The sequence below is a fragment of the Peribacillus sp. FSL R5-0717 genome (assembly GCF_038002945.1).
Taxonomy (GTDB): Bacteria; Bacillota; Bacilli; order Bacillales; family DSM-1321; genus Peribacillus; species Peribacillus frigoritolerans.
In genome coordinates this window covers 980,416-1,211,101 of sequence record NZ_JBBOOF010000001.1, presented here as the reverse complement: position 1 = coordinate 1,211,101, position 230,686 = coordinate 980,416, and the positions used below count along the sequence as shown (strand labels likewise).

The 230,686-nt window shown below is 42.8% G+C and carries 221 protein-coding genes, 3 pseudogenes, 5 riboswitches and 3 other annotated features (2 of these 232 running past the window's edge); of the genes and pseudogenes, 167 read left to right on the top strand and 57 right to left on the bottom strand.

From position 1 onward, the window contains the following. The 4 genes and pseudogenes from NYE65_RS05885 to NYE65_RS05870 all read left to right on the top strand — a co-directional run. A pseudogene (locus NYE65_RS05885) lies at positions 1-1,016 on the top strand (MFS transporter) (it extends 233 nt beyond the left edge of the window). Between the two features lie 99 nt (positions 1,017-1,115). Then, the gene (locus NYE65_RS05880; protein ID WP_340860022.1) at positions 1,116-1,313 is read left to right on the top strand and encodes a hypothetical protein; all 198 of its coding nucleotides are present in this window, start codon (positions 1,116-1,118) and stop codon (positions 1,311-1,313) included. Between the two features lie 1,348 nt (positions 1,314-2,661). Further along, the gene (locus NYE65_RS05875) at positions 2,662-3,168 is read left to right on the top strand and encodes a methyl-accepting chemotaxis protein (RefSeq protein WP_445670398.1); all 507 of its coding nucleotides are present in this window, start codon (positions 2,662-2,664) and stop codon (positions 3,166-3,168) included. Positions 3,169-3,987: 819 nt separating this feature from the next. Continuing rightward, positions 3,988-5,190, top strand: coding sequence for a C40 family peptidase (locus tag NYE65_RS05870; protein ID WP_336058583.1), 1,203 nt, complete (start codon positions 3,988-3,990; stop codon positions 5,188-5,190). Between the two features lie 5 nt (positions 5,191-5,195). On the opposite strand, the gene NYE65_RS05865 is transcribed toward NYE65_RS05870, so the two are convergent. The 6 genes from NYE65_RS05865 to pgsB form a co-directional block, all read right to left on the bottom strand. After that, positions 5,196-5,825 (bottom strand): poly-gamma-glutamate hydrolase family protein, encoded by a 630-nt coding sequence (locus NYE65_RS05865; protein WP_340860021.1) that lies wholly within the window; start codon positions 5,823-5,825, stop codon positions 5,196-5,198. A gap of 84 nt (positions 5,826-5,909) precedes the next feature. Further along, positions 5,910-6,059 carry a CapE family protein gene (locus tag NYE65_RS05860; RefSeq protein ID WP_156319646.1) on the bottom strand — a complete coding sequence of 50 codons (150 nt, stop codon included), beginning with the start codon at positions 6,057-6,059 and terminating at the stop codon, positions 5,910-5,912. A 69-nt stretch (positions 6,060-6,128) separates the two neighbouring features. Beyond that, a complete protein-coding gene (locus NYE65_RS05855) occupies positions 6,129-7,712 on the bottom strand; it encodes a gamma-glutamyltransferase family protein (protein WP_328176373.1) in 1,584 nt (527 codons plus the stop codon). Positions 7,713-7,786: 74 nt separating this feature from the next. After that, positions 7,787-9,070, bottom strand: coding sequence for a CapA family protein (locus NYE65_RS05850; RefSeq protein ID WP_340860020.1), 1,284 nt, complete (start codon positions 9,068-9,070; stop codon positions 7,787-7,789). Positions 9,071-9,080: 10 nt separating this feature from the next. Beyond that, positions 9,081-9,530: a poly-gamma-glutamate biosynthesis protein PgsC gene (pgsC, locus tag NYE65_RS05845; RefSeq protein WP_034309410.1), complete on the bottom strand. Its 450-nt coding sequence runs from the start codon at positions 9,528-9,530 to the stop codon at positions 9,081-9,083. A gap of 15 nt (positions 9,531-9,545) precedes the next feature. Further along, positions 9,546-10,727 carry a poly-gamma-glutamate synthase PgsB gene (gene pgsB, locus NYE65_RS05840; protein ID WP_034309408.1) on the bottom strand — a complete coding sequence of 394 codons (1,182 nt, stop codon included), beginning with the start codon at positions 10,725-10,727 and terminating at the stop codon, positions 9,546-9,548. Between the two features lie 169 nt (positions 10,728-10,896). On the opposite strand from pgsB, the gene NYE65_RS05835 reads away from it, so the two are divergent. Continuing rightward, positions 10,897-11,040 carry a hypothetical protein gene (locus NYE65_RS05835; protein ID WP_156500258.1) on the top strand — a complete coding sequence of 48 codons (144 nt, stop codon included), beginning with the start codon at positions 10,897-10,899 and terminating at the stop codon, positions 11,038-11,040. 471 nt (positions 11,041-11,511) lie between these two features. Here NYE65_RS05835 and NYE65_RS05830 read toward each other — a convergent pair whose 3' ends face one another. Next, positions 11,512-11,727 carry a hypothetical protein gene (locus NYE65_RS05830; protein ID WP_053536010.1) on the bottom strand — a complete coding sequence of 72 codons (216 nt, stop codon included), beginning with the start codon at positions 11,725-11,727 and terminating at the stop codon, positions 11,512-11,514. A 628-nt stretch (positions 11,728-12,355) separates the two neighbouring features. Beyond that, positions 12,356-12,398: riboswitch (PreQ1 riboswitch) on the top strand. A 55-nt stretch (positions 12,399-12,453) separates the two neighbouring features. Here NYE65_RS05830 and queC point away from each other — a divergent pair. From queC to queE, 3 genes are read left to right on the top strand one after another with little or no spacing between them, the layout of a single operon-like run. Beyond that, positions 12,454-13,119 carry a 7-cyano-7-deazaguanine synthase QueC gene (gene queC / locus NYE65_RS05825; protein WP_239858648.1) on the top strand — a complete coding sequence of 222 codons (666 nt, stop codon included), beginning with the start codon at positions 12,454-12,456 and terminating at the stop codon, positions 13,117-13,119. Continuing rightward, entirely contained in the window at positions 13,119-13,589 is a 471-nt protein-coding gene (gene queD, locus NYE65_RS05820) for a 6-carboxytetrahydropterin synthase QueD (RefSeq protein WP_034309398.1), read from the top strand. The genes queC and queD overlap by 1 nt, the downstream gene beginning before the upstream one ends. After that, positions 13,582-14,310: a 7-carboxy-7-deazaguanine synthase QueE gene (gene queE, locus NYE65_RS05815; RefSeq protein ID WP_340860019.1), complete on the top strand. Its 729-nt coding sequence runs from the start codon at positions 13,582-13,584 to the stop codon at positions 14,308-14,310. The genes queD and queE overlap by 8 nt, the downstream gene beginning before the upstream one ends. Before the next feature lie 44 nt (positions 14,311-14,354). On the opposite strand, the gene NYE65_RS05810 is transcribed toward queE, so the two are convergent. The 4 genes from NYE65_RS05810 to NYE65_RS05795 form a co-directional block, all read right to left on the bottom strand. Next, positions 14,355-14,702, bottom strand: coding sequence for a DUF4260 domain-containing protein (locus NYE65_RS05810; RefSeq protein ID WP_340860018.1), 348 nt, complete (start codon positions 14,700-14,702; stop codon positions 14,355-14,357). 51 nt (positions 14,703-14,753) lie between these two features. Further along, the gene (locus NYE65_RS05805; RefSeq protein WP_340860017.1) at positions 14,754-15,323 is read right to left on the bottom strand and encodes a TetR/AcrR family transcriptional regulator; all 570 of its coding nucleotides are present in this window, start codon (positions 15,321-15,323) and stop codon (positions 14,754-14,756) included. 174 nt (positions 15,324-15,497) lie between these two features. Beyond that, the gene (locus tag NYE65_RS05800; RefSeq protein ID WP_340860016.1) at positions 15,498-15,938 is read right to left on the bottom strand and encodes an SRPBCC family protein; all 441 of its coding nucleotides are present in this window, start codon (positions 15,936-15,938) and stop codon (positions 15,498-15,500) included. A 42-nt stretch (positions 15,939-15,980) separates the two neighbouring features. Continuing rightward, positions 15,981-16,421: an SRPBCC domain-containing protein gene (locus NYE65_RS05795; RefSeq protein WP_340862091.1), complete on the bottom strand. Its 441-nt coding sequence runs from the start codon at positions 16,419-16,421 to the stop codon at positions 15,981-15,983. Positions 16,422-16,697: 276 nt separating this feature from the next. Next, positions 16,698-16,740: riboswitch (PreQ1 riboswitch) on the top strand. A gap of 50 nt (positions 16,741-16,790) precedes the next feature. Here NYE65_RS05795 and NYE65_RS05790 point away from each other — a divergent pair. Both NYE65_RS05790 and NYE65_RS05785 read left to right on the top strand, forming a co-directional pair. Next, on the top strand, positions 16,791-17,333 hold the full coding sequence (locus NYE65_RS05790) for a VUT family protein (RefSeq protein WP_054399952.1): 543 nt from the start codon (positions 16,791-16,793) through the stop codon (positions 17,331-17,333). Between the two features lie 18 nt (positions 17,334-17,351). After that, positions 17,352-17,501: a hypothetical protein gene (locus NYE65_RS05785; protein ID WP_230136613.1), complete on the top strand. Its 150-nt coding sequence runs from the start codon at positions 17,352-17,354 to the stop codon at positions 17,499-17,501. 285 nt (positions 17,502-17,786) lie between these two features. Here NYE65_RS05785 and NYE65_RS05780 read toward each other — a convergent pair whose 3' ends face one another. Next, positions 17,787-18,107: a PadR family transcriptional regulator gene (locus NYE65_RS05780; RefSeq protein WP_034309385.1), complete on the bottom strand. Its 321-nt coding sequence runs from the start codon at positions 18,105-18,107 to the stop codon at positions 17,787-17,789. A 310-nt stretch (positions 18,108-18,417) separates the two neighbouring features. On the opposite strand from NYE65_RS05780, the gene NYE65_RS05775 reads away from it, so the two are divergent. Beyond that, complete coding sequence (locus tag NYE65_RS05775) at positions 18,418-19,164, top strand: alpha/beta hydrolase (RefSeq protein WP_034309382.1); 747 nt, start codon at positions 18,418-18,420, stop codon at positions 19,162-19,164. A 101-nt stretch (positions 19,165-19,265) separates the two neighbouring features. Here the strand turns inward: NYE65_RS05775 and NYE65_RS05770 are convergent, their stop codons facing one another. Further along, the gene (locus NYE65_RS05770; RefSeq protein WP_340860015.1) at positions 19,266-19,970 is read right to left on the bottom strand and encodes a DUF421 domain-containing protein; all 705 of its coding nucleotides are present in this window, start codon (positions 19,968-19,970) and stop codon (positions 19,266-19,268) included. Positions 19,971-20,183: 213 nt separating this feature from the next. Beyond that, positions 20,184-20,284: riboswitch (purine riboswitch) on the top strand. Between the two features lie 174 nt (positions 20,285-20,458). On the opposite strand from NYE65_RS05770, the gene NYE65_RS05765 reads away from it, so the two are divergent. Next, positions 20,459-21,652: a nucleoside transporter C-terminal domain-containing protein gene (locus NYE65_RS05765; RefSeq protein ID WP_096337980.1), complete on the top strand. Its 1,194-nt coding sequence runs from the start codon at positions 20,459-20,461 to the stop codon at positions 21,650-21,652. A 56-nt stretch (positions 21,653-21,708) separates the two neighbouring features. On the opposite strand, the gene NYE65_RS05760 is transcribed toward NYE65_RS05765, so the two are convergent. The 3 genes from NYE65_RS05760 to NYE65_RS05750 form a co-directional block, all read right to left on the bottom strand. Next, the gene (locus tag NYE65_RS05760) at positions 21,709-22,860 is read right to left on the bottom strand and encodes a CAP domain-containing protein (protein ID WP_340860014.1); all 1,152 of its coding nucleotides are present in this window, start codon (positions 22,858-22,860) and stop codon (positions 21,709-21,711) included. A gap of 30 nt (positions 22,861-22,890) precedes the next feature. Next, complete coding sequence (locus NYE65_RS05755; protein WP_239858626.1) at positions 22,891-23,196, bottom strand: hypothetical protein; 306 nt, start codon at positions 23,194-23,196, stop codon at positions 22,891-22,893. Between the two features lie 424 nt (positions 23,197-23,620). Further along, positions 23,621-23,992, bottom strand: a complete 372-nt coding sequence (locus tag NYE65_RS05750) for a winged helix-turn-helix transcriptional regulator (RefSeq protein WP_268592729.1) — start codon at positions 23,990-23,992, stop codon at positions 23,621-23,623. 188 nt (positions 23,993-24,180) lie between these two features. On the opposite strand from NYE65_RS05750, the gene NYE65_RS05745 reads away from it, so the two are divergent. The 6 genes from NYE65_RS05745 to NYE65_RS05720 all read left to right on the top strand — a co-directional run bounded on the left by NYE65_RS05745 (position 24,181) and on the right by NYE65_RS05720 (position 29,917). Beyond that, the gene (locus NYE65_RS05745) at positions 24,181-25,386 is read left to right on the top strand and encodes an MFS transporter (protein WP_096337977.1); all 1,206 of its coding nucleotides are present in this window, start codon (positions 24,181-24,183) and stop codon (positions 25,384-25,386) included. 173 nt (positions 25,387-25,559) lie between these two features. After that, positions 25,560-26,402, top strand: a complete 843-nt coding sequence (locus tag NYE65_RS05740) for an aldo/keto reductase (protein ID WP_340860013.1) — start codon at positions 25,560-25,562, stop codon at positions 26,400-26,402. A gap of 416 nt (positions 26,403-26,818) precedes the next feature. After that, complete coding sequence (locus NYE65_RS05735) at positions 26,819-27,847, top strand: NADH:flavin oxidoreductase/NADH oxidase (protein ID WP_340862090.1); 1,029 nt, start codon at positions 26,819-26,821, stop codon at positions 27,845-27,847. Positions 27,848-28,003: 156 nt separating this feature from the next. After that, positions 28,004-28,315, top strand: a complete 312-nt coding sequence (locus NYE65_RS05730) for a rhodanese-like domain-containing protein (protein WP_034309364.1) — start codon at positions 28,004-28,006, stop codon at positions 28,313-28,315. A gap of 269 nt (positions 28,316-28,584) precedes the next feature. Next, positions 28,585-29,667 (top strand): tartrate dehydrogenase, encoded by a 1,083-nt coding sequence (locus tag NYE65_RS05725; protein ID WP_328110236.1) that lies wholly within the window; start codon positions 28,585-28,587, stop codon positions 29,665-29,667. A gap of 64 nt (positions 29,668-29,731) precedes the next feature. Then, on the top strand, positions 29,732-29,917 hold the full coding sequence (locus tag NYE65_RS05720) for a sporulation protein Cse60 (RefSeq protein WP_048682016.1): 186 nt from the start codon (positions 29,732-29,734) through the stop codon (positions 29,915-29,917). Positions 29,918-30,032: 115 nt separating this feature from the next. Here NYE65_RS05720 and NYE65_RS05715 read toward each other — a convergent pair whose 3' ends face one another. Then, a complete protein-coding gene (locus NYE65_RS05715; RefSeq protein ID WP_328176364.1) occupies positions 30,033-30,962 on the bottom strand; it encodes an SDR family oxidoreductase in 930 nt (309 codons plus the stop codon). Between the two features lie 147 nt (positions 30,963-31,109). Between NYE65_RS05715 and NYE65_RS05710 the strand changes: the two genes are divergently transcribed. The 3 genes from NYE65_RS05710 (at position 31,110) to NYE65_RS05700 (ending at position 32,403) form a co-directional block, all read left to right on the top strand. After that, entirely contained in the window at positions 31,110-31,280 is a 171-nt protein-coding gene (locus NYE65_RS05710; RefSeq protein ID WP_164855101.1) for a hypothetical protein, read from the top strand. Positions 31,281-31,509: 229 nt separating this feature from the next. Further along, positions 31,510-32,070 (top strand): MEDS domain-containing protein, encoded by a 561-nt coding sequence (locus NYE65_RS05705; protein WP_340860012.1) that lies wholly within the window; start codon positions 31,510-31,512, stop codon positions 32,068-32,070. 78 nt (positions 32,071-32,148) lie between these two features. Beyond that, on the top strand, positions 32,149-32,403 hold the full coding sequence (locus tag NYE65_RS05700) for an MGMT family protein (protein WP_053537337.1): 255 nt from the start codon (positions 32,149-32,151) through the stop codon (positions 32,401-32,403). A 167-nt stretch (positions 32,404-32,570) separates the two neighbouring features. Here the strand turns inward: NYE65_RS05700 and NYE65_RS05695 are convergent, their stop codons facing one another. Further along, complete coding sequence (locus NYE65_RS05695; RefSeq protein WP_034309353.1) at positions 32,571-33,836, bottom strand: BaiN/RdsA family NAD(P)/FAD-dependent oxidoreductase; 1,266 nt, start codon at positions 33,834-33,836, stop codon at positions 32,571-32,573. Positions 33,837-34,041: 205 nt separating this feature from the next. On the opposite strand from NYE65_RS05695, the gene NYE65_RS05690 reads away from it, so the two are divergent. Both NYE65_RS05690 and NYE65_RS05685 read left to right on the top strand, forming a co-directional pair. Further along, entirely contained in the window at positions 34,042-35,643 is a 1,602-nt protein-coding gene (locus NYE65_RS05690; protein WP_098186010.1) for a putative polysaccharide biosynthesis protein, read from the top strand. A gap of 124 nt (positions 35,644-35,767) precedes the next feature. Continuing rightward, on the top strand, positions 35,768-36,490 hold the full coding sequence (locus NYE65_RS05685) for a pseudouridine synthase (protein ID WP_034309348.1): 723 nt from the start codon (positions 35,768-35,770) through the stop codon (positions 36,488-36,490). 84 nt (positions 36,491-36,574) lie between these two features. Here the strand turns inward: NYE65_RS05685 and NYE65_RS05680 are convergent, their stop codons facing one another. Further along, entirely contained in the window at positions 36,575-36,796 is a 222-nt protein-coding gene (locus NYE65_RS05680; protein ID WP_034309346.1) for a DeoR family transcriptional regulator, read from the bottom strand. A gap of 524 nt (positions 36,797-37,320) precedes the next feature. Between NYE65_RS05680 and NYE65_RS05675 the strand changes: the two genes are divergently transcribed. The 4 genes and pseudogenes from NYE65_RS05675 (at position 37,321) to NYE65_RS05660 (ending at position 39,954) form a co-directional block, all read left to right on the top strand. Next, positions 37,321-37,671 (top strand): hypothetical protein, encoded by a 351-nt coding sequence (locus NYE65_RS05675; RefSeq protein ID WP_034309343.1) that lies wholly within the window; start codon positions 37,321-37,323, stop codon positions 37,669-37,671. A gap of 413 nt (positions 37,672-38,084) precedes the next feature. Further along, a pseudogene (locus NYE65_RS05670) lies at positions 38,085-38,854 on the top strand (isocitrate lyase/PEP mutase family protein). 23 nt (positions 38,855-38,877) lie between these two features. Continuing rightward, the gene (locus tag NYE65_RS05665) at positions 38,878-39,450 is read left to right on the top strand and encodes a bifunctional transcriptional activator/DNA repair enzyme AdaA (protein WP_340860011.1); all 573 of its coding nucleotides are present in this window, start codon (positions 38,878-38,880) and stop codon (positions 39,448-39,450) included. 27 nt (positions 39,451-39,477) lie between these two features. Beyond that, positions 39,478-39,954 carry a methylated-DNA--[protein]-cysteine S-methyltransferase gene (locus NYE65_RS05660; protein ID WP_340860010.1) on the top strand — a complete coding sequence of 159 codons (477 nt, stop codon included), beginning with the start codon at positions 39,478-39,480 and terminating at the stop codon, positions 39,952-39,954. 407 nt (positions 39,955-40,361) lie between these two features. Here the strand turns inward: NYE65_RS05660 and NYE65_RS05655 are convergent, their stop codons facing one another. Beyond that, positions 40,362-41,120, bottom strand: a complete 759-nt coding sequence (locus NYE65_RS05655; protein WP_053535985.1) for a DeoR/GlpR family DNA-binding transcription regulator — start codon at positions 41,118-41,120, stop codon at positions 40,362-40,364. A gap of 226 nt (positions 41,121-41,346) precedes the next feature. Between NYE65_RS05655 and NYE65_RS05650 the strand changes: the two genes are divergently transcribed. The 6 genes from NYE65_RS05650 to NYE65_RS05625 all read left to right on the top strand — a co-directional run bounded on the left by NYE65_RS05650 (position 41,347) and on the right by NYE65_RS05625 (position 47,921). After that, positions 41,347-42,099, top strand: a complete 753-nt coding sequence (locus NYE65_RS05650; protein ID WP_340860009.1) for an ABC transporter ATP-binding protein — start codon at positions 41,347-41,349, stop codon at positions 42,097-42,099. Beyond that, complete coding sequence (locus NYE65_RS05645) at positions 42,092-43,708, top strand: ABC transporter permease subunit (protein WP_340860008.1); 1,617 nt, start codon at positions 42,092-42,094, stop codon at positions 43,706-43,708. The genes NYE65_RS05650 and NYE65_RS05645 overlap by 8 nt, the downstream gene beginning before the upstream one ends. A 13-nt stretch (positions 43,709-43,721) precedes the next feature. Continuing rightward, on the top strand, positions 43,722-44,714 hold the full coding sequence (locus NYE65_RS05640; protein WP_340860007.1) for an extracellular solute-binding protein: 993 nt from the start codon (positions 43,722-43,724) through the stop codon (positions 44,712-44,714). Between the two features lie 25 nt (positions 44,715-44,739). Next, a complete protein-coding gene (gene phnW, locus NYE65_RS05635) occupies positions 44,740-45,834 on the top strand; it encodes a 2-aminoethylphosphonate--pyruvate transaminase (protein WP_340860006.1) in 1,095 nt (364 codons plus the stop codon). Then, entirely contained in the window at positions 45,831-46,646 is an 816-nt protein-coding gene (gene phnX / locus NYE65_RS05630; protein WP_340860005.1) for a phosphonoacetaldehyde hydrolase, read from the top strand. The genes phnW and phnX overlap by 4 nt, the downstream gene beginning before the upstream one ends. A gap of 210 nt (positions 46,647-46,856) precedes the next feature. Continuing rightward, positions 46,857-47,921: an NAD(P)/FAD-dependent oxidoreductase gene (locus tag NYE65_RS05625; RefSeq protein ID WP_340860004.1), complete on the top strand. Its 1,065-nt coding sequence runs from the start codon at positions 46,857-46,859 to the stop codon at positions 47,919-47,921. 286 nt (positions 47,922-48,207) lie between these two features. Here NYE65_RS05625 and NYE65_RS05620 read toward each other — a convergent pair whose 3' ends face one another. From NYE65_RS05620 to NYE65_RS05605, 4 genes are all read right to left on the bottom strand, one after another. Further along, on the bottom strand, positions 48,208-50,154 hold the full coding sequence (locus NYE65_RS05620; RefSeq protein ID WP_340860003.1) for an ABC transporter permease: 1,947 nt from the start codon (positions 50,152-50,154) through the stop codon (positions 48,208-48,210). Beyond that, the gene (locus tag NYE65_RS05615; RefSeq protein ID WP_057277077.1) at positions 50,144-50,905 is read right to left on the bottom strand and encodes an ABC transporter ATP-binding protein; all 762 of its coding nucleotides are present in this window, start codon (positions 50,903-50,905) and stop codon (positions 50,144-50,146) included. Before NYE65_RS05615 ends, NYE65_RS05620 begins: the two co-directional genes overlap by 11 nt. A 100-nt stretch (positions 50,906-51,005) precedes the next feature. Then, positions 51,006-52,010: a sensor histidine kinase gene (locus tag NYE65_RS05610; RefSeq protein WP_268592748.1), complete on the bottom strand. Its 1,005-nt coding sequence runs from the start codon at positions 52,008-52,010 to the stop codon at positions 51,006-51,008. Next, positions 52,007-52,696, bottom strand: a complete 690-nt coding sequence (locus tag NYE65_RS05605; protein WP_057276763.1) for a response regulator transcription factor — start codon at positions 52,694-52,696, stop codon at positions 52,007-52,009. The genes NYE65_RS05610 and NYE65_RS05605 overlap by 4 nt, the downstream gene beginning before the upstream one ends. A gap of 156 nt (positions 52,697-52,852) precedes the next feature. Between NYE65_RS05605 and NYE65_RS05600 the strand changes: the two genes are divergently transcribed. After that, entirely contained in the window at positions 52,853-53,194 is a 342-nt protein-coding gene (locus NYE65_RS05600) for a zinc ribbon domain-containing protein YjdM (RefSeq protein ID WP_057276762.1), read from the top strand. Between the two features lie 52 nt (positions 53,195-53,246). Here NYE65_RS05600 and guaC read toward each other — a convergent pair whose 3' ends face one another. Further along, the gene (gene guaC, locus NYE65_RS05595) at positions 53,247-54,230 is read right to left on the bottom strand and encodes a GMP reductase (RefSeq protein ID WP_095679189.1); all 984 of its coding nucleotides are present in this window, start codon (positions 54,228-54,230) and stop codon (positions 53,247-53,249) included. 1,181 nt (positions 54,231-55,411) lie between these two features. Between guaC and NYE65_RS05590 the strand changes: the two genes are divergently transcribed. Next, a complete protein-coding gene (locus NYE65_RS05590) occupies positions 55,412-56,296 on the top strand; it encodes a PHP domain-containing protein (RefSeq protein WP_340860002.1) in 885 nt (294 codons plus the stop codon). 220 nt (positions 56,297-56,516) lie between these two features. Further along, positions 56,517-56,870, top strand: coding sequence for a UTRA domain-containing protein (locus NYE65_RS05585; RefSeq protein ID WP_340860001.1), 354 nt, complete (start codon positions 56,517-56,519; stop codon positions 56,868-56,870). Positions 56,871-57,383: 513 nt separating this feature from the next. On the opposite strand, the gene NYE65_RS05580 is transcribed toward NYE65_RS05585, so the two are convergent. After that, positions 57,384-57,887 carry a DinB family protein gene (locus NYE65_RS05580; RefSeq protein ID WP_057276759.1) on the bottom strand — a complete coding sequence of 168 codons (504 nt, stop codon included), beginning with the start codon at positions 57,885-57,887 and terminating at the stop codon, positions 57,384-57,386. A gap of 635 nt (positions 57,888-58,522) precedes the next feature. Here NYE65_RS05580 and NYE65_RS05575 point away from each other — a divergent pair. The 14 genes from NYE65_RS05575 (at position 58,523) to NYE65_RS05510 (ending at position 70,756) form a co-directional block, all read left to right on the top strand. Continuing rightward, positions 58,523-59,191, top strand: a complete 669-nt coding sequence (locus tag NYE65_RS05575; RefSeq protein WP_340860000.1) for a YdeI/OmpD-associated family protein — start codon at positions 58,523-58,525, stop codon at positions 59,189-59,191. 115 nt (positions 59,192-59,306) lie between these two features. After that, entirely contained in the window at positions 59,307-60,317 is a 1,011-nt protein-coding gene (locus NYE65_RS05570) for a permease (RefSeq protein WP_328176346.1), read from the top strand. Beyond that, the gene (locus tag NYE65_RS05565; protein ID WP_328176345.1) at positions 60,317-61,069 is read left to right on the top strand and encodes a TIGR03943 family putative permease subunit; all 753 of its coding nucleotides are present in this window, start codon (positions 60,317-60,319) and stop codon (positions 61,067-61,069) included. Before NYE65_RS05570 ends, NYE65_RS05565 begins: the two co-directional genes overlap by 1 nt. A gap of 192 nt (positions 61,070-61,261) precedes the next feature. Beyond that, positions 61,262-61,717 carry an RrF2 family transcriptional regulator gene (locus NYE65_RS05560; RefSeq protein ID WP_340859999.1) on the top strand — a complete coding sequence of 152 codons (456 nt, stop codon included), beginning with the start codon at positions 61,262-61,264 and terminating at the stop codon, positions 61,715-61,717. 74 nt (positions 61,718-61,791) lie between these two features. Then, positions 61,792-62,502 (top strand): DsbA family oxidoreductase, encoded by a 711-nt coding sequence (locus tag NYE65_RS05555; RefSeq protein WP_340859998.1) that lies wholly within the window; start codon positions 61,792-61,794, stop codon positions 62,500-62,502. A gap of 133 nt (positions 62,503-62,635) precedes the next feature. After that, entirely contained in the window at positions 62,636-62,917 is a 282-nt protein-coding gene (locus tag NYE65_RS05550; protein WP_328176343.1) for a hypothetical protein, read from the top strand. Positions 62,918-63,316: 399 nt separating this feature from the next. After that, a complete protein-coding gene (locus NYE65_RS05545; RefSeq protein ID WP_095393511.1) occupies positions 63,317-64,132 on the top strand; it encodes a uroporphyrinogen-III synthase in 816 nt (271 codons plus the stop codon). A gap of 13 nt (positions 64,133-64,145) precedes the next feature. Then, positions 64,146-65,591: a uroporphyrinogen-III C-methyltransferase gene (gene cobA / locus NYE65_RS05540; protein ID WP_340859997.1), complete on the top strand. Its 1,446-nt coding sequence runs from the start codon at positions 64,146-64,148 to the stop codon at positions 65,589-65,591. Positions 65,592-65,776: 185 nt separating this feature from the next. Continuing rightward, entirely contained in the window at positions 65,777-65,950 is a 174-nt protein-coding gene (locus tag NYE65_RS05535; protein ID WP_328176340.1) for a hypothetical protein, read from the top strand. Between the two features lie 141 nt (positions 65,951-66,091). Further along, positions 66,092-66,502 carry a DUF4064 domain-containing protein gene (locus tag NYE65_RS05530; protein ID WP_328176339.1) on the top strand — a complete coding sequence of 137 codons (411 nt, stop codon included), beginning with the start codon at positions 66,092-66,094 and terminating at the stop codon, positions 66,500-66,502. A gap of 178 nt (positions 66,503-66,680) precedes the next feature. Beyond that, entirely contained in the window at positions 66,681-68,561 is a 1,881-nt protein-coding gene (locus tag NYE65_RS05525; RefSeq protein WP_340859996.1) for an immunoglobulin-like domain-containing protein, read from the top strand. Between the two features lie 433 nt (positions 68,562-68,994). Beyond that, positions 68,995-69,243, top strand: a complete 249-nt coding sequence (locus tag NYE65_RS05520; RefSeq protein ID WP_340859995.1) for a hypothetical protein — start codon at positions 68,995-68,997, stop codon at positions 69,241-69,243. A gap of 227 nt (positions 69,244-69,470) precedes the next feature. Next, the gene (lepB, locus tag NYE65_RS05515) at positions 69,471-70,022 is read left to right on the top strand and encodes a signal peptidase I (RefSeq protein WP_340859994.1); all 552 of its coding nucleotides are present in this window, start codon (positions 69,471-69,473) and stop codon (positions 70,020-70,022) included. Between the two features lie 248 nt (positions 70,023-70,270). After that, positions 70,271-70,756, top strand: a complete 486-nt coding sequence (locus NYE65_RS05510; RefSeq protein WP_034309313.1) for a DedA family protein — start codon at positions 70,271-70,273, stop codon at positions 70,754-70,756. An 86-nt stretch (positions 70,757-70,842) separates the two neighbouring features. Here NYE65_RS05510 and NYE65_RS05505 read toward each other — a convergent pair whose 3' ends face one another. Then, positions 70,843-71,577, bottom strand: a complete 735-nt coding sequence (locus tag NYE65_RS05505) for an SDR family NAD(P)-dependent oxidoreductase (protein WP_057276749.1) — start codon at positions 71,575-71,577, stop codon at positions 70,843-70,845. Between the two features lie 444 nt (positions 71,578-72,021). Between NYE65_RS05505 and NYE65_RS05500 the strand changes: the two genes are divergently transcribed. The 8 genes from NYE65_RS05500 to NYE65_RS05465 all read left to right on the top strand — a co-directional run bounded on the left by NYE65_RS05500 (position 72,022) and on the right by NYE65_RS05465 (position 81,324). Then, on the top strand, positions 72,022-73,359 hold the full coding sequence (locus NYE65_RS05500; RefSeq protein WP_328131437.1) for an MATE family efflux transporter: 1,338 nt from the start codon (positions 72,022-72,024) through the stop codon (positions 73,357-73,359). A gap of 155 nt (positions 73,360-73,514) precedes the next feature. Beyond that, on the top strand, positions 73,515-74,927 hold the full coding sequence (gene pepV / locus NYE65_RS05495; RefSeq protein WP_328110259.1) for a dipeptidase PepV: 1,413 nt from the start codon (positions 73,515-73,517) through the stop codon (positions 74,925-74,927). Between the two features lie 21 nt (positions 74,928-74,948). Then, positions 74,949-75,803, top strand: a complete 855-nt coding sequence (gene dat, locus NYE65_RS05490; RefSeq protein ID WP_340859993.1) for a D-amino-acid transaminase — start codon at positions 74,949-74,951, stop codon at positions 75,801-75,803. A gap of 214 nt (positions 75,804-76,017) precedes the next feature. Next, positions 76,018-77,256, top strand: a complete 1,239-nt coding sequence (locus NYE65_RS05485; protein WP_057276745.1) for an Nramp family divalent metal transporter — start codon at positions 76,018-76,020, stop codon at positions 77,254-77,256. 459 nt (positions 77,257-77,715) lie between these two features. Beyond that, complete coding sequence (gene thpR / locus NYE65_RS05480; protein WP_340859992.1) at positions 77,716-78,279, top strand: RNA 2',3'-cyclic phosphodiesterase; 564 nt, start codon at positions 77,716-77,718, stop codon at positions 78,277-78,279. A 19-nt stretch (positions 78,280-78,298) separates the two neighbouring features. Further along, positions 78,299-79,306 carry an NERD domain-containing protein gene (locus tag NYE65_RS05475; RefSeq protein ID WP_340859991.1) on the top strand — a complete coding sequence of 336 codons (1,008 nt, stop codon included), beginning with the start codon at positions 78,299-78,301 and terminating at the stop codon, positions 79,304-79,306. Next, on the top strand, positions 79,218-80,249 hold the full coding sequence (locus tag NYE65_RS05470; RefSeq protein ID WP_340859990.1) for a diacylglycerol/lipid kinase family protein: 1,032 nt from the start codon (positions 79,218-79,220) through the stop codon (positions 80,247-80,249). Before NYE65_RS05475 ends, NYE65_RS05470 begins: the two co-directional genes overlap by 89 nt. A 292-nt stretch (positions 80,250-80,541) precedes the next feature. Further along, positions 80,542-81,324, top strand: coding sequence for a phosphotransferase family protein (locus tag NYE65_RS05465; protein ID WP_034311469.1), 783 nt, complete (start codon positions 80,542-80,544; stop codon positions 81,322-81,324). Here NYE65_RS05465 and NYE65_RS05460 read toward each other — a convergent pair whose 3' ends face one another. After that, entirely contained in the window at positions 81,325-81,600 is a 276-nt protein-coding gene (locus tag NYE65_RS05460) for a YtzH-like family protein (protein ID WP_034309293.1), read from the bottom strand. 242 nt (positions 81,601-81,842) lie between these two features. On the opposite strand from NYE65_RS05460, the gene trmB reads away from it, so the two are divergent. Both trmB and NYE65_RS05450 read left to right on the top strand, forming a co-directional pair. After that, a complete protein-coding gene (gene trmB / locus NYE65_RS05455; RefSeq protein WP_034309290.1) occupies positions 81,843-82,481 on the top strand; it encodes a tRNA (guanosine(46)-N7)-methyltransferase TrmB in 639 nt (212 codons plus the stop codon). Between the two features lie 129 nt (positions 82,482-82,610). After that, positions 82,611-83,456: a YtnP family quorum-quenching lactonase gene (locus tag NYE65_RS05450; RefSeq protein ID WP_340859989.1), complete on the top strand. Its 846-nt coding sequence runs from the start codon at positions 82,611-82,613 to the stop codon at positions 83,454-83,456. A gap of 48 nt (positions 83,457-83,504) precedes the next feature. On the opposite strand, the gene NYE65_RS05445 is transcribed toward NYE65_RS05450, so the two are convergent. Beyond that, complete coding sequence (locus NYE65_RS05445) at positions 83,505-83,822, bottom strand: PepSY domain-containing protein (protein ID WP_034309283.1); 318 nt, start codon at positions 83,820-83,822, stop codon at positions 83,505-83,507. Positions 83,823-83,997: 175 nt separating this feature from the next. Between NYE65_RS05445 and NYE65_RS05440 the strand changes: the two genes are divergently transcribed. From NYE65_RS05440 to NYE65_RS05430, 3 genes are all read left to right on the top strand, one after another. Continuing rightward, the gene (locus NYE65_RS05440; RefSeq protein WP_328110265.1) at positions 83,998-85,071 is read left to right on the top strand and encodes a M42 family metallopeptidase; all 1,074 of its coding nucleotides are present in this window, start codon (positions 83,998-84,000) and stop codon (positions 85,069-85,071) included. A gap of 81 nt (positions 85,072-85,152) precedes the next feature. Continuing rightward, positions 85,153-85,674 carry a DUF84 family protein gene (locus NYE65_RS05435; RefSeq protein WP_340859988.1) on the top strand — a complete coding sequence of 174 codons (522 nt, stop codon included), beginning with the start codon at positions 85,153-85,155 and terminating at the stop codon, positions 85,672-85,674. A 115-nt stretch (positions 85,675-85,789) separates the two neighbouring features. Beyond that, positions 85,790-86,659 (top strand): AraC family transcriptional regulator, encoded by an 870-nt coding sequence (locus NYE65_RS05430; RefSeq protein ID WP_340859987.1) that lies wholly within the window; start codon positions 85,790-85,792, stop codon positions 86,657-86,659. Positions 86,660-86,791: 132 nt separating this feature from the next. Here the strand turns inward: NYE65_RS05430 and NYE65_RS05425 are convergent, their stop codons facing one another. Continuing rightward, the gene (locus NYE65_RS05425; RefSeq protein ID WP_340859986.1) at positions 86,792-87,241 is read right to left on the bottom strand and encodes a YtoQ family protein; all 450 of its coding nucleotides are present in this window, start codon (positions 87,239-87,241) and stop codon (positions 86,792-86,794) included. Positions 87,242-87,363: 122 nt separating this feature from the next. On the opposite strand from NYE65_RS05425, the gene NYE65_RS05420 reads away from it, so the two are divergent. The 5 genes from NYE65_RS05420 to murC all read left to right on the top strand — a co-directional run bounded on the left by NYE65_RS05420 (position 87,364) and on the right by murC (position 94,457). After that, complete coding sequence (locus NYE65_RS05420; protein ID WP_057276738.1) at positions 87,364-87,870, top strand: hypothetical protein; 507 nt, start codon at positions 87,364-87,366, stop codon at positions 87,868-87,870. A gap of 110 nt (positions 87,871-87,980) precedes the next feature. Further along, positions 87,981-88,292, top strand: coding sequence for a thioredoxin family protein (locus tag NYE65_RS05415; RefSeq protein WP_134783638.1), 312 nt, complete (start codon positions 87,981-87,983; stop codon positions 88,290-88,292). 50 nt (positions 88,293-88,342) lie between these two features. Then, positions 88,343-89,149, top strand: a complete 807-nt coding sequence (locus tag NYE65_RS05410; protein WP_057276737.1) for a DUF1444 domain-containing protein — start codon at positions 88,343-88,345, stop codon at positions 89,147-89,149. Positions 89,150-90,042: 893 nt separating this feature from the next. Continuing rightward, entirely contained in the window at positions 90,043-92,868 is a 2,826-nt protein-coding gene (locus NYE65_RS05405) for a DNA translocase FtsK (protein WP_445670396.1), read from the top strand. Between the two features lie 284 nt (positions 92,869-93,152). Continuing rightward, a complete protein-coding gene (murC, locus tag NYE65_RS05400; protein ID WP_034309255.1) occupies positions 93,153-94,457 on the top strand; it encodes a UDP-N-acetylmuramate--L-alanine ligase in 1,305 nt (434 codons plus the stop codon). A 47-nt stretch (positions 94,458-94,504) separates the two neighbouring features. On the opposite strand, the gene NYE65_RS05395 is transcribed toward murC, so the two are convergent. Beyond that, positions 94,505-95,617: an aminopeptidase gene (locus NYE65_RS05395; RefSeq protein WP_057276734.1), complete on the bottom strand. Its 1,113-nt coding sequence runs from the start codon at positions 95,615-95,617 to the stop codon at positions 94,505-94,507. Positions 95,618-95,846: 229 nt separating this feature from the next. On the opposite strand from NYE65_RS05395, the gene NYE65_RS05390 reads away from it, so the two are divergent. The 5 genes from NYE65_RS05390 to ccpA all read left to right on the top strand — a co-directional run bounded on the left by NYE65_RS05390 (position 95,847) and on the right by ccpA (position 100,411). Continuing rightward, positions 95,847-96,356 carry a DUF948 domain-containing protein gene (locus tag NYE65_RS05390; RefSeq protein WP_034309251.1) on the top strand — a complete coding sequence of 170 codons (510 nt, stop codon included), beginning with the start codon at positions 95,847-95,849 and terminating at the stop codon, positions 96,354-96,356. A 47-nt stretch (positions 96,357-96,403) separates the two neighbouring features. After that, complete coding sequence (locus NYE65_RS05385; protein WP_034309249.1) at positions 96,404-96,976, top strand: YtxH domain-containing protein; 573 nt, start codon at positions 96,404-96,406, stop codon at positions 96,974-96,976. Positions 96,977-97,104: 128 nt separating this feature from the next. Further along, on the top strand, positions 97,105-97,431 hold the full coding sequence (ytxJ, locus tag NYE65_RS05380; protein ID WP_057276733.1) for a bacillithiol system redox-active protein YtxJ: 327 nt from the start codon (positions 97,105-97,107) through the stop codon (positions 97,429-97,431). Between the two features lie 518 nt (positions 97,432-97,949). After that, entirely contained in the window at positions 97,950-99,026 is a 1,077-nt protein-coding gene (locus NYE65_RS05375; RefSeq protein ID WP_034309244.1) for a bifunctional 3-deoxy-7-phosphoheptulonate synthase/chorismate mutase, read from the top strand. Positions 99,027-99,406: 380 nt separating this feature from the next. Continuing rightward, the gene (gene ccpA / locus NYE65_RS05370) at positions 99,407-100,411 is read left to right on the top strand and encodes a catabolite control protein A (RefSeq protein ID WP_048682265.1); all 1,005 of its coding nucleotides are present in this window, start codon (positions 99,407-99,409) and stop codon (positions 100,409-100,411) included. Positions 100,412-100,500: 89 nt separating this feature from the next. Here ccpA and NYE65_RS05365 read toward each other — a convergent pair whose 3' ends face one another. Genes NYE65_RS05365 through NYE65_RS05355 form a run of 3 tightly spaced genes read right to left on the bottom strand, consistent with a single transcriptional unit; the run spans position 100,501 to position 102,984 of the window. After that, positions 100,501-101,682, bottom strand: coding sequence for an acetoin utilization protein AcuC (locus NYE65_RS05365; protein WP_340859985.1), 1,182 nt, complete (start codon positions 101,680-101,682; stop codon positions 100,501-100,503). Then, on the bottom strand, positions 101,675-102,325 hold the full coding sequence (locus NYE65_RS05360; RefSeq protein ID WP_340859984.1) for an acetoin utilization AcuB family protein: 651 nt from the start codon (positions 102,323-102,325) through the stop codon (positions 101,675-101,677). The genes NYE65_RS05365 and NYE65_RS05360 overlap by 8 nt, the downstream gene beginning before the upstream one ends. Before the next feature lie 26 nt (positions 102,326-102,351). Further along, complete coding sequence (locus tag NYE65_RS05355; protein ID WP_034309235.1) at positions 102,352-102,984, bottom strand: GNAT family N-acetyltransferase; 633 nt, start codon at positions 102,982-102,984, stop codon at positions 102,352-102,354. 323 nt (positions 102,985-103,307) lie between these two features. Here NYE65_RS05355 and acsA point away from each other — a divergent pair, with 323 nt between their 5' ends. Further along, entirely contained in the window at positions 103,308-105,026 is a 1,719-nt protein-coding gene (gene acsA / locus NYE65_RS05350; protein ID WP_340859983.1) for an acetate--CoA ligase, read from the top strand. Positions 105,027-105,155: 129 nt separating this feature from the next. Here the strand turns inward: acsA and NYE65_RS05345 are convergent, their stop codons facing one another. Further along, positions 105,156-108,200 (bottom strand): transglycosylase domain-containing protein, encoded by a 3,045-nt coding sequence (locus NYE65_RS05345; RefSeq protein WP_328176326.1) that lies wholly within the window; start codon positions 108,198-108,200, stop codon positions 105,156-105,158. 148 nt (positions 108,201-108,348) lie between these two features. Further along, positions 108,349-108,565: a binding site (T-box leader), on the top strand. A 66-nt stretch (positions 108,566-108,631) separates the two neighbouring features. On the opposite strand from NYE65_RS05345, the gene tyrS reads away from it, so the two are divergent. Further along, positions 108,632-109,888, top strand: coding sequence for a tyrosine--tRNA ligase (gene tyrS, locus NYE65_RS05340; RefSeq protein WP_034309231.1), 1,257 nt, complete (start codon positions 108,632-108,634; stop codon positions 109,886-109,888). Positions 109,889-109,984: 96 nt separating this feature from the next. On the opposite strand, the gene rpsD is transcribed toward tyrS, so the two are convergent. Together rpsD and NYE65_RS05330 are read right to left on the bottom strand one after the other, a co-directional pair. Continuing rightward, the gene (rpsD, locus tag NYE65_RS05335) at positions 109,985-110,587 is read right to left on the bottom strand and encodes a 30S ribosomal protein S4 (protein ID WP_034309220.1); all 603 of its coding nucleotides are present in this window, start codon (positions 110,585-110,587) and stop codon (positions 109,985-109,987) included. 441 nt (positions 110,588-111,028) lie between these two features. Further along, the gene (locus NYE65_RS05330; protein WP_034309218.1) at positions 111,029-111,508 is read right to left on the bottom strand and encodes a GAF domain-containing protein; all 480 of its coding nucleotides are present in this window, start codon (positions 111,506-111,508) and stop codon (positions 111,029-111,031) included. 154 nt (positions 111,509-111,662) lie between these two features. Between NYE65_RS05330 and refZ the strand changes: the two genes are divergently transcribed. Then, positions 111,663-112,307 carry a forespore capture DNA-binding protein RefZ gene (gene refZ, locus NYE65_RS05325; RefSeq protein ID WP_034309217.1) on the top strand — a complete coding sequence of 215 codons (645 nt, stop codon included), beginning with the start codon at positions 111,663-111,665 and terminating at the stop codon, positions 112,305-112,307. A 14-nt stretch (positions 112,308-112,321) separates the two neighbouring features. Here the strand turns inward: refZ and hisJ are convergent, their stop codons facing one another. Next, entirely contained in the window at positions 112,322-113,125 is an 804-nt protein-coding gene (gene hisJ / locus NYE65_RS05320) for a histidinol-phosphatase HisJ (RefSeq protein ID WP_328176324.1), read from the bottom strand. Positions 113,126-113,292: 167 nt separating this feature from the next. Here hisJ and ezrA point away from each other — a divergent pair, with 167 nt between their 5' ends. The 7 genes from ezrA to rarD all read left to right on the top strand — a co-directional run bounded on the left by ezrA (position 113,293) and on the right by rarD (position 123,590). Further along, positions 113,293-114,987: a septation ring formation regulator EzrA gene (gene ezrA, locus NYE65_RS05315; RefSeq protein ID WP_328176323.1), complete on the top strand. Its 1,695-nt coding sequence runs from the start codon at positions 113,293-113,295 to the stop codon at positions 114,985-114,987. A 218-nt stretch (positions 114,988-115,205) separates the two neighbouring features. Then, entirely contained in the window at positions 115,206-116,354 is a 1,149-nt protein-coding gene (locus tag NYE65_RS05310; protein ID WP_328176322.1) for a cysteine desulfurase family protein, read from the top strand. After that, the gene (gene thiI, locus NYE65_RS05305; RefSeq protein ID WP_034309205.1) at positions 116,351-117,562 is read left to right on the top strand and encodes a tRNA uracil 4-sulfurtransferase ThiI; all 1,212 of its coding nucleotides are present in this window, start codon (positions 116,351-116,353) and stop codon (positions 117,560-117,562) included. Before NYE65_RS05310 ends, thiI begins: the two co-directional genes overlap by 4 nt. An 82-nt stretch (positions 117,563-117,644) precedes the next feature. After that, on the top strand, positions 117,645-117,851 hold the full coding sequence (locus NYE65_RS05300) for an alpha/beta-type small acid-soluble spore protein (RefSeq protein WP_034309203.1): 207 nt from the start codon (positions 117,645-117,647) through the stop codon (positions 117,849-117,851). 1,390 nt (positions 117,852-119,241) lie between these two features. Continuing rightward, positions 119,242-120,825 carry an acyl-CoA synthetase MbcS gene (mbcS, locus tag NYE65_RS05295; protein WP_048677943.1) on the top strand — a complete coding sequence of 528 codons (1,584 nt, stop codon included), beginning with the start codon at positions 119,242-119,244 and terminating at the stop codon, positions 120,823-120,825. 153 nt (positions 120,826-120,978) lie between these two features. Further along, positions 120,979-122,580: an amidohydrolase gene (locus tag NYE65_RS05290; protein ID WP_340859982.1), complete on the top strand. Its 1,602-nt coding sequence runs from the start codon at positions 120,979-120,981 to the stop codon at positions 122,578-122,580. Between the two features lie 80 nt (positions 122,581-122,660). Next, the gene (gene rarD / locus NYE65_RS05285) at positions 122,661-123,590 is read left to right on the top strand and encodes an EamA family transporter RarD (RefSeq protein WP_048677941.1); all 930 of its coding nucleotides are present in this window, start codon (positions 122,661-122,663) and stop codon (positions 123,588-123,590) included. A 94-nt stretch (positions 123,591-123,684) separates the two neighbouring features. On the opposite strand, the gene NYE65_RS05280 is transcribed toward rarD, so the two are convergent. Continuing rightward, the gene (locus NYE65_RS05280; RefSeq protein ID WP_340859981.1) at positions 123,685-124,512 is read right to left on the bottom strand and encodes a protein-glutamine gamma-glutamyltransferase; all 828 of its coding nucleotides are present in this window, start codon (positions 124,510-124,512) and stop codon (positions 123,685-123,687) included. 312 nt (positions 124,513-124,824) lie between these two features. Next, positions 124,825-124,934: riboswitch (TPP riboswitch) on the top strand. A gap of 133 nt (positions 124,935-125,067) precedes the next feature. On the opposite strand from NYE65_RS05280, the gene NYE65_RS05275 reads away from it, so the two are divergent. From NYE65_RS05275 to NYE65_RS05255, 5 genes are read left to right on the top strand one after another with little or no spacing between them, the layout of a single operon-like run. Continuing rightward, a complete protein-coding gene (locus NYE65_RS05275; RefSeq protein WP_340859980.1) occupies positions 125,068-126,063 on the top strand; it encodes an ABC transporter substrate-binding protein in 996 nt (331 codons plus the stop codon). A gap of 11 nt (positions 126,064-126,074) precedes the next feature. After that, positions 126,075-126,359, top strand: a complete 285-nt coding sequence (locus NYE65_RS05270; RefSeq protein ID WP_034309193.1) for a thiamine-binding protein — start codon at positions 126,075-126,077, stop codon at positions 126,357-126,359. Next, positions 126,356-127,138, top strand: a complete 783-nt coding sequence (locus NYE65_RS05265) for an ABC transporter permease (protein ID WP_340859979.1) — start codon at positions 126,356-126,358, stop codon at positions 127,136-127,138. Before NYE65_RS05270 ends, NYE65_RS05265 begins: the two co-directional genes overlap by 4 nt. Continuing rightward, positions 127,128-127,865 (top strand): ABC transporter ATP-binding protein, encoded by a 738-nt coding sequence (locus tag NYE65_RS05260; RefSeq protein ID WP_054400648.1) that lies wholly within the window; start codon positions 127,128-127,130, stop codon positions 127,863-127,865. Before NYE65_RS05265 ends, NYE65_RS05260 begins: the two co-directional genes overlap by 11 nt. Positions 127,866-127,883: 18 nt before the next feature. Next, positions 127,884-128,654 carry a TatD family hydrolase gene (locus tag NYE65_RS05255; protein ID WP_340859978.1) on the top strand — a complete coding sequence of 257 codons (771 nt, stop codon included), beginning with the start codon at positions 127,884-127,886 and terminating at the stop codon, positions 128,652-128,654. 35 nt (positions 128,655-128,689) lie between these two features. Here the strand turns inward: NYE65_RS05255 and NYE65_RS05250 are convergent, their stop codons facing one another. Beyond that, a complete protein-coding gene (locus NYE65_RS05250) occupies positions 128,690-129,490 on the bottom strand; it encodes an NAD kinase (protein ID WP_034309184.1) in 801 nt (266 codons plus the stop codon). Positions 129,491-129,695: 205 nt separating this feature from the next. On the opposite strand from NYE65_RS05250, the gene sppA reads away from it, so the two are divergent. The 5 genes from sppA to tpx all read left to right on the top strand — a co-directional run bounded on the left by sppA (position 129,696) and on the right by tpx (position 133,237). Beyond that, positions 129,696-130,697 (top strand): signal peptide peptidase SppA, encoded by a 1,002-nt coding sequence (gene sppA, locus NYE65_RS05245; RefSeq protein ID WP_063575484.1) that lies wholly within the window; start codon positions 129,696-129,698, stop codon positions 130,695-130,697. 12 nt (positions 130,698-130,709) lie between these two features. Next, a complete protein-coding gene (locus NYE65_RS05240) occupies positions 130,710-131,249 on the top strand; it encodes an RDD family protein (RefSeq protein ID WP_340859977.1) in 540 nt (179 codons plus the stop codon). A gap of 99 nt (positions 131,250-131,348) precedes the next feature. Continuing rightward, positions 131,349-132,041, top strand: a complete 693-nt coding sequence (locus NYE65_RS05235; RefSeq protein ID WP_328176314.1) for a DUF2953 domain-containing protein — start codon at positions 131,349-131,351, stop codon at positions 132,039-132,041. Positions 132,042-132,057: 16 nt separating this feature from the next. Further along, the gene (ytfJ, locus tag NYE65_RS05230; protein WP_057276717.1) at positions 132,058-132,558 is read left to right on the top strand and encodes a GerW family sporulation protein; all 501 of its coding nucleotides are present in this window, start codon (positions 132,058-132,060) and stop codon (positions 132,556-132,558) included. Positions 132,559-132,736: 178 nt separating this feature from the next. Continuing rightward, the gene (gene tpx, locus NYE65_RS05225; protein WP_034309176.1) at positions 132,737-133,237 is read left to right on the top strand and encodes a thiol peroxidase; all 501 of its coding nucleotides are present in this window, start codon (positions 132,737-132,739) and stop codon (positions 133,235-133,237) included. Between the two features lie 187 nt (positions 133,238-133,424). On the opposite strand, the gene NYE65_RS05220 is transcribed toward tpx, so the two are convergent. Then, positions 133,425-133,748, bottom strand: coding sequence for a hypothetical protein (locus tag NYE65_RS05220; RefSeq protein ID WP_328176312.1), 324 nt, complete (start codon positions 133,746-133,748; stop codon positions 133,425-133,427). Positions 133,749-134,202: 454 nt separating this feature from the next. Here NYE65_RS05220 and NYE65_RS05215 point away from each other — a divergent pair, with 454 nt between their 5' ends. The 4 genes from NYE65_RS05215 to NYE65_RS05200 all read left to right on the top strand — a co-directional run bounded on the left by NYE65_RS05215 (position 134,203) and on the right by NYE65_RS05200 (position 138,142). Continuing rightward, on the top strand, positions 134,203-135,189 hold the full coding sequence (locus tag NYE65_RS05215) for a class I SAM-dependent methyltransferase (protein WP_034309170.1): 987 nt from the start codon (positions 134,203-134,205) through the stop codon (positions 135,187-135,189). 169 nt (positions 135,190-135,358) lie between these two features. After that, complete coding sequence (locus NYE65_RS05210) at positions 135,359-136,564, top strand: acetate kinase (protein ID WP_328176311.1); 1,206 nt, start codon at positions 135,359-135,361, stop codon at positions 136,562-136,564. Positions 136,565-136,790: 226 nt separating this feature from the next. Then, positions 136,791-137,633 (top strand): EcsC family protein, encoded by an 843-nt coding sequence (locus NYE65_RS05205; protein ID WP_048681081.1) that lies wholly within the window; start codon positions 136,791-136,793, stop codon positions 137,631-137,633. Beyond that, positions 137,630-138,142 (top strand): MogA/MoaB family molybdenum cofactor biosynthesis protein, encoded by a 513-nt coding sequence (locus NYE65_RS05200; protein WP_340859976.1) that lies wholly within the window; start codon positions 137,630-137,632, stop codon positions 138,140-138,142. The genes NYE65_RS05205 and NYE65_RS05200 overlap by 4 nt, the downstream gene beginning before the upstream one ends. Before the next feature lie 58 nt (positions 138,143-138,200). On the opposite strand, the gene NYE65_RS05195 is transcribed toward NYE65_RS05200, so the two are convergent. Then, positions 138,201-138,515 (bottom strand): hypothetical protein, encoded by a 315-nt coding sequence (locus NYE65_RS05195; RefSeq protein WP_034309161.1) that lies wholly within the window; start codon positions 138,513-138,515, stop codon positions 138,201-138,203. A 213-nt stretch (positions 138,516-138,728) separates the two neighbouring features. Here NYE65_RS05195 and NYE65_RS05190 point away from each other — a divergent pair, with 213 nt between their 5' ends. Together NYE65_RS05190 and argH are read left to right on the top strand one after the other, a co-directional pair. Further along, positions 138,729-139,934 (top strand): argininosuccinate synthase, encoded by a 1,206-nt coding sequence (locus NYE65_RS05190; protein ID WP_034309158.1) that lies wholly within the window; start codon positions 138,729-138,731, stop codon positions 139,932-139,934. Further along, complete coding sequence (argH, locus tag NYE65_RS05185) at positions 139,931-141,310, top strand: argininosuccinate lyase (protein WP_034309155.1); 1,380 nt, start codon at positions 139,931-139,933, stop codon at positions 141,308-141,310. Before NYE65_RS05190 ends, argH begins: the two co-directional genes overlap by 4 nt. A 52-nt stretch (positions 141,311-141,362) precedes the next feature. Here the strand turns inward: argH and NYE65_RS05180 are convergent, their stop codons facing one another. Beyond that, positions 141,363-141,800 carry a universal stress protein gene (locus NYE65_RS05180; RefSeq protein ID WP_340862088.1) on the bottom strand — a complete coding sequence of 146 codons (438 nt, stop codon included), beginning with the start codon at positions 141,798-141,800 and terminating at the stop codon, positions 141,363-141,365. Positions 141,801-142,030: 230 nt separating this feature from the next. Between NYE65_RS05180 and NYE65_RS05175 the strand changes: the two genes are divergently transcribed. Beyond that, on the top strand, positions 142,031-142,600 hold the full coding sequence (locus NYE65_RS05175) for an outer membrane protein assembly factor BamE (protein ID WP_340859975.1): 570 nt from the start codon (positions 142,031-142,033) through the stop codon (positions 142,598-142,600). Between the two features lie 81 nt (positions 142,601-142,681). Here NYE65_RS05175 and NYE65_RS05170 read toward each other — a convergent pair whose 3' ends face one another. Next, complete coding sequence (locus NYE65_RS05170) at positions 142,682-143,779, bottom strand: M24 family metallopeptidase (protein WP_264639175.1); 1,098 nt, start codon at positions 143,777-143,779, stop codon at positions 142,682-142,684. A 118-nt stretch (positions 143,780-143,897) separates the two neighbouring features. On the opposite strand from NYE65_RS05170, the gene NYE65_RS05165 reads away from it, so the two are divergent. The 3 genes from NYE65_RS05165 (at position 143,898) to NYE65_RS05155 (ending at position 147,073) form a co-directional block, all read left to right on the top strand. Further along, a complete protein-coding gene (locus tag NYE65_RS05165; RefSeq protein WP_048681095.1) occupies positions 143,898-144,578 on the top strand; it encodes a metal-dependent hydrolase in 681 nt (226 codons plus the stop codon). A gap of 879 nt (positions 144,579-145,457) precedes the next feature. Then, entirely contained in the window at positions 145,458-145,682 is a 225-nt protein-coding gene (locus NYE65_RS05160; protein ID WP_034309145.1) for a hypothetical protein, read from the top strand. Between the two features lie 71 nt (positions 145,683-145,753). Beyond that, complete coding sequence (locus NYE65_RS05155) at positions 145,754-147,073, top strand: DRTGG domain-containing protein (protein WP_268591612.1); 1,320 nt, start codon at positions 145,754-145,756, stop codon at positions 147,071-147,073. 27 nt (positions 147,074-147,100) lie between these two features. On the opposite strand, the gene NYE65_RS05150 is transcribed toward NYE65_RS05155, so the two are convergent. Further along, positions 147,101-147,403, bottom strand: coding sequence for a YtpI family protein (locus NYE65_RS05150; protein ID WP_268591613.1), 303 nt, complete (start codon positions 147,401-147,403; stop codon positions 147,101-147,103). A gap of 168 nt (positions 147,404-147,571) precedes the next feature. Between NYE65_RS05150 and NYE65_RS05145 the strand changes: the two genes are divergently transcribed. Further along, positions 147,572-148,510, top strand: a complete 939-nt coding sequence (locus NYE65_RS05145) for a DHH family phosphoesterase (protein ID WP_268591614.1) — start codon at positions 147,572-147,574, stop codon at positions 148,508-148,510. Positions 148,511-148,574: 64 nt separating this feature from the next. Here the strand turns inward: NYE65_RS05145 and ytrI are convergent, their stop codons facing one another. Further along, entirely contained in the window at positions 148,575-149,078 is a 504-nt protein-coding gene (gene ytrI / locus NYE65_RS05140; protein WP_098863985.1) for a sporulation membrane protein YtrI, read from the bottom strand. Further along, on the bottom strand, positions 149,075-149,410 hold the full coding sequence (locus NYE65_RS05135) for a YtrH family sporulation protein (protein WP_034309135.1): 336 nt from the start codon (positions 149,408-149,410) through the stop codon (positions 149,075-149,077). The genes ytrI and NYE65_RS05135 overlap by 4 nt, the downstream gene beginning before the upstream one ends. 183 nt (positions 149,411-149,593) lie before the next feature. Here NYE65_RS05135 and dnaE point away from each other — a divergent pair, with 183 nt between their 5' ends. From dnaE to aceA, 10 genes are all read left to right on the top strand, one after another. Further along, positions 149,594-152,953 (top strand): DNA polymerase III subunit alpha, encoded by a 3,360-nt coding sequence (gene dnaE, locus NYE65_RS05130; RefSeq protein ID WP_340859974.1) that lies wholly within the window; start codon positions 149,594-149,596, stop codon positions 152,951-152,953. 124 nt (positions 152,954-153,077) lie between these two features. Continuing rightward, complete coding sequence (locus NYE65_RS05125; protein WP_057276709.1) at positions 153,078-154,319, top strand: NAD(P)-dependent malic enzyme; 1,242 nt, start codon at positions 153,078-153,080, stop codon at positions 154,317-154,319. 5 nt (positions 154,320-154,324) lie between these two features. Continuing rightward, the gene (locus tag NYE65_RS05120) at positions 154,325-154,954 is read left to right on the top strand and encodes a FadR/GntR family transcriptional regulator (RefSeq protein ID WP_096337904.1); all 630 of its coding nucleotides are present in this window, start codon (positions 154,325-154,327) and stop codon (positions 154,952-154,954) included. 90 nt (positions 154,955-155,044) lie between these two features. Further along, positions 155,045-155,908, top strand: coding sequence for an acetyl-CoA carboxylase, carboxyltransferase subunit beta (accD, locus tag NYE65_RS05115; RefSeq protein WP_034309130.1), 864 nt, complete (start codon positions 155,045-155,047; stop codon positions 155,906-155,908). Beyond that, positions 155,905-156,906, top strand: coding sequence for an acetyl-CoA carboxylase carboxyl transferase subunit alpha (gene accA, locus NYE65_RS05110; RefSeq protein ID WP_328176304.1), 1,002 nt, complete (start codon positions 155,905-155,907; stop codon positions 156,904-156,906). Before accD ends, accA begins: the two co-directional genes overlap by 4 nt. Positions 156,907-157,184: 278 nt before the next feature. Continuing rightward, the gene (gene pfkA, locus NYE65_RS05105) at positions 157,185-158,144 is read left to right on the top strand and encodes a 6-phosphofructokinase (RefSeq protein ID WP_252296238.1); all 960 of its coding nucleotides are present in this window, start codon (positions 157,185-157,187) and stop codon (positions 158,142-158,144) included. Between the two features lie 129 nt (positions 158,145-158,273). Continuing rightward, positions 158,274-160,034 carry a pyruvate kinase gene (pyk, locus tag NYE65_RS05100; protein ID WP_328176303.1) on the top strand — a complete coding sequence of 587 codons (1,761 nt, stop codon included), beginning with the start codon at positions 158,274-158,276 and terminating at the stop codon, positions 160,032-160,034. Positions 160,035-160,115: 81 nt separating this feature from the next. After that, a complete protein-coding gene (locus tag NYE65_RS05095) occupies positions 160,116-160,508 on the top strand; it encodes an FxsA family protein (RefSeq protein WP_034309123.1) in 393 nt (130 codons plus the stop codon). A 352-nt stretch (positions 160,509-160,860) separates the two neighbouring features. After that, the gene (gene aceB / locus NYE65_RS05090) at positions 160,861-162,453 is read left to right on the top strand and encodes a malate synthase A (RefSeq protein ID WP_340859973.1); all 1,593 of its coding nucleotides are present in this window, start codon (positions 160,861-160,863) and stop codon (positions 162,451-162,453) included. Between the two features lie 40 nt (positions 162,454-162,493). Continuing rightward, positions 162,494-163,777 carry an isocitrate lyase gene (aceA, locus tag NYE65_RS05085; RefSeq protein ID WP_034309118.1) on the top strand — a complete coding sequence of 428 codons (1,284 nt, stop codon included), beginning with the start codon at positions 162,494-162,496 and terminating at the stop codon, positions 163,775-163,777. 87 nt (positions 163,778-163,864) lie between these two features. On the opposite strand, the gene ytvI is transcribed toward aceA, so the two are convergent. After that, positions 163,865-164,989, bottom strand: a complete 1,125-nt coding sequence (ytvI, locus tag NYE65_RS05080; protein WP_063575499.1) for a sporulation integral membrane protein YtvI — start codon at positions 164,987-164,989, stop codon at positions 163,865-163,867. Positions 164,990-165,183: 194 nt separating this feature from the next. On the opposite strand from ytvI, the gene NYE65_RS05075 reads away from it, so the two are divergent. The 26 genes from NYE65_RS05075 (at position 165,184) to NYE65_RS04950 (ending at position 191,460) form a co-directional block, all read left to right on the top strand. Continuing rightward, positions 165,184-165,645, top strand: coding sequence for a DUF441 domain-containing protein (locus NYE65_RS05075; protein WP_034309113.1), 462 nt, complete (start codon positions 165,184-165,186; stop codon positions 165,643-165,645). 539 nt (positions 165,646-166,184) lie between these two features. Continuing rightward, positions 166,185-167,300, top strand: coding sequence for a citrate synthase (citZ, locus tag NYE65_RS05070; RefSeq protein WP_264639168.1), 1,116 nt, complete (start codon positions 166,185-166,187; stop codon positions 167,298-167,300). 94 nt (positions 167,301-167,394) lie between these two features. Continuing rightward, positions 167,395-168,711 (top strand): NADP-dependent isocitrate dehydrogenase, encoded by a 1,317-nt coding sequence (gene icd, locus NYE65_RS05065; RefSeq protein WP_340859972.1) that lies wholly within the window; start codon positions 167,395-167,397, stop codon positions 168,709-168,711. A gap of 121 nt (positions 168,712-168,832) precedes the next feature. Continuing rightward, a complete protein-coding gene (mdh, locus tag NYE65_RS05060) occupies positions 168,833-169,768 on the top strand; it encodes a malate dehydrogenase (protein ID WP_340859971.1) in 936 nt (311 codons plus the stop codon). Positions 169,769-170,010: 242 nt separating this feature from the next. Beyond that, on the top strand, positions 170,011-170,730 hold the full coding sequence (locus NYE65_RS05055; protein ID WP_057276702.1) for a response regulator transcription factor: 720 nt from the start codon (positions 170,011-170,013) through the stop codon (positions 170,728-170,730). Further along, positions 170,727-172,505 (top strand): two-component system histidine kinase PnpS, encoded by a 1,779-nt coding sequence (gene pnpS / locus NYE65_RS05050; RefSeq protein WP_278089545.1) that lies wholly within the window; start codon positions 170,727-170,729, stop codon positions 172,503-172,505. Before NYE65_RS05055 ends, pnpS begins: the two co-directional genes overlap by 4 nt. A gap of 395 nt (positions 172,506-172,900) precedes the next feature. Beyond that, the gene (gene hflK, locus NYE65_RS05045) at positions 172,901-173,935 is read left to right on the top strand and encodes an FtsH protease activity modulator HflK (protein WP_340862087.1); all 1,035 of its coding nucleotides are present in this window, start codon (positions 172,901-172,903) and stop codon (positions 173,933-173,935) included. Continuing rightward, on the top strand, positions 173,932-174,864 hold the full coding sequence (gene hflC, locus NYE65_RS05040; RefSeq protein ID WP_034309097.1) for a protease modulator HflC: 933 nt from the start codon (positions 173,932-173,934) through the stop codon (positions 174,862-174,864). Before hflK ends, hflC begins: the two co-directional genes overlap by 4 nt. 127 nt (positions 174,865-174,991) lie before the next feature. Continuing rightward, positions 174,992-177,616 carry a DNA polymerase I gene (gene polA, locus NYE65_RS05035; RefSeq protein WP_063575504.1) on the top strand — a complete coding sequence of 875 codons (2,625 nt, stop codon included), beginning with the start codon at positions 174,992-174,994 and terminating at the stop codon, positions 177,614-177,616. A 19-nt stretch (positions 177,617-177,635) separates the two neighbouring features. Next, the gene (gene mutM, locus NYE65_RS05030; RefSeq protein WP_309077119.1) at positions 177,636-178,466 is read left to right on the top strand and encodes a DNA-formamidopyrimidine glycosylase; all 831 of its coding nucleotides are present in this window, start codon (positions 177,636-177,638) and stop codon (positions 178,464-178,466) included. A gap of 79 nt (positions 178,467-178,545) precedes the next feature. Further along, positions 178,546-179,178 (top strand): sporulation membrane protein YtaF, encoded by a 633-nt coding sequence (gene ytaF / locus NYE65_RS05025; protein ID WP_328176299.1) that lies wholly within the window; start codon positions 178,546-178,548, stop codon positions 179,176-179,178. Positions 179,179-179,200: 22 nt separating this feature from the next. Further along, complete coding sequence (gene coaE, locus NYE65_RS05020) at positions 179,201-179,800, top strand: dephospho-CoA kinase (RefSeq protein ID WP_096337889.1); 600 nt, start codon at positions 179,201-179,203, stop codon at positions 179,798-179,800. A gap of 158 nt (positions 179,801-179,958) precedes the next feature. Beyond that, on the top strand, positions 179,959-180,996 hold the full coding sequence (locus NYE65_RS05015) for a glyceraldehyde-3-phosphate dehydrogenase (protein ID WP_057276696.1): 1,038 nt from the start codon (positions 179,959-179,961) through the stop codon (positions 180,994-180,996). A gap of 355 nt (positions 180,997-181,351) precedes the next feature. Then, positions 181,352-181,732, top strand: coding sequence for an adenosylmethionine decarboxylase (gene speD / locus NYE65_RS05010; protein ID WP_034311443.1), 381 nt, complete (start codon positions 181,352-181,354; stop codon positions 181,730-181,732). 269 nt (positions 181,733-182,001) lie between these two features. Continuing rightward, positions 182,002-182,463: a transcriptional regulator NrdR gene (nrdR, locus tag NYE65_RS05005; RefSeq protein WP_034309080.1), complete on the top strand. Its 462-nt coding sequence runs from the start codon at positions 182,002-182,004 to the stop codon at positions 182,461-182,463. 64 nt (positions 182,464-182,527) lie between these two features. Then, positions 182,528-183,940, top strand: a complete 1,413-nt coding sequence (locus NYE65_RS05000) for a replication initiation and membrane attachment family protein (RefSeq protein WP_328176297.1) — start codon at positions 182,528-182,530, stop codon at positions 183,938-183,940. Further along, positions 183,927-184,865 carry a primosomal protein DnaI gene (gene dnaI, locus NYE65_RS04995; protein ID WP_048681168.1) on the top strand — a complete coding sequence of 313 codons (939 nt, stop codon included), beginning with the start codon at positions 183,927-183,929 and terminating at the stop codon, positions 184,863-184,865. The genes NYE65_RS05000 and dnaI overlap by 14 nt, the downstream gene beginning before the upstream one ends. Positions 184,866-184,986: 121 nt before the next feature. Further along, positions 184,987-185,847 carry a sporulation protein YtxC gene (gene ytxC, locus NYE65_RS04990; protein ID WP_230136773.1) on the top strand — a complete coding sequence of 287 codons (861 nt, stop codon included), beginning with the start codon at positions 184,987-184,989 and terminating at the stop codon, positions 185,845-185,847. A 390-nt stretch (positions 185,848-186,237) separates the two neighbouring features. Further along, entirely contained in the window at positions 186,238-188,169 is a 1,932-nt protein-coding gene (gene thrS / locus NYE65_RS04985; RefSeq protein WP_048681177.1) for a threonine--tRNA ligase, read from the top strand. A 106-nt stretch (positions 188,170-188,275) separates the two neighbouring features. Beyond that, the gene (locus NYE65_RS04980; RefSeq protein ID WP_328176295.1) at positions 188,276-188,446 is read left to right on the top strand and encodes a hypothetical protein; all 171 of its coding nucleotides are present in this window, start codon (positions 188,276-188,278) and stop codon (positions 188,444-188,446) included. A gap of 53 nt (positions 188,447-188,499) precedes the next feature. Continuing rightward, positions 188,500-188,994 carry a GNAT family N-acetyltransferase gene (locus tag NYE65_RS04975; RefSeq protein ID WP_340859970.1) on the top strand — a complete coding sequence of 165 codons (495 nt, stop codon included), beginning with the start codon at positions 188,500-188,502 and terminating at the stop codon, positions 188,992-188,994. A gap of 125 nt (positions 188,995-189,119) precedes the next feature. Further along, positions 189,120-189,257, top strand: a sequence feature (ribosomal protein L20 leader region). A 98-nt stretch (positions 189,258-189,355) separates the two neighbouring features. Continuing rightward, positions 189,356-189,856 carry a translation initiation factor IF-3 gene (infC, locus tag NYE65_RS04970; protein ID WP_034309072.1) on the top strand — a complete coding sequence of 167 codons (501 nt, stop codon included), beginning with the start codon at positions 189,356-189,358 and terminating at the stop codon, positions 189,854-189,856. A gap of 34 nt (positions 189,857-189,890) precedes the next feature. Next, positions 189,891-190,091 (top strand): 50S ribosomal protein L35, encoded by a 201-nt coding sequence (gene rpmI, locus NYE65_RS04965; protein ID WP_034309070.1) that lies wholly within the window; start codon positions 189,891-189,893, stop codon positions 190,089-190,091. A 35-nt stretch (positions 190,092-190,126) separates the two neighbouring features. Next, positions 190,127-190,486, top strand: a complete 360-nt coding sequence (gene rplT / locus NYE65_RS04960) for a 50S ribosomal protein L20 (RefSeq protein WP_034309067.1) — start codon at positions 190,127-190,129, stop codon at positions 190,484-190,486. A 68-nt stretch (positions 190,487-190,554) separates the two neighbouring features. Next, entirely contained in the window at positions 190,555-190,830 is a 276-nt protein-coding gene (locus tag NYE65_RS04955; RefSeq protein WP_057276692.1) for a DUF1294 domain-containing protein, read from the top strand. Between the two features lie 60 nt (positions 190,831-190,890). Then, the gene (locus NYE65_RS04950) at positions 190,891-191,460 is read left to right on the top strand and encodes a TVP38/TMEM64 family protein (RefSeq protein ID WP_328176293.1); all 570 of its coding nucleotides are present in this window, start codon (positions 190,891-190,893) and stop codon (positions 191,458-191,460) included. A 52-nt stretch (positions 191,461-191,512) separates the two neighbouring features. On the opposite strand, the gene NYE65_RS04945 is transcribed toward NYE65_RS04950, so the two are convergent. After that, on the bottom strand, positions 191,513-191,893 hold the full coding sequence (locus NYE65_RS04945; protein WP_340859969.1) for a sigma-w pathway protein ysdB: 381 nt from the start codon (positions 191,891-191,893) through the stop codon (positions 191,513-191,515). Between the two features lie 110 nt (positions 191,894-192,003). Between NYE65_RS04945 and NYE65_RS04940 the strand changes: the two genes are divergently transcribed. Then, entirely contained in the window at positions 192,004-192,492 is a 489-nt protein-coding gene (locus NYE65_RS04940) for a dUTP diphosphatase (RefSeq protein WP_340859968.1), read from the top strand. Positions 192,493-192,556: 64 nt separating this feature from the next. Further along, positions 192,557-193,642: a M42 family metallopeptidase gene (locus NYE65_RS04935; protein WP_057276690.1), complete on the top strand. Its 1,086-nt coding sequence runs from the start codon at positions 192,557-192,559 to the stop codon at positions 193,640-193,642. 61 nt (positions 193,643-193,703) lie between these two features. Here the strand turns inward: NYE65_RS04935 and NYE65_RS04930 are convergent, their stop codons facing one another. The 4 genes from NYE65_RS04930 to NYE65_RS04915 all read right to left on the bottom strand — a co-directional run bounded on the left by NYE65_RS04930 (position 193,704) and on the right by NYE65_RS04915 (position 197,485). Next, positions 193,704-194,408: a LutC/YkgG family protein gene (locus NYE65_RS04930; protein ID WP_340862086.1), complete on the bottom strand. Its 705-nt coding sequence runs from the start codon at positions 194,406-194,408 to the stop codon at positions 193,704-193,706. Further along, positions 194,402-195,832, bottom strand: a complete 1,431-nt coding sequence (locus NYE65_RS04925) for a LutB/LldF family L-lactate oxidation iron-sulfur protein (RefSeq protein WP_340859967.1) — start codon at positions 195,830-195,832, stop codon at positions 194,402-194,404. The genes NYE65_RS04930 and NYE65_RS04925 overlap by 7 nt, the downstream gene beginning before the upstream one ends. A 23-nt stretch (positions 195,833-195,855) precedes the next feature. After that, the gene (locus NYE65_RS04920) at positions 195,856-196,572 is read right to left on the bottom strand and encodes a (Fe-S)-binding protein (protein WP_057276687.1); all 717 of its coding nucleotides are present in this window, start codon (positions 196,570-196,572) and stop codon (positions 195,856-195,858) included. A gap of 181 nt (positions 196,573-196,753) precedes the next feature. Continuing rightward, positions 196,754-197,485 carry a FadR/GntR family transcriptional regulator gene (locus NYE65_RS04915; protein ID WP_340859966.1) on the bottom strand — a complete coding sequence of 244 codons (732 nt, stop codon included), beginning with the start codon at positions 197,483-197,485 and terminating at the stop codon, positions 196,754-196,756. A gap of 255 nt (positions 197,486-197,740) precedes the next feature. Here NYE65_RS04915 and NYE65_RS04910 point away from each other — a divergent pair, with 255 nt between their 5' ends. The 7 genes and pseudogenes from NYE65_RS04910 (at position 197,741) to NYE65_RS04880 (ending at position 206,562) form a co-directional block, all read left to right on the top strand. Next, positions 197,741-199,429 (top strand): L-lactate permease, encoded by a 1,689-nt coding sequence (locus NYE65_RS04910; protein WP_340859965.1) that lies wholly within the window; start codon positions 197,741-197,743, stop codon positions 199,427-199,429. Positions 199,430-199,502: 73 nt separating this feature from the next. Next, positions 199,503-200,615 carry a PucR family transcriptional regulator gene (locus NYE65_RS04905; protein WP_340859964.1) on the top strand — a complete coding sequence of 371 codons (1,113 nt, stop codon included), beginning with the start codon at positions 199,503-199,505 and terminating at the stop codon, positions 200,613-200,615. A gap of 118 nt (positions 200,616-200,733) precedes the next feature. Next, positions 200,734-202,145, top strand: a pseudogene (glcD, locus tag NYE65_RS04900) (glycolate oxidase subunit GlcD). Next, entirely contained in the window at positions 202,142-203,467 is a 1,326-nt protein-coding gene (locus NYE65_RS04895) for a (Fe-S)-binding protein (protein WP_340859963.1), read from the top strand. The pseudogene glcD and the gene NYE65_RS04895 overlap by 4 nt, the downstream one beginning before the upstream one ends. A gap of 253 nt (positions 203,468-203,720) precedes the next feature. Continuing rightward, the gene (locus tag NYE65_RS04890; RefSeq protein WP_340859962.1) at positions 203,721-204,650 is read left to right on the top strand and encodes a YsnF/AvaK domain-containing protein; all 930 of its coding nucleotides are present in this window, start codon (positions 203,721-203,723) and stop codon (positions 204,648-204,650) included. Positions 204,651-204,815: 165 nt separating this feature from the next. Next, positions 204,816-205,616, top strand: a complete 801-nt coding sequence (locus tag NYE65_RS04885) for a general stress protein (RefSeq protein ID WP_328176285.1) — start codon at positions 204,816-204,818, stop codon at positions 205,614-205,616. Between the two features lie 562 nt (positions 205,617-206,178). Beyond that, positions 206,179-206,562 carry a general stress protein gene (locus tag NYE65_RS04880; RefSeq protein WP_214771106.1) on the top strand — a complete coding sequence of 128 codons (384 nt, stop codon included), beginning with the start codon at positions 206,179-206,181 and terminating at the stop codon, positions 206,560-206,562. 16 nt (positions 206,563-206,578) lie between these two features. Here NYE65_RS04880 and sspI read toward each other — a convergent pair whose 3' ends face one another. Next, on the bottom strand, positions 206,579-206,788 hold the full coding sequence (sspI, locus tag NYE65_RS04875; RefSeq protein ID WP_034309032.1) for a small acid-soluble spore protein SspI: 210 nt from the start codon (positions 206,786-206,788) through the stop codon (positions 206,579-206,581). Positions 206,789-206,910: 122 nt separating this feature from the next. Here sspI and NYE65_RS04870 point away from each other — a divergent pair, with 122 nt between their 5' ends. The 3 genes from NYE65_RS04870 to pheT all read left to right on the top strand — a co-directional run bounded on the left by NYE65_RS04870 (position 206,911) and on the right by pheT (position 211,498). Next, on the top strand, positions 206,911-207,669 hold the full coding sequence (locus NYE65_RS04870; protein WP_328176284.1) for a TrmH family RNA methyltransferase: 759 nt from the start codon (positions 206,911-206,913) through the stop codon (positions 207,667-207,669). 44 nt (positions 207,670-207,713) lie between these two features. Beyond that, positions 207,714-207,956, top strand: a binding site (T-box leader). Between the two features lie 58 nt (positions 207,957-208,014). Further along, positions 208,015-209,055, top strand: a complete 1,041-nt coding sequence (gene pheS, locus NYE65_RS04865) for a phenylalanine--tRNA ligase subunit alpha (RefSeq protein WP_340859961.1) — start codon at positions 208,015-208,017, stop codon at positions 209,053-209,055. Positions 209,056-209,083: 28 nt separating this feature from the next. Beyond that, the gene (gene pheT / locus NYE65_RS04860; RefSeq protein WP_096337872.1) at positions 209,084-211,498 is read left to right on the top strand and encodes a phenylalanine--tRNA ligase subunit beta; all 2,415 of its coding nucleotides are present in this window, start codon (positions 209,084-209,086) and stop codon (positions 211,496-211,498) included. A gap of 339 nt (positions 211,499-211,837) precedes the next feature. On the opposite strand, the gene rnhC is transcribed toward pheT, so the two are convergent. After that, positions 211,838-212,797 carry a ribonuclease HIII gene (rnhC, locus tag NYE65_RS04855; RefSeq protein ID WP_063575527.1) on the bottom strand — a complete coding sequence of 320 codons (960 nt, stop codon included), beginning with the start codon at positions 212,795-212,797 and terminating at the stop codon, positions 211,838-211,840. A gap of 172 nt (positions 212,798-212,969) precedes the next feature. Between rnhC and zapA the strand changes: the two genes are divergently transcribed. The 6 genes from zapA to NYE65_RS04825 all read left to right on the top strand — a co-directional run bounded on the left by zapA (position 212,970) and on the right by NYE65_RS04825 (position 219,543). Continuing rightward, positions 212,970-213,230 carry a cell division protein ZapA gene (zapA, locus tag NYE65_RS04850; protein WP_034309021.1) on the top strand — a complete coding sequence of 87 codons (261 nt, stop codon included), beginning with the start codon at positions 212,970-212,972 and terminating at the stop codon, positions 213,228-213,230. 4 nt (positions 213,231-213,234) lie between these two features. Further along, positions 213,235-213,780 carry a CvpA family protein gene (locus tag NYE65_RS04845; RefSeq protein WP_034309018.1) on the top strand — a complete coding sequence of 182 codons (546 nt, stop codon included), beginning with the start codon at positions 213,235-213,237 and terminating at the stop codon, positions 213,778-213,780. 212 nt (positions 213,781-213,992) lie between these two features. After that, positions 213,993-215,711, top strand: coding sequence for a DNA polymerase/3'-5' exonuclease PolX (polX, locus tag NYE65_RS04840; protein ID WP_340859960.1), 1,719 nt, complete (start codon positions 213,993-213,995; stop codon positions 215,709-215,711). Between the two features lie 35 nt (positions 215,712-215,746). Then, the gene (locus NYE65_RS04835) at positions 215,747-218,101 is read left to right on the top strand and encodes an endonuclease MutS2 (protein ID WP_340859959.1); all 2,355 of its coding nucleotides are present in this window, start codon (positions 215,747-215,749) and stop codon (positions 218,099-218,101) included. A 65-nt stretch (positions 218,102-218,166) separates the two neighbouring features. Beyond that, positions 218,167-218,574 carry a DUF350 domain-containing protein gene (locus tag NYE65_RS04830; protein WP_328176280.1) on the top strand — a complete coding sequence of 136 codons (408 nt, stop codon included), beginning with the start codon at positions 218,167-218,169 and terminating at the stop codon, positions 218,572-218,574. 210 nt (positions 218,575-218,784) lie between these two features. Further along, on the top strand, positions 218,785-219,543 hold the full coding sequence (locus NYE65_RS04825) for a GNAT family N-acetyltransferase (protein ID WP_340859958.1): 759 nt from the start codon (positions 218,785-218,787) through the stop codon (positions 219,541-219,543). 582 nt (positions 219,544-220,125) lie between these two features. Here the strand turns inward: NYE65_RS04825 and NYE65_RS04820 are convergent. Further along, positions 220,126-220,317, bottom strand: a complete 192-nt coding sequence (locus tag NYE65_RS04820; RefSeq protein ID WP_340859957.1) for a hypothetical protein — start codon at positions 220,315-220,317, stop codon at positions 220,126-220,128. A gap of 849 nt (positions 220,318-221,166) precedes the next feature. On the opposite strand from NYE65_RS04820, the gene NYE65_RS04815 reads away from it, so the two are divergent. From NYE65_RS04815 to NYE65_RS04775, 9 genes are all read left to right on the top strand, one after another. Further along, positions 221,167-222,867: a long-chain-fatty-acid--CoA ligase gene (locus tag NYE65_RS04815; protein ID WP_057276672.1), complete on the top strand. Its 1,701-nt coding sequence runs from the start codon at positions 221,167-221,169 to the stop codon at positions 222,865-222,867. An 83-nt stretch (positions 222,868-222,950) separates the two neighbouring features. After that, the gene (locus NYE65_RS04810; RefSeq protein WP_340859956.1) at positions 222,951-223,073 is read left to right on the top strand and encodes a hypothetical protein; all 123 of its coding nucleotides are present in this window, start codon (positions 222,951-222,953) and stop codon (positions 223,071-223,073) included. Then, positions 223,070-223,657 (top strand): TetR/AcrR family transcriptional regulator, encoded by a 588-nt coding sequence (locus NYE65_RS04805; RefSeq protein WP_053535880.1) that lies wholly within the window; start codon positions 223,070-223,072, stop codon positions 223,655-223,657. The genes NYE65_RS04810 and NYE65_RS04805 overlap by 4 nt, the downstream gene beginning before the upstream one ends. Before the next feature lie 125 nt (positions 223,658-223,782). After that, positions 223,783-224,556 (top strand): enoyl-CoA hydratase, encoded by a 774-nt coding sequence (locus NYE65_RS04800; RefSeq protein ID WP_057276671.1) that lies wholly within the window; start codon positions 223,783-223,785, stop codon positions 224,554-224,556. Positions 224,557-224,678: 122 nt separating this feature from the next. Further along, complete coding sequence (locus NYE65_RS04795) at positions 224,679-225,452, top strand: electron transfer flavoprotein subunit beta/FixA family protein (RefSeq protein WP_057276670.1); 774 nt, start codon at positions 224,679-224,681, stop codon at positions 225,450-225,452. 69 nt (positions 225,453-225,521) lie between these two features. After that, positions 225,522-226,499: an electron transfer flavoprotein subunit alpha/FixB family protein gene (locus NYE65_RS04790; protein WP_268590975.1), complete on the top strand. Its 978-nt coding sequence runs from the start codon at positions 225,522-225,524 to the stop codon at positions 226,497-226,499. Between the two features lie 207 nt (positions 226,500-226,706). Beyond that, a complete protein-coding gene (gene trxA / locus NYE65_RS04785) occupies positions 226,707-227,021 on the top strand; it encodes a thioredoxin (protein ID WP_034308995.1) in 315 nt (104 codons plus the stop codon). 103 nt (positions 227,022-227,124) lie between these two features. Further along, positions 227,125-228,897, top strand: coding sequence for an excinuclease ABC subunit UvrC (uvrC, locus tag NYE65_RS04780; protein WP_053535876.1), 1,773 nt, complete (start codon positions 227,125-227,127; stop codon positions 228,895-228,897). A 61-nt stretch (positions 228,898-228,958) separates the two neighbouring features. Then, a riboswitch (Lysine riboswitch) is annotated at positions 228,959-229,135 on the top strand. An 89-nt stretch (positions 229,136-229,224) separates the two neighbouring features. Continuing rightward, a complete protein-coding gene (locus NYE65_RS04775) occupies positions 229,225-230,457 on the top strand; it encodes an aspartate kinase (protein ID WP_098186884.1) in 1,233 nt (410 codons plus the stop codon). A gap of 63 nt (positions 230,458-230,520) precedes the next feature. Here the strand turns inward: NYE65_RS04775 and NYE65_RS04770 are convergent, their stop codons facing one another. Further along, positions 230,521-230,686 carry the 3' end of a YslB family protein gene (locus NYE65_RS04770; protein ID WP_340859955.1) on the bottom strand. Its footprint extends 305 nt past the window's final position, so the window shows 166 of its 471 coding nt (coding positions 306-471); its start codon lies off the right edge, out of view — the gene reads right to left on this strand; it ends in the stop codon at positions 230,521-230,523.

Here is a 230,686-nt window from a genome sequence, read left to right as displayed (position 1 = left end):
GAATATACTGATCATTCTTTCGGATTCTTTGATTGCCATTTCGACGCTCGTATTGGCCATCTTGTTTTTAATCGGCTACGATGAGCTTTGGCTGCTTTTCGTCATGTCCGCTGTCCGCGCGATTGGAACAGGAATCCAGACTCCGGCAGTAGGGGCCATTCTCCCGCAACTTGTTCCAGAGGATACTTACGAAGGTGAACGGGACAAATGGAAGCATTCAAGCGCTAGTGATGCTCATTTCCCCCATGGTGAGCGGCGCTCTGCTTACGATGGCTTCAATCGAAACCATTTACTTCATTGATGTGATTACAGCTGCAATTGCCATCTTCACATTGCTGGCCTTTTTGAAAATTCCAGCACATGCGAAGGCATTACAAAAGCAAACAACCAGTTATTTCACCGATTTGCAAGAAGGCTTCAGTTATATCAGGAATCACGACTTTCTTAAGAAGTTCTTTATGTTTTTCGCATTTTTCTTCGTGCTTGCCGCACCAGTTGCATTCCTAACACCGCTTCAGGTCACACGCTCTTTCGGGAATGATGTATGGCGGTTGACTGCGATAGAAATCACCTTTGCCATCGGTATGATGCTAGGCGGTATTTTCATGGCTTCCTGGGGAGGCTTTAAAAACAAGATCCATACGATGACACTTGCAAGCCTTATAATTGGTGCCTGTACTTTCGCTCTTGGAATCATCCCCGTTTTTTGGATTTACTTGATCATCATGGGGGTAGTGGGATTGGCGATGCCCATTTTTAATACGCCGTCCATGGTCTTGTTACAGGAGAAGATCGAGGGTGATCTTCTTGGGAGGGTATTTGGTGTTTTAGGAATGATCTCGACTTCCATGATGCCCCTGGGAATGCTTGTATTCGGACCGATATCCGACCTCATTAAAATTGAATGGCTCCTTATAGGAACGGGTATATTGCTGTTCATTCAAGGTTTTTTCCTGCTGGGCAGCAAAGTGTTGATTGAAGCCGGTAAACCTATACCAAAAGATGCCTCCGAGTAATGGGGCAAGGAACGACATGTCAGGCTGAAGGGTTTTTCCGCATGCCGGATATTTATTCTTGTAGAAAGACGATACATGAAAGTCATAAAGGAGGAAAAGATGGTTTTTTTTGGGAATTTATTTAATTGGATGGTAGTTATCGGGATGATTCTGCTTATAGGACGATTGATTACGATGGCGTTCTTATTTCTGGAAATTCCATTTACGACCTTTTTTAAGGACTACAGTCTCATTTCGATCATCATTTTAATAATAGGTGCAATTGGTCAGCAATTCACCAAGACGGGTAGAAAGTAAAATGAGTTATCACCTTTCCTTCATGAAAAGAATCAGCTTCGAATTCACTAGACCGAGATATTCTAATGTCGGTCTAGTTTTTTATTTAAAAAATGTTCCAGTTGATTTCAGAAATCCGCTCCCTTTCCGCCGACTGCCTGCCAAGCCTCCTCGACGCAAGCGTCTGCGGTGTCTCGTCTAGCCAGTTATTCGGCAGGAGTGTCGCAGATTTCTTCAATCATTAAGGATATAGGTAAAAAAACATGAAGAATAATCTAGTTTTAAGAATATTGGGGATGAGACTAGCCTACAGTTTTTTCTTAATAAAAGTTCCAGTTGATATCAGAAATCCGCTCCCTTTCCGCCGACTGCCTGCCAAGCCTCCTCGACGCAAGCGTCTGCGGTGTCTCGTCTAGCCAGTTATTCGGCAGGAGTGTCGCAGATTTCTTCAATCATTAAGGATATAGGTAAAAAAACATGAAGAATAATCTAGTTTTAAGAATATTGGGGATGAGACTAGCCTACAGTTTTTTCTTAATAAATGTTCCAGTTGATATCAGAAATCCGCTCCCTTTCCGCCGACTGCCTGCCAAGCCTCCTCGACGCAAGCGTCTGCGGTGTCTCGTCTAGCCAGTTATTCGGCAGGAGTGTCGCAAATTTCTTCAATCGATTAAGGATATAGGAAAAAAACATAAAGGATAAACTAATTTAAAGAATATTGGGGATGAGACTAGCCTACAGTTCTTAAAAAATGTTTCAGTTGATATCAGAAATCCGCTCCCTTTCCGCCGACAGTCTGACAAGCCTCCTCGACGCAAGCGTCTGCGGTGTCTCGTCTAGCAAGTTATTCGGCAGGAGTGTCGCAAATTTCTTCAATCGATTAAGGATATAGGAAAAAAACATGAAGAATAAACTAGTTTACTTTTAAAATCTTGATTCGGGCGAGAGCAATTCGAAACTTCCTTTTGCCGAAAAATTGATGGAACCGCCGGACTGTAGACGAATTGGAGAAGAAGAGCCAGTTTCCCTACAATGTTTCTTAAAAAAGAAGTTCCAGTTGATTGGAAAGTAAGGTACGAGACTCCTGCGGGAAAAGCGTGGCCAAGGGAGACCCCGCAGGCGAGCGCCAAGGAGGCTCCCGGACCGCCCGCGGAAAGCGAGTGCCTGGAGTGGAAATCATTACACATACCCCTTTTCGGAAATCGCTCCCTTACCGCCGACTGCCTGCCAAGCCTTGACAGCATGCACTAGTGGGGTCACGGCCCTTGGAAGCGAGTGTCTGGAGGCAACGTTTCACATTTTACAATGGGCATTGTTTTTCGGGTCACGAATGCCATATCGAAAATAGGAACAAACCAATTTATTATCTTTGAATGCATCTTTAGAAGCTGCAAGGGCAGGTGAGTCCGGCAAAGGTTTTGCTGTCGTGACGAATGAAGTAAGGAGCTTGGCTGATGATTCAAAAGAAGCTACAAAAAACATTCAAGCAATCATCCAAAGCATTCTGTCAGATACAGAGGAATCGCTGAAAACGACCAATGAAACGAACCAAATCAGCAAGGATCAGAAAATTGCCGTGAACACGGTAAGTGAAGCCATGAAAGAGCTGGAAGATTCCGTAGGGAAAATATCCAATTCGATTCAGGAAGAAACACGATCCATTGAAAGCATCAATCAACAAAAAGAAACGGTTATTAAAGTGATAGAAGAAATCACCGCCGTATTACAGCAAACGACAGCTTCATCGGAAGAAATTGCATCATCGATGGAGGAACAAGCTGCTTCTTCCAATGAACTTGCTCAATATACACAGCAGCTTACACAGTTAATAAATGATTTGGAGCTGACGTTAGAGGAATTCCAGATAGAGAAGTAGGGAATAACAAGTGTTGCAAAAAGGGAGGCCATTACAGTGGTTTCCTTTTTTGTTAGATTGCCATTACATCATTCTAAAGAGGTGAATCGCTGGGACATCTCTTTATGGTGGACATATTCAATGGAAGTACAAAAGTACAATTTAGAGGATCGGGTCAAGTATCCATGCTTTTTTTACAAAGGGGAATAATATATAGGAATCGGACAAGTCGGCACGGATATTAAAAGCTTGCACAAATTTATATGCGATAGATTCATAGTAAAGAGAGGGAAATGCCATTTAGCTTTCCCTTGATTTACTTCTGTTAGATGATGGGTGATACCAATGGATTTTGGGTTCCTGATCAAAAACCCGTCGCCTTCGTTATCAATTTCCGTTTGTTATCATGCAAAACCTCAAATACGTTTCCCCTCCAAAACTATATCTTCCATTTTTATCAAAGTGTTCACTCCTATATCGTCATCCTCATCATAAATAGGGCAAGCCGTATATAAACGACTTTATCATGACCGGGATTTCTCTAATCTACCTTTATCCATACTGCCAAGATAAACAAAATCCTTTAGGAATTCTTCGATTTCCAACTTTTATCGATGAGGTATAGGAATAAAGGTTTGCTTTTGTGGTGTTTAATTGAATCTGACTGTTTGTTTTTAGGGAAAGTAGACTGAAAGTTTCATTTATTTTACCGATAATATAATTGCCGTAGACATTAAGGTTCATCTGATTAAGTGGATGATAGGATAGAAGGTTCATATGATGGTATTTACTTGAACATTATAAATATAAAAATATTTCAGCGTATAAAGGAAGGTTAAAATGTTTAATGGAAAAATAAGCTGTATGATACTGACATTGGTATTCATGGTCAGTTTCATTTTCTTACCTGGTTTAAAGGCCGAGGCTGCAGATCCTGTGCATACTGTAAGCTCTGGAGAAACGGTGGAATCGATTGCCAAGACATATGATATATCGGCAGAGCAATTGATGAAGACGAATGGTTTACCGGATGATAAGTTATTTGCGGGCCAAAAGTTGACGATCATTCAAACGGCGTATACCCCTTCTATCTATCAATGGTCGGAGAGAGGGAAAAAAATTGCGAAATATGCGAGATCTTTCATAGGGTTTAAAAAGACAGCTGGAGAGGAGACGCCTGAAAAAGGGTTCGATTCGAGCGGATTGATCCATTGGGTGCTGTCCCGGCAAAATGTGCCGGTCGACCGTTTGACAGTAGATGGTTTTTATAAGCAAGGGATGGATACAGTCACTCCGAAAACTGGGGATATAATATTCTTTCTGGAAAAAGACAGCTTAAAAGTCGTGACTGCGGGTATTTATGTCGGCGAAAACCAATTTGTCAATTCTGGATATGGTGCAGAAACGGTTCAGGTGAGATCCACCACAGAAGATTACTTTGCAAAATACCAAGTGGCGTACAAAACATACACGCCTAAAGGAGAGCATATCGTCCAAATGGGAGAAACGCTTAATAGTATATCGGAGCATTACAGCATTTCCATGAGTGCAATCAAAAGCCGCAACGCTTTAAATACCGATGAGTTGATGCAGGGGCAGTACCTTCAACTATACAGCAACCCGCTATTTCCGTTTTATGTAAACCAGGAGGCTGCATATGATAAAGCATATGATGTCATCAAGTATGCATACACTTTACGCGGATTCACCTATGTTTTCGGGGGAGAAGATCCAATGACCGGAATGGATTGCAGCGGCTTCATTTATTGGGTCATGAAGGAGCAGGGCCTTTCTGTAAAACGAGATTCCGCAGAGGATTACTTCTCATTGGTGCCCAAAATCGATAATCCGAAGGCCGGGGATTTAGTATTTTTTAGGGACACGGGAACAAGGGTGGGTGTGACCCATGTAGGAATTTATCTGGGTGATGGCCGTTTTCTCAATTCAACGGAAAACACCGGCGTTCATATCTCCAACCTTTCGTCAGGTTATTTTGCCGAGAAATTCGAAAGCTTCGGTCAAGCCGAAAGCCTCATCGACTAAGAAGGTCATTCAACCTGTTTATATTCAAGAGTGGCTTTTTCAATGCCAGTAACGAACCGTTTAAGAAGATTACAGTGATTGACCCTGTTCTTACTGGTAAAGTCATCACCTTTGAAAAAGCTTTTTCTGAGCTTTGTGGAAAGTTCCAATTGTACGCCTGCGCCCGTTTTGGATGTGTTGGTGATGTTGTTTCCATTCATGCCTGAAAGGTGCTGCGGTGCATGATCAGTTTGAAATCCAGCTTTGTTGAGGCATTGCTGAATAAGGTTCTTATATGGTTCGTTCCTTCCGCCAATGTAAACCAGCCCATTATGTACGTCGTAGTGGCCATGGATCGAAAGGGTGGTCTGAGCGTTCGCTGCCATTGAAACGCCGCTCGGTTCATTGAATAAGTGGGATGGTATATGGAGGACCTGGTTGCCCCTTGGCTTTAGGCCTTCAAATAGGTAGGTGCTTGCACAAAGTCTCTCTCCAAGTGCGGCTGCAACTTCACTTGTACCTGGTTCGATATTCCCGCCATGGATGGCTAGAACTGCAATATCAGGATTCCTGTGATGAACGATGATGCGGTAATCAAGGTATTCTTGTTCATTTTCCTGCAATTCAAAAAAATCGGTATAGCTATTTTCAATCATGGTAATCCTCCGTATCTGTAGTGTATCTAATCTTCCATACCCCTTGACTGCAAAAATAAAAAAAGCGGGGATGCCCCAGCTTTTTCATTTTTCGACTGTCGTATATAGTTCTATTTTCTTTTGCTCGTCGGGTGTTAACGTTTCTGTCCGTTTAAACGTATTCATTGTCACAAGCAGGGCTGCTACAAGAAGGACAGGTATTACCCAGCTTGTTATTTTTTTTACGATATTCATATTCAAAATCCCCTTATACAACGCTAAAATTTATATGATATTTAGAAAAGGAGGGGCTGGATTGCCTGTTTATTGCTGAGCTTTCCAGCTTCCGTTTCTTCTTTTATCTCCAGCTCCGGATATTTGTCCATTTTTCTCGTTTTTAACGAGTCCTTGAACCCCGCCATAATACATGGGGGAAATCTTCTGAATGACTTCGTATCCGGAATCTTCCAGGTCGGATACAGTTTCATCCGAAAGCCTGGATTCTGTATAAATCTTCTTTCCATCAAAGACGAACCGATTACGATCGACGATATCCTGCAATGAGCCTTCATTTTCTGTATAAGAATAAAGAACCTGCATCAATACTTGCGGAATCCTATCACCGCCTGGTGAGCCGATCCCGATCGATTCCCGCCCAGGTTTCTTGAGAATGGTCGGAGCGGTGAAAGTTCTTGACCGTTTATATGCCTTTTGTGAGTTCAAGCCGGACCTGAAATTTTTCAGTTGATCGTTAAGGAAAAATCCATTTGTATAATCCCCAGATCCGAAAAAGTTACTGAGCGTATTCGTTGTGGAAACGACAGTGCCGTTTTTGTCCATTACCACAAAGTGTGTCGTACTTTCATGTTCTTCGGAACCATTCGATTCTTTATCTTCCCATTTTTCACTTTTGATCTTATTTTTAAGACTATCCAAGTGAATGGGGGAGAGCAATTTTTCCGCTTTGGAGTGACTTATTCCATCTCCAACATTGACGGTCCGATCTTGATAAGCAGTATCCGTAATGCCCGCCAAGACTTTCATATAAGCTGATTTGCTTGAAGAATCACCTAGGTTCATTTCCTCGGCTAGCTTTAACATTTCAAGAACGGTAATTCCTGAAAAGGGCGGAGGTGCGGTAAAAACATCATAACCGGCAAATGTTCCTTGGACCGGTTTCCGTTCTTTCACCTCATAGCGCTTTAAATCCATCAAGTCGATATCTGATTCCCTTTTAATATCCCGCGCAATTTCGCCTTTATAAAAACCATCAGGACCTTTGTGCTGGATCTCCTTCAGTGTTTCAGCAAGTCTTTCCTGGACGAGGGTTTTGCCTGGTTCAATGGCTTCACCATCAGGATAAAAAAGTGAAGTCGCATCGGAAGATATCCTTGGCTGAGCCGCTTCTAAGCGTGATGATAACGATTCGTTGACTTCAAATCCTTCTTCAGCCAAATCTATAGCCGGCTGAAGAAGGTCTGCCATTGGTACGCTCCCATACTTATCACTGATGACCTGCATGCCGGCCACTAAGCCAGGAATCCCTGTATCGTGTCTTGAACTTGGGTCTTCTGGAGAGGATTCACGATAATCGATAAATTCGGGTTCGCCGGATTCCGGGGCAATCAGCATACCGCCGCCGCCGCCCACGCCAGATCCATAAGGTTCGACTACACCTAATACATACGATACCGCAATGGCGGCATCAGCCGCCGTTCCGCCGTTTTCCAATATATCCATTCCGACATCTATTGCGATTGGATTTGAAGAACTGACCCCATATGATTGTTCCGTTTTACTCTTTATCGGATCATTCGTGTCAGAAATAGGGGGTGTCTTCGAACATCCAGCAATATATATGAGCAAGCTTAGGGATATGAGCACTTTTCCCGTCATACGGTTAATCATTGGTTGTTCCCCCTTTTCGTTGAGATTCTAAGTTGTGTGTCTTCATTCTTCAAATAGTCGTGATAAAGCGTTCCTTACTGAATGGGTTGTATTCCCGGTTGTTTAGCTTGTACGGCCTTTTTCTCTTGTGCTGCTTTTTTCTCCAGTGCAGCTTTCTTTTCCATTGCTGCCTTTTCCTCTTGTTCACGCTGTGCCTTATGATCGATTACCTTCTTGTGATCCAAGGTAATCTCGATGCGATCCTCTTTTTTAGACCACTGGACTTTTTCACTCGTTTCCTTCGTCAACTGTCGGTAAACACGTGATTTGTCAATGGAAGAGGTAGCTGGCCTTGGTGTTGCTTCTTCAATTTGCAGCGGTACCACATCGATTGTAGCTTTTCCGTCATTCGCTAAATGGTATTGAACCATGGCTGAATCCTTTGTGCGTGTCCAGCCTTGATCGAATATGAAATTTCCTAGACTATAGAAAATGATTCCATCTTTATAAACATCGAACGATTGAAGCACGTGGGGGTGATGGCCGATGATGATGTCAGCGCCCGCATCGATGATAGCTTTAGCCAAGTCTTTTTGTCGATCGGTTGTTGATGTTGAATACTCTTGTCCCCAGTGCATATTCACCACAACCAAGTCTGCGTTGCCTTGCTTGGCATCACTTGCTTTGCCGATCATTTCAAATAATAAATCAGGATTTGAGTTCAATAGTCCGGCTTTATCACTTTTTGATACGGCATCCTTACCGTAAACATCTGTGAAGCCAAGTGTTGCGACACGAACGCCATTAACATCCGCATAGTCGATGCTGTTTTTTGCTTCCGCAGTGTTCGATCCAACACCGACATAGTGCATATCCGCACTTTTGAATTCATCAATCGTGTCAAGGAGTCCTTGTTCTTCATAGTCCATCATATGGTTATTTGCCAATGACACCACAGAGAAGCCAGCATCTTTAACGGCTTCCACACCGCTAGTATTGGAGTTTAACCGGATGGGCGTATCGGCTCCCTTGTAGTTAGATACTTCTTCTTTTAAAGCGGTATGTTCATAATTCCCACTGACATAATCCGAATTGGAAAAATAGGGTTTCATATACCGGAAGAGGTATTCATACCCGTGCTTTTCCGTCACTTCTTCAACATAACGTCCCATCATCACATCACCGACCATTGTCATCGTCAATGGTTGATCGGATTTTGTTGCGACTGTTTTCACTTCCTCAGCCCGTCCCATCCAAGTGGTAATGACTAAAGCGATTAGTAATATAGGTAGTATGATTCCAGTGTATTTAAGATTCTTTTTCTTCGTGCGTTTAATAAAGATAAGTGTTTTTTCTTTTGCATTTAAAGTCCGTTTCATTTTTTGCACCTCAGAATAGGTAGTACACGTTCATTAAACCGAATGTTATGCCGGATAATAAAAGCGTGCTGCCAAGTGTCAATGGCATTCCTTGTCTTTGTATGGTATTCGCTATCAATCCAGGTACGATTATACCGATTCCCCGAAACTCGAATATTTCAAAGGGCATGACGGGGTAGACTAAGTCCAATAGGAGTTTCAAGCAAATCCCGGTCACCATCATGGCGGCGAATTTTCTTCTTCCATATAAAATCACCCATCTTGAAAGGCCGTGGGTAACGATTAAATAAGTTACGACACTAATGATCAAAATGGTCAGCATGATTTCCCATTGATCAAATACTAATGCCAAATAACCTGGCACGATAAGTCCCGCGGGTACGACACCCGTCTTTTCTGAAAATATAAGGCTAAGCGTTACTCCCAGTACTAGGGCTACATATAAATCCGATCCAAACATTAAGGTTCCTCCTACTTAACTTGCTTTTTGCTTTGTTTTAGATTTCATGAATGCTTCAATTAATGGTTCCGCTGCACCGTGAATATTCCCGACACCGTAGACGATGCGATTTTTCATCAATGGGCGGAGACGGGCCACGATTTCTTCAGTTGACCAGTTTTCTAAATCCCAATATTCTTTAGTATCCAATTTACCTTGCTCGAATACCTTCGTGATTGGTGATGTAGTTTCTCCAATGGCAATGACGATTTCGGATTTTATGTACGGCAATACATCTCTAGCAAACTGCTCGGTACGGTCCACACGGTCTGCACGGCAGTTCATGATGACGATAGGAGGTTCTGTGCTGTATCCGAACGTATTGACGCGTTCCCATATATTCAGCGTCGATGCCGCGTCGTTTGCAGCAAAGCCATTGACAAAGAAAGTTGGCTGGATGCGATCTCCGAATTTGGTGATCCGCATGGCCCCTGGATCTGGATGTGCATTCAGCATGCCGCGGAAAGCCGTTTTTTCATCAATTCCCAAAGCTTCCGCAACGGCCAAGGCCAGTGATGCGTTATCCGGAAATACCATATAGTCGAATTCGCGTAAGAAATCCTCGGAAATTCTTGAATTATCTGCAACGATCACTTTTGTGTTGCGTTCTTTGGCGATTTGTTTGAAAAAGTCCAAATATTCACTTTCAATGGTTATTAAGTGACCATTATGGGGAATGGTAGCAGTGAAGGCTTCAGCAACCTCATCCATAGTCGGTCCCATGACATCCATATGGTCTTCCAATACATTCACGATGACCCCGATGTTTGCCTGGATCATTTTGTTTTGGAAGATTAGTTGATAGTCAGGCTGTACGGCCATGCACTCACAAACTAGTGCCTCCGTGCCTAAGTCGGCAACTTCTTTAACTACACGCCGTTGTTCTCCTATGTTGGGTCCTTCCGGGCGGCGTACAATCGGTTTTTCCTTGTCGGTAAACCAATAGATCATTCTTGCTGATGTTCCGGTTGTTTTACCTACTGTTTTGTATTTTGCTTCCTGGATCACACCTGTAATTAGACGCGTTACAGTCGATTTCCCTCGAATCCCATTCACATTCACACGTACCGGGATGGAGTCGAGACGCTTCTGATGGCGTTTTTGTTCAAAAATGCCATAGCCAAGCAAAAAGATCGCACAAATAAATATTGGTGCCATTTTTTTTTAACCTCTCTTTTTTTCAATTATTTGAATTACTGAATACACACTACATGATTTTAAACTTAATAGGCAAGAGCCAATTATTCTATCGTAATATAGTTATCAACAGCTTTTTCAAATATATGTATATTAGTGTGTAATAGTATCTAATGGGATGAATTATTTTATGAGTACAAAGATATGGCTGGAAATCGAGGGAATCGAGGTTTCATTTACACTAAATTATGGAAAGTTTAATAAAGCCCCATTTCAGTCAGAATCAAAATGGTTTTATGAGCATTTGAACCTAATTCATAATGGCTATATTTGAATAATATTTTTTTTAAAAAGTGAGGTTTATTACAGTTTGTTAATTGTATATACCCATTGTTTGACATAAAGGTTACAATTTTTATGGATTTTTCATTCAATGTGAAATATTGCATCTAACGACTCAATTAGTTGAACTCTTTTGAATATGGACAAAGATGAGTAAAAGAACACATCTCTTTTTTTTAGTATTTTCCTCGGGAATACCCATAGGTCTATAATTGACCTTTTACCTAAAAAATGAAATGAACTAGAGTTAGCCCATTTCTTTTAAAAAATACCTAGTTTCTTCTATAGATAAAGTGTTTATATAAGAATGAAAAATAAAAAAAGCCCAGAAGCATATCTGGGCTTTCGGCTTATATATTGTAAATGAATGGAATGGTCACGGATCTCCGTTAAACATGGATAGATTTACCTTTTGTGGGTCTTGAATTACAGCATGGGTAGCTGATAATGGAAGGAATCCAGGTTAACTTGATTTCTTTCTCTCAGAAATCTCAAGGGTGGAGTCCTTTTTACCGCCATCAATCACATAAAATCTAGGAGCTAATCTCCTTTTTTTACGTTGATTGTCAGGATTCATCTTCATATAATTTTCGTATTCTTTGCGAAAGAATTCTTTGGTTTCCCGTTGCAATGCTTTTCTTTCGTTAAAATCTGCGATGAATTTGAAAAAACGTTTCATATGAATTCCTCCTTATGGGGTTAAAAGGTCTTAGTTTAATAGTAACATATCGTTGGTGAAGTTTAACCTTTTTTTGCAATTTTGGAGTGGAAATTATGTTTTTGTGTGAATAAAGTTGTGAATGGTTTGATTCGAGAAAAAGCATGTAATGGATCCTTGCTGAGTAAGTGACCGTGCATGGTATTGAAAGGGAATGTCGGGATTGCAGAAAGCGGGTATTGGAAGCAATGATTATTTGAGTTAAAATATTCCTTATATTCATTATACACTAAATATTCTGAAAACAAAGGAAAATATTCACTTCCAGCCGCTTTTGATAGATTTGCTTTTTAATGGTTCATTATTGTGTATAGTTATATATTCCCCGAATTTATGAAAATGAAACTTCCCTTATGTGGGAGGGAAAAAAGCAATTTCCCGCATACGGGCTTTAACGCTTTTCAAATTATTGGACCCCTTATCGATATTTTATTCACTTTTTTTTATCGGATTTTTAATGTAATTTTTAAGTAATGAAAAGTTAACCAAATTTGCCATCAGGTCTAATGTTCACTTTATATAAACATCTTGATTTCTTATCATTTTCAAGTTACTATTGACTTGGAAAAATATAATATTCCGCGTTAAGGCGGAAGAGGTTCTAGCTACCCTCTCAAAAAAACTAAGGAGAAACAGTGCTCTATTCTTAGGGTGCTGTTTTTTTCCGTAAAAAGGAGTTTTATAGAAATGAAGAAGAAAGAAAAGGCAGTGGTTGTGTTTAGCGGAGGACAGGACAGTACGACGTGCCTGTTTTGGGCATTGGAGAGATTTGAGGAAGTGGAAGCGGTGACGTTCGATTATAATCAGCGGCATAGCTTGGAAATCGAATGCGCTCAAAACATTGCCAAGGAATTGGGTGTGAACCATCATATCCTTGACATGTCGCTGCTGAACCAACTGGCACCGAATGCATTGACGAGAAGTGATATCGCAGTGGCGGACGGAGAAGAAGGGGAGCTGCCGTCGACGTTCGTGCCAGGGAGGAATTTGCTGTTCCTTTCGTTTGCCGGAGTGCTGGCGAGTCAGATTGGCGCTAAACATATTGTCACAGGAGTCTGTGAAACGGATTTCAGCGGATATCCTGACTGCCGCGATGTATTCATTAAATCGTTGAATGTGACCTTGAACTTATCGATGGACCAGTCATTCGTGATTGATACGCCGCTAATGTGGCTTAATAAAGAGGAAACATGGGAGCTTGCTGACCAGCTTGGCGCGTTCGACTTTGTCCGCGAAAAGACCCTGACTTGCTATAACGGAATCATCTCCAATGGCTGTGGAGATTGTCCGGCATGCAATCTGCGGAAAAAAGGGCTGGATGACTATGTAAGCAGACGGAAGGTGCTTTCATGATGTACGGTTTTAAGATAGTGGATAAACTCCAAAAAATAGATGAAGATATTCAGCGCAGCCAATTGAAGTATACAAACAAGAGGGTTCTCGTGAGTAAGGAATTCACCTTTGACGCGGCGCACCACCTGCATGACTATGAAGGGAAATGCAAGAACCTGCATGGCCACACGTATAAAGTCATTTTCGGATTGAGCGGGTATACGGATTCACGCGGGTTGATGATAGATTTTGGGGACATCAAGGATATCTGGAAAAATGAAATCGAAATCCACCTGGATCATCGTTATTTGAATGAAACCCTGCCGCTCATGAATACAACAGCTGAAAATATGGTAGTCTGGATTTATGAAAAAATGGCCGAAGCCCTTTCATTAAAAGAATATGAGGGTGCAAGAGTCGAATTTGTTCGACTGTACGAAACGCCGACAAGCTATGCCGAAGCCAGACGGGAGTGGATGGAAAGTGAGTAAACTTCCGGTAATGGAAATCTTCGGGCCGACCATCCAAGGAGAGGGAATGGTCATTGGTCAAAAAACCATGTTCGTTCGGACGGCTGGCTGCGATTATTCATGTTCCTGGTGTGATTCCGCTTTTACTTGGGATGGCACAGGGAAGGAAGAGACCGTTCAGATGACTGCCGATGAAATATGGGATGAGCTGAAGCGAATTGGGGGTTCCGGTTTTTCCTTCGTGACGATATCTGGGGGGAACCCGGCCCTGCTGAAAAACCTAAACGGCTTGATAGCGATCTTACATGAAAATAAAATGAAAATAGGGGTCGAAACACAAGGGAGCCGCTGGCAGGATTGGTTTCTCGATATTGATGAACTGACTATCTCACCTAAGCCGCCGAGCTCTGGAATGGACACGGACTTTACCGTACTTGACCAAATCATCTCGAATCTTGCCAATCGAAATCCAGAAAACCATGTTTCATTGAAGATCGTCGTCTTTAACGAGGAAGATTATCAATATGCCAAACATGTACATGGGCGTTACCCGGATATTCCTTTTTATCTGCAGGTCGGCAATGACGACAGCAGGACGGCGGATGATCGTCAATTGATCAGCCGCCTATTGAAGAAGTACGAAGAGTTAATTGATAAAGTGATAGCGGATGATCAATTGAATGATGTGAAAGTCCTGCCCCAGCTGCATACCTATATATGGGGTAACAAGCGGGGTGTGTAAAGTAAAGGCAGTGTGATGTTTAATCACACTGCCTTTTAAGCTTATTACAACCTTTGCATGTGTGTAGCTTTGAAGGATGATGTGTATTTAAGGCCATATCCGAATAAGCGATCCATTCCAATATGTGCGGTCCAAATTAAACCAATCATCACCCATGCATCCGACTTTAGGAATATGGCTAACAAAATCATGAGGATGGACACGATATAAGTATGGAATGTGTTATAAACCTTTGCTCCAATCCGGTCATTGATCAGATAGGCCAGCATGGAAACATCAGGGGACAAAATCAACAAAAGGAAAATCCACCAGCTGAATTCATATAACGAATAGATGTAAATCACTGCTAAAAGGACCATAAGTCCTTCAATATGAAGGAATTTCTTCACCATTTCATAACCTCCAAAGTTTAATTGACCATTGGTCAATAATTTCCGAAAAAATTATATGATGTTCTTGGTGATATTTTTTACATGAAAATAGGCTAAACCTTTTACATCTTGATAAGATAGTTCAGAATTAATGTAAAAAGTTATGAATCCGTGAAGAGAAAGAAAAATCGACCAAATGGATGCAGGATTCAGTTTGTTGTCCGTTAGAACCGTCAAGGACTGGATTAGCTTTTCGTATGTTTTATTAGAATCGAATTGGAGTAACTGCTGAATTTCTTTTTCCTTCGATAAAAACATGATGGAATAATGATTCTGTTGGGTTAAACCGAACTCCAAGAAGCACAATAAAATCTTTTCCATTTTTACGGAAGGGTCATTTTCCGACAGAATGATATCATCGATTGAAGAATTTAAAACGGAAAAATCCGTTTTCACCAAACTATAAAATATTTCCGCCTTGTTTTTAAAATGATAATAAATGGCTCCATGGCTGCAATCCAATGATTTAGCCAATTGCCTCATCGAGACATTCGAATACCCTAACGCTGCAAAAAGGTTTCTAGCTTCATTCAACACCATGTCCCTGGATAATTCTTGACCTGCCGATTTCCTTGGCGACATCTTATCACCTCCTTATTAATTGACCACTGGTTAATTAGGATGATAGCTCACGGATTTTTAAATGTCAATTATTGGGTTGAACTATAAAGTACTGTTTTTAAGTGGGATTATGCCATTTGTTTCACCAGTGTTGCAAAGGATAAACCCCAGTTTATTGAGGGTTTATGCAATTTATTAAAAAACTAATGATGCTCTCAAAGTAGTGACGCCATTTTCTAAATAACCCTTTAAACAGGTTAATGTATATACCCAACCTTCTTTTTGTCCGATCATTTTGTTTATTATGTCAGGATCGTCCTCACTCAATCCTGATTCGTTCACTTCAATGATCGTACTCGTTTTATCCAACTTTTTTAGTGTAATGGCAACAATCGTTTCTTGATCATTTCCGCCCCATGCAAACACGATTTTCCTATTTTCCTCTATTTCCAATACATGAATGACCACTTCAGCATCGTATTCGTTGTATCTCAATGTAGGCGTCCGGCCTTTTTCCCATCTTTCCGAACTCGATGAGAACCAGAAATTCCCGATTTTTTCAGGATTCACTATGGCTTCAAACACTTCATTCGTTGGCTTGACGATCTTGAATTTCGTGATTATTTGAGTATCCATAACTAACTCAACTCTCTTTCGATTTGTTTTTATAGTTTCCGTTTAATTATCCCAGTCTACTGATATGGGCGGCAGGGTCCGTCCAGTTTCAAGCAAGCTCTTCAGGTTACTTAAAAGGGCTGGCCATCCATTATTCAAGCCTTCAAAGGTATTGTCATCATAGACGAAATCTGTCTCCAATAGCTCCTCATGCCTAAGAGTTAACTTCACAGTCGAATCGTCCATTTTCAGTAATTCAAAAGTGACCCGTGTAGGCTGCTCGCGAGGTGTTTCGTCTCCTGCCATGATCCATGTAAACGAGAGCAGGTGCAACGGCTCGCATTTAAGTACATGCCCATGATCGGTAATCCGCCCATCATCCAGCAAATATTTAACGGCCGACCCTTCTTGCCAGTCAGACAGTACTTGTAATCCGAAGTGGTATTTCTCCGTGACTTCACCACTCGTCAAGGCTTCCCAAAGCTTCTCTGGTGTGGTTGCGATATAAATAGGATAGACAAAACGTAGTTTTTTTCATCATTCTTTTTTCTCCTCGCCAAATAAGGTACAGAACTCTATCTTTGATTTTCGGCTTTTATATACAGCCGGTCAAGCAGTTTTAAGCGACAGAAATCGGCAAAGGGGGAAACAGGGCCATTGAAGTAAATGGCTAAATCAATCGGTATCCGCGAAAACATACTAAAATCGACGGTATGGAAACTTCTTGATTTCCAACCGCTTTCAAGCTACGATGAATAAGGAAAATGATAATCCGCCTGGGCGGAAGAGGTTCTAGCTACCCTCTCAAAAAAACTAAGGAGAACAGGGCTCTTTCTTAGGGTGCTGTTTTTTCTGTATAAGGAGAATTAAGAAATGTTAAGAATTTTATTGTATTTAGTATCCATCATCACGGCGAATGTGGTTACAGCAGCTTTTGCGCCATTACATTTTGGCATGTTCATCATCCCGATGGGGACATTGCTCATCGGGGGAACCTTCATCTTCCGAGATCTGGTCCAGAATAAATTCGGCCGCGCAAAGACCTATATATGCATCGTCACTGCACTTATTTTATCTGCATGTGTATCATTTTTATTAGGAGATACGTTACTGATTGTGTTTGCTTCCGCATTATCCTTCGTGGTCGCAGAAACAGCGGATACGGAGATTTATACCCGTTTAAAGCTCCCGATGAGTTGGAGGGTGTTTTACAGCGGAATCGTTGGAGGATTTTTCGATTCGGTGATATTTGTCGTGATTGGCCTAAGTCCTCTGGGTGCCAATATATTGCCATGGGAAGCGGTACCCGCTGCGGTCATCGGCCAAATCATCGTTAAAACGATCATTCAGTCCATTGGTGCCATATTGTTGGGGCGAATCAACGTAGAACTGGAGAAACGTGTAGTCTCCAGTTAAATGCTAGGAGGGATGCACTTGATGGATGGAACCAAAAAAGAAGAAGAAAAATGCTATTGCCTCGAGGCCTTTCGTGAAAAATATGGCCCGCATGTACAAGGGGAATGCATGAAGCTCTCCTGCGCCAATTATCGCAAGCATAAAGGAATAGACAAAAAAAGGACCTGATTAGGTCCTTTTTTGCGTGATTGAAGTGACTCACGAGTAAACAGTGCGAATTCACGAGTAAAAGTACGAAACTCACGAGTAAACAGTCCGAAATCACGAGTAAAAGTGCGAAACTCACGAGTAAACAGCGAATTCACGAGTAATAGAGCAAAACTCACGAGTAAAAGTGCGAAACTCATGAGTAAACAGCGCGAATTCACGAGTAAAAGTACGAAACTCACGAGTAAAACAGCAAAAAAAGCTTCCTGGGCCGTTCCATTAAGTGCAGGAAGCTTTTTATTTGGTTTAGAATTGCTCTGAGCTTTTTCGAACTAATTTTTCCAGGAAGAAAAAGCATTCGCGTTTCCGCTCAAGTTCGGTTTGCCCATTTTCGGTGACATGATAATATTTCCTGCGGCCTGATTCGGACTCTTTCCAATGTCCTTTTATGAATTCTTTTTTTTCTAATCGTTTAAGGGCAGGGTAGAGGGTGCCTTCACTTATTTCATAGTTGCCCTTGCTCATTTGCTTCAGGATTTTCGTTATTTCATAGCCGTAAAGCTTTTTTTGCGATAGAAGTGAAAGCAAAAGGAGGTCAATGCTTCCCTTCATTAATTCTTTATCCATATAAAATCTCCTCCTTTTCATTTTTAAAGTGTAATACGTTGTACATCGTATCACAAGGTGCATTTTACTTTTCTTAAAAAAAATGGTTAAATGACGATTGCTAAATAAATTTAATCATAGTAAAATGTGCTTCGGAACGGATGAGTTGTGAAGAGTGTGGTAAGGATACTATATATATGATTTAATTGTTTTAATGAAAATACGGAATAGGATAGAAGAATCACTACTCAAGGGGTATTAATTGATTTTTTTTCGAAAATCATTTAGATTCTATTTATCAACAAGAGCAAAGAAAGAAGGTCCTAGATAGATGAAAGTGAAAGCACCTGAGTCATTCACATATATAGGTGGAAAGAGAGCAGTTCTTCTGCTTCACGGGTTTACCGGAAGTACAGGAGATATGAAGAAATTAGGGAAGTACTTAAATGATCTCGACTATACTTGCCACGGACCTCTTTATAGTGGGCACGGAGTATCAGCCGAGGAACTTGCTAAAACTGGTCCAAAGGAATGGTGGGGAGATGTAGTTAATGGCTATAATTTCCTAAAAGAAGAAGGCTATGAGGAAATTGCAGTTGTAGGAATTTCTTTAGGGGGAGTGTTCTCATTAAAAGTGGGAATTGAATTGCCTGTAAAAGGGGTAGTTTCAATGTGCGCTCCGACGCAAGGAAAAAGTATCGATCGACAAAAGAACCGCTTGCTCAATTATGCACAGGCGTATAAGAAGTTTGAGGGCAAAGATGCAGACCAAATTGCTGCAGAAGTGAAGTTGCTTGAAGAAGAGCCAATGCCTCAACTAAAAGATGTGTTGAACATTATAAATGAGACAGGTGAAAATTTAGATTTAATCACATCTCCAACTCTTGTTCTGCAAGGGCGTTTGGATGATCCCGACTATACGGAGAGTGCTACAGCGATTTTCAATGAAGTCGATACACAGCATAAACACTTGATTTGGTATGAAAAGTCTGGCCATATTATCACATTGGGCAAGGAACGTGAACAGGTGTATGAAGATGTGTATAAGTTCTTGAATACACTGAATTGGTCGGAGTAATAAGCGATATATTTGATCCCCTTTTGTTGAACGTGTAAAAAGCTTACAGTCGTAAGTAGGCTTTACACTATACTTGAGGGGATTTTATTTTGGCTGCAAATCTATTTGTAGAAAAAGACCTTTAAGGTATCGTTATTATCAAGAGTTGCCAATAAAATATCGTTCACGTCGGCATTATATGTTATTTTGATTCTGTTTTTCAGCCATGCTTCTTCTTTACCGCCCCGGTTCAATTCTTTAGAATCAATCTTTCCCTCTTTAATAATCGTTTTAGGAAAAGTGAAGGCATTTGTTTCCAGGTGCATATCTGCTGGGGTTACTGCTTCATATTGGGGATCTAAAAACAATGAAATGGTACCGTCCGGTTCCCATAGCGCGAGGGATACTTTTTGAATATCTTCGACTTTTTCCTTTCTTAATTCCGATAATAAAACATCGATGGAGATTCTGGCCCTTGCTAAGCTTTTGTAAATGATTTGTCCATTTTCGATAAGCGGAAAGGGGTCTGAGTCAAAAAAACTTCGGAGTTTTCCCCACTTAAGGCCTGCAAACACACTAATTATATATAAAATGACCAATACACTGGTTGTTATCATGGAGCCCTTCAAACCTAACCGTTCATCAGATAAAGGGTGGGCAAGAATGTTTCCAAGAATTAAAGCCATTATGAAATCAAGTAATCTTAACTGCGAAATGGACCGTTGCCCCATCAATTTAACCGAAAGAAGCAAGAAGAAGAAGGAAATAATGGCTCTTAAAATCCACTGGATTGCAGTAAGAGTTTCCTGGCTACTAAAAAAATCCACAAAAATTCACGTCCTTATTTCCAATAAAGGAGAAGTAATGGGCCTCTTTAGAGTGGGCCGTTTATAGTTTTAGTCGGCTCCTTCATAAGTATTACCCAAATTGGCCCTTCGGAGACTTTATAGACTGTTTTCAAAAAATTTATATTAATATAACAACTTTAAAACGTATTGTAATTAAAAATAAACTGATTTAAAATGATATCTTTCCTGAGAAATTTATTTAAAAAATATCCTTGTATAATATCAGTGACAATGGTCTGATAGTTTCTACCTGGCAGCCGTAATGCCGGACTACAAGGAAGTATGAAAATAGAAGAGATGAACAGGTTAATGTTGGTTCGCTTGAAAAAAGCTTGATCCTAAAAAACATGCTTCGATGAAAGCTCTTGCTTTTTCACACTTTCTTGCTGGCTGAAGGTGTAAAAAGGTGAGGGCTTTTTATATAAAAAAAACGAATGGGAAATGATATAGCTAAAGGGGATGAAAGCATGTATTTCTTATTGAATATACTAGGTGTTTTAGTTGTAATGGGCATCGTTTACCTTTGTTCACCTAATAAAAGGAACGTTAAGTGGAAAGCCATTCTTACCTTGCTGGTTCTTGAATTGCTTATCACTTGGTTCATGTTATCGACAAAAATAGGGGCGTGGGTCATCAATCTGATCGCTTCATTCTTCACCTGGTTGATTGAATGTGCGAATGAAGGGATTTCTTTTGTCTTTCCTTCGCTTATGGCAAATGAACAAGTGGATTTCTTTTTCAGCGCATTGATGCCGATTATCTTCATTATCACGTTTTTTGATGTTTTATCGTATTTCGGTATACTTACGTGGATCATTGATAAAGTGGGATGGCTCATTTCAAAAGTATCCGGTTTGCCGAAACTTGAAAGTTTCTTTTCGATTCAAATGATGTTCCTCGGAAATACCGAGGCACTTGCCGTACTCCGCCTTCAACTTAGTGCGATTAAGGATCAGCGTCTTTTGACATTTGGAATCATGAGCATGAGCAGCATCAGCGGTTCAATCATTGGAGCCTACCTGTCCATGGTACCGGCAACCTATGTTTTTGTAGCGATACCTTTGAACTGCTTAAATGCCTTGCTGATAGCTAATATGCTGAATCCCGTCGATGTCAGTAAAGAAGAAGACGTCGTTTATGTACCTCCTAAAGAGGAACGTAAAGATTTCTTTTCCACCATTTCCAACAGTATGTTGGTTGGGGCCAAAATGGTCTTCGTCATCATGGCAATGGTTATCGGCTATGTGGCGTTGACGGCTAGCGTAAACGGCATTTTCGGCTTCTTCGTGGATGGATTGACCATTCAAAAGATTTTCTCTGTCATTTTTAGTCCATTTGCATTCCTGCTAGGATTAACTGGACATGATGCCATGTATGTCGCTCAATTGATGGGAATCAAGCTTGCCACGAATGAGTTCGTTGCCTTGCTCGATTTAAAGGATAAAGTCAGTACACTGCCTCCGCATACAGTAGCCGTGGCTGTCACTTATTTGACGTCATTTGCCAACTTCAGTACAGTGGGCATGATCTACGGAACATTCAATTCCATCCTCAATGATGAGAAATCGAACATTATCGGAAGGAATGTTTGGAAGCTGTTGGTTAGCGGGATGGCTGTTTCCCTGTTAAGTGCCATGGTTGTTGGATTATTCGTTTGGTGATTTAAAACAGGCATCTGAAAAAAAGCTGTGCAGGATTTTCCATGCACAGCTTTTTCTTATTTCGTCAAATAGTTCTCTGTATAATATGGTTTATTTTCCTCATCGAAGGCAACTCCGACACCGAGGGATTCAAAATCTTTCTGTAATTTGTTTTCCCTGTGTCCAATGGAATTCATTAGGCCTTCATGGGCAAAGATACTGCTATTCTGACCGGCAGCCAGGTTTTCCCCCGCCATTCGGAATTTGATTTTGTCATCTTCCATCCGGTCAAAAGGGGATTCCCCATCAAGGTTTGTATGGTTGAAGTATTGATTCACGGCCATATCTGCACTATGATCCTGGGCGGTGACCTTCACTCGTTTATCCCATGTTAGTACGGAGAGATCATGATTGACCCGTGATGCATTGGTCAAATCGAATAATTGATATTCAAAGCCCTTCTTTAATTCGGGGCCGGCTTCTGCAAAATAGCCGCTCTTTTGCTTTTCGAGTTTTGCGTCGATGATTTGGATTGCCGTGACTGTATTTTTCTCATGTTTGTCATAAAAAATGGTCACATAGCTATTATCCATTTCGAACATATCGTATTCGCCGCCGTCACTTCGAATCTGGTAATAGACGTTTCCTTTAAGCAGTTTTGTTACTGGCTCCGCCATTTTCCCCGTCACGGTTTCTTTGGGTGTACCGCGTTTAATGCCTTCCTTTGAGGAAATCAAATCTTGGTTCGTATATAAACCAACAACTTTATTGTTGTTATCGTAGGCAACCATGAAGAAGTTTTGATAATTTTCGTGATAGGCAAACCAGTCCACGCCATATTCATTCCGCGTATTCCGCTTAGCTTTACCGGCCATTTTTTCTACATCATCCTTCGTGTCGCCAATTTCGATATTACGGACTGAAAAGGATGCATCAGCAGGTGCTTCCAGTGCCGGTTTTTTCACTTTTTCCGTTTCCTGAGATTCTTTTTCAGAAGCGGTATCCAATGTTTCCGTCAGCGAGCCAATCAGGCTGCTGACTCCAGTACTCAGTTTTTCCAAGGCTGTCGTAACCTGGGGCCCGTTTATAAATGAACGAACATCTGATGCAAAGGCACTAACCCCCGCTTTGAATCCAGATTCCTGAATATCTTTACCATATCCATACCATAATCCAGAGAGTAGGAGTATGAGGACCACAATATTAAACAATTTACGCAAATCGTTCACTCCTGCTCTATCCAGGATATAGAATCCCGATTAATGAAAGACCGTCTGCAGCATACTTAAAACAGGTGGGACACCTAACAAAAATAGTGAACACATAATGAGTGTTTGCGAGACCATTTTTGGAAGCTTTTCCTTCCCTTTTCCCGAATACCAGCCACTGAACTGAAGTTTATTTCTATACCAGACGAATAATAAAAGCAGTATCGCAATCGAGCCTAGCCAGCCATACTGAGTCACTCCCAAGTTTATATATATGCCGTTTACAATGGCCGAAATGATTGTTCCGGCTATCCCGAATATTAATATGATGCGTAACAATTCTAATAAGACTTTCATATGTCACTCCTTGGTTTCCCTATTATACTTCGTCGATTACAAAATAAAAAATTTAAATGTTTACCTTTACATATTATACCAAAAATAAAGAGGGGAATAAAACAGGTAGCTCTTTCGAAGGAGAAGTTTTCATTATTCGTTAGGCTGTTTTCACATACTTTGTTTGCTATTTACCAGGTAGTGAGTTGTTGTTGATTTCCCCTCCAGATGCTCGCTTTCCTTGGTGCGGGCGGTGAGCCTCCTCGGCGTAAACGCCTGTGGGGTCTCACCTGTCCCGCTGCTCCCGCAGGAGTCTCGCACATCCGCTCCAATCAACCTTAAATAGTTTCGTTTTAAAAACAACAATCTTTACGAAAAGAGCCATTAGTTAAGTCTTTATAAACAAAAAAAGATTAGCCATTGCGCTAATCTTTTTCATTTGGGATTACTTTAATTGATCATTCAAGACACTTTCCTCGAGAACGGAAAACTTATCACCATACACCCTTGTTATGTGGTGTTCCCCCCATGTACATAGTGCGGATAGGATACTTTCCAGGCTTTTTCCATACTCACTAAGTTCATATTCCACTTTTGGAGGGACTTGGTTGTAAACGATCCGGTTGATGACTTCGTCCTTTTCCAACTCCCTTAACTGTTGGGTCAACATTTTTTGGGTGATGTTCGGCATAAGGCGCTTCAATTCACTAGTCCGCTTTTTCCCGTGGGTCAGATGGCAGAGGATCACGCATTTCCATTTTCCGCCCATTACTTCAAGTGTCGCTTCAACGGATATATTGTATTTCTTTTTTTGCATGATTTGCATACTCTCCTTACATTATAGGTACTAAAAAGTGCCTATATCACTTTAAAGTACGTACTGTTTTTTATTTGTATTATATCTCATAATAACATTTGCACACCGAATTCCACTGTACCATTTATAAAAAAAGTTGCTCAGGCAATTTCAATGATAGTACAAAACGACAAGAAGGAGAAGAGGATATGATTTCAAATAAAAATAGAAGTACATGGGCATTGCTGGCTTTGGCGATCAGTGCCTTTGCGATTGGAACAACTGAGTTCATCAGCGTGGGATTATTACCACTCATTTCTAAGGATTTACACATTACAGTGACGACGGCGGGACTGACGGTGTCCTTATACGCTTTGGGGGTCATGTTCGGGGCACCTATCCTGACATCACTGACATCGAATATGTCGCGTAAGACTTTATTGCTTTGGATAATGGTCGTGTTCATTATCGGAAATGCATTAGCGGCTTCTGCGACCACGGTCGGTGTATTATTGATCGCGCGTGTCATTTCAGCGCTTGCACATGGTATCTTCATGTCAATCGGCGCTACGATTGCCGCTGATTTGGTCCCTGAAAACCGCAGGGCGAGTGCCATCGCCATCATGTTTACAGGTCTGACGGTGGCAACGGTGACCGGAGTTCCTTTTGGAACCTTCATCGGTCAGCAATTCGGCTGGAGATTCGCTTTCATCATCATTGTGGCAATCGGCTTGATCGCTTTCATCGGAAACGGCATCCTAGTCCCATCAGATTTAAGAAAAGCGGCACGGACCACTTTCCGTGACCAAATCAAATTGGTGACGAATGGGCGTTTGCTGCTAGTATTTATCATTACAGCGTTAGGGTATGGCGGTACATTCGTTGTCTTCACGTACCTGTCGCCATTACTTCAGGAAGTGACAGGGTTTAAAGAAGGAACTGTGGCCTTGATTTTGTTAATATATGGAGTAGCCATAGCGATAGGAAATACCCTTGGCGGGAAATTCGCCAATCGCAATCCTATTAATGCCCTATTCTATATGTTTCTTATTCAGGCCATTGTACTTGTGGTGTTTACTTTCACGGCACCGTTCAAGGTAGCTGGTTTAATTACGATCATTTTAATGGGATTGTTTGCATTCATGAATGTTCCTGGGCTTCAAGTGTATGTCGTCATGTTAGCGGAGCGTTTCGTGCCAAGTGCAGTGGACGTGGCGTCAGCCATCAATATTGCCGCCTTCAATGCGGGTATCGCCATTGGTGCCTACTTAGGAGGGGTGATAACGGATTCGATCGGATTGATCCATACAGCGTGGATAGGTGGAGTCATGGTGTTTGCAGCAGTGATTTTAACAGGATGGAGCCGGGCCCTGGAAAGTAAAGACCGTACCAAGGGAACGGACAAAATAGCATAGGGTTAAAAAAGTGATGCATTTTAGAAAAAGTATGCTATGCGTATAGGGTATCAATGAAAAGAATCATTGCATCCCTTCAGCGAATGATGGAAGGTTCCCTGAAGGGATGTAATGATACTGATACTTAAAGCGCATTACAATCTATAAAAACAATCATTTGGAGGTAGAGTATTATGGTGAAAAACTTACAAGATACAACTACATTGCATAACGGCGTCAAAATGCCTTGGTTCGGATTGGGCGTATTTAAGGTGGAAGAAGGACCGGAGCTGGTAAATGCAGTTAAAGTGGCCATTAAACATGGTTATCGCAGCATCGATACGGCTGCCATTTATGAAAATGAAGATGGGGTCGGACAAGGGATTCGTGAGGGCTTAAAAGAAGCTGGAATCTCAAGGGAAGACTTATTCGTAACATCCAAAGTCTGGAATGCCGATTTAGGCTATGAATCGACAATTGCAGCTTACGAAAAAAGCTTACAGAAACTTGGCTTGGAGTACCTGGATTTATATCTTATCCATTGGCCAGTGGAAGGGAAATATAAAGAAGCTTGGAGAGCGTTGGAAACTCTATATAAAGAAGGAAAAGTGAAAGCGATCGGTGTGAGCAATTTCCAGATTCACCACCTAAAAGATTTGATGGAAGATGCAGAAGTGAAGCCGATGGTCAATCAAGTGGAATGCCATCCGCGTTTAACTCAAAAAGAAGTTCAGGCATTCTGTAAGGAACAAGGAATACAACTTGAAGCATGGTCTCCTTTGATGCAAGGTGAACTTCTTGATAATGAGGTTTTACAAGCTATTGCAACCAAGCATGGCAAATCTGTTGCACAAGTCATTTTACGCTGGGATTTACAAAATGGGATTGTAACAATTCCGAAATCAACTAAAGAACATCGTATTGTCGAAAACTCAACTGTATTCGATTTCGAATTGACCGAAGAGGAAATGAACCAAATTGATGGATTGAATCAGAATCACCGTGTTGGTCCAGATCCTGATAATTTCGACTTTTAATTAGTAGGAAGGAGAGGGACGGGATATCCGTCTCAGAATGTAGACAAACTCTATGTAATCGAGTTTGTCTACATTTTTTTGCTTGTACAAATTTGGACGTTGATTGGAACGTAGGGCACTCGCTTTCCGCGGGCGGTCCGGGAGCCTCCTCGGCGCACTTGCGCCTGTGGGGTCTCCCTTGGACTCGCTATTCCCGCAGGAGTCTCACACACCCGCTCCAATCAACTATGTTTTGAAATTTTAGGTAAAACCCCTTTTGTCTACAAACTCGGACGGGATATCCGTCTTTCTCTTTTTTTATGAATTTCGCATCGGAATTTACACTGACAGCTTCGGAAATCCGATTAGTTGACACAGTATTACTGGGATGATATAAATGCATGTGCATACATTATATAAAAAGGAGATGAAGAATGATGAATGATTTATTTTCACCTTATCGCATAAAAGAACTTGAACTTAAAAATAGGATCGTCATGCCGCCGATGTGCCAATACTCCGTCGAAGCGGAAGATGGTATACCAACGAACTGGCACCAGCAACATTATGTAAGCAGGGCAGTTGGCGGCACGGGGTTAATTATAGTGGAAATGACCGATGTGGAGCCTGATGGGCGCATTTCGAATCGCGATCTTGGATTGTGGTCCGACGATCAAATTGGGGCTTTCTCCAACATCGTTAAGGAAGTTCATCAATACGGTGCAAAAATCGGGATACAAATTGCCCATGCAGGCCGTAAAGCGGAGGATGCGGAACCGCCGGTGGCACCTTCAGCCATTGCGTTTGATGAAACGTATAAAACACCAAGGGCTTTAGAAACGGAAGAAGTGAAGGAAATGGTCGATAAATTCCGGGCATCGGCCAGAAGGGCAGTTCAAGCAGGGTTTGACGTAATCGAATTACATGGTGCACACGGGTATTTAATCCACCAATTCACATCACCGCTTACGAATAAACGTGATGACGAATATGGAAGGGACCTGACTAAATTCGGAGTGGAAGTCATTAAAGCAGTGAAAAGCGAAATGCCTGCCGACATGCCTTTAATCATGCGCATTTCTGCAAAAGAATACGTTGAAGGCGGATATGGTATTGAGGAAAGCATTGCATTTTCACAAGTCTTTAAAGAAGCAGGCGTCGATATGTTCCATGTAAGCTCTGGAGGAGAAGGCCCGATTGGAGCAGACGGAAGTCCTGGTACCCATGCCAGCTATCAAACTCCGTTGGCCAGGGAAATCAAAAAAGCTTTGGATATTCCGGTGATTGCTGTAGGTCGTTTAGATGATCCGATTCTAGCAAATTCAATCATTGGCAATGAAGAAGCAGATTTGGTCGCCATCGGCAGAGGAATGCTGCGAAACCCTTATTGGGCACTTGAAGCATCTAAAGCTTTGAATATAAAAACGGAGATCCCTAAACAATATCAACTGGGATTCAAGCATTGATACGGATTTTTAAAACGCCGGCGAATATTATTTTCGCTGGCGTTTTTCCATTCAGTGCATGAGGAATTTGCATATGCGAATCCATTACGTGATGTTTAACTGGAAATTTTGCTATAATGAAAAAGATAAATCAAACGATAATTCGAGGTGCTAATTATGGAAGAAATCAAAATCATTACAACGGAAGAAGTGGAAGCTAAGCTTGAGGCAGGAGAAGCGATGGAACTTGTCGATGTTCGTGAAGACGAAGAAGTGCAAGAGGGAATGATCGAAGGCGCGAAACATATTCGCATGAATGATATCCCGGCGAACCTTGACTATTTTGATAAAGAAAAAGAATATATCTTTATCTGCCGTTCAGGACGCCGCAGTGAAAATGTATGCCATTATCTTCAGGAACAAGGATATAAAGTGGCAAACATGGTTGGCGGAATGCTTGAATGGGACGGCGAAGTCATCGTTAAGTGAAGTTCTTCAAAAAGGCCTGTTACTTTTGTAAGCGTAAATCCAGGAATGTGACGGCTTATTTGAATGAAGAAAGAAAAAAGATCATGGTTTGTTCACAATGCCGTGAATATGCGGAAAGACGTGCATATTTGAAGTCGTGAAAAAAAAGAGTCCTTTCATCATGAAAGGACTCTTTTTTCTATATGAACCTCACTTACGGGGATGCAAACGTTTTATGTTAAAATTAGGGTGCTGAAGTCAGAAAATATAGAAAAAAGGAGAGTTGGAGAATGAATGTTCATAAAATTGCGGTCATTGCGGGTGACGGGATTGGCCCTGAGGTGATTAATGAGGGTGTAAAGGTCCTTAAAGAAGTGGCGGCCAATGCTGGTGATTTTTCTTTCCAGTTCACCTATTTTCCATGGGGCTGTGAATATTACCTTGAGCACGGCAAAATGCTGCCTGACGACGGACTGGAACAACTGATGAAGTTTGACGCCGTGTATCTGGGGGCTGTCGGTTATCCTGGTGTCCCGGACCATATTTCCTTACGTGAACTTCTGCTGAAGATCAGAAAGGGATTTGACCAATATGTGAATGTTCGACCCGTTAAATTGCTTCAAGGTGCACCCTGTCCATTAAAAGACGTGACTCGTGACCAAATCGATATGGTTGTCATCCGTGAAAACAGTGAAGGGGAATATTCCGGTGCTGGTGATTGGCTTTTTAAAGGCAAGCCGGAAGAAGTCGTCCTGCAGACGGGGGTCTTTTCACGAAAGGGAACCGAGAGGATCATCCGTTATGCTTATGAACTTGCGCGCAAGACGGGAAGGACGCTAACGAGTATAAGCAAGGCGAACGCATTGAATTATTCAATGGTTTTTTGGGATCAGGTTTTTGAAGAAATTGGACAGGAGTATCCGGAAGTAGAAACGAATTCCTATCTGGTCGATGCGGCAAGCATGTATTTTGTCAAACAGCCTGAACGGTTCCAAATCGTTGTCACCTCCAATTTGTTCGGTGACATCATAACGGATTTAGGTGCTGCCATTGCAGGCGGGATGGGACTGGCGGCCGGTGCCAATTTAAACCCGGAACGGATTTATCCTTCGATGTTCGAACCGATTCATGGTTCAGCCCCGGATATAGCACATCAAGGCATCGCCAATCCACTTGCGGCCATATGGTCTGCCAGTCAGATTCTCGATTTCTTTGGACATGAGGTTTGGGGTGCGAAAGTGTTGGACGTGATTGAACAGGCGATGGTCGATAAAAAGGTGCTGACTCCTGATATGGGCGGGGCAGCTTCTACAGAGGAAGTCGGGGATGAAGTGGTTAAAATATTATCCGCTTCACTAAAAAATCAAGTATAAAAATCAAGTGAAAAGGGCATCCTGCACAATAACTATCATTATAGTAAAAGGGCGGGGAGAGCCGATGATACAAGTGAAATTATTTGATTATGAGCATGAAAAGGACCTAGAGGATGAAATGAACTTTTTCCTGGAAGACATTCGTGATAATCAAATCGTCGATATCAAATACAATGTCGCCACTACAGGTGAAGAGGAAGAGGAACAGATCTACTGTTTCAGTGCGATGATCATCTATAAAAAAAAATAAAGGCCGGGCTGGCCCTATAATCAATAATGGACTACCTATTGCTTGCTGACGGGCAATCAAAGGTAGTCTTTTTCCGTCTGGACTTCCTCGGAAGGGGGCATGTTCGTTGTGGAAATTAGGACGATGTCGCTTCCCCGCCATTGACATGAAGTGTTTGTCCTGTCACAAAACGGGAATCATCAGAGGCGAGATAGACAAAGGTGGGAGCCAGTTCAAATGGCTGGCCTTGACGCTCCATCGGATTATCTACTTGTGTCACTTCGTCTGCCGAGAAACTTGCCGGGATGAGGGGTGTCCAAAACCTTCCGGGCGCAATGGCGTTCACCCGGATGCCTTGATCGACAAGACTGTTTGCCAAGGCACGGGTAAAACCAATGTTGGCCCCTTTAGTCGCCGTATAATCTATTAATTGCTTATTCCCATTAAACGTCACGACAGAAGATGTATTAATGATGGAGGACCCAGCTTTTAAATGGGGAAGGGCAGCACGCGTCGTGTAGAAGTGGGAATAGATATTCACTTTAAAGGTATCATCGAATTGCTCATCCGTAATATCAAGCAAGCTTAATTGCTGAAATTGAATGCCCACGTGGTTACAAAGAATATCGAGCTTTCCAAATGTTTCGATGGTGTCTTCCACGATATCGATGCATTGCTGCTTATCCCTTAAGTCCCCAGGCAGCAGTAAGCAACGTTGCCCAAGCTCTTCAATTCTCGTTTTAGTCCGATTGGCATCCTCATGTTCATCCAAATAAGCGATGGAAACATCTGCCCCTTCTTTAGCAAAAGCGATGGCAGCCGCAGCGCCAATCCCACTGTCTCCGCCAGTTATCAATACGACTTTACCTGTTAATTTCCCGCTGCCCCTATAATTGGGATTTTCGATGATGGGTCTAGGCACCATTAATTTTTCTACACCAGGTTGGCGAAATTGGCGTTGCTCCGGAACCGTGATGGGTACGTCTTGATAACGGGTGATCTTCCCATAATTCGGATGCATGGGATAGCTTTTACCGGATGATTTCTTTTTATTATCTTCTGCCATGAGGGGTCCTCCTAATAAAGAATTTAGTCGGATTACTTTATGATGATCAGGCATATGCCGTGCATGAAGAACATGTATCGGGACGGGCTCGTTGCCGTGCGGCTCGAATATGCTGAAGGGGAGAAAAAAGTTTTTGGAGGCCTCTATATGCCATATTATTATAGCGAAGAAGTGAAGTGGTTATTGGTCGAACAATCGGATGAAAAGGTGGAGTTGTTATATGACTCCAACCCAAATACCTTTGAATTGCCGCTTATTGGACCAAGACCGCCATATTATTATAACCCGCGCTATGTGCCGTATTATCCCGTGATTTAAGAGTAATGGGAAAATGCATGAAGTACGGAGTCTGCCGGATTGGGCTGCCTAGGTCTTTTTAAGAGTGGACTGAAAGCAGCCATAATTCGACTCAACTAAATACCAGATCTTAACATGACATTAGGAAAAACTGATTATATTCTTCCATGAATTTTACAAACACGGAGATAATGGGTAAAGTTATACATAATACATAGTACGGACTGGTGTATTAAAGGAGAGATTCATTTTGGATAATAAAATGAAACAATTAATAGAAAATATACAGCAGTCGGATGGTGGCCATATTTTATACTGTTTTAATGAATTGGAGTCATACATTGAGAATGAGGCAGCTTTCATCATTACCGGTGTTCAACAGGGAGACCATATCCTGGTCGTCGAAAACGACCGCATCTTTCCTTTCGTGTACAAGAAATTGCAGCTTCATTTAAATGAGGAGCAATTGGAGCAAGTGCATCTTATGAATAATTTTGATTTTTATTGTTTTCATGGAGACTTCCATCCTTCGACGATGGTTGATTATTTCTTGGAAAATATCGATGCATACACTAAACGCAATCAGCACGTCCGCACTTGGGGCCATGTTGAATGGGGCCATGACGATCAAGTCAGCTTTGCGATAGGCAAATATGAAAATGGGATCGACAAATTGATCAAGGAAAGAGGATTGATTTCTGTATGTGCATACGATGACTGCAGAGTGCCTGCCGAGCTTAAAACAAACTTGATCAAACATCATGGAATCCTGATTACCGATGAAAAAATCACGATTTTAGCAAACGGATAGAATAAAGGGGCGAGGTATTTGGAAAGTTTTACTGAACGGGTCATTCATATCATACAACGAATCCCCTCCGGTAAAGTGATGACATATGGTCAAATAGGACAGCTCGCCGGAAGTCCGCGCGGTGCAAGGCAGGTCGTAAGAATCCTTCATTCTAGCAGTAAAAAACATGACCTTCCATGGCACCGTGTGATCAATGCCAAAGGTGAAATCGGCATAAAAGCGGAGGGCGCTGCAGAACACCAGAAGGCGATGCTCGAGAGTGAAGGCATCACATTCACGGGCCGGAATACCATTGACCTCGAAGCATATCGCTATCATCCAGAAATATTTTAAACGCATAGCCTGACTAGCAGTGGCGGGCGCGGGTTCGGTCGAAAAAGTACAGTGAAGGCCAAAACAAGAGCACCTACACCAGAATCAAAGCCTAACGAACACGATGTATAGGCTTGCGAAATCGCAGTAAAAGAGGCTGATCCAAGCGGATCAGCCTCTTTTACGGATTATGAACGGGCAGACATGGCAGCATTCATGCCGGCGAGCCTGCCGGTTACTAATGCCGATGTGATATTGTAACCGCCTGTGTATCCGTGTATATCCAGAATTTCACCGCAGAAATACAGTCCGTCCATTAGTTTGGATGCCATTTCTTTTGGATGTATTTCTTTGACGGATACGCCGCCGCCCGTTACGAAGGCTTTTTCTAGCGGCTGGGTGCCGTGCACCCCGAATTGGAAGTCCTTGCATAACTCTGCAAAGCGGCGGATTTTTTCATTTGATATCGTCGCCCCTTGCTCTTGAAGGTCGATGCCGCTTCGCTCAAGCAGGAAGTGAAGGTATCGTTCAGGAACTAAACCTTTTAAGGTGTTTTTAATGGCTTTTTTCGGTTCGGCTTTTATTTCCTTCATGATGTCTTGAAAAACCTCTTCCTTGTTTCGGTCCGGCAGGGCATCGAGTTTCATGGTCACTTCCGACAGGTTCCATTTCTTCATCGCTTTCACGACGAATTGGCTGCATCTTAGAACAGCTGGACCGGAGACGCCAAAATGGGTGAAGAGCATATCCATTCTATGTGTAATCAGAGCCTTGCCCTTTGGGTTAAGGACACTCAATGAAACATCGCGAAGTGCGAGCCCTTGAAGTGTTCGATCTTTAATGAATGTTTCATGGCTAAGAACGGGAACTTCAGTCGGGAACAATTCGGTAATCGTATGCCCTGCCTTTTTAGCCCATGCGTAGCCGTCTCCGGTTGAACCGGTGTGGGGAACTGATTTCCCGCCGACTGCAATCACGACTGCATCCGTGTCAATGGTCTGGCCATCTTTTAACCGGACACCGCTGGTTTTTCCATGTTCATAGAGGACTTCCGCAACTGGAGAGTTCTTGTAGATCGTTACTTTTAAATTCGACAGGCGCGTCAGAAGGGCATCCACGACGCTTTGCGCTTTATCATTGACAGGAAACATCCGGCCATGGTCCTCTTCTTTTAGAGCGACGCCCAATTTTTCAAAGAATTGAATAATGTCCTCATTATTGAACTCTGAGAAAGCACTGTATAGAAATCGCCCGTTTCCAGGGATATGCTGAATGATTTCATCGATTGAGAGCCTGTTCGTCACGTTGCAGCGTCCCCCGCCCGAGATTGCAAGTTTCCTTCCAAGCTTCTCGCCTTTATCCACTAACAATACATGGGCACCTTTTTCCCCGGCTGCTATTGCTGCCATCAATCCGGAAGGACCGCCGCCAATTACCACTACATCATATTTCAAATTGATCACCACTTTATCATTTTCAGTCCCTTCATTATATAGCAAGAGCCCGTCAGATTGCGAATGTAGAAAAAAAGGAATTATTTGTTTGTGTATTATCTTCGAAAACGATAAACTTGAATGTAGTTTTCTATAGAAAAAATCCTTTAATATGATAAGATAAAGAGCGTGTGAAACGTAACTGACAGAGGCAGGAAGGGATTAGATGTCATCTAAGTTTTTAAAAGGGGCTTTTATATTAACGCTGGGAGCGATCATTTCCAAGATTCTTGGTTTATTTTATGTCATCCCATTTGAACATATGGTTGGGAATAAAGGGGCTACCCTCTATCAATATGGGTACGTTCCATATACCATTTTCATTAGCTTTGCAACGGCAGGCATGCCGCTTGCAGTATCTAAATTCATCTCGAAGTATAATGCGCTCGAGGAATACGCAGTCGGTGAGAAGTTATTTAAATCGAGCCTGAAATTAATGGTAATCACCGGTTTTCTCGCTTTTTTGATTCTCTATACGATGGCCCCGCTGTTTACTGGAGTCTTTGGGGTCAAGCCGGAAGATGCTGCGGATGTCACGGAGATCATTAGGGCAGTCAGCTTCGCCTTGATTTTTGTACCGTTCATGAGCATCATCCGCGGCTTCTTTCAAGGGCATGAAGCGATGGAACCAACGGCCATTTCCCAGGTTGTCGAACAAATTGTCCGCATCGTGTTCCTTCTGGCCGGTGTGTATGTTGTTTTGAATGTCCTTGACGGAGAGTTAGTGAGAGCCATCCAAATAGCTACCTTCGCGGCGACGGTCGGGGCTGTCGGCGGTTTAGTGGTGTTATTTTGGTATTGGAAAAAACAAAAACCATATTTGGACAGCTTGATGAAGAAAGACAGGGGAACGATGGAAATTTCCCTGAAGGAGATTTATAAAGAAATATTCCTTTCGTCGATTCCTTTCATATTCGTCGGAATCGCGATGCCAATGTTTCAGTTGGCTGACTTATTGTCTTTCAATAAGGCGATGTCGTCGATCGGGCTGCAGCATGTTGCTGAGGATGCACTAGGGGTGTTGAATGTGTATGCCCAGAAGCTTGTCTTGATTCCGATGACGCTTGCAACCGGGTTTTCGATGGCGCTTCTTCCTTCGGTGACGAAGGCATATGTAAGCGAGGATTCAAACGAGTTCAACCGCCAGCTGAACCAAGCCTTTCAAATTTTGTTGTTCATTACGATTCCAGCAGTCGTTGGCATGTCTGTGCTGGCCGATCCAATCTATAGTGCCTTTTACAGCCATGATCCACTTGGAATCAGTGTCCTGAAGGCATATGCGCCCGTTTCCATCTTGTTTGCACTTTTTTCCGTTTCGGCAGCTGTATTACAAGGGATCAATCAGCAAAAATATACAGTGCTCAGCCTGCTTGTGGGCTTTTTAATCAAATTGAGCTTGAATATCCCATTGATCAAGTTGTTTGAAACGGAAGGATCCGTTTACGCTACGGCATTCGGCTACTTGGCTGCCGTGCTGCTGAATTTGTATGTCATTACCTACTTTACTGGATATCGTTACAGCCTTACCATCAGGAGATCTGTTTTAATATCAGTTTTTTCAATAATAATGGGACTGGCTGCCTGGGGCATGAACAGTTTACTATCGCTATGGCTTACAACGGAAGGGCGCTTCCAGGCGATTTTGATCGTGGCCGTTTGTGCAATTTTTGGAGCGCTCGTTTATGCGGCTCTTTCCTTGAAAAGCAAACTTGCCCATCGTTTGTTCGGTGCCCGGATCGATCGGTTAAAAGCTAAATTAGGATTGTAAGCTGGAAGTTTGATGTGTAAAAAAAAAGGGTATTGAATGGTGAATCCCCGATTAAAATATATTGGCCTTGCCTGTCATTAAAGTGGGCAAGGCTTTTTACTGAAAAAGGCTTTAGGAGGAAACGATGAGAATAGATAAGATTTTATCCAATATTGGTTATGGCAGCAGGAAAGAAGTGAAAAAGCTCCTGAAATCCGGCGCCGTCAAGGTTAATGAAAGGCTGATTAAGGATCCGAAGGAACAAGTGGACCCTGATACGGAAAACGTGACGGTTCATGGTGAACGGGTTGAATACAGGGAATTCATTTATTTAATGATGAATAAACCGCCGGGCGTATTGTCGGCAACGGAAGATAACTACCAAGAAACGGTCATCGACATCTTGGAGCCGGAAGATTCGGTATTCGAGCCATTTCCTGTAGGCCGTCTTGATAAGGACACAGAAGGTTTATTACTGATCACGAATGACGGAAAACTTGCCCACCAACTGCTTTCCCCAAAGAAACATGTCCCTAAAACATATTTTGCGGTCATTGATGGCGAAGTAACGGAACGGGATATCGAGGCATTCCGCAACGGAGTGACCTTGGATGATGGATACGAAACAAAACCAGGAGAATTGAACATTTTAAAATCAGGCCTGACATCGGATATCGAGCTAACGATCATGGAAGGGAAGTTTCATCAGGTGAAGCGGATGTTTGAGGCCGTTGGCAAACGTGTCGTCTACCTAAAGCGTCTTTCCATGGGGAGTTTACAGCTTGATGAGGAACTCGAGCTTGGTGAATACCGTGAGTTGACGGCGGAGGAGCTTGAACAGTTAAAGGCGGGCCAACCGGCTGAATGATAGCTGGACACAAAAAATGAGGCGGACAATATTGTCCGCCTCAAAGTATTTTACATATCGATCTTGTTCGGGTGGTCGTTCTTTTTACGATGACATCTTCACCTTTTTACTTGTTGTCGTCCAAAGGCCTCGGCTTGGGCTTTGAACAAGGTCATTGTATGCTAAGACATTTAAATCGCGCTGCACAGTTCGAGGAGTGATGCCAAATTCTTCTACAAGCTCTTGAGTAGAAACCGTACCGTTATTGCTAATGAACATATAAACGGATTTAATACGGGTTAACATGCGATTTGTTGAAGGTTTCAAAAAATCACTCCTTATTCTTTTCATTGTTATTTTGAACAAATGAAAACAACCGATATGTCGGACAGCATTCCAGCTGTCACTATGTACTTGCTATACCCACCCTATAACTCCTCGGAAACATTAGAAAAAATAAGATGTCATTAGCTTCATTCTACCCCTTTGCAAAAGCAAATTCTAGGAAAAGATACTAATTGACTAAATATTACATTTATTATATCAAATTTTAACAAAATTATTCTCATTGCCTATACAAAATTAATAAAGAGCTGTTCCATTTGTTCATGCTCATATTTTGCCAATAAAGAATGCTTACTATGCACACAATACAAACGTTGACTTTTAAAGCATATGCATGTTATTTTACTTAAAACGGTCCTTAAATCGTAATTATTACGCTTTATGTATTGATGGAGGAATTGCTTGATGGCTTGCCGTTACGATGTCATAATGAGGTATCGGGCAGTATAGAATTTTCATACATATCCAAGAGGATTTAAATATAAACCAAACCGAGGTAGAGCCATATGAACGATAGATTAATGGAGTTTTTATTGCGCGACGAAGTAACCAGACTTTCTGGCGTCAAAAAACAAGTGTATGAATTCATCGTGAACGAAGAAGATTATCTTGCATCGAAGGCGGACACGGTCGATCAATTCATGAGATTGCTGGTAAAGCATTCCCCGCCCAGGCTTGCAGCCCGTCATTTCAATATGCCCTATGGGGAAATCATCCGTTTCATGAATGAAATAGAAGATGAACTGAATGAGAGATTAGAGGAAAGATGCAAGAAAGTGAAGTGGATGGACTACACGGAAAAGGACCAGCAGGCATTTGAGGAATATCATAGGAAGTTATATCTTTTCGTAAATTAATCAATTGGATCATGAAAATGCCCCGGAATGAAAGGGCAGTTCAGACTGTAGACAAACTCGAAGAAAATCGAATTTGTCTACAGTTTTTTTTTGCTTGTACAAATTTAGACGTTGATTGGAACGTAGGGCACTCGCTTTCCGCGGGCGGTCCGCCCTCGGCGCACTTGCGCCTGTGGGATCTCCCTTGGACTCGCTATTCCCGCAGGAGTCTCGCACACCCGCTCCAAACAACTGTAATAACTTTAGATAGAACCCTTTTGTATACAAACTGAAATGCCCTGGTATGAAAGGGCATTTTTTTATTTGTCACGGGAATCCAGGACTTGAAATGGACCATAAGAGCAAGAATGAGGACGATTTGGAGCTGGGGTGATTGTTAGAATAGGGACAAATGAATTTTAGGAGCATCTATAATGACTAATATTAAGGAATTCAATGAATTACACTTTTCGAAGGACCTGTTGATATTGGGGAATGTCTGGTATCTATTATCGGCCTTGATTCTCGAGAAATCAGGATTCAAGGCGATTGGAGCGACAAGCTGTGGAATTGCCAACTCCCTGGGGTATTCTGATGGCGAATTGATTGATTTTGAAAGACATTTAGGTATCATTAAACTAATTGCGGATAATGTGAAAATTCCCGTCACCTCGGACATTGAAGCAGGCTATGGTGAAACCGCAGACAAGATTGTCGATAATGTGTTAAGGACGGCAAACGCCGGTGTAGCCGGGATCAATATTGAGGATTCACTAAAAAAACAAAAAGGTCTTAGAGATATATATCAACACTGCAGCCTGCTATTAAAAATAAGGGAAGCGGTGGATTATAATGGGTATGAAGGTTTTTACATCAATGCCAGAACAGATACTTATTTTCAAAAAGAAAATCCTTTCCCGGAAACGGCAGAGCGGGCAAAGGCGTATGTGGAAAGTGGTGCCAGCGGAATATTCATCCCTGGATTAACGAACCATGATGAAATAAAAGAAATCACTTTGAATATAGGTGCTCCCTTAATGTATTATCTTTGCCTGGATTGACGAATGGTAAGGAGCTTGAAGAATTAGGCGTAAAACGCCTCAGTTTCGGGAATGCCCTGTTCGATAAAGCCATTGAATTGTTAGAACGAGATACAGCACGAATAGTAGAGCTAAGTGACACCTCACATTTATATGGGAAGTAAAACCTGAAAGGATGCGGAGCATAATGGCTGTTGCTATAAATCTTTCTTTTGAAGAAATGTGGGAGAAAATCATTGCTTGCGACCCTAAATACGACGGATTATTCTTTACCGCAGTAAAGACAACTAAAATATACTGCCGCCCTTCATGCAGGTCAAGGAAGCCGAAAAAAATAAATGTGAAATTCTATCATGACATCGATGAAGTCGAAAAGGCCGGTTTCCGTGCTTGCAAAAGATGCCAACCGGAAGTTGATGATTCCCCGAAGATGGGACTTGTAAGAGATATCATCGCTTTCTTGGTCAATCAGTATAATCAAAAAGTGGAATTAAAGGATATTGCCAATCATGTCGGTGTAAGTTCCTATTATCTGGAGCGGCTATTCAAAAAGGAAACATTAGAAACACCCCGTTCCTATTTGGAAAAAATCAGAGTGGATAAAGCTTCATACCTTCTAACAAGCACAAGTCGAACAAATCTTGAGATTTGCCTTGAAGTCGGTTTCCAAAGCCCTTCAAACTTTTATAAAGTATTTCGCCGTTTGAAAAATTGTACTCCAAGTGAATATCGCAACATGAATCTTAAGAATCGAATGTAAGCCACATACAGAAATGGAGGTCCTTATATGAGTGAATTATATAAACTAGATTATGAATCACCGATTGGAGTTATCGAGATATCAGGAACGAATGATGCCATCAGTTCCATAATGTTCGATGAAAGGGATATAAAGATAAATATTATGCAAGAGCACACGCCTCAGGTTTTGGCGGAGTGCTTTAGTCAGCTTGATGAGTATTTCAAAGGTGAACGCAGGGAATTTACATTTCCTTATACACTTGAAGGGACCATCTTCCAAAAAAACGTGTGGAACGCATTAACGGGAATCCTGTACGCTAACACGGGTTCCTATAAAGACATCGCCGTTTCAATCGGTAATGAAAAAGCCATTAGGGCAGTAGGGAGCGCTAACGGCAGAAATAAGTTAAGCATCGTGATTCCATGTCATCGAATAATAGGTTCAAATGGGAAATTAACTGGTTATGCTGGTGGCTTGTGGAGAAAGGAATGGCTCCTTCAGCATGAAAGGAATTTTAATTGAGGTACTAGGCTCAACTTTATGGGAATCGCCCGGGCCCGGTCAGAGTCAAAACCAGAAATTAGCCTGAGTTTCACTCTCCATTGATGGAGGACACAGTTTTTTATTTAGGAATGGTCTCATCCCGATCCCTCTCATGATTTAGTGAGGGTTTTTTTTACCACATTTTTCAAACGAAACTTGGTTATCTTTCACGTATTTTTACTGTTTTATAGGATGAAAACTCTCTGGATTGAAGAAATTTGCGACACTCCTGCCGAAAAACTGGCTAGCCGAGACCCCACAGACGCTTGCGTCGAGGAGGCTTGGCAGACAGTCGGCGGAAAGGGAGCGGATTTCTGAAATCAGCTGCAACTTGAACAAAAAAACGGGAACTATACTACAGTATAGTTCCCGTTTTTTTCTTTCTTTTAAGAAAGAATCAAATGTGTGCCGGTCTCTTTAAACGAAGAGATGAAATCTTTAGGCAGATGATCGTCAGTAATGATGTAATCGATTTTATCCAGTGACGATATCCCGATGGTCACGTCTTTCCCGAACTTGGAGCTGTCAGCGGCAACATAGACTTCTTGGGATAGATCTATGATTTTTTTTCGTGTGTTCGCTTCTTCTAAATTATAGTCGGATATGCCTTTTTCAACGGTTATGCCGCTCGCACAAATGAATGCTTTTGAAATATTCAATTCACTGAAGTTGAATAAATAATCAAATGCAACGATGGATTGTTCATTTCTCCTGACTTTCCCGCCTATGATCAATATCTCGATATCGCTATGAATGAGCTCATTTACAACAGGGATCGAACTGGTTATTACGGTCAGTTTCTTTTTCTGTTTTATATATTTAGCGATTTGATAGGTTGTCGAACCACTATCGATATAAATGCAATCCCCATCGTCGATATACTCACTGCATTTTTGGGCGATGGATTCTTTTTCTTCTAATTGACTGAACATCCGTTCATCTATCGTCGATTCTCCAAACTTCGATTGAACCAGCTTAACGCCGCCATAGATCTTTTCAATTTTTCCTTGCCTTGTAAGAAGGTTTATATCCCTTCTGATGGTTTCAATGGAAACTTGCATTTCTTCAGTAAGTTCGGCAATCTTCATCACTTTCCTAATCGTTAATAACTCGATGATCTTCTTTTGCCTTTCAAGAGGAAGCATAAGTTACACCCGCCTATTCTTCATATCTATCTTCCTGATATTCAGTTTAAGTGTACTGTTTACTACGAACATATTCAACATGGATGATAAAAATATCATTAGTTGGTCAAAAGTTAGTATCAATTTAGTAAAAATATGTTCAATGTTTACAGAGTATTTACAAAAATCCCAACTTCGGTTTACAAAGGGCTTTTATACTAAGGGTGTATTAAAGGAGGTGAACGGTTTGCTAAAACTACAAAATATTAGCAAGCAATTCGATGGAAAATCAGTTTTGGATCATATGAATCTTGAAATTAAAACGGGGGAGATCGTTTCACTATTAGGACCAAGTGGAAGCGGCAAAACTACTTTATTACATATAATTTTGGGCTTGACGGGTATCAATCATGGAAAAATCATTTTCAATGATACCGATTTGAGTAACGTGCCCATGAAAGACCGGGGATTTAATATCGTTTTCCAGGATTACGCTCTTTTCCCGCATTTGAATGCCTATGAAAATATCGTTTATGGATTGAGGAACAGGAAGGGATCCGTTTCCAAGGAAGAGCTTCAGGAATACATCGATTTCCTGGAATTAACGCCGCATTTGAAAAAAAGGATCAGCGAATTATCAGGGGGTCAGAAACAAAGGGTTTCAATCGCAAGGACTCTTGTAATGAAGCCGAAAATCCTATTGCTTGATGAGCCGCTGAGTGCTTTGGATGGTGTGATCAAGGAATCGATAAAGGAACGCATCAAATCCATTGCCCGCGAATTTAAGCTGACGACCATCATAGTGACACATGACCCGGAAGAGGCTTTGACGATGTCGGATAAGATTTTGATCATTAATCAAGGGAATATTTCTCAATTTGGATCGCCGCAAGAAATCATCAATCAGCCAGCCAATGATTTTGTTAAGGAATTCATTCTTAAACAGCTGGAGATCAAGAGAGAAAATATTTATAACTTATTCGGTGAAAAGCATGCCTGATGTAAAACCGGCAATGAGAGTCATTTATATACCTATCTTACTGCTATTTGCCGCTTTTCTTTTCTTGCCGCTTGGCATGTTGTTCGTCCGTTCTTTTGAAACGGCAGATGGAATCAATCTCTCGAATTATCTAACAGTCCTTTCCAATGCAGAGCTGATGAAGTCATTTGGAAACAGCGTGAAAATCTCGGGACTCACAGCCGTCATTACAACCGTTTTAGCCTTTTTCCTGGCCTATTCCATCCATTGCACCCGATTATATAGGCCATTAAAAAGTGTAATTAAAACCGGGATCCTCATTCCGATGCTGCTTCCAACAATCACATTCGGGTTTGCGATCATCTACTCTTTCGGCAATCAAGGAATCATAACGAAGATTTTTGGAAGGAATCTCTTCGATATATATGGATTTAATGGATTATTGATAGGTTATGTAATCTATACATTGCCATCAGCTTTTCTTCTCATTAATAATTCCTTCAAGTACATGGATAAAAAGTTCATCATCGTCTCGAAATTAATGGGTGACGGAACGATAAGAAGTTTCATGAATACGATCATACGGCCATTGTCAGGAACTTTAGGTGGAGCTTTTGTACTTTCCTTCATCTTGAGCTTCACCGACTTTGGGATACCGGCTTCGGTCGGCGGGACCTACTCCGTCGTTGCGACGCAACTGTATCAAGTCATGCTGGGTTCAATCCCTGATTTCAATAATGGCGCAGTGATTGCCATTCTCATGCTCATTCCGATAGTGTTCAGTGTTTTCCTATTAAACTATCTGGAAAAACTTAATTTTCATTATGATAAGTTCAGCGATATTGAATTGACGCAGCACAAAGGGAGGGATATCTGTTTTGGAGGTATTTCGCTGCTGGTCTTAATAGGAATGTTTTCTGTATTTGCAGTCATGTTCATTGCACCATTTTTAACTAGTTTCCCTTACGATATCTCGTTCACCTTAAAGCATTTTATCGACACATTCCAATCGGGCGATTTAACGGCCGTTTATAAAAACTCCTTATTCGTTGCCTTGATGACGGCCGTACTGGGAACGTTCGTCGCCTTTAGCTCGGCGGTCTTGAATGTCAGGACGCCCCTTAAAGGGAAATCATCAATGGATGTCATTTCGATGTTGACGAATACAGTACCGGGAATGGTGTTGGGCTTATCGTATTTGCTGCTGTTCAACGGCAGCAGCTGGAAGGGGACCTTTGCCATCATCATTCTATGTAACATGGTCCACTTCTTTACGACACCCTATTTAATGGCGAAGAACTCTTTATCCAAAATGAACCCTGGTTGGGAAACCACCGGGAATTTATTGGGGGATAGCTGGATCAGGACAATCTATCGTGTCATCTTGCCTAACTCGGCATCTACGGTGATCGAGATGTTCAGCTACTATTTCATCAATAGTATGGTGACGATCAGCGGAATCATCTTTTTGGTCACGGCCCAGACCACATTAGTGGCCAGCAAAATTAAAGAGCTTCAGCATTTTGCCAAATTCAATGAAATATTCATCCTGTCTTTACTTATCTTTTTTACAAACCTAATCGTGAAGCTGCTTTGTGATCATTATCAAAAAAGACAATTCAAACATTAATGAGGGGGATATTATGTCTAAAACGTTGAAGATAGCCTTACTTTCTTTAGTTGCTTTAAGTTTGGTATTTGTATTGGTGGGCCGTAACAGCGGCAAAGCGGATGAGGAAAAGGTGGTCATTTATACGAATGGCGATGAAGAAGCCACTGCAGCAATGGAGACTTCCCTGAAAGATGGCGGATACGAAGGGAAATATGTCCTTCAATCATTAGGCACTTCTGAATTAGGCGGGAAACTGCTGGCAGAAGGAGATGAAATCGAGGCTGATGTCGTGACGATGAGTTCCTATTTCATCGAGAGCGCACAGGATCAGCACTCCATGTTCAAGGACCTGTCATTCAGTACAAAAGCCTTGGAAAAAAAACCAGCCTATTATACACCGATTTTGGCAAATACCGGTTCCATTTTTGTGAATACGGAAGTGCTTAAACAAAAAGGCCTGCCGATGCCTACCTCGATTAAGGATTTAACTAATCCGGAATATAAAGGGTTCGTTTCAATTCCTAATATCCTGGACTCTTCAACAGGGTGGCTGTTAGTTCAAGCAATAATCAGTCAATACGGTGACGCAGAGGGCAAAAAGGTTCTCCATGATTTAATAGCAAATAGCGGTCCGCATCTTGAGAGCTCAGGTTCAGGCCCGATCAATAAAGTGCAAGCAGGGGAAGTGGCTGCCGGTTTTGGTTTACGCTATCAAGCCGTGATGGCTAAAGAGTCGGGTTTACCGATCGAATTCGTCGATCCGGCTGAGGGGAATTTCTCCTATACGGAATCCGTGGCTGTCGTGAATAAAGATAATGAAGCTAAAACAAATTTAGCGATGAAAATAGCAGAAACGATCAGTAAAGATGCTAGAGAAGAACTGTTGAAACATTACCCGGTCGCACTTTATGAAGGTGAAAAGGTAACGGAAAAGAATAAACCGGCCCACCCTATGAAATTTAAGCAGCCCCTAACGGTCGAATTATTGAAACAGCATCAAGAGTTCTTTAAATCAGCACAATGATAAATACAGTGAGGAGTGAAGGAAAATGAATACCTATAAACTATTGACGCCTGGACCGCTGACCACTACAAGTACGGTGAAACAGGAAATGCTTGTTGATCGCTGCACGTGGGAAAATGATTATAAAGAAATCACACAAAAAATCAGATCCCAGCTTCTTGAACTGGCATATGCTGCAAACGGAGAATATACGTCTGTACTTATGCAGGGAAGCGGCTCGTTTGTTGTAGAATCTGTGCTGACGACTGCACTTTCAAAATCCGATAAAGTGCTGATCATTACGAATGGCGCATATGGAAAACGGATTGTGAAAATGGCGGAGTGCATCGGTCTGAATCATGTTGAATATGGCGTTGAGTACAATGAATATCCAAAGGAAGCTGAAATCCGGAACATTTTACTGGCTGATCGTGACATCACACATATAGCGATGGTTCATTGTGAAACGACGACGGGGATTTTAAATCCGATAGAGATGGTTTCGAAGATATCAAACGAACTAGGGAAATCCTTGATCATTGATGCGATGAGCAGCTTTGGCGGAGTGGAGATGAATGTGCCTGAACTCGGAATTGATTATTTGATCAGCAGTGCGAATAAATGCATTCAAGGAATCCCCGGTTTTGGTTTCGTCATTGCAAAGCTTGAGAAATTGTTGGCCTGTGAAGGCAATGCGCGCAGTTTGTCCCTGGATTTATATGACCAGTGGAAAGAGATGGACAAGGATGGGAAATGGCGTTTCACATCTCCAACACATGTAGTGGCCGCTTTTGCTAAAGCGCTGGAAGAATTAACGGAAGAAGGCGGCATCCCAGCCAGATTCTCCCGCTATAAGAATAATAATGACAGGCTGAGGGAGCTGATGGGGAAATTGGGTATCCATTCATACATCTCACCTGATAAACAATCGCCTATCATTACAACTTTCCTTTTTCCAACTGAAACCTTTGATTTTGGGGACTTCTACAATTTCATCAAAGAGAGGGGCTACGTAATATACCCCGGAAAGCTGACTGATATAGATACATTCCGGATCGGCAATATTGGCGAAATCCATGAAGGAGATATCGAGGAACTAGGCAGGATCGTAGAAAAATATATGAAAGTGGTGACAGTATGAATAAGGTAGAAGGAATCATTTTGGATTGGGCTGGAACAGCAGTGGATTTTGGATGTTTTGCACCAGTGAATGTTTTTGTGGATATTTTTAAGAATGCTGGACTGGACGTGACGATGGAGGAAGCCAGAGCTCCGATGGGCATGCTGAAAATCGACCATATTCGTGCGATGCTGACCATGCCAAGGATATCTTCGTTATGGGAGGAGCAATACGGAAGGCCATTCAATGAGGAAGACGTTGAAAAGCTATATGCTGAATTCGAACCGGCGCTGATGATGTCATTGGCCGATTATACAGGTCCCATTCCAGGGGTTATCGAGACGGTGGAAGCATTAAGGAATCGCGGCCTGAAGATTGGGTCGACAACGGGATATACCGATACAATGATGGAGGTCGTCACAGCAAATGCTTTGAAAAAAGGGTATGGGCCCGATTTCCATGTAACCGCGGATGCAACCCATTCGATTGGAAGGCCATACCCTTACATGATCTATCGGAATATGGAAAAATTGAAATTAGCGGCATCATGGAAGGTAGTGAAGGTAGGCGATACCATTTCCGACATGCAAGAGGGAGTGAATGCTGGGGTATGGACGGTCGGAGTCATTGTCGGAAGCTCTGAGATGGGATTGAGTTTAGATGAGTATACAAGTTTTCCAGAAGGAGATAAACAAGATCTCATCTCTAAAACGGCAGATATCTTTTTGAAAAACGGGGCAGACTTCACCATCAAAACGATGGAGGAACTACCTGAACTCATAGATCATATCAATCTTCTTATATCGGACGGGAAAAGACCTCGTTCAAACTAGCATTCAGTGCGAAGAAAGTGCAGCGTCTTTCATCCTTGAGTAGGGATGAAGGATGGCTGCACTTTTTTCCCCCTAATTTCATACATACGTGCAGAATGAATCGTTTTTTTGAAATTTAACTCGCCTGCTTATTGTAAAAAGTGAGAAAAGAGTGTACGATTAAATGAGAATGATAATCAATCACACTTGATTACCGGGGAGTGAACGTAGATGGAACAGCAGGATTTATTTGATGTAACGGTTATTGGGGGAGGGCCAGCAGGCCTTTACTCCACTTTTTATAGCGGACTTAGAGAAATGAAAGTTAAACTGATTGAATACCAGCCACGGCTGGGCGGGAAAATTCATGTCTATCCAGAGAAGATGATTTGGGATGTTGGAGGGCTGACACCGACTACTGGGGAAAAATTAATTGAGCAGCTAGTGGAGCAAGGTTTAACATTCAATCCAACAGTCGTCTTGAATGAGAAAGTGGAATCAATCACACGTAATGAAGAAGGCATCTTCGTTTTACATACGGCTTCAGGTCAAGTGCACTTTTCCAAGACGGTCATTGTCGCGGTTGGCGGCGGAATCCTGAATCCGCAAAAGTTGGAAATAGACGGGGCAGAAAGGTTTGAAGTCTCCAATTTAAACTATACTGTCAAGTCTTTCAATCGTTTCAAGGATAAGACGGTGATCATTTCAGGCGGCGGGAATTCTGCCATAGACTGGGCAAATGAATTAGAGCCCATCGTCAAAAAGGTGTACCTGACATACAGGAAAGATAGTTTAGCAGGACATGAATCACAAGCAAGGCAATTGATGGAAAGCTCTGCTGTTTGTTTCTTGAATACGACGATTACAAAATTGATCGCCTGCGATGATCATCAATCAATTGAACATGTTGAACTGACGAATCACGCAACGGGAGAAGTTTCTTACTTGCCGATCGATGAAGTCATCATCAATCATGGTTATGAGCGTGATACATCGCTGCTTCAAAATAGTAAAGTCGATATTGCCATTGCCGACAACTATTATATTGAAGGTACTCCTGCAAGTGAATCCTCGATGGATGGAATATACGCAGCCGGTGATATCCTTAAGCATGAAGGTAAATTGAACCTGATAGCAGGCACTTTTCAAGATGCTGCAAATGCCGTAAACAAGGCAAAGCAATTTATCCAGCCTGACGCTCACGGTGTGGGGATGGTTTCTTCCCATAATGAAATCTTTAAAAAGCGCAACAGGGAATTGATCAAGGAAATGATGAAACCGGCTGGGGTACTTTAAAGGGAGCGGATTTCTGAAAGCAGCTGGAACTTCATTGAGGGTTTGTACAATTTGAACGTTGATTTCCACTCCAGGCACTCGCTTTTCCGCGGGGGTCCGCCCTCGGCGCTCTTTGCGCCTGCGGGGTCTCCCTTGGACACGCTCTTCCCGCACTCGAACACCCATTCCAATCAATTGGTATGTTTTTTTTAGAAAAATTTTAGGCAAACTGACTTTTCTTCGAATTTTTCTACAGTTTAAAAGCTCCAGGGCCACATTGGCCCTGGAGCTTTTAGTATCTTCGAAATTATAGAGATTCTTTAATGACCTTCTTGTAATGAAATACGGATAAGATTCCGAAGATTGAATACAAGGCCGTGTATAATGCCATGACGATGATCATCGGTGTCCAAACTTCGGTCCCGAACAAGAACCAACCTGATTGGACTGCGAAATAACTGTGAAGCAGCCCGACGACTAAAGGAATGCCGAAATTGAAAACTTGTTTTGCTTGGATTCCTCTTAGTAAGTCAGCACGTGTGAATCCTAGTTTTCTTAAAATCGTATAATTGGATTTTTCCCCTTCACTTTCATCCATTTGCTTGAAATATAAGATACAGCCGGATGTGATGAGGAAGGTTAATCCCAAGAAGCCGACGATGAACATGATAAGGCCCATATTCTTCTTCTGGGTGTTGAACATTTCCAATTGGGAATCATTTACATGTTCTTTTTTGAAACTCATTTTATTGAATAGATCATTCGCTTTTTCAAGTTCAGCTTCATCCTTCACATCAATGCCGATATTAACGGATGAAACTTTTTGGATTTTCGGGTCGATATCCTTTTTCAAACGGTCGAATATCGTTTGGTCTACAATCGCAACGGGCAATCCGCCATTCGTGAAGTAATAGGAAAGGAAGGTATCATCATTCAAACCTATATATGTTTGGGGAATCACTTCATTCTTGCCCTTCAGTTCAATCTTTCCGGAATCTTTCAAGGATATGACATTCTCCATCATATTACTGTATCCGCTGAAAAGGGTCTCATCTTCAGCAAGGTTGATTCCTTTAACGGATTCATCACTGATGACAGGAACGGTCATGATGTCCGGATCGAAGTTCACTCCTTCGAGGCTCGTTTCCATTATTTCCTTTACATTGACATCCACCTGAATGACGTCAATCACCTTTGCGTCATAATCAATTTTACTGTCTGATAAAGCCTCTTTGAATTTATCCGCATCTCCCATATCCGTCATCGAAAAATCGGTAGGGATACTGCTTTGTGCCATTTTCTCCGCTGAGTAGTAGGAGATATAGCTTAATGATAATAAACCGATTGCCAAAGCGGAAACGGTCGTGATGATCGTCAATAATATCGCATTTGATTTCATCCGGAACATAATGGATGAAAGGGACAATACTTCATTGATGTTCAAATAGCCATTTTTCTTTTTACGGACGATATTAAAGATGAAGCTTACGGATCCTTTATAGAATAGGTAGGTACCGATGATGACGGTTGCCAGAATGACGATCATGGCCATGAAAAGCTCGGTCATCTGTGTAAATGCTCCATCGAATAATTTGGATGAAATGACATAGCCAGCAATGATCAGGGCGATCCCGAATATCCCGATGATCATTTCGACCATAGAAACTTTTTTCACTTTTCCTTCCGTCATGGAAGTCACTCTGAATAATGATAGAATGGTTTGCTTTTTAATGAAGGCATAATTCATCAACATGATTAAAAGATAGATGGCGCTAAAAACGAGCAAGGTTTGCACTAGCGGCTGAAAAGAAAAGTTAAGAGTCGCGATTGCCTGGACACCCATTATTTTAAATAGGATCATGATGATCAATTTTGAAGCGGCAAACCCTACAAAGATTCCCAGGAATACGGAACAGAAATACAGGATCAGATTTTCCACACTCAGGATACGGAATATCCTGTTCTTCGTCATGCCTATCAATTGGAATAGTCCAATTTCTTTACTGCGTCTTTTAATGAAAATGCTATTGGCATATAAAAGGAATATGGAAACTATCGCAACAAGCAGGATCGATGCTGCCTTGATGGAGGCGGCCCCTTTCACCGTACCCTCCGCTTCATCCAGCGCTGGGTCATATTGCAAGGTGACGAAAGCAAAGTAAAGGGAAGCGCTGAAGACCAGGGCAAACACATACAGATAATAGTTCTTCAGATTCTTCTTCAGATTTCGCAAGATGAGTTGATTAATGCTCATTTTGAACCCCTCCCAATACACCTTGTGTTTTCATGATGTCCTTGAAGAAGGTTTGTCTGGATTGTTCACCTTTATTCAATTGGGTATAGATTTGTCCGTCTTTAATGAAAATGACTCGGCTGCAATAACTGGCGGCCACGGGATCATGGGTTACCATGATGATGGTCGCTTTGTGCTTTTTATTCATTTCGCTCAGTTTGTTCAGTAAATCGGAAGCTGATTTGGAGTCAAGCGCCCCAGTCGGTTCATCCGCAAAAATGATGCTTGGATCATGGATGAAAGCCCGCGCTGCAGACGTACGCTGTTTTTGACCACCGGAAATTTCATTTGGGTATTTATCCTTCACTTCATATATGCCCAGTTCCTTCGCCACGCTATCAAACTTTTGTGCCGCTTCATTATTGGGCGTTTTTGTAATGGATAAGGGCAAGAGGATATTTTCTTTGACAGTCAATGTGTCCAATAGGTTATATTCCTGGAAAATGAAGCCCAAGTGGTTCTTACGGAATTCGGCCAAATTCTTTTCTTTCATCCCTGAAATCTCTTTACCATCGATCGTAATGGTGCCGTTGCTGATTTTATCGATCGAGGAAAGGACATTCAGCAAAGTCGTTTTTCCTGAACCGGAAGCACCCATGATACTTACGAATTCACCTTCTTGTATGCTTATATCAAGACCCTTTAATACTTCTTGTTTATTGAATTTATTACCATAGCTTTTATGGATTTTCTTCGCTTCTAATATATTCATTTGGATACACTCCTTTTTTTCTATATCCTCATTATAAAAGGCCATGTATTTCTTTTCCTTCGTTTGGACGAACAAAGAATAAAAGCATGTGACACTTTTGTCACATGCTTGTGATATTCACGAAATCATTTCTTTTTGGGAAGGTCAAGGTAACGGTCGTCCCGGTTCCAAGCTCTGATTTCACATCAATGGAGATGAATAGGGACTCGGCCGCATTCTTGGTTAAATATAGACCCATGCCGGTTGCCGCACTGTCACGATGATTTGTCGTGGATGTAAATCCTTTATCAAATATGCGGGATAAATCCTTTGGGTCAATGCCCCGTCCAAAATCCTGCACTTCAAGAACCGTTTGTCCGGCTCGCTCATGGCTATAAATCGTGATATCTGCGTTCTCACTGTATTTAATGGAGTTGGTCAAGAGCTGCCTCATGATGAAGGCCAGCCACTTGGCATCACTAAGCACTTCGGTTACGTCCAATTGTATCTCGAAGCCGATTCCTTTTTGAATGCACCATGTCCGCAGCGTTTTAATCTCATCAAAGATTATTGTTTCCAAATCGGTTTTCTCTATATACAAATCATTTTCGATGAAAGGCATGCGCCTTTGATGGAGCTGCTGATCAAGAAGAAGATGAATGCGCAGCCACTCATAAGTCAAGTGTGATTTCAGCAATCCATCATCCAAGCGGTCAATCATTAAATGCATTGCCGTCAATGGTGTCTTCACTTCATGAATCCAAGATAATAATTCATCCTTCTCCTGCTCTAAAGTCATTTGACCGATTGCTGCGGATTTCTTCAATAATTCGGTTTGGTTAATGATGCAGTTTTCTATTATTTTTTCGAAAGGGCTCTCTGGTTCGGCAATATTCGTTATATCCAGGTTGTCTTCCCGTGCTTCTAAACTTTTATAAAAGTAGGTTTCCTTTTTATAGCGGAAAATCAAAAACATACTGAACATGAGCAATGATAAAAAAACAATATAGAGTATGGGCCTTAACGGAATGGCCGAATCAAGATAGGCGACAAAGATAATGAATAGATGAAGAAGTATGTAGAATGTGATCCAGCTGAACCTTTCCACGAGATATTTTCCGATCATGCATTTGCCACTTCCACGGCGATATAGCCCTGTCCGACCTTCGTTTCGATAAAATGCCCTAGACCCAGTTCATCCAGCCTCTTTCGTAAACGGTTCACATTCACTGTAAGGGTGTTATCGCTTATGAAACGTTTGTCATCCCATAAGCTGTTGATCAATTCCTCGCGGCTTACGATCTTGTTTTTCTGTTCAATGAGCTTTTTCAAGATGAAAATTTCATTTTTCGTCAATTCGATTGTGCCCGTCTCGGCCGAAACCGTGTTCTTCTCGTAATCCACGGTGGCGCCGCACCACGTTTTCAATTCGATCTTTTCCGTATTGTAATTATAGACACGGCGAAGGGTGGCCTGTATCTTCGCGATGAGTACATCGAAATGAAAAGGCTTCTGGATAAAATCATCAGCTCCAAGCTGCATGGACATCACCATGTCCGTAGGATGATCACGTGATGATAAAAAGATGATGGGAACATTGGAATGTGCCCGGATCATTCTGCACCAATGAAATCCGTCAAACTTCGGCAACTGTATATCAATGATGACCAAATCAGGTTTTATGTCCGTGAATTCCTGAACCACTTTACTAAAATCGCCGATTCCGTAAATATCATAAGACCATTGCGCCAATCTATCTTTAATTTCATTGAATAACGTCGTATCATCTTCTATCAATAGAAGTTTAAACAAGGGGTTCACCGCACTTTCCAGCTTTTTCTTAAAAGTATATAGTAAAACCTTTATAGGTTCTAGAGGAAGGGAGGGACAAGGGAGGTAATAAACTACCGGTTGTGTGTAAACCATTATTATATTAAAATTGGCATAATGAATGGAGGAAGTGAATTTATGCCTGATTTTCCTAATTGCCCTGCATGTGATTCAGAATATACATACGAAGACGGCAGTCTTTTAGTTTGCCCGGAATGCGCCCATGAATGGACAGTGGAAGCGGAAACGGAAAATGGTGATCAAAAGAAGGTTATCAAAGATGCTAATGGAAATGCCTTGAACGACGGTGATACCGTTACGGTAATCAAGGACCTTAAAGTGAAAGGGAGCTCATCCGTCTTAAAAATGGGCACTAAAGTCAAAAGCATCCGTCTAGTTGATGGAGATCATGATATTGATTGTAAGATAGATGGTTTTGGTGCAATGAAATTAAAATCCCAATTTGTTAAAAAGGTGTAATGATAAAAAAACGGCCTAATCCATTGATTAGGCCGTTTTTTTAGATTACTTCTTAATAAACTTTGTCACCGTTAAAGATTGAATTCTTAACGACCACATAATCCACATTCCGGATGGCTTCCAACTTGGTACCGCCTGCATATGAAATGGATGACTGAAGATCTTGTTCCATTTCCTTCAACGTATCTTCCAAAGATCCTTTGTGCTCGACAAACATCTTTTTGCCTTCAACGTTTTTCTTTTCACCTTTTTGGAATTCCGAAGCTGAACCAAAGTATTCTTTAAAGGCCTTTCCATCTTTCTCGATCGTTTGACCTGGAGATTCTTCATGTCCGGCAAATAGTGAACCGATCATGACCATTGAAGCTCCAAATCTAACTGATTTGGCAATATCACCGTTCGTGCGAATGCCGCCGTCAGCGATGATTGGCTTGCTTGCCGCTTTTGCACACCAGCGAAGTGCAGCTAATTGCCAGCCGCCCGTTCCAAATCCAGTCTTGATTTTAGTGATGCATACTTTCCCTGGTCCAATGCCCACCTTTGTAGCATCCGCACCGGCATGTTCCAATTCACGTACCGCTTCAGGAGTTCCCACATTTCCTGCAATGACAAAACTTTCAGGTAAATGTTTTTTAATATGCTGTATCATTTTTATCACGGCATTGGAATGTCCGTGCGCTATATCTATAGTAATGTATTCAGGCACAATGTTGTCATTCGATAATTGTTCGATGAATCCGTATTCTTCTTCTTTAACGCCGACACTGATGGAAGCGATCAATTCTTTTGAATGCATGTCTTTAATGAAAGTCAGTCGTTTTTCTGGCTCAAAACGATGCATTACATAAAAGTAACCGTTTTCAGCCAAGTAAATGGCAATCTTTTCATCAATGATCGTTTGCATATTGGCAGGTACTACAGGTAACTTGAATGTATGTTTACCTAAAGTAACGGATGTATCACACTCAGAACGGCTATTTACTACACATTTTGCAGGAATTAATTGAATATCTTCATAATCAAACACGTTTTCCATGTTATGCACCTCTATATACGAATATTTTTGTCTTTTTTAATAAAAATTGTTCGCCCATTAGGTAATGTACATCATTTTTGACAGTAAGTCAAAAATTTTATTGGTTTTGTTCTGATTTTATTTCAACTTAATGGGAAATCCGTAACGGGATAGGAAGCGAAATAGACAATGAAAATGATTTCCCACTCCAGGCACTCGCTTTCCTCGGGCGGGCGGGAGCCTCCGCAGCACGCCTGAGAGGTCTCCCCTGGACACGTTTTTCCTGCAGAGTCCCGCACCTTCCGTTCCAATCAACTTTGTTTTTATTTAGATAGAACCCTTTTGTCTACAAAGTGCGTTTGTAAAATGGGAATGTTGATTTCCACTCCAGGCACTCGCTTTCCGCGGGCGGGAGCCTCCTCGGCGCGCCTGCGGGGTCTCCCATGCCACGCTTGTCCCGCAGGAGTCTCGTGCCTTCCGTTCCAATCAACTTTGTTTTTATTTAGATAGAACCCTTTTGTCTACAAATTGCGTTTGTAAAAGGGGAACGTTGATTTCCACTCCAGGCACTCGCTTTCCGCGGACGGGCGGGAGCCTCCTCGGCGCGCCTGCGGGGTCTCCCATGCCACGCTTTTCCCGCAGGAGTCTCGTACCTTCCGTTCCAATCAACTTTGTTTTTATTTAGATAGAACCCTTTTGTCTACAAAGTGCGTTTGTAAAATGGGAATGTTGATTTCCACTCCAGGCACTCGCTTTCCGCGGGCGGGCGGGAGCCTCCTCGGCGCGCCTGCGGGGTCTCCCATGCCGCGCTTTTCCCGCAGGAGTCTCGTGCCTTACGTTCCAATCAACTTAAAAATGCTGGCTCGTCTTATTCCGAACCCAATTTAAGACTAGTTAATCTTTCATATTTTTTCTTCTACTCCTTAATGGATGGAAGAAATATGCGACACTCCTGCCGAATAACTGGCTAGCCGAGACCCCACAGACGCTAGCTTTGATGAGGCTTGGCAGACAGTCGGCGGAAAGGGAGCGGGTTTCTGAAATCAACTGGAATTTTTTTGTCTGCAGCTTGAAATACTTAAGTATTTTCACCAATCAGGACGACTTTTACACCTTTACGTTTTTTTACATCATCTTAACGTTGACCGACATGGCACTAAGTTAAAATGAAAATGGGAAACGAATAAGAATGGGGGATTGGCATGAAGGTTGAATTACATTGTCATACGAACGTTTCAGATGGTTCCAGTTCTTTTGAAGAACTATTGGAGGTTGCAAAAAGGGAGAGCATTGGTCATTTAGCGATTACGAATCACGATACAACAATGAGATTGCAAGAGATGGTGGAACGGGGTAAGGAAATAGGTATTGAAATCATCCCTGGTATCGAAGTTTCCGGTTATGACTTTGCAAGAGGAAGGCGTGTACATATTTTGGGCTATTTTGTCGAGCCTGGTCATAAGGCCCTTGAGGATTTATGTAACCCACTGATTGAAAAGAGGAATGCAGCTTCTGAAAAAATGGTGGAACGGCTGATTCATGCAGGATATCGAATAACTTGGGATCAGGTATCTAAATTCAGGGGAGGAACCGGTGTTTATAAACAGCATATTATGCTGGCGCTTCGGGAATCGGGGTATACGGATTCTATCTATGGAGATTTGTATAGGAAAATCTTCAGCCGCGGCCAAAATGGGGAAGAGCCGGGCATTGCCTTTATTCCTATGGAGTATGTGGATGCCATACTGGCTGTGAAGGCGATTCGTGCTGCCGGAGGCGTCCCGGTCCTTGCTCACCCTGGACAATACGGGAGCTTCGAAATTATCCCTGATCTTGTAAAAGCAGGGCTTGAAGGGATTGAAGTTCTTAACCCGCATCATGGTCATGCAGAAGAGGAAAGAGCGATTTCATATGCAGATCAATATAATCTCATTAAAACAGGAGGTTCCGATTTTCATGGGGATTATGGGGAAAAGCCGATTCGGCTTGGCAGTATGAGCCCTGGAACGGAATGTGTGAATGCTTTGAAATTAAGGAAAAAAAGCATGGCCATTAATGATGTGGTATTGAAAAATATCGATCTATGAAACCAGGAATTTTCTGTGAAAGCGGCATGCTTTCATGCTGGATGGGGAATTTGAAAGACTGAACATACAGGGTCTTGTATGGAAAAAGATCGATAAAATAAGTGCTTCCTTTTGTTCTGGTAATTGACCAGGACTTTTTTTACAAGAAAATCATGATAGCTTCATATTTTCTCATTACACTGACTGTAACAAGGAAATTATATGTAAAGGGGGATTTTTGTTGGCGGAAAATAAGGTCTTTAAAATTGGCAGGCTTAGGTTTATAGACGACTTCCCGATTGCTCTTCATACATCTTTTGTAACAAAATCAACTTTTCCTGAAATAGAAAAGGACGGTCCGGATATAACCTCCATGTTTCAATATTATCGGCAGCACGGCTTTGTAGAGTTCGGATCCAGCACGAGCACGCTGAATGTGATTTTTTCCACTCTTTTCGAACGGGATATTTTGCAGTGTTCAAGTTTGATTCCACTTTTGCAAGTGGAATCATTATGCCGGGATAAGCGGAGTAATCAAGCCCCTGAGCATACGGTCAAAATCTATGGGAGCGATTGTTTCACATATGTTATATAAAAACTTCCATTCCAGATATCGATCGAATTCACTAGTAAATGCTCTGAATTCACGAGTAAAAGTACGAAATTCACGAGTAAATGCCCCGAATTCACGAGTAAAGGTACAGAACTCACGAGTAAATGCTCCGAATTCACGAGTAAAGCACGAAATTTGAATAGTGAGGCCCGGCTTTAACAAATTTTATACAAAGATTTACTCTTTCTTAACGTACGTTCACTTGGCAGCAAGATACATTGAAGATGTTAGCTTGAAACTAAAACATATTTTATCCTGATCGTCGCAATCTGTCTTGAAATCTTTGCAACACAAAGCAAAAGGAAACTAAAAGTATCATCTTGATACTAGAATGCTGGCTAGGGAAATATGGGCTCTGCCAATCTATCAACTTGGTGCAGCCCCCGACAGTCACGATCGTTTCATAGCATGCATGAAAAAAGACCACAAAATGACGTGGTCTCTTTGTTTTGTTTGAAAAGTCTCCGGCTGATTATTTAATTTGTCATGAAAGGCTTATATAAGGGCGGTCTTTATTTCTTGAATCTGTTTGATATGCCTTTGTTCATGTAAGGATAATAACTCAATCCATTGATCCAATGAGAGGTCCCCGAACAGGGGATGTTTGGCTTTCTTTCTATTTAACAGGATATCTGAATCCATATCATAAAGAACCTGTAATAATCGATCCCTTGATTCTGCCAGCAAATCCATGAGGCTCGATAATTGAAATGGGGCTGAAGAGGGTGAAATGGCCTCAGGGGATGAGAATTTCCTTGTTCTATCAGTAACGAAGTAAATGTTTTTTTGAATGATATTATTAAAATCCCTTTCCCGAATGCCATTTGCTATAACTTCTGTAAAAACCTGCTCAGTAAGATATAAATGATGGCAAATTTGGGCGATGTTCCATACTTCAGGCACAGGCTTATGGTGGAGCGTTTTTTCATCCAACTCCGTAATTTCCTCAATTAACTGTTTTCTTGATTCAAATAGCAAATCATACTCGATATAATTCATGAGAACTCCCCTTTTGTGACACCCACATATGAAAGCATCACTGAATTTTTTGAAATAGGAAAAAAAGGGATATCTGATTGCATAAAGAATGCATAAAAACTACGGGAAAAACACCTGATTTAAAGTGGATTCATGATGATTGAAGGAGTGCGACACTATGTTTTGAAGCATGGTTTCTATTTAATGAAGAGTGTTAAAAAGATATCTCTTATAGTACAACGAAAAGACATGTTTCACTGGTATACATAATTTTGGGAAGAAATGCAAATCTGGAATCAGGTCTGTATTTCCAGGGACTACATTTTTTCTGGGGCTTTGATACCCTATCATGCCTATGCAAAAAAGTTGAGTTTATGCCTACTTAGAATGCTGCGCCTAGGGCCCTCCGCTAATGAACCGAAAAATGAAGCTGGCATTCAAAGGGAAAAGAATCTATAGTAGCTGGAGATTGGAAATTATTATATCTAAATTATAGCACAGTTAATATTTTCCTAGAAATGTTTATATGAAAAGATACGGAAGGTTTCCACATCGAATTTTGACTTTTTATACTATCTAGAGAAAAGTTGCTAACGCAAGGGGATGCTTATAAACTGAAGGTAGAAAAAATCAACCAGGATTGGATGGTGAATGCAATGGCTAAAACAATAGTTGAAAAACTGAATTTACATAAATATAAACGGGTGGCAGTCCTGAATCAGCCAGCCGGGGCGGATTATTTAGCAGAGCTGCCGGATTACGATACAAAGCTTAATGAAAGTGCCTATGATCTTATATTTGCCTTTGTATTGGATATGGATTCTTTAAAGAGAATCGTGGATAAGGTGACCGATAAAAATCATTTAAGTAAAAACGGTTATATTTTTTTGGCGTACCCCAAGAAGGGGAATAAAGAATATGCTACATATATTCATCGTGATGATCTGATGCAGGGCCTTGGTGCGGATGATGGAGGGTATGTTGGCTCGAGTGACCTGAAGTTTGCGCGTATGGTTGGGTTGGATGATGTCTTTACGGTAGTCGGACTGAAAGAAGACTCAAAAAATAGAAACCGTCCCTCTGCCAAAGCAAGCCAATCAGTAGATGATTATATCGGCATGATTTCTGAAATTGAAAAAGATTTGCAGGATTCCCCTGATTTGCTTGCGTTCTATCAATCACTTACGCCAGGGTATCGCAAGGATTGGGCCCCTTATGTGTATAGTGCAAAACAAGAGGCGACACAAGTGAAACGGCGCCAGGAAATGAAAACGATTTTAGGAGAAGGTTATAAGAGCAGGGATCTATATCGAAGGAATAAATGAGGGTGGTGAAGTCTTCCATTCTCTTTTTTCTTGTTCTTTTCATCCTATCAAAAGCATATACTAGACCGAATCCAAACTTAAATCGTAATAATTATGATTTGCGAGGTGGTTAAATATGCTTCTGAAACGCTACGCGGGAAATTTGCTGTTATTGATTCTGCTGTTTTTGCTGCTGGCATTCTTTTTTCTAGGCGATGTGTTCGTTCCCAAAGCGATTGATTTCTCGGACTACCCGATGCTTCACTCAGTGCTCGTCGTGTTTTTGGGATTGTTTTTAGAATCGATTCCTTTCCTGTTCCTGGGGGCCATTGCTTCATCATTCATCCAGTTGTTCATCAGTGAAGAAATCATTCAGCGGATGATACCCAAAAGACCCCTGACGGCCATTTTTGCCGCGATAGCCGCGGCGCTGATCATTCCGGTTTGCGAATGTGCAATCATCCCGGTCGTCCGGAGATTGATTAAAAAGGGTGTCCCGGTCCATGCAGGTGTGGTCTTGCTCGTAACAGCCCCGATATTGAATGTCATCGTGTTCGGCTCAACTTATTATGCGTTCCAAAATAATCCGTCCATTTTATATGGAAGAATCATTCTCTGTGTCCTGACGGCCATAATCGCAGGTTTATTCATTCATATATTCAGCACTAAAGATGTGGTGAAAGAGGACAAGCTGGAACTGGTGCAAGGGCATGTACATGATAGTCAGTCCAGTAAATGGACAAGCTTCATTGATCATACTTCGCAGGAGTTTTTTATGATCGGCCGATACTTTATCATCGGAGCCTTGTTTGCCAGTGTATTTCAGGTGTTCATGGATCGGTCCGTAATGGCCGATATTGGTCAGGCGCCAATAAAAGGCACGGCGTTGATGATGGGAATTGCGTTTGTGCTTTCACTCTGTTCATCAGCTGATGCCTTCGTTGCGGCCTCCTTTTCCCATAGTTTTCTGCCAGGCTCCATACTGGGATTCCTTGTATTTGGCCCCATGCTGGATCTGAAAAATGTTTTGATCATGATGTCTTGTTTTAAACGGAGCTTCGTCGTCACGTATGTCCTGCTTATTTTCGCAGTCGTCTTCAGCCTCTGCCTGATTGCAGGAGGATTGATCAGTAAGGGGGGCTTCTGATGAAACGTTTTTTTATCCAAAGACTTGAAGGATTGCTGCTGCTGGGATTGGGCCTCATGATCTTTAAATTGTATGTTTCAGGATATTTAACGAAATTGATCGCACCCAAAATGGTTCCATATGCATTGGCGGCACTTTTTGCTTTTTTAGTGATCAGCCTTCTCCGAATGAAAAAACAAAAACAAAGTGAACAACATTGTGATTGCGGATTGAATGGGGAGTCTTCGGTCCTGAAATATGGTTTGTTCTTCCTTCCGATTCTTCTGGGCTTCATCCTGACCGATTTTACTTTAAGCGGGGAAGTGCTGGCGAAAAGGGGGATGGCAAAGCAGCAGGCACAGATGGTAAGTTCATATGATTCTGGGAAACATGCGAATGGGGAGAAAATCTCCGTAACCGATGATAATTATTTTGAAGTGCTGGATGATTTACTGAACAATCTTGATACGATCAAAGGGAAGGAGATAGAGATTTCGGGGTTCATATACCGTGAGGATGCATTCACGAAAAAACAAATGGCCATCTCCCGCCTCTCCATGTCCTGCTGTGTGGTCGATGCGACGTTATATGGATATATGGTCAACGGGAACGTGGAAGGAATGAAGACGAATGATTGGTATACGATTACAGGGACATTAAAAAAAGGAAGCTATAAAGGGGAACCCGTACCGGTGATCGATTTAAAAGAATCGAAGAAAATAAAGGCACCGGAAGAAGCTTATTTATATGAAAATGTACAAATCATTCAGTAGTATTGAAAAACCCGGCAAAAGGATGTTTTGCCGGGTTTTGGTGCCGAAAGGGTATATTATTTTGCCGAACCCGGAAACGGACGTAAAATCGTGTGCTGCGGGCGGAAAATCGAGAAATGGCGCCATTTGTTCGGGAGCACGTAACATAGTATAATGGCCTTACCATGGATAAGAGTGTAAGGGGGGATAATTTTGTCTTCAAGTAATCGAAACAATCAAATTGGTCCGCCGCGCTTTGCCATTGCCATTCACTCTTTGGTTTGGCTCGCACAAAGCGAAAAGCTCCTGACAAGTTCGGCAATCGCCTTAAAGGTGAAGTCACACGCCACTTTTTTAAGAAGGGTGATGGCACAGCTTGCAGCTGAGGGGATCGTCGAAACAAAGGAAGGAAGGGAAGGCGGTTATAGTCTGAAGGTGCCTGCCTCTCAGCTTACTTTGGCGGATGTGTATCAAGCGGTACGGCCGGAATGTCTTGTTTGTATGGAAACGAGCGAATGCGGTGAAGTCGGGAAGCAGCTGGATACGGCTTTGGAGGAAATCATGAACGAAGCCGAAAAGGAAACAGTGCGCCTGCTAAAGGGCTATACATTGGAAGAATTCATGAAAAAAGTCGACTTCACCAATTTTGAAAATGAGTGTCTGGGCTAATATCCTTGCAAGAGGATACCCAGGATTATATAATGTGCTTAATGCGGTTGCATTTAAAATGAGGAGGTATTTACATGAAGGTGGAAATTTGGTCGGATTATCAATGTCCGTTCTGTTATATAGGTAAGCGTCGGTTCGAAGAGGCGTTAAAGCAGTTTGAAAATAAAGATCAGGTAGAGGTCTCATTTCGCAGTTTTGAGTTGAACCCAGAGGCTGAGCGGGATATCAGTATGACTCAAAATGAAATGCTGGCCAAGAAATACGGCATGTCTCAAGCGCAGGCGGAAGCGAACAGCCAAAACCTGACTCAACAGGCTAAAGAATTGGGACTCGATTATCACTTGGACAAAGTGGTCTTAACGAATTCGTTCGATGCCCACCGCTTGATGCACTTTGCTGAATCAAAAGGTAAAGAGAAAGAAATGAATGAACGCCTATTTAAAGCTTACTTTACGGAAGGCAAACATATTGGCGATCACGCTACATTGGCAAGTTTGGCAGAAGAGGTTGGCATTGAAAAGTCCGAGACGGAGTCCATGCTGGCAGGAACGGCATTCACGGCAGAGGTTAGGGGAAATGAGCAAGAAGGAAGCCTGCTTGGCATTACAGGCGTCCCATTCTTCGTCATTAATCGCAAATATGGAATCTCCGGCGCCCAGCCAACGGAAGCATTCCTCGACACGCTAAAAAAAGTATGGGCTGAGGAAAATCCGCTTACGATCGTGAATGATCCAGCAACGGGCGACGCTTGTACGGACGGTTCTTGTAACGTGACGGAAAAATAAAGAAGATACGAAGAAGGAGACCCGAAGCCGGGGTCTCCTTTTTTTACTTGAAAAGGAAATGTCATGTATGGCAAAGAATATAGTGTACAGGATGGCTTTTCCAAAAAAAGTCCGAAATGAAGGGAGATAAAAGATGTATATAATGATTGGAATACTAGTCCTCGTGATTGCGTGTATAGTAATTGTCAAACTAATTTCCTATAAATATTGGACATGTATTTATACAGCATTCGGGAATGAAAATTATTATAAGGTGGTTGCGAAATTGGAAAGGGAAGGGATACCCTTCAAAACGAAAACGCCTATGAACTTAGGCACTGATAACTTTCAGAATCGCCATGAAACCACTCAATATGATGTTTTTGTAAAAAAAGAACAGGAGCATATTGCCCAAAGGGCGATAAATAAGAATTAACAAAAGGTTAAATCGTGAAAATCGATGTCCTGATGTGGCAGCTTTATTTTTGGCTAGAAAAGGTAGCATGAGGAATTTGAAGCAGGCCATGTTTTGCTTTTTTGGAAACTCACGAGTAAAAGCCCAAAACTCACGAGTATTTGCTCTAAACTCACGAGTAAAAGGCCAAAACTCACGAGTAAAAGGCCAAAACTCACGAGTATTTGTTTCAAACTCATGAGGGCGGGACTTATGAAAAGCAAAATGCTGCTAATCCATCTTTCCACTGAAGAATATAAGATAAAAGAAAGAAAAAGCGTTGTTTTTGATATGGAATCCGTTTTTTATAGTTTCAAAGACTGAAAATTTGTATAATGGGTGAGATGGATTTAATTGAATGTACATATAGGAGGGGCATGGATGAGTAAGCTTAATGGCAGGACCGTTGCTTTATTGGGGGCGCGGAAGACGGAAGAACTTAGTAAAATCGTTCAAAACCTTGGGGGAGTCCCGCTTGTTCGCCCGGCACAGGGGACGGTTTTCCTTGATGATTCCCATTTGGAAGAGGATGTCACCCGTTTGATGGCAGGGGAGTTCGATTGGATCATTCTCACGACGGGAGTGGGGACGGAATTATTATATAAAACGGCAGTGAAGATGGAAGCGGGAGATCGTTTCATAGAGGCTTTGCAGTCTATGAAAATTGCAGCTAGGGGCTATAAAACGGTTAATATGCTGAAAAAGCTAGGCCTGCAGCCATTAATCCGTGATGATGATGGCAGTACGGCAGGGCTTGTTCGCAATCTGGAAGGCCATCTGCCTGGAGGTGTAAAGGTCGCTTTGCAGCTTCACGGCGATCCGGCGCCTCTTTTGATGAATTGGCTGGATGAACAAAAAGTGGAACATAAAGAAATCCTGCCATATGAACATATAGCGCCTGAAAAAGAAACGATGCAGCAGCTGATCCAAGAAATCCTTGAAGGCAAAATCGATTCGGTTGTGTTCACGAGTGCACCCCAGCCGCGAAATTTAATGAGATTTGTCCGTGAACAAGGCGTGGAGGATAAGATAGTCGGCCTGTTTGCATCAGATGTAATTGCTCTTGCGGTCGGAAAGGTAACGGCGCAGGTGGTGATCGATGAAGGGATTGAGCGGGTCATATATCCTGAAGATCAACGGATGGGCAGTGCAATGGTGGAGCTGGTGAAATATTATCAGGGAATGGCAAGCAGATAGGGGTGAGTGCGGCATGACCAAGGGCAAGGTTTATTTTGTTGGTGCAGGTCCGGGTGATGAAGGCCTGATTACCGTAAAAGGCCAAAAAGAGATTGAAAAAGCGGATGTCATTTTATATGATAGATTGCTGAATCCCAAGCTGTTGGAGGCTGCCGCCTTCGATTGTGAATTGATATATTGTGGCAAGACACCTTATGCTACTGGCATCAGCCAAGGGGAAATCAATGAGCTGCTTGTTTCCAAAGCACTGGAAGGGCATCGGGTCGTCCGTTTGAAAGGCGGTGATCCTGCCGTTTTTGGAAGAGTCGGGGAGGAAGCGGAATCGTTGAAAGATGAGGGAATCCCATTCGAAGTCATTCCGGGGGTTACGTCCAGCATTGCTGCATCCATGTACGCAGGAGTTCCCGTCACACATCGGGATTACGGACGTTCCTTTGCGATGGTGACGGGCCATGACCAAACGAAGAAGGATATAGATTGGAATGGGCTTGTGAGTATAGATACGGTTGCCTTTTATATGGGTGTGGCCAACCTTCCGTCTATCCGCAAAAATTTGATCAATCATGGAAAGCCGGGGAATACACCGGCACTCGTCATTCAATGGGGCACTTATGGAAGACAGGAAAGTGTCGAGGGGACCTTGGGTGATATCGTCGAACGGGTAAGTGGAAGATCGCTTGGCAATCCTGCAATCACCCTGGTCGGTGATATCATTTCACTAAGGGGACAACTGCAATGGTTCGAAAGGAAGCCGCTTTATGGACAACGGTTTTTAGTGGCCCGGACGGGGACGGCAAAGAGTGCCTTGGCGGAAGCCCTGTATGAACTTGGCGGCGAAGTCATGGAGTTTCCTAAATGGAATGCGGAAAAAGTGAAAATAGAAGAAAGTCAGCTGCTCGCTTTTCTTTCATATGATCGAATTCTCTTCACTTCGCCTGAAAGTGTCCATGGATTCTTGGATTCACTCACTGAACAAGCTATTGATTTCCGCCGGATTTCTTCTAAACTATATGTGTTATCAAGGAAATCGAAAAAGGCTTTGCAGCAAAGGGGTCTGACGGCCGAGCTCAAATCAGGGATGCCGGAAGCCGGAACACTGTTAGTTGTTGGAGATCGAAACAGGGATCTTAGAGATCCGGCACATGGGGACGGAGACTATATTCAATCAATCGCTAAATTTGTCGATGAAAGATTCCTTGAAATCTTTCCGAGAATGCTTGATGGGAAACCTGTAGGAACGGTACTATTTTCAAACCGGCATTCAGTCGATATGCTGATGCAATATGGGAACAAGGCAAACGTGGATGTTGAAGCGCTGCTAAAACAAGCCTCCATCGGGGTGATCGGGGAAAGTACCGGCAATAGACTTCAAGACTATGGATTTACATCTGATATGATGCCGAAAGAACCGTCTGTCGAACAATTGGTGGATTTGATCGTGAATAGGAATGTTTTTTAGGCTCTGATAAAAACAGAGTCTATTTCCTTTGGGGGGCTTCGTTATTCACCTTCTATTAATATTGTGGGCGTTCAGTGTTAGGGCCAATCGTGTTATCATTTAATTACGGAACAACACGGAGTGCGAAAAGCCCTCACTTACTGCTTTTATTGGCCGGAATTCATTCAAAGACAGAAGGTGACTTCATGTTTAATATTGGCGATGTTTTATGGCAATTATTCTACCTTGCCCTACTTGTTCTGTTATTCGTTATGGTTATGAAGGCGGTCCGTTTCTTTATAAAGCATATGACAAAAATGAATAACCTGGATAATAAAAGAGATGAATTACATGAACGATTGAAAAAGAAGGATGAATGAAGGCAAGGCAGGGGGGCGTTAAAGGATTTGGAAGAATTCACCAAATTTACACTCAATTTTGAGGAGTAAGGAATAAAAGTCTTTTATTCCTTCACAGATTGGGTATTATATATACGTGACTTTTCCAGGGAGGCGAAGTAAATGAAACGGACATGGGAATACGTATTAAGTATCATAGGCGTGAGTATCGCCGCGATTTTTTTAATCGTTACGATCATAGCGGCCGTCTATCTCAACAGTATCGATTTGAAAGAAATGATGGACTACTCATTAATGACAGATTCCGAGTTTTCCTCATCTGAGGTAGAAATGTCAATCAAGTTATTCATGGGCATGCTTTGGGTGGGGATCATATCGCTGTTCATTGCCTTGGCAGGCGGTTTGATCGCTATCTTTCTATTAAAGGGCGGCAAGGCGAAGGGAGCCGGAATCTTATTGATCATTACGGGCATTCTGACGATTTTTCATGTTTGGCCGCTTATCTTCTTCATCATACCGGGTATCATGTGCCTTGTAAGGAAGCCGAGGGAAACGGTGGAAGTGATCGAATGATCCGGCAGCATACATAGTTTTGAGATTTGAAAACAAAGGAGCTTTCCCGATAATGCGGGTAGCTCCTTTTATGATGTAAGGATATTTGAGGAGGAAATACCCTATTATACCTGAAATCACCAGTCTATCATGTTACTATTATTATAGATTTAAATATAAATAGACTGGAGTTCGATCGATGAAGATACCTTTAATGAAGATTGGGGCACTGACCTGTTTAACACTCGGTTTGTTCAATGGACAGGCTTTTGCGGAGTCTGGAATAACCAATGCGTGTTCATCATTCGGTGAGATTCAACCCAATGAAAATCCTTCCCATAAGCAGATCAACTGCTTACTGACGAATGCGGCAATAGAGGCTGAAATCCCCCCTGAAGTGGTAAAAGCGGTGGCTACGCAGGAAAACGGGGATTGGAGGCAATTTAATGAGGATGGTAAACCGATTATATCCGACGATGGCGGCATCGGTCTAATGCAGCTTACCAATAAAAGTGGGTATGACCAGAAAAAGCTGGAAAATGATATAGTCTACAATATCGGGGCAGGCGTCGAGGTCCTGAGTGGCATGTATTCAAGAAGGGATTTACCCAAGATCAAAGGTGCAGGGCGCAGGGGCATCGAAAATTGGTATTTCCCTGTCATGGCTTACAATGGGACAAAACCGGTGAACAGTCCTCTTTACCAGGAAAACGGGAAAATAAATGTGAATGCGTACCAAGAGGAAGTTTTTGCTGAGATAGAAAACCAAAGTTATTTGAATGATACGAAACTGGCAAAATATCCATTCAAAACTTCGGACTTTCAATATGATCGTTACAGCACGGAAAATATCGTCTTTAAAAATCTTGAATACACCCTGACAGATCAAACGCATGACTCTGTTTATTGGTTCAAGGCAGGAGACAAAGTGATGACGACATTGAGCGCGAATATCAGGAAAGAAATAAGCACTACGGCAGGTGCAGTAACTGTTCCGCCAAATAAAAGCTTGATCATCACAGGGAATTTTGACTATCACGAATCTAAGGGAAATAAATTTGTCTTTTACCCCGTACAAACGGAAGACAAGAGTATTAAGGGGTATGTTTCATCAGCTTACATCTCCAATCGGCCATCGATTGTCAAGGATACGAATAAGCCTGTGATTTCAGGGACTGCCGGTAAATCAATTCCATTCAACTCAACTTTCAATCCTAAAACCGGCGTAAAGGCGAAGGATGATAAAGATGGTGACTTAACGAATGTCATCCGAGTTGAAGGCAAGGTCGATACCAAGAAAGTGGGCACCTATAATTTGACTTATACGGTAGCTGACAAAGCTGGGAATGTTTCCAAGGTCACAAGGAAAATAACCGTTTATGATCAAGTCAAGCCTGTGATTTCAGCTGCCGGGAACAAAACCATCAAACTTAATTCTTCATTCAATCCAAAAGCAAACGTGAGTGCGAAGGATAATGCCGATGGAAATTTGACTAGTAAAATCAAAGTGACGGGTACAGTCAATACGAAGAAAAAGGGGACCTATATATTGAAGTATACGGTCACAGATTCATCGAAAAATGGGGCGACAGTCACAAGAAAGATCACGATAGATGGCACCAAGCCAGTCATCTCGGGAGCCAATAGTAAAACCGTTGGCTATTATTCGACATTCAGCCCTAAATCGGGCGTATCAGTCAAAGATAACCTGGATGGCAACATGACGAGTAAAATAAAGGTGACAGGTACGGTGAATACAAAGAAAAAAGGTACGTATACATTAAAGTATACAATCACTGATTCATCGAAAAATACGGCAACAGTCACAAGAAAGATCACGGTAGACAGTACAAAGCCGGTCATTTCCGGTGCCAAGAGCAAAACCATTGCCTATAACTCGGCATTCAATCCTAAATCAGGTGTATCCGCAAAAGATAATCTTGATGGTAGCTTAACAAGTAAGATCAAAATAACAGGGACTGTGAATACGAAGAAAAAAGGCACCTATACATTGACTTACACAGTTACGGATAAATCGAAGAACAAGGCGGGAGTAAAAAGGAAAATCACCATTAAATAGAAGGCCAACAAGGATTCCCTGAATAGGGGAATCCTTGAGTTTGTAGGCAAGGGATTATCTGAATTTTTAAACAAAGTTGATTGGAGCGGGTGTGCGAGACTCCTGCGGGAAAAGCGAGTCTAGGGTAGACCCCACAGGCGCAAAAGCACCGGGGAGGCTACCGGACCGCCGCGGAAAGCTAGTGCCCTACGTTTCAATCGACGTCCGAGATTTTACAAACCCTCATAAAAACTGTAGATAAACTTGATTTTCATCATCTAAAGTCTGTAGGATTCCCTGAATAGGGGAATCCTTTTTTGAAGTCTGAATGTGTTTGGCTGAAAGATAGGCATATATAATAGTAGAAAGTGTCCCCAAGGGTGGAGTGGGTATTGATAAAAATGTTATAATTGTAAAAACGTGTAATGATAAGTGATCTGAAGGGGGATTGTTTATGGGCAAAGAACACGGGCATGTGAACTGGATGGATCAGATTTTCAAGGAATATGAAAGAGAAGGCGGGCTGAAGAATAATCCTGGCTTTGGTAAACCGCTTATGGAGTCGGCGCTGTCGGGAAATATATATGACCACTTCTTGACGAAGGCCAAGGATGCCGGCTTCCTTGCTTTGGATAAAATGGCAAAAAGAAATTCGCGAAAAGCTAGCCGAATTGGTTCGATTGAAAAAAATGAATGGAACTGAATCTGAATTAATGAAACGAATGGGTGAAATAAATGAGAAAGTCCGTACATATAATGCGATTTGTCCAACCAAAATGCAGCGCAGGGAAATAGAGTTGGAAAGCATGGAAATTCAGTATGTAAAATGGGATTAAATGACAATGTGTAAAATGTGGGTATTTGTATGACGTGATCATGAAAGGATTATGTTATAATGGCATGAATAAAAAATAGAGAGAGGGACTTCGATTGGAAAAAAGAAAAGAAGTTTTTTCATGGATAAAAGCGATATTGATTGCAGTCATTCTAGCTTTTTTAATTCGAACGTATATTTTTGCACCGATTGTCGTGGACGGTGAGTCAATGATGCCGACTCTGCAAGACCACGAAAGAATTGTTCTTACCAAGTTTGGAACGAATATCGATAATATAGACCGGTTTGATATTGTCGTTTTTCATGCAACGGTAGATAAAGATTATATAAAAAGGGTTATCGGTCTGCCAGGTGACCATATTGAATATAAAGACGATACGCTTTATATTAATGGGAAAGCTTATGAAGAACCATACTTGGACAAATATAAGAATCAGATGGCATCAGGCGTGCCGCTGACTGAATCCTTCAGGCTCGAAGATATTACAGGCAGCATGACAGTGCCGGAAGGCCAGTTGTTCCTTATGGGGGACAATCGCCAAAATAGTTTGGATAGCCGTGAAATTGGCACGATTTCCGTCGATGAAATCGTGGGCAAGGCGAATCTAGTGTATTGGCCGATCAATGAAATAAAGATTGTGAAATAAGAAGAAGCGGACTCAGGTATCGAGTCCGCTTTTATTGTTGCCGATTTTCATCCTTAATGAGGAAACTGCCATACAGGTATTTCAACAAAAAACGTGTTCATTCTTCTTTTTTTTCTATTTTTTTTTTTGAAAATCAACTCATTTGGGTTAAATTAGGTTATCCTATTAAAAAGAAGTAATCACGTTACCCAGGCCCGCATAAGAAAATGGATTACTTTAATAAAGGGTGCTGAGATGGAGTACTTTAGATGGATATAGTAAAAGATTTAATATCAAACTATGGTTATTTTGCGATATATGGATTGTTGGCGATTGGAATTATTGGCTTGCCGGTACCTGATGAGTTCATGATGACTTTTGTCGGCTATTTGTCATCCATTTCCGTTTTGAATGTCCAGGGAGCATTCCTTGTCAGTTTCCTTGGCTCGATATCCGGGATGCTTGTCAGTTATTTCATCGGGAAAAAGGTGGGGAAGCCTTTTTTGAGGAAGCATGGTAAGTGGATCAAAATGACCCCCGCGAGGTTGGAAAAATTGGAGAAATGGTTCAATAAATACGGTCCATGGACGATTATCATCGCCTATTTCATTCCAGGAGTCCGTCACTTCGCCAGTTACATTTCCGGTATGAATGGAATGGGGAAACGAAAGTATTTTATCTTTGCAGGAGCAGGGGCATTCAGCTGGTGTTTGGTATTTACGACTTTTGGCTATTTCATCGGTGTGTTAACTTAACTCATTACAACTTACAAAATTTCTTTATTGAATCAGAAAATCCCGTTTCTGAGTATTAGAAACGGGATTTTCCATTTCTGCTTTAATTATTGAGCGGAGTACCCGCCGTCGATGACAAGCTCGGCACCAGTTACGTATGAAGCTTCATCAGATGCTAGATAAAGCACGGCATTTGCAATATCCGCCGGCTGACCCAAGCGTTGTAATGGAGTGGCCTTGATCATTTGGTTCACTAACTCTTTTGATTCTTCTAATTTTTGAGTCATCGGTGTTTCGATGATACCAGGGAATACGGCATTGACACGGACGCCCATGCGGCCATATTGTGTTGCGGCAGCCTTGGAAATAGCACGTACGGCACCTTTTGAAGCTGAATAAGAGTTTAAGCCCATTCCGATTTGAGCTGTAAAGGAAGAAATGTTTACAACTGCGCCTTTACCTTCTTTAGCCATGTGAGGAACAACGTGTTTCATTCCAAGGAATGGTCCAAATCCATTGATGCCTAACATTAGCTGCCAATCGGCCAATGTCGTATCGTTAATGCCTTTTTCCGTTGAGATACCGGCATTGTTTACCAAAATGTCGATTTGGCCAAATTTAGCGATAACTTCATCCGTCACCTTTTTCCAGCTTTCGTCTGAAGATACATCAAGTACAGTACCATGGACGTTATCGAGTTCATTCACGGCAGCTACAGCTTTTTCATTGATATCGGCAGCAATGACTTGTGCTCCTTCTTTTGTGAATAGGTCTACCATTTCCCTGCCCATACCAGATGCTCCGCCAGTGATAATGGCTACTTTATCAGTCAATCTTCCCATCATGATCACTCCTAATTAGTTGTTATAACGATGAATATATATTCAAGCATAGTTCAAAAGGTATATTATCAACGAGCAATACTAAAAACTCCTTCAAGAATCCGTCAAGCATTTTATTTTCCGGCTTGGGAAATGCCTTTTTCTTGCTGGATAAAAATGTACTTCCCATAAGCCCTGCGGGTTGAAAGCGATATCAATCTTTCAATCTTCAAACTTTGATACGTAAATGATCCAGATTTAAAATGGCTTTTACCCGTTCTATTTGAAACGTTCCACAAGTAATCTTGTAGTGGCATCTCTTGCATGTTGGGGAGCACCATATGAACAATTCTAGTGATTAAAATTAAATACTGCAATATTTTTGTACTTTGAATACAAATTTTTATAACGAAATTCCAATTCTAACTTTTCAGAACTTTTATGTACATAGGAGGTCATCATTTTATGAATAACAGAGTATATCTTTCCTTGGCCATCCCGCTTACGATTTCGACGATGAGTACGCCCTTGCTCGGTGCGGTCGATACGGCTGTGGTTGGAAAGTTGAGTGATCCCGCTTATATTGGCGGGGTGGCTGTCGGAACAATAATTTTTAATACGATGTATTGGCTTTTTGGTTTTCTTCGGGTCAGTACATCTGCTTTCGCTGCACAAGCGGAAGGGGCAAGGGATGAAAAGCAAACCCTGATGGCCTTGATTCGGCCTTTTTTCATTGCAGCGATCATCGGTCTGCTTTTTATCGTGATCCAAAAGCCCATTTTGAATGTATCGTTAGGCGCAATCGGTCCGGAATCGGATGTTTCCGCCTTTGCCGCAGATTATTTCGGCATCAGGATATGGGGCGCGCCATTTGCTCTATTGAATTATGTCATCTTAGGCTGGTTAATGGGGAAATCGAGGATAAAAACGTCTTTGTTCATTCAAGTTTTCATGAACGTGATGAATATAATCTTATGCCTCGTTTTCGTTAATGGCTTTTCATGGTCTGTATCAGGGGTTGCTGCCGCTACACTGATATCAGAGATTTCTGCTTTTTTACTGGGCTTGTGGGTCATCCGGAAAGCGGTTAACGTACCGGATTCTTTTTCAATCCGGGAGGGGTTCGATCGGGCTTCCCTGAAAAAAATGATGGTGGTCAACAGGGATTTATTCATCAGGACCATTTGCCTGATCACGGTTTTCAATCTTTTTACGGCCAAGGGAGCGACTTTCGGGACAGAGACCCTGGCGGCCAATGCCGTACTCATTCAAATCCATTATCTGATGGCCTATTGCTTTGATGGCTTCGCGAACGCGTCAAGTCTTCTGGTCGGGAAGGCGATTGGTTCGAGAGATATAAACCTTTATAAAAAAACACTCTCACTATCGGCGCGGTGGGGCTTGTATGCCTCTTTCATACTTGCCGCATCTTACTATCTTTTCAGCGATGAGGTCATTCTCTTATTCACGGATATTCCCGGCGTCATCGAATTGGCCCATGAATATGGACTTTGGATAGTCCTATTCCCATTCAGTGCCTTTATCGGACTCATTTTTTATGGAGTGTTTACCGGTGCGACTGAAGCCGTTCCAGTAAGGAACTCGATGCTCCTGGCACTGATGGCTTTTTTAATAGTCCAATTCGCAGCAGTAAGCAATCATGGCAATCATGGTTTATGGCTTGCATTCCTGGCTTTCAGTTTAGGACGTTCTTTGTTTTTAGCATTATATATCCCAAGACTGAACAGAAAAGTAACAGAATTAATGAATGACGATAGTCTAATGAAATCATCCTCTTTTTAATAAAAGAGGGTGTTTTTTTATTTTTGTAAGGATTTTATCGGTAGTTTGATGTTAGCAATAATTCGGGAATACGAAGAATAGGTAGCAAGGCTTGGCGAATGTGGTAGTAAAAGTGATAAAATGAAAAATATATATAAAAGAGGAGTTGTCATATTTTGAGTGAATTGAATTGGCGAGAAGAAGTTGAAAAACGGAAAATGGACTTATTGTTGGACACACAAAACTTATTGAAAATAAAAAGTGTACTTGATGAAGAACATCCGACAGAGGAGGCCCCACTCGGTAAAGGGGTGAAGGAAGCGCTTGATTTCATGCTTCAATTAGGCGAAAAAGACGGTTTTACTGTGAAAAATGTCGATAATGTCGCTGGGCATATCGAAATGGGGGAAGGCGAGGAGTTAATCGGGATATTATGCCATGTCGACGTGGTACCTGAGGGAGATGGCTGGAGTTCGGATCCGTTTGGCGCTGAAATCCGCAATGGCCGCATATATGCCCGTGGGGCAATCGATGATAAAGGGCCGACGATGGCTGCCTATCATGCGATGAAGCTGGTCCGGGAGCTAGGAGAACCTTTGAACAAACGTGTGAGGATGATCATTGGAACCGATGAAGAATCGAACTGGCGCTGCGTTGACCGGTACTTTGAAGTGGAGGAAATGCCTTCGATCGGCTTCGCACCAGATGCTGACTTCCCGATCATCAGTGCGGAAAAAGGAATCTGGGATTTCTCGGTTATCCATCCTGCCGATGCAGGAAATGGCACGAACTCAGACGTGAATGTCATCGAGTTTTCTTCAGGTCGAAGGACGAATATGGTACCGGATTTTGCGACGGCTATTGTGGAAACGGACAAACCTGCTGAAGTGGCGGCAAACTATCAGGATTATTTGCAAAAGTACTCATTGGGGGGCCAAGCCGTTCCGCAAAAAAATCAAGTGCTGCTTGAAATGAATGGTGTCTCGGCACACGCGATGGAACCGAACAACGGAAAAAATGCAGGTCTGCATTTAGCCGTATTTTTAGCTGATCTCACTCTTGATCCGCATGCGAAAGCCTACTTCACTTTCATCAAGGATCGTTTGTTCGAAGATTCCCGCGGAAATAATTTAGGTGTGGCTTATTCGGATGAGCAAACAGGAGAATTGACGATCAATGCCGGCGTTTTCAATTATTCTAAACAAGGCGACAGCTCGATCGGTTTCAGCATGCGTTATCCGGTCACGTTTGAGTGGGAACAGCAAAAGGCGGCGCTGGAAGAAAGGCTTGCGGCATATAATTTGAAAGTGAAGACCAATTCGCATTCAACTCCACATTATGTGGACAGTGAAAGCTTCTTGATCAAGACGTTGCAGAAAGTGTATGAAGCGGAGACAGGTGATAAAGCCGAGCTTCTTTCGATTGGCGGCGGCACATATGCCCGTTCATTGAAAGAAGGCGTTGCATTTGGCCCGCTTTTCCCTGGCAGCGAAGACATTGCGCATCAGAAAGATGAATATATTGATATTGAGGATATGCTTAAGGCTACGTCAATTTATGCACGTGCCATTCATGAATTGGCTAAATAAGAGGCAAAGAGGGAGAAAGACATGGGTAAAATCATTTTTAACGGCGACCTTAAAAGCAGGTCCGAAGTAAAGGTAGATATAGAAGACAGGGGATATCAATTCGGTGATGGCGTCTATGAAGTCATCCGGGTTTATAATGGCGAATTATTTACGGAGGATATGCATCTGAATCGGCTGATGGACAGTGCGAAGTTGATTCAGATGAAAGTTCCCTTTGCCATAGCGGAAATCAAAACCCGCATGAAAGAGCTGATCGCTGAAAATCAACTGAAGGACGGTATCGTCTATTTGCAGCTGACAAGGGGAGTATCTGCGCGTACACACTCTTTTCCAACTGCAGAGGTGGAACCGGTCTTTGTCGCCTATACAAAGGAAATGCCTTATACAGGCAAAATGAAGCCAGGGGTCAATGCTGTTACCACCGAAGATATACGCTGGCTGCGCTGTAATATCAAGAGTTTAAATCTACTGGGAAATATAATGGCTAAACAGCAAGCGATGGAAGCCGGCTGTGATGAAGCGATCCAGCATCGTGATGGTACGGTTACGGAGGGTAGTTCGTCAAATGTATCAATCGTGGTGGATGGGCAACTTAAAACGCATCCGGCCACAAACTTGATCCTGAATGGAATTACCCGTCAGGTGATGCTGAAGCTTTGCGCTGATCATGGGATTCCCTATGTCGAAGAACCCTTTACGGTCGACGACATGATGGCAGCCGATGAAGTTCTTTATACAAGCACTAGCGTCGAAGTGACACCAATTATAAATATCGATGGCCAATCGATTGCAGCCGGGGAACCCGGTCCGATAACTCAAAGACTGCAGAAACTGTTTTCCGAGGAAATCGAGAAGCAATGCGGTTCCATTAAATAGAGTAACGCCCCTTTGCCACTAATGGCAAGGGGATTTTTTATCTGTTAACCGGAAGCGAGATGGCCTTCCCCGAATCCCCGATCACGTTAATTACATCGATATGCAATCCTCCCTTTTTGACATTTTCAAGAACCAGGAATATACTTGCTAATAACCTAAAAAGTTTACCTGTCGCAACAATTTAAGTTGCGTATAAAAAGGAGTTGACATAGATATGTCCGATGTGTTGCATCAATCTTCTTCGAGAGGAATAAAAAAACTGCTTCCCTATCTAGGGCCTGCCTTCATAGCAGCTGTTGCCTATATTGATCCAGGGAATTATGCGACCAATATTACAGCCGGCTCTAAATATGGCTATACGTTATTATGGGTTATCTTCGCTTCCAATTTAATGGCTGTGCTAATCCAATCTCTATCAGCTAAATTGGGGATAGCCACTGGAAAGAACCTTCCGGAGCTATGCAGGGAAAAATTTTCGAAAAAAACATCTTTCTTATTATGGATTCAGGCTGAAGCCGTTATAATGGCAACCGACCTAGCTGAATTCATAGGAGCCGCACTAGGGATTTATTTATTATTTGACTTACCGTTAATCACATCGGCAATCATTGCAGCGATTGGTTCCTTTGCCATTCTGGAAATCCAGCGCAGGGGCTATCGAACATTCGAAGCCCTGATCACGGTCATGATATTTGTCGTTGTGATAGCTTTTGGCGCTCAAGTTTTTTATGCAAAACCTGACACTTCAGCCGTTGTTTTAGGACTATTCACTCCAAAATTCGAGGGAGTGGACAGCATTTTACTATCGGCCGGTATGCTTGGAGCCACCGTTATGCCACATGCGATATACCTTCATTCCTCTTTGACTCAAAGAAGGATAGTCGGAGTGAACGATATGGAAAGAAAAAGGATTTATCGTTTTGAGCTAATTGACATTGTCATCGCCATGTTGATTGCAGGTGCGATCAATGCCGCCATGGTCATCGTTTCAGCTGCCCTATTTCATAAGAATGGAGCACTAGTGGAGGACTTGGATGTTGCCTATCAACAATTCGGGGCCATGCTTGGACCATCAGTCGCGATGTTCTTCGGAATAGGATTATTATTTGCCGGTTTATCGAGCTCATCCGTTGGTGTAATGACAGGTGATGTTGTCATGCAAGGGTTCATTAAAAGACATATTCCGATTTATATAAGAAGGGTCATTACTACCGTCCCGCCCCTGCTCATAATATTATGGGGAGTGAATCCATCCAAAGCGCTTGTGATGAGCCAAATTGTACTCTCGTTTGGCATCGCGTTTGCCTTAGTGCCATTGATCATGTTTACAAGCAATAAAAAAATCATGGGCAGCCTGGTCAACCATAAAATCACCTCGAGCATCGCTTGGCTTATAGCTGTACTTATCATTGGGCTGAACTTGTTCCTGCTTTACGAAACACTGTTCAGCTAACATGGGAATGGCAGGGAAGGACCGATTTTTGGTCCTTTAGATTGAAACTCGATAATAATTGAGTCAGGTTTTTAAAATTTGACCGTTGATTTCCCCTCCAGGCACTCGCTTTCCGCGGGCGGTCCGGGAGTCTCCACGGTGCCTATGCACCTGCGGGGTCTCCCTTGGACGCGCTTTCCCCGCAGGAGTCTCGAACACCCGCTCCAATCAACTTTGGATAGTACTCCTTTTGCCTCCAGTATTCAGGACCGATTTTTGGTCCTTTTTTGCTGTTTTTTCGTTAATCTACACAGCCTGAAAAATACATTCCGGACCTGCGTATGATCCGTCAGGGGCTTTGTTCATAGGATAGTAGATTAGGGATATTCCTGTGGAGGGAGTATTTATTAGGAAGCCCAGGAAAAGGTATAGGCAATGGGGATTATGGTAAAATTAAAGGGAAAACAGGAAGGAATGGAAATGAACATGAATACTCATTTTTTCTTTGCTTTAGTATTGCCTGATGATATTAAGGCCTATTTAAATGCTGTTACGGAACAACTAAAGCCAGACTTTCCATTTAAGAAATGGCTGCATCCAGCCGATTATCATATTACGATGGCATTTTTGGGCAATGCTCCCGATACATTGAAAGAAGATGCTTTGGGGCGTGTGGGAAGCGAGCTTGCCAATGAGGCCTCATTCGGCTTGGAACTGGGCGATATCGGCGGTTTCGGCAAGAGTGATAGTCCAAGGATTCTATGGGCAGGCGTAAAGCAGCAAGAAAGGCTTTTTTCCATTCAAAGGAAAGTCTATAATTCCTGTATCGAGGCGGGTTTTGAACTTGATAAAAAGCCGTTTAAGCCTCATATTACACTGGCAAGAAAATTCGAGGGGGATAATCCCTTTTCGCTGGAGGGCGTTCGCCAGATGGCGAATGTGCAGGATAAGCATTTTGAAGCAGACCAGGTTGCGTTATATCAAACACATCTTGGAGCTTCCCCTTCATACGAGAAGATTTTTACGATAAACCTCCAAAAATAGAGAGATGGGTGGTGGTCGCATGGCACAGCTCATAAAGATGCAAGATTATATTTCCCGGTATGAGCAGGATATTTATCGTTATCCTACACAATTTGCGCGGTTGAAAAAACAGCAATGGGATAAATTGAAGGCTGCTTATAATGCGGGCGAGCTAGATCGGTTGTATAGTGAACCTACTGAAAGTGAAACACAGGTCAAATTTGATCCTCCTCAGGACGATTCGAAGCGCCTGTTTAAAAGGGTGAAAGGCATATTCCTCCGGACAGGTAAACAGGAGTCAGGGGCGGAAGAACTGCCGATGCCGAACCAGATTGAAGATCCTAATGTTTTTTCATTAAGGTTTCCGTTCCGGCCGGCCAGTCTCGATGAATTAAAGCAAAATTTTTTAAATCAATTGCTTCGTTTTCAAATGAAATGGGGGAGTTCGACGCTTCGTGAAAAGTCATTTGTGGACCAATCATTCTTTTTGGATGAGAGGCTCCGCTTTTTTCTGCAGCGTTTTCCGGATACGTTTCTCGTATTATATAAACCTATCTTTCTTTTGAAAAATGCGCCTGTTGAGGTCGAAGTCATTTTATTGACCCCAGTTGATGCTTGGTGCATCATGTTTCTGGAAGCGGAAGAAGACGCTGCTTTCATTGGGTCAAGTGAACGATTCTGGGTCCGCAGGCATCATAAGCATCCTGATAAAAAGGTGCTCAATCCTTTGCTTGGTGCAAATCGGATGACGAACATCGTCTCCCGGTTATTTGAGCTATATGGAGTGAACATGCCGATTAAAAAGGTGATTTTATCCCGGAATGGATATGTCGATTATCCCGAAGCCCCTTATGATATTACGATAGTGGATAAACGGACCTTCCCGGAATGGTTCGAAAGGATGCGGGCCATATCGTCTCCGCTCAAGGCACAGCAGTTAAAAGGGGCACAGGCTTTGCTTGAACATTGCCAAACTACATCCAGCCTGCGACCTGAATGGGAAGCGGAGTATAACCAAACGGATGGAAATCAGCATGCCGCACCTTAAAGAAACGGTGTATTTCATTGTCAATCCAATGGCAGGAAATGGAGAGAGTTTGAAGGTTTGGAAAAAAGCCGAGAAAATACTGCAATCAAAAGCTGTTCCCCATGAGGTGTTTTTTACACGGGAAAAAGGGCATGCGCTAAGAATGACGAAGGAGATCCTATCAGGGACGAAGCAGGATACCCGGATGATCGCTGTCGGGGGAGATGGCACGATCAATGAAATGATAAATGGCGCCATTGGTTTCCCTCACGCTATCATCGGTTCCCTTGCAGCTGGATCCGGCAATGATTATGTAAGGGGCATTCAAAAAACCGAGAGTGTGGAAGAAGCACTTTCTTTATTTCAGGATAATGCCTTTAGTGTCATTGATATTGGACAGTTCGAGACGAATGGCAAGATGGGGTATTTCGTGAACAGCCTGGGAATGGGCATTGATGCTGAAATTTCCGATGAAGCGGACCGTTCCCCTCTGAAAAAATGGTTTAATTTTATCAGAGCGGGTAAATTAATTTATCTGTTCATTTTTATAAAAAAGATAGTGACTTACAAGCCCGGCTGCATGGAATTGATCATTGATGGAGACCGGCATTTTTTGAAAAAGGTTTGGTTCATCGTTATTGCGAACCAGTCCTATTTTGGCGGCGGGATGAAAATTTCACCGATGTCGAAGGTGGATGATGGCAGGTTGAACGTGATTGCGGTCCATGATATTCCTTTGTTGAAATTATTGACCGTCTTCATCACCGTTTTATGGGGCGGTCACCTGAACATTAAAAATGTTGATTCTTTTTCCGGTAAAAAGATAAAAATGAAGAATGAAGGGTCAGTGAAAATCCAGTCTGATGGGGAAATTGTTGGTAGGAATGAAGTAGCTGCAGTGGTTCTGAAAGAGAAATTGCGCGTCATGTTACAGGCTGATAACCGATACAAAAATATGAAATGATTTATTTGTTTTTGTTTTATGCGTATAATCGTTTTATAGTACTTGACGAAGAAACCGTTTTTCAACTAAAATTTAATTTATGGCTATTGTTTAATTGCTCAATAGCTATTTTTTTATTTCTCTAAAATGAGGATGTTTTTAATTGCGGGTATCATCCCGATGCAAGTATATATGCAGCTTCGCCAGCAGGCGGATTTTTTATAAAACATGGACTCAAAGTAGTGGTAATACATACACTAGGTGAACGTACCCACATTTGTATGATTAAGCGAGGAAATCGAAGGTGAACCAGTTGGAACATTTATTAGGTCAGGAGTGGGATATATCCCCTGCTGGAGGAGCTACGGGAGAAGCCTTTATTGCCGAGAAAGAGGGGCAGAAGCTCTTCCTTAAACGAAATTCATCGCCATTTTTAGCTGTTCTTTCAGCTGAGGGCATTGTTCCAAAGTTAATGTGGACAAAACGCCTGGAAAATGGGGATGTAATTACGGCCCAGCATTGGATGGAAGGCAGGGAGCTATCTCAGCAGGAAATGAACAATATAAGAGTCGCAAAGCTGCTTCAAAAAATTCATCAATCCGATCCTTTGTTAAGCATGCTCAAAAGGCTTGGGAAATCCCCTTTACGACCTGAAAGTATACTTACAGACATAGAAACCGGGTTATCTTCGGATGTTACGGACATTCCGATTATCAAACAGGCCATCCATTTTTTACAGAACAATCTCCTGTTGATTGAATGCGACGAAAAAGTCGTCTGTCATTGTGATGTGAACCACAATAATTGGCTCATGACAGAAACGGACGGATTGTTCCTGATTGATTGGGACGGAGCGGTCATAGGCGATCCTGCCATTGACCTCGGCATACTCCTTTATTCATATGTCCCGAGGGAAGAATGGAATCAATGGCTTGCCCGTTACGGCAAGAAGCTTGACGCAGGCCTGGAGATGAGGATGAAATGGCACACGGTTTCACAACTTGTGCTTTCCATCCAATGGCATCATCGCAGGAAGCGGTACGAGGAAAGAAATGAATTACTGCAAAAACTGGAAGCTTTATTGATGGTCAGCTGATCAGAATTGATCTATATCATCCACCCACTGGGACAGGTCGTTCTGGTGGGTTGAAATATGTGCATCTAAATCGGCGGTACCGATGCCAGTCTGACTGTATTCGTAAATCTCCGTCAGTATCGTTTTCACATTGCTGTCAATTTCCATATTGATCATTAAGGATTTGACGAGCCTTTCAACCTGTTCACATTCAGAAACGGATCCGCAGCAGTCTGTTTGATGGTTGGTCAGTATATCTTTCAATAGTGACATTTGGTGTTCATGGGAAAGCGGCATATAATGCCTCTCCTTTCTTAAACATGGATTCAAGGGATTCCCAGGTGGTGCCCGCCTGCCCTTCACTTATTTATGGTGTGTTTTGCTGAAAGTTTTATACATGAAAACTACAGTGACTGTCGCCTGGATGGCCGGCAGTTTTTTTATTTGATCAGTGGGTGTTTCCTGAAAAAATCAACTTGCAGGATTCCATACACTCGTGTTATGGTTTGAACGATTATATTATAAATAGGGGTGTCATCATGCGTTTAAGAAATAAACCTTGGGCTGAAGACCGTTTGAATGATTTTCCACAATATGTAATTCAGCAGCCAGTGAGCCATAAAGGTAAATGGCATGAAGTTTTCGGAAACGATAATCCGTTATATATTGAAGTGGGTACGGGAAAAGGCCGTTTCATCACAGAAATGGCAAAGGCCCATCCTGATGTGAATTTCATTGGAATTGAAGTATATGGAAGCGTCATTGTCGCTGCATTGGACTTGCTGATTGAAGCGGATGTTCCAAATTTAAAGCTGTTGAATGTTGACGCGGCGAACTTAGGGGACTATTTTGCAAAAGGTGACGTGGATCGCGTCTACTTGAATTTCTCTGATCCATGGCCGAAATCACGTCATGCAAAACGTCGGTTAACATACAAGACCTTCCTCGAAGTATATGAAGGCATCCTGCCAGACAAAGGCGAGATTCACTTCAAGACGGATAATCAAGGGTTATTCGAATCTTCCTTGAAAAGTATTTCCGAATACGGCATGCTCTTGAAATTTGTAAGCCTTGATTTGCATAACAGCAGTTTTGAAGGCAACATCATGACTGAATATGAAGAAAAGTTCTCGAGTAAAGGCAATCGGATATACCGATTGGAAGCAATGTTCCAATAATCAACGATCAGAAACCAGGTGCACAGCATCTGGTTTTTTTGTTTGTTTATGATTCACGGGGATGACTTGATTATTATCAATTTCAATATATGGAAGCGGGTGTTAAACTAAAGGCAGAGGAGGGGTAAAATGGAAACGATGCAAATAGGGGAAATAAAATTAACATGGTTGAATGGCGGTGTGACACACTTGGATGGCGGGGCGATGTTCGGTGTTGTACCGAAACCGCTTTGGTCCAAGAAGTATCCCGTTAACGAAAATAACCAAATCGAGTTACGTACGGATCCGATTTTGGTCCAGGCTAATGGATTGAATATGCTTATAGATTCCGGTATTGGCAATGGAAAGATGAATGACAAGCAGAAACGGAATTTTGGGGTGACGGAGGAATCCAATCTTCTCGAAGATCTTGGCAGACTTGGGATTCAGCCAAATGATATCGATTACATTTTAATGACCCATCTACATTTCGATCATGCCTGCGGGTTGACGAAACGTGAAGGTGAAACTTGGGTGCCTGTTTTCGAGCGTGCAGAAATCATCACCACCAAAACGGAATGGGCGGAAATGAAAAACCCGAATATTCGTTCAAAAAGTACATATTGGGCAGAAAACTGGGAGGCTGTCGCTTCTCTTGTACGTCCTTTTGAAGGGGAACAGGAAATTGCGGCCGGCATTAAAATGATCCATACCGGGGGGCATAGTGATGGACATGCGATCATCATCATAGAAGATGGCGGGGATAGATTGATCCACATGGCAGATATCATGCCGACGCACGCGCATGCGAATGTCCTCTGGGTCCTCGCTTATGATGATTATCCCATGACTTCCATCGAGGCGAAGGAAAAGTGGATGAAATCCGGACTGGAAAATGGGTCCTGGTATAGCTTTTACCATGATGCCCAATACTGTGCCATCAAATGGGATGCAACGGGTAAGGAGATACTAGCCGAATTGAAACGGAAGCGTTAAAAGGAAAGCGAAAGGAGGACGTCATCTGACGGCCCTCCTTTTTTTGTTTCAATCATTTTGAGCATTAAGCTCCAATATCGTTCCTGTCGAAGCATCTGCAACAAATTCGAATTGCTCGCGTTTACCTTCTGTATTTCTGGTGATCCCGCCTTTGTACACTTCATAGTCCAAATCGTTTTTTGTATAGTTTTCCGGCTTCATCAAGATCCATGAGCCATATATATTTCCGTCCTTTTTGACTGTTTCCTTCACTTGGGCCAAGACTTTATCGGGAGAAGGTTTACTTGATTGATCCAATAATTGTTTTGCTGCATAGCCAGCAGCAAACCCGGCTGCAGTACCTAGTAAAAACGTTTTCCAATTCATTGATTTCTCCTCCATTGCATTTTATAAAATCACTTCTTCTAGTATACAGAAGAACGCTTTATTTGACTAATAATTTGAAATTTTACCCATAAACTGATAAATTAGAACTTTCTAGTGTAACATGATGCTAAGTTTTGTAAAATAGAAAAAACAATACATAGTTAGGGGTAGAAAAATGAATCATGAGACTTTGGAGCTTTTTAAAACATTGACGGAATTACCGGGAGCCTCGGGAAATGAACATGCAGTTCGGAGTTTCATGAAGAGTGAGTTGCAAAAGTATTCGGACGAAATCGTTCAAGATCGCCTTGGCGGAATATTTGGCGTAAAAAGAGGCAATGAGGATGGGCCGACCGTCCTGGTTGCCGGGCACATGGATGAAGTGGGATTCATGGTCACATCCGTAACAGAAAATGGAATGATTCGCTTTCAGACCCTAGGAGGCTGGTGGAGCCAAGTACTTTTGGCCCAAAGAGTCGAGATCATAACCGATAACGGTCCGGTCATTGGTGTCATCGGTTCGATTCCGCCCCATTTGCTTGATGAGTCGCAACGCTCAAAACCAATGGATATCAAAAATATGCTGATTGATATTGGGGCGGATGATAAGGAAGATGTGAAGAGAATCGGTATTAAGCCCGGTCAGCAGATTGTACCGATTTGTCCATTCACGCCGATGGCCAATGAGAAGAAAATCCTCGCAAAAGCGTGGGATAATCGTTATGGCTGCGGACTTGCGATTGAATTGTTAAAAGATTTAAAAGGTGAAACGCTGCCGAATGTCTTATATTCCGGGGCAACCGTTCAGGAGGAAGTGGGATTACGGGGTGCGCAAACTGCAGCTCATATGATCAAACCGGATCTTTTCTTTGCTTTGGATGCAAGTCCGGCGAACGATATGTCCGGCAGTAAAAGTGAATTTGGCCAGTTGGGAAAAGGGGCACTGCTCCGCATTTTTGATCGTTCGATGGTTACGCATCGCGGCATGAGGGAATTCATCCTTGATACGGCCGAATCGAATGAGATTCCGTATCAATATTTCGTTTCCCAGGGCGGCACGGATGCAGGGCAAGTCCATATTGCAAACGAAGGAATTCCAAGCGGGGTGATCGGCATTTGTTCCCGCTATATTCATACACATGCATCCATGATTCATATTGATGATTATGCTGCTGCCCGTGAACTGATAGGGAAATTGGTTCGTTCCTGTGATAAAACGACATTCGAGACCTTGATGAAAAACGGTTGATGGAGGAAGCTGAAATGGGAAGGGATGCTGTCATGAATCCTTTTCCATCAGCTTTTTTTACATAGAAGGAAGGTAATTATATTGAAAATAGCAGTAGGCAGTAAGAATCCGGCGAAAGTAAGTGCCGTGCTTGGTGTATATGAAGATGCTGAAATCATTTCGCTTCAAGTGGAGAGCGGGGTTCCGGAACAGCCTTTTTCAGATGAGGAAACGATGGAGGGGGCCATGACACGTGCCCGGAATTGCTTGATTCACAGTGATGCCGATATGGGTATCGGACTTGAAGGCGGTGTCGTGAAAATGGGACAAGCCCTGTTTCTGTGTAATTGGGGTGCAATGGCCACGAGGGGCGGTGAGGTTTTTGTAGCTGCCGGAGCGAGAATCCCGGTTCCGGGAATCGTTGCCGGGAAGGTGCTGGACGGTGAAGAGTTGGGCCCGGTGATGGACGCCTTCACAAAGCAAGAGAATATTAGCAAAAAGGAAGGGGCGATCGGCGTATTTACAAATGAGCGAATCACGAGGGGAGAAATGTTCCTTCATATCATAAGGATGCTAGCCGGTCAACACGAATATAAGCTGAAAATGAGAAAGCACGATTTATGAATCACTGTCATGGAAAGGCGTCTTCGAATGGAAACGAACTCTGCCAAAACTGAGCAGAATAAGACAGGGTTTTATTGAGCGGTCTTGGTACTATAGTGACAAGGGGTGAGCGAATATGGGGTGGGCAGAGTCAATCCAAAAGGCCATCGACTATATCGAAGAGCACTTATTGGAGGACCTTACGATCGAGAGCATTTCCAGGCAGGCGAATGCTTCGGCTTTTCATTTTCAACGGACCTTCACCATTTTAACGGATATTTCCATTGGTGAATATATCCGGCGTCGAAGACTGACTTTAGCTGCCCAGGAGATATCATCCACAAATGGCAAGGTCATTGATTTAGCCTACAAGTACGGCTATGACACCCCCGAGGCATTCTCAAAAGCTTTTCGAAGGCAGCATGGGGTATCTCCAAGCGAAGCGCGAAAGTATATGGGGAAGCTGAAATTCTATGAACGCCTGATGATACAGGTCATTCTGAAAGGGGCAAAACCGATGAAATACAATATCCTTGAAAGGGATTCCTTTCAATTGATAGGAATCAAGCAAGAGTTTTCCTTGGTTAATGAAGAGAATTTGATTGGGATTCCAAAGTTGTGGGAGAAAGTCAATTCGAATGGAACAGGAGATAGGTTAGCGAAGTTGAACAATGGCCAAATAAATGGTTTGCTTGGTGTATGTGTCGATAAGCGTAATGTGGAAAAAAGTGAAACGATGGATTATTGGATAGGTGCAGAGTATGCCGGGAAAGTGCCTGAAGAGTTTTCGACCCTTACGATACCGGCTTCCAAGTGGGTTGTATTTGAAGTTCACGGACCTATGCCTGATAGCATGCAACAAGCTTGGAAGCGGATTTTTTCCGAATGGTTCCCTACGAGCGGTCATGAACATGCCGGAACTCCTGAATTGGAAGTATACGACTATGCGGATGCTTCAAACCCTGACTATTACTCCGAAATTTGGATTCCGATTAAAAAGGGATAGTATTCAACCGTCAAAATCATTCGTTATTCGCTTGCAGGGGGTTAGGCATCTAATTTGCCCCTGCAAGCTTTTTTATTTGTAAATATGAAATGATCAGCCCTTCATTTTTGTGCTGGTTAAGGGCAGGGAGATTTACAGCCCGTCTTCAAAAATATAGGAAAGCACCTTCATGGCTTGGTTCACGGAATCGACCGTGACACTCGCCTTTTCCGATAATTCCTTTAAGGCATGGTGATGGGTTTCCGGGCGAATCAAAATAAGCGGTTTTCCCAGGGTAATGGCAGTGCTTGCGTCCATGGCAGTATTCCACTGCTTATATTTCTCGCCAAACAGAGCGACGACAAGATCGGCTTTTTTCATCAAAAGACCTGTCCGCAAATTATTGATTTGGGAAGCGGCTGCATCCTTCAGGATAGGATTCGGCTGTTCCCCGAGGACATCTTCACCGATATTATCGGAGCGTTCATGATTTTCCATCGGGCCGACGAATTCTAATGGAAGCTTCAGTGCAGCGGCCTTATCTCTCAACTCATTTCTCCAATTTGAATGGATTTCCCCAGCAAGATAAACGGTTAACTTCATTGTTTTCCTCCTCGATATTAAAATTGCTTTCATTGTACCATGTTTTTTAGAAAATGGATGAATTCCATAAATAAGGATAATATTATCCATAAGATAGTAAAAGAGATGGTGGAGGAATGACGATGGCTTTATCGAATAAGAATTTCCTTGTTATCCTGTTGATAAGCAGTTTGATCGTAGGCTGCTCAGGGATCGAGAGACAAACCGAAAAGGCAATGAAGGCTGCTGAAGTGGCTTTTCGTGACGATGAAAAACAGCCCAATCAAGAGGCAGGGCTAATTCAGGTCCATCTGCCCAAGGATTTTAAAGTAGTGGAAGAACATGATAATAACTTGATTTTACAAAAAGGTGATCAGATTTATATATTATTTGTCAATCCAAATGAAAAAGAAGACAGTTCCGTGTTATATTTGGCGATTAAGGAACAAGAGGATCAATTTGAAGTGCTGCATTCTTTTCAAACTGATGATAAATTCGGCTTTATTTCAATTAAAGAAATACCGAAAGAAAAGTATGAGCTTGCAGTGGGGATCGGCGGGGTGAAACTGACAACGGAAACGGATAAAGACCAATTAAAAACCGATGCAAAACAAATGATGGAAATCGTTTCATCCGTGCCCCAGAGATAAGCTGACCCCTGCCTTTCAACCGATCCGTATTAATGGTTGATTCGGGGAGAGTCTGGTATGATGGGATTATAAAAAATTAAGGTGTCATATAGAGCAGGAGGAATATTCAAATGGAAAAGTTACAAACTATCGAGCAATATGATGCATTGAAAAATGAAGGCAAACATATCTTTCTTTTTTCCGCTACATGGTGTGGAGATTGCCGTGTAATCGAACCGATAATGCCGGAGATAGAAACGAAATTTCCTGATTTTACATTCATTTATGTGGACCGTGATGAATTCATCGATGTGTGTGCGGCTAATGATGTATTCGGTATACCAAGTTTCATCGCCTATGATAATGGTAAAGAGCTAGGCAGATTCGTGAGCAAGGATCGCAAAACGCAAGAACAAATTGAGGAATTCATTCAATCACTATAATCAAAATCCCCTTCTCGCTGGGGATTTTTCAATGAAGAGGAGGGTCAGTCATGAAAATGGACAGCACGAAGCTGAAAAATATTTTGAAGGAACGTTTAAAAGATGAGGGTCGGACATTCAAATTCGATAGCAAGCAAGATACGTTACGGGTGGAAAATGTGAAGACCGGGAAAGGGATCACCATCGAGTTGCCTCCTGTACTTGCTAACTATGAAAACGTACAGGAAAAGGCCATCGATGAAATTATTTATTACGTGGAAGAGGCCCTGAATGTGATGGGGGGAGAACACAGCATGGAAGGCAAGGAGAAATTCATTTTCCCAGTCATCCGCTCGACCTCCTTTCCTATGGAATCGGAAGACGGAAATCCGTTTTTATTCGATGAGCATACAGCTGAAACCCGGATTTTTTATGCCCTTGATTTAGGTAAAACCTACCGTCTTATAGATGAAAAGATGATTCAACGGGAAAACTGGCAGGGTGACAGGATCCGAGAAATTGCCCTCTTTAATGCCCGTTCGCTCTCCACTGAAATGAAGTCGGATATCGTTGCAGGTAATGCATTTTATTTTTTGAACACGAATGATGGATATGATGCCAGCAGGATCCTGAATGAATCATGGCTTCGGGAAATGAAGGACAAGGTCGAGGGAACCATGGCTGTGGCCATTCCCCATCAGGATGTCATCATCATTGCCGATGTGAAGAATGATACGGGCTATGATATTCTGGCGCAAATGGCGATGAGCTTCTTTGCCAGCGGTCATGTTCCGATTACGGCTCTATCATTCCTTTACGAAGAAAATGAGTTGGAGCCCATCTTCATTATGGGTAAAAACAAAAAGCGTGAACAATAATATAGGGAATCACAAAAGGACCGTGTCAGCATCTGGCAGCGGTCCTTTTAAAGTTTGATAGAGTTTATAACTCTCTTGTAGTTGATATTTATTTTTTAATCGGTGATAATATAATTGAAATATTTTGAAAATATGGATAAAACATTCGATGTTCAGTGCGAACTTACATATGTGCCCGATTATCCTTCGCTATAAAATGACCCTGAACAGACTGAATTCGTAAAAAATAGCCTGGAAAGCATGAATGACAAAGAAATTAAGAAAGGTAGTCGAATTTCCGGTTTTTTCAGGTTCAGAAGATTTTTCGTATTATGCAGAAAAGATACCAGGCTGCTTTTGGCTGTAAACCGAAAGGGGTGGAGAAGGCATTTCAATCACCATCCTAAATTCGGCATTGATGAAGATGCCCTTTTGATCGCTTCCAAATCAGTGGCCCAGGTTGTTTGCCGTTTTTATGAATGGAACTAGTCCTTTGGTCTTCGTTTGCAAAAAAAACGGAGAAACCCACAAAACACCGTTCGGTATTAACGAACGGTGTTTTATGGGTTGCGACAGGCAATAGGATTCTGCCGGAGGTTTCATGAAGGATGATGCAATGAATTGGCCAGTCTGTTTTCAAGTCAGCATGAAAACTTAATCTCTTTGTAAACGCGATTTAACAGCTGTGTTTTATTTAAATAGTAGACTAGGGGCTAATGTTATTTGGTGATGATAGGTTTAAACCCATTGCAGAAGGGGTTTAATAGGGTAGGAGTTCTACGAAATACGTTAAGGTAGCAAGAATGCGATAAAAAAGTAGATACTAATCCCAATTTAGCTTAAATTTTCTCGATATTTTTAAAATAACTGGTAGAATTAGTTACATAACTACAGATGTAGAAAGAGTGATAGTTTTGAAATGGCTAAATAAGATGAAAAAATGGTTCCAAGCAGAGGAAATTATTGAAATCGAAGAGATTATTATAGATGAACCGCTTGATGAAGAGACATTGAGGAAAATGGATTTTTCGAAGCTTACGAAGTCAAAGAAAGAAGAAATAAAGGTTTACAATCAAAAAGTGGAAAAAATGTCCCAGACACCAGACCCGGATACGAAAATCCTGTTTCAATATCCAAAAGGCCAGTTCAAGTTTCCGCTCATTCCAGACCGGGAGCAGAATAAAAGAAAACCTAGGGAAAGAAACAGGGAAGATAACGAACCCAAACAGGGGAAGAATGTGACTAAAGAAACAACGAGAAGGCCTGTAAGGGATCCTGAACCAAAACGGAGAAGCTTTGACCGGGAGGAAAATCCAAAAATAGTCCCGTCAAATACTCCATTCCGCCCAACGGAAATCCCATCACCCATTTACGGGTTCCGTCGTCCGGAAAAAAAAATAGTCCCTTCTGAAGAAATTGTCGAATATGAATTGGAAAGCAAAATGCCCATCTTTAAAAAAGAAGAACCCGCTATCGAGATTCCGGTATCGATCCCTGAAATCTCAAAAGATGCGTCACATGAGGAAATGACGGCAAAACCCGCCATTCTTATACCGGAACAAGCGGAAAAAAAAAGGGAAGATACGGAGATACCCGCTTTCTTTCGTAGAAATTCCATTGAGTCATTGCCAGAAGAAACGGTAAGCGAGCCTAACATAATTGAGCCTGAGGTAGAAAAAGAGGCTATTGAACAGGACCAAGTCGATTTTGGACGCGAAGTCGCCGTATCCATCATGGACCAGGCGGACGACACACGGCCTGAAGCGATATCGGTTCATGGGGAGGCTGCTGTACAATCAAATCAACCATCCGTAAGTCAAGGAACAATGCCTGAAAGTGATTCATCTGAGGCAATACCTGAAGTGCAGCCTAAAAGTCCGAAAAAACATATTCCATTTAATGTGATGATGCTTAAGCAAGATCGGGAAAAAAATGGCTTCATGAATAAAATGATGCCGGAAAAAAAAAGCCTTAATCCGGAAAGGGCAGTAGTTTCACCTGATAAACGAGCAATGGATGATGCTGCCCAAACGGAGGCAGGACAAGCGGAACCATCCGCCATTCCCGAACGGAAACCGGAGGAAGGCAAAGTTATGCCGAAAGAGGAGACTTGGGACATTACATCTGCCTTTTTGGACACCGAAACCGCCGGCGAGCCTGAAAATACAGTTGAATCGATTATTGGTTCCGACCCTAAGCCCCTTCTAGAACAGGAATCCCCCATTTCTGGAGATGGGTATCAAGAAGCAGTTTTAACAGAGACAGCGGAAAGTGGCCAAGGCAATGCCCTTGAAGTTTTCGGTTCCGTGGAAGCGGATGATAATCCATACTATGTGTTTCCGGATATCGAATTGCTGACACCTCCCACTTATGCTGTGCATGATGATGAGTGGCTCGGGGAACAGACTGTATTACTTGATCAGACATTGAAAAATTTCAATGTCCGTGCAAAGGTCGTCAATGTCACCCAAGGACCGGCAGTCACTCGTTTCGAGGTGCATCCGGAGCCGGGAGTGAAGGTGAATAAAGTGACGAACCTGATGGATGACATCAAATTAAGCCTTGCTGCCCAGGATATGAGGATGGAAGCGCCCATTCCGGGTAAACATACAATCGGCATCGAGATTCCGAACAGGAAAAGCAAACCGGTATTTTTGCGTGAGGTTTTGGAAAGTACTGAGTTTCAAGAGCATGAATCACCGCTTGCCGTGGCTTTAGGACTCGATATATCCGGTCAGCCGATCATCACGGATTTGAGAAAGATGCCGCATGGTTTGATAGCCGGGCAAACGGGATCGGGGAAAAGTGTCTGTATCAACACCATGCTGGTCAGCTTGCTGTATAAAGCGACGCCGCAGGAGCTGAAATTGCTGTTGATCGATCCGAAAATGGTCGAGCTCGCCCCATATAACCGGATCCCGCATTTGGTCAGTCCAGTCATAACCGATGTAAAAGCCGCTACGGCTGCGTTGAAATGGGCTGTAGAGGAGATGGAACGGCGTTATGAATTGTTTGTACATGCCGGTGTACGTGATATCACCCGCTTTAATGAACAAGCGGAAAAAGCCGGTCAATATTCAAGCAAGCTGCCTTATATCCTGGTGATCATCGATGAGCTTGCGGATTTAATGATGATGTCCCCGGCTGATGTAGAGGAAGCGATTTGCCGGATTGCTCAAAAGGCTCGTGCCTGCGGCATCCATTTGATTGTAGCCACTCAAAGACCTTCAGTCGATGTCATAACTGGATTGATCAAGGCAAATATCCCGACAAGGATCGCTTTTTCGGTTTCTTCACAAGTGGACTCCCGTACAATCATCGATAGCGGCGGTGCAGAAAAACTTTTGGGAAGAGGAGATATGTTATTCGCTGAAAACGGCTCTTCAAAAACGGTGCGTCTGCAAGGGACTTTCGTGAGTGATGAAGAAATCGATCAAGTGGTCAACCATGTTAAACGGGAGCAGCAGCCGAAATACCTGTTTGAACAGGAAGACTTGCTGAACAGGGCCCAGGTCACGGAAGAAGCGGATGAACTGTTTTTCGAGGCATGTGAATTTGTCGTGAGCCAGCAGGCCGCATCTGCATCGAGCGTCCAACGGCGTTTCCGTGTCGGATATAACCGTGCATCGCGTCTAATAGAAATGATGGAGCAACAGGGGGTCGTTTCCGAATCCAGGGGCTCAAGGCCCAGGGATGTATTGATTACGGAAGAAGAGCTGGAATTTTTACATGTTAATTAAGAGAACCTAATAAAAGGAAATTGTATATAATGTGAAAGGGTGAAAACCCTTTTTTATCACCTTAATTGAGGGAAAAGCCAATGATTTGATAAATTGGCATCTGCCTGACATGGATGAATGAATAAAAAAGTGATATAATAGTTTTTTGTTGATGAATGATTGAAAATAAAAGTTCGAAAACCTATGAAGAAATTCCGTTACTAACAAGTCTCGTAATGGAAAAACAAATAAAAGATGACGTCATATACTGTCATACAGGTAGACGATTGGTGGAGGTTCGCTTTATGACTGCTTACCATTTTGTGGGAATTAAAGGGTCGGGTATGAGTGCTCTTGCACAAATACTGCATGATATGAATATTGAAGTGCAGGGTTCCGATTACGAAAAAGAATTTTTTACACAATTGGCATTAGAAAAAGCCGGGATTAAAATCCTTCCTTTCAACGAGGAAAATATTCAACCTGGAATGACCATCATTGCAGGAAATGCGTTTCCGGATAGTCATCCGGAAATCTTGAAGGCAAAAGAACTTGATTTGCCGATTATCCGTTATCACCGTTTCCTAGGTGATTTCATGAAAAACTTCATCAGCGTGGCGGTTACGGGAGCGCATGGTAAAACATCGACGACCGGCTTACTTGCCCATGTAATGGGGGGCGCTAAACCGACATCCTTCCTGATTGGGGATGGAACGGGTAAAGGAATCGTGAATTCTGATTACTTCGTATTCGAAGCATGTGAATATCGCCGTCATTTCCTTTCCTATTATCCGGATTATGCAATCATGACGAATATCGATTTTGATCATCCTGATTATTACGCTAATGTCGAAGACGTGTTCGAGGCTTTCCAAACGATGGCCCTTCAAGTCAACAAAGGCATCATTGCGTGCGGGGATGATGAACATTTACCACATATTCAGGCGAAAGTACCGGTTATTTTTTACGGATTTGCAGAAGGAAATGATTTTCAAGCGAAAAATGTTTCCGTCACTCCGGATGGCACGACTTTTGATGTGCATGTAAGGAACAATTACTATGATACATTCACTATTCCTACTTTTGGAAAGCATAATGTGTTGAATGCACTTGGTGTCATTGCACTTTGTAAATATGAAAACTTGGATACGGAAGCTGTGAAAGCCCAATTGCGGACTTTTGGCGGAGTTAAACGCCGGTTCTCCGAAAAGGAAATCGGAAGTCAGATCATCATTGATGATTATGCACACCATCCGACCGAGATCTCTGCAACTGTGGACTCGGCGCGTCAGAAATATCCAGAGCGTGAAGTTGTTGCTGTATTCCAGCCGCATACTTTCTCGAGAACACAGGCATTCCTGGATGAATTCGCCGACAGCTTGAATTTGGCCGACAAAGTATACTTATGTGAAATTTTTGGATCTGCTCGTGAACATCAAGGAAAGTTATCGATTGAAGATCTTCAAGATAAGATTCCAGGTGCCGAACTGATTACGGAGAACACAACATCTATATTGCAAAACCATGATAACAGTGTCGTGTTATTCATGGGTGCGGGGGACATTCAAAAATTCCAAGCAGCCTATGAGCATTCACTGCAGGTAAAATAAAAAAAACGACCATCCGTTGTAGCGGATCGGTCGTTTTTTTTATTGGGTTATTTTAAATTTTCCGGATTTAAATTTTCCAGTTCCGGTAAAACGAAGCGTCCGTCCTTACGTATCAAGACGTCATCAAAATGGATTTCCCCGCCGCCATATTCAGGCCGCTGGATATTGACCAGGTCCCAGTGAATGTCTGAATGGTTTCCGTTAAAGGCATCATCATAGCATTGTCCTGGAGTGAAATGAAAACTTCCATCAATTTTTTCATCAAAGAGGATATCTTGCATCGGATGTAGAATATAAGGATTTACACCAATTGCAAATTCACCGACATATCGTGCGCCTTCATCAGTATCAAAAATTTTGTTGATGCGTTCCGTATCATTCGCAACCGCTTCAACGATTTTTCCATCCTTGAATGTCAACTTCACGTTTTCAAAAGTAAAACCCTGATATGGGGAAGGAGTATTATACGAAATCACTCCATTGATGGAATCTTTAACTGGAGCCGTATATACTTCACCGTCAGGAATGTTCAGCTCACCCGCACATTTGATGGCTTTAATGTCTTTGATGGAGAAGGTTAGATCCGTACCGGGCCCAGTTAAGCGGACCTTATCCGTTTTATCCATCAATTCAACAAGGTTGTCCATTGCTGCGCTCATTTTGCCATAGTCGAGGTTGCAGACTTCGAAATAAAAGTCTTCGAATGCTTCTGTGCTCATTTTGGCTAATTGGGCCATGGAATTTGTCGGGTAGCGAAGTACGACCCATTTTGTTTTTGGCACGCGGATATTTCTATGTACTTTACCGACTGTCTGTCCATGAATCGCCATCTTCTCTGAAGGGACATCGGATTGTTCATTGATATTATCCCCGGCACGAAGCCCGATATAAGCATCCATCTGCTTCATTACGTTTGCTTCAAACTCACCCATCATCTTGTACTGTTCTTCTTTGGCACCCATCAGCAAGGCACGATCCACTTGGTGATCCTTTAACAGGACGAATGGGTAACCACCTGCTGCATAGGCTTCATTCACAAGTGCGTTAACAAGTTCACGCTGCAATCCAAAGTTTTCGATCAAGATTTTTTCACCTTTTTGAAGCTTCACGGAATAATTGATTAAGTTTTTGGCCAATGTACCAATTCTGGGATCTTTCATAAAAAATACCTCCATTGTTTAAATTCGACTTATCTTTTCTATCATACCCGATTTCCTGCCATAAGTGTCACCCATGAATTTCACGGAGGAACTGGATGCAGACAACAATATTTCCAGATTAGGGTTTGATAGGGTATATTGAAAAAATAAATAAGTTTATAATAATAGGGAAGGGGTAATTAATATCTAACAGCTATTAAATAAGTCGATTTTTTTCGGAGGTGTTCCAATGGAGATTATTTTATACGTAAGTGCTGCTGTTGCAGCGATAGCTTTTTTGGTACTCGTTATTTTTCTAACGAAGGTACTGACATCACTTCAAACTACCCTGGACAGTGTGGCCCGGACGCTGACAGGACTAGAGAGCCAAATGCAGGGCATAACGCTCGAAACTACTCAGTTATTACATAAAACGAATACGTTGGCTGAAGATTTGCAGCAAAAGTCAGAAAACCTGAATACGGTGGTGGATGCGGTGAAGGATGTAGGTACATCCATCTCCAGCTTTAATTCTTCCATCCAAAAGGTTTCCCATAAAGTGCAGGCTGAGATTGATAATAATCAAGAAAGAATCTCACAAATTGTACAATGGAGCAATGTAGCCATGGAGATCAGGGACAAATGGAAGTCCAGAAGCAAACAGGCAGCCCCGACCCCGACTGAAAGGGCAGAGTTAGAAAGGGAAGCGCTGGAAACAGATAACTTACCTAAAAAAAGGTTTTTACGTTCTAGATCATAAAATCTAGTTAAATAAAAATGAACTGAAAATTGAAAGGGGAATGTATTATGACTCAAAAAGAATTTCCGACAAAGGACTATCAGAAATCATATGAGGACGAACGCGACTCGATCAATTCTAAGGACTTTATGATTGGCGCCTTGATCGGCGGGATGATCGGAGCGGCTACAGCTTTGTTCATGGCTCCGAAAACAGGCAAGGAATTAAGGAATGACTTCAATGAACAAGCTAGAAACATTTCCGAGAAAACAGAAAGATTAAGACAAACGGCGATGGAAAAAGGTACAGTCCTTGCTGATACTGCAAAAGAAAAAACAAACTCCGTCACGGAAATCGTTTCCAATAAATCTTCGAATATCGTCAACAAAGTGAAGAGCCTGAAAACAGGAAAAGAAAACGGCGACGCTGCGGATGATACAACGAATTCAAGCAATAAGGATATTGATGTAACCGGAACTACCGATGCACCTATCGTATCCGTCGAAACGAACTTTGCTAACAGCAATGATTCGGAAAATAATCCTGCAGATCCTACAAGCGGAAACAAGAATGCGGCAAAATTAAAACTTGATGAAGCGAAAAAGGCATTTGATGAAACGGAAAGTAAACTAAAGAATTAAACTCCCTGGATTCCTTTAATGGGAATGAAGAGGCATTAAGGGACGAAGAATAAGGCGGTGAAGTGCTTCGATGGCTTCATCGCCTTTTTGATGGTAAAATTTATATGACAAGGAAAGGAGACTGCTATATGGTCATGAGCAAAATCGAAACAGAAGAACAATTCAATGAGCTTCTAAAAGAGGATACATTCCTACTTTTCAAGCATAGCGTAACATGCCCCGTAAGTGCTGAAGCATTTGAACAATATGAGAGGTACATCTTAGGGAACGAACAACTTAAAACGGCCTATTTGGCCGTCCAGGAAGCTCGGCCACTATCCAATTATGTGGCAGAAACCTTTGATGTCAAACATCAATCACCTCAGGCCATCCTTTTTAAAGGTGGAAAACCTGTGTGGAATGAATCTCATTGGCGGATTACATATGATTCATTGAGTAAGGCCATTACAGAATGAATGGAAGGCCGGATCCCTTTGGTAAGGGGTCCGGCCTTTTATTATTCCATTGATTGGCGGGCCTAAGGATGTTAATCCTGGGGAAACCTTTTCTAGGGAGGCCCTTCCGTAAAGACTCTTTAAACATTTCTCGGCTTCGGACAAGTGGCAGAAGATTTAAACTTTTCTATGTTCTTGTGAAAAATGATCAATTAAATGATAGCTTTCCTGTTCTATTTCCAATATAATTCCTACAACGGATCATGTTTCAATATTCTGTGTAATCGTTTTTCTGGTATGAGCGGCACCTAGTTTTAAGTATTTATAACTTTAATGCTTAAAAGCGTTTAATTATTAAAGAAAAATATAGTGACATTTATGGACACTTCATTTATAATTGATTTAATCATACATGAAATATTCTAAATTTTTCATTGATAAAACAATCGGGGTGGATGTTCGAGGATCCGGATGGGATTTTTTTAGTTTGAATCCGCTGAACCGATTTCTATTTTAAAAAACGAAGGGATGGATTTGTAATGAGCAACAAAGAGCTTGATGGACTTCGTAATCAACTGGATGATGTGAACCTTCAGTTATTACATCTTATTAATCAACGTGCTGAACTTGTACAGGAAATTGGTCGCGTTAAAGAAAAACAAGGTGTAAACCGTTACGATCCGGTCCGTGAAAGAACAATGCTGGATCTTATCGAAGCCAATAATCAAGGACCGCTTGATCTTGGTTCGATTAAACATATTTTCAAAGAAATCTTTAAATTGGGCTTGGAGCTGCAAAAGGATGATCAGAAGAAGACGCTTCTTGTATCAAGAAAACAAAAAGCTGAAGACACGATCATCGACATCAAGGGTGAATTGGTAGGTAACGGGATCCCTAGCTTCGTTTTCGGACCATGTGCCGTTGAATCTTATGAGCAGACAGCTGCGGTGGCGGAAGTCATTAAAGCTAAAGGTTTGAAATTGATGCGCGGCGGTGCCTTTAAGCCACGTACATCTCCATATGACTTCCAAGGGCTTGGTTTGGAAGGTTTACAAATACTTAAACGCGTTGCTGATGAATACGGCTTGGCTGTCATCAGTGAAATCGTGAGTGCCAATGATATTGAAGCGGCGATCGATCATATCGATGTCATCCAAATCGGGGCGCGGAACATGCAGAATTTCGACTTGCTAAAAGCGGCAGGTGCAGTAAATAAACCAGTTCTGTTAAAACGCGGATTGGCTGCAACGATTGAAGAGTTCATTCATGCAGCGGAATACATCATGTCGCAGGGCAATGGCAACATCATCCTTTGTGAACGCGGTATCCGCACTTACGAAAAAGCAACAAGAAATACACTTGATATCTCTGCTGTACCGATCTTAAAACAAGAAACACATTTACCGGTAATGGTTGATGTAACGCATTCAACTGGACGTCGCGATCTATTGCTTCCTACGGCTAAAGCGGCTCTTGCAATCGGTGCTGACGGTGTTATGGCTGAAGTGCATCCGGATCCTTCCGTTGCCCTATCGGATTCTGCACAGCAAATGGACTTCAAACAATTTGATGAATTCTACGATGAAATTAAACGCTTGAACTGGGTAACTGTTTAAGCTAAGAATGTCTTGAATTGATCTACTTACGGCCCTTACCAACTTGGCAAGGGCTTTTTTTAATGGTAAAATACTAGTTTTTACAGAAAAACCTTCGAAATAAGCACTATTGGATTGCAGGAAAGATTCGACTATCGTATGATAAATAACAAGAATGAGAACTGTTCGGAAGATTGAGTCATACATAAAGTGATATCTATGTGAATTTTATACTTGAATAGGGTATTGAATATTTGACTGAGAAGAGAGTAGGACTGTTTTTTGTTAGGCAGATCGTTCCTAAAATAATCTTCCTTATAGAGAAAAACGCATAAAAGATTTTTTTTCGAAATAATTCGGGTCTTTTATGGGGAAAATGAAAGAAATGGAGGAATGGATGAATGAATAATATAACCATTTATGATGTGGCACGTGAGGCGAATGTTTCCATGGCCACCGTTTCCCGCGTAGTTAACGGGAATCCAAATGTAAAGCCTGCAACAAGGAAGAAAGTTTCCGATGTGATTGAAAAGTTAGGGTACCGACCGAATGCAGTGGCAAGGGGACTTGCCTCAAAGAAAACGACTACTGTCGGGGTCATCATCCCGGATATCTCGAGCATCTTTTTTGCCGAATTGGCACGGGGCATAGAAGATATAGCGACCATGTATAAATACAATATCATTCTAAGCAGTTCTGATGAGAATATAGATAAGGAATTCCATTTGCTGAATACGATGCTTGGAAAACAAGTGGATGGCATCGTATTCATGGGCGGCAACATTTCTGATGAGCATGTCAAAGAGTTTACGAATTCACCGGTTCCGATCGTTCTGGCAGGTTCGGTAGATGAAAGCGGGCAAGTTCCATCTGTTAATATTGATTATGAGGCGGCGGCATTTGACGCAGTGACCTTCTTTGCTAATAAAGGCCACAAGCATATCGCTTTTGTAAGCGGAAACCCTTCCGCGCTGATTAATGAAATGAAACTGACTGGATATAAACGAGGATTGAAAGAAGCTGGTCTTTCATTTGATGAAAGGTATATTGTTGAAGGTGATTATACATATGATTCAGGAATTGAATCTTTTGAAAAGTACCTGGAAGTTGAAGACAGGCCGACGGCATTCATCGCCGGTGCTGATGAAATGGCGCTTGGTATTGTCCATGCCGCACAGGACAAGGGGTATAATGTGCCGGAAGACTTTGAAGTGATCAGCTTCGATAATACGAGATTGACATTGATGGTGCGTCCGCAAATCACGACGATCGTTCAACCTTTATATGATATTGGTGCGGTTGCGATGAGGCTTCTTACAAAGTTGATGAATAAAGAACAAGTGGAGGAAGGTCTTGAAAAGGTGATCCTGCCGCATCGGATTGAAAACCGTCAATCAACGAAATGAACTGGTTTGGAGAGTGTCCCGAGGGCACTCTCTTTTTGTTTCTCAAACGATGACCGAACAAAAAAGATCGTTTTTCAACGATCTTTTGGTTAACTTTGTTCATTGCTTTTCGATGTTTGCTTGGAAGACCTGATGGGATAAAGGACCTTTTCAAGCGTCAGGGCATTCTTCTCGGTAATTTCAGGCTTTCTCGGAATGGGTTCGTATATATCCTCCATGTCATCCCATTCAGCCGGTAGGGGAACAGGGGACTCAGGCTGCCAGCTATCGAGCCATTCCTTTGATAGGGGACCTGAAATATCATTATTCGTCATTTCAAGCCAGACCCTCGCCCATGCCCTCGGGACGACGCGCCATATATCATATCCGCCGCCGCCTACTGCAATCCACCGTCCTTCGCAATACTTATGGGCCATTTCATGGGCCAACTTTGGTATTTCCCTAAAAATCTTCATGGTCGCAGATAAATGGGTGAGCGGATCGTAATAATGGGAATCGGCTCCGTTTTGCGTTAATATGACATCCGGTTTGAAGAATTCAATGACTTCTTTAAAGGAAGCCTTATAGCATTCGAGCCAGGATTCGTCTTCAGTGAACGCATCGACCGGGATGTTGAATGAATAGCCGTAGCCTTTTCCCTGGCCCCGCTCGTTAATCGTGCCGGTGCCGGGAAATAAGTAGCGCCCCGTTTCATGAATGGATAAGGTGCATACATCAGGATCATCATAAAATGACCATTGGACTCCGTCACCATGATGTGCATCGGTATCGACATATAAGACACGCGCACCATATTTCTTTTGCAGGTATTTAATCGCGACCGAACTATCATTGTAAATGCAAAAGCCCGATGCTTTCCCGCGGAAACCGTGATGCAGGCCACCGCCAAGATTAAGTGCGTGCAGGGACTGACCGGTCATGACGGCATCCACAGCCGTCAAGGTACCGCCTACAAGCAAGGCGCTTGCTTCATGCATATTGGGGAAGATAGGGGTATCCTCTGTTCCCAGTCCATAATTTACTGCCTTTTCAGGGGGGAGCTTTCCCTGGCCTGCTAATCTGACAGCGTTTACATAATGGTGATCATGGATCAGTTCCAATTCTGCATCTGTAGCCATTCTGGGCTTGATAATTTGATCATCATTGATGGCATGGTGTTTTTTTAATAAATCAAGCGTGAGTTTAAGGCGTTTTTGATTGAATGGATGCTCATCGTTGAATTTGTAGGTAAGGAGTTCATCCGAATAGACGAAAAGGGATGTATCATTCATGTGAAATCCCCGGTAGACTAGGCCATAAAACGGTATAGCCTTCTTTCTTCAAATCCTCCACCACCATAAATGGATTCATCGTCTGTACACGAATTACAAGAATTTTATAATCGGTTCCATTTTTTTCAGGATAAACAAGGGTGCTCAGGATATTCGTATTGCGCCTTTTAAAAATATGGGCAATATCATGAAGGGAACCTGCCTTATCCGGGATTCTGATTTCGATTTGGGAACCGGGCTGATTGACTCCTGTCAACTCAACGTATGAATGAAGTAAATCAGTACCGGTTATGATGCCCACTAACTTCCTGCCCTTTAAAATTGGAAGGCAGCTGATATTGTTATCACAAAAAACAGCCCCGATTTCTTCCACGAAATCAAGCGGGTGCCCCGTGATTATTTCCGTTTTCATGATGCTTGATAATGGTTTTTGTAAATCATTTTTGTATTCTTCGGTACGGAAAATAGAAGGGGCAGCATCCCGAATATCACGGTCGCTGACCAATCCCACAAGTTGAAAGCTGTCATCGACAATGGGGATATGGCGAATTCGTTTCTCCCTAATGATCAAGACAGCGCTATGGATGGTATCCGTTGGAGTGAGGGTGATGATATCCTCATTCATTATTGTTTCAACAATCATTTTCCTTCCTCCTCTTCCTCTCCTCTTTAATACATAAACCGATTCATAAAACGCAATTGGTCGAACTTCTGGATGGATTCCGGCGGGACTCTTTTGCCAATTCGGGCCATCAGGCAGTTGGCCGGGTGGGAACTGATTTCAGGATCATCTGTTGCAAAGTAGACCAGGCCACCCGCACTCATCATTTTTTCCATGACCTTGCGATAGTCCCAAATATTCAGCCCTGTCCCTTTCAAATCCCAATGCCAATAGTATTCAGTGGTGATGATGATGAAGTCTTCAACCGAATCGTCTTCCATCGAAAGGCGGATCAGGTTCTTCCCGACCGAGGCACCCCGGTATTTAGGGATGACCTCGATTGCACCAAGCTCAATCAGGTCCTCCATCTTGATTTCCGACCAGCGCTCCAAGGGATCGGGATATAAGTAAGTTACATACCCCACGATTGTTTCATTTTCACGGGCGATGAAGATCCTGCCCTCAGGCAAGTCTGCTATCTCTATTAACGCTTTATGCTGCAAGGCAGGGGGGCGAAAGGCGACCAAGTCTTCATGAAACTCATAAGCGGACATTTTTTCTCCGCTTAACGGTCCCTCGATGATGAGCGTTCCGCTTAATGTCTGCAGTTCCTTAGTGTAAAAGGTCTTACTATATTCCATTCTTTCACCACCCTTGTTATATAGTAATCTTACACTCTCGCATTCCGAAGCATCGCTTTTAAACCGAATGGAAAGCTTACATAAATTATACATGAAAACAAGGGGCATAATTCAGAAAGTTCAAGGCGCTTTTGTTACAGTGCCCCTTCTTTCCCGGCTATCATATGGATGCACCTTGACCATGACCATATACCAGTAACTTTCAACATTCACCAAGAAGAGATTTCCCTAATATGGAAGTGTCCAATATTTTAAAAATTGAGATAATTCGATTCTTATACTATAATAAAAATATAGAGCCGAATGAAGGGGGAGTTTGTCGTATGAATGTGAAAGCGTTGCCAGTAGTGGAAGGTAATTTTAATTTAAAGAATTATGATGAAAAATACAATAAGTTTGACTGGTCTGAGACGGAAAAGGAATTCTCCTGGTCTGAAACCGGTAAAGTGAATCTTGCGTATGAAGCCATTGACCGCCATGTCGAAACATACAAAAAGAATAAAGTGGCCCTTTATTACAAAGACGATAAAAGAAATGAAAAGTATACATTCAAGGAAATGAAAGATTATACGAACCAAGCGGCCAATGTATTCAAGACCATTGCCAATGTGGAAAAAGGTGATCGTGTTTTCATTTTCATGCCTCGCTCCCCGGAGCTGTATTTTGCATTGTTGGGTGCGATTAAAACGGGAGCGGTCGTAGGGCCGTTGTTCGAAGCCTTCATGGAAGGCGCCATAAGGGATCGTCTTGAAGATAGTGAGGCAAGTGTGATTGTGACGACACCTGAACTTTTGCCGCGCGTGCCAGTGGATGAATTACCCCATTTAAAGCATATTTTCCTGGTGGGGGAAAATATAAAAGAAGAAGGAAAGTACCATCACTTCAATAAGAAATTAAAAGAAGCCGACAAAAAATTCGACATTGAATGGGTCGATCGGAATGACGGTCTGATTCTTCACTATACCTCCGGTTCCACAGGAAAACCAAAAGGGGTGCTTCATGTTCATAATGCGATGATCCAGCATTATCAAACGGCAAGATGGGTCCTTGATTTGCAGGATGAGGATGTGTATTGGTGCACAGCGGATCCTGGTTGGGTGACAGGGACGTCTTACGGGATTTTTGGACCTTGGCTGACAGGGACCTCGAATGTCATTGTAGGCGGGCGTTTCAAGCCTGAATCCTGGTACAAGACCTTGGAGGACTTTGGTGTCACGGTATGGTATAGTGCACCGACTGCCTTCAGGATGCTGATGGGCGCGGGTGACGAGATCGTTAAGCGGTTCGATTTAAGCACTCTCCGCCATATTTTAAGTGTCGGTGAACCGTTGAACCCGGAAGTGGTGCGCTGGGGAATGAAGGTATTCAATCACCGGATCCATGATACATGGTGGATGACGGAGACCGGGGCTCAGGTCATCTGCAATTATCCTTGCCTGGAAATCAAACCGGGTTCGATGGGTAAACCGATTCCTGGCGTGAAAGCGGCAATAGTGGATGATCAAGGCAACGAGCTTCCGCCGCATAGAATGGGGAACCTTGCCATCAAGAAAGGCTGGCCTTCGATGATGAAGACCGTCTGGAAGAATGAAGCGAAATATGAATCTTACTTTATGCCAGGTGATTGGTATGTTTCCGGAGATTCCGCATACATGGATGAAGATGGTTATTTCTGGTTCCAAGGCCGTGTTGATGATGTCATCATGACGGCAGGGGAGAGGGTCGGACCTTTCGAAGTGGAAAGCAAGTTGGTCGAGCATCCAGCTGTAGCTGAAGCGGGGGTCATCGGTAAGCCGGATCCGGTTCGGGGGGAGATTATCAAAGCGTTTATCGCCCTTCGTGATGGATACGATGCGAACGATGAGTTGATTGAGGATATTCGTACATTTGTGAAGCATGGTTTAGCAGCACATGCAGCACCTCGTGAAATTGAATTCAGGGATAAACTTCCTAAAACAAGAAGCGGTAAAATCATGCGCCGTGTCTTGAAAGCTTGGGAACTTGATTTACCAACCGGTGATTTATCATCGATGGAGGATTGAGAAACTGAGTCATACTGATTATTGAAAATGAAAAAGGCATCCATTGTCACTTTCATGGATGCCTTTTTGGGAGATTATAAGGAAACAGGCTGTCGGGGTTACCCGACAGCCTGTTTTAGTTCAAGAGTGTCATTCTTCCTCATCTTCCGCTTTATCCGTTTCTTGCTCTTGATCATTGACTGTGCCTTGATCTTTGTCGTTCCCTTGAATTTCTTTATCTGTAATCTCTTTGTTTTGATCTTTGTCTTGAACTGGATCTTTTTCTTTATCCGTTTCCGTTTCATTTTCTGGTTGTATATCTTTTTCCGGTTGTTTATCTGTATTTTTGTCTGGACCGTTCTCTTGTTTTGAGTCTGTTTTTTTAACTTCGTTAACTATTTTATCTTTTCCGCGATCATCTTTATTTTTCGTGGAATCCTCTTTGGAACTTGTCTTTTTAGCGCCGCTTTCAACATGTTGGGAAGGGGCTGATTCTTTACCGACAATGTCGACGGCCGTTACGTAATAAGATCCGCCAGAGCCGACTTTGTAAACAAGATTCTCCCCAGCATTGATGCTCGCCACTTTTTTGCCGTCTTTATAGACACGATAACCGACGACATCTCCTTCATGATGCAAGCCCCATGTAATCTTACCGTTGCTGATCGTTATGGATAGGGGATCTGGTGCTTTGCCATTATCATTCAATTTCGCTGTCGCCCCGACGACATTTCCTGATTTTTCGGCTCCGGGAATCACGGAGCCCGGGTCAACGACATATCTCAACCCGATATCTGCAAAGGAATCTGGATTCAACATGAACCCGCCGCTTTTGAATTCGCCAGGTGTTTGCGGAAGGGCTGCGTAGCGTTTGCTGCCCACTGATACATATTGCCCATCTATGAAACTATCATCCGCCCTGGATGGAGCATACTTGGCGATGAATAAATCCGATTTGACAAGCCCGGCCTTTTGGCATGAGCTTGAAGGCAGCAGTCCTGAAACGCCACAGAAGGAACGGCTGACAATTCCGCCAGGCATTTCGAATCGCTTATCGGGGTCGATGAGTTTAGGGTCGACTTTATATGCGGCATTCATCAGATCTGCCCAATAATACAAATTACGTTTATTATATTCAAGACCATTATAAGTCCCTTGCAAGGATTTCGGCTTGTCATAACCGAGCCATGTCCCGAACGATACATTCGGGTTGCTGGCTACAAACCAGGCATCCCAATAGTTTTGTGAAGTACCGGTTTTACCTGCCCAATCGCTTGAGAAGGCAAGGCGGTTCCTGACTGAGGCCGCCGTCCCGCTGTTTACGACATCACGCATCATATCGAGCGTCAGGTAAGCGGCTTGCGGAGAGAAAACATCCACTGGTTTCACTTTATGCTGATAGATGACTTTGCCATCCTTCGAAACGATTTTATCGATCATATAAGCATCGATGAATTCTCCTGAATTGGCAAAAGTGCCATATGCATTGACGTTTTCTTCAACGGTTACACCCTTTTCCATCGCACCCAATGACACGGCAAGATTGGAGTAATCCCCTTTCGTAACGGTGGAGAAGCCCATTTTTTCCAAATACGAAGCGGGGCTCAGGTCTATGATTTTCTTGTAAAAGAGCGCTGCCGGGATGTTATAGGAATTCTTCAGGGCCTCGCGGGCAGTCGATACTCCCGTATAGCTGCCGCCGCCATAGTTTCCTGGACTCCACGGTTTGCCGCCTGTTGGAATGGAGATCGGCACGTTGGCCGATACGCTGCCAGGCGAGATCTTGCCCAGCTCGATGCCTGGACCATATATCACCAGCGGCTTCATCGTTGATCCGTTAGAGCGCAATGATGCGGTGGCGTGGTTCGTCTGTTCCCGCTTGAAATCGCGGCCGCCTACGAAACTGATGATTTTCCCTGTTTTATTCTCGATAAGAATCGCTCCGGCCTCTACGGGCTGGCTCACGGTCTTCATTTCCTTCGTATCCGGGTCGGGGACTTGCGCCAGTTTATCGTACCCGAAATTTGGATAGTTTTTCGTTACTTCCTGCATCTTGTCATAAATCTTTTTGTTGACGGTCGTATATACCTTATAGCCATTTTGCCGCAGCTTACGGTCGGCAAGTGCTAGATATTGAGCTTTTAAATCATCATTCTTTAAATCCTTCTCTTCATATCCATCTTCTTTTGCAAGACTGACAGAGAGGATTTCGATGGAGCGTTTTTCGATTTCATAGGTGAGCCATGGATATTTCTCGGATGGCATCTCCGTTTTACCGATAAAGTCTTTAGTAATGTCGTATGCGTTTGCTTTAGCATATTCTTCTTTTGTTATGTACCCGTTACTATACATCCGCTTTAAAACGGTTTTCATCCGGTTGATGCCGGGCTTTTGATTTTCCTTCAATTTTCCATTCTGGGTATATGGTGTATATCCGAAAGGGCTTTGCGGCAATCCAGCGATAAAGGCTGATTGGGGCAGTGTCAGATCTTTGGCCTCCACGCCAAAAATACCTTCAGCGGCGGACTCGACCCCGGCGATGTTACGGCCTGAAGAGTTTCGTCCCAAAGTGGAGACGTTTAAGTACGTTTCCAAAATCTCTTCTTTTTCAAAGAACTTTTCGACCCGGAGCGCAAGAAGAATTTCTTTTGCTTTCCGTTCAAACGATACTTCGTTGGTCAGGATCTGGTTTTTAATGAGCTGCTGTGTTAATGTACTTCCTCCCGATTGGACGGTTGCATTCGAAAATTCCTGGTAAATCGCACGCAGGATGGCTTTCGGGACAACCCCGTCATGCTCATAAAAATACTCATCTTCTGTAGCGATGACTGCATTTTTAAGATGCTTGGAAACTTTATCGATGGACACTTCCTCACGCTCAAGGTCACTCTTAAGCTTGCCCAAGTATACTTCATCTGCAAAGTATACTTCAGAGGTCTCTTCATAATTGTAAATGTCTTTTTTCAAATCTTCTTTTGAGCGTACTGGCTCATCATTGACGAGGGCAGCGAAATAGCCGGCTCCGACACCGCCGGCGAATGAGAATCCTAGGATCCCGACAATAATGAGGATCAGTGTTAAATTCCAAATGACTTGGTATGTAACCCGCGCGTTCTTATGTGTTTTTTCACTTTGGAAAAAACGGGTCAGCTGCTTCCAGACTGTTTGAAATCTATCTTTTTGATTATTATTCATCGTATCATACCCCCTGAAATCACATATATTATAGCATACAACCGGTAGGGGAAAGGGCATCTTTCTTATTTTTCTATAATCTGTAGGGTGATGTTGACAAGGATTCTTATGTATGATAAAAGTTTATTAACAACAATAAAATGATTAAATGATCGCGATGATAGGACCCAGTAGTCAGACTATCCCTGTTTCAGAGAGCCGGTGGTTAGTGGAAATCGGTACAAATGGTATGATGAATTACTTCCTGGAGCATTTGCTGTGAAATGATTAGTAGCAGGAAACGGCTGACGACCGTTATTCGTCTTGAGCGGAGGGCGTATTATGTCCTCAAGTTGGGTGGTACCGCGAATTCATTCGTCCCTTCATATTTATGAAGGGGCGTTTTTGTGTGCTTTTTGCGGGTTTTTTCTAAGATGGAGGAGGAATATTTAATGGAATTGCTTAAAGACCTCGAGTGGAGAGGAATTATTTATCAACAAACGGATGAAGAAGGTTTTAAGAACCTTTTGGAAAAAGAGAAAATTTCTTTATACTGTGGTGTCGATCCAACTGCGGATAGTATGCACATCGGTCATCTATTGCCATTCTTGACATTGCGCCGTTTCCAGCAGCACGGTCATCGTCCCCTTGTGCTGGTAGGCGGTGCGACAGGACTCATCGGTGATCCTAGCGGTAAAAAAGAGGAACGTCAGCTGCAAACGCTGGAAAAAGTGCTTTATAATGCAGACTGCATAAAAGGGCAGCTATCCCACATCTTTGAATTCGACGGTGAAAATGGTGCGGTCATGGTCAATAACTATGACTGGATAGGCAAAATCGATATGGTTACGTTCCTGCGTGATTACGGGAAATACATCGGCATTAACTACATGCTGGCAAAAGATACGGTTGCTTCCCGCTTGGATACGGGAATTTCCTTCACTGAATTTGCGTACACGATTTTACAAGGAATTGATTTCGGTCATTTATACAGCAATTACGACTGTAAATTGCAAATAGGCGGCAGTGATCAATGGGGCAACATTACGACCGGCCTTGAAATGATCAGGAAATCCAATGATGAGAATGCCAAAGCATTCGGTATGACAATCCCGCTCGTAACGAAAGCGGATGGAACGAAATTCGGTAAAACGGAAGGCGGAGCGATATGGCTTGACCCGGAAAAAACGACTCCTTATGAATTTTACCAATTCTGGATCAATACAGCAGATGCAGATGTCGTGAAATACCTTAAATTCTTCACATTCCTATCTCGTGAGGTGATTGAAGAGTTAGAGCAATCCGTACAAAACGAACCGCATTTGCGTAAAGCGCAAAAAGCTTTAGGGGAAGAAATGACCCGTTTGATTCATGGTCAGGAAGCTCTTGACCAAGCGATCAAAATCTCTGCCGCCCTATTCAGCGGTGAGGTGAAGAATTTAAGTGCAGCAGAAATCAAATTGGGCTTTAAAGATGTCCCTAGCTTCGAACGTGAAAGCAAGGAAGATATCGGTTTGGTCGATTTAATCGTTGAAGCGAAAATTTCGCCATCAAAGCGTCAAGCCCGTGAAGATATTCAGAACGGGGCAATTTCCATAAATGGGGAGAAAGTGACCGATCTGCAATATGTAGTGACGGAAGCTGCCAAGATTGAAGGGGAGTTCATCCTCGTTCGTCGCGGCAAGAAGAAATACACATTAGTGAAATGATTGTCCAAAGCCCGGCTGAATCCCAGCCGGGCTTTGTTCTGCAAAGGTGTTTAGATGCAAAAAAAAACCCATCCAAGGATGGGTTTTTTGAAGTTATTAACGAGAGTAGAACTCAACGATAAGAGCTTCGTTAATTTCAGCAGGCAATTCAGAACGTTCTGGTAAACGAGTGAAAGTACCTTCTAATTTCTCAGCATCGAAAGTAAGGAAATCAGGAACGAAGTTAGTTGCTTCAACTGATTCTTTGATGATTGAGAAGTTGCGTGATTTTTCACGAACTGAGATTGTTTGTCCAAGAGACACTTTGTAAGATGGAATGTCTACGCGGCTTCCGTCTACAGTGATGTGACCGTGGTTAACAAGTTGACGTGCTTGACGACGTGTACGAGCTAAACCAAGACGGTAAACTAGGTTGTCAAGACGTGATTCAAGAAGAATCATGAAGTTTTCACCATGTACACCTTTAAGTTTGCCAGCGCGGTCGAACATTGTGCGGAATTGACGCTCAGTGATTCCGTACATGTGACGAAGTTTTTGTTTCTCTTGTAGTTGCATTCCGTATTCAGAAATTTTTCTACGTTGGTTAGGACCATGTTGTCCTGGAGCATAAGGGCGTTTTTCTAATTCTTTACCAGTACCTGTTAGGGAAATTCCTAAACGACGGGATAGTTTCCAGCTTGGGCCAGTATAACGAGCCATAGGATGACTCCTCCTTTAAATGTTTTTATTTTGGTAAAATAAAAACCGTGTGAATGTACGATCATGACCATTTTGTTTTCATGTACCTTCGCCCTAGCAGCAGAGGGTTACGAGATACACCTCTGGATTGAGGAACAAAATGAGAACATAAAGGCTATCACATAGGCTGCAATATTTTACACAAAGAGTATTGTATAATATTCTGCTCAATGAGTCAAGGACAGTTGTGATAATTATAGAATAGAGAATGGCGGCAGGAAAAATTCAATTTAATAATGAGATAATGAAAACAACAATAGGGATGGTTTCCGGGATTACTTGGAAGCCCTTGCCAAAAGGGCCGGTGGGAAGTTATATATTGAGAAGGGTTCAGGAAAGGGTTTGTACCTGGGTACTGAAATGGAAAAGGGAGCAGGCATGGGTTGCCGCTCCCTTTAATTTTTATAGATGATTGGAAAGGATTTCAGCGAACTTCTCCAGTCCTTGCTGATCCATTTCGTCAAAACGGTCCGTTATCGGGCTGTCGATATCGAGGACACCAAGCAATTTGCCATCCTTCATGAGCGGGATGACAATTTCAGATCTTGATGCCGCATCGCAGGCGATATGTCCAGGGAATTGGTGGACATCCTCAATGCGCAGGGTTTTTTCAGTTGCCGCTGAAGTCCCGCATACGCCCTTGCCCATTGGAATGCGGACACAGGCCGGAAGCCCCTGGAAGGGTCCCAGTATTAATTGGTCTTCTTCATATAAATAAAAGCCAACCCAGTTAATCTCATCGAGAAACTGATTAAGTAAAGCTGCCGCATTGCTTAAATTGGCTATCCTGTTCGTTTCATCTTCGATTAAGGCAAGTAGTTGTTTTTGGACCAGTTCATAGTTTTTTTCTTTTTTTCCTTGATACATTTCGACATTAAACAAAAGCGTTCACCTGTCTTCCTCATATTTTTACAGCACTTTCTAATCATGATGCTCCATTGTTGGGAAATTGTCGAGAACTTACTAAAGGATTCAGGCTCTTTCGTGAAGAAGTAGTCCATAAGACTTGTCTCAAAGAAAGCGAGGGATTGCCTGAATGAATCGCCAGACGCCAACGAAACAAGCCATTGTGGATGCTGCATTGCATCTATTTCATTTAAAAGGCTATCATGCTACATCCATACGGGATATTGCGAATAAAGCGAAAGTGAACGCTGCCAATATTGCCTACTATTTCAAGAATAAGCAGGGATTGCTGGAATTCTGTTTCACTTCCTATTTAGAAGAATATATCCTGGTCCTTGAGACGAACATGACGCTGCTTGAACTTAAAGGCCCGCAGCATTGCTTGATGAACCTTGTAAAGGATATTCTCGCTTTCCAGAGGGAAAACTTCCTTGCTGCAAGATTCATATATGGGGAATCTTCACTCGATTCCAATTTAAACCGTGAAATTCATTCGACTTATTTTACAAAGGAAAAGTCTTATTTTCAATATATATTGGAACAAGGAATCAAGAGCAGGAGTTTCCAGCAGGTCTCCGTTCCCATGTATATGCTGCAGTTGAAGGGATTATTGACGGCCCCTGTCCTGCATACCCATTATGCGATGGATGTGCTTCATGTATTCCCGCAGGAAGCGTATTACACGAATATTTATGCCAATGAAGTCGGGCGTTTTCTGCAAGATACCCTTTTCATTGCCGAAGACCTGCAGCCGCTGTTAGCTGGCCGGGGCTGAGGTGAAAACATGAGTTACCCATTATACCCTGCAATCAGTGCCTGATGGCCCTGACCCAAATCTTTAGCCTGATGGGCATCGGAACCATAAATGAGCGGAATGCCGAGTTCTAAAGCACGCTTTGCAAATCGTTCAGGAGGGTAGGGTTCACCGCATAGCGGCTTTACAAGCCCAGCTCCATTATAATCCAGTTCATACCTTTGATCCTTGATCATTTCGAGAACCTTGTAAACCCGCTCGTCAAAACTTGATGCCGGCGGATATCGATGCTGGAATTTATGGACAAGCGTAATGTGCCCGATCCGTTTTGGTTTATAAATGCCTAAATCAGTTTCTATTGATTTTTCCAGTGTATCGTAATATTTGGCATACACCGATTCCACTGAACCTAGTTCATTGGCAATCTCAGCAAACCCATTTTGGCTGAAATCGATGCAATGCCAGCTGTTTTGATGCTTGATGAAGTGAACGGAAAGTATACTATCATCAAGGAATTCTCCGATTTCGTCGAGGAATTCTTTTGTTTCTTTTTCATACCCCTCTATAAAGTCAACCTCCAGACCTGTTTTGATCAGGATTTTGTCTTTATGGCGTTCTTTCAGTACGCGGAGCTCTTGAAAGTAATCCAGGAGCAGGGCAGCGTCCATCCCGCTGTCTTTTTCAGGCGTAGGATCTTGAAAATTTCGTGGCAATGGAGCATGTTCCGTAAATGTGATTTCCTTTAATCCTAGCTCGATTCCCCGCGTAATATATTCATCGAATTTATCCGTAGAGCCGTGTGGGCAAAACGGAGTGTGCACATGACCGTCAGCTTTCATGGTCCTTCCCTCCCAAAAAACAGGTATTTGTAGCAATTTTCTACAAAAAAATCATTTTTCTCGTCAAAAATTATTGCTAACATGGTATCATAAAAGCATTAAATTTAACATTTTTACAATTCATATATAAATAGCAAGACTGTAAGGACTAGAACAGGGGGCTTACCATGGATTACATAATTGGGGTAATTGTATTAATTTTGATTTTCATCATTTGGGGTTATTTTTTCAAAAAGAGATATTTTAAAGAAATCGATCGACTGGAATCCTGGAAAATAAGCATCACGCACCGCCCCGTGCTGGAAGAGCTTTCTAAAGTCAAACAATTGAACATGACAGGTGAAACAGAGGAAATGTTCGAAAACTGGCGCATTGAATGGGATGCCATCATTACGGATCATATGCCCGAAGTCGAAGAGCTTTTATTCGATGCCGAGGAATTCGTCGATAAATACCGTTTCAGCCGATCAAAAGAGATACAGCGTAAAATTACAGTCAAGCTGAATGAAATAGAGGAAATGATCAAAAAGATCCTATACGAACTGAATGAACTCGTAGGCAGTGAGGAAAAGAATCGATTGGAAATTGAGGATATCAAAGATTCCTACCGTCAATTGAAGAAATCCCTGCTTGCACACAGGCATAATTATGGGAAAGCGGCTGATAAGCTGGAAAGCTCCTTGGATGAAGTGTTGCAGATCCTTCAGAAATATGAAGAAGAGACCGTGAACGGCAATTATTTGAATGCGAGGGAGCTTGTTCTCACCATTAAGGACAAATTGGCGGTTCTGTCAGTTAAAATGGAAATGCTCCCAAAATTATTGGTAGATAGCCAATCCGAGCTGCATTCCCAGCTTAATGAATTGAAGGATGGTTATGAGGAGATGTCGGGACAGGGTTACCTGTTGAGCCATATCCAATTCGAGCAGGAGATATCACGGCTTGAGGAAGAACTGGATCTATATAAAACACAATTGGAAAATGCCGAAACGGAAGCAGTGGAAAAAGGCATTAAAGAAATGCGCGAAAGCATCGAGGTTCTTTATGACCTTTTGGAAAAAGAAGTACTTTCAAAACAGTATATCTTGAAAAATGATGAAATTCTCAGGAAAACGATTAGTGACCTTGAATATGAAAACGATAAACTTAAAGTTGAAACCATACATGTTCAACACACGTATCATCTGACGGAAAATGAGCTCGATGCCCAACGGAAAATGGAAAAGCAGATTGCCCAGATTTCAAAACGCCATCAATTGCTCGTCTTGAAAATGGAGGATAATGTGATGGCAAGCTCGCTTATCAGCGAAGAGATGCAGGGGCTTGCAGTACAGTTGAAGGAATTACAGGAAAATCAGAAGGACTTTACCGTTAAATTACAGGCTTTACGAAAAGATGAAATGGATGCCAGGGATTCACTGGCAGAATTGAAGCGCAAAATGGTCGATACTGGACGCTTAATTTCAAAAAGCAATATTCCAGGTCTTCCAGAAGAGTATAAAGTGGTGCTTCAGGATGCCAAAGAAAGCATGGATGACGTTCAGGGTAAACTTGAAGAAAAGCCGCTTGAGATGGCCGCTGTTTATATTTATTTGGAAAAAGCGGTTCAACAGGTGGATAAGGTCCACGAAAAAGCCCAAGAATTGATCGAGCATATGTATTTGGCCGAAAAGGTGATCCAATTCGGAAATCGTTATCGAAGCAGCCACGATATGGTAGCCGAGAGCCTAAGGGAAGCCGAAGAGAAATTCCGAAGCTATGAATATCAAGCTGCATTGGAAACGGCAGCCACTGCCATAGAAAAGGTCGACCCAGGCAGTTTACGAAAAATCGGTGCGAACATAGAAGAAGTCCTTTCCTGAAAACCCGCCATGGCGGGTTTTTTTCTTTTTGTAGATTAGGTGGGAAGTTAAATCATTCTCTGGAATATAAAGAAGCGGGTATCCTATCATTCTTGGATCAGTGTTTTACATTCTCTTTCAAATTCAATTATGTTAATATTAGAAGTTGCAACAGCAACATTGAAACTTATATTTAGAAGAGTGACCATCATAGATATAAAAACATGGAAGGTGAACCCATGATTTATTTTGACAATAGTGCAACAACAAAACCATATCCCGAAGTAATCGAATCATTCATGAAGGTTACTTCGGACTATTTCGGGAACCCCTCTTCGCTTCATGGACTTGGGGTGCAATCCGAAAAACTGCTTTCCGCTGCCAGAAAGCAGATTGCTGATTTATTAAAGGTGAAGAGTTCGGAAATATATTTCACTTCCGGCGGAACGGAAGGAAATAATCTTGCCATTAAAGGGGCAGCCCACGCTCAGGGAAATCGCGGCAAACACATAATCACGACAGCGATTGAACATCCTTCTGTAGAAGACGCATGCCAATCATTGACGAGAATGGGATATGAGATCACATATCTTCCCGTTAACGAATTTGGACAAATTGATGTAACCGATCTTAAGGATGCATTGAGGGAGGATACCATTCTGGTTTCCGTCATGCATGTTAATAATGAAGTTGGCTCGATACAGCCGATTGCTGAAGTGGGCAAATTGTTAAAACAATACCCAAACGTGCTCTTTCATGTCGATAATGTACAGGGAGCAGGCAAGGTTTCGTTATCATTGCGTGAAGCCAATGTGGATTTATGTACAATTTCCGGCCACAAGGTTCACGGTTTGAAGGGGACGGGCATCCTGTATGTTCGTGAAGGCGTTCGGGTCGACCCGCTTTTCCATGGTGGCAATCAGGAAACGAAAATCAGGAGCGGCACTGAAAATGTTGCGGGAATCGTCGCCCTTTCGAAGGCTTTGCGTATTAGTATGAACAATCAATTGCTGTATCATGATAAGCTTTCGCAAATCAAAACTTATTTATATAAAGGATTGAAGGAAATGGACGGGGTGTTGGTTAACAGTCCCGAAGAGGGTGCACCCCATATTGTGAATTTTTCCGTTCCGGGTCTTAAATCCGAGGTATTGCTGCATGCACTGGAATCGGAAGGAATATTTGTTTCGACGACTAGTGCCTGTTCTTCGAAAAAAAGGACGGTAAGCAAAACGGTGGACGCGATGTACCATCATTCGGCTCGTTCCGAAAGCGTCATCCGTATCAGCACTACCTATGGAAATGAAATGGAAGAAGCAAAGCAAGTTCTGGCGGCGATACAGAAAATAGTCGCTAATTTAGAAAAAATAATGAGGGTTGCTAAATGAAATTTGATCATATAATTATCCGTTATGGAGAAATCTCCACTAAAAAAAGAAACCGTAAAGGCTTTGTAGACAAAATGAAGGCACATATCCGCTGGAGTTTAAAAGATATAGAAGGCGTAGTGCTGACAGCCAACCGGGAGCGGATGTACGTTCTCCTGAACGGTGCTGACCATGTGCCGGTCATTGACCGATTGAAAGGCATTTTTGGTATACAGTCATTAAGCCCTGCAATAAAAATAGAGCGTGATCTGGAAGTGATGAAAACGGCCGCATTGTATTACCTTAATCATACCCTTGAAGAGGTAAACACGTTCAAAATCACGACAAAACGCGCCGATAAGGATTTTCCATATAATACCGATGAAATTAACAGGGCAATCGGCGGGCATTTGCTCCGAAATACAGAAGATTTAAAAGTAGATGTAAAGAACCCTGATTTGAACCTGCTAGTGGAAGTGAGACGCGAAGCCGTGTATTTGACAGGTGAAATCATCCAGGGTGCAGGCGGTCTTCCATTCGGTTCAAGCGGGAAGGCGATGCTGATGCTTTCAGGCGGGATTGATAGCCCTGTTGCAGGCTTCCTTTCGATGAAACGGGGATTGGACGTGGAGGCGATCCATTTTTACAGCCCGCCGTTCACAAGCGAGCGTTCACGTCAAAAGGTCATTGATTTGGCAGGTAAGCTGGCAGAAATTAATGGAAGCATGAAAGTGCATATCGTTCCATTTACGGAAATCCAATTATTGATTCAAAAACAAATCCCGGAAAACTACTCAATGACTACAACCCGTCGTTTAATGATGCGGGTCGCCGATCGCATCCGCGAAAAGGAAGAAGCCATGGCACTTATCACCGGTGAAAGCCTTGGGCAGGTTGCAAGCCAGACGATGAGCAGCATGTTTGCCATCAATGAGGTGACGAATACACCGATCCTGCGTCCGCTGATTACCATGGATAAGACAGAAATCATCAAAATAGCAAGAGAACTCGATACTTTTGAAATATCCAATCTGCCGTACGAGGATTGCTGTACGGTCTTTACGCCGGCAAGCCCAAAAACGAAACCGAAACGTGAAAAAGTCAATTACTATGAAAGTTTCGTCGACTTTGAATCCTTGATTGAAAAAGCGGTCTCCGAAACAGAAATATTAACGGTTAAACCGGGTCAGACTTTCGATAAGGAAGAAGCGATGGAAGATTTATTCTAGTATCCTTTAATTACCAATAAAAATGTGCGAATGAAGCCATGTGTTTTAACACACTCTATAATCACAAGGAGGTGAAACACACATGGCAAACAACAACAGCTCAAACGAATTATTGGTACCTGGAGTTGAACAAGCTCTACAACAAATGAAATATGAAATCGCTACAGAATTCGGCGTACAACTTGGTGCCGACACAACATCTCGCGCTAACGGTTCAGTTGGTGGAGAAATCACAAAACGCCTTGTTCAAATGGCTGAACAACAATTAGGCGGAGGTTTCAACAGATAATTTCATAAATATGGCTACAGAGAGCGGGTTTTAAGACCCGCTCTCTTTACGTTTGCAGACTGAATTCGTGGACGCCGATTTAATAAATTACTTAGTTTTACTACATATTTTTTACTGTTTTATATAATATGAAACATATTGGAATGAAAAAAAGTGCGACATTCCTGCTAGCCGAGACCCCACCGAAAGGGAGTATGTGTAATGACTTCCACTCCAGGCACTCGCTTTCCGCGGGGTCTCCCTTGGCCACGCTTTTTCCGCAGGAGTCTCGTACCTTACGTTCCAATCACTGGAACTTCTTTTTTAAGAAGCATTGTAGGGAAACTGCCTCCTCATCTCCAATTCGTCTACAGTTGGGCAGTTCCATCAATTTCCCGGCAAAAGGAGTTCCGAATTGCTCTCGCCTCGAACCAAAATTTTAAAAGTAAACTAGATTATCCTTCGGTATTCCTTAAAGGGTTGAAGAGATGTGCGACACTGCCGAATAACTGGCTAGCCGAGACCCCACAGACGCTTGCATCGAGGAGGCTTGGCAGATAGTCGGCGGAAAGGGAGCGGATCTCTGAAAGTGGGTATGTGTAATGATTTCCACTCCAGGCACTCGCTTTCCGCGGGCGGTCCGTGAGCCTCCTCGGCGCTCGCCTGCGGGGTCTCCCTTGGCCACGTTTTTCCCGCAGGAGTCTCGTACCTTACGTTCCAATCACTGGAACTTCTTTTTTAAGAAGCATTGTAGGGAAACTGCCTCCTCATCTCCAATTCGTCTACAGTTGGGCAGTTCCATCAATTTCCCGGCAAAAGGAGTTCCGAATTGCTCTCGCCTCGAACCAAAATTTTAAAGGTAAACTAGATTACCCTTCATAGTTTTTTTAGTATTCCTTAAAGGATGGAAGAGATTTGCGACATTCCTGCCGAATAACTGGCTAGCCAAGACTCCACAGGCGCTTGCGCCGAGGAGGCTTGGCAGACAGTCGGCGGAAAGGGAGCGGATCTCTGAAATCAACTGGAATGTTTTCTTGAAAAAACTGCAGGCTGGTCTCATCCCGAATATGTTTAAGACTAGTTTATCTTTTAAGTTTTTTTCAGTATTCCTTAAAGGATGGAAGAGATGTGCGACACTCCTGCCGAATAACTGGCTAGCTGAGACCCCATGGGCGCATGCATTGATGAGGCTTGGCAGATAGTCGGCGGAGAGGGATCGTGTTTAGAAAATCAGCGGAATTTTTAAAAAGAAAAACTGAAGGCAAACTCACTTTAGGAATTGTCTACAGGCTTAAGGGAGCGGATTCCTACACCCGCTCTCTTTTTTAATTTGTAAAAATAAATAGAAATTTTAGAGAAGTATCTTGTATAATGAGTAGGTACTAAGAGTTCATAATTGGAGGGGAAGAATATGAAGCGTGAAGACTTATTGGCTCCGGAACATTACAACTTAGTGAGTGAAATGGAACGTTATGCAAAAGATCCAGGTAAAGTTGCCGTACTTTGGGAGAACGAAACCGGAGATAAAAAACAACTTACATATGAGAATTTATTAAAAAGTGCAAATAAAATTGGAAATGCCTTCAAGAAAAAAGGACTGGGTAAAGGTGATACGGTCCTCATCATAATCCCCCGTTTGGTGGAAGCTTATCAAGTGTATTTAGCAGCATTGAAAATTGGCATGATTGTCATCCCTTGTTCTGAAATGCTTCGTGCGAAGGACTTGCAGTACCGAGTCAACCATGGTGATGTCAAAGGAATCATCAGTTATCATGAATATACTGACGAATTGAATGAAATAGAAGGAGCGGAAAGCCTCCTGAAGTTTTCAATCGGAAAACGAATCGAAAATTGGCTGGATTTGAATGAGCTCGCCGATGAGGAATCCGATCAGCTGACCATGGCTGACACGAAGAGTGAGGATATGGCATTCTTATCGTATACTTCCGGAACGACAGGAAATCCAAAAGGGGTCGTCCATACACATGGCTGGGCTTATGCCCATTTGAAAACGTCCGCTGCAAACTGGCTAGGAATCAGCGAAACGGATGTCGTTTGGGCAACTGCAGGCCCAGGGTGGCAAAAGTGGATCTGGAGTCCTTTCCTGGCGGTTCTGGGAACAGGAGCGACAGGCCTTGCCTATCATGGAAAGTTCGAGGCGAAAAAATATCTTCAGCTGCTTCAGGACTACAAAGTGAATGCATTATGCTGTACACCAACCGAGTATCGATTGATTGCAAAGGTGGATAACCTTGATGATTATGATTTATCCCATCTTCATAGTGCTGTATCAGCGGGAGAGCCTTTAAATCAAAAAGTGTTCGAGGTCTTTAAGAACCATTTCCAGATTGAAGTGCGTGATGGGTATGGACAGACCGAAAATACCTTGTTGGTTGGTGTAACGAAAGGCATGGAAATTAAATTGGGCTCCATGGGCAAACCGACTCCGGGCAACCATGTGGAAATCATCGATGACTCCGGTAAACCTTGTTCTCCTGGCGTAGTGGGGGATATTGCCGTACATGTCGATACACCTGCTCTTTTTAAAGAATATTTTAAAGATCCCGAGCGGACATCGCAGCAATTCCGCGGGGACTATTATATCACCGGCGATCAAGCGAAAAAGGATGAGGATGGTTATTTCTGGTTTGAGGGTCGTTCTGATGATATCATCATCAGTTCGGGATATACGATCGGACCGTTTGAAGTGGAAGATGCACTCGTTAAGCATCCATATGTTAAAGAGTGTGCCGTTATAGCAAGTCCTGATGAAATAAGGGGAAATGTGGTCAAGGCGTATGTCGTCTTGATGGATGATATCGATCCGAACAGCCAGGACTTGATCAAGACGCTTCAATCGCACGTAAAAGAATTGACTGCTCCATATAAATATCCAAGGAAAATCGAATTTTTAGAAGAGCTGCCCAAAACGACATCAGGTAAAATCAAACGGGTGGATTTACGGAAAAGGGAAGAAGCACTCCTTAACAATTGATCGAAATGCATGAACGTCAGCCTTCAAGGCTGGCGTTTTTTTATTGACTGAGACTTGGGTAAAAGCATAAATATGGGAATTCGTGTTATGAGATGGTACACTTACTGCATATCTGTACAGTAACAATCATTTAATAAGGAGTGTAAAGCCGGAATGGGAACGTTATGGTTCAATGGGTCGATTTATACGATGATTAAAGAAAATGATCAAGTAGAGGCAGTATTCACTGAAAAGGGGGTAATTGTTGATACCGGCAGCCTGGACCAGTTGAAAAATGAATATGCCGGCAATATTTCCAGGGAAATCGACTTAAAAGGACAAACGATGCTGCCGGGATTAGTGGATAGTCACCTTCATTTGGTCGGACATGGTGAGAGACTGCTTCGTCTAGACCTCTCTTTGATGGATAGCAGGGAGTCGATCATGAAATCCTTGAAGGAAAAGTGCTTAAAGACCCCGGCCGGAAAGTGGATCGTTGCCGAAGGGTGGAATGAAAATGAATGGCCGAGGCCTGAATTGATATTACGGGATGAGCTTGACGCGATATCGGCAGATCATCCCATCGTATTGAAAAGGGTCTGCCGTCATGCCTTGGTGGTCAATTCCCGGGCCCTTTTGGAAGCGGATATTAAAGAAGATATAAAAGAACCTTCAGGCGGGGTGATCTGCCGTTATCCTGACGGACGTTTAAATGGATTATTTAAAGAAAGCCAGGCGCAGAACCTTATTTTAGACAGCCTTCCCGGCATTGATCAAGAGTATATCGAAAACGCGCTCACAGAGGCCATAGAAGACGCATATAAGCTAGGTTTGACTGGCGGTCATACCGAGGACCTCCATTACTACAATGGCTTCATGCCGACATATCAGGCGTTTAAATCGGTAATCGAGGGCCGGGAAATGGCCTTTCGCGCCAACTTGCTCGTCCATCACGAAGCGTTAGAAGAAATGCTGGCAGCAGGCGGCGGCTATCAGAAAGGTACGCGATATATCAAATTCGACAGCATGAAGATCTTTACCGACGGCTCCTTAGGCGGACGCACAGCCCTGTTGAGCGAACCTTATGTAGATCAAAAGAATACGAATGGAGTCGCGATATTCACTGAAAACGAGCTTCAGGAATGGGTGAAAAAAGCAAGGGCTGCCGGAATGCCGATTGCTGTCCATGCGATTGGCGATCTCGCTTTTGAATACGTATTGAATGCAATTGAAGCCCTCCCCCCGAAAAAGGGACAGAGGGACCGGCTCATCCATGCGCAGATTGTACGGCCGGAGCTTTTGGAGCGTGCGGCAAAGCTGCCGGTAATCTTCGATATTCAACCGGGGTTCGTTCCGTCCGATTTTCCGTGGGTGGAAGAAAAGGTATCAGCCGATCTATTGGAATCCTCCTATGCCTGGAGAACCTATTTGAACATGGGCATCATTTGTGCGGGAGGGTCGGATGCACCCATTGAACCATTAAATCCGATTTTGGGCATTCATGCCGCTGTCACAAGGATGAAAATCAACAGTGAGGACCGTACCGTATATGGTTTGTCTGAAAGGCTTTCCGTTTTCGAGGCTTTCGCATTGTATACCAAAGGGAGTGCTGCAGCAATCGGCCAGGAAAAACGCCGCGGTGTGATCAATAAAGGGTACGATGCCGATTTTACCGTGTTTAATCTGGACGTCTTTGCTGTTGCACCGGATGATCTCCTGAAAGCTGAGGCGGTCATGACGGTCATCGATGACAAAATCATGTATGATAAAAATTAACAGTTGCAAAAAAAGAAATGGAAATACAAAATTGTTAGATGGAATTAGATAAAGGAATGTAAATGGAAAGAAGGCTTGATATGAAAGTGGATCAACAAAAAGAAGGGGCGATTTATGCAGCCCTTTCTTACATGATGTGGGGAGTAGTGCCGGTTTACTGGAAGTTCCTTCAGGGAGTCGGTGCAATAGAAATTTTAGCTCAGAGGGTATTATGGTCTTTCGTGTTCATGCTGGTTTTATTGATGTTCATGAAAAAATGGCAGGCGTTTCTAGATTATGTCAAAAACATAATGGGCAATCCGAAACTCTTTACGGCATTACTAACGGCGTCACTGCTTGTTACAGCTAATTGGGGAGTGTTCATATGGGCCGTTAACTCAGGACGGATCCTCGACACGAGCCTTGGATATTATATCAATCCGCTCGTCAGTGTACTATTGGGAGTGATAGTCTTAAAAGAAAAATTGAGCGGGGCCCAAATCATTTCATTCCTGCTTGCAGGAATCGGAGTCTTGATACTTGGCATTCATTTCGGCACGATCCCGTGGATTTCTCTTGTTTTGGCCATGACCTTTGGATTATACGGTCTGGCAAAAAAAATGATCAAGGCCGAATCGGCAATCGGGCTGACGCTCGAAACGATGATGGTAACGCCTCTGGCCCTAGGTTACCTGATTTACTTGATGAACAGGTCGGAAATGCAATTCTTTACAGACGGGAGCACAAGCTTGCTGTTGGTGGGCGGCGGGATTGCCACGGCATTGCCTCTTTTATATTTTGCAAAAGGGGCTGAGAAGATCCCGTTATCGATGCTAGGCATTTTTCAGTATATCGCTCCGACCTTATCTTTATTGATCGGGGTATTCGTCTATCATGAAAGTTTCACCAAAGCACATCTTTTAGCCTTTTTGTTCATATGGTCAGCCTTGGCTGTTTATACACTATCCATAACGAAATGGGGGCAGGCAAGTGCCCGCAGGTTCAAAGGCAAAGGCAATATTGGTGCGTGAAAAGAAAAAAATGCTTGGGGAAATTTCTGCCCAAGCATTTTTTTTATGTCGATATTCAATAAAACGGATTTATGGCATAGGCGAAATGCCAGGGTCATGAAAGGTATATCTTCGAACCTATTTCAGAAACAATACAATTGGAAAGGCTGGCAGGACTGTTATCGGGCTTGGCACGGGGGTTATTTAGTTGGAATTGTCTATAGAAGGAACTATCCAGGAAAATGATATGCGTTGTCAGAAATGCTGATATGGTGGCAAATGGCTTTCTATTGCTATTTAATTCATCGATGATTCCCTGTGCAGTGGTAATCCCGATCCCGTGGCCATAAAAGAGGTTATTCCCTAATAATATGGCATTTTCACCTTGCCATTCAGGGGTTGCCAAGTCGTGATCAGGGTTTTTGAAGTAAACGCAATCACCTGGTGAATAATCCCTTCCTTGGTGAACGATGAGAGCCATATTCCTTGGAGGGCGAAAGTCATATAAAAATAGGTCTGAAAAAAGATAGTCGAAATTCCTAGGGCCGATTAGATCCAAAATCGCCTTTAAAAAAGTGACGATCATTGCTGTCCCGCATTCGAAGGCATAAAGCCCTCCATTCATGAAAATGTCAACGAGCGCAGCATGAGGGAGAATCCCTGGCTGAAGGGTAAAGGTGCCATCCTTTGAAAGGTGCCAATAACGTTGATTGGATTGAGACTCCTCAAGTGTGGAAAAATCCGGACCGCTTTTATCCAACGCAATAGCTGCCTCTATGACTCGGTTCCTCAGCTGTATCTCGAAATTAAAATCCCAAAAGTTCCGGTATTCAAAAACGTTAGAATCTTCCGCCAAGCATTGAAGAGTTTCAAGCGATTTGGCAGAGGCTGTACCTGGTTGGATTTGACTGACATCTAACCATTTGTGATTAATCTTTATCATGACATATCCACCTTTTGCTTATGAAATTAAGGGTTTAATAAAACAAGTAAACAAAAATGTCTACACGTAATGCTCATTATATGAATGCTTGAAAAGAAATGACTATTTGGAACGTGTCCGCCGCCGTTGCAGCCAAGAAATATTGGAACGGAAAGAGGCAGAATTATTTTGCTTTCAATGATTTTCGTTCCAAAAGATATTTGCAAGATATCCTGAAGTGCCAGGAATACCTTTCCAATTAGAGAGAAGAAGCAAATTAGTATTCCTTTTTCCCCATGAATTGATATAATGAGAGAGAAAAGTTCATATGTGCGAGAAATGTAGGGGGGCCAGTACTGCTGGCTGAGATTGCATCCATTAGATGCTGACTCTTTGAACCTGATCTGGGTGATGCCAGCGGAGGGAACATATTATGACTGATTTCCTGTTTTGTATGTTAACGTCCGAATTCATCTTCGGGCGTTTTTTGCTTTTTTATCCAGTATTTGAATAGCCCTGGAGCCCTATTATGGTTCCGGCATATGAATTTTATAAGATGTGTAGGAGGATAATGACTTGAATAAATTCTTACCACTGTTAACTTCGTTCTTCCTTTTAGCTGGATGCGGAGCAGGCGGAACTAATGAAAAAGAAGAAGCATCTAAAAATGAAGAATTAAAGAAGGTATCGGTCGTGCTCGATTGGACACCGAATACAAACCATACAGGATTGTATGTAGCCAAGGAAAAAGGTTATTTTAAAGAACAAGGTCTTGATGTGGAAATTATCATGCCAGGTGAAGCAGGAGCTGATAAGCTTGTCGCTTCAGGGAAATCTGAATTTGGCGTGAGCTATCAAGAGGGCATAACGCAGGCCCGCGTACAGGGTGTGCCGATTGTTTCGGTAGCTGCCGTCATCCAGCATAATACTTCGGGATTCGCTTCCCCTGAGGCTAAGGACATTACGACTCCCAAAGATTTTGAAGGGAAAACGTATGGTGGCTGGGGATCTCCGGTTGAAAAGGCCATTATTGATTCACTCATGAAAAAGGAAAATGCGGATGTAAATGAAGTGGACATAGTCAATACAGGAGACATGGATTTTTTCACTTCGGTTAAAAGGGATATAGATTTTGCCTGGATTTATTATGGTTGGACAGGCATTGAGGCTGAGTTGCGAAATGAAAAGCTTAATATGGTGTACTTAACCGAATACTCTGATAAGCTTGATTACTATACGCCTGTTTTGACTACAAATGAAAAGATGATAAAAGAAGATCCCGAGACTGTTAAAGCATTCGTTCATGCAGCTTCGAAAGGGTACCAGTTTGCGATTAAGAATCCTGATGATGCAGCAGATATTTTAATTGAGTCTGAACCGGATCTTGATCCAAAACTAGTGAAGAAAAGCCAGGAGTGGCTTGCAGCCAAGTATCAGGATGATGCTCCGCGATGGGGTGAACAAAAGCTTGAAATTTGGAAGAATTACAGTGAGTGGATGACTGAAAATAAGCTTCTTGAAGGTGATTTCGATCCTGAAAAGGCATTTACCAATGAATTTTTACCAAAATAGGAGGAAATACAATGGCCAATTCATTAATTAGTATACAAATTATTCCTAAAGGGGAAAATGTCATCCCTATGGTCGATGAAGCAATCAAGATCATTGAAGAATCAGGTGTCAAGTATGAGGTTCACCCGCTTGAAACGACAATGGAGGGGGAGCTTTCCGAGCTTTTTGCCGTGATAGAAAAAATGAATGTAAGAATGATTGAAATAGGATCGCCGAATGTCATTTCCCAAGTGAAAATATTATATCAGCCAAGCGGGATTACGATGGATACGTTAACGGAGAAATATCGGGCATGATCGGAAGGGGAATTTGGAAGAAGGGGGCTCCCTTCTTTCTTTTATTATTGTTGCTGATTGTATGGGAGTCAGTGACAGTCTTATTGAAAGTTGAAGAATGGCTGCTTCCCGCTCCATCGGCCATTTTCATTGAAGGAATTGAGTCGTCCCGCAATCTTTACGGACACCTTATATCCACAACCGAGCTTGCGTTGTCAGGTTTTTTTATTGGAAGCTGCATCGGCTTATTGATCGCGGCAATCCTACATCTATTTCCAGGTGTGAAGGACGCGGTTTATCCTCTGCTCATACTATCACAAAATATACCTATCATTGTTTTGGCGCCGCTTTTGGTGATCTGGTTTGGCTTTGGCATGCTGCCTAAGTTAATCGTGATTTCACTTGTATGTTTTTTTCCGGTTGCGGTCGCATCATTGGACGGTTTTCGCCAGACACCATACGAGCTTAAGCATTATTTAAAGATGATGGGAGCGGGGAAAAACCAGTTATTTTGGAAGCTGGAACTTCCTCACTCGATCCCGTTCATTTTCTCCGGCCTGAAAATTTCGGCTACCTATAGTGTAATGGGTGCGGTTATTTCGGAATGGCTTGGGGCAAAATCGGGGATTGGTGTTTATATGACTCTCGCTTCTTCAGCGTTCAGGACAGATCGGGTGTTTGTAGCCATTTTCATCATTATGGGAATGAGCCTGATTTTTTTTGGAATCATCACTTTCTTGGAGAAATACTTGGTTTCTTGGAAGAGAAAGGAGGGCGAAAAGGGTGAAGCTGGAAATTAAAGACGTCTCCTATTCTTTCGATGGTAAGCAGAATATATTGGAGAATATGAATTTCCATGTGAATGATGGGGAATTCGTTACGATCCTTGGGCCATCGGGAAGCGGTAAAAGTACATTGTTCCACTTGATCGGCGGAATTTTGAAGCCTGATCATGGCATCATTTCATTGGATGGTAAAAAGATAAATGGCTTAAAGGGACATATCAGCTATATGCCTCAGCAGCCTTCCCTTTTACCTTGGAGAACGGTATTGGAAAATGTTTTGCTTGGAAGTGAACTTGCTGGTACCAGAGATAAAGAAAAGGCAAAAAACCTTTTGATGAAAGCTGGTTTAGAAGAATACGATAAAGCATATCCCCATGAATTATCTGGAGGCATGAAGCAAAGGGCCGCATTCATTCGGAGTATCTTAAGTCCTCAGGACTTGATGTGCCTGGACGAACCCTTTTCTGCCTTGGATGAACTGACAAGATTGCAAATGCAACAATGGCTGTTGTCGGTTTGGGAAGAAAATCGGAGGTCGGTGCTTTTTGTCACTCACAGCATAGATGAAGCGGTTTTCCTATCAGATAGAATTTATGTGTTATCAGCAAAACCGGCTGCTGTCATCAAAGAAGTGAAAGTTCCATTTTCAAGGCCAAGAAGAGAAGAACAGCTTCTCAGTGATGAATTTATTCATTTGAAGAGAGAATTATATGCAGCACTCAAGCCAACTTTCACTACTTAAGTAAGGAAGCGATACCATTTGAGAATCATCGACAGCCATATCCATTTGGATAAGTATGAAATTGTTAAGCGGAAGCAGATCCTGAAAGACATGGAAAAGGTTCAGTTGGAATCTTTGCTGACTGTTTCCATGAATTTGGCTTCTTCGATTAACAATTATCAGCTTTCACTTAAAGATTCACGAATTAAGCCTGCCTTTGGTTTTCATCCAGAGCAGCCCCTCCCGTGTGATGAAGAAGTGTATGAATTATTGAGCTGGATGCGGGAACATCGTCACGATATGGTTGCCATAGGCGAGGTTGGGCTGCCCTATTACCTAAGGCAGGAAAACCCCAATATTGATAACACAGCATATATAGTGATACTGGAGAGGTTCCTGACCTTAGCTAAAGAGATTGAAAAACCGGTTATCCTTCATGCCGTTCATGACGATGCACCTATCGTTTGCGACCTTTTGGATAAGCATCAAATTACAAGGGCGCACTTTCATTGGTTTAAAGGCGATATCCGGACAGTTGAAAGAATGGCCGAAAAGGGCTACCGCATTTCGATTACACCTGATGTTTGTTATGAGAGGGAAATACAGGAATTAGTTTCGGCCTATCCACTTAAGCTGATGATGATAGAAACGGATGGACCATGGCCGTTTGAAGGGGTTTTCAATGGGGAATGGACCCATCCTGGCATGATGCATGAAAGTGTGCGTCAAATTGCTTCGATTAAAGGATTGCCGATTGAGGATGTCTATGAAGCCCTTTATCAAAATACGAAAGATTTTTATCATATATAAAGGTACCGGTTATCATATCCGGTACCTTTTTTCGTTTAGAGAAAGGTCCTTTTAACCTTTTCCCAAAAGGAATTGTCTTTTAGCTTAACGGTCTTGATGACCTTACCGCTTAACCGGACCTTTACCTTTTCGACATGATTGATGCTTAACGCTTCATTGTCCATTCCGACGATCGGATAGCTTGGTCCGTTTTGTTCAAGGTGGACGGTCAACGTCTTAGCACCGCTTAAGATGAATGAGGAGCCTAGGGTCCGATAGGTATTATTATTGACGGAAGCAAGCTCGCTCACTTGGAAGCAAGGGAGAAGGGGATCGACAACGGCCCCATTGACCGATTTATTATAGGCGGTGCTTCCGGTCGGAGTCGCAATGATGATCCCGTCCCCGCGAAAAGTTTCAAAATGGAGTTGATCAATGAAAATATCCATGATGAACGTTTTGGTGATCGAAGAGCGGATACTGAGTTCATTAAGGGCATAGAAGGAGGGCTGATCGTCCAATTGGATAGAGATGGTTGGATATTTACGCACCTCGATTTGCTCCCTTGTCATGGCATCAATCATTTTATCACTGTCTTCCAAGTGGAAATCGCAATACATATTCAAGTTACCTGTCGTGGAAATGCCCGCATATAAACAGTCATCCCTGAACCCGGTTTTACGGGCTGCCTGCAGGAATGTGCCGTCATCACCGATGCTTACGATGATGTTCGCTTTTGTGAAATCCTGGATGACTTCATACGAATGTTGCTTCGCCAAGTCTGATAAGTATTCAACCTTGCTGAGCATCTCTTCATTCGGTGCATGGAAAAAATAAATATTCCTTCGAGTGTTCATCGTTTCCCCCCTAGTATGTATGGTGATGAAAGGGCTTTCTAAACCCTGTTTACAATAAATGCAATTTGTGCAAAATGGACCAACGCATTTCCAATTTGAGGATTCTTTGCTACAATTTTATATGTCTTAGTTTATCATGGAATGAAACATTTTTGGTATTAGTTCGTATGGTAAGAAGGATACATATATTTAAGGGGGAAAACAGATGAATGGAAAGCGTTGGGCTGCACTTGGAATCGCAGCCGTTTTATTTTTTGTATCTATTGCTGTAGGGGCGGCCACTACTCTATTTACAGCGGATACGGAAAATATCATTGATGAATTATTTGCTTCCGAAAGTGCATTTTACGAGGAAGTCATTGAAGGCGATGATTACACTAATGTTATTGCCGTATTTGATGTAGAGGGCACGATTCAAGATACAGGAGAAGCCTCATTACTTAGTTCAGCAACATATAATCACCGTGCCTTCATGGATAAGCTGAAGATGGCAGAGGAAAATGATGATATCAAAGGGATTATCCTTCGAGTAAATTCTCCAGGCGGCGGTGTTGTCGAAAGTGCAGAGATTCATGAAAAGATCCTTGATATCAAGAAAGTGAAAAAACCTGTTTATGTATCAATGGGGTCTATGGCTGCTTCAGGCGGATATTATATTTCTGCACCAGCCGACAAGATTTATGCCAGCCCAGAAACGATGACGGGTTCACTTGGAGTCATCATGCATGGGTATAATTACGAGAAGCTGGCCAAGAAGTATGGTGTCGAGTTCGAAACAATCAAAAGCGGACCACACAAAGATATTATGAGTCCAACCCGGGAAATGACTGGGGAAGAACGTGAAATACTGCAGAATATGATTAATAATTCTTATGATCAATTTGTAAAAGTCATTGCTGATGGACGCGGAATGACAGAGAAGGAAGTAAGGGAAATTGCCGATGGACGCATTTATGATGGACGTCAGGCTAAAGAAAACCATCTAATCGATGATTTCGGCCATTTGGATGATGTAATTGCCGCAATGAAAACGGATATCGGTAAAAAGGATGCTCAAGTTATCCGTTATACAGATGAGGCAGGTTTCGGTTCATTATTCAGTATGGGTGCGCAAAAAATGTTGGGAAATGATGTGGAAACGGCAGTCTTGACAAAAATCCTTTCCTCTTCAAATTCTCCACGCTTAATGTATTTGTATGCGGAATAGGGGGGCTGAAGGATGACGGAAAGAAATGAAAACAATGAACAAATCGCTTCATCCAATCTAATGGCAGATCAAGAGGTTCCCGTTCAGCAGGAATTTACATCAGCCAAAAAGGCTGTGGGTGATGATGAAGTCAAAAAAGTGCATTTTGCTGGTTTTTGGATGAGGTTTTGGGCCTATTTAGCCGATCTATTGGTTATCGGAAGCTTGAACCGGATTTTGATTCATCCCATCTTTAAATTTTATGAAGGGACTGATGACCTCTGGTTCTCCGCAGAGGGCTTCTTAACGGGGATCGTATTTTTCTTATACTTTGTATTGATGACCAAATTCTTGAATCAAACCCTTGGCAAGATGATTTTTGGACTGAAAGTCGTTGCCTTGAAGGAAGAGAAAAAAACCATTTCATGGAGCACGATATTGTTCAGGGAGCTGATTGGCCGCTATATTTCAAAAGTAACCTGGATTGGCTATCTCTTGGCAGGCCTATTACCGAAGAAACAGGCTTTGCATGATATCTTTGCTGACACGGGCGTTGTGTTGATCAGAAGATGATTTCTTCCATTCATAAATCTGTAAGAGCGTGATTTTCGCTTTTGCAGGTTTATTTTTTTTGCATATGCCGATAATGATAGGCTGAAGGGGTGTGGGTGCATGAAGTGGCTTTTGTTGATTATTGGTATCCTCATTTTGGTGCTGCTTTTTGTTGTTTTCACTAAAATAAAAGTGTCCATCGACTACAAACGTGTCCAGACGAATGACCTAATACATATTAAATTATCAGCTTGGTACGGGCTTTTTCACTATACATTCAAGGTTCCGGTCATGAAAATGGAAGATGACTCGGCAACCGTAATGGTAAAGGAAGAGCAAGAAATGAACGGAAAAACTAATAAGGAAGAAAAGAAAAAAATCACAGCCGAAGATTTGCGGGACGGATTCGCAGACATTCTGGAAACGCTTCAGCATATAATCGGATTCCATAAGATCGTCCGTCAATTCGCTGGGAAAGTCCAAGTCAAAAAATTCACCTGGCATAGTAAGGTCGGTACTAAAAACGCTGCACACACCGGTGTTTTAACTGGTGCATGCTGGGCACTTAAAGGTTCAATCATCGGTTTGCTGACAACCTATTTCAACTTTCGGATCATGCCCTCCTATTCCATTACACCCGACTTTCAGAGATGGCAGGCAAATACGTCGATTTCCTGCATATTACAATTCAGAATCGGGCAGGCTATGGTGACTGGAATAAAACTGCTTCGTTATTGGAAAGGCGGAAAGCCGCATTTCAAGTCGAGGAAATTAGCGAAGCTATTAGGTGATTCCAATAAACAATCGTTCTAGAGTGGAGGGAATTTAAATGTCAGATCATCCGATCCAAGGTTTAATGAAAGAAGCGATGGAAAATCTTAAAGAAATGGTCGATGTGAACACGATCATTGGGGATCCGGTAGAAACTCCGGATGGAAGTGTCATTTTAACTGTATCCAAAGTGGGGTTTGGCTTTGCAGCCGGTGGCAGCGAATTTGTGATGGATGGAAACCATCAGGGACAGCAAGGCGGTTCCAAGCAGCCTTTTGGCGGCGGTAGCGGTGGTGGGGTCTCCATAACACCAATTGCCTTTTTGATTGTCGGTTCCCATGGAGTGAAAATGATTCATCTCGATGAAGGGACGCACCTTCTAGAAAAAATGATGGATTTAGCTCCTCAAGTCGTCGATAAGATTCAGTCCATGCTATCCAAGAAAGACAATTATCAAAAGCAAGGCAATAATCAAAACCAAGGAAATAATCAATACCAAGGCGGCAGTCAACCAGCTGTAAACAGGTACCAAGAACCTAAACAGGATATAGACTTCTAATTGCGACTCGGCATCCGCCGAGTTTTTCTTTTTGCTGCATTCTTCCTTTACCGAAAAAAGCTCGGATGGCGAACTTGTGCAAGCATCATTCACATTTCCTGATTCAATTAATTGCAAAATTCCGGAAAAACAAATATTATTATGCTTGTACATATAGCAGAAAAGGGAGGAATTATTAATGGCTTCAGTTACATTTAAAAACAACCCGATCACTTTAGTGGGACAAGAACTAAAAGTTGGGGACAAAGCACCTGATTTTACAGTATTGGCTAATGACTTATCACCGGTTACTTTAAGCGACTCCAAAGGTTCTGTCCGCATTATCAGCGTTGTTCCATCCGTGGATACAGGCGTATGTGATGCACAGACACGTAAATTCAACGAAGAAGCGGCAAAATTGGATAATGTGAAAGTACTGACGATCAGTAACGACCTTCCTTTCGCGCAAAAACGCTGGTGTGCTGCCAGCGGCTTGGACAATGTTCAAGTTCTTTCCGATCACCGTGACCTTTCATTCGGTGAAGCATATGGTGTCGTCATGCAAGAACTTCGTCTATTGGCTCGCTCTGTATTCGTTGTGAACAGCTCTGATGAAATCACATATGTAGAATATGTGAGTGAAGGTACGAACCATCCAAATTACGAAGGTGCAATCGAAGCGGCGAAAGCGGCAAAATAAGATGCGAATTTAAGAAACCGGGCACAATGTGCCCGGTTTTTTGTTATAATGTTGATTTTCTTGTTGATAAAAACCATGACGTTGAAGTGGACAGGTCCTTTTTAGGATTTAATGTTCATTGGAAAGTTGTGTCGATCGATACATTTCATTTCAATTGAAGGGTATCATTTATTATATCTGGATTCAGTTAAGGCTCGAATGTCGGACCATTTTGTGGTAAAACAACCTTGCCAGACCATTCCTGACCATTAGGTGTTCCAACTCTTATGTCAATTTCATTAGGCCACGATGGCATTTGTCTTGGTCCTGGGAAAAACCCCGCTTGTTGCCCTGCTCGAAATCCTTCTCGATATCCTTGTCGATACCCTTGTCGATACCCTTGACGAAATCCTTGGCGAAAACCTTGTTGAAACCCCTGCTGTTGCCTGTTAAATTCATCTGCTGACTGAATATCATGTTGCTGATTTATCGGATTAACCTGCTCATGATAGTTTTGATATTGATTATCCATATATAATCACCACCTCATGCATGGTATTCTGTTTGGGCCTTCATTGAGCCTATCCAAGTAATAAAAAATTACAGGGCAACAAAACAACCCGTTTTAAACAAAAGAGTTTCCATCTAATTTCAAAACAAAGTTGAATGGAACGTAAGGTACGAGACTCCTGCGGGAAAAGCGTGTCTAGGGAGACCCCGCAGGCGCAAGCCGAGGAGGCTCCCCGACCGCCCGCGGAAAGCGAGTGCCTGAAGTGGAAATCAACGTCCAAATTTTACACCTTGTATTTAATTTTCCTTTTACTTACTCATGGTTAAAATTTTGAAAAGGGAGTGGGCGAGAGATTCCTTATCAAACGGAAAACGGTAAGTTAAATAATCGAAGAATGATGAGCAGGACGTACGGCTTGTATCTCTTTCTTCTTACCTTTAAAATAGGGACAGAAGCAAACAGGAGGAATTAATAAGTGAAGTCTACCCCAGTTGAACAATTATTTTATGAATTTGATGAAACAGCTCAAATATTGCAAAGTGAACTATCATGTACGTATCTGGACGCCTTGGGCGAAACGGGCGAGAATTTCTTCCAAGGGAAAGTCCTGCAGGATGAAATAAGTGAAGTATCGAAGAAAAGGTTAGCGAAGCATTATGCAGATTTTTCACCAGAGAAATATGAGAAGGAAGCAATCCGTAAAGCGTATCAGCTTGCCATTTTAAAAGGCATGCAGCAGAGCGTTCAGCCGAATCATCATATGACTCCTGATGCAGTCGGCATGTTCGTCAGCTATTTAGTCGGTAAATTCACCAAGGACCAAAAAGAGATAGTCATGCTCGATCCAGCCATTGGGACAGGGAACTTACTATTTGCGATCATGAATCAGCTTACTGATAAGAACATCGCTTCATATGGTGTCGAGATTGATGAAACCTTGATCAGGCTTGCTTATGCTGGTGCCAACCTGCAAGAACATCCACTGGAATTTTTCAATCAGGACAGCTTGGAGCCACTTTTCATCGATCCTTCAGATGTTGTGGTCAGTGATTTGCCGATTGGTTATTACCCGAATGATGTGCGTGCAGCTGAATATGAATTGAAGGCCGACAAGGGACATTCGTATGCACATCATTTGTTTATTGAACAAGGTGTTAAACACGCGAAGGATGGCGGACACCTATTCTTCATTGTCCCGAATAACCTGTTCGTCTCGGAGGAAGCTCCGAAACTCAATGATTTCCTGAAGAAGCATACACATATCCAAGGGATGGTGCAACTGCCGCTTTCCATGTTCAAGAATGAATCGGCTGCCAAAAGCATCCTGATCCTTCAAAAGAAAAAAGAGGGGATCGAAGCTCCGAAGAAGGCATTGCTTGTACAACTTCCGAAGTTGTCGGATTTCGAAGCGACAAGGTCTGTCATGCAACAGATGGATGATTGGTTTAAAGAGGAAAAATAATCAATGAAAGCTGATGCCGCAGGCATTGGCTTTCATTTTTTTTTGAAGGAATGATTATTGCAATTCTTCGTTATCATTTGGTTGTAATCGCATGCCATGATAAGATTGTACTATACACAGCACGTTTCATTGAGATGAATATGTAACTTAGAGTAAAGGAGCAGGATCGATGTCAAAAGTCATGGCTATTAATGCGGGCAGCTCTTCATTGAAGTTTCAGCTTTTTGAGATGCCTAGTGAAAAAGTAATTACAAAAGGTCTTGTAGAAAGAATCGGCTTGAAAAATGCCGCATTCACTTTAAGCGTCGAAGGCGAAAAGGTTTCTGAAACGGTGGATATACCCAATCATGAAGTAGCTGTAGGGCTTTTATTGAAAAAGCTGATTGACCATCGAATCATTGACTCCTTTGAAGAGATAGATGGCGTAGGGCATCGGGTGGTGCATGGCGGCGAGGTATTCAGTGACTCGGTCTTGATCACGGAGGATGTAATAGAGGAAATCGAAAAGCTTTCCGAGTTGGCGCCCCTTCATAATCCTGCCAATATCACCGGGATACAAGCCTTCAGGCGAATACTTGATGATGTGCCAGCGGTTGCGGTATTCGATACGGCCTTCCATCAAACGATGGCAGCAGGTTCCTATTTGTACAGCTTACCTCTTGAATATTATGAAAAGTACGGAATTAGGAAGTATGGGTTTCATGGTACTTCACATAAATATGTATCGCAGCGTGCTGCCGAAATGATTGGCCGCCCAATTGAACAGCTTCGATTGATATCCTGCCATTTAGGGAATGGTGCAAGCATTACTGCCATAAAGGGAGGCAAATCGATTGATACATCAATGGGGTTTACTCCCTTGGCAGGTGTTACCATGGGAACGCGGTCAGGGAACATCGACCCTGCACTGATTCCTTATATCATGGAGAAGACGGGAAAAACTGCAGATGAAGTGCTGGATGTCCTGAATAAGAAAAGCGGCATGCTAGCCCTTTCCGGATTTTCCAGCGACCTGCGCGATATTCAAGTTGAAGCGGATAAAGGAAATGAGCGGGCTGAACTCGCACTTAAAGTATTTGCAGATCGGATTCACAAGTACATTGGCTCCTATTCAGCTAAAATGGGAGGTGTGGACGGCATCATTTTTACAGCGGGCATCGGTGAAAACAGTCAAACAATTAGAGGGCGTATCTTGGAGGGACTTGAATTCATGGGGGTATATTGGGATAAGGATCTCAATCATACCAAGGGAAAGGAAGCGTTCATCAATACACCTTATTCCCCTGTCAAAGTCATGGTCATCCCAACCAATGAAGAAATCATGATTGTCAGGGATACCGTGAAAATAGCTTTGAAAGAAACCTGGAAAGCATGACTTCCTGTTTTTTTATAATGATCTCCTTATCTCTCTGGTAAGGGGGTCTTTCCAGTGAATGAAGTTTATCAATTTTCATCAGCGGAATTCGACTTCTCGTTGATATTATGTATTGGCAATCCATACCCTTGAACGCCGGATCGCCATCATCCATTCTCAGAAATGCTCCCTTCTATGGTATACTTAAGGGAGAATCCACCAATTCTGTACATAGGAGGCTTGATGCATGGAATTCACGAACCGGGAAATGAAAGTTTGGAATGAAATTAGTGAATGGCAGGAAAAACTCTATCAATATGAGCCAACGGATCTTGCTGCATTGTATGATAAATGGTTGGAGCAGGGGTTTGCCCTGCTACCGGAAAACGTCCAACAACAGTTTTTTGAAAAGCTTGATACTTGGCTTTTTCATTTACATGCCATGGTTCAGAGCTCACAAGTTCAAATAGATGCAAGAGAGCGGATTTTAGCATCTGCGCGCGTGTTTAATGAAGAAATCGAAACGTTGAGTGATTTGAATCACTTATCGATCGACCAGTTGAATTACATAGCCAATCAGCATATTGCTAAGCATCGCTTATATTCTTTTGCACAAGGCGGGATGAGCGGATCAGGAGGCCTGCTTTTGCTGGGGAGCGATATTCCGGCCATGACCGTCATCAATGTCAGGATCGTACAGCTGATTGCGATGTCTTATGGTGTCGAGGTGAATACACCGTTTGAAATGATGCTGGCCCTTAAGGTATTCAATGCAGGAGCGATGCCAAAGAGGCTCCAAGGAATAGCCTGGGAAGAATTGATCCGTGAGGTACAGACAGCAGAAGATGACTATTTTTATTTAGGAATCGAAGAATTGACAAACCCTACATGGATGGAACAGCCGCTCAAGCAGCTGTTGAAAGCATTATCCATTGCCGTTTTCCGCAAAAAACTGGTTCGGGGCATACCGTTCATCAGCATGGCCATCGGGGCTGGATCCAATTATCAAATGACCCGGAATGTCAGTGAATTTGCCCAGAAGTTCTATCAATATCGTTATTTACTGGAAAAGAAGGCTGATGGAGAATGAGTGTCAAGAATCATAAAAAAGCCGTCACGGAGGCAGTTCGCTGCATGGTGATAACCGTCAGCGATACCCGCGATGAAGAAACGGATAAAAGCGGGGCATTGATGAAGGAATTATTGAAATCGAGTGGTCATGAAGTGACGGAATATGTAATCGTTAAGGATGAGCGGAAGGCGATTCAGGATGCGGTCACTTCTGGCAGTCAAAGCGGCATGGTTGATGTCATATTAACAAATGGGGGCACTGGCATCGCCAAAAGGGATGTAACGATCGAGGCGGTCAAAGAATTGATGACCAAGGAAATACCCGGTTTTGGCGAGATTTTCCGTATGCTCAGCTATCAAGAGGATATCGGGGCGGCTGCCATGCTATCCAGGGCAATTGCCGGAGTCGTGAACAACAAAGCGGTTTTTTCCACCCCAGGTTCATCAGGGGCGGTTCGGCTTGCAATGAATAAATTGATACTTCCGGAATTGGGACATGTCGTCGGTGAACTTCGCAAGGATTTATAAGAGGGATGCAAAAAAAGCCACAGTTTTAAACTGTGGCTTTTTTTGCATGGAATAGGCCTTAATTATGCATCTTTTCCGTCACGGCTTGATTGGCACGATACCAAAGCCATAAATCATTGATGATGGAAGCAAGTTCCGCAATTTCGGAATTGAGCTGGCATGATTTGGCGAAATTACTCTCATCGGAGAGCCGAAACTGTTTTCGGTTTATCGTGGATTCCAGTTCCTTGATGCGGTCCGGAATGCTTCCCCTGATATTCTCCCAATGTACGAGTATTTGCTGCTGTTCGCCTTTTGTATATTCATCCCACTCCAGATTCAAATCAGGAATGGAGATGCCGAGCCTTTCATCATAGATAAATAGTTCTCTCATATGCCCTCCGCTTTTCGATTTATCATACTCCTAGTTTACTATATTCTCGCGGAAGCATCCAATGTGTAAATTCCCTGAAAATAATAGGGGATTATTTAGCGAAATCTTTAAAATACCCCTTGTATTTCATTAATAAAGATGATAAAGTACTAATCATAGAATGAATAAAAATAACAAACGATGAATTTTTATTCACACGAAAGGACGATGGAAATGGAAAATCAAAAAGTTGTTTTAGCATATTCCGGAGGTTTGGATACTTCCGTTGCAATTAAATGGTTACAAGATCAAGGGTACGAAGTTGTGGCATGCTGCTTGGATGTCGGAGAAGGAAAAGATTTGGATTTCATTAAGGAAAAAGCGATCACTGTTGGTGCGGTAAGTTCATATGTCATTGATGCGAAGGACGAATTCGCTGATGAATTCGCATTGACGGCTCTTCAGGCACATACTTTGTATGAAGGGAAATATCCATTGGTATCAGCTTTATCACGTCCGCTGATCGCGAAGAAATTAGTGGAAGTGGCTGAAGCGGAAAACGCGGTTGCCGTTGCGCACGGTTGTACGGGAAAAGGAAATGACCAAGTGCGTTTCGAAGTATCAATCTCCGCATTGAACCCTAATTTGCAAGTTCTTGCACCTGTTCGTGACTGGAAATGGTCTCGTGAAGAGGAGATTGAATATGCAGCGAAAAATGGCATTCCCGTTCCGATTGGCATGGCGAGCCCATTCTCGATTGACCAAAACCTTTGGGGAAGAAGTAACGAATGCGGAATCCTGGAAGATCCTTGGGCAGCTCCGCCGGAAGAGGCCTATGATTTGACTACAAGCCTTGAATGTACGCCAGATACTGCCGATATCATTGAAATTGGTTTTGAACAAGGTGTGCCGGTTACATTGAATGATAAAAACTATAAATTGGCTGACCTGATCGTCGAGTTGAATCAAATTGCCGGCAAACACGGAGTTGGACGTATCGATCACGTTGAAAATAGATTAGTAGGGATCAAATCACGTGAAGTCTATGAAGCTCCTGGTGCGATGACATTGATAGCTGCACACAAAGAACTTGAAGATATCACGCTTGTTAAAGAACTGGCTCACTTCAAACCGGTGATCGAGAAGAAAATGACTGAATTGATTTATGAGGGACTTTGGTTCTCTCCGCTTCAAAAAGCTTTGGCTGCATTCCTGAAAGAAACACAAGTGAATGTAACGGGTACGGTACGTGTGAAACTATTCAAAGGTCATGCGATTGTTGAAGGAAGAAAATCCGAGTACTCCCTATATGACGAAAAATTGGCTACCTATACAAAAGCGGACGAATTCGATCATGATGCAGCAGTTGGATTCATTAAGCTATGGGGACTTCCAACGAAAGTGAACAGCATGGTCAATAGCAAGAAGGTGACAGTGTGAGCAGCAAGCTTTGGGGAGGAAGATTTACGAAATCTGCCGAAGAATGGGTAGATGAGTTCGGAGCTTCCATTTCCTTTGACCAGGAACTTGTCCTTGAAGATATTCAAGGCAGTTTAGCTCATGTAACCATGTTAAAGCAATGCAGCATTTTACCTGAAGAAGATGCGGATCAGATCATTGCGGGTCTGAAAAGTTTACAGGAAAAAGCTGAGAAAGGTGAATTGACTTTTAAGGTTGAGATGGAAGATATCCACCTCAACCTGGAAAGTATGCTAATAAGCGAAATCGGTCCAGTTGGCGGAAAGCTTCATACAGGAAGAAGCCGTAATGACCAAGTTGCAACCGACCTTCATCTGTATATGCGGAACCAAACGAAAGTGATTCTGGAACTCATCAATGATTTGCAAATAGCGATTTTGGGACAATCCAAGAAAAATGTGGAAACACTGATTCCAGGTTATACACATTTACAGCGTGCACAGCCCATTTCGTTTGCCCACCATTTAATGGCCTATTTTTGGATGCTTGAGCGTGACAAGCAGCGCTTCACCGAGAGTTTCAAAAGAATCAACATTTCTCCATTGGGTGCTGGGGCATTAGCTGGAACGACTTTCCCGATTGACCGTGCCCTCAGTGCTGAGCTATTGGGGTTTGAGGGAATTTACGAAAACAGCCTTGATGCGGTAAGTGATCGTGATTTTGCCATTGAATTCATGAGCAACAGCGCGACAATGATGATGCATTTATCCCGTTTCAGCGAAGAAATCATTCTCTGGTCAAGCCAGGAATTCCAATTCATTGAATTGGATGATGCGTTTTCCACTGGAAGCAGCATCATGCCGCAAAAGAAAAACCCTGATATGGCGGAATTGATCCGTGGTAAAACAGGACGGGTTTATGGGAACCTAACGGGGTTATTGACTGTTTTGAAAGGACTGCCGCTTGCTTATAACAAAGATATGCAAGAAGATAAAGAAGGCGTTTTTGATACGGTTAAGACCATTGTTGGTTCACTTAAAATATTTGCCGGCATGATTTCAACGATGAAAGTGAAAACGGACGTAATGGAAAAAGCAACAAAAAATGACTTCTCGAATGCGACGGAATTAGCTGATTACCTGGCTTCAAAGGGAATGCCTTTCCGTGAGGCGCACGAAGTGGTCGGGAAGCTTGTATTGTTCTGTGTCCAGAATGGCTGCTATTTAGTCGACCTGAGCATTGAACAATTCCAGGAAGCTTCCGAGTTGTTTGATCAGGATATTTATGATGCATTAAATCCTTATGAGGCAGTTAAACGCCGTAACAGTGCGGGCGGTACAGGTTTTGCCCAAGTCCTGCTGGCGATTGAAAAAGCGGAAAAACTGGTAAGTGAATAACAGGAAAAAGCTCGTTCACCAATTTGGCGAACGAGCTTTTTATCATTTTCTCTTATTGATTCGTACGCACGACCATTACATCACAGTTTGAATGGCGAACGATGCCTTCCGATACGCTGCCGATAAGGAAACGTTCGACCGCATTAAGGCCTGTTGCACCGCAGACAATTAAATCGATCAAATGCTTTTTCGCTAAATCCCTTGGAATTTGAACTTTAGGAGAACCATAGGCAACTTCTGTTTGGACCTTTGTAATCCCGGAGGCAATGGCTTCCGTTTTATACTTGTCCAATAGCTCATTGGCAAAGGTTTCAGAGTGATCACGGATAGTCATATCATAAGCTTCGACAGTAGGGAAATTCCTTGTATCCACGATGTGTGTGAGCACAAGGGTAGCGTCACTGAGTTTTGCTAAGTAGATGGCCTTTTTTAAGGCCCACTCTGCTTCTTCCGAGCCGTCCACTGCTACAAGAATATTTTTATAATCTATACTATTCAAGTGAATCTCCTCCTTCTATTTCATTCCTATTATACAATGATTTACCTTATGGATCTGATTTCAATTGTAACAAATTAGCGAATGTTTATGCCAATAATCTGGAAATTATATGATTCCAACCTTATTATGATGTGATGAATCATTGCATGACGAATATCTATTCTTTTTACCTTATTTGTTTATTTATGGTAACCTCTAATGTGAGAGGAGGGTTTTTTTCTTTGAGTGTTTCAAATATAGTAAACTATGCATTATATTTATACGTGCTTTTGTATGCTCTGATCTATTACATTTTTATTTCTTACATCAATTTTGTACATGCTACGATCAGTTTAATGAGTATATCAGCACTGCTGCTTCCATTTATTCTATTACTATTTTTTCAAAGGATTTCATGGAAATATATCAATAAGCATAATAAAAGGAAACTCAAAATTAGATTTATAGTCATATCAAGCCTTGGCTTTGCCCTTCTGGTTTTTTGTGTGGTTATGTTAGGGGTAAATGAATCTGAATCAAGGTTCACCACTGAAAGATGGTTAAATGATGTTGAAGGGAGAGTCTACCTGGTAGATGACTTAATTAATGAACATGAATTGATAGGCATGACAAAAGATGAAGTGTTCACGCTTTTAGGGTCTCCAACAGAAACGGAATATTTTAAAGAGGAAGATAATGTTGTTTATTATCTCGGTGACGAGAGGGGAATCATAAGAATAGATAGTGAATGGCTGGTCATTTGGTTTGACGGCAGTGATAAAGCAATGAAGTATGAACTGCGGACCGATTAGTTGATATGTTGGATAAATACCCCCGTCTTAAATGAAGGCGGGGGTATTCGGATTTCGTTATATTAAATGGTTCATGCATTATCACTTTATGATTTGCAGGCTCTTCGGGAATTTGGTCAAAATCTCACAGCCGGCATCGGTGATCAATAGATCATCTTCAATCCTGACACCTGCAACATTTGGAACATATATGCCAGGTTCGATCGTATAAACCATTCCGGATTGAAGTTCGAGTGAATTCGTTTCAGTCAAGGATGGATACTCATGGACACTGATCCCAAGTCCGTGGCCGAGCCTGTGCGGGAAGAATTCACCGTATCCTTTATCCCTGATGATGTTTCTGGCCGTCAAGTCTATCTCGGAACAGGATACACCAGGTTTACTGGCTGCAACGGCAGCTTCTTGTGCTCTACGTACAGTTTCATATATTTCTGCCTGTTTATCATTGATATCTCCGTAAGCAACCGTTCTAGTAATGTCAGAGCAGTACCCTTCATGAACGACGCCAAGGTCAAAGAGGACAAGGTCGCCGCGCTGAACCTTCGTATTCCCAGGTGTGCCATGCGGGGAAGCGCCATTTTTACCAGTCAGGACCATGGTGGAGAAAGACATTTGGCTCACTCCAGCCTTTTTCAATTCGTATTCAATCGCTGCAAGGATTTCCATTTCCGTTTTACCTTCATGAATTTCGCTGACACCCACTTCAATCGCAAAGTCGGCAAGGCGGCATGCTTCACGGATTTTGACCATTTCATCTTCCGATTTGATCATTCGCATCTTTTGAAGTTTTTCTTCTGCGGAAACAAGCTTCGGTGCTCCGAAGTGTTGTTGGACCTTTTCATAACGTTCCACATTCATATGCTCTTTTTCAATGGCCATGGTATGAATGGTTAAACCGCGATCCTTGACTGCCTGCTTAACTTTTTCCCAAGGGTTTTCAATGTCGGTGTAACCGATGATATCTCCATCCCATCCAGCTTGTTTAGCATCCGGAACTTCCATCTGCGGGCAGACAAGGAAAGGTTCGGCATTTGCAAAAATGGCAAGTGCCAGCAGTCTTTCATGAGGATCACTAAAAAAACCGCTCAAATAGAAGATGCTCTCTGTAGATGTAAGTAAAGCGGCTTCAGCCTCATTCGCCTGTAGCCAAGTTTGTAGTTCTTTCAAACGTTCATTCATGACGGTACCTCCATTAATAAGATATAATAACCTTAGCAATATTTAAAAGTATAGTAAATGGGAAAGGCCTAAGAAAGCTACATAAAAAAATTGTTGGTATGGGAAGGGAGCATCAAAAATGAAAGTATCTTTTCATGGACATGCAGTTGTAAAAGTCGAAACGAATGGTAAAACGATTTTAATCGATCCATTCATTACTGGAAACGAATTGACCGATTTGAAGGTGGAAGATGTGAAACCGGATGTGATCATCTTAACACATGGCCATAATGACCACGTCGGTGATACGGTTGAATTGGCCAAAAGGCATGATGCGCTTGTAATCGGCATTGCAGAGATTGCCGATTACCTGGGTGATCAAGGGGTCAGGACCCACGGGATGAGCATCGGCGGAGCTTTCGAGTTCGACTTTGGAAAAGTGAAACTGACGCCAGCTTTCCATGGGACGGGATTCAATAATGGAGAGGGGCAAATCATTTATTTAGGAATGCCTGCTGGAATATTGCTTACGATAGAAGGGAAAACGATCTATCATGCAGGGGATACAGCGGTATTTTCCGATATGAAACTGATCGGGGAACGACATCCGATTGACTTGGCATTCCTGCCTATCGGCGATAATTACACCATGGGCCCGGAAGATGCAGCACTTGCAGCGAAATTCCTTCAAGCCAAACAAGTCGTGCCGATTCATTACAATACTTTCCCTGTCATCAAACAGGATCCTGAAAAATTCCTCGACCTGCTTGAAGAGGAAAATGGACTGATCATGGAAGCCGGGGATGAAATAGACTTTTAAAAGGACGGGAGCCTGCAGTTGCTACCGTCAGACTATAGATAAGCTCGATGATAATGGAGTGTGTCGACAGTTTTTTTAGGTTTGTAAAATTTGACCGTTTCTTTCCACTGCAGGCACTCGCTTTCCGCGGGCGGTCAGGGAGACTCCTGCGGGGTCTCCCTGGACTCGCATTCCCGCAGGAGTCTCGCACACCCGCTCCAATCAACTCTGCATTAATACTAAGAGAGAAACCCAATTGCCCTCAGTTTTGGAAGGGTTGTAAGTTGACTGTTTCTTTCTCCATTAAGACTTAACAATTTATATCCGCCTTACTAAAGACTTTTTGTTTTTTATTAGAAAAGGAGAACTTTAGGAAAATAAGTCAAGTTCATTATTTTACATATACACTTCCGTATATCTCATTATCGAGATAGCGTCCGGTTTCCAAAATCTAATGCATGGGAAAGTCGTGGTTGTTGGTGCGTTTGTCTGCACCGCTGTGGACCAAGTGATGATTGGTGTTTTACCAATACTACTGCTTCCTGTTTTCCTTGCAAACTACCTCGTACAGTGAGTTTCTTTTCTAAACTTCATTTTTATTTCTGACACTTCTTTATTATCTGTCTGTTTAGAATCATTTTCCTCGCCTTTGACTGCCACTTTAGTACCTGCTTCGGAACATCCATCTATAGTTAGGGCGCTCAAAGCAACTATTATTGAATTGATATGTTTAACAAAAACTAATCCCTCCTTATGTATATCGAGTAAATTCACTCCTCTTTTATGAAAAAAGAATCCATACAAAGTGAATCTATCTGAAAGTAAACTCTCGCTCAGCAGCCAAGTCTTTTTTCCTTTCGCAGGCATAAAATGAATAGACGAATAAAAAGGGGGGATTGGATGAAACAGAGGTTATTACTGTGTTTGCTTTTATGCGGTGTGATGCTGTATTATGCCGTGCCGCGCTTGTCGTTGGAAAGTGGCGGTCTGGAGGGTCTGTTTGCTGGATCCTGGCTGTTGTTTGCATTGTTGGCGGTAGCTGGAAACTTGACGGGCATACTATATTCTCCTAAGAAACAAAAGGTAAAGCGCCAGCCGGAATACAAAAGGTTGCGCCAATACTAGTAGTTGTTTGATAAACTGGGCTCTTTGACCTTATAATGGGTAATAGGAATACCGTGAAAAGGGTGAAGCGCTTGGCTACAAAGCATGAACAAATATTGAAACATATCGATGGGCTCCCTGTCGGCGAGAAGATTTCCGTCCGTCAAATTGCGAAAGCATTGAATGTTAGTGAAGGTACGGCATACCGGGCAATTAAAGAGGCGGAGAACCAGGGCTACGTGAGCTCGATTGAGCGGGTAGGCACGATCCGCATTGAGAAAAAGAAAAAAGAGAATATTGAAAAGCTCACTTTTGCAGAGGTAGTCAATATTGTTGACGGACAAGTTCTTGGAGGGAAAACGGGACTTCATAAGACATTAAATAAATTCGTCATCGGGGCGATGAAGCTGGATGCCATGATGAGATATACAGGCGCAGGAAACCTGCTGATCGTCGGGAACCGTACACAGGCCCATGAGCACGCGTTAAAAGCGGGTGCAGCGGTGCTGATCACCGGGGGATTCGATACCGAAGAGCCCGTTAAAAGGTTAGCCGATGAATTGGAGATGCCAGTCATCTCAACGAGTTACGATACATTTACCGTCGCAACGATGATCAATCGGGCGATTTATGACCAATTGATCAAAAAGGAAATCTTGCTGGTGGAGGATATTTTGACACCCGTACAGGAAACGACCTTTTTGACCGTGGGTGACCGGGTTCAGACCTGGCATGAACTGAATCAGGAATCGGGGCATAGCCGTTTCCCTGTTGTCGATGACAATATGAAGGTTCAAGGAATGGTCACATCAAAAGATATCATCGGACAGGAAGAGATGACGCTCATCGAAAAGGTGATGACGAAAAACCCGATGACCGTAGGCGATAAAATGAGTGTGGCATCTTCTGCACATATGATGGTTTGGGAAGGGATCGAGTTAATCCCGGTCGTGAATGACAGTCATATCCTAAAGGGTATCGTGAGCAGGCAGGATGTGCTGAAGGCATTGCAAATGAGTCAAAGGCAGCCTCAGGTCGGCGAAACGATCGACGATACGATCACCAGCCAGCTTGTGATGACTTCGAATCGCGGCAAGGGCGAGGAAGTGTATAACTATGGCGTCACCCCGCAGATGACCAATTACCTTGGTACCATTTCAAGCGGTGTGTTCACGACATTGGTCACCGACTCGGCAAATCGAGCACTTAGAAGCTATAAGCGCGGTGACTTGGTCGTGGAAAACATGACGATCTACTTCATCAAGCCAGTCCAGATCGACAGTACGCTTGAAATCCATCCGCGTGTCCTTGATGTAGGACGTAAATTCGGAAAAGTCGATGTCGAGGTGTTTAACCAAGGCAAACTTGTCGGCAAGGCGATGTTGACTTGTCAATTGCTGGACCGATCATGAAGAATAAAAAGGATAATCGAAATTCGATTATCCTTTTTGATTTGCAGCTTCTTCGATTGCATGCGGCAAATAAAATTTATACATTTTATAGCCGCCCCAAATACTGAATAAGCCAACGAAGATGAAAACGGCGGCAATGATATAAGTGATGGTCGTGTGGAATAGAAAAAGCTGATTGATTCCGAATAGTGCGACAAACGCACCGAGGGCAATGGAAGACTTCCCTGAAATCCACTTTTTCTCCATCGGCATTTTGGTTCGGACCGATTTGATTTTATAAAACAGATAGACCCCTAGTGAAAGAACGATCAAGGTGACAAGAATAGGCATCGTTTGAAATTCCCCCAATTTAACATATGTACCTTTTTATTGTAGCGGGAAATGAAAGAGAATGCCACATTAAACAAGATGAGACTTCCTATTTCCGCAATTTTTTGATTAAATGAAATATATCATCTTTATAAGGCTCGACAATACATATGTTAAGGGGAGATCAATATGAAAGCTGAAATATTAGCAGATATAAAGCGTTATGATACTATCATTCTCCATCGACATGTCCGTCCAGATCCGGACGCTTATGGTTCACAGGGGGGATTGGCGGAAATCCTGAAAGCATCTTTCCCCGAAAAGCGAATTTATACGGTCGGGAAAGAGGAACCGTCATTGAATTATTTAAGAAGGCTCGATGTGATTTCGGATGAAACATATCAAGGTGCCTTGGTCATCGTTTGTGATACCGCAAATACGGACCGGATTTGTGATGCACGTTACACGACGGGGGATAAACTGATTAAAATCGATCATCATCCTAATGAAGATCCATATGGGGATATGCGTTGGGTCGATACATCGGCAAGTTCCACAAGTGAAATGATTTACGAGTTTTACCAGTTCGGTAAAGAGCAGGGTTTGAAGATGAGTGATGAAGCGGCACGCCTTCTATATGCAGGCATTGTTGGCGATACAGGTCGTTTCCTATTCCAAAGCACGACTGAAAAGACATTTGCCTATGCAAGTGAATTGATTCACTATTCGTTCTCCCGCCCGCAGTTATATCAGGAGATGTATGACGTCGAGGAAAGCATAGTCCGGTTGAATGGCTATGTGCTGCAGCATTTTGAAATCCTTCCATATGGAACGGGGAAAATGATCATCACGAAAGATATACTTAAAAAATTCAATGCTTCCACATCTGAGGCATCGCAGCTCGTTTCCTCGCTAGGTTCGATTAAAAATGTTAAGTCATGGGTCTTTTTCATTGAAGAGGATCAAGAAATCAGGGTTCGTTTCCGTTCTAAAGGACCGGTCATCAATACGATTGCCCGTAAATATAACGGCGGAGGCCACCCGTTTGCAGCAGGGGCTTCGATCTATTCTTGGGATGAAGTGGATAATATCCTTGCCGACATGGAAGAGTTGAATAAAGCGGAATGATAAAACTTAAAGACCAAATCACAAATGATTTGGTCTTTTAAATTCAGTGGATATTCACCCATCCTTAAGAAGTAGTCCTTTTTAGTTTGATTTCAATATTCATTTTCGTATAAAACATGATTTCAACGACTTCAAGTCGATAGCGCTTTTTATTGATGGTCATGATCTTATTTTCTATCGATTTTTTCAACAGCACCTTACCGTCATAGACACTGGCGACATCTTTGGCGAGAAGAGAGGATAGGTCGTCCTCAATCACATCCTCCGCTTCTGCAATACTCAACTGATCCAGACTGTATTTTTCATTCGTGATCGTTACTTCCACTTCCTGAATCGTCAGGATTTCCTCGTTTTTCTCGTTCAATTTTTTATAATCCTGCTCCCAAATTGCGATTTTCCCGTTTAAATCCTTGATTTCTTCTCTTTGTTCGTGAAGGGACCGGATCTGCTTCTCCTGCTGGACGCCATGCATATAAAAGAAAATCACCCAGCTGATCAATCCGCCAAGTGCGGCCCCGGCAAAAAAACGCTGCCAGGTGGGAGTCCGGTGATAGGGAGGAATCCTCATGGTGAAATATGCTCCTGCGTGAACCAGTTGATGATCAGTGCTCCTGTCTGTGCCCCTCCAAGTGCAGAGAGTATCAATAGGACCTGCTTGACTATATCCTTCGTTTCCCCGTGGAAAATACCGCGTTCGAAATTATAGACCATATCAAAAGTTCCCCCGATCGCAGCGACAATCGCCCAAATACGAAGGCTGTCCGACAGCCGGAATACAGTCGTCATCGGGGCTTGTCCAGTAAAAAACGCGGCGAGGCCCCCGATTATCGAGCCGCCAAGCAATACGCCAAGCGATATGAAAAAGCTGTTGAGGAAGGCTGGAACAAAGGCTTCATTCATATATCATCATCCTTTTTTGCTTGATATTCTTCTATTCCATTTATATGGGATGTTCAGAGGTATTATGATAGTCGCCGGAAATCAGGAGGTTAAATTGCATTGGTAATGAGAACATATTTTCTTTTTTTGAAATAAACACTATAATGAAAAGAAACATGCCTTACAAAGGTGGGAGAAAAAAACGTGTATACTCATCTCCATATTCAGAGCGGATACAGCCTGCTGACAAGTACGGTGAAGATCACTGAACTTGTGGCCAAAGCGAAAGCGGATGGCTGTACAAGTCTTGCCTTAACCGATCGAAATGTTATGTACGGTTCGGTCTATTTTTATAAAGAATGCAAGAAGCAGGGCATAAAGCCGATCATCGGCATACTTGCGGATGTCCTTGATGAACGGGAATCGCCACATGGACTTCTTTTATTGGCAAAGAGTCTGCAAGGATATCAAAACCTGCTTAAAATAAGCAGTGCCATAAAAACGAAATCCCCGTCAGGCATTCCAATGAATTGGCTTAAAGCCTATTCCGGGGGCTTGATTGCAGTCACACCAGGTGCAGAGGGGCAGATAGAAACGATATTGAGAGAAGAAAACCCTGAAGAAGCCAAACAGGCAGCAGGGCGATTTCTGCAAATTTTTGGTCATGATAACTTTTATGTATCCATACAGAGACTGTCGATTGCGGATGAGGAAAAAAGTAACGAAGCCATAAGTCAGTTGGCGAGAGATTTAGAGATAAAGATTGTCGCGACGAATCCAGTTTATTATTTGAACGAAAGCGATGCACTCGCTCATGAAGTCTTATTGGCAATCGGAAATGGCGACAAGCTGGCGGATGAGACGCATACGGTTCTTGAATCCGATCAATTTTATTTGAAAAGCCGGTCTCAGATGGCAGAACTATTCCATGACAGACCGGATGCTCTCGAAAATACACTGCATATTGCCGCGCAATGCAATCTGGAAATTCCATTTCATCGTTCACTTCTTCCTAAGTACCCTACTGAAGATGGAGCCACAGCCGAAGAAATGCTCGAAGCCATCTGCTTCCAAGGGCTGAAGAAAAGAGTGCCGGAGCCATCCATTCAATATGAAGAGCGCCTGCGATATGAATTGGATATCATCACCAAGATGAAATTCAGCGATTACTTTTTAATCGTTTGGGACTTCATGAAATTCGCTAAGGACCACCAAATCCTGACTGGTCCAGGAAGGGGGTCGGCCGCAGGTTCGATGGTCGCTTATGTGCTGTCGATCACGGATGTCGATCCAATCGAACATTCATTGCTGTTCGAGCGTTTCCTGAATCCGGAACGTGTCTCGATGCCGGATATCGACATTGACTTTCCGGATAACCGCCGTGAAGAAGTGATTGCCTATGTCGCGAAGAAATACGGGGAACTTCATGTAGCACAGATCATTACATTCGGGACATTGGCTGCCAAGGCTGCGTTAAGGGATACAGGACGTGTTTTCGGCCTAAATTCAAAGGAACAGGAAGCAGTATCGAAAATGATTCCAGGACGTCTGGGCATCACGCTTCCCGAGGCTTTCAAGGAATCGAAAAGGCTTAGGGAATTCGTTAATGAGAGTGACCTGAATCAAAAACTATTTCAAACCGCGTTATTGCTTGAAGGGCTGCCTCGCCATGCTTCGACACATGCCGCCGGCGTCGTCATCAGTGACCAGGCACTGACCGGGCATATCCCGATTCAGGGAGGGCATGACGGCATCCACCTGACTCAATATCCAATGGACCTTCTCGAAGAACTGGGACTTCTTAAAATGGATTTTCTTGGACTCCGCAATTTAACGCTCATCGATAATATTTTAAATAACATTAAAAAAGGAACGGGGAAAAGGCTCGACTTGTCCCATATTCCGATGGATGATCCCGAGACGCTGGCCACTTTAGGCAGAGGCGAAACAACCGGGGTATTCCAGTTTGAATCGGATGGCATCCGTAAGGTTTTAATCAAGCTGAAACCGAACCGATTCGAGGATATCGTTGCGGTCAATGCCCTATATCGTCCAGGTCCGATGGAAAATATACCGCTGTTCATCGAGCGAAAACATGGACTTGCTTCGATTGATTACCTTCACGAGGATTTGAAGGATATCCTCGAGCCTACATATGGGGTCATCGTATATCAAGAACAAATCATGCAAATCGCCTCCCGTTTAGCCGGGTTTTCATTAGGGGAGGCTGACCTGCTCCGACGTGCCGTTTCGAAGAAGAAGAAGGATGTTCTGGATCAAGAGCGGCAGCATTTCATGAGCGGCGCATTGAAACAAGGATACTCCGAAAAAACGGCAGATGAGATTTATTCCTTGATTGTCCGCTTCGCTAACTATGGATTCAACCGAAGTCATGCGGTGGCGTATAGCTTCATCGCTTATCAGCTGGGTTACTTGAAAACCCACTATCCGGAATATTTCATGGCAGCACTTTTGACATCGGTTGTCGGGAATGATGAAAAGATTTCGCAATATATCCGAGAAGCAAAAAAGAAAGGGATAGCGGTTCTGCCTCCCTCGATTAACCGGAGCGGTTACCCGTTTTTACCGGAAAAGGAGGGGATTCGTTATAGCCTGGGCGCCATAAAAGGGATAGGCGGGACGGTCCTAAAAGATATCTTCGCTGCAAGGCGTCAGAAGAAGTTCGCTGATTTATTCGATTTCTGTTTGCGCGTTTCGGGGAAAATCGTCAATAGAAAAGTGTTGGAGGCGCTTGTCCATTCAGGTGCATTTGATGAATTCGGTGAAGACCGGGCAACATTGTTGGCGAGCTTGGACGTAGCGATCAATCATACGGAATTGGTTAATCCGGATGATGACCTATTCGATATGTTTTCGGATGGCGAGTTTTCACTAAAACCGAAATACCACCGGGTCGATCCTATCCCAATCGAGGACAAACTCTCGTTGGAAAAAAGCGCATTGGGGCTTTATCTATCGAATCATCCTGTGACAAGCTACAGAGAACTTTTTCAGCACTTCGGCTGTTTGACTATAGATGAAGCTATTAATAAAAAGGAATCGAAAGTCTTACTTGGCGCTTACATTACGTCGGTTAAAACCATAAGGACAAAAAAGGGCGATGTGATGGCTTTCTTGAGCGTCAGTGATGAAGAGGGGGATATTGAAGCGGTCGTTTTTCCAAATGTTTATAAAAACCACTCTGCCGACTTGAATCATGGACAACTCGTTATGCTGCAAGGGACATTGGAAGAGCGGGATGGAAAAACACAGCTGCTGATCCGGAACGTATACCCGCTTGAAAAAGTGAAGCAGATGAAAGAGGAAAAAAACGGAACGATATTCCTGAAAATTGAGGCTGGCAAGCAAACGAAGGATACACTGCAAAAAATAAAAAAAATTTTAATGCAGCATAGCGGTGAAACCAAGATCATGCTTTTTTACGAGAGGGAAAACCGCTATGTACAGCTATCTTATTGGGATTGGGTTAATCCTACAGATAGACTGATGCAGGCATTATTTGACTTGGTGGGAAAAGGGAATGTGGTTTACAAGAAAGAATAACTGTTTTACAACTTTAATAGTTATGTTATATTGAAAACAGGCCGCTGTGGTCTGACCACTAGATTTCAGCATAATTTCAGCATATAAGATAATGGGTTACCCAATTTGTTTTAGGAGTGAAACTATGACATTAAGAGAAGAAGCATTACATATGCACCGCTTGAATCAAGGAAAATTAGAAACAGTTTCGAAAGTGCCGGTTAGGAACGCAGTAGATTTAAGCCTGGCTTATTCTCCTGGTGTCGCAGAACCGTGTAAAGATATTTACGATAAGCCGGAAACCGTTTATGACTATACAATGAAGGGGAATACGGTTGCCGTCATTTCTGATGGAACGGCTGTTTTGGGACTTGGAAACATCGGTCCGGAAGCTGCTATGCCGGTCATGGAAGGAAAAGCCGTTTTATTTAAAAGTTTCGCCGGAGTGGACGCTTTCCCGATTTGTTTAAAAACGACGGATGTGGACAAAATTGTAGAGACCGTTAAATTACTCGAACCGACTTTCGGTGGAGTGAACTTAGAAGACATAGCCGCACCAAATTGTTTTGAAATTGAAGAACGACTCAAAAAAGAAATGAATATTCCTGTTTTCCATGATGATCAGCACGGTACAGCCATTGTTACTGTTGCGGGTCTTGTGAACGCGTTACGACTGGTGAATAAATCAATGTCAGAAATTAAAGTGGTAGCGAATGGCGCAGGGGCTGCGGGCATTGCCATCATTAAATTGCTTTATAGCTATGGAGTTCGCGACATCATCATGTGTGATACGAAGGGTGCCATTTATGAGGGCCGTTCGACAGGTATGAATGATACAAAAGAACAAGTGGCGAAAGTGACCAATCGAAATAAGGTTTCAGGGCCTTTGGAATCAGTCATTGAAAACGCTGATGTATTTATAGGAGTTTCTGCCGCAGGTGCATTGACAAAAGAAATGGTTTCTTCGATGAATCGGGATGCAATCATTTTCGCGATGGCTAATCCAGATCCGGAAATCATGCCGGAAGATGCAAAAGCAGCGGGTGCCAAGGTTGTTGGAACTGGCCGTTCGGATTTCCCGAATCAGGTCAATAACGTCCTTGCTTTCCCAGGGATTTTCCGTGGGGCCTTGGATGTACGTGCGACTCATATCAATGAAAAAATGAAGGTAGCTGCAGTAAAAGCCATTGCTGGATTAATACAGGAGCATGAGTTGAACGAAGACTACGTGATCCCTGCTCCATTTGATGCGAGGGTGGCACCTGCCGTTGCGGCTGCTGTTGCCAAGGCAGCGATGGAAACCGGAGTAGCTAGAATCAATGTAGATCCAGAGGAAATTAAAGAAAAAACAAAGAAATTAGCGATCATTGGAAAAAGTGAGGAATAATTAATTTGGCAGGTCGTACTTCTTCATCCAAAATTTATCTCGATGTCGTTGAGAGCCTACGTAGCATGATTGAAGCGGACAGCCTCCTGCCGGGAGATAAAATCCCATCAGAACGGGAGTTATCGGATCGTTTTAATGTTGGGCGTTCCTCTGTCCGTGAAGCATTGCGTGCCTTAGAACTATTAGGCTTAATAGAAACAAGGCGTGGTGAAGGGACGTTTATCAGGGATTTCCAGGAGCATAAGCTAGTCGAGCTTCTGGGAACCTTTTTTTTGCAAGATAAAAAAGTACAAGAAGATTTGGCTGAGACGAAAAGGCTGATTGAAATTGACTGTTTGCGGATCGTCGCCTTTTTCGCTACGGCTGAGGACATCAAAAGATTAATGGCCTGGGTCAAAGCGGATATGTTTCATGATGATGATTTCTTTTTAAGAATTGCCATTTTGAATCGCAATCGATTGCTGGAAAGAATTTGGCGCATTGTCAACAGCTATGCTAGAACATCAGAGATGGTACAGGGTAATGTGAAAAAAGAAGACTATCTGGCACTTCTTACATATTTGCTCGAACGTGATGAAGAAAAAGCCATCGAAACGTATCTTATTAGAATTAGAAATATGTCGAAGGGCGAATGACACCTTTTTACACGATACTAATTTTATTTCTGATATAGTTTGTACCAAGTATCATAAAATAGATAATTGGTGGTAAAGGGAGGATTAAGCTTGCTTAAAGAGCTATTTGCGAAGTCTAAGAAGAAATATGCAACGGTTCCTTTAGATCGGGAGAAACAAGATGTACCAGAAGGAATCATGACAAAGTGCACCGGCTGTAAAAAAATCATGTATACAAAAGAATTGGTGAAAAACAAGAAAGTCTGTCTGCATTGCGGGTACCATCATCCGATGTCTTCCCATGAGCGCATCGAATTTTTATTCGACGCAGGCACTTTTAATGAATTTGATAAAGAAATGATTTCCGTTAACCCGCTTGATTTTCCGGATTACTTGGAAAAACTGGAAAAAGATAGAAAGAAAGCCAAGATTAATGAGGCGGTTGTCACAGGAGTCGGAAGCATCAATGGCTACCAAGTTTCAACTGCCATCATGGATTCGAATTTCCGGATGGGAAGCATGGGATCCGTTGTTGGCGAAAAAATTACCCGTGCCATTGAACGTGCTGGTGAATTGAAGATTCCGTTCATCATATTTACGGCATCAGGCGGCGCCCGGATGCAGGAGGGTGTTTTGAGCTTGATGCAGATGGCAAAGACAAGTGCAGCACTCAAGATATTCAGCAATGAAGGCGGACTGATCATATCAATGATGACCCATCCTACCACAGGCGGGGTTTCGGCAAGTTTCGCGTCACTTGGCGATATTAATCTAGCCGAACCTGGAGCACTTATTGGTTTTGCGGGACGAAGAATCATTGAGCAGACGATTCGTGAAGAGCTTCCTGAAGATTTCCAAACGGCTGAATTCTTGTTGAAGCACGGTCAATTGGATGCGGTCGTCAAACGTACGGAAATGAAGGAAACCTTGACGACAATCCTTAAAATCCATGCCCCGGGCGGTGAGTGGTTATGATTTACGAATTAGAGTTCGAGCGTCCCATTACGGACCTGAGAAATAAAATTAAAGAGCTAAAGGCAATCTCGAAGGATGCTGATGTAGACCTTACAGCAGAAATCGAAACATTGGAAAAGCGTTTAGAGAAGCTGGAAGTGGATATCTACAACAATCTTAAACCGTGGGATCGTGTTCAGATTGCCCGGCATCCAGCCCGTCCGACGACGCTTGATTACATTCCGCTGTTATTCAATGACTTCATCGAGTTTCATGGAGATCGGTATTATGGGGATGATGAAGCGATTGTTTCTGGAATCGCAGAATTCAATGGACTTGCCGTGACTGTCATCGGTCATCAACGCGGGAAAGATACGAAGGAAAACATCCGTCGTAACTTCGGCATGCCCCATCCTGAAGGCTATCGAAAAGCTTTGCGCCTTATGAAACAGGCTGAAAAATTCAACAGGCCGATTATTTGTTTCATTGATACGAAGGGAGCTTTCCCTGGTAAAGCCGCTGAAGAGCGCGGGCAAAGTGAAGCCATTGCGAAAAACCTTTTCGAAATGGCAGGGCTGAAGGTGCCGGTCATCAGTATTGTCATTGGTGAAGGCGGAAGCGGCGGTGCATTGGCGCTTGGCGTCGGAGACCGAATTTTCATGCTTGAAAACTCAACATATTCCGTGATTTCCCCAGAAGGGGCTGCAGCCTTGCTGTGGAAGGATGCCTCTCAGGCTAAGAGGGCTGCGGAAACGATGAAAATCACGGCTCCCGACTTAAACCGCTTAGGAGTCATCGATGAGATCATTCCTGAAGTGAGGGGCGGCGCCCATCGGGATTCGAATTTACAGGCAGAAGCCATCAAGGAAATCCTGAAACGTTCATTCAATGAACTGTTGCCATTGAATAGTGAAGATCTAATCAACCAGCGTTATATGAAATTCAAGAAAATCGGTGAATATGAATTTGCAAAACAACAACCTGAGGGCGAACCTAAGGAAGTGGAACAGCATTCATAAACACATTTGGAAAAGGAAAAACGTGCTGCCTGGGGCAACACGTTTTTTCATCCTTTCATTCGTGCATATGTATTCATTACCGAAACGAGTAAAGAATATGGTTTGTGTGTAGAATGTAAAGTTTCACACCATTTTACTTCAATTTCTGAAGAGAATCGGTTAGGCTTATAACATCAAGTATGCATAAGTGAAACAGTTACTGCTTATTGAAGCTTGAAAAAGGGTACAATGATATAGCGAAGCTTAAAATTGATTAGTGCTGTAGAGAGGTGACATTTATGAAAAGAATAGGTGTATTGACAAGTGGAGGAGATTCTCCAGGAATGAATGCGGCAGTCCGAGCAGTTGTCCGGAAAGCAATTTTTCATGAAATGGAGGTCTTCGGTATTTATCATGGCTATCAGGGTCTGATAAATGGCAATATAAAAAAGCTTGAACTTGGGTCGGTCGGGGATATCATTCATAGAGGCGGCACGATGTTACATACGGCTCGCTGTCCGGAATTTAAGACGGAGGAAGGCCAGCTGAAAGCGATTGAACAATTGAATAAACATGGTATCGAGGGCATTGTCATAATTGGTGGCGATGGTTCTTACCGCGGGGCGAGAGCTTTAACGGAAAGGGGTTTCCCTTGTATCGGGGTTCCTGGAACGATTGATAATGACATACCGGGTACGGACTTTACGATTGGTTTCGATACGGCCCTGAATACAGTCATCGATGCTATCGATAAAATTCGGGATACGGCCACTTCTCATGAGAGGACTTATGTGGTTGAAGTGATGGGAAGAGATGCCGGCGATATTGCACTTTGGGCTGGATTGGCTGGCGGAGCTGAAACGATTCTTTGTCCTGAATATGAATATGATATAGAAGACCTGATTGGGAAGCTGAACCGCGGTCATGACCGTGGGAAAAAGCACAGTATCATCATTGTAGCCGAAGGTGTGGGAAGTGCCGTTGATATTTCCAGGAAAATTGAGGCGAAAGCAGGATTTGAAACTCGTGTAACGGTCCTGGGCCATGTTCAGCGCGGAGGATCACCCTCTGCAAATGACCGGGTATTGGCAAGCCGTCTTGGGGCAAGAGCCGTTGAATTGCTTCTAGAAGGAAAAGGGGGCAGGGCAGTCGGGATCGAACAAAATCAACTTGTTGATTATGATATCATCGAAGCTCTTGCTAAACCGCATACAATTGACAAGAAAATGTATGAATTATCCGCTGAGCTATCCATTTAATCATTTTTATTGACCGATAGGAATCGCTTTTTAGTAATGGGTATTTAAAAGAAGACATAAAACACTGCGCCCCCTGTCTTCAAGAAGTGGACAGGCGACGAGTAGTTTTCCTTAAAGGAGGATGACACTATGCGTAAAACCAAGATTGTTTGTACGATTGGCCCCGCAAGTGAAAGTATAGAAAAGCTGGTTCAATTAATAGAGGCGGGAATGAATGTAGCACGGCTTAACTTTTCTCATGGAAATCATGAAGAACACGCAGATAGAATCCGCAATATAAGAGAAGCGAGCGAAAAAACGGGTAAACAGGTTGCCATCCTGTTGGATACAAAAGGACCTGAAATACGGACAAATAACATGGAAAATGATTCCATTGAGCTTGTAGCCGGCAATGAAGTCATTATTTCCATGAATGAAGTCCTGGGAACACCTGAAAAATTCTCCATTACCTATGAAGGGCTTCTGCATGATGTTCACCCAGGCTCTAAAATCCTTTTGGATGATGGATTGATCGGGCTTGAAGTGTTGAAGATTGATGAGTTCAGAAAAGAAATCCATACGAAGATCTTGAATAGCGGTACACTTAAGAACAAAAAAGGCGTCAATGTTCCAGGAGTTTCGGTTAACCTGCCTGGCATAACGGAGAAAGACGAACAGGATATCCTTTTTGGAATCGAACAGGGTATCGACTTCATTGCTGCCTCATTTGTACGCAGGGCTTCCGACGTGCTTGAAGTAAGTGAATTATTGCAGCAAAATGGTGCTGAGCATATTCAAATCATCCCTAAAATCGAAAATCAAGAGGGCGTGGACCGTCTTGATGAGATCTTGGAAGTTTCAGATGGCTTGATGGTGGCACGTGGAGACTTGGGAGTGGAAATTCCTGCAGAAGAAGTGCCATTAGTCCAAAAACAAATGATCAAAAAATGTAATAATGCCGGAAAACCAGTCATAACGGCTACACAAATGCTCGATTCGATGCAGCGTAATCCAAGGCCGACCCGTGCAGAAGCAAGTGACGTGGCCAATGCCATATTTGATGGAACGGATGCCATCATGCTTTCTGGCGAAACAGCAGCTGGAACCTATCCTGTCGAAGCGGTGCAAACGATGCATAACATTGCTTCACGTGCTGAAACTGCCCTTGATTATCGGGATATATTATCAGTCAGAAGCAAAGTGAACCGTCATAATGTTACGGATGCCATTGGTCAATCCGTTGCCCACACTGCGCTTAATCTTAATGCCGGGGCAATCATCACGCCTACAGAAAGCGGTCATACGGCAAGGATGATTTCCAAATACCGCCCTAAAGCACCGATCATTGCGGTTACATCCAATGATCATGTTTCAAGAAGGCTTGCATTGGCATGGGGAGTCTATCCGCAGATTGGTCCAAAAGCGACGACTACCGATGAAATGCTTCAAACAGCAATAGATGAAAGCCTGCATTCTGGCTTAGTTTCCCATGGGGATTTAGTCGTCATTACAGCCGGTGTGCCTGTAGGTGAAACGGGTACGACTAACTTGATGAAAATTCATGTGTTAGGAGAGGTTCTTTTGAAGGCTCAAGGAATCGGCAGGAAATCAGCGAAAGGTGAAGTGGTTATCGCTAAGAATGCAAAGGAAGCTTTGGAAAAAGTGAAGGAAGGCTCTGTATTGGTTACGATCGGTTCTGACCGCGAAATGATGCCGGCAATTGAAAAGTGTGCGGCATTGATTACGGAAGAAGGCGGTTTGACAAGCCATGCAGCTGTTGTGGGAGTTACATTGGGCATACCGGTAATCGTTGGGGCGGAGGACGCGACCAAGGTTTTCACGGATGGTCAAAGAATAACGGTCGATGCAGGTCGTGGAGTCATTTATGATGGACATGCAAACGTTCTGTAAAACGAAATTTTGGCTGATTCCTTGCCAATGAGGTAAGATGGATGTACCGCACCAGAAATGGGCTGTGCAGGAGGAATGAAGATGAAGTATTTTTTAATGTTTATCATTGCGATGCCGGTCGTTGAAATTATTGTCCTTTTGCTGTCAGGCAATCTGATTGGTTTTTGGCCAACGCTGTTCCTGATTGTAGCCACAGGTTTGATCGGAGCTTATTTGGCTAAACGGCAAGGGATGGAGACGTGGAAAAAGGCACAGGAACAGATTCGTTACGGAATGATGCCAGGAAATGAAATCATTGATGGAATCTGTATCTTTATCGGAGCTGCACTGTTGCTGTCCCCTGGGCTCATCTCGGATATCATGGGATTGATCCTTGTGTTTCCGCCAACCCGGAATCTCCTCAAACCGATTGTTATCCGGTTTATCATGAACAGGATGAATAAAGGGAAAGTTACCATCATTCGGCATAAATAATATAAGGCTGTCTAAAGGCATAAGCTTTTAGGCAGCCTTTTTGGTCCTTGAAAAAGGTCCGCAACAGCATCCCAGTTTTTTATGGGGTGCTTTTTTGCTTTACAAATGGCTCCCTGTTTCACCATTGAATGATGATGTCCACGAGAATGAAATGTGTATCATAACAGGATTTCTAAATGATTAACCCTTGGAAACATTGGTAAATAAGGATTTTCTATGCTCAAAAATCTTTTTTTAGATTTTTTAGAAAAAACTGGTGACAAATTTATACAACGTGTTATATAATACAAACAGGAAATAAAACATCTGTATTATAACATATAAAGAGTTGGAAAGGGTGTGGAGAGGCAACATGATTACGGAAGCAAAAGGCTTACAGATTACAGGCAACATTAAGCCAGGATATGAACAAATACTTACAGCGGAAGCTCTTCAATTCATCGAAAGAATGGAACGGCATTTCAGTGGAAGAAGGGCAGAACTTCTAGAACGGAGGAAAAGCGTTCAGAAAGAACTGAATCAAGGCATGCTTCCTGATTTCCTTGAAGAAACGAAGCATATTCGTGCAAGTGATTGGACGATTGCGCCCCTCCCGAATGATTTGCAGGATCGCAGGGTTGAAATCACTGGACCTGTTGATCGTAAAATGATCATAAATGCCATGAACTCAGGTGCCAATGTATTCATGGCGGACTTTGAAGATGCCAATTCACCCACTTGGGAGAATTGCATCGATGGCCAATTGAATCTGCGCGATGCAATTCGAGGAACCATTTCATTTAAAAATCCAAATGGCAAAGTGTATGAATTAAATGAAAGAACAGCTGTGCTAAAGGTAAGGCCACGCGGCTGGCATTTGGAGGAAAAACATGTCCTTTTGGATGGACAGCCTATATCAGCCAGCATTTTTGACTTTGGACTGTACTTTTACCACAACGCAAAAGCATTGGTCGAAAAACAAAGCGGTCCATACTTTTACTTACCGAAAATGGAAAGCTATCTCGAAGCAAGATTATGGAATGAAATATTCGTATATGCACAGAACGATTTGAGAATCCCGCAAGGAACCATCAAGGCAACGGTCTTGATAGAAACAATTCTTGCTGCATTCGAAATGGACGAAATTCTGTACGAGCTGAAAGAACATTCGGCAGGCTTGAACTGTGGCCGCTGGGATTATATCTTTAGTTTCCTGAAAAAATTCCGTAACTCGGATGATGTCATTTTCCCAGATCGGCAGCAGGTCACGATGACCGTCCCGAACATGAGGGCGTATTCCTTACTGGCGATCAAAACATGTCACAGCCGTAATGCTCCTGCAATTGGCGGGATGGCCGCACAAATTCCCGTTAAAAATGACCCGGTTAAGAACGATGAGGCTTTTGCGAAAGTTAAGGCAGATAAAGAACGCGAAGCAAGAGACGGTCATGATGGAACATGGGTTGCCCACCCAGGTATGGTAAGCACGGCAAAAGAGGTTTTTGACCTGCTCGTCCCAAAACCGAATCAAATTTTCCGGAAACGGGAAGATGTCCATGTAACGGCACAAGAGTTGCTGGCTGTACCGGAAGGAACGATCACAGAGGCAGGCTTAAGGACGAATATTAATGTAGGCATCCAATATATCGCCTCATGGTTAAGCGGCAGAGGTGCGGCACCTATCAATAACTTAATGGAAGATGCTGCAACCGCTGAAATTTCAAGGGCTCAAGTCTGGCAATGGATCCGTCATCCAAAAGGCATTCTCGAAGATGGCAGGAAAATAACCGAGGAATTATTCCATCAAATCAAAGAAGAAGAATTGGCGGTCATTAAATCGGAAGTAGGGGAAGAAACTTTCAAATCTGGAAAGTTTGAAGAGTCTACTAAACTATTTGAACAATTGATTGAAGCGGATGACTTTGCAGATTTCTTAACTAACGCGGCATATGAAAAATTATCTTAATATTCAAAATATATAATATGAATTAGGAGGAAATATAATGATGATGAATGAGAGAGCGCAAAAATTACAACAAAGCTGGGAAAATGACTCACGGTGGACTGGTATTAAACGTCCTTATACGGCCGAGGAAGTCATTAAACTGAGAGGTTCCATCGATATTGAACAAACATTGGCACGCCGCGGTTCCGAAAAACTATGGAATCTATTAAAAACAGAGGATTTCATCAATGCATTAGGAGCATTGACCGGTAATCAAGCCATGCAGCAGGTGAAAGCTGGTTTAAAAGCAATCTACTTAAGCGGCTGGCAAGTGGCGGCAGATGCTAACATCGCAGGGCAAATGTACCCTGACCAAAGTTTATATCCAGCCAACTCCGTGCCCCAAGTCGTTAAACGCATTAATCAGACACTTCAGCGTGCAGACCAAATCAGCTTTGCTGAAGGGAAAAATGATATCGATTGGTTCGCTCCAATCGTGGCGGATGCTGAAGCAGGTTTTGGCGGTTCCCTTAACGTCTTTGAATTAATGAAAGGCATGATCGAAGCTGGAGCGGCTGGCGTTCACTTCGAAGACCAGCTTTCTTCCGAGAAAAAATGCGGTCACCTAGGCGGTAAAGTCCTTCTTCCTACCCAAACGGCAGTACGTAATTTAGTTTCCGCCCGATTGGCAGCAGATGTAATGGGTACACCGACCATCTTGATTGCCCGTACGGATGCTGATGCTGCAGATTTGATCACGGATGATATTGATCCGGTCGATGCACCATTCATCACTGGTGAAAGGACTCCAGAAGGATTCTACCGCACGAATGCAGGGCTTGACCAAGCAATTGCAAGAGGCCTTGCCTATGCGCCATATGCCGACCTTATCTGGTGTGAGACTTCTGAACCTAATCTAGCGGATGCTCGCCGCTTTGCCGAGGCCATCCATGCAGAGTTCCCGGGAAAATTGCTTGCTTACAATTGTTCCCCATCATTTAACTGGAAAGCGAAATTAAGTGATGAAGAGATTGCCAATTATCAAGTGGAATTGGGTAAATTGGGTTATAAATTCCAATTCGTTACACTTGCAGGCTTCCATTCATTGAATCATAGCATGTTCAACCTTGCTCTTGGTTATAAAGAACGCGGCATGGCTGCATACTCTGAACTTCAACAAGCGGAATTCGCTAGTGAGCCGGATGGCTATACAGCAACACGCCATCAGCGTGAAGTGGGAACGGGTTACTTTGATGAAGTGGCACAAGTCGTTTCTGGTGGAACATCATCCACAACAGCACTTGCAGGTTCTACTGAAACAGAACAATTCGAGACGTCGAAATAATTCTAGTTTAAAACCAAAAATCCGCCTTGTACCCGAGGCGGATTTTTAAGTGGAAAAGAGTGAATGCTAATAGATGTCTGGATTCCCTTAAGTGGTTTTCTTTGTATCCCCGATGATGAAAGTCCATATGGCCTTGAAGACATGGGCGCGCTGAAGTGTATTGAATATGACAAGTACGACAGGTCCTGCAATCAAACCTAGGAAACCGATCAATTTGAATCCGATGAACAAGGCGATGAGAGTGGCAAGCGGATCCAAACCAATACTGGATGAAAGTACTTTTGGCTCTATTAGCTGACGCTGGACAACGACGATTATGTAAAGGACGGACAAACCGATTGCGAGACTTGTATTCCCGGCAATGAATTCAAAGATGATCCAAGGAATGAAAATCGTACCTGTCCCTAAATAGGGAATGATATCGACCAGTCCGCATATCAGGGCAATGGTAATTGAATAATTCACCCCTAAAATGAGAAATCCGATTAAAATCGTGACAGTCGTCAATGAAACAAGAGTGAATTGTGCCCGGATGAACCCGAATAAAGCCCGTTTTAAATCCCTGAATAAACGCTTTGCACCCGCAAAAATCTTATCAGGCAACACTTTTCCGGTCATGCGGCCGAAGGTATCCCAATCTTTGCTGATGAAGAATGTGCCAAGCAAAGTAAAAAGGAGTGCCGTTGCTGTAGTTGGAAACCATCCGATGATTGTGGGGATGTTCTTCAAGAAGGCTTGAATGAAGCCGCTTACTCCCGTCGTGATGGATTCACCGATATTTTGGATATTCTTGAGGATTGTGTCTTGCTGTTCGGTATCCAAATTATTGAACATTGCAGCTATTTGATTATATAAAGGGATGACGGTGGTAGCGATGTATGTTTCTATATAATCCACGATGGTTTCAATGTGTTTCGGGATGACTCCGGCAAGGTAATTGGTCCCTGAAATGATCTCGGTGACGAGTAAGGTGATAAGACCCGCAAATAAAAGGAAAATGAGTAAAAGGGAAACGAATACAGCCAACCCCCGTGGCAGCCGTCCTTTCCTTTCGAAAAAAATGACCAGGGGATTCATCAAGAAAGCGATGATCATGGCAATGATGAATGGATATGTATATTTAGATAAATAAAACAAGGCAATTCCACCTAATATTATCCCTCCGACGACCAGTAAAGAACGAATGAAACGATACATATATACCGGATTCAAGTCATATCCCTCCTTCAACCATTAAGTTTGTATTATAATTGTAACGATGATGGAAAAGAAAGGAAAGATTCTTTCATCCTTCGTTTTGAATTTTTTCTGCAGATGCATCGTTCCTAAAACCATTTTTCTCCCAAGAACAAGGGAGTTTGTTATGTTAAAATAACAAAAAACAGAAGGAAGAAGGTGAAGGGATAATGATCAACGGTCCTGTCGTATTTTTAATTCTGCTTGCTGCAATCGGTTGGTTTGGGAAAAATACCTCACTGATCATGGCTGCGGGTTTTCTTTTAAGCATGAAACTGATTGGCCTTGACGCTAAAGTGTTTCCATACCTGGAAGCGAAAGGAATCAACCTGGGTGTCACGATCATCACGATCTCCGTACTCATTCCCATAGCAAACGGGGCGATTGGTTTCAAGGAACTAGGAGACGCGATAAAATCCCCTTATGCCTGGATTGCACTTGCATCCGGAATAGCCGTTGCACTCATAGCAAAAAATGGGATTACACTGCTGTCGCATGATCCACACATTACCACCGCTCTTGTATTTGGGACGATTCTTGCGGTCGCCTTATTCAAAGGTGTGGCTGTCGGCCCGTTAATCGGGGCAGGAATTGCTTATTTATGCATGCAGATCTTCAATTTTTTTAAATGAAGTGAGAGGCTAAGGGGAGAAAAGCCCGTCAGTACTGGAAATGCAAATTTTCTATTTAATGTTTCGTTTATTCTGCTTTGGGACATTTTTTTTGAAAAAAACGATTTTAAACGCATGAATAAAGCAAGAGAATATGGAGCTAATTTTTCTAATAAAATAATAATTTTTTCACATTTTAAGTGCTTTTCATTCCCAAAAAAGTGTTTATTGTTTATAATAATCATGTAACTGCTCTGATTTATTAAAATTGGGATTCAGAATATCATTGATATTTTTGAGGAATCTTAAAAAAAGATGTAGTTATTGAGCAAGCGCTCACTAGGAATAGCTACAAGCATTATTTTTAGAATTTCTTATTAAAGATTATCGTACATTTTACTATTGTTGGGGTCATATTCTGTGAACGCTTCCAATACAAGATGTATGTCTTCTGCTAAAAAATAGATGGTTGTTTACAATAGCTAATTTCTTGGAAGCGCTACATTTATACGCTAATAGCAAGGGCATAGGGGAATATCTAGGAAAAGGAGAGATTTAGTATGACAGCAACAAAAGGTCTTGAAGGTGTGGTAGCAACAACTTCATCAGTAAGCTCCATTATCGATGACACATTAACGTATGTAGGTTATGACATCGATGATTTGGCTTCGAACGCAACATTCGAGGAAGTAATCTATCTTTTATGGCACGGAGCTCTTCCGAACAAAAGCCAACTAGAAGAATTAACTAAACAACTTGCTGAAAATGCTGAAATTCCAGCTGAAGTGGTTAATCACTTCAAAACATACCCAATTGATAAAGTACATCCAATGGGAGCTCTTCGCACCGCAGTATCCCTTCTTGGTCTTTATGATGAAGAAGCAGATGTAATGAGTGAAGAAGCTAACTATCGTAAAGCAATCCGCATCCAAGCAAAAATCCCTACATTGGTAACAACTTTCGCTCGCGTCCGTCAAGGGAAAGAAGCTGTTGCTCCACGTACAGATTTAAGCTTTGCTGCTAACTTCTTATATATGTTAAGCGGTAATGAACCAACGGCAATCGAAGAAGAAGCATTCAACAAAGCATTGGTTCTTCATGCTGACCATGAATTAAACGCTTCTACATTCACTGCACGCGTTTGTGTGGCTACATTAGCTGATATCTATTCTGGTGTAACTGCTGCCATCGGCGCTTTAAAAGGCCCACTTCACGGCGGAGCTAACGAACAAGTCATGAAAATGCTTACAGAAATTGGTTCAGTTGAGAACGTTGAGCCATATATCAACGAAAAATTAGCCAATAAAGAAAAAATCATGGGCTTTGGCCACCGTGTATACCGTAAAGGTGATCCCCGTGCTAAACACCTTAAAGAAATGTCACAAAAACTGACTGAACTTACTGGGCAACCGCAATATTATGATATGTCCATCAAAATTCATGAAATCGTAACCGGTCAAAAGAATCTTCCGCCGAATGTGGATTTCTATTCTGCTTCCGTATACCACAGTTTAGGCATCGAGCATGACCTATTTACACCAATCTTTGCTGTAAGCCGTGCTTCAGGCTGGATCGCTCATATCCTTGAGCAATATTCAAACAACCGCCTTATCCGTCCGCGTGCAGAGTATGTTGGACCAGGTATGCAAAAATATGTACCGATTGAAAACCGCTAATTAAAAGTTTTTTCGAAAATCATTTTTTATTTCATCGAATTTGTAGTAAATTAATAGATGTGAGTAAAAAAGGTTAGTGGTTCTGCTTTATTTAATGGCAGGCCAACTAACCTTTGAATTTGAATCGGAGGTAAGAGACATGACACAAAGCCAAAAAATCACAGTTACTAACGGTGTTCTTAACGTACCAAACAACCCAATCGTTCCTTATATTGAGGGAGACGGAATCGGTCCTGATATCTGGGCTGCAGCATCCCGCGTTTTAGACGCAGCAGTTGAAAAAGCTTACAATGGCGAAAAGAAAATCGAATGGAAAGAAGTTTTAGCTGGACAAAAAGCATTTGACCAAACGGGCGAATGGCTTCCACAAGAAACTCTTGATGTCATTAACGAATATCTAATCGCTATTAAAGGACCTCTTACAACTCCAATCGGTGGCGGTATCCGCTCATTGAACGTTGCATTGCGTCAAGTATTGGACTTATTCGTATGTCTTCGTCCAGTACGTTACTTTGATGGTGTACCTTCACCAGTTAAACGTCCAGAAGACACTGACATGGTCATCTTCCGTGAAAACACTGAAGACATCTATGCTGGTATCGAATATGCAAAAGGTTCTGACGAAGCTAAGAAATTAATCGAATTCCTTCAAAATGAATTCGGTGTTCAAAAAATTCGTTTCCCTGAAACTTCAGGTATCGGAATTAAACCGATTTCCGAAGAAGGAACAAAACGTCTTGTTCGCGCTGCACTTAACTATGCGATCAAAGAAGGCCGTAAATCATTAACGCTTGTTCATAAAGGTAACATCATGAAATTCACTGAAGGTGCATTCAAAACTTGGGGTTATGAAGTTGCTGAACAAGAATTCGCCGATAAAGTGTTCACATGGAACCAATATGACAAAATTAAAGATGCTGAAGGCACTGAAGCTGCTAACAAAGCACAATCTGCTGCTGAAGCTGAAGGCAAAATCATCGTTAAAGATTCCATTGCCGATATCTTCTTACAACAAATCCTGACTCGTCCTAAAGAGTTTGATGTTGTTGCAACAATGAACTTGAACGGAGATTACATTTCTGATGCATTAGCTGCACAAGTTGGCGGAATCGGTATCGCTCCAGGAGCAAACATCAACTACGAAACTGGACATGCCATCTTCGAAGCAACTCACGGAACGGCTCCTAAATATGCTGGTCTTGATAAAGTTAACCCATCTTCAGTTCTTCTTTCAGGCGTTCTTTTACTTGAGCACCTTGGTTGGAACGAAGCTGCAAACAGCATCACTAAATCAGTGGAACAAACAATCGCTTCTAAAGTTGTTACATACGACTTTGCCCGCCTAATGGATGGTGCAACGGAAGTTAAATGTTCTGAGTTCGCTGACGAGCTTATCAAAAACCTTAAATAATTCATTATATGCTTTCTGGAAAAGTGCCTGAACGGGCTGCTTTTCCAGAAGGCTTATATATATTTTCAGAGGATGTTAAAAGTATTCCAAAAGTATTTATATATTTTAAGGAGGAAATAACATGTCTAAACGTAAAAAAATCACAGTTGTAGGTGCTGGATTCACTGGTGCTACAGCAGCATTCCTGGCAGCTCAAAAAGAGCTTGGTGATATCGTTTTAGTTGATATTCCGCAAGCTGAAAACCCTACAAAAGGTAAAGCCCTTGATATGGCGGAAGCAGGACCTGTTCTAGGTTTCGATGCTAACATCATCGGTACATCCGACTATGCAGAAACAGCTGATTCCGACGTGGTGATCATCACTGCCGGAATTGCCCGTAAGCCCGGCATGAGCCGTGACGACTTAGTTCAAACTAACCAAAAAGTTATGAAATCAGTAACTAAAGAAGTCGTTAAATATTCCCCTAATACAACAATCATCGTTTTGACTAACCCTGTAGATGCAATGACTTATACTGTATACAAAGAATCCGGTTTCCCTAAAGAACGCGTCATCGGACAATCAGGTGTTCTTGATACAGCTCGTTTCCGCACTTTCGTGGCTCAAGAATTAAACTTATCCGTTAAAGATGTAACTGGATTCGTACTTGGCGGACACGGAGACGATATGGTTCCTCTAGTGCGTTACTCTTATGCAGGCGGAATTCCTTTGGAAAAATTGATCCCTCAAGATCGTTTAGAAGCAATAGTGGCTCGTACCCGCACTGGCGGCGGGGAAATCGTAAACCTTCTAGGAAACGGAAGCGCCTATTATGCACCGGCTGCATCCCTGGTGGAAATGGCTGAAGCGATCCTTAAAGATCAACGTCGCGTTCTTCCGTCAATCGCTTTTCTCGAAGGTGAATACGGATTTGAAGGCATCTACCTTGGAGTGCCGACTGTGCTTGGTGCGAACGGCATTGAACAAATCATCGAACTTGATTTGACTGAAGGCGAAAAAGCGGCACTTTCAAAATCTGTTGAATCAGTTAAAGCAGTCATGCAAGTCCTTCAATAAAAGATCATAATCGGACTGCCCGGATATTGGAAGAAAAGGCCCAGGCGCCTTATTCCGACTCCGGGCAGTTTTTTAAACCGTTCGAAAGAACCCTGGAACGTATAATCTACCTGTTGAAGATAGGAATAACGTTATTTCCGTTTTTTTTATGTGTAAATTTCATATAATATTCTTTATAATGGAATTGGATGAGTAGACCAATAAATTGGTCTTTTGGGTAATACATAATTCAGGAGGATCTAATGTCAAAGAAAATTCTCGTAGTGGATGATGAGCAATCAATAGTTACCTTACTTCAGTACAATTTAGAACAATCAGGTTATACGGTGATCACAGCTTTGGATGGAGAACAAGGGCTGGAGGCTGCCGTGGATATACGACCCGATTTAGTGGTATTGGATTTGATGCTGCCTAAAATGGATGGGCTTGAAGTATGTAAGCAGCTTCGCCAGCAAAAAATCAATATACCGATCTTGATGCTGACAGCTAAGGACGATGAATTTGACAAGGTGCTGGGACTGGAACTGGGGGCGGATGATTACTTGACCAAGCCATTTAGTCCCAGGGAGGTAGTGGCCCGGATTAAAGCCATTTTAAGAAGATCCCAGTTGCAATCGAACGGAAGTGAGTCAAGTCAGGATCAAGAAGAGGGTCTCCTGAAATTAGGGGAATTGAAAGTGTTCCCGGAACGATACGAAGCATTCTTTGATGAACAGCAATTAGAATTGACTCCAAAGGAATTTGAATTACTTTTATATTTGGCGAAGAATAAAGGAAGAGTGCTGACCAGGGATCAACTTCTCAGTGCGGTATGGAATTATGATTTCGCGGGAGATTCACGGATCGTCGATGTCCATATAAGCCATCTTCGTGAAAAAATAGAGAAAGATACAAAAAAACCACTCTATATTAAAACGATAAGGGGCTTGGGGTATAAGCTTGAGGAGCCTAAAAAAGAATGACGACCTATCGTAAGAAGCTCTTATATACCCTCATCACATTGGTGATGGTCGTCCTGATGGCCGTGGGCTTTTTATTAGGGCACTTGTTCAAAAGTTATTATATTAAAACGTTCAATGAGCGTATACAGAACGAAACATTTTTCATTTCTACATATATTAAGGAGCATGGCGGGATCGAGTCCTTTTTGGAAAAAGGGAAGACGGCAAAACTGACACCCCTTTTAGATTCTAATTTAACCATTCTTTCCGCGAGTGGGGAAATATTATACGATTCGACATCATCCAATGAAATACTTAAAAGCCATGCCAATGTCCTTCGCAAAATAACTTTGGAAAAAGGGCTTAAGAATGGGGAAGGGTATGAAGTGGTCGAAGGCGAATCGGACCTCCATTATTATTGGAAGACGGTTGAAAAGGACGGCGAGATCGAAGGCTTTGTCGTCCATAGCAATGAAATAGAAGCGATCCATCAAGTGAATAAACAAATGTGGCAAATATTGATCATTTGTTTAGGGGTTGCCTTGATCATCATCCTGATGCTTGCGAGCAAAATCACTTCATATTATACCCGTCCGATCGAAGAGGCGACGATGGCAGCCATTGAACTGGCAAAAGGGAATTACGGAACCCGGACATTCGGGAGGCATTCCGATGAAACGGGAATGCTGACAACTTCCTTGAACATATTGGCGAGGAATCTTCAGGAAACAGAGATAGCGAGGGAAATGAATCAGGATCGTTTGGAAACTCTTGTTGAGAATATCGGTAGCGGGGTCTTGCTGATAGACAGTAAAGGGTATACGACCTTGATCAACCGGGAATTCAAGAAAAGCTTCCGTGTGAACGCCGCCACGTTTTTGTTTCAGGAATATTATTCGGTCATTAAAGACCAGGAAGTGATAGCCATCATCGAAGAAATCTTTCGAACGGAAAAAACGATAAAACGGCAGGTGAAGATACCGCTTGCCATAGAACGAAAGCATTTTGAGATTTACGGCGCTCCAATAATCGGGAATCATGACGAATGGAAGGGGATCCTCCTCATTTTCCATGATATCACCGAATTGAAAAGGCTCGAGCAGATGCGGAAGGATTTCGTGGCCAATGTGTCCCATGAATTGAGGACTCCGATCACTTCCATCAAAGGCTTCTCTGAAACATTGTTGGATGGAGCCTTAAAAGATGAAAAGACCTTAAAGCACTTTTTATCGATTATCTTGAAAGAAAGTGACCGGCTGCAAGAACTCATTCAGGAGCTGCTGAATTTATCCAAAATGGAGCAGCAGGAATTCGTTTTAAACGCAGGGGTCGTGGATATTACGAAAGTGCTTGGCGAAATACAAGAGATGCTTATAGGCAAGCTGAAGGAAAAAGAAGTATCCCTTGAAATTAAAACATCACCGGAACCAGTTTTCATTGAAGGGGAATCTGACAGGATCAAACAGGTTTTCATCAATTTGATTACGAACGCATTGACCTATACACCAAATGGCGGCAGGGTCACCGTTGACATCATTGAAAATGAACAGACCGTCGATATTACAGTTCAAGACAACGGGATCGGCATCGAAGAAAAAGAACTGCCAAGGATCTTTGAACGGTTCTACCGGATCGATAAGGCGAGGAGCCGCGATTCAGGAGGAACGGGCATTGGACTGGCAATCGTCAAGCATATAATAGAAGTCCATAAAGGTAAAATCAACGTGGAAAGCACACCTGGAACCGGGACGACTTTTACAGTCACTTTAAATAAAAGCTTAAAAGGGAAAATGTAGCGGGCATTTTATTTACATGTCCTTTACAATTCCTTAAAACGGACTTCATAATGCAGGGGTACAATGGTTGTACAACCCCTCATCCAAGGAGTTAAACATTGACAGAGACATAGTCTCTGTTTGATTATTTAGAAGTTCAACCAAAATTTTAAAACAAGATGATTGGAACAGGTAGACAAAACTCCTGTAGGAATAGCGTCTAAGTTGCAATCAACGTTCAAATCGTACAAACCTTAAACCTTAGGCAGAGACATGGTCTCTGTCTTTTAATTTTGGCTATATTCCCCGGATACCATTCCTCTATCCTATTTTTCTGGGAAAATATTTGATTTTTATGAAACTTTAGGCCCTTTCTTGCGTAAATAAGATATAACTGCAAAGAAGGGGTGATACATATCGTTAGCTTAAAAAGGATATATACAATTACAGGACTTGTCTTTCTTATTTTAATTTTGGGTGTAGTGGCGATATCGACCTGGTACACGGTTGATGAATCCGATCAAGCTGTCATAATGACGTTTGGTAAAGTGGAGGAGACGATAACGGAACCAGGACTTCACTTTAAACTGCCTTGGCCGATTCAATCGGTCGAGAAATTATCCAAAGAAACATTCAGTCTTAAATTTGGATATAAGGAAGAGGATGGAGAGGTGAAGGATTACCCGAGTGAGACCAAAATGATTACGGGTGATGAAAATATTGTGCTGGCAGACCTAGTCGTTCAGTGGAAAATCACCGACCCTCCAAAATATCTATACAATGCAGAAGATCCAGAAAAAATATTATACGATACGACTTCAGCTGCATTACGGAGCATAATCGGCAGCACGAAAATCGATGATGCCCTTACATCTGGTAAAGCGCAAATCGAAGCGGATGTACGCGATTTATTGTCACAGCTAATGAAGAAGTATGATGTTGGGATTTCCATATCTGCGGTTAAACTCCAGGACGTCGAGTTACCGAATGAAGAAGTGCGGAAAGCATTTACCAATGTAACGGATGCCCGTGAAACGGCGAATACGAAAATCAACGAAGCGGATAAATATGAAAATAAGCGTATGAATGAAGCGGAAGGGGAAAAAGATGCCATCATTTCACAGGCCAATGGGGATAAAGCTGCCCGTACGGAAGCTGCCCGCGGGGATGTAGCGGTCTTTGAAAAATTACTCAGTGAGTATAAAGGCAATAAGGGGATTACGAAGGACCGTCTAATTATTGAGACCCTTGAGGAAGTATTGCCGAATGCTGAGATTTATATTATGAATGATGATGGAAACACAATGAAGTACTTGCCGCTTCGCTCGCTTGAAAAGGAGGAAACGAAAAAAATTCCTGCCCCTGATGAAGCCGCCATACCTGAAGGAGAAACGAAAAAAGGGAATGCATCGGAAGAAAAAGCGACAGGGGAAGGGGGCACTAAACAATGAGTGGAAAAATAATAGATTTCTCTGAGTTGAAAAAAGGGGATTTTCATTGGAGGGGCTATGTGAGAATCGGCATTTTCCTGATTATTTTCATCGCGCTGCTGCTAATCATCTTCACCAATGTCTATATCGTCAAAGAGGGCGAATACAAGGTCGTCCGCCAATTCGGTGAGGTGGTAAGGATCGATAAGACTCCGGGATTGAAGGCGAAGGTGCCATTCATTCAGAGTATCATGACCTTACCGAAGTATCAGATGACTTCCGATGTTTCCGAAGCGGAAATCAATACGAAAGATAAAAAACGGATGCTGATCGATAACTATGCAGTTTGGAGAATAGAAGATCCGAAGAAATTGATTACAAATGCAAGGACACTTGAGAATGCCGAAACGAAAATGGAAGAGTTCATCTATTCGGCAGTTCGTTCAGAGCTGGGCCAGCTGAATTATGATGAGATCATCAATGATGAGAAGTCATCCAGGGGAAGTTTAAACGACCGCATAACCGAAAAAGTCAACGATTTGCTGCAAAAGGACAGTTATGGAATCAGCTTGACGGATGTCCGGATCAAGCGGACTGACCTGCCTTCCGAAAACGAAGCATCCGTCTTCAAGAGGATGATTTCCGAGCGGGAATCGAAAGCGCAAGAATACCTGTCCAAAGGTGATGCGAAGAAAAACCGTATCATTGCGGATACCGATCGGAAAGTGAAGGAACTGCTTTCTACTGCGGAGGCTGATGCAGAAGTGATCAGGGCAGAAGGGGAAGGGGAAGCAGCGAAAATTTATAATAAATCGTTTTCCAAAGACCCCGAATTTTATAAACTATACCGGACTCTTGAATCCTACAAGAAAACGATTGGAGATCAAACGGTCATCGTTCTGCCTTCTGATTCCCCTTATGCCAGCTTGTTGATGGGAAATACTAAATAACCTTGATGCCGTCATTTTTCTTTCCGCTTCTACTCATGGTAGAATAGAGAAGGAAAATGAACGGCTTTTTGCGTTTTTATATAGAAGCTATAACTACATAAACCTGTATGACTGGAGGAAGACGGATTTGGATAAAAAGCTAGTGCTCATAGATGGAAACAGCATTGCATACCGTGCGTTTTTTGCGCTTCCGCTCTTGAATAATGATAAGGGGGTCCATACGAATTCCGTGTACGGATTCACCATGATGCTCAACCGCATTCTTGAAGAAGAAAAGCCAACGCACATACTTGTGGCATTCGATGCGGGTAAAACGACATTCAGGCATGCATCATTTAAAGAATATAAGGGGGGGCGCCAAAAAACGCCGCCAGAATTATCCGAGCAATTCCCTTTCATTCGGGAGCTGCTTGATTGTTTTCAAATAAAAAGGTATGAACTGGAGAACTACGAAGCCGATGATATTATCGGTACGCTGTCTTTACAAGCGGAAAAAGATGGTTTTGAAGTGAAGGTCATTTCCGGTGATAAGGATTTAACGCAATTATCCTCCCCTAGTACGACAGTTTCCATCACGAAAAAGGGGATAACTGAAATTGAGGAATACACTCCAAAGCATATACATGAAAAATACGGTCTATCCCCTTTGCAAATCATTGATTTAAAAGGGCTGATGGGAGATGCTTCCGACAATATCCCCGGTATTCCGGGTGTTGGTGAAAAGACTGCCCTTAAATTATTGCATCAATTTGAAACGGTTGAAAACCTTCTGCAGTCGATTGATGAGGTAAGCGGACAAAAATTGAAAGAGAAAATCGAAGAACATAAAGACCTGGCCTTATTAAGCAAAGAGCTGGCTACGATAACGAGGGAAGCACCGCTTGAAGTTTCCGTTAACGAGACCGAGTACACGGGCATGGATCAGGATCGGGTAATCTCATTCTATAAGGAGCTTGGTTTTTCGACTTTACTCGATAAATTGGATGTAACGGAAAGCGCACCGCTTGAACAGGAGAAGATAGAGGTGCACACTGCTGAAATGACAGAAGGAATGTTTGCAGATGAAAGTGCCTTGTATGTTGAAATTTTAGAAGATAATTATCATCGAGCCGACATAATAGGGATCGCCATCAGTAATGAACAAGGTCATTTTTACTTCAATGGAGAGGATGCTCTGAGTTCCGATGCATTTAAATCCTGGGCAGAGGATGAAACAAAAAAGAAAACGGTTTTCGATGCGAAGCGTACGGTCGTGGCACTGCGTCATCGGGGAGTCGAAATAAAAGGCATCGATTTTGATGTGTTTTTGGCATCCTATATCCTTGATCCGGCAGAGTCAGTGGACGAAGTCGCAGAAATCACGAAAACCCAAGGTACTATCCGGCTTGAAACAGATGATGTTTTTTATGGAAAAGGTGCAAAACGCAAAATACCAGAGGAAGCGGAATTGAGGGAGCATATCGCCAGAAAATCGAAGGCGATCTTTTCTCTGAAAGAACCGATGATAGATAAGCTGCAAGAGTTCGAGCAGTATCACCTATTTACGGAACTGGAGCTGCCCTTGTCGATCATCCTGGCAAATATGGAATGGCAGGGAATCAAGGTGGACATAGGCCGACTGAAAAACATGGGACAGGAATTAGCCATTCGCTTAAGAAATATCGAAGCGCGAATTTTCGAATTGGCTGGAGAGGCGTTCAATATCAATTCACCTAAACAGCTTGGGGCCATCCTGTTTGAAAAGTTGGAGCTTCCGGTCATGAAGAAAACCAAAACAGGTTATTCGACTTCAGCCGATGTATTGGAAAAACTGGAGAGCAAGCATGATATCGTTAAGGAAATACTGCTGTATCGCCAGCTTGGTAAGCTGCAATCCACTTACATTGAAGGATTGCTTAAAGTGGTCAATGGCAAAACGGACAAGGTGCACACCCGGTTCAACCAAGCATTGACCCAGACCGGCCGGTTAAGTTCTACAGATCCCAACCTCCAGAATATCCCGATCAGACTGGAAGAAGGGAGGAAAATCAGGCAGGCCTTCATTCCTTCCGAAAAGGATTGGATCATTTTTGCTGCCGACTACTCCCAAATCGAATTACGTGTCCTGGCGCATATCGCCAATGACAGCGGATTGGTGGAAGCATTCCAGGCCGGGATGGACATCCATACAAGGACAGCCATGGACGTATTCCATGTATCGGCAGATCAAGTCACCTCGAATATGAGGCGCCATGCCAAAGCGGTCAACTTCGGAATCGTTTATGGTATAAGTGATTACGGGCTATCGCAAAGTCTTGGAATCACGAGAAAAGAAGCTGGAGAGTTCATCGAGAAGTATTTACGAAGCTTTCCAGGTGTTCAGGAATATATGGAAGAAAGCATACATGAGGCCCGGCAAAAAGGATATAGCACGACTCTGATGCAAAGAAGGCGATATATACCTGAGATAACAAGCAGGAATTTCAACATCAGGAGTTTTGCCGAACGGACAGCGATGAACACGCCGATTCAAGGCAGTGCCGCTGATATCATCAAGCTTGCCATGATCAACATGAATAAACGCCTGAAAAAGGAGGGGCTCAAAACGAGAATGCTTCTACAGGTTCATGATGAATTGATTTTTGAAACCCCTCCTGAGGAACTCGAAATCCTTAAAGTGATCGTTCCGGAGGAAATGGAAAATGCCATTGAATTGAACGTGCCCCTTAAAGTGGATTATGCTTTCGGGCCAACATGGTTTGATGCCAAATAATAAAAGATAGGTGATTGCAATGCCAGAACTTCCAGAAGTGGAAACAGTCAGAAGAACGTTAGAGCAGCTCGTACTCGGAAAAGAGATCAAGGAAGTGTCCGTTTTCTGGCCAAAGATCATTAAAGCGCCTGAGCCTGTCGAACAGTTTCAGGATGCCTTAAGGGGGCAGACGATTTCTGCAATAGGCCGTCGGGGCAAGTTCCTCATTTTCACCTTGGATGATTATTCGATGGTTTCGCATTTAAGAATGGAAGGGAAATACGGCGTTCATCCAAAAGAAGAGCCGTATGATAAGCATACCCATGTAATCTTCACTTTCACGGATGGCAGTGAACTTCGGTACAGGGATGTCCGGAAATTCGGAACGATGCATCTATTTGCCAAAGGGGAAGAATTTGAACAGTTGCCCCTGCTGCACTTAGGGCCTGAACCGTTATCCGAAGATTTTACTGTCGAAGGTCTTCGTGCGAAGTTGGCAAGAACCAACAGGAAAATCAAGCCCGTTCTCCTTGATCAAACCGTTGTCGTCGGGATTGGGAATATATATGTGGACGAGTCGTTATTCCGTTCCGGTATCCATCCGGAGAGAATGGCATCTTCACTCACGTTGCAGGAAATCGAAACGTTGCATGCTGAAATCATTGCGACGTTAGGTGAAGCTGTGGAAAAAGGCGGAAGCACGATTCGTTCATACATTAATTCCCAAGGGCAAATCGGCATGTTTCAGTTGGAACTGAATGTTTATGGACGAAAAGGCGAGAACTGCAAAACATGCGGCACGCCACTTGAAAAACTGGTTGTTGCAGGACGCGGCACACATATTTGTCCGTCATGCCAGCCGCTAAAATAGGTCATGTTTATTCAAACACATCGGATGGGCTCCTTCCATATACTAGGGTAGCAACGAGTAGGGAAGGAGTAATATTCCGATGTGGCTACAAATTATTTTTCTCGCTTTTGCAGTTAGTATTGACGGATTTGGCGTCGGTTTGACATTCGGTATGCGGAAGATGAAAATCCCCTTAAGGTCAATAGCGGTCATCTCATTTTGTTCTGCATTGAGTTTAGGTATAGCGATGGTCATCGGACAATTCATCAGTCAGCTCATATCTATCGGGGCGGCTGAAAAAACAGGCGGCATCATCCTCATTTTTCTTGGTGCCTGGATGGTGTACCAGTATTTTAAGCCTGAAAAGGATTTGAAAGATGATAGATATCATGAAAAGATCATCTTTAATTTTGAAATTAAATCACTTGGGGTAGTCATTAATATTTTACAAAAACCATTGAATGCCGATTTTGATAAATCAGGTACGATAACAGGTGTTGAAGCGCTTGTTCTGGGGTTTGCACTTTCGCTGGATGCGTTCGGGGCCGGAGTTGGAGCGGCTATGATCGGGATTTCACCGATCATCCTCGCAGGGTGCATCGCTGTTATGAGTTCGATTTTCATTTGGAGCGGAATTCAAAGCGGAAAATTGCTTTCAAATAATAAAGTTATTCAGCATTTGACCTTTCTCCCAGGTGTATTATTGATTATCATCGGTTTATTCAAGTTATGATAAGGTTAAAAGGGGGGAGCTTATGGGACAAATCATCGGAATCACCGGAGGCATTGCCAGTGGGAAAAGCACCGTCAGCCTCTATTTACAGGAACTCGGATTCACGATTGTCGATGCAGATCTGGCTTCCCGTGCTGTCGTTGAGCCAGGTGAAGAAGCCTATCACCAAGTTGTGAAAGCATTTGGAGAAGATATCTTATTGACGGATGGGAATATAGATCGCGTAAAGCTTGGGTCGATCATATTTAATGATCAAGAAAAGAGATTGCTGTTGAATGGCATCGTGCATCCTGCCGTCAGGAATTGGATGCGGCTAAAAACGGAAGCGGCACTATCATCAGGAGAAGAAACGGTGTTCATGGATATTCCGCTCCTATTCGAAAGCAAGCTGACATTCATGGTGGATAAGACGCTTTTGATCTATGTGGATGAGCAAGTACAATTGAAGCGATTAATGAATAGGAATGGTCTTTCGGAGACGGAGGCACTTGCCAGGATCAATTCGCAAATGCCCTTGGCCGATAAAAAGGCCTTAGCGGATGCCGTCATCGATAATAATGGTGATATTAATGAAACGAAGCGGCAAGTGAAGGCAATACTTAGCGAATGGTATGTCATATAATCATGATAAAAAGAAGAAACCGCCCGGTTTCTTCTTTTTATGTTGAAAAAATAAGAACAATCCGCATTTTTATTAGCACAATTCCTCTGAATTATGTTATACTAATTACATGTGAAAGGTAATAAGTATAACACTAATATTTCTGGAGGGTCCGAACAATGAATTCAAGAATAGCGATTAACGGATTTGGGAGAATTGGAAGAATGGTTTTCCGAAAAGCCATATTAGACGAGAGTTTGGACATTGTTGCCATAAATGCAAGCTATCCAGCTGAAACTTTAGCACACTTACTAAAATATGATACGATACATGGTAAATTCGACGGTATCATTATAGCTGAAGATGATTCACTAGTAGTGAATGGCCGCCAAGTAAAACTAATAAATAACCGCGATCCAAAGCTATTGCCTTGGAAAGAGATGAACATAGATATTGTAATTGAAGCCACTGGCAAATTCAATGATCGTTCTAAAGCGGCTCTTCATTTAGACGCAGGAGCAAAAAGAGTAATATTATCAGCCCCGGGTAAAAATGAAGACGTTACCATTGTAATGGGAGTGAATCAGGAGGTGCTGGAAATTGACAAGCATTTCGTCATATCCAATGCATCTTGTACAACGAACTGCCTTGGACCTGTTGCAAAAGTGCTTGATGAAAAATTCGGCATAAACAACGGTTTAATGACAACGATACATTCTTATACAAATGATCAAAATAATATCGATAACCCGCACAAAGACTTGAGACGTGCCCGTGCCGCTGCGGAAAGCATGATTCCTACGACTACAGGAGCTGCAAAAGCCATCTCACTAGTGTTGCCGCAATTAAAAGGCAAACTTCATGGAATGGCGATACGCGTACCGACACCAAACGTATCTTTAGTCGATCTTGTTGTGGATTTAAACCGTGATGTCACGATTGAAGAAGTGAACCAAGCCTTCATCGACGCTTCAGAAAATGAACTCAAAGGAATCATGGAATTCACGATGGAACCTTTAGTTTCCAGTGATTTCAAAACGAATCCACACTCTGCAATCATCGATGGATTGACAACGATGATGATCGGGGACAGGAAAGTGAAGGTCCTTGCTTGGTATGATAATGAGTGGGGTTACTCTAACCGTGTAGTGGACCTTGTAAAATTGGTTGGCTCCGAGTTGAAAAAAATGTCCGAAGTCGAATTATCAGTAAAATAAAATGAAAAACCCGAGCCTGCTAAAATTTTTTAGCGGGCTATTTTTCATGCAGTGATCCATGAATTCCCGGCTGCTTTATGGCGCTGAATTAACAGAAGACGGAATTTGCTCCACATTGGAACCTTCGCTATTTCCCCATTACATATAAAGTTTATCTTTCCAAAAATTCAATTTGGAGTTGCAAAAAAAATTCAAACCATATATACTATGAATCGTGAACTTCTTCAAAACGGTTTGCATGATGGCTACTTAAAGGGTTAGGACCTCTTTGGACTAACTTTCCCCCGTGGTAGTTATCAGAACTTATTTTTAAATCATGGTAAGGGGGAAGCTTAATATGGAAACAGCTTACACTATGGAAACAATGGGTAGACATGTCATTTCTGAACTTTGGGGTTGTGACTTTGAAAAACTGAACAATATCGATTTAATTGAAAAGATTTTTGTTGACGCTGCTTTGAAATCAGGTGCAGAGGTACGAGAAGTTGCCTTTCACAAATTTGCTCCACAAGGAGTCAGCGGGGTTGTCATCATTTCTGAATCACACTTAACGATTCACAGTTTTCCAGAACACGGCTACGCGAGCATTGATGTCTATACATGCGGTAACTTGGATCCGAATATTGCGGCAGATTATATTGCAGAAGCTTTGAATGCGCAAACACGTGAAAACATAGAATTACCACGTGGATTAGGTCCTGTACAAATGAAAAAAGCCAATATAAGTGCCCTATAAAAAAATGTATACACAGAGATGCCATGGGTGCATCTCTTTTTTAATGCAATGAATCGGCAGTCTGATTCACTTTATTGGAGAGGATTGCCTTGTAGCACAATGCCCTTGGCAACGGTGCTTCAACGGCAGAACAAAAAGTGCCTGCTGCCGGAAGTTACACTTTTTACTTGTACTGTCCGTTCCTTTTAATATAAGATTAAGATAGAGAAGTAATTCCTTGGGGAACATTTAGATAGGGGAGTCCTACATAAAATACGGAGCTGATAATGATGAAATGCCCATCATGTCAATATAACGGAACAAGAGTGCTCGATTCCAGGCCAGTCGATGAAAGTAAATCGATTCGACGACGCCGTGAATGTGAGGCATGTGGTTTTCGATTCACGACATTTGAAAAGGTGGAGGAAACACCGCTTATTGTAGTGAAAAAGGGCGGGACACGTGAAGAGTTCAGTCGTGATAAAATCCTGCGTGGCTTAATCAGGGCTTGCGAAAAACGTCCGGTTCCCTTGAAAGAACTAGAGCAAATTACCAGTTATGTAGAAAAAGAACTACGCAACCAGGGCATATCGGAAGTGAAAAGCGACAGTGTCGGCGAAATGGTAATGGACAAGCTGGCAGAAGTCGATGAGGTTGCCTATGTAAGGTTCGCATCCGTCTATCGACAATTTAAAGATATCAATGTCTTTATTGATGAACTGAAAGATTTAATAAATAAAGAAAGAAAGTAGAGCTGAAGATTCACTTTGGCTCTTTTTTCACTACATCTTTTGAAAGGTTTGAATGGAGATGTCAATGCATTGGCAAGAATTGCTCCCAGCTGATTCATATTTGGTCTCATCTGCGGGGCTGCTTCATGATTATGATCGGAAAATACTTACCCGACTATATCAACCTCTTATTGGACCTATCTGCATTAGCCTGTATATGACGTTATGGAGTGAATTGGAGGAAAACAGGCTATGGTCGGAAACCTCCTCGCATTATCAATTAATGAATACCATCGGCCTTAAGTTAGGTGATATTTACGAAGCACGCCTTTTACTTGAAGGAATCGGCCTGTTGAATGTATATAAGAAATCGAAAAATGAAACGAAGGAATTCATTTATGAGTTAAACCCGCCGCTTTCACCCCAGCAGTTTTTCACGGATGGAATGCTGAATATTTACTTATACAAAAAAATCGGTAAAGCTCAATTCAACCGGTTAAAGAGGTTCTTTTGTGATGACCATATCTTAACCGATCAATATGAAGGTGTGACTAAATCTTTTGCGGAAGTATTCTCATCAGACCATTTGGACTCTTTATATGTAACGGATGAAGCGAAAAACGAATGGAAACCGGTGCCTGAACAGCAATACATCGATCGGGGAGAAGGCGTTGAGCCATCGGGGTTTGATGACTTATTCGATTTTGACCTTTTATTTGCCGGGATGAAATCCTCGATCGTGCCGAAAAAGGCTTTTACTCCTAAAATAAAAAGTACGATTGCCAAACTCGCTTTTTTATATGGCATTGATCCGCTGGAAATGCAAAAACTAGTAATGGATGCCGTTTCATTGGATGATGAGATTGATGAGGAATTGCTTAGAAAGGCGGCAAGGGACTGGTACCAGATCGAACGGCAGGCCGATATGCCTTCCCTTGTCAATCGAGTGCAGCCAATTCGTGAACGGACACAAAAAGAAGAACCGAAAACAAAGGAACAAGAGTTAATCCGTCATTTGGAGACGATTTCCCCGAGGGAGCGGCTGATGCAATTGTCTGGCGGTGCAGAGCCGTCAAGCGGTGATTTGAAAGTGGTTGAGGGCGTGATGATCAACCAAAAGCTGAATCCGGGTGTCGTCAATGTCTTGATTGAATATGTCATGCTCAAAACGGATATGAAGTTCACGAAGGGTTATGTGGAAAAGCTGGCAGGCCATTGGGCACGGCTAAAGGTCTCAACAGTCGTCGAGGCGATGGAACTGGCCAAAAATGAACATAGGAAATATCAGGACTGGGCTCAAGGAAGCAGGAATGCTGCGAAGGGCAGCCGGAAAAAGGCGATACGGGAAGAAGTGGTTCCTGAATGGCTTGAGAAAAAAGAAGAAGCACAGCAGGAGCAGAATGCGGATCAGCCTGAATTGGATGCCCAAAAACGCGAACTTCTGGAGAAATGGAAGCTGTGGAAAGCGGGAGGTGAAATGAACGATGGAAAAGATTAATAGGTCCCTTAATAAATTGGCCAATACAAATCAATTTCAACAACGTTATGAAAAGCTGAAACAGGAGATTTTTGAAAACGAACAGGTGCGGTTATTCATGAATGCCAACAGCTCGACGGTCACGAAGGAAATGATTGATAAAAACTTGGGGAAGCTTTATGAGTTCACTTCACAGAGCAATAAGTGTGATAAATGTCCGAGCTTGGATGGCTGCATCAATATGATGCAAGGGTATTATCCTAAATTGGTGGTGCAAGGAAAAGCCCTGAACCTGCATTATGAAGTCTGCCCGAGGAAATTGGCAGAGGATGAAAAGCGGAAACGGGAAAAGCTGATCCGCAGCCTGTATGTACCGAAGGATATTTTAAAGGCCAGCATTGAAGATTTTACCCAAACAGATAATGAAAACAAACGCTTGTCTGTCCTAAGTAAAGCGATGTCGTTCATTATGGAATATGAGCCGGGTAAAAGGCAAAAAGGCTTGTATATATATGGGAAATTCGGTGTTGGGAAAACGTACTTATTAGGTGCGATCGCCAATGAACTTGCAAAAAGGCAAATTTCCTCCCTTATAGTCTATGTACCTGACTATTTGAGGGAACTTAAGGGATCGATAGGTGATAATACGGTCAATGAAAAAATTGAAATGGTGAAAACGGCACCTATCCTCATGCTTGATGATATTGGAGCGGAATCCATGACGAGCTGGGGACGCGATGAGGTTTTTGGTCCGATTTTGCAATTTAGGATGCTGGAAAACCTGCCGACATTTTTCACTTCGAATTTTGACTTGAATGGCCTGGAGAACCACCTGACCTTTTCACAGCGCGGTGAGAAAGAAGAAGTGAAGGCGGCCCGGGTACTGGAAAGAATTCAATATTTAGCCGAGCCGGTCAAGCTTGATGGCGTGAATCGGAGAAGATGAAGAAAAGTGGTCTCTTAATGGAGGTCACTTTTTTCTTCTTACAAGGCCCATCCTACTTCTAAACACGTCCCCATCCCCATATACATGAAAAAAGAAGCAAGGGGGAAGGGGGGATGTCGTAGTGCAAATTTTGTTTCAAAACGATTCAGAGGCATTGAAATTACTGAATTTCGTTTCTGTCCATCCACTGGGGGCAGAATTTCAAGCATATATTCGATTTATTCCGCAACAAGGCATGCATGTGGATATGACGGAATCTTCAGGTGATGAATGGCTAATTCTGCTTCGTGATGCATTCCATTCTTTTTTATTGGAAGAAAAGACGCTTCCTGTTCTGGAGCAAATTATAGTCGGTAAATTTTTTTATAGGGAACGGGAAGAAATTGAAGCCATCATTGAAATTGCATCATCCATCATCGAGGCGGAAAGAGCCAGGAATCAAGATGGAGCATTCAGTACGGAGAAACGATTGATTGAGGAAGGACTTCAAAGCATCTTGGCTGGAAAGGTATCTTTTTCATTCGATTCTTTTACGACCTTCCGTTTAAAATCGTTTCAGCACACTTTGGAAAAGTATGTCGTCAAGGCGATTGATGAATATAAGCTGGAACAGGACTATCAAAATTTCATTGCTACGCTCCGTGATTGCCTTCAAGGGCAGGAGTCGAAATTAAGAAAGCTTCACCTGGTCAACCGGGACGGTTTTCACTTCTATGATCAGAAATTCAGCAAACTCGACCGTCCAAAAATCAATAGTATGATTGACAGGAGGCTTCTTGCCAAAAGCTCACTTTTTCTCGATACGGTGATACTTGCCCCGCTTTTATCGATTGCTCCTGAAAACTTGTGCATCTATACCGATGACAAGGAAGAGGGGCTCATTCAGACCATTTCAAGGATTTTCGAAGAACGGGCGACCATTTTACCACTTTCGTCATTTTCTATGCAGTTGAATGAACTTTCGTGGAAAAAAGAAAATTAACCTTGATTTTCACCGTATAACAAATTATAATTTCCTACATACTATTAAAAAACTAAAAGTTATGATGAGGACAAGGGTATTCTAGTTGCCGATTATCAGAGAGGGAAGCCAACAGGCTGTAAGCTTCCTATTCGCATGGAACACTTACCACCTTTAAACTTCGGCTCGGAAAGCAGGCATTCTGCGAATATGAGCTGACGGGAAGCTGCCGTTACCAAGTTACAAGTGCCATTTTGCCGTGAAAAGCAAGCTGGAACGAGGGTGGAACCGCGGGTTAATGATATTTATTACTAAGCTCGTCCCTGTTTTATACAGGGGCGGGCTTTTTTGTGTTGTAATGGAATCAAAAACCTGTAATTTGTTCGAACAAATAAGAAGGAGTGAAACTGAATGTCAGAACTACTGAAAATATCTTTTCCTGACGGAGCGGTCAAAGAGTTTGCTAAAGGCACAACAACTGAAGACATCGCTGCGTCCATCAGTCCTGGTTTAAGGAAAAAATCCATTGCCGGAAAATTCAATGGTGAATTATATGATTTAAAACGTCCGATTGAACAAGATGGTACAATCGAAATCGTCACACAGGACGCAGCGGATGCTCTTGAAGTATTGCGTCACAGTACAGCGCACTTGATGGCACAAGCGATCAAACGTTTGTACAAAAACGCTAAATTCGGCGTAGGGCCAGTCATTGAGGGCGGCTTTTACTATGATATGGATCTAGAGGAATCATTGACTCCTGAAGACCTTCCATTGATTGAAAAAGAAATGAAGAAAATCGTCAACGAAAACTTGGCAATCTCCCGCATCGAAGTGAGTCGTGATGAAGCGATTTCCCGTTTTAAAGAAATCGGCGACGAGTATAAATTGGAGTTGATCGATGCGATTCCTGCCGATCAGCAGGTAACACTTTATGAGCAAGGGGAATTCTTTGATCTTTGTCGTGGAATTCATGTTCCATCAACTGGGAAAATCAAAGAATTCAAGCTATTGAGCATCGCTGGAGCATACTGGAGGGGCGATAGCAAAAACAAAATGCTTCAACGCATTTACGGTACGGCTTTCTATAAAAAAGAAGATTTGGCCGAACACCTGCGTCTCCTTGAAGAAGCCAAGGAACGTGACCATCGTAAAATCGGCAAAGAATTGAACTTGTTCATGAGCTCACAGAAAGTGGGGCAAGGGCTGCCGATGTGGTTGCCAAAAGGCGCGACAATTCGCCGTACAATCGAAAGATATATCGTGGATAAGGAAGAACGTTTAGGTTATGACCATGTCTACACACCTGTAATGGGAAGCGTGGACCTTTATAAAACATCCGGACACTGGGATCATTATCAAGACGGCATGTTCCCGGTCATGGAGATGGAAAACGAACAGCTTGTCCTGCGTCCGATGAACTGTCCGCATCACATGATGGTCTATAAAAACAGCATCCACAGCTACCGCGAACTGCCAATCCGGATTGCCGAGCTAGGCTTGATGCACCGCTATGAAATGTCAGGTGCCCTTTCAGGCCTTCAGCGTGTACGTGGGATGACATTGAATGATGCGCACATTTTCGTTCGCCCCGACCAAATCAAAGAAGAGTTCAAGCGTGTTGTGAACCTTGTTCTGGAAGTTTATAAAGATTTCGATATCAAGGATTATTCATTCCGTCTGTCTTATCGCGATCCTCAGGATACAGAAAAATACTTCGATGATGATGACATGTGGGAAAAAGCGCAAAGCATGTTAAAAGGCGCCATGGATGAGCTTGGTCTTGATTACTTTGAAGCGGAAGGTGAAGCGGCATTCTACGGTCCTAAGCTTGATGTTCAGGTGCGTACTGCCTTAGGGAAAGATGAAACGCTTTCCACTGTTCAGCTTGATTTCTTGCTTCCTGAACGTTTTGACCTCAATTACGTCGGTGAGGACGGCAAGCAGCACCGTCCGGTTGTTATCCACCGCGGCGTCGTTTCCACAATGGAACGTTTTGTCGCTTACTTGATTGAAGAATACAAGGGGGCATTCCCTACTTGGCTTGCACCTATCCAAGCACAAGTGATCCCGGTCTCACCTGAAGTGCACTTGGATTATGCGAAAGAGGTACAGGAAAAACTTAAAGCGCAAGGCATTCGTGTCGATCTGGACACACGTGACGAGAAAATCGGTTACAAAATCCGTGAAGCGCAAATGCAAAAAATCCCGTACATGCTGGTCGTTGGAGACAATGAAGCCAAAGAAGGCAGCGTGAATGTACGTAAATACGGTGAACAAAAATCCGAAACGATCGCATTTGAAGATTTCGTTTCAGCGATTAAGGCGGAAGTGAGCCGTTAACAGCAAAAAGAGGGGCACATATAGTTGTGTCCCTCTTTTTAATCATGGCATGATAAAATGAAACCATCATGTGAAAATATGTACAGCAATGAAAAGGAGGGGCAGCATGAAAAAGAAATTTACTTATCTATTCGGACCGACATTCCTTGTCATCATCATCTTATTGTTATTGGATGATTATCGACAATATGCCATCGTCCCGGTTCTGTTTTTTTGGATAGCGCTATTTTCTTGGGACGCCATTGAGAAAAAGAAAAAGGCGAAAGAAAACTCTTAGCATTTGATCGCTTCGATCAGTATAGACTGTAACCAAAGGGGGAATGGGGATAAATGGAGATTAGAAAGGCTTCAAGGAAAGACGCGGGTAACCTGGCTGCTCTGTTCAATCATGTTGAAGATTCCGGGTATATGCTGTTTAACCCTGGGGAAAGAAAAGCTACGGCAAAACAAATGGAAAAGCAATTGGAGCAAATCGAAAAAAATCCCCCTTCCATTGTCCTCGTTTCCGCTAGCGGCCATGAGTTGAAAGGTTATTTAATCTTATTGGGCAATCAAATGGGCCGAACGAGGCATTCCGCCAAAATCGTCATCGGCATCCATGAACAGGACAGAGGAAAAGGCATCGGTACGAAGCTATTTCAGAAAATGGAGGAGCATGCACGGACAAACGAAATACGGCGCCTGGAATTGTCCGTCATCGGAAACAACGCCCCTGCGCTTTCCTTATATCGAAAGATGGGTTTTGAAAAGGAAGGAATAAAGCGGGAATCACTGTTTTTGGATGGAAAGTATCATGATGAATATTTTTTGTCCAAATTACTTTAAAAAACGTATTGTCAAATAACTGAATGTCTGATAATATTAATTTTGTTGTAAAAAACGAATAAATTAGCATTTGACAAGTCATCAGTGTTTATGATATATTTCTAAAGTGAATTGAATACGTGTTTGAGGAAAAGAAGAAGCACCCGCTTCTCACCTGGTTGACGCAAACAATGCAGTTAACAGGTCATGATTTGATTATTTGGATCTTTCTGAATGAGTCTATCAAGTGTGGGTGCAACATGCATCCACACTTTTTTATTATGATTATATCCTGTAAGCGAGTTGTGAGCGTGACCGAATTTATTCAAATATTCGTATTCGCCAATATCTTTGGAGGTGGCTAACTATTAGTAAAGACGCGATGGTAAACGAGGGCATCCGAGCCCGTGAAGTTCGTCTTATTGACCAAAACGGAGAACAACTTGGAATTAAAACGAAATTCGAAGCATTGGAAATTGCCGCTCGTGTAAATCTTGATCTAGTTTTAGTTGCTGCAAATGCAAAGCCTCCGGTAGCCCGGATCATGGACTACGGAAAACACCGCTTCGAGCAGCAAAAGAAAGACAAGGAAGCACGTAAAAATCAAAAAGTCATCAGTCTGAAAGAGGTTCGTTTGAGCCCGACGATTGAAGAGCATGATTTCAATACGAAGCTTCGCAACGGTATTAAATTCCTTGAAAAAGGCGATAAAGTAAAAGCTTCTATCCGATTCAAAGGACGTGCCATTACGCATAAGGAAATTGGTCAACGTGTACTCGTTCGTTTTTCTGAAGCATGTAAAGAAGTGGCTACAATCGAGCAACACCCAAAAATGGACGGGCGCAGCATGTTCATTATCTTAGCACCGAAAAACGAAAAGTAATTGTAAAGTAATTTGTAATGAGGAGGAATACCTTATGCCTAAAATGAAAACTCACCGCGGATCTGCTAAACGTTTCAAAAAGACTGGATCCGGCAAACTTAAGCGTTCTAACGCTTACACAAGCCATTTATTTGCTAACAAATCTACTAAGCAAAAGCGTAAGCTTCGCAAAGCTAGCCTTGTAAGCAAAGGTGACTTCAAACGTATTCGTCATATGCTAGACAACATTAAATAAGTTCGATTTATCGAGTTAAATAGGAGGGAAATAACATGCCACGTGTAAAAGGCGGTACTGTTACTCGCAAACGTCGTAAAAAGGTAATAAAATTAGCTAAAGGTTACTATGGCGCGAAACATATTCTTTTCAAAGTAGCTAACCAACAAGTAATGAAGTCAGGAAACTATGCTTTCCGTGACCGTCGTCAAAAGAAACGTGATTTCCGCAAACTTTGGATCACTCGTATCAACGCTGCAGCACGCATCAACGGTCTTTCTTACAGCCGTTTAATGCATGGCCTAAAGCTTGCTGGTATCGAAGTGAACCGCAAAATGCTTGCTGATCTTGCTGTTGCTGACGAACAAGCTTTTGCTCAATTAGCAACTGCTGCTAAACAACAATTAGACAAATAAGTCTGACTGATACAGCCACTCTCTTTTCAAGAGGGTGGCTTTTTACATATTTAAAGGAGGGAATGGGAATGCAAGGAGTATGGTTCATTGCTGCTTATATGATCATCACGAACATCATCGGTTTTGCCTTAATGGGAATCGACAAAAGGAAAGCGCGTAATGGGGAGTACCGGATCAGCGAAAAGACACTTTGGTTTTGGGCTGTCATAGGAGGAGGGACTGGGTCCTTTTTGGGGATGAAGCAATTCCGCCATAAGACGAAGCATGCCGCTTTTAAGTGGGGTCTGCCTATATTGATGATTCTTCAGATAGGCTTATTGATTAAGGTATTCATTCAATTGTAATAAGTAGCCCGTATAGTGTATATGCTTGTAGAAGCAGCAAAGAGTAGCTGGAGGGAGAGCATGAATGATAAACTGACACTTGTGATGAGCTACGTTCAATCTGGAAGCGTGTTTGCACCGTTGATTTTTATCACTTTTCATTTATTAAGGCAATTTTTATTCATTCCCGTCATTGTGGTTTGCATGTCTGGAGGAGTATTATTCGGGGCAGCTTTTGGAACCATCTATTCGGTAATCGGTTTGACTCTTTCCAGCATGGCCTTTTATTTCGTGATAGGCAAATTTCCGAGAACAAAGGATAGGCTGCTGCGGCTTAAGAATAAGCTGTTTGGTAACCGAAAACTGAACAGCCGGCAAATTGCAGTACTCAGGCTAATACCATTCATACACTTTTATTTATTGTCGCTTTGTTTATTGGAATCCAATAAAGGGCTGAAAAATTATTTTTACCTATCCTTCATGACCAATCTTCCTGTAGCATTCGTATACACGGTTTTTGGCCACTATATTGCAGATTTCAGTCCCACGCTGATCGTCATCATTTTATTATCCTTAACCTTATTGATCTATTTATTGAGAGAGAAGCAGACGGTCGTCCCCTGGAAGGAATTTTTTCGTTCAGATGATTAATATAGAGCCTTGAGTCCATTTTCCTCAAGGCTCTTCATTATGCGTGATTTTTTCAATTTTGTAAGAACTCCTTGACCGGGCTCTTCCAATCAATAACGGCATCCGGGTATTGTTTTTTTATGGCTGCCTCGATTTTCAAGAAATCATTTCGCTTCAAGCCTTTCAGGCCTGCCACTTTTTTAGGCCAAATGAAGATGGAGATGACCTCGAAGGAGCGTTCCGTCGTCCCTAAATACTTTTCCCCTTCAAACATCACCCCGTTGTACGTCAATAAAAAATTCTTTCGTATATTGGCTGTATCGTCGAGCAGAAAGAATTTTTTCTGTTCATGTGCCAGCTCTAATTTTCTTTTCGGATTAAATAGGTATTTAATGACTGTATAGATGAAGAAAATGATGAGAGCCAAAAGTATGAACCGCATGATCAATACCATGGAGATACCTCCTTAAACAGAGTGATTCCCTTTCATTTACGTATGGGTTTTTAATAAGTTTCATTTATTTGATATAATTTAGGGGAAGACGAAGGAAAGAAGTGATGAAAATGAACATAAGTAAATTAATGGAAATGCAGGCGGCTTTGGATGAGCATATACAATCCAAGCATGATTTGGGTGGGGAAGACTTGGTGGAACGAAAGATACTTGCTCTTTTAGTGGAGCTTGGAGAGCTTGCCAATGAAACAAGATGTTTTAAATTCTGGAGTCTTAAAGGACCCTCTGATAAAGAAACGATTTTGGCTGAATATGTGGATGGCATTCATTTCATTTTGTCACTCGGGATCGAACGGGGTTTTGTACCGGAATTTCCATCTGCCATAAAGATGCATCAGGAGGATTTGACGGTTCAATTTACTGCCATTTACGGCTACATCAGTGAATTTCGCACACAGTTGACAGAGTCATCTTACCAAAAGGTTTTTACTGCGTATTTACTTTTAGGAGAGTTGCTCGGATTTTCGGCAGCGGATGTGGAAAAAGCATATGTAAGCAAAAATGAAGTCAATTACGAAAGGCAAAAGCAAGGCTACTGATTGTTTATGAAATCGATTGTCTGTATAATTATTCTTGTAATGTAAGTTATAAGGAGGTAAGGGTATGGCTCAATTGGATGAAACGTTAAAGATGCTTGCTGCCTTAACGGATGCTAAAGGCATTGCAGGAAATGAAAGTGAAGTAAGAAAAGTGATGACCGAATACATAACACCATTTGCGGATGAAATATCGACAGATGGGCTGGGAAGTTTGATCGCCAAGAAAACGGGAGATGAAAACGGACCGAAAATCGTCGTTACCGGGCATATGGACGAAGTCGGTTTCATGATTACCCAAATTGATGATAAGGGATTTTTGCGTTTTCAGCCGGTAGGGGGCTGGTGGTCACAGGTAATGCTGGCCCAGCGCGTGACGATCGTTACGGGTAAAGGTGATATAACGGGCATTATCGGTTCCAAGCCGCCACATATCCTTTCAGCGGAAGCGCGGAAGAAGCCGATTGATATTAAGGATATGTTCATTGATATTGGTGCATCCAGCAAAGAAGAGGTTAAGGAATGGGGCGTCAAGCCGGGGGATATGGTTGTGCCATATTTTGAATTCACGGTTATGAATAATGAAAAGATGCTGCTCGCCAAAGCCTGGGACAATCGAATTGGCTGTGCAATCGCCATTGATGTGCTTAAACAGCTGAAAGACAGCGACCATCCTAACGTAGTTTATGGAATTGGAGCAGTGCAAGAAGAGGTCGGCCTGCGTGGCTCCAAAACATCCACATTCAAAATTCAGCCGGATATCGGTTTTGCCGTCGATGTCGGTATTGCTGGTGATACACCGGGGGTTTCCGAAAAAGAAGCGATGAGCAAGATGGGGGAAGGCCCGCAAATCGTCATCTATGATTCATCGATGGTGGCACATAAGGGATTACGCGATTTCGTCACCGACACGGCTGATGAAATGAATATTCCTTATCAATATGAATCGATTCCTGGCGGCGGGACGGATGCCGGCTCCATCCATTTAACGGCAAATGGTGTTCCCGCCCTGGCGATCACGATTGCCACACGCTACATTCATTCACACGCAGCAATGCTTCACAGGGATGATTATGAGAATGCAGTTAAGCTCATTGTCGAAGTGATTAAACGCCTCGATCGCGAAGCGGTTGATCGGATCATTTACGAGTAATATAGTAAGTTAAAAATGGAGAGGCCTAATATAGGTCCTCTCCATTTTCTTTTTCTTATTTCTACTTGTCTTCGACGATTATATAGACGGCTTTGATGGGTCCATGGACGCCGACGACAAGGTCCATTTCAATATCAGCCGAATTGCTCGGCCCTGTTATGAAATTGATGCAAGAAGGAACGACTTCGCCCCGGGTAACTTTTGAACGGATGGCCGCAGCAGCCTGGGTCATTCGCGGAACGATGGTGCTTTTTGGAATGATGGAAACATGGCAGGAAGGAAGGAAGCTGATGGAACGGCCGTGATCCTTGTCGCTGAACAAGACGACGGTCGCTGATTCTGCTAGTGTCATCTCACTGAATGTGATTCCGATGTTTGCACTTTCTGCTTTTTCGATATTCTCATTCCCGGCTTGGTGATCCCATATATGGACATCATTTTCCTTTAAGATGCCCTCTAACCCATACTCGGTAAATCGACCGTCCTTAGGGATGATCACGGGTCCGTTTCCAAGTTCCTCGATCACCTTTGTTAAGCAATTCACCACTTGCTTGGAGTCGGTAACGTGAAATTGAGTATGCACCCGTTTACATTGCTCCTTCAATTCCGCGACAAGATCATTTTGTGTCGCATGTTTCAAAACTTCTTTTTGGGGGGCGTGCTTCCATTCCGGAACGGAGATGCCTTCCGTAACAGGAGCCCTTCCCAGGTTTTTGGCTATATTGTTTAAAAATGCCCCTTCATTATGGATGATTCCATTCATGATGGTTTCCCTCCTTTTTCCCGATTTTTGAACCAGTCCCGAAAGCTCTCTTTCCCTGGAGCAGGGAACTCGCGGCTTTCTGTCCAAGTTTTGAGCGGTCCCGGGCCTTTCGAGATGATATCCCCCGTTTTAAAAGGTGACATCGCTGATGGGGCCATTTTGGAGCCGAATTTATAAAGCATAGGTGATGCCGCACCAATCCCAAAGGCCTTCATGGCCATCTTTTCTGAAAACGGCGCCATTTTTTCCTTTTCAACGATGACTTCACGATGCTTCCTCAGTAAATCATGGAGAGGAATCTTTACCGGACAGGCATCTGTACAGGCTGCACAAAGAGTGGAGGCATACGGCAGTTCCTTGAAATCATCATATCCTCCGAGTAAGGGTGAAAGCACAGCGCCGATTGGTCCGGGGTAAATTGAACCATATGACTGACCGCCAACCTGGCGATAGACCGGGCAGACATTTATACAGGCAGCACAGCGAATGCATTGAAGAACGGATTGAAACTCAGTTCCTAAGATGGAGGAGCGTCCATTATCCACGATCACTAGGTGAAACTCCTCAGGTCCGTCTACATCACCTCCATCACGCGGTCCGGTAAGTGCGGTGATGTAACTGGTCAATCTTTGGCCGACAGCGCTTCTTGTCAATAAGCTGACAAGGACTTCGAATTCATCGAATGTAGGTACAAGCCGTTCCATTCCCATCACGGTGATTTGCGTTTTTGGGAGGGCAGTCACCAAGTCGGCATTTCCTTCATTCGTCACCAGTCCGATTGAGCCCGTTTCCGCAATCGCAAAATTACAGCCGGTAATGCCCACATCGGCGCTTAAGAAATCTTTCCGCAGAATGCCCCGCACATGGGCGGTAAGCTCTTCCGGTTTTTCGGTTTGCGTATAGGCAAGCTTTTCTTTAAAAACATCCCTGATCTGTTCTTTATTTTTATGTAGCGCAGGTGCGACGATATGGGAAGGGGGATCATGATCATCCACTTGTAAAATGTATTCTCCAAGGTCCGTTTCAACGACATCGAGGCCAACTGCCTCAAGAGTTGCATTCAAATTGATCTCTTCCGTAACCATCGATTTGGATTTAACGACCTTTTTGGCATTCTTTTTTACAATGACATCCTTAATGTACCCGCTTGCTTGTTCAGCGGTTTCAGCGAAGAAGACATGACCGCCCCTTTTCGAAACGTTTTCGGCAAGCTGGTGCAAATAGAAATCAAGGTTACTGAGCACATGCTGCCGAATTTCTTCCCCAAGGGAACGCCAATCCTCCCAGCTTCCCAATTCATCAACGGCAGTCAGCCGCCGTCCGTGTAATCGTTCTTGGGCACTGGATACGGCCAATCGCATAAAGTCATTATGGATTCCTTCATCCACCCGGTCTTTAAATTTGGCAGAGCTGGTTTTCATAGCCATAAGTTTTTCCCTCCTCGCTTTCTTTAAATGCTATTCAGGACTTCCGCAATGTGAAGGACCTTCACCGGTTGCCCCTTCCTTTGGATCCGTCCGCCGATATTCATCAAACATCCTGCATCCCCGCCGATTAAAAAGTCGGCACCGGTTTCTTCAATATTGCAAACCTTCTCCTCGACCATTTGTCCGGAAATGTCACCCATCTTAACCGAAAAGGTCCCCCCGAACCCGCAGCAGTTTTGGGCATCCGGAAGTGGTGTCATTTCCAGCCCCCTGACATGGCTTAATAAAATGGCAGGTGCTTCCTTCACCTTAAGCAGCCGTGTCATATGGCATGAAGTATGATAAGTGGCCTTTCCCTTGAGGGTAGCCCCGACGTCGGTCACTTTTAAGACATCCACGATGAATTGGGACAATTCATATGTTTTAGCCGCTAATGATGCCGCTTTCTTTTCCCATACGGCATCACCTTTGAAAAGTACCGGATATTCCTTGAACATCGCTGCACAGGAACCGGAAGGGGTTACGACGTATTCAGCATCCGCGAACGTTTTAATCATCTTTTTCATGGCTTCCTTCGATTCCTTCGTATACCCGCTATTATATGCCGGCTGTCCGCAGCATATCTGGGACTCCGGGAAATCGATCTCACAGCCTAATCTCTCGAGTAGCTCCACTGTCGCTTTGCCGACATTGGATTGAAACAAATCCACTAAACATGTTGCAAAGAGAGTAACTTTCAATCTGAATTCCTCCTTTTTCAAAATAGGTTAACAGGTCATCTGATGACTAGAAAATGGAAAAAGGAAATGGCTAAGAGAAGATACCAATTTCCAAGATTTTTTAAATGAAGTAATCGTTTTCAAAATAATATATCAATTTAATCCTTTTTTGTATAGGGTATTTTTGAAATTTAAAGGAATGTCAATGATTCTTTTGCTGATTTTTTTGGATGACCCGGTCCAGCGATTCCTCGACGCTTTGAAGATGAAACAGCATGGCACTGCGGGCTCCGGCCTCATCCTGTGCCACGATTGCATCATATATCCTGACATGCTGCTGGTAAAGCTGCTTGAGTGTCATCTCTTCGGAATAAAGCGCAGCCCGACGGATATCACGCATCTTTTCCGTCATTAATTCTGAAACATGATTCATCAATGTAATCAGCAGCTCATTTTGTGATGCATTTGCCACGGCAACATGGAAGGAGATATCCGCTTTATCACTAAGTTCTTCATCATCCGAGACCTTTTCCATATTAAAAAGCATGTCCTTAAGTTCGATAAGGTTTTCTTCCGTTCTCTTCTTCGCTGCCACTTCCGCCGTACCGGACTCAAGGATTTTCCGGACTTCCAGTAAATGCTTGATATTGTCTTGATCCATCAAAAGGGCGGCCGACAAGGGGTGGTTCATGATGGCGGGGTCGAAGGTTTTGACGAATGTTCCTTCACCTTGTTTTATTTCAATAAGACCCATTGAACTCAATGCACTTAATGCTTCGCGGATGGCCGGGCGCCCGACTTGGAAATTTTCCGCAAGCTGCTGAATGGAATCCAATTGTTCACCTGGTTTCAGGCTGCCTGACCGAATCATTTCATAAAGTTCATCGCTGACTTCTTCATAAATTTTTTTCGGCTTTATTTTTTTATATACCAAGTAGTAGCACCTCTATTTTCTATGAGTTTCTCTAGTTAATATTATATAACACAAATGATCTTTGACACTTCCAGAAGAGTTAAAAAATCAACAAAAAATAAAAAAAATCTTGCTTTTATATTTTCAATCATTTAATTTAAATGAGTACTCATCAAGTCATCTGATGACTTTGAATATTTGGATATGTAAGGGGTTTCAATTAGCGTTTGATTTCTGAATTTTTTAAAAAATCAATAGTAAAAGGAGTCGAAATGAATGATATGGACACAAAACTTTACGCCGATCACCGATAATTTAGTTTTATCATCTCTTGCCGCACTCATTCCAATTCTTTACTTTTTCTGGGCGCTTACCATCAAACGCATGAAAGGTTACATGGCAGGTATAACGACGTTGCTTGTAGCTCTTGCAGTGGCTGTATTGATATATGGGATGCCTGCAGGAAAAGCAGTGATGTCCGCTTCACAAGGAGGCGTATATGGGCTGCTCCCAATCGGATGGATAATCATCACTTCCGTATTTTTGTACAAGATGACTGTTAAAAGCGGGCAATTCAATATCATTCGTTCTTCTGTGCTTTCGCTTACGGAAGACAGGCGCCTCCAGGCATTATTGGTGGCATTTTCTTTCGGGGCCTTTTTAGAAGGTGCTGCGGGATTTGGAGCACCGGTCGCCATTTCAGCCGCGCTTTTAGTCGGTCTCGGCTTTAATCCGCTATATGCAGCCGGGATCTGTTTGATCGCGAATACCGCTCCGGTAGCGTTCGGGGCGGTTGGAATACCGATCATCGCCATGGAAGGCCCTACTGGCATAGCCGCCATGGAGATTTCCAAAATGGTCGGCCGCCAATTGCCATTCCTTTCTGCTTTCATTCCGCTTTATCTCATTTTAATCATGACTGGGTGGAAAAGGTCGCTTGAGGTTTTGCCGGCAATTTTGGTTTCCGGAATTTCCTTTGCCATCACACAATACTTAAGTTCGAATTTTCTTGGGCCCGAATTACCCGACATCCTATCCGCGTTAGTGTCACTGTTTGCATTGGCGATTTTCCTTAAATTCTGGAAACCTAAGACGATCTTTCGCTTTGCATCAGAGGAAACGGCAGCTGCTGTCGAACCATTATATACAGCCGAAGCGGAAACAAAATACACGAAATGGCAGATATTCCATGCTTGGTCACCATTCCTTCTGTTAACGCTTTTCATCACAATATGGGGGATGAACCCAATAAAGCCGGCACTATCCGGACATTATGAAGGCAACAATGTGCTGCTTGGCGGAATCAATGAAATCGGGAAACTATTAACCTTCCAAATCGAAGTGCCAGGTCTGCATAATGAGATAATCGGAAGTAATGGATTGCCGATTGCGGCTTTCTATAAAATAGAACTGCTCGGAGCAGCCGGGACGGCCATTTTACTGGCTGCCATCGTAACGAAGTTCATCGCACACATGTCTTCAAAAGACTTTTATGGCACCTTTGTTGAAGCGATGAAAGAGTTGGCCAAACCAATCTTGATGATTTCTACCGTGGTTGCTTTTGCTTATGTGACGAATGCTTCAGGCATGTCGACAACATTAGGGATGACCCTGGCAAAATCGGGTGATTTATTTCCGTTTTTCGCACCTATTCTCGGCTGGCTAGGTGTGTTCATTACCGGATCGGATACATCAGCAAACCTCTTATTTGGCAGTCTGCAGAAAGTGACTGCGCTTAAAGTGGGGATGGAACCGGTTCTGGCACTGGCGGCCAACTCTTCTGGAGGGGTCACCGGAAAGATGATTTCCCCCCAATCGATAGCGATAGCTTGTGCTGCCGTAGGATTGGCGGGCAGGGAATCGGAATTATTGAGATTCACGCTTAAACATAGCTTATTTTTATTGCTGCTTGTTTGTGTGATTACCTTCTTGCAAAATGGCGTCCTTTCCTGGATGATTCCATAAGTAGAATGAGGCTCCCTTTTCATCGGGGAGCCTCGAAATATTTTCAAGTACATTCAAAAAAGGAGGACATATCATGCAATTGGCAGCTGTTGCAGGGAAATTGGTGCATGAGGTTCGAAAACTGATTGATGAGGAGATCATCATTATTGACCATGCCGGCATGATTATCGCCAGCACCGATGGCAGCCGCATTGGATCTTTTCATGAAGGAGCTATCCACGCTTTCAACAATCGTGAGAAATTGATCATCAATAAACAGGATGAACGAAGTTGGAAAGGAGTGAAGGCAGGGATAAACCTGCCTATTTTCTTTAATCAGGAAGCCGTTTGTGTCATTGGAATTACAGGTGACCCCAAACATGTTTCCCCATATGCGGAACTATTAAAAAAGATGACGGAGATGTTCATTCAGGAAAGCTATCATATTGAACAAGCAGAATCCCGATCACGTCTGATGGAATTCTTTGTATTTGAATGGCATCAGCTGCAGACGTTCAATGAGCAATTCCTTCAGAAGGCCAAGTTGCTTGGGGTCGATGTTCATGCGGACCGGATCATCACCCTTGGTGAATTCAAGACTGATGAAATCATTGAACCTCATGTATGGAGAACGCTTCAGATATTCATAAGACAACAACATTCCAATGACATCGCAGTACGTTGGGGAAGGAACCGATTCGTCATTCTTTCAATGGCCGATTTCATCGGTTCAAAAAACCAGCAATATAGGAAACTAAGTAAACTGCAAAAAAAGCTGGAAGAGAGTTCGGGCTATAAAGTGTGTGCAGGAGTTAGTTCGCGTGCATCAGGATCCGCTTTCAGGTCAGCGTTTTTTAAAGCGGAACGTTCCTTGAAAATCGCGTCTCCTTCATCAGGTATCATATTTGACGAGGACTTGAAACTTGAGGTCCTGCTTGATGAAGTTACCGCTGAAACAAGACAGGAATATTTATCCCGGACGATTCAGGAGTTGCTACCTAATGAGGAGCTACTTAAAACCCTTTCCATGTATTTTACATGTGATCTATCTTTAAAAGAGACCGCTAGAGCCCTCCATATCCATATCAATACCCTCCATTACAGGCTCAAGCGCATTGAGGATTTGACCCGGCTGAACCCTAGGAAGCCAGGCGATTTAGTCATGATGTATCTTGCATTAAGTGTATTGGATAAACATACAAATTAATTCTATGAAAAGCTCAAAATTCTATATGTTCATACATAGAAGGCAGAGTGTTTTTTTTCTTATACTTACTTCATATAAAAAATCTAGAATTTCCTATGTTTATATGAGGAGGATGTACATGTTAACAAAGCAGGTTAAGCAGCTACTTCTTGCCATCGTCGGTCAGGAGAATTACGATGACTCGAAAGTGGAATGTCTAGTCTATTCATATGATGCAACGCCTGGATTTCAAGCGTTGCCGGATGCTGTCATCAAACCGGGCAGCACAGCTGAAGTCGCAGCCATCGTCAAAGTTTGCAACGAATACAATGTTCCGATCGTTCCGCGCGGTTCTGGGACGAATTTAAGCGGAGGCACATGCCCGACAGAGGGGGGCTTGTCCTTTTATTCAATCGAATGAATTCATTACTTGAAATAGATGAGGAGAACTTAACGGCGACCGTACAGCCTGGGCTCATCACTTTGGACTTGATTTCAGCAGTTGAAGAGAAGGGATTGTTTTATCCGCCGGATCCAAGTTCGATGAAAATCTCCACGATTGGCGGCAACATTAATGAGAATTCTGGTGGACTGCGAGGCTTAAAGTATGGAGTCACCCGTGATTATGTCATCGGGCTTGAAGTGGTCCTTCCAAATGGGGACATCATTCGAACAGGGGGCAAGCTTGCCAAAGATGTAGCCGGATATGATTTAACGAAACTTTTTGTCGGATCGGAAGGGACCTTGGGCATCGTTACGGAAGCGACCTTAAAGCTGATTCCAATGCCGGAAACGACTAAGACGATGCTTGCCTTATATCAAGATCTGGATGCTGCAGCCCAGTCAGTGGCCAAGATCATTTCAAATAAGATCATTCCTGTGACATTGGAATTTCTGGATCGGCCGACGTTGATCGTTGTTGAAGACTTTGCGAAAATCGGTTTGCCTACCAATGTGGAAGCCGTCCTGCTGATTGAACAGGATGGTCCGCCTGAAGTGGTGGAACGTGATATGAAAAGGATGGCCGATATCTGTCTAGAGGAAAAGGCGGTTTCCGTGGAAATTGCCGAAACGGATTCTGACGCTGTCGCCTTGAAAACGGCAAGACGGACAGCACTTTCCGCATTGGCACGCCTCAAGCCGACGACCATTTTGGAAGATGCCACCGTTCCTCGCTCGGAAATTGCCAAAATGGTTAGAGCGATTAATGAGATCGCTGACAAGCATAACGTGGACATTTGCACGTTCGGTCATGCTGGGGATGGGAACCTCCATCCGACATGCATTACCGACGCTCGTGATCATGAGGAAATGGAGAGGGTGGAGCTCGCTTTTGCCGACATTTTTGCCGCAGCTATCGACCTTGGCGGGACGATTACCGGTGAACATGGTGTAGGAGCGATGAAGGCCCCGTATCTTGAATGGAAGCTGAAGAAAGAAGGGATTGATGCCTTGAGGGCGATTAAACAGGCTTTCGATCCCAATAACATCATGAATCCCGGCAAAGTATTTGCCAAGGAAACCAGGAAAAGGGTGGTGGTTTCTTCATGACGACAGTTAAGGAAAGGGAAACCATTGCCATTCAATTCGCGGAAAAAATGAATGAAGATGAATTGTTGAATTGTATGCGCTGCGGTTTTTGCTTACCCCATTGCCCGACATACATAGAATCGGGGCTGAAGGAATCCCACTCACCAAGGGGCCGGATTGCACTTATGAAAGCGGTGGCGGATGGCGTGATTGAGCCAGATAGGGATGTAGAAAGTTCGTTGAGTCTTTGCCTCGGCTGCAGGGCTTGTGAACCTGTGTGCCCTTCAGGTGTGAAATACGGACACCTTCTTGAAGAAGCAAGGGATATCATCCATCAGAATAAAAAACACAGCTTCCCTGTAAAAACGATCCGCAAGGCGGTTTTTAGTGGACTATTCCCGCACCAGGAGCGAATGCAGACCATGACAAGTTTGCTTGGCTTCTATCAGAAATCAGGCCTGCAATACATGGCCCGTAAAACGGGAGTCCTCAACATGCTTCCGGATAATTTGGCAGCCATGGAAAAAGTGCTACCGAAAGTCCCGAAAAAAGCAGAAATGAAAAATAGGCCAACCGAGCTGCCTGCAATCGGAACGCCGCTCAAAACGGTGGCTTTCTTTTCCGGCTGCTTGATGGATACGATGTTTTTGGAAACGAACAAGGCCACACTAAAGCTTCTTCAGCTGGCCGGATGTGAAATCGTGATACCGAAATCCCAGGCCTGTTGCGGTGCGCTGCATGGTCACAGTGGTGAAAAAGCAGGTGCAAAGCAACTGGCCAAGCGAAATATTGAAGCCTTTGAAATGGAGGAAGTTGATTATATCATTACGAATGCCGGCGGCTGCGGCGCTTTTCTCATAGATTATGATCATCTGCTCCAAGATGAACCGGAATGGCATGACCGTGCAATCTCATTTAAAAATAAGTTGAAAGATATCAGCCAGATCCTTGTTGATTTGCGTTTTCAGGAAAAAGTCCGCCTGAAACTGCCAGCTCAATCCGTAACTTTCCAGGATTCCTGTCACTTACGGAATGTGATGAACACCTCCTCGGCTCCGCGAATTCTCCTTCAATCAATAGAAGGAATCGATTTCAGGGAAATGAAGGATGCCGATCGCTGCTGCGGCTCAGCTGGGATATATAATATTGTTGAATCAGAGATGTCCATGAACATTCTCGACTCTAAAATGGAGCACACGAAATCGACACAGGCCGATATTGTTGTCACGGCAAACCCTGGCTGCCTGTTGCAAATGCAATTGGGGATCGAGCGGGAAAACTTGGGGGAATGCACAAAAGCGGTGCATATTGCGGACCTGCTAATAAATGCTGTGGCGTTATAATAGAAGAAAAAAGATCACAAGCATTATTTGAAAAAACGAAATGACATGATTTGGTTAAACATTACATTTTTATAAAGGGGGAAACCCTTGTAAAGCTTGGATTTCAATTAAAAAGCGTTCTGTGCTGAGAACGAATTGTAAATGATATAACAAAAATGAAATATGGATTCCTCGTTTACTTAGGAACTTGGCGGGTATTGTTTATATATAGCATCCACTAAACGAAACAACAAAACCTAAGGAGGAATGTAAAATGAATAAAACAGTATATGGAGTATATGAATCAAATGCAGAAGTGATCCAAGCAATTAATGCACTTAAGGCAAAGGGTTTTGAAGGGGACGATATTACGGTCGTCGCAGATAAGGAAGAAACATTGGATTTCACGAACCATCAACGGGAAACCGATGTTCACACAATGACGAATGTTCCTAACGACGAATCGTTTATGGACAAGGTGGCACGTTTCTTCATGCCGGAAGATACGGCAGACCTTTCAACAAGATTGGCGAATGCAGGCCTTTCGAATAGCGAAGCGGCTGAACATGTCTTTGATGTAGAAAATGGAAAAGTCCTGGTTCTGGTTGAAGAAGGTGAAGGCCATCTTGGAACGGCAAGAGATAAATTCACGACCGGAACAATGGACACTGCCGGTACAAGGCTTGATACTAACTCCACCAACCCACTATATAATGGCACGGAAAAAACCGATGCATTAAATAAAGAAGATGTTTATGGAGTTAACGGACAAGGCCGTGAATTGCCAGAAGATGAAAGGACACTTACACTTCGGGAAGAACAGCTGAACATTGACAAAGAAAGAGTTCAGACAGGAGAAGTCGTCATTAATAAAGAAGTCAATGAACAGCATAAAACGATCAATGTCCCTGTTGAACACGAAGAAGTGACAGTTGAGCATAGATCGGTTTCAGGACGTGAAGCGAATCGGGAAACCGGAACCATTGAAGATGGGGAAACATTACGAATCCCGGTTGTTGAAGAAAAACTGGAAGTTTCGAAAAAACCGGTTGTCACCGATGAAATTGTCATCAAGAAACATGCTGTACAAGAAACGGAACAAGTTCAGGATACTCTTAAAAAGGAAGATATCCAGCTTGATAGTACAGATGAATCGATCGTGAATGAGAAAAAGGCAACTGAACGTAGAACCAACCGCTTCTAAGAGTGAAGGAAATGACCTGCAGTTTTAAAACTGCAGGTTTCCTTTTGGTTTTTAGACCGATTAAAGGTTCGAGCTTAGGGAAGGCAAACCTTTTTGTTTAATTGGCACCCATCAGGGTATAAATACACATAAGAAGAAATATCGGAAAAAGGAGGAGGAATATGCATGGGAAAAACGTTATATGGTGTTTTTAATACGGAAAGAGAATTGATCCAGGCTATACAATCCCTCAAGGAAAAGGGGGTTCATGAAGGGGAAATAACGGTAATGGCTGATAAGAAAAAAGATTTGGATTTCGTTAATGAAAAGCATGATCCGGATGTCGAAGTCGTTACTAACTCTAACGAGGAATCCTTTATTGATAAGATGAAACACTTTTTCCTGAACGAGGGTTCCGAAGATATAAGGAACCGTCTAGGTGAGCTAGGGCTTGCCGATAGTGAAGCAACCGCTTATATAAATGAAGTGGAGGCTGGAAAATTCCTCATTCTTTTAGATGAATCGGAAACCGTAACAGCACGTGAGAACATAACTTCCAATCGCATCGAGGATACGGACGCACCTGCAAAGAATCCGCTTAAAACAGGGGTGGTGAACAATCCGGACCCGAACCTTTTTCCGGAAACAACCGCGAATGCCTATCAAACAAGGGAAATGGAAGCACAGCCAGGAAGAAGCGAAGAGCTTCACGGAAATTCCGCCAATATCTATGAAAATGAAGAGCTGGATATGAAGCGAGCTCAAGAAAGGGAAATCTGGGGGAATTCCACAGAAAAATTCAAGAAGCAAAAACCAGGGATTCATGAAGGAACACTGGCAAGCGACCCGTTTGCAGACGATGCTGACAAAAACCTGGGCGCTCAAGGATCACTGGATCGGACCGCGGGACCGACAGCCAGCGGACAGCAAGAGGAAGGCTTACAAGATGAATACATCAAAAATCGAATCAATACCGACAATCTGTAATACCGCAACAAGAGCAGCCTGCATAAGGCTGTTTTTGTTTGTTTACTTAGATTGAAGAAATTTGCGACAAAATCACTGTCTAGCTGAGACACGCAGCCGTTTGCTTTGGCTTGTGAGAAAGTCGACGGAAAGGGAGTGGAACTTTTTTTAATGGCTCTTTTCGTAAAGATTGTTGTTTTTAAAACGAAACTATTTAAGGTTGATTGGAGCGGAAGTGCGAGACTCCTGCGGAAGCAGCGGGACAGGTGAGACCCCACAGGCGTTTACGCCTCCAGATGCTCACCGCCCGCCCCGCGGAAAGCGAGCATCTGGAGAGGAAATCAACCACAACTCACTACCTGGTAAATAGCAATAAAGTATGTGAAAACAGCCTTTTTAATAGGACCGCAAGCAACCTCGATTTTCTTAGAGTTTGCTACAGGCTGTTATTTTTAAAAAAACCTTTAGGCAGAGGGTTCCCTTGTTCGTCTCCATAGACTATTTGCTTGTTTATTGATAAAGCTGCAAGGTATAATGACAAAGGAATTTTATTTTAAGTAGAGTAACAAGGAGGGGGAGGAACATGGAAAAAAACGTATATGGTGTTTTTGACTCTAATCCGGAACTACTTGCTGCAATTTCAGACTTAAAAGCAAAAGGCATATCTGGCACCCAAATGACAGTGGCAGCTGATATAAAAAATTATGTGCAGCTTGGAAATGAACATACGGATATACTGATCATCGCCAATCAGGATAAGGAGGACACTCTTTTTTTGAAAATCTTCCATTACTTCACAGATGAAGGATCTGGAGATTTACGCAGCTTTTTCACGAAATACGGCTACTCTTTTGCTGAGGCAAAAGCGATGCTTGAAGAAGTGAAAGCAAAGAAATTCATCTTGCTGCTTGATGAAGAAGTCTCCATCGAAGAACTGAAGGCTGGCGAGGCGAGATTAAAAAAATAACAGCCTTTGAAGGCTGTTATTTTTTTAATCCTGCTTCGAGGGCAGTGATCATTTCCTGTTTTTCCTGCTCGGATGAATTTTGCCAGATGACCTCGAATAATACTCCCAATCCAGGAAGCATTTTTTCCTCGCCATTTTGTATGGCATCGACAATCGTGTCTTCCAGCTGCTCTTGCGTATTTCCTGATACATTTTGGATGATCGCATTACGTAAGTTTAAATTCATAATTATTCCTCCTCTAACACATAATGACTGACATTAATAGCATTTCACAAACTCGCATGCAATATGTATGTGAATTGCGTTATAATAGGAAAATCAGTGTGAAGTTAAAGGAGCGTTTACCCTTGAAATATATCGAATCCGTAAAAAACCCGCAAGTTAAGCAATGGAAAAAACTTTTGACGAAAAAAGAACGAGATAAAACAGGTAAATATTTAGTCGAGGGTTTTCACCTAGTTGAAGAAGCCTTAAAAGAGGAAATCGTCTTGGAAGTGATCATCAATGAAGAAACTGAAATGCCTGCCCATTTTAAGGTGGAAGGCACAGAACTCATTTATGTGAAAAATGATATTATGAAGGCGATTTGCGATACCGAAGCACCGCAGGGAATTGCTGCGGTTTGTGAACAGAAATCAACGAGCATGGCGTCCATCAATCCGGAGAAATTATTGTTGATCGATGCCGTACAAGATCCTGGGAATATTGGAACGATGATCAGGACAGCGGATGCAGCGGGAATCGATGCGGTCATCCTTGGGGAAGGGTGTGCTGACTTGTATAATCCCAAAGTGGTCCGTTCGACCCAAGGGAGCCTCTTCCATATGCCTGTCATTAAAGGGAACCTATCCGAAATCATCGATGAGCTTAAGCAAAGCGGCATACTGGTTTATGGCACGGCATTAGAAGGGGCATCGCCATTTGAAGAAGTGGAAAAGTCTTCCCGATTTGCCCTGCTGGTCGGTAATGAAGGTCAAGGGGTATCGAAGGAATTACTGGAGAAAACGACTAAAAACCTCTATATTCCCATCTACGGAAAAAGTGAATCTTTGAATGTGGGGATCGCTGCCGGGATTTTAATGTACCATTTACGAAAATCGATTTGAAACGGCCGAAGAATTATAATATAATAAAACAGAATTTTATAATGAAAACAACGATGACAAAGAGTAGTAGCTTAAAGTTAACCATATCCAGGGAGAAAATGCCTTGACTGAAAGCATTTTTATGGCACTGCTTAAGTGAATTCGCCTTTCGAGTTGGCATTGGGAAGACAGAATGTCCGAAAAATGTTCCGGTGAAGAGCCGTTATTTTTAATGAAGTGAGTGCAGAAGTTTTTTTGTTTATGCACTAATAAGGGTGGTACCGCGATACATAAACCTCGTCCCTTTAGGGATCGGGGTTTTTTTGTGTTCATTTTTACAAAAGGAAAATAAAGGAGGAAGACATGATGCAGGAACGTTTACTAGAACTGCAGGAAGAAGCGTTGCAAAAAGTTGCCGCCGCTTCCGAATTAAAAGAACTGAATGAAGTCCGTGTTGCTTATTTGGGGAAAAAAGGGCCAATCACTGAGGTATTGCGCGGCATGGGTAAATTATCTGCCGAAGAGCGCCCGAAAATCGGGGCACTAGCCAATGAAGTACGTGAAGCGATCGCAACAAAGATCGAGGAGAAACAAAAAGCGCTTGAAACCGCGGCAGTCAATGCAAAGCTATCAACTGAAACGATTGACGTCACACTTCCAGGACGTCCGGTAAACAAGGGGAATCTTCACCCATTAACACGAATCGTGGAAGAAATCGAAGACTTATTCATCGGGATGGGTTATACGGTTGCGGAAGGTCCTGAAGTCGAGAGTGACTACTACAACTTCGAGGCACTTAACTTGCCAAAAAGCCATCCGGCACGTGATATGCAGGACTCCTTCTACATCACGGATGAAATCCTGATGCGGACGCACACTTCACCGGTTCAAGCCAGAACGATGGAAAAACATAAAGGTCAAGGCCCTGTTAAAATCATTTGCCCAGGAAAAGTATATCGCCGGGATAACGATGATGCGACACACTCCCATCAATTCCAGCAAATTGAAGGCTTGGTCATCGATGAGAACATCAGCATGAGCGACCTGAAAGGAACGCTAGACGTATTTGCGAAAAAAGTATTCGGGCAAGACCGTGAAATCCGTCTTCGTCCAAGTTTCTTCCCATTTACTGAGCCTTCCGTCGAAGTGGATATTTCTTGTAAAATCTGCAGCGGTAAAGGCTGCAGCGTATGTAAAAAAACAGGCTGGATCGAAGTGCTTGGCGCTGGGATCGTTCATCCGAACGTCCTTGAGATGGCTGGCTTCGATTCCAAGAAATACTCTGGATTCGCATTTGGAATGGGCGTGGAACGGATTGCCATGTTGAAGTACGGTGTGGACGATATCCGTCATTTCTATACGAATGATGTTCGATTCTTAAAACAATTCAACCATCACGAAGCATAAATTTTTATTTTAAAAAGGAGGACCTACCATGTTTGTGTCATATAAATGGTTACAAGATTATGTTGACCTTTCAGGCATCAATGCGACGGAGCTTGCTGACAAAATCACGAAAAGCGGCATTGAGGTTGAAGGGGTGGAAAAGAAAAGTGAAGGGCTAAAAGGGGTCGTCATCGGGCATGTCTTAGAACGCGAACAACATCCAAATGCGGATAAATTGAATAAATGCCAAGTTGATATCGGGGCCGAAAATCCCGTTCAGATCATCTGTGGGGCACCGAATGTCGATAAAGGCCAAAAAGTCGCAGTCGCTACTGTTGGTGCAGTTCTTCCAGGTAATTTCAAAATCAAGAAAGCGAAACTTCGCGGAGAAGAATCGCACGGAATGATTTGCTCGCTTCAAGAATTGGGCTTCGAATCCAAGCTTGTTTCCAAGGATTATGCTACAGGAATCTTCGTCTTCCCTAATGATGTGGAAGTAGGGAAAGATGCATTGGAGGAACTTGGTTTAAGTGATGAAGTGCTGGAACTTGGGCTGACTCCAAACCGCTCCGACGCGCTAAGCATGCTTGGTGTTGCATACGAAGTGGGAGCCATTCTAGGCCGGGAAGTGAAATGGCCGGTAGTCGAGAAAGAAGAGGCAGCTGAAAAAGCAACTGATTATATCAGTGTCAAAGTGGAAGCGAAAGAAGATAACCCGATATACATGGCTAAAATCATCAAGGATGTTAAGATCGGACCCTCACCGCTTTGGATGCAGACTAGGTTGATGTCTGCAGGTATCCGACCTCATAATAATGTGGTGGATATCACGAACTACATTTTACTTGAATACGGCCAACCGCTCCATGCCTTTGATTATGACCGCTTTGGTTCAAAGGAAATCGTCATCCGCAGAGCGAAGGATGCTGAAAAAATCGTAACATTGGATGAGGCGGAACGCACTTTGACACCTGACCATTTAGTGATCACGAATGGCAGTGAGCCTGTTGCGATTGCTGGTGTGATGGGCGGAGCGGATTCCGAAGTCAAAAATGATACGACGAACATCATTATTGAAAGTGCATATTTTGCTGGTACAGTAGTTCGCAAAGCTTCAAAGGACCATGGATTACGCAGTGAAGCTAGTGCCCGCTTTGAAAAAGGCGTCGACCCGGCACGTGTTCGTGAAGCAGGGGAACGTGCTGCACAATTGATTGCACAATATGCAGGCGGAACAGTCTTACAAGGAGCAGCAGAAGTTGACGAATTGTCAATGGAACCTGCGGTCATTAGCATTACACTTGAAAAAATCAACACACTCCTTGGAACAAGCATGACTGTATCAGTTGTGGAATCAATCTTCAAACGTCTGCAATTCGGCGTGGAACTTGACAATGAAACATTCACGATCACTGTCCCGACGCGCCGTGGTGATATTACGATTGAAGCCGATTTAGTCGAAGAGGCTGCACGTTTATACGGATACGATAACATCCCCGTAACACTGCCGATCGGTTCTGCTAATCCAGGACAATTGACAGACTATCAAATTAAACGGCGGAAGGCACGCCGTACACTTGAAGGCGCAGGCCTTTATCAAGCAGTGACCTATTCACTGACAAGCCAGGAAAAAGCGTCCCAATTCGCATTGGAAGCAAGAGAATCCATTCGATTGGCAATGCCAATAAGTGAAGAAAGAAGCCAGCTGCGTTTAAGCATCGTGCCTCAATTGCTGGAAGTCGTGAAATATAACAATGCCCGCCAAATTGATTCACTGGCACTGTATGAAATCGGTTCGGTATTCTTTAAGCGTGACGAACAAGAACTGCCTGAAGAAAAAGAACATGTTGCTGGAGCAATCACCGGTCTATGGGAGTCACATCTATGGCAGGGTGAAAAGAAACCAGTGGATTTCTTTGTAGCCAAAGGCGTGATCGAAGCATTATTCGACACACTTGGATTAGCTGATCAAATCAGTTACCGCCAAGCGGAAATCAACGATATGCATCCAGGACGGACAGCGGAAGTACTATTGAATGGTGAAGTAATTGGCTTTATCGGCCAAGTGCACCCAACTGTCCAAAAAGACTTGGATATTAAAGAAACATACATTTTCGAACTTTCCTTAAAAGCATTGGCCGAAGCAGAAGTAGCACCGATAGCGTACCAAACGATTCCGCGCTATCCATCAACCACACGCGATATCGCGCTCGTTGTGGATCAAGCCACGAAAGCCGGGGACATTCAGGATATTATTGAAGAAGCCGGCGGCAAACTGCTGAAAGAAGTAAGCATCTTCGATTTATACGAAGGTGAAAGAATGGAGGAAGGCAAGAAATCCATTGCCTACTCACTGAAATACTACGACCCGGAACGTACCCTGACGGACGAGGACATTACAAAAGCACATGATAAAGTGCTTGAAGCCGTTAAAGAAAAAGCCGGCGCAGAGCTAAGAGGATAAAACCAAAAAGACAGCTCCCTGAATCATGGGGAGCTGTCTTTTTTGATTTTACGAGTAAAAGGTGCAAACTCAGGAGTAAATGGTGAACTCACGAGTAAACCGCGCAAATTCACGAGTAAATGGCGCAACCTCACGAGTAAACCGAGCAAACTCACGAGTAAATGGCGTAAATTCACGAGTAAACCGAGCAAACTCACGAGTAAATAGTGAATTAACGAGTAAATGGCGTAAACTCACGAGTAAATGGCGTAAATTCACGAGTAAATGGCGTAAACTCCGGATAAACCGCACAATTTCACGAGAAAAAGGCGGCTGTTCAGGAAGATCAGCCGCTTTCTTCTATTTATGATATTTCTGTTGATAGAGTCGCTTCGCTTTTTCTGTGTTGGCAAAATGGGTTTTCGTGAATTCGTGTAATGAATCGATTCCTTTTTCGTGAATCAATCTTGCGGCCGCCTCATCGACTGCAAATCCGGCACCTTTAGGGATTTTGAATCCGGCTTTTTCACTCAGCAAGTCAAAGCGTTTGACGAATGCATATCGGGCCAGGATGGATGCGGCTGCCACTCCAAGGTGAATGCCTTCCGCTTTTGTGCATAGATAGGTAGCATTAGCTTGGAATAGTTCTTGACCTTTTAGGTAATTGAAAAATACCTCTGGTTGAGCGAATTGATCAATAAGGACGGCTTCAGCTTGTTCTGGCTGGATTTTTTGCATGAGGTTCTTGATTGCTTGGTTATGGAGGAGTGCCTTCATTTTTCCTTGTGACATTCCCTTTGCCTGCAGCGCATTATATTTCGGGTTGTCGCATGTGAGCAGGCTGAAGGGCACTACATCCTTAATCTGTTTGGCAATGTCGATGATCTGTGGGTCTTTCAGATTTTTGGAATCCTGGACACCAAGCTCCTTTAATAGAGCGAGTTGCTCCTTCTTGGCATATACGGCTACGACGGTCATCGGGCCGAAATAGTCTCCTGTTCCGACCTCGTCTGAACCAATCACTGACATGGTTCCGATATTTGCAGGTGGCGAATATCGATGGACGTTGACCGATGCAGAGGATGCCGTTTTTTTCTTTGGAGCCGCAGCAGTGGTACCCTTTTGCCATTTTACCGCTTCTATTTCGGCATTCTTACCTTGAAAAAGGACCTTCCCGGATTTATAGGCCGTCACCGTACATAGCGGCGGTTTGGCGGAAAAGATGCTCCCCGGCGGCTGCTTGGCGGCCAAGGATGAAGAATAATGGGACTTCATCGCCTTTATTTGTTCAGGACTGATAAGTAAAACAACATGGGACATAATGGGTTAGCTCCTAACTTCATTTTGTTTATTATGTAATCTTCTTCCTAAATTCGATATCGTTTGACAAATTATTGAAATTTTAATGCAAGAAATGACGATGTACTCTCTTTCATGACGAAAAACTTCATGATATGATAGAATTAGGATTGTTTAGATTGGGGGCATCATTTTGTCAGACGATAAACGAAATAAAACAACAGTTGATATATACGGACAGCCATATACAATCGTCGGCACAGAAAGCGCAAGTCATATGCGCCTGGTCGCTTCGATGGTTGACGAAAAAATGAGAGAGATCAGGATGAAAAATCCACACTTGGATACAAGCAAGCTAGCGGTGCTAACGGCCGTGAATACTATCCATGAATATATTAAATTAAAAGATGAACTAGACCAGCTTCAACTGGAATTAAAGAGAGAGAAGGACTGAGTACATGCTTGATTTAGCAATTCTGGCCATTCTTTTAATCGGTTTATTAATCGGTTTAAAGCGTGGCTTCATTTTACAAACGGTTCATATGACTGGGTTCATTGTAGCCTTCATCGTCGCCTATGTATTTTACGGAGATCTTGCTCCCAATTTGAAATTATGGATTCCGTTCCCAACGATGGGTGATTCCTCGACCCTTAATATGTTTTTCAATACAGTCGGGCTTGATACGGCGTATTACAATGCAATAGCCTTTGCAATCATTTTCTTTGCTGCCAAGATTCTTTGGCAAATGATAGGATCCATGCTCAATTTCATTACCCATCTACCGATATTAAAGCAGCTGAATCGCTGGGGCGGAGGGATATTGGGTTTTCTCGAAGTCTATCTTATCATGTTTATTATATTATATATAGCTGCCATGCTGCCAATGGATTCCATCCAGAAACCATTAACTGGCTCATTTCTGGCAGAATCGATCGTGAAACATACGCCGTTCCTTTCCGAGCAAGTGAAGGAACTTTGGTTTCATGATGTAAAACAATCTTAATGTCAGTATAAGAGGGCCTGCCTCCCGTGTTCAAAGTCCTGGATTCCTATACTTTGAACACGGGGGAGGCCCCTTTTTATGTAGCGGCATGTAGCTTCATTCTATTTGATTCGAAGGTTAAGAACCTGACTGCTTGTACTTTACCTCCAAGAAAGGTATCTTTAAGAAAGTGAACATGGGACACCCTACTAATTTTTTCGGCGGTGAATTAAATGACAATTAATAAAAAAGATATCATTAAACTATTAGAAAAAATTGCAATATATATGGAACTAAAAGGAGAGAACCCGTTTAAGGTTTCAGCTTTCCGAAAGGCAGCGGGCGCCTTGGAAACGGATGACCGGAGCCTGACGGAGATCGAAGATTTTACCGCTTTGAATGGAATCGGGAAAGGAACGGCATCCGTCATCGAGGAGTATATAAATGAAGGGAAATCGACTGTACTTGAAGAGCTTCAGGATCAGGTGCCAAAAGGATTGATTCCGCTTCTGCAGCTTCAAGGTTTGGGCGGTAAGAAAATTGCCAAGCTTCATAAAGAGCTGCATGTCAAAGATGTGAATGATCTTAAAATCGCCTGTGAGGAAGGCAGGGTCGCGGCGCTTGCCGGTTTCGGCAAAAAAACGGAAGAGAAGATCCTGTCTGCAATTGCCGAGGCGGGTTCAAGGCCCGATCGGCTGCCCCTAGCCTTCATGAGACCGATTGCGGCTGATATTGAAACGGCCCTTGCTAACATGGATTACATCATCCGTTCTTCCAGGGCGGGCAGCATCCGGCGTATGAGGGAAACAATCAAGGACCTCGATTTCATCATTTCGACAGATCATCCCGAAGAGGTTAAGAATCAACTGCTTGCAATAAAAGGGATAAAACAAGTGATTGCGGCCGGTGATACAAAAGTATCGGTCGTGCTTGATTATGAATATGACATTTCTGTCGATTTCCGAATCGTTAAGGATAAGGAATTCATCACGACACTTCATCATTTTACAGGTTCGAAGGATCACAATGTGCGGATGCGCCAGCTTGCTAAAGATCGCGGAGAGAAAATCAGCGAATATGGGGTGGAAGTGACTGAAACCGGTGATGTATTGACGTTTGAAACGGAAGAACAATTTTATAATCATTTTGGCCTTCCTTTCATTCCCCCAGAACTGCGTGAAGACGGAACGGAAGTGGAGCATTATGATGCTAATGAACCTCTCATATCTTTAGAGGCCATTAAAGGTGATCTGCATATGCATACCACATGGAGTGATGGTGCTCATACGATTGAAGAAATGATTGAAGCATGCCGTGCAAAAGGGTATAGATATATGGCCATCACCGATCATTCGCAATATCTGAAAGTGGCGAACGGCTTGACCGCTGAACGTTTACGTGAACAAAAACGGATCATCCATGAACTTAATGAAAAATACACTGACTTTACGGTTCTTTCCGGGATAGAGATGGATATACTTCCTGATGGGACACTTGATTATGACGATGAGCTGCTTGCAGAGATGGATTTGGTCATTGCATCGATTCACTCAAGCTTTTCACAGCCTCGGGAAACGATCATGGAGCGCTTAAAAACGGCTCTGAATAATCCGCATGTAGATATCATCGCACATCCAACGGGAAGGATCATCGGCAGGCGCACCGGATATGATGTGGATATAGAAATGCTGATCGAACTGGCCCGTGAAACGAATACGGCCTTGGAATTGAATGCGAATCCGAACCGATTGGATTTGGCACCTCCGCATCTGCGCAAGGCTCAGGAAGCAGGCGTTCCGATCGTGATCAATACGGATGCCCACAGCATCGACATGCTTGAACATATGCCTGTGGGGGTCTCGTCAGCCAAAAAGGGCTGGATTAAAGAATCCACGGTTCTTAATGCAAGGGATACGGATGGCTTATTGGCGTTTTTAAAGAGAAATGATTAACTATTTGCCCATAAATAAGGAGGAGCTTTAACTCCATGCATAATAAAGCTTTAAAGACATTGGAATTTCATAAAATAAAAGAACAATTAATCTCACACGCATCCTCATCCATAGGAAAAGAAAAGGCGGAGCAATTGATGCCTTCCACGGATTTTGAAGAAGTGTCGAGATGGCAGGAAGAAACAGATGAGGCTGCCAAAATCGTAAGGTTGAAAGGTAACTTGCCATTGGGCGGGATTTTCGATATCCGTCCGCATGCAAAAAGGGCACAGATTGGCGGTATGCTCTCACCGATGGAATTGATGGAACTTGCGAGTACGATTCGTGCCGGCAGGATCTTAAGCCGTTTCTTCGAAGAACTGGCAGAGCAGGAGATTGATGTTCCGCTTTTAGCCGAATATATCGATTCCCTTCATCCATTGATTGATTTGCAGCAGGAAATTACGTATGCAGTAAGCGAACATGGCGAAGTGATGGATTCTGCCAGCGACAAGCTTCGTACCCTAAGAAACCAAATTCGGACGAATGAAAGTCGTGTAAGGGAAAAACTGGAAAGTATGATCCGTTCTTCCAATGCATCAACCATGTTATCCGATGCCATCATCACCATCCGGAATGACCGATTCGTCATCCCGGTAAAACAGGAATACCGCAGTGTGTATGGCGGGATCATTCATGATCAATCATCATCAGGACAGACGTTGTTCATTGAACCGCAAGCAATCGTTCAGCTGAATAATGTCCTGCAGGAAACCCGAGTGAAGGAAACGCAGGAAATAGAACGGATATTGGTCGAACTATCGGAAAAAGTCGGTGCGTTCACCCCTGAATTGCTTCATAATGTCAAAGTGCTGGCACAAATCGATTTCCTTGTCGCCAAGGCAAAATATGCAAAAGCGATAAAAGGATCCAAGCCGATTCTGAATAATGAGGGGCGCGTAAAATTATTCAAAGCGAAACACCCGCTCATTCCGAATGATGTCGTCGTGGCCAATGATATTTTTCTTGGTGATGAATTTACGACAATCGTCATTACCGGTCCGAATACAGGTGGTAAGACGGTTACCCTGAAAACGATTGGCCTCTGTACGTTAATGGCCCAGTCCGGTCTGCAGATCCCTGCGCTGGATGGTTCCGAAACGGCTGTGTTTTCCTCTGTTTATGCCGATATAGGCGATGAACAGTCGATTGAACAAAGCTTAAGTACATTTTCTTCGCATATGGTCAATATTGTCGATATCCTTAAGCATGTCGATTATGACAGTCTTGTTTTATTCGATGAGCTTGGAGCGGGAACTGACCCACAGGAAGGTGCAGCTTTGGCCATTTCCATTTTGGATGAAGTGTATAAGCGCGGAGCACGTGTGATTGCAACGACACATTACCCGGAATTAAAAGCGTATGGATATGATCGGGAAGGCGTCATTAATGCAAGCGTCGAATTTAATGTGGAAACCTTGAGTCCCACCTATAAACTTTTAATTGGTGTACCAGGGCGGAGTAATGCGTTTGAAATTTCCAAGCGCCTTGGTTTGGAAGAAAACGTGATCAGCAACGCCCGCGGCCATATCGGTGAGGATACGAATAAAGTTGAAAATATGATAGCGTCCCTTGAAGACAGCCGCAAGAAGGCTGAAGAAGAGGAATTGGAAGCAAAGAATCACCTGAAACAGGCGGAAATTCTTCATAAAAACCTTCAAAAGCAAATTGATGAGTACCATCAAGAACGGGATGCGATGGTTGAAAAGGCAGCAAAAGAGGCAGCGGCAATCGTTAAAAATGCACAAAGGGAAGCGGAAGCGATCATTGCCGACTTACGTAAACTGCGACTTGAAAAGCATGCCGATGTTAAAGAGCATGAACTGATCGATGCAAAAAAACGGCTTGAAGAAGCAGCGCCTAAAGTGAAAAAAACAACAAATAAAGCTGCGAGGCCGCTGGATAAAAGCTTGAAACCTGGAGATGAAGTAAAGGTCGTAAGCTTTGGTCAAAAAGGTCACTTGATTGAAAAGGTCTCAAATAATGAATGGCAGGTTCAGATCGGCATCATGAAAATGAAAGTGAAGGAGTCTGACCTGGAATTCATCAAGAGCACAAAAGTAAAAGAAACAAAGCCGCTTACCACGATCAAAGGCCGCGATTATCACGTTAGCGTCGAACTTGACCTTCGTGGAGAACGCTTTGAAAATGCCATATCAAGAGTGGAAAAATACGTTGATGATGCTCTTTTGGCCGGTTATTCGAGTGTCTCCATCATTCATGGTAAAGGGACGGGTGCTCTTCGGTCCGGGGTCCAGGAATACTTGAAAAATCACCGCTCTGTCAAAAGGATTCGCTTCGGCGAAGCCGGTGAAGGCGGAACAGGTGTTACGGTGGTGGAATTTAAATAAAGGAAAGCGGTCATTCCGGCAATTCAGCCAAGCCGGGTGGCTAGTTACCATTCGGGAGTTGGACCATGGAGAATATGTGGGAAAATGAATATGTATATATAGCTGCTCGTTACAGTGTCGTTATTCTGTGCATGATTGTTTTTTTAGCCATTTTTGAACTTGTCACAAAGTACAAGAACTGGGAGGAGATCAAACAGGGAAACATTTCTGTCGCGTTGGCAACAGGTGGTAAAATTTTTGGGATCGCCTATGTATTCCAACAGTCCATTCTCCATCAGAATTCGCTTCTTACCATGATTGGCTGGGGCGTCTACGGTTTTGTCCTGCTGTTGATCGGTTATTTCATTTTTGAATTTATGACTCCTGGATTTAAAATAGATGAAGAAATACAAAAAGATAATCGGGCAGTTGGATTCCTATCGATGATCATATCAATTGCATTATCTTTTGTCATCGGCGCCGGAATTTCTTAATGCCCTTCATGAGAGGGAGTAAGCTGTGGAGAAACTTGCAAAAGTCTTAATTGTTTGTTGCGGAATCTTTTTTCTGTTTGGAATCATTTATATGACATTGTTCAACTGAAGCGGCCAGTGTGCCGCTTCTTTTATTTGGTTCTATTAAAAAAAATGGGGGGCCATGTATAATAATAATGGTCAAATAGACTTTTGAAGAGGAGGCGGAATATGGATCAGTCCAAATGGATACAGAAGATTGAAGAATTATCGCTGAATGCTTTACCCGCCATGCAAACGCAAATCTATGATGGATGGGTTATCCGATTTGCGGATGGATATACGAAAAGGGCGAATTCCATCACCCCCATCTATCAATCGAATGAAAATGTGAAAAAGAAAATTTCGAATTGTGAACAATTATATTTTGCAAGGAATGATAAGGCCGTGTACAAAGTGACTCCACAGGCAAACCCTATCAACTTGGATCGTGTGCTGGAAGAGTCTGGTTATGCCCTTGAAGGAACAACAAGTGTCCAGGTATTGAATTTGGCAGATACAGAGTCACCGAATGAAACCAATGTCATAAAGTATGATCATTTACATGATGAATGGTTTCACGATTTCTGCCTGCTAAGTAATATTGATGATCATGATCAAACCATCCTGAAAAAGATGTTAGGGAATATCATTCCAAAAACATGCTTTATGTTGTTGACTGATGAAGGTGGAACCGTTACAGCAAGTGGACTGGGTGTTTTGGAAGACGAATACATAGGCCTGTACAATATCATTACCCATGAAAACTTTCGAAACCAAGGCAATGGTGCAATACTCATTCGTAATCTATTGCATTGGGGTAAAGAAAATGGAGCAAAAAATGCTTATCTTCAGGTGATAGAAACGAACGCACCTGCTTTAAGCTTATACGGAAAATTGGGGTTTGAAGAAAAATATAAGTATTGGTATAGAATTAAAACTAAGGAGTAGAGCCACACCTTTCAGTAGACGACAAAAGAGGATCGGAATGCTCTCCCCAATCTGTGATCTTAAAGAAAATTTGAATATCCTTTATTTTTTTTCTTGAGGGGTTGTGAAATTTGAGCGTTGATTTCCACTCCAGGCACTCGCTTTCCGCGGGCGGTCGGGGAGCCTCCTCGGCTTGCGCCTGCGGGGTCTCCCTTAGACACGCTTTTCCCGCAGGAGTCTCGTACCTTCCGTTCCAATCAACTTTGTTTTATTTAGATAGAACCCTTTTGTTCAAAACTAGATAATAATTGTTTGCCGACAGTTTTTTCTGGGTTTGTAAAATGGGAACGTTGATTTCCACTCCAGGCACTCGCTTTCCGCGGGCGGTCGGGAGCCTCCTCGGCATGCCTGCGGGGTCTCCCTGCCACGCTTTTCCCGCAGGAGTCTCGTACCTTCCGTTCCAATCAACTTAGTTTTTATTTAGTTAGAACCCTTTTGTCTACTAATTGCGTTTGTAAAATGGGAACGTTGATTTCCACTCCAGGCACTCGCTTTCCGCGGGCGGTCGGGGAGCCTCCTCGGCTTGCGCCTGCGGGGTCTCCCCTAGACACGCTTTTCCCGCAGGAGTCTTGTACCTTCCGTTCCAATCAACTTTGTTTTATTTAGATAGAACGTTTTGTTAAAAACTAGATAATAATTGTTTGCCGACAGTTTTTTCTGGGTTTGTAAAATGGGAACGTTGATTTCCACTCCAGGCACTCGCTTTCCGCGGGCGGTCGGGAGCCTCCTCGGCATGCCTGCGGGGTCTCCCTGCCACGCTTTTCCCGCAGGAGTCTCGTACCTTCCATTCTAATCAACTTAGTTTTTATTTAGTTAGAACCCTTTTGTCTACTAATTGCGTTTGTAAAATGGGAACGTTGATTTCCACTCCAGGCACTCGCTTTCCGCGGGCGGTCGGGGAGCCTTCTTGGCTTGCGCCTGCGGGGTCTCCCATGCCACGCTTTTCTGCAGGAGTCTCGTATCTTCCGTTCCAATCAACTTTGTGTTTTAAAAGAAAAACTGCAGGCCAGGCTCATATAAACCATGTTTAAGACTAGTTTATCCTTCATGTTTTTTTACTATAATCCTCAATCGATTGAAGAAATTTGCGACACTCCTGCCGAATAACTGGCTAGACGAGACACCGCAGACGCTTGCGTCGAGGAGGCTTGGCAGACTGTCGGCGGAAAGGGAGCGGATTTCTGAAATCAACTGGAACTTTTTTTAAAGAAATATTGTAGGGAAACTGGCTCTCCTTCTCCAATTCGTCTTCAGTCTTGCGGTTCCATCAATTTTCCGGCAAAAGGAGTTCCGAATTGCTCTCGCCCCGAACCAAAATTTTAAAAGTAAACTAGATTATTCTTCATAGTTTTTACAGTATTCCTTTAAGGATGGAAGAGATTTGCGACACTCCTGCCGAATAACTGGCTAGCCGAGGGCCCACAGGCGCTTGTGCCGAGGAGGCTCGGAAGCAGTAGAACAGGACATATATACTATCCAGCTTTTCATTGTAAGGTCTTTATACTCTGATTCGGCAATTGTAAGAAAATCCCGATTGTATTATAATGATTAAGAGTATTGAGAATATTCAGAAGGAGGGGGCATATGAGCAATAAGCCATGGCAAGCTATTTATCCGGAACAGATACCCGCTGTTTTGTCGTACGAAGATAAACCTCTTTATTCTTTTTTGAAGGAATCAGCCGAGGAATTCCCTGATAAAGTATCGATTCATTTCCAGGGAAAAGAATTAACTTTCCGGGAAGTGCATGAATCTGCTTTAAAGTTTGCAGCCTATTTAAAAAGTATCGGACTTCAAAAAGGCGAACGCGTTGCCGTCATGCTACCTAACTGCCCTCAGGGTGTCATAAGCTTTTTTGGGATATTGATGGCCGGAGGAGTCGTGGTTCAAACGAACCCAACCTATACTGAACGTGAATTAGAATATCAAATGAAAGATTCCGGAGCGAAAATGATTTTAGTGATGGATATTTTATTTCCCCGTGTTTCTGCAGTGGCATCAAGAACGGATATTGAACATATAATTGTAACCGCTATCAAGGAATATTTACCTTTCCCGAAAAATCTTATCTATCCTTTTATTCAAAAAAAGCAATACGGCATTGTCATCAATGTGGAGCATGAAGGGAATCATCATTTATTTTCCGAAATCATGAAACGAAAGATCACTGAAGAAGTCGACACTGTGCCGATCGATGTCAATAATGACCTTGCCCTTTTGCAATATACAGGCGGGACAACTGGCTTTCCCAAAGGGGTCATGCTTACTCATAAGAACTTGCTGGCAAATACGAAAATGTGCAATGCATGGCTTTACAAAAATAAGCGCGGTGAGGAAAGGATCCTTGCGATTCTGCCTTTCTTCCATGTGTACGGTATGACTACGGTCTTGGTTCTTTCCGTCATGGAAGGGAACACCATGATCATCATGCCGAAGTTTGATGTCGAAGCGACGCTTAAAACCATCCAAAAACAGAAACCGACCATGTTTCCAGGAGCGCCAACGATGTATATCGGCCTCTTGAACCATCCGGATATCGCTAAATATGATCTTTCTTCCATCAATGCCTGTATTAGCGGTTCTGCATCTTTGCCCTTAGAGGTTCAAGAGCAGTTTGAGAAGATTACCGGCGGGAAGCTAGTTGAAGGCTATGGACTTTCAGAAACCTCACCTGTGACACATGCTAATTTCATTTGGGATCAGCCGCGTGTAAAAGGAAGCGTTGGACTGCCGTGGCCGGACACTGACTCGGCGATTCTGTCCCTGGAATCCAATGAAGAGCTTCCTCCGAATGAAATAGGCGAGATTGCCATAAAAGGACCACAGGTAATGAAAGGTTATTGGAACCGTCCGGATGAAACGGAAAAAACCTTTAAAAATGGCTGGCTGCTTACTGGCGATCTGGGTTATATGGATGAGCAGGGGTTCTTTTATGTCGTCGAGAGGAAAAAGGATACAATCATTGCAGGGGGTTTCAATATATATCCACGTGAGGTGGAAGAGGTGCTATACGAGCATGAGGCCATACAGGAAGTAGTTGTGGCAGGCATCCCTGACCCTTATCGAGGAGAGACCGTCAAGGCCTATGTCGTCCTGAAAAAAAATGCCAGGGTCACTGAAGAGGAATTGAATGAATTTGCCAGAAAGAACCTGGCTTCGTATAAGGTGCCGCGAAGCTATGAATTCAGGGATGAACTTCCTAAAACGACGATAGGGAAGATCCTGAGAAGAGTCCTTATCGAGGAAGAAAAGAAAAAAATATCCGAGGAAAGAAAAGAAGCTTAAACAAGCACCCCCTTTTAACGGAGCAGCGGAAGAGGGCTCCGTTTTGCAGAACAGCTGGACAATCTATGGATGGTGGCTGTACAATGAACAGAAGTGAAATGTCAGAAGCCTTATATAAGGTTTTGCTTGACAGTAAAGGGTCATCATTTTATGATAGAAATATGAATGATGGTTCATTCATTTTTCTGAAAGGGGACATCCAGTGAAAAGCAACAGACCAAAGTATAATCAAATTATTGATGCGGCCGTTATTGTCATTGCCCAAAACGGTTACTATCAAGCCCAAGTATCCAAAATCGCCAAACAGGCAGGCGTAGCGGATGGCACCATTTATCTTTATTTTAAAAATAAAGAAGATATCTTAATATCATTATTCCATGAAAAGATGGGGTATTTTGTGGAACAGATCGAAGAAGAGATAAAAGGAAAGACCACTGCTTCGGAAAAACTGCATGTGCTCATCCAAAAACATTTTCAAAACCTTTCAGAAGACGTGAATTTAGCAATTGTCACTCAGTTGGAATTAAGACAGTCGAATAAAGAATTGCGCCTTAGGATCAATGATGTGTTAAGAGGGTATTTAAATTTAATCGATCAGATCATTATAGAAGGAAAAGAGAACGGCGAATTCCTGCCTGATTTAAATAATTTACTTGCCAGGCAGATGATTTTTGGAACGATTGATGAAACTGTGACGACTTGGGTCATGAATGAGCAAAAGTATTCGCTTCCTGACCTTGCACCAGACGTTCACCGCCTGCTGATTGGCGGCTGTGGCCTGAAAAGTTAACGATTTAAATAGAGGATGGCTAGCCATCCTCGAAAGAATCGGTTAATTCAACTTCCAGCTTTAACTGGAAGTGATACATAGAGAATTATCAAAAAAGTTTGACTATCATGCCTGGAGGGATTGATATGGAATATCTTAAGCTTTCTGTCGAAAATCATGTGGCTTTTATAACGATTGATCATGCACCAGCAAATGCACTTTCTTCGGCTATCATCGGAGAGCTTTCACAGGCATTCGATCAAATTGGGAAAGACGAAGCCGTACGGGTTGTCCTTCTTCATGGTGAAGGAAGATTCTTCTCTGCAGGAGCGGACATTAAAGAGTTTACGGAAGTGAAAAACGGGAAAGCTTTCGAGAAGCTGACCAAGAATGGTCAATCTGTATTTGAGAAAATCGAATCTTTTCCAAAACCGGTCATTGCAGCCATCCATGGAGCGGCGCTTGGCGGAGGATTGGAGCTGGCTATGGCCTGCCACATCCGCTTAGTCACCGAAAGGGCTAAACTTGGTTTGCCTGAGCTGCAGTTGGGCTTAATCCCCGGATTTGCTGGGACCCAACGTCTTCCTCGTTACGTAGGCATGGCAAAGGCAGCTGAAATGCTGTTTACAAGTGAACCGATTTCAGGCACCGAAGCTGTGCAATGCGGATTGGCGAATCATGCCTTCACGGATGAAGAACTGATTCCAAAAGCTAAGGATCTAGCCAATAAAATTGCCAAGAAGAGCCCACTGGCATTAAAGGCGGCCATTGAGTTATTGAATTATTCCAAGCATGATTCCTACCATAAAGGTGTGGAAAGGGAAGCTGCCCTCTTTGGTCAGGCTTTCGATACTGCCGATGCACAAGAAGGAATCGCCGCTTTCATTGAAAAAAGGGAAGCTGTATTCAAAGGGAAATGATGTTTCGGTTTAAATAACTATTTTTATATATCATGCAGGATTTTGGTGAAATCTGTAGAACATTACTATATATCAATAAAATTCATAATCTTCAAAACTCAAATTATTCGGGAGGTATTATCGTGAACATTTATGTACTGCTGAAAAGAACATTTGATACAGAAGAAAAAATTACACTATCCAACGGGAAAATCAATGAGGATGGGGCAGAATTCATCATTAATCCATACGATGAGTATGCAGTTGAAGAAGCAATCCAGGTGCGTGATGCACAAGGCGGCGAAGTAACGGTTATTTCTGTCGGAACAGAAGAGGCTGAAAAGCAATTACGCACAGCGCTGGCAATGGGTGCTGACAAAGCTGTATTGATAAATATAGAAGACGACATAGAAAATGGCGACCAATTCACGACTGCCAAAATTATTGGCGAATACTTAAAAGATAAAAATGCGGATCTAATCATTGCAGGGAACGTTGCAATCGATGGCGGCTCTGGTCAAGTGGGACCACGCGTTGCCGAAATTTTGGGAATTCCTTATATTACAACCATTACTAAATTGGACATAGAAAATGGAAATGTAAGCGTTATCCGTGATGTCGAAGGGGACTCTGAAACGATCGAAGCCTCTCTTCCATTATTGGTGACAGCGCAACAAGGGCTAAATGAGCCACGTTATCCTTCATTGCCAGGAATCATGAAGGCAAAGAAAAAACCGCTTGAAGAATTGGAATTGGATGACCTGGATTTGGAAGAGGACGATGTTGAGGCCAAAACAAAAACGATTGAAATTTACCTTCCTGCTAAAAAAGAAGCTGGAAAAGTTTTGGACGGGGAAATCAGTGCTCAAGTTACCGAGCTTGTTCAGTTATTACGCAGTGAAGCAAAAGTGATTTAATCGATACGGTACATCTCAAAACAACAACACACGACAAAAAGAAAAATAGAGCACAGGAGGTTTTTATAAATGGCTAGAAAGTTTCTTGTATTGGGCGAAGTTCGTGATGGTTCACTAAGAAATGTATCATTTGAAGCTATCGGTGCGGCTAAGCTTGCAGCGGATGGCGGGGAAATCGTTGGTGTTTTAGTTGGTGACAGTGTTCAGGATTTCGGTAATGAATTGATCCAGTATGGTGCAGACCGGGTTATTGCAGTCGAAAATGATCAATTGAAACAATATACTTCAGATGGATATGCGCAAAGCTTGCTTGCCGTCATCGAGCAGGAAAAGCCGGAAGGAATTTTCTTTGGACATACAGCCTTAGGAAAAGACCTTGCACCTAAATTGGCTGGAAAACTTGAATCAGGATTGATTTCCGACGTTACATCCATTGAAGAAGAAGGCGGAAATATCGTTTTCACCCGCCCGATATATTCTGGTAAAGCATTTGAAAAGAAAATTGTTACAGCTGGCGTGATTTTCGCGACAATCCGTCCTAACAATATCGAACCATTAGCGAAAGATGAGTCCCGCTCTGGTGATGTTTCTACATTAAGTGTGGATATTAAGGACTTACGGACAATCATTAAGGATGTTGTTAGAAAAGCCAGTGAAGGGGTCGACCTTTCAGAAGCGAAAGTAATCATCGCGGGTGGCCGTGGCGTGAAAAGTGAAGATGGTTTTGAACCATTAAAGGAACTGGCACAGGTTCTTGGCGGAGCAGTAGGAGCTTCCCGGGGAGCATGTGATGCAGACTATTGCGATTACTCATTACAAATCGGGCAAACGGGTAAAGTCGTAACACCTGATCTTTATATCGCCTGCGGAATTTCCGGTGCGATCCAGCATTTAGCGGGAATGTCCAACTCCAAGGTTATCGTTGCCATCAATAAAGACCCGGAAGCTAACATATTCAATGTGGCTGATTATGGAATTGTCGGAGATCTTTTCGAAGTCGTTCCATTACTTACGGAAGAATTCAAAAAACTTAAAGTTAACGCGTAATAGAAATAATACAGATGAGGGGCAAGACATTCGGCATAAGCCGATACATGTCTTGCCCCTTTGTTTGCGCTAATGGGGAGGTTTTTTTGCCTGCATAGTTACTTTTTTTTTGGACATCCTACCACTGAAGCAAAATATTAGCATCGATTTGAGCAACAGTGGTATACTGTTTTTAGTTATTTGAGTAAATTTGAGGAGGAAATATATATGGCTATTGTAAATGCAACTGACCAAACTTTCACAACAGATACTAGCGAAGGTGTCGTTCTTGTAGACTTTTGGGCTCCATGGTGTGGACCTTGTAAAATGATCGCTCCTGTTCTTCAAGAGCTTGATACTGAAATTGGCGATACAGCAAAAATCGTAAAAGTGGATGTAGATGAAAATCAAGAAACAGCTGGAAAATTCGGTGTGATGAGCATCCCGACATTAATCGTCCTTAAAGACGGTGAAGTGGTCGATAAGGTTGTTGGTTTCCAACCTAAAGAAGCACTTGCTGAACTTATTGCAAAACACGCGTAATAGTAAGATAGCTAAAAAAAGCTTCAAGTCTGCGGACTTGAAGCTTTTTTCGCTATCTTGATATATAATGATTGTAAAAATGGGAGAACAGGAGGCTGAATGCATGAATCAACAAATAAAGAATAAACTTGCCCTTCTTCCCGATCAACCTGGTTGTTATTTAATGAAAGATCGTCAGGGAACGATCATATATGTAGGCAAAGCGAAAGTGTTGAAAAATCGTGTCCGCTCTTATTTTACGGGATCTCACGATGGTAAAACATTTCGACTCGTGAACGAGATTGAGGATTTCGAATACATTGTCACCTCTTCCAATATCGAGGCTCTTATTTTAGAGTTGAACTTAATCAAAAAACATGACCCAAAATATAATGTCATGCTAAAGGATGATAAGACGTATCCTTTCATCAAGCTGACTGCGGAACGCCACCCGCGTCTAATCATTACGCGAAAAGTCAAAAAAGACAAAGGGAAATATTTCGGTCCTTATCCGAATGCATTTGCAGCTAACGAAACGAAAAAATTGCTCGACCGCATCTATCCCCTAAGAAAATGCAATACGTTACCGGATCGCGTTTGTCTCTACTATCACCTTGGTCAGTGCCTGGCCCCATGTGTATATGATGTAGAGGAACAGGAATATAAAAAAATGGTCGATGATATCAACCGGTTCTTGAACGGCGGGCATACTGAAATAAAAAAAGAACTGACTGAAAAAATGCTGGAGGCATCGGAAGAACTCGATTTCGAGAGGGCCAAGGAGTTCCGTGACAAGATTGCCCACATCGATATTACGATGGAGAAGCAGAAAATGATGACGACCGATTTCATCGACAGGGATGTATTTGGCTTTGCCTATGATAAAGGCTGGATGTGCGTTCAGGTATTTTTTGTCCGGCAGGGTAAATTGATAGAAAGGGATGTTTCGCTTTTTCCGGTCTACGATGAACCCGAACAGGAACTTCTTACATTCCTCGGTCAGTTTTACGAGATTACGAACCACTTTAAACCAAAGGAAATCTTGCTGCCTGAATCTGTGGATGCCGAAATGGCCGAAGGGCTGCTTGGTGTCAAAACGATTCACCCGAAACGGGGAGCGAAAAAAGACATGCTTAAATTGGCGAATAAAAATGCCTCCATCGCCCTTCAGGAAAAATTCTCTTTGATTGAGAGGGATGAAGAAAGAACGATCAATGCGGTGGAAAACCTCGGGAAACAACTGGGTATCTACACCCCGCATCGAATTGAAGCTTTCGATAACTCCAATATCCAGGGAAGTGACCCCGTTTCCGCTTTAGTCGTGTTCATTGATGGGAAGCCGGAAAAAAGAGAGTACCGAAAATATAAGATCAAGACTGTCCAGGGACCTGATGATTATGAATCGATGCGTGAAGTGGTCAGAAGAAGGTATTCACGAGTATTGAAAGAAGGGCTGCCGCTTCCGGACTTGATCATCATTGATGGCGGAAAGGGACATGTCGAAGCGGTACGGGATATTCTGGAAAATGAATTAGGCTTGGATATTCCACTTTCAGGCCTCATTAAGGATGAAAAGCATAGGACCTCGCAATTGATGATCGGAAATCCGCTTGAACTTGTACCTCTTGATTCAAGGAGCCAGGAATTTTACCTATTACAAAGAATTCAGGATGAAGTGCATCGGTTCGCGATTACGTTTCATCGCCAGCTACGCGGGAAAAATGCGGTTCACTCCCAGCTTGATGATATTCCAGGAGTCGGGGAAAAGCGAAGGAAGCAATTATTAAGGCATTTTGGATCATTGAAGAAAATCAAAGAGGCGACGGCCGAGGAAATCATGGAAGCTGGCATGCCAAAAGGGGTAGCCGAGGGAATCGTTAGAAAATTACAAGAATAATCTTGCTACCGATAAATCTCTATGCTATGATTAAAAGGAATTTTTAACTAGACAACTTAAAAGTGCTGATAGAGGTGCGGAATTCAAGAGTAAAAACCTGGAGAAGTATGAGCTTCCATGAAAGGTTTTGAAAGGGGACGCCGCCGAAGGAAGACAAGACTCATACCTTGTCCTCCTGGTCCGACATTTAATAAATGGCGGATTGTCAGGGTTTATACCCTGGAGAGCTATCTCACTGTGATTACAGTATTAAGATATGTGACCACAGCAATGAGATATTTCTCATTGCTTTTTTTATTGCCTAAAAAGTAGAGAGGGTGCATGAGGATGGCATTAATCGTTCAAAAATTCGGCGGAACATCCGTCGGTAGCGTAGAAAAAATCAAAAATGTTGCCAATCGGGTAATCGAGGAAGCGAAGAAAGGAAATGAGGTTGTCGTCGTTGTTTCAGCTATGGGGAAAACAACGGACCAATTGGTTTCAATGGCGCGTGATATTTCCGGATCCCCAAGCAAGAGGGAAATGGATATGCTATTGACGACTGGGGAACAGGTAACGATTTCCCTGTTAACGATGGCATTGATTGAAGAAGGACATGAAGCCATTTCGTATACCGGCTGGCAGGCTGGCATGCAAACGGAATCCGTTCATGGGAATGCCCGGATTTTAAACATCGATGCCACGAGGATCCAAGCCCAGCTTCAGGAGAAGAAAATAGTGGTCGTAGCCGGTTTCCAGGGTAACGATGCAAATGGGGAAATCACTACCTTAGGGCGAGGCGGTTCCGATACGACGGCAGTTGCCATCGCAGCAGCGCTTAATGCGGATAGATGCGATATTTATACAGATGTAACGGGTGTTTTCACAACGGACCCACGCTACATAAAAGGCGCGCGAAAACTCCAATCCATTTCTTACGATGAAATGCTGGAACTTGCCAACCTGGGGGCGGGCGTCCTTCACCCAAGGGCTGTCGAATATGCAAAAAATTATCAAATTCCGCTTGAAGTCCGTTCAAGCATGGAGAGAGAATCAGGTACGATCATAGAGGAGGAAGCAACTATGGAAGAAAACTTAATTGTACGCGGCATTGCTTTTGAAGACAGTATTACGAGGGTCACGATATATGGTTTGCCCCAATCACTTGGTGCATTATCCACGATCTTCACGACGCTTGCGAAAAACCGGATCAATGTGGACATCATCATTCAAAGCATGACTGCCGAGGATACGACGAATCTATCTTTTTCCACAAAAAGTGAAGATACGGAAGCGGCCTTGATCGTTCTGGAAAATAATAAAGAACAATTGGGATTCGACCGGGTCGAAACGGAGAGCGGATTGGCCAAAGTGTCCATCGTCGGTTCTGGTATGGTATCCAATCCGGGAGTGGCTGCCGAAATGTTTGAAGTGATGGCCAATACAGGCATCCAGGTGAAAATGGTCAGCACATCGGAAATTAAAGTTTCGACCGTCGTCAATGAAAAGGAAATGGTGAAGGCGGTTGAATCCCTTCATGAAGCATTTAAACTTGGTCAGCATGCAAATGTGCTAGCTTAAGTGTCAGGAGTCCAATAAAAAACAGACTTCCGGTAAAAAGGGTAAGTCTGTTTTCAGGGCTCATTAGATTGGATCTCTGGGATCCCATTGGATGGTGAATATCACTTTTTTTGCGCGGCGTTTGATTTCTTCCGTTGATTCGCTGAGGAATTTTTTTTGCAGTGAAAACTGCTCGGCAAGGAAACCGGCTTCAAGCTGGAAGTGACAATCAGGGTGTAAATCCAGGCGG

Coding starts and splice junctions, on each gene's coding strand:
- NYE65_RS05880 (WP_340860022.1), top strand. CDS start 1,116: ATGGTTTTTTTTGGGAATTTATTTAATTGGATGGTAGTTATCGGGATG.
- NYE65_RS05870 (WP_336058583.1), top strand. CDS start 3,988: ATGTTTAATGGAAAAATAAGCTGTATGATACTGACATTGGTATTCATG.
- NYE65_RS05865 (WP_340860021.1), bottom strand. CDS start 5,825: ATGATTGAAAATAGCTATACCGATTTTTTTGAATTGCAGGAAAATGAA.
- NYE65_RS05860 (WP_156319646.1), bottom strand. CDS start 6,059: ATGAATATCGTAAAAAAAATAACAAGCTGGGTAATACCTGTCCTTCTT.
- NYE65_RS05855 (WP_328176373.1), bottom strand. CDS start 7,712: ATGATTAACCGTATGACGGGAAAAGTGCTCATATCCCTAAGCTTGCTC.
- NYE65_RS05850 (WP_340860020.1), bottom strand. CDS start 9,070: ATGAAACGGACTTTAAATGCAAAAGAAAAAACACTTATCTTTATTAAA.
- pgsC (WP_034309410.1), bottom strand. CDS start 9,530: ATGTTTGGATCGGATTTATATGTAGCCCTAGTACTGGGAGTAACGCTT.
- pgsB (WP_034309408.1), bottom strand. CDS start 10,727: ATGGCACCAATATTTATTTGTGCGATCTTTTTGCTTGGCTATGGCATT.
- NYE65_RS05835 (WP_156500258.1), top strand. CDS start 10,897: ATGAGTACAAAGATATGGCTGGAAATCGAGGGAATCGAGGTTTCATTT.
- NYE65_RS05830 (WP_053536010.1), bottom strand. CDS start 11,727: ATGAAACGTTTTTTCAAATTCATCGCAGATTTTAACGAAAGAAAAGCA.
- queC (WP_239858648.1), top strand. CDS start 12,454: ATGAAGAAGAAAGAAAAGGCAGTGGTTGTGTTTAGCGGAGGACAGGAC.
- queD (WP_034309398.1), top strand. CDS start 13,119: ATGTACGGTTTTAAGATAGTGGATAAACTCCAAAAAATAGATGAAGAT.
- NYE65_RS05810 (WP_340860018.1), bottom strand. CDS start 14,702: ATGGTGAAGAAATTCCTTCATATTGAAGGACTTATGGTCCTTTTAGCA.
- NYE65_RS05805 (WP_340860017.1), bottom strand. CDS start 15,323: ATGTCGCCAAGGAAATCGGCAGGTCAAGAATTATCCAGGGACATGGTG.
- NYE65_RS05800 (WP_340860016.1), bottom strand. CDS start 15,938: ATGGATACTCAAATAATCACGAAATTCAAGATCGTCAAGCCAACGAAT.
- NYE65_RS05790 (WP_054399952.1), top strand. CDS start 16,791: ATGTTAAGAATTTTATTGTATTTAGTATCCATCATCACGGCGAATGTG.
- NYE65_RS05780 (WP_034309385.1), bottom strand. CDS start 18,107: ATGGATAAAGAATTAATGAAGGGAAGCATTGACCTCCTTTTGCTTTCA.
- NYE65_RS05775 (WP_034309382.1), top strand. CDS start 18,418: ATGAAAGTGAAAGCACCTGAGTCATTCACATATATAGGTGGAAAGAGA.
- NYE65_RS05765 (WP_096337980.1), top strand. CDS start 20,459: ATGTATTTCTTATTGAATATACTAGGTGTTTTAGTTGTAATGGGCATC.
- NYE65_RS05755 (WP_239858626.1), bottom strand. CDS start 23,196: ATGAAAGTCTTATTAGAATTGTTACGCATCATATTAATATTCGGGATA.
- NYE65_RS05750 (WP_268592729.1), bottom strand. CDS start 23,992: ATGCAAAAAAAGAAATACAATATATCCGTTGAAGCGACACTTGAAGTA.
- NYE65_RS05745 (WP_096337977.1), top strand. CDS start 24,181: ATGATTTCAAATAAAAATAGAAGTACATGGGCATTGCTGGCTTTGGCG.
- NYE65_RS05740 (WP_340860013.1), top strand. CDS start 25,560: ATGGTGAAAAACTTACAAGATACAACTACATTGCATAACGGCGTCAAA.
- NYE65_RS05735 (WP_340862090.1), top strand. CDS start 26,819: ATGAATGATTTATTTTCACCTTATCGCATAAAAGAACTTGAACTTAAA.
- NYE65_RS05730 (WP_034309364.1), top strand. CDS start 28,004: ATGGAAGAAATCAAAATCATTACAACGGAAGAAGTGGAAGCTAAGCTT.
- NYE65_RS05725 (WP_328110236.1), top strand. CDS start 28,585: ATGAATGTTCATAAAATTGCGGTCATTGCGGGTGACGGGATTGGCCCT.
- NYE65_RS05720 (WP_048682016.1), top strand. CDS start 29,732: ATGATACAAGTGAAATTATTTGATTATGAGCATGAAAAGGACCTAGAG.
- NYE65_RS05715 (WP_328176364.1), bottom strand. CDS start 30,962: ATGGCAGAAGATAATAAAAAGAAATCATCCGGTAAAAGCTATCCCATG.
- NYE65_RS05710 (WP_164855101.1), top strand. CDS start 31,110: ATGCCATATTATTATAGCGAAGAAGTGAAGTGGTTATTGGTCGAACAA.
- NYE65_RS05700 (WP_053537337.1), top strand. CDS start 32,149: ATGACATATGGTCAAATAGGACAGCTCGCCGGAAGTCCGCGCGGTGCA.
- NYE65_RS05690 (WP_098186010.1), top strand. CDS start 34,042: ATGTCATCTAAGTTTTTAAAAGGGGCTTTTATATTAACGCTGGGAGCG.
- NYE65_RS05685 (WP_034309348.1), top strand. CDS start 35,768: ATGAGAATAGATAAGATTTTATCCAATATTGGTTATGGCAGCAGGAAA.
- NYE65_RS05675 (WP_034309343.1), top strand. CDS start 37,321: ATGAACGATAGATTAATGGAGTTTTTATTGCGCGACGAAGTAACCAGA.
- NYE65_RS05665 (WP_340860011.1), top strand. CDS start 38,878: ATGGCTGTTGCTATAAATCTTTCTTTTGAAGAAATGTGGGAGAAAATC.
- NYE65_RS05660 (WP_340860010.1), top strand. CDS start 39,478: ATGAGTGAATTATATAAACTAGATTATGAATCACCGATTGGAGTTATC.
- NYE65_RS05655 (WP_053535985.1), bottom strand. CDS start 41,120: ATGCTTCCTCTTGAAAGGCAAAAGAAGATCATCGAGTTATTAACGATT.
- NYE65_RS05645 (WP_340860008.1), top strand. CDS start 42,092: ATGCCTGATGTAAAACCGGCAATGAGAGTCATTTATATACCTATCTTA.
- NYE65_RS05640 (WP_340860007.1), top strand. CDS start 43,722: ATGTCTAAAACGTTGAAGATAGCCTTACTTTCTTTAGTTGCTTTAAGT.
- phnW (WP_340860006.1), top strand. CDS start 44,740: ATGAATACCTATAAACTATTGACGCCTGGACCGCTGACCACTACAAGT.
- phnX (WP_340860005.1), top strand. CDS start 45,831: ATGAATAAGGTAGAAGGAATCATTTTGGATTGGGCTGGAACAGCAGTG.
- NYE65_RS05625 (WP_340860004.1), top strand. CDS start 46,857: ATGGAACAGCAGGATTTATTTGATGTAACGGTTATTGGGGGAGGGCCA.
- NYE65_RS05620 (WP_340860003.1), bottom strand. CDS start 50,154: ATGAGCATTAATCAACTCATCTTGCGAAATCTGAAGAAGAATCTGAAG.
- NYE65_RS05615 (WP_057277077.1), bottom strand. CDS start 50,905: ATGAATATATTAGAAGCGAAGAAAATCCATAAAAGCTATGGTAATAAA.
- NYE65_RS05610 (WP_268592748.1), bottom strand. CDS start 52,010: ATGATCGGAAAATATCTCGTGGAAAGGTTCAGCTGGATCACATTCTAC.
- NYE65_RS05600 (WP_057276762.1), top strand. CDS start 52,853: ATGCCTGATTTTCCTAATTGCCCTGCATGTGATTCAGAATATACATAC.
- guaC (WP_095679189.1), bottom strand. CDS start 54,230: ATGGAAAACGTGTTTGATTATGAAGATATTCAATTAATTCCTGCAAAA.
- NYE65_RS05590 (WP_340860002.1), top strand. CDS start 55,412: ATGAAGGTTGAATTACATTGTCATACGAACGTTTCAGATGGTTCCAGT.
- NYE65_RS05580 (WP_057276759.1), bottom strand. CDS start 57,887: ATGAATTATATCGAGTATGATTTGCTATTTGAATCAAGAAAACAGTTA.
- NYE65_RS05575 (WP_340860000.1), top strand. CDS start 58,523: ATGGCTAAAACAATAGTTGAAAAACTGAATTTACATAAATATAAACGG.
- NYE65_RS05570 (WP_328176346.1), top strand. CDS start 59,307: ATGCTTCTGAAACGCTACGCGGGAAATTTGCTGTTATTGATTCTGCTG.
- NYE65_RS05565 (WP_328176345.1), top strand. CDS start 60,317: ATGAAACGTTTTTTTATCCAAAGACTTGAAGGATTGCTGCTGCTGGGA.
- NYE65_RS05555 (WP_340859998.1), top strand. CDS start 61,792: ATGAAGGTGGAAATTTGGTCGGATTATCAATGTCCGTTCTGTTATATA.
- NYE65_RS05550 (WP_328176343.1), top strand. CDS start 62,636: ATGTATATAATGATTGGAATACTAGTCCTCGTGATTGCGTGTATAGTA.
- NYE65_RS05545 (WP_095393511.1), top strand. CDS start 63,317: ATGAGTAAGCTTAATGGCAGGACCGTTGCTTTATTGGGGGCGCGGAAG.
- cobA (WP_340859997.1), top strand. CDS start 64,146: ATGACCAAGGGCAAGGTTTATTTTGTTGGTGCAGGTCCGGGTGATGAA.
- NYE65_RS05535 (WP_328176340.1), top strand. CDS start 65,777: ATGTTTAATATTGGCGATGTTTTATGGCAATTATTCTACCTTGCCCTA.
- NYE65_RS05530 (WP_328176339.1), top strand. CDS start 66,092: ATGAAACGGACATGGGAATACGTATTAAGTATCATAGGCGTGAGTATC.
- NYE65_RS05525 (WP_340859996.1), top strand. CDS start 66,681: ATGAAGATACCTTTAATGAAGATTGGGGCACTGACCTGTTTAACACTC.
- NYE65_RS05520 (WP_340859995.1), top strand. CDS start 68,995: ATGGGCAAAGAACACGGGCATGTGAACTGGATGGATCAGATTTTCAAG.
- NYE65_RS05510 (WP_034309313.1), top strand. CDS start 70,271: ATGGATATAGTAAAAGATTTAATATCAAACTATGGTTATTTTGCGATA.
- NYE65_RS05505 (WP_057276749.1), bottom strand. CDS start 71,577: ATGGGAAGATTGACTGATAAAGTAGCCATTATCACTGGCGGAGCATCT.
- NYE65_RS05500 (WP_328131437.1), top strand. CDS start 72,022: ATGAATAACAGAGTATATCTTTCCTTGGCCATCCCGCTTACGATTTCG.
- dat (WP_340859993.1), top strand. CDS start 74,949: ATGGGTAAAATCATTTTTAACGGCGACCTTAAAAGCAGGTCCGAAGTA.
- NYE65_RS05485 (WP_057276745.1), top strand. CDS start 76,018: ATGTCCGATGTGTTGCATCAATCTTCTTCGAGAGGAATAAAAAAACTG.
- thpR (WP_340859992.1), top strand. CDS start 77,716: ATGAACATGAATACTCATTTTTTCTTTGCTTTAGTATTGCCTGATGAT.
- NYE65_RS05475 (WP_340859991.1), top strand. CDS start 78,299: ATGGCACAGCTCATAAAGATGCAAGATTATATTTCCCGGTATGAGCAG.
- NYE65_RS05460 (WP_034309293.1), bottom strand. CDS start 81,600: ATGCCGCTTTCCCATGAACACCAAATGTCACTATTGAAAGATATACTG.
- trmB (WP_034309290.1), top strand. CDS start 81,843: ATGCGTTTAAGAAATAAACCTTGGGCTGAAGACCGTTTGAATGATTTT.
- NYE65_RS05450 (WP_340859989.1), top strand. CDS start 82,611: ATGGAAACGATGCAAATAGGGGAAATAAAATTAACATGGTTGAATGGC.
- NYE65_RS05445 (WP_034309283.1), bottom strand. CDS start 83,822: ATGAATTGGAAAACGTTTTTACTAGGTACTGCAGCCGGGTTTGCTGCT.
- NYE65_RS05440 (WP_328110265.1), top strand. CDS start 83,998: ATGAATCATGAGACTTTGGAGCTTTTTAAAACATTGACGGAATTACCG.
- NYE65_RS05430 (WP_340859987.1), top strand. CDS start 85,790: ATGGGGTGGGCAGAGTCAATCCAAAAGGCCATCGACTATATCGAAGAG.
- NYE65_RS05425 (WP_340859986.1), bottom strand. CDS start 87,241: ATGAAGTTAACCGTTTATCTTGCTGGGGAAATCCATTCAAATTGGAGA.
- NYE65_RS05420 (WP_057276738.1), top strand. CDS start 87,364: ATGGCTTTATCGAATAAGAATTTCCTTGTTATCCTGTTGATAAGCAGT.
- NYE65_RS05415 (WP_134783638.1), top strand. CDS start 87,981: ATGGAAAAGTTACAAACTATCGAGCAATATGATGCATTGAAAAATGAA.
- NYE65_RS05410 (WP_057276737.1), top strand. CDS start 88,343: ATGAAAATGGACAGCACGAAGCTGAAAAATATTTTGAAGGAACGTTTA.
- murC (WP_034309255.1), top strand. CDS start 93,153: ATGACTGCTTACCATTTTGTGGGAATTAAAGGGTCGGGTATGAGTGCT.
- NYE65_RS05395 (WP_057276734.1), bottom strand. CDS start 95,617: ATGAAAGATCCCAGAATTGGTACATTGGCCAAAAACTTAATCAATTAT.
- NYE65_RS05390 (WP_034309251.1), top strand. CDS start 95,847: ATGGAGATTATTTTATACGTAAGTGCTGCTGTTGCAGCGATAGCTTTT.
- NYE65_RS05385 (WP_034309249.1), top strand. CDS start 96,404: ATGACTCAAAAAGAATTTCCGACAAAGGACTATCAGAAATCATATGAG.
- ytxJ (WP_057276733.1), top strand. CDS start 97,105: ATGGTCATGAGCAAAATCGAAACAGAAGAACAATTCAATGAGCTTCTA.
- NYE65_RS05375 (WP_034309244.1), top strand. CDS start 97,950: ATGAGCAACAAAGAGCTTGATGGACTTCGTAATCAACTGGATGATGTG.
- ccpA (WP_048682265.1), top strand. CDS start 99,407: ATGAATAATATAACCATTTATGATGTGGCACGTGAGGCGAATGTTTCC.
- NYE65_RS05365 (WP_340859985.1), bottom strand. CDS start 101,682: ATGAATGATACATCCCTTTTCGTCTATTCGGATGAACTCCTTACCTAC.
- NYE65_RS05360 (WP_340859984.1), bottom strand. CDS start 102,325: ATGATTGTTGAAACAATAATGAATGAGGATATCATCACCCTCACTCCA.
- NYE65_RS05355 (WP_034309235.1), bottom strand. CDS start 102,984: ATGGAATATAGTAAGACCTTTTACACTAAGGAACTGCAGACATTAAGC.
- acsA (WP_340859983.1), top strand. CDS start 103,308: ATGAATGTGAAAGCGTTGCCAGTAGTGGAAGGTAATTTTAATTTAAAG.
- NYE65_RS05345 (WP_328176326.1), bottom strand. CDS start 108,200: ATGAATAATAATCAAAAAGATAGATTTCAAACAGTCTGGAAGCAGCTG.
- tyrS (WP_034309231.1), top strand. CDS start 108,632: ATGGAATTGCTTAAAGACCTCGAGTGGAGAGGAATTATTTATCAACAA.
- rpsD (WP_034309220.1), bottom strand. CDS start 110,587: ATGGCTCGTTATACTGGCCCAAGCTGGAAACTATCCCGTCGTTTAGGA.
- refZ (WP_034309217.1), top strand. CDS start 111,663: ATGAATCGCCAGACGCCAACGAAACAAGCCATTGTGGATGCTGCATTG.
- hisJ (WP_328176324.1), bottom strand. CDS start 113,125: ATGAAAGCTGACGGTCATGTGCACACTCCGTTTTGCCCACACGGCTCT.
- ezrA (WP_328176323.1), top strand. CDS start 113,293: ATGGATTACATAATTGGGGTAATTGTATTAATTTTGATTTTCATCATT.
- NYE65_RS05310 (WP_328176322.1), top strand. CDS start 115,206: ATGATTTATTTTGACAATAGTGCAACAACAAAACCATATCCCGAAGTA.
- thiI (WP_034309205.1), top strand. CDS start 116,351: ATGAAATTTGATCATATAATTATCCGTTATGGAGAAATCTCCACTAAA.
- NYE65_RS05300 (WP_034309203.1), top strand. CDS start 117,645: ATGGCAAACAACAACAGCTCAAACGAATTATTGGTACCTGGAGTTGAA.
- mbcS (WP_048677943.1), top strand. CDS start 119,242: ATGAAGCGTGAAGACTTATTGGCTCCGGAACATTACAACTTAGTGAGT.
- NYE65_RS05290 (WP_340859982.1), top strand. CDS start 120,979: ATGGGAACGTTATGGTTCAATGGGTCGATTTATACGATGATTAAAGAA.
- rarD (WP_048677941.1), top strand. CDS start 122,661: ATGAAAGTGGATCAACAAAAAGAAGGGGCGATTTATGCAGCCCTTTCT.
- NYE65_RS05280 (WP_340859981.1), bottom strand. CDS start 124,512: ATGATAAAGATTAATCACAAATGGTTAGATGTCAGTCAAATCCAACCA.
- NYE65_RS05270 (WP_034309193.1), top strand. CDS start 126,075: ATGGCCAATTCATTAATTAGTATACAAATTATTCCTAAAGGGGAAAAT.
- NYE65_RS05265 (WP_340859979.1), top strand. CDS start 126,356: ATGATCGGAAGGGGAATTTGGAAGAAGGGGGCTCCCTTCTTTCTTTTA.
- NYE65_RS05250 (WP_034309184.1), bottom strand. CDS start 129,490: ATGAACACTCGAAGGAATATTTATTTTTTCCATGCACCGAATGAAGAG.
- sppA (WP_063575484.1), top strand. CDS start 129,696: ATGAATGGAAAGCGTTGGGCTGCACTTGGAATCGCAGCCGTTTTATTT.
- NYE65_RS05240 (WP_340859977.1), top strand. CDS start 130,710: ATGACGGAAAGAAATGAAAACAATGAACAAATCGCTTCATCCAATCTA.
- NYE65_RS05235 (WP_328176314.1), top strand. CDS start 131,349: ATGAAGTGGCTTTTGTTGATTATTGGTATCCTCATTTTGGTGCTGCTT.
- ytfJ (WP_057276717.1), top strand. CDS start 132,058: ATGTCAGATCATCCGATCCAAGGTTTAATGAAAGAAGCGATGGAAAAT.
- tpx (WP_034309176.1), top strand. CDS start 132,737: ATGGCTTCAGTTACATTTAAAAACAACCCGATCACTTTAGTGGGACAA.
- NYE65_RS05220 (WP_328176312.1), bottom strand. CDS start 133,748: ATGGATAATCAATATCAAAACTATCATGAGCAGGTTAATCCGATAAAT.
- NYE65_RS05210 (WP_328176311.1), top strand. CDS start 135,359: ATGTCAAAAGTCATGGCTATTAATGCGGGCAGCTCTTCATTGAAGTTT.
- NYE65_RS05205 (WP_048681081.1), top strand. CDS start 136,791: ATGGAATTCACGAACCGGGAAATGAAAGTTTGGAATGAAATTAGTGAA.
- NYE65_RS05200 (WP_340859976.1), top strand. CDS start 137,630: ATGAGTGTCAAGAATCATAAAAAAGCCGTCACGGAGGCAGTTCGCTGC.
- NYE65_RS05195 (WP_034309161.1), bottom strand. CDS start 138,515: ATGAGAGAACTATTTATCTATGATGAAAGGCTCGGCATCTCCATTCCT.
- NYE65_RS05190 (WP_034309158.1), top strand. CDS start 138,729: ATGGAAAATCAAAAAGTTGTTTTAGCATATTCCGGAGGTTTGGATACT.
- NYE65_RS05170 (WP_264639175.1), bottom strand. CDS start 143,779: ATGAATGAACGTTTGAAAGAACTACAAACTTGGCTACAGGCGAATGAG.
- NYE65_RS05165 (WP_048681095.1), top strand. CDS start 143,898: ATGAAAGTATCTTTTCATGGACATGCAGTTGTAAAAGTCGAAACGAAT.
- NYE65_RS05160 (WP_034309145.1), top strand. CDS start 145,458: ATGAAACAGAGGTTATTACTGTGTTTGCTTTTATGCGGTGTGATGCTG.
- NYE65_RS05150 (WP_268591613.1), bottom strand. CDS start 147,403: ATGCCTATTCTTGTCACCTTGATCGTTCTTTCACTAGGGGTCTATCTG.
- NYE65_RS05145 (WP_268591614.1), top strand. CDS start 147,572: ATGAAAGCTGAAATATTAGCAGATATAAAGCGTTATGATACTATCATT.
- ytrI (WP_098863985.1), bottom strand. CDS start 149,078: ATGAGGATTCCTCCCTATCACCGGACTCCCACCTGGCAGCGTTTTTTT.
- NYE65_RS05135 (WP_034309135.1), bottom strand. CDS start 149,410: ATGAATGAAGCCTTTGTTCCAGCCTTCCTCAACAGCTTTTTCATATCG.
- NYE65_RS05125 (WP_057276709.1), top strand. CDS start 153,078: ATGACATTAAGAGAAGAAGCATTACATATGCACCGCTTGAATCAAGGA.
- accA (WP_328176304.1), top strand. CDS start 155,905: ATGATTTACGAATTAGAGTTCGAGCGTCCCATTACGGACCTGAGAAAT.
- pfkA (WP_252296238.1), top strand. CDS start 157,185: ATGAAAAGAATAGGTGTATTGACAAGTGGAGGAGATTCTCCAGGAATG.
- pyk (WP_328176303.1), top strand. CDS start 158,274: ATGCGTAAAACCAAGATTGTTTGTACGATTGGCCCCGCAAGTGAAAGT.
- NYE65_RS05095 (WP_034309123.1), top strand. CDS start 160,116: ATGAAGTATTTTTTAATGTTTATCATTGCGATGCCGGTCGTTGAAATT.
- aceB (WP_340859973.1), top strand. CDS start 160,861: ATGATTACGGAAGCAAAAGGCTTACAGATTACAGGCAACATTAAGCCA.
- aceA (WP_034309118.1), top strand. CDS start 162,494: ATGATGAATGAGAGAGCGCAAAAATTACAACAAAGCTGGGAAAATGAC.
- NYE65_RS05075 (WP_034309113.1), top strand. CDS start 165,184: ATGATCAACGGTCCTGTCGTATTTTTAATTCTGCTTGCTGCAATCGGT.
- citZ (WP_264639168.1), top strand. CDS start 166,185: ATGACAGCAACAAAAGGTCTTGAAGGTGTGGTAGCAACAACTTCATCA.
- icd (WP_340859972.1), top strand. CDS start 167,395: ATGGCAGGCCAACTAACCTTTGAATTTGAATCGGAGGTAAGAGACATG.
- mdh (WP_340859971.1), top strand. CDS start 168,833: ATGTCTAAACGTAAAAAAATCACAGTTGTAGGTGCTGGATTCACTGGT.
- NYE65_RS05055 (WP_057276702.1), top strand. CDS start 170,011: ATGTCAAAGAAAATTCTCGTAGTGGATGATGAGCAATCAATAGTTACC.
- pnpS (WP_278089545.1), top strand. CDS start 170,727: ATGACGACCTATCGTAAGAAGCTCTTATATACCCTCATCACATTGGTG.
- hflC (WP_034309097.1), top strand. CDS start 173,932: ATGAGTGGAAAAATAATAGATTTCTCTGAGTTGAAAAAAGGGGATTTT.
- mutM (WP_309077119.1), top strand. CDS start 177,636: ATGCCAGAACTTCCAGAAGTGGAAACAGTCAGAAGAACGTTAGAGCAG.
- ytaF (WP_328176299.1), top strand. CDS start 178,546: ATGTGGCTACAAATTATTTTTCTCGCTTTTGCAGTTAGTATTGACGGA.
- coaE (WP_096337889.1), top strand. CDS start 179,201: ATGGGACAAATCATCGGAATCACCGGAGGCATTGCCAGTGGGAAAAGC.
- NYE65_RS05015 (WP_057276696.1), top strand. CDS start 179,959: ATGAATTCAAGAATAGCGATTAACGGATTTGGGAGAATTGGAAGAATG.
- speD (WP_034311443.1), top strand. CDS start 181,352: ATGGAAACAATGGGTAGACATGTCATTTCTGAACTTTGGGGTTGTGAC.
- nrdR (WP_034309080.1), top strand. CDS start 182,002: ATGAAATGCCCATCATGTCAATATAACGGAACAAGAGTGCTCGATTCC.
- NYE65_RS05000 (WP_328176297.1), top strand. CDS start 182,528: ATGCATTGGCAAGAATTGCTCCCAGCTGATTCATATTTGGTCTCATCT.
- dnaI (WP_048681168.1), top strand. CDS start 183,927: ATGGAAAAGATTAATAGGTCCCTTAATAAATTGGCCAATACAAATCAA.
- thrS (WP_048681177.1), top strand. CDS start 186,238: ATGTCAGAACTACTGAAAATATCTTTTCCTGACGGAGCGGTCAAAGAG.
- NYE65_RS04980 (WP_328176295.1), top strand. CDS start 188,276: ATGAAAAAGAAATTTACTTATCTATTCGGACCGACATTCCTTGTCATC.
- NYE65_RS04975 (WP_340859970.1), top strand. CDS start 188,500: ATGGAGATTAGAAAGGCTTCAAGGAAAGACGCGGGTAACCTGGCTGCT.
- infC (WP_034309072.1), top strand. CDS start 189,356: ATGGTAAACGAGGGCATCCGAGCCCGTGAAGTTCGTCTTATTGACCAA.
- rpmI (WP_034309070.1), top strand. CDS start 189,891: ATGCCTAAAATGAAAACTCACCGCGGATCTGCTAAACGTTTCAAAAAG.
- rplT (WP_034309067.1), top strand. CDS start 190,127: ATGCCACGTGTAAAAGGCGGTACTGTTACTCGCAAACGTCGTAAAAAG.
- NYE65_RS04955 (WP_057276692.1), top strand. CDS start 190,555: ATGCAAGGAGTATGGTTCATTGCTGCTTATATGATCATCACGAACATC.
- NYE65_RS04950 (WP_328176293.1), top strand. CDS start 190,891: ATGAATGATAAACTGACACTTGTGATGAGCTACGTTCAATCTGGAAGC.
- NYE65_RS04945 (WP_340859969.1), bottom strand. CDS start 191,893: ATGGTATTGATCATGCGGTTCATACTTTTGGCTCTCATCATTTTCTTC.
- NYE65_RS04940 (WP_340859968.1), top strand. CDS start 192,004: ATGAACATAAGTAAATTAATGGAAATGCAGGCGGCTTTGGATGAGCAT.
- NYE65_RS04935 (WP_057276690.1), top strand. CDS start 192,557: ATGGCTCAATTGGATGAAACGTTAAAGATGCTTGCTGCCTTAACGGAT.
- NYE65_RS04925 (WP_340859967.1), bottom strand. CDS start 195,832: ATGGCTATGAAAACCAGCTCTGCCAAATTTAAAGACCGGGTGGATGAA.
- NYE65_RS04910 (WP_340859965.1), top strand. CDS start 197,741: ATGATATGGACACAAAACTTTACGCCGATCACCGATAATTTAGTTTTA.
- NYE65_RS04905 (WP_340859964.1), top strand. CDS start 199,503: ATGCAATTGGCAGCTGTTGCAGGGAAATTGGTGCATGAGGTTCGAAAA.
- NYE65_RS04895 (WP_340859963.1), top strand. CDS start 202,142: ATGACGACAGTTAAGGAAAGGGAAACCATTGCCATTCAATTCGCGGAA.
- NYE65_RS04890 (WP_340859962.1), top strand. CDS start 203,721: ATGAATAAAACAGTATATGGAGTATATGAATCAAATGCAGAAGTGATC.
- NYE65_RS04885 (WP_328176285.1), top strand. CDS start 204,816: ATGGGAAAAACGTTATATGGTGTTTTTAATACGGAAAGAGAATTGATC.
- NYE65_RS04880 (WP_214771106.1), top strand. CDS start 206,179: ATGGAAAAAAACGTATATGGTGTTTTTGACTCTAATCCGGAACTACTT.
- sspI (WP_034309032.1), bottom strand. CDS start 206,788: ATGAATTTAAACTTACGTAATGCGATCATCCAAAATGTATCAGGAAAT.
- pheS (WP_340859961.1), top strand. CDS start 208,015: ATGCAGGAACGTTTACTAGAACTGCAGGAAGAAGCGTTGCAAAAAGTT.
- pheT (WP_096337872.1), top strand. CDS start 209,084: ATGTTTGTGTCATATAAATGGTTACAAGATTATGTTGACCTTTCAGGC.
- rnhC (WP_063575527.1), bottom strand. CDS start 212,797: ATGTCCCATGTTGTTTTACTTATCAGTCCTGAACAAATAAAGGCGATG.
- NYE65_RS04845 (WP_034309018.1), top strand. CDS start 213,235: ATGCTTGATTTAGCAATTCTGGCCATTCTTTTAATCGGTTTATTAATC.
- polX (WP_340859960.1), top strand. CDS start 213,993: ATGACAATTAATAAAAAAGATATCATTAAACTATTAGAAAAAATTGCA.
- NYE65_RS04835 (WP_340859959.1), top strand. CDS start 215,747: ATGCATAATAAAGCTTTAAAGACATTGGAATTTCATAAAATAAAAGAA.
- NYE65_RS04830 (WP_328176280.1), top strand. CDS start 218,167: ATGGAGAATATGTGGGAAAATGAATATGTATATATAGCTGCTCGTTAC.
- NYE65_RS04825 (WP_340859958.1), top strand. CDS start 218,785: ATGGATCAGTCCAAATGGATACAGAAGATTGAAGAATTATCGCTGAAT.
- NYE65_RS04820 (WP_340859957.1), bottom strand. CDS start 220,317: ATGCCGAGGAGGCTCCCGACCGCCCGCGGAAAGCGAGTGCCTGGAGTG.
- NYE65_RS04815 (WP_057276672.1), top strand. CDS start 221,167: ATGAGCAATAAGCCATGGCAAGCTATTTATCCGGAACAGATACCCGCT.
- NYE65_RS04810 (WP_340859956.1), top strand. CDS start 222,951: ATGAACAGAAGTGAAATGTCAGAAGCCTTATATAAGGTTTTGCTTGAC.
- NYE65_RS04800 (WP_057276671.1), top strand. CDS start 223,783: ATGGAATATCTTAAGCTTTCTGTCGAAAATCATGTGGCTTTTATAACG.
- NYE65_RS04790 (WP_268590975.1), top strand. CDS start 225,522: ATGGCTAGAAAGTTTCTTGTATTGGGCGAAGTTCGTGATGGTTCACTA.
- trxA (WP_034308995.1), top strand. CDS start 226,707: ATGGCTATTGTAAATGCAACTGACCAAACTTTCACAACAGATACTAGC.
- uvrC (WP_053535876.1), top strand. CDS start 227,125: ATGAATCAACAAATAAAGAATAAACTTGCCCTTCTTCCCGATCAACCT.
- NYE65_RS04775 (WP_098186884.1), top strand. CDS start 229,225: ATGGCATTAATCGTTCAAAAATTCGGCGGAACATCCGTCGGTAGCGTA.